General features: G+C 35.5%; 212 protein-coding genes, 1 other RNA gene, 2 pseudogenes and 3 riboswitches (2 of these 218 running past the window's edge). Of the genes and pseudogenes, 113 read left to right on the top strand and 102 right to left on the bottom strand.

The features are described 5' to 3' along the window. The 22 genes from nusA to rny all read left to right on the top strand — a co-directional run. A protein-coding gene (gene nusA / locus CKV71_RS08105; protein ID WP_095105622.1) for a transcription termination factor NusA crosses the window boundary here: on the top strand, positions 1 to 530 show its 3' end. The gene continues 793 nt to the left of window position 1, outside the view; 530 of the gene's 1323 nt are visible here — the last part of the coding sequence; the start codon falls outside the window, past its left edge; it ends in the stop codon at positions 528 to 530. A gap of 18 nt (positions 531 to 548) precedes the next feature. Beyond that, positions 549 to 833 carry an RNase P modulator RnpM gene (gene rnpM / locus CKV71_RS08100; protein WP_095105620.1) on the top strand — a complete coding sequence of 95 codons (285 nt, stop codon included), beginning with the start codon at positions 549 to 551 and terminating at the stop codon, positions 831 to 833. Beyond that, positions 830 to 1135 (top strand): YlxQ family RNA-binding protein, encoded by a 306-nt coding sequence (locus CKV71_RS08095; RefSeq protein WP_095105618.1) that lies wholly within the window; start codon positions 830 to 832, stop codon positions 1133 to 1135. Before rnpM ends, CKV71_RS08095 begins: the two co-directional genes overlap by 4 nt. Before the next feature lie 16 nt (positions 1136 to 1151). Beyond that, positions 1152 to 3296: a translation initiation factor IF-2 gene (gene infB / locus CKV71_RS08090; protein WP_095105616.1), complete on the top strand. Its 2145-nt coding sequence runs from the start codon at positions 1152 to 1154 to the stop codon at positions 3294 to 3296. A gap of 130 nt (positions 3297 to 3426) precedes the next feature. Next, entirely contained in the window at positions 3427 to 3804 is a 378-nt protein-coding gene (locus CKV71_RS08085) for a VOC family protein (protein ID WP_095105614.1), read from the top strand. 425 nt (positions 3805 to 4229) lie between these two features. Continuing rightward, the gene (rbfA, locus tag CKV71_RS08080; protein ID WP_095105612.1) at positions 4230 to 4577 is read left to right on the top strand and encodes a 30S ribosome-binding factor RbfA; all 348 of its coding nucleotides are present in this window, start codon (positions 4230 to 4232) and stop codon (positions 4575 to 4577) included. A 148-nt stretch (positions 4578 to 4725) separates the two neighbouring features. Then, positions 4726 to 5640 carry a tRNA pseudouridine(55) synthase TruB gene (truB, locus tag CKV71_RS08075; RefSeq protein WP_095105610.1) on the top strand — a complete coding sequence of 305 codons (915 nt, stop codon included), beginning with the start codon at positions 4726 to 4728 and terminating at the stop codon, positions 5638 to 5640. A 14-nt stretch (positions 5641 to 5654) separates the two neighbouring features. After that, entirely contained in the window at positions 5655 to 6629 is a 975-nt protein-coding gene (locus tag CKV71_RS08070) for a bifunctional riboflavin kinase/FAD synthetase (protein WP_095105608.1), read from the top strand. 122 nt (positions 6630 to 6751) lie between these two features. Continuing rightward, complete coding sequence (gene rpsO, locus CKV71_RS08065; RefSeq protein WP_095105606.1) at positions 6752 to 7021, top strand: 30S ribosomal protein S15; 270 nt, start codon at positions 6752 to 6754, stop codon at positions 7019 to 7021. A gap of 164 nt (positions 7022 to 7185) precedes the next feature. After that, the gene (gene pnp, locus CKV71_RS08060) at positions 7186 to 9291 is read left to right on the top strand and encodes a polyribonucleotide nucleotidyltransferase (RefSeq protein ID WP_095105604.1); all 2106 of its coding nucleotides are present in this window, start codon (positions 7186 to 7188) and stop codon (positions 9289 to 9291) included. A 174-nt stretch (positions 9292 to 9465) separates the two neighbouring features. After that, a complete protein-coding gene (gene rnjB, locus CKV71_RS08055) occupies positions 9466 to 11139 on the top strand; it encodes a ribonuclease J2 (protein WP_095105602.1) in 1674 nt (557 codons plus the stop codon). A gap of 273 nt (positions 11140 to 11412) precedes the next feature. Then, complete coding sequence (locus CKV71_RS08050; RefSeq protein ID WP_095105600.1) at positions 11413 to 13803, top strand: DNA translocase FtsK; 2391 nt, start codon at positions 11413 to 11415, stop codon at positions 13801 to 13803. Between the two features lie 4 nt (positions 13804 to 13807). After that, entirely contained in the window at positions 13808 to 14530 is a 723-nt protein-coding gene (locus CKV71_RS08045; RefSeq protein WP_095105598.1) for a GntR family transcriptional regulator, read from the top strand. A 60-nt stretch (positions 14531 to 14590) separates the two neighbouring features. Next, positions 14591 to 15820 carry an EF-P 5-aminopentanol modification-associated protein YfmF gene (yfmF, locus tag CKV71_RS08040; RefSeq protein ID WP_095107282.1) on the top strand — a complete coding sequence of 410 codons (1230 nt, stop codon included), beginning with the start codon at positions 14591 to 14593 and terminating at the stop codon, positions 15818 to 15820. Then, the gene (gene yfmH, locus CKV71_RS08035; RefSeq protein WP_186824441.1) at positions 15817 to 17103 is read left to right on the top strand and encodes an EF-P 5-aminopentanol modification-associated protein YfmH; all 1287 of its coding nucleotides are present in this window, start codon (positions 15817 to 15819) and stop codon (positions 17101 to 17103) included. Before yfmF ends, yfmH begins: the two co-directional genes overlap by 4 nt. After that, entirely contained in the window at positions 17103 to 17810 is a 708-nt protein-coding gene (gene ymfI / locus CKV71_RS08030; RefSeq protein WP_095105596.1) for an elongation factor P 5-aminopentanone reductase, read from the top strand. Before yfmH ends, ymfI begins: the two co-directional genes overlap by 1 nt. A gap of 133 nt (positions 17811 to 17943) precedes the next feature. Further along, complete coding sequence (locus CKV71_RS08025) at positions 17944 to 18783, top strand: DUF3388 domain-containing protein (RefSeq protein ID WP_095105594.1); 840 nt, start codon at positions 17944 to 17946, stop codon at positions 18781 to 18783. Between the two features lie 21 nt (positions 18784 to 18804). Further along, positions 18805 to 19203, top strand: a complete 399-nt coding sequence (locus CKV71_RS08020) for a helix-turn-helix domain-containing protein (RefSeq protein ID WP_095105592.1) — start codon at positions 18805 to 18807, stop codon at positions 19201 to 19203. Positions 19204 to 19232: 29 nt separating this feature from the next. Then, complete coding sequence (gene pgsA, locus CKV71_RS08015; protein WP_095105590.1) at positions 19233 to 19814, top strand: CDP-diacylglycerol--glycerol-3-phosphate 3-phosphatidyltransferase; 582 nt, start codon at positions 19233 to 19235, stop codon at positions 19812 to 19814. A gap of 146 nt (positions 19815 to 19960) precedes the next feature. Further along, positions 19961 to 21103 (top strand): CinA family nicotinamide mononucleotide deamidase-related protein, encoded by a 1143-nt coding sequence (locus tag CKV71_RS08010; protein WP_095105588.1) that lies wholly within the window; start codon positions 19961 to 19963, stop codon positions 21101 to 21103. A gap of 172 nt (positions 21104 to 21275) precedes the next feature. After that, positions 21276 to 22343, top strand: coding sequence for a recombinase RecA (gene recA, locus CKV71_RS08005; protein WP_095105586.1), 1068 nt, complete (start codon positions 21276 to 21278; stop codon positions 22341 to 22343). A 274-nt stretch (positions 22344 to 22617) separates the two neighbouring features. Next, positions 22618 to 24177 carry a ribonuclease Y gene (gene rny, locus CKV71_RS08000; RefSeq protein WP_095105584.1) on the top strand — a complete coding sequence of 520 codons (1560 nt, stop codon included), beginning with the start codon at positions 22618 to 22620 and terminating at the stop codon, positions 24175 to 24177. Between the two features lie 140 nt (positions 24178 to 24317). Here rny and CKV71_RS07995 read toward each other — a convergent pair whose 3' ends face one another. After that, a complete protein-coding gene (locus CKV71_RS07995; protein ID WP_095105580.1) occupies positions 24318 to 25310 on the bottom strand; it encodes a YeiH family protein in 993 nt (330 codons plus the stop codon). Positions 25311 to 25431: 121 nt separating this feature from the next. On the opposite strand from CKV71_RS07995, the gene CKV71_RS07990 reads away from it, so the two are divergent. Next, the gene (locus CKV71_RS07990; protein ID WP_095105574.1) at positions 25432 to 26256 is read left to right on the top strand and encodes a LysR family transcriptional regulator; all 825 of its coding nucleotides are present in this window, start codon (positions 25432 to 25434) and stop codon (positions 26254 to 26256) included. 74 nt (positions 26257 to 26330) lie between these two features. Here CKV71_RS07990 and CKV71_RS07985 read toward each other — a convergent pair whose 3' ends face one another. Continuing rightward, positions 26331 to 26549: a hypothetical protein gene (locus CKV71_RS07985; protein ID WP_095105572.1), complete on the bottom strand. Its 219-nt coding sequence runs from the start codon at positions 26547 to 26549 to the stop codon at positions 26331 to 26333. Between the two features lie 260 nt (positions 26550 to 26809). Here CKV71_RS07985 and CKV71_RS07980 point away from each other — a divergent pair, with 260 nt between their 5' ends. The 13 genes from CKV71_RS07980 to thiW all read left to right on the top strand — a co-directional run bounded on the left by CKV71_RS07980 (position 26810) and on the right by thiW (position 39854). Continuing rightward, positions 26810 to 27610, top strand: coding sequence for a TIGR00282 family metallophosphoesterase (locus CKV71_RS07980; RefSeq protein WP_095105571.1), 801 nt, complete (start codon positions 26810 to 26812; stop codon positions 27608 to 27610). Positions 27611 to 27716: 106 nt separating this feature from the next. Then, positions 27717 to 29492, top strand: a complete 1776-nt coding sequence (locus tag CKV71_RS07975; protein WP_095105569.1) for a 2-oxoacid:acceptor oxidoreductase subunit alpha — start codon at positions 27717 to 27719, stop codon at positions 29490 to 29492. After that, positions 29479 to 30345, top strand: coding sequence for a 2-oxoacid:ferredoxin oxidoreductase subunit beta (locus CKV71_RS07970; RefSeq protein WP_095105568.1), 867 nt, complete (start codon positions 29479 to 29481; stop codon positions 30343 to 30345). Before CKV71_RS07975 ends, CKV71_RS07970 begins: the two co-directional genes overlap by 14 nt. A 203-nt stretch (positions 30346 to 30548) precedes the next feature. After that, positions 30549 to 31070, top strand: coding sequence for a type II toxin-antitoxin system YoeB family toxin (locus CKV71_RS07965; protein WP_095105567.1), 522 nt, complete (start codon positions 30549 to 30551; stop codon positions 31068 to 31070). Between the two features lie 81 nt (positions 31071 to 31151). Further along, a complete protein-coding gene (locus CKV71_RS07960) occupies positions 31152 to 31442 on the top strand; it encodes a thiamine-binding protein (protein WP_095105566.1) in 291 nt (96 codons plus the stop codon). A 191-nt stretch (positions 31443 to 31633) separates the two neighbouring features. After that, a complete protein-coding gene (opp4A, locus tag CKV71_RS07955) occupies positions 31634 to 33349 on the top strand; it encodes an oligopeptide ABC transporter substrate-binding protein (RefSeq protein ID WP_095105564.1) in 1716 nt (571 codons plus the stop codon). Positions 33350 to 33412: 63 nt separating this feature from the next. Then, positions 33413 to 34393 (top strand): ABC transporter ATP-binding protein, encoded by a 981-nt coding sequence (locus tag CKV71_RS07950; protein ID WP_095105560.1) that lies wholly within the window; start codon positions 33413 to 33415, stop codon positions 34391 to 34393. A 12-nt stretch (positions 34394 to 34405) separates the two neighbouring features. After that, a complete protein-coding gene (locus CKV71_RS07945; RefSeq protein WP_095105557.1) occupies positions 34406 to 35392 on the top strand; it encodes an ABC transporter ATP-binding protein in 987 nt (328 codons plus the stop codon). Continuing rightward, positions 35389 to 36354, top strand: a complete 966-nt coding sequence (gene opp4B, locus CKV71_RS07940; protein WP_095105552.1) for an oligopeptide ABC transporter permease — start codon at positions 35389 to 35391, stop codon at positions 36352 to 36354. Before CKV71_RS07945 ends, opp4B begins: the two co-directional genes overlap by 4 nt. Positions 36355 to 36366: 12 nt before the next feature. After that, the gene (gene opp4C / locus CKV71_RS07935; RefSeq protein WP_095105550.1) at positions 36367 to 37266 is read left to right on the top strand and encodes an oligopeptide ABC transporter permease; all 900 of its coding nucleotides are present in this window, start codon (positions 36367 to 36369) and stop codon (positions 37264 to 37266) included. Between the two features lie 161 nt (positions 37267 to 37427). Continuing rightward, positions 37428 to 38969, top strand: a complete 1542-nt coding sequence (miaB, locus tag CKV71_RS07930; protein ID WP_095105543.1) for a tRNA (N6-isopentenyl adenosine(37)-C2)-methylthiotransferase MiaB — start codon at positions 37428 to 37430, stop codon at positions 38967 to 38969. Beyond that, positions 38969 to 39325: a YlbF/YmcA family competence regulator gene (locus CKV71_RS07925; RefSeq protein WP_095105541.1), complete on the top strand. Its 357-nt coding sequence runs from the start codon at positions 38969 to 38971 to the stop codon at positions 39323 to 39325. Before miaB ends, CKV71_RS07925 begins: the two co-directional genes overlap by 1 nt. A 31-nt stretch (positions 39326 to 39356) precedes the next feature. After that, entirely contained in the window at positions 39357 to 39854 is a 498-nt protein-coding gene (thiW, locus tag CKV71_RS07920; RefSeq protein WP_095105540.1) for an energy coupling factor transporter S component ThiW, read from the top strand. 57 nt (positions 39855 to 39911) lie between these two features. Here thiW and CKV71_RS07915 read toward each other — a convergent pair whose 3' ends face one another. Beyond that, positions 39912 to 40877, bottom strand: a complete 966-nt coding sequence (locus tag CKV71_RS07915) for a glycerophosphodiester phosphodiesterase (protein ID WP_095105538.1) — start codon at positions 40875 to 40877, stop codon at positions 39912 to 39914. Positions 40878 to 41183: 306 nt separating this feature from the next. On the opposite strand from CKV71_RS07915, the gene mutS reads away from it, so the two are divergent. From mutS to hfq, 9 genes are all read left to right on the top strand, one after another. Then, positions 41184 to 43796, top strand: a complete 2613-nt coding sequence (mutS, locus tag CKV71_RS07910; protein ID WP_095105536.1) for a DNA mismatch repair protein MutS — start codon at positions 41184 to 41186, stop codon at positions 43794 to 43796. A 13-nt stretch (positions 43797 to 43809) separates the two neighbouring features. Next, positions 43810 to 45735: a DNA mismatch repair endonuclease MutL gene (gene mutL / locus CKV71_RS07905; RefSeq protein WP_095105534.1), complete on the top strand. Its 1926-nt coding sequence runs from the start codon at positions 43810 to 43812 to the stop codon at positions 45733 to 45735. Positions 45736 to 45747: 12 nt separating this feature from the next. Beyond that, complete coding sequence (locus CKV71_RS07900) at positions 45748 to 46281, top strand: glycerol-3-phosphate responsive antiterminator (protein WP_095105532.1); 534 nt, start codon at positions 45748 to 45750, stop codon at positions 46279 to 46281. Positions 46282 to 46448: 167 nt separating this feature from the next. After that, complete coding sequence (locus CKV71_RS07895) at positions 46449 to 47264, top strand: MIP/aquaporin family protein (RefSeq protein ID WP_095105530.1); 816 nt, start codon at positions 46449 to 46451, stop codon at positions 47262 to 47264. 43 nt (positions 47265 to 47307) lie between these two features. Beyond that, on the top strand, positions 47308 to 48813 hold the full coding sequence (gene glpK / locus CKV71_RS07890; RefSeq protein WP_095105526.1) for a glycerol kinase GlpK: 1506 nt from the start codon (positions 47308 to 47310) through the stop codon (positions 48811 to 48813). A 177-nt stretch (positions 48814 to 48990) separates the two neighbouring features. Beyond that, positions 48991 to 50661, top strand: coding sequence for a glycerol-3-phosphate dehydrogenase/oxidase (locus CKV71_RS07885; protein ID WP_095105522.1), 1671 nt, complete (start codon positions 48991 to 48993; stop codon positions 50659 to 50661). 694 nt (positions 50662 to 51355) lie between these two features. Beyond that, the gene (locus CKV71_RS07875; RefSeq protein ID WP_095105518.1) at positions 51356 to 52306 is read left to right on the top strand and encodes an alpha/beta hydrolase; all 951 of its coding nucleotides are present in this window, start codon (positions 51356 to 51358) and stop codon (positions 52304 to 52306) included. Next, entirely contained in the window at positions 52290 to 53243 is a 954-nt protein-coding gene (gene miaA / locus CKV71_RS07870) for a tRNA (adenosine(37)-N6)-dimethylallyltransferase MiaA (RefSeq protein ID WP_186824470.1), read from the top strand. The genes CKV71_RS07875 and miaA overlap by 17 nt, the downstream gene beginning before the upstream one ends. Position 53244: 1 nt before the next feature. Next, entirely contained in the window at positions 53245 to 53460 is a 216-nt protein-coding gene (hfq, locus tag CKV71_RS07865) for an RNA chaperone Hfq (protein ID WP_095105515.1), read from the top strand. Between the two features lie 241 nt (positions 53461 to 53701). Here the strand turns inward: hfq and CKV71_RS07860 are convergent, their stop codons facing one another. Continuing rightward, on the bottom strand, positions 53702 to 54175 hold the full coding sequence (locus CKV71_RS07860) for a glutathione peroxidase (protein ID WP_095105513.1): 474 nt from the start codon (positions 54173 to 54175) through the stop codon (positions 53702 to 53704). 146 nt (positions 54176 to 54321) lie between these two features. Here CKV71_RS07860 and hflX point away from each other — a divergent pair, with 146 nt between their 5' ends. From hflX to CKV71_RS07845, 3 genes are all read left to right on the top strand, one after another. Continuing rightward, positions 54322 to 55584 (top strand): GTPase HflX, encoded by a 1263-nt coding sequence (hflX, locus tag CKV71_RS07855; protein ID WP_095105511.1) that lies wholly within the window; start codon positions 54322 to 54324, stop codon positions 55582 to 55584. Beyond that, entirely contained in the window at positions 55585 to 56826 is a 1242-nt protein-coding gene (locus CKV71_RS07850) for a methionine gamma-lyase family protein (protein ID WP_095105509.1), read from the top strand. Positions 56827 to 57189: 363 nt separating this feature from the next. Further along, entirely contained in the window at positions 57190 to 57471 is a 282-nt protein-coding gene (locus CKV71_RS07845) for a hypothetical protein (RefSeq protein WP_157738595.1), read from the top strand. Between the two features lie 2 nt (positions 57472 to 57473). On the opposite strand, the gene glnA is transcribed toward CKV71_RS07845, so the two are convergent. The 3 genes from glnA to CKV71_RS07830 form a co-directional block, all read right to left on the bottom strand. Continuing rightward, positions 57474 to 58814: a type I glutamate--ammonia ligase gene (glnA, locus tag CKV71_RS07840; RefSeq protein WP_095105505.1), complete on the bottom strand. Its 1341-nt coding sequence runs from the start codon at positions 58812 to 58814 to the stop codon at positions 57474 to 57476. An 18-nt stretch (positions 58815 to 58832) separates the two neighbouring features. Next, positions 58833 to 59198: a MerR family transcriptional regulator gene (locus CKV71_RS07835; RefSeq protein WP_095105503.1), complete on the bottom strand. Its 366-nt coding sequence runs from the start codon at positions 59196 to 59198 to the stop codon at positions 58833 to 58835. 269 nt (positions 59199 to 59467) lie between these two features. After that, entirely contained in the window at positions 59468 to 59827 is a 360-nt protein-coding gene (locus CKV71_RS07830) for a hypothetical protein (RefSeq protein WP_095105501.1), read from the bottom strand. 264 nt (positions 59828 to 60091) lie between these two features. Between CKV71_RS07830 and cls the strand changes: the two genes are divergently transcribed. Continuing rightward, the gene (gene cls / locus CKV71_RS07825) at positions 60092 to 61570 is read left to right on the top strand and encodes a cardiolipin synthase (protein ID WP_095105499.1); all 1479 of its coding nucleotides are present in this window, start codon (positions 60092 to 60094) and stop codon (positions 61568 to 61570) included. Positions 61571 to 61618: 48 nt separating this feature from the next. On the opposite strand, the gene CKV71_RS07820 is transcribed toward cls, so the two are convergent. Further along, entirely contained in the window at positions 61619 to 61837 is a 219-nt protein-coding gene (locus CKV71_RS07820; RefSeq protein ID WP_095105497.1) for a hypothetical protein, read from the bottom strand. Positions 61838 to 61971: 134 nt separating this feature from the next. On the opposite strand from CKV71_RS07820, the gene nucI reads away from it, so the two are divergent. Both nucI and CKV71_RS07810 read left to right on the top strand, forming a co-directional pair. Then, entirely contained in the window at positions 61972 to 62514 is a 543-nt protein-coding gene (nucI, locus tag CKV71_RS07815) for a thermonuclease NucI (protein WP_095105495.1), read from the top strand. 127 nt (positions 62515 to 62641) lie between these two features. Then, positions 62642 to 63493, top strand: a complete 852-nt coding sequence (locus tag CKV71_RS07810) for an ABC transporter substrate-binding protein (RefSeq protein ID WP_095105493.1) — start codon at positions 62642 to 62644, stop codon at positions 63491 to 63493. Between the two features lie 75 nt (positions 63494 to 63568). On the opposite strand, the gene CKV71_RS07805 is transcribed toward CKV71_RS07810, so the two are convergent. Beyond that, positions 63569 to 64429 (bottom strand): hypothetical protein, encoded by an 861-nt coding sequence (locus CKV71_RS07805; protein ID WP_095105491.1) that lies wholly within the window; start codon positions 64427 to 64429, stop codon positions 63569 to 63571. A gap of 231 nt (positions 64430 to 64660) precedes the next feature. Beyond that, positions 64661 to 65020, bottom strand: coding sequence for a transcriptional regulator, SarA/Rot family (locus CKV71_RS07800; RefSeq protein ID WP_095107277.1), 360 nt, complete (start codon positions 65018 to 65020; stop codon positions 64661 to 64663). 205 nt (positions 65021 to 65225) lie between these two features. Here CKV71_RS07800 and CKV71_RS07795 point away from each other — a divergent pair, with 205 nt between their 5' ends. Both CKV71_RS07795 and CKV71_RS07790 read left to right on the top strand, forming a co-directional pair. Next, positions 65226 to 65696, top strand: coding sequence for a sugar phosphate isomerase family (locus CKV71_RS07795; RefSeq protein ID WP_095105489.1), 471 nt, complete (start codon positions 65226 to 65228; stop codon positions 65694 to 65696). Between the two features lie 98 nt (positions 65697 to 65794). Further along, positions 65795 to 66382, top strand: a complete 588-nt coding sequence (locus CKV71_RS07790) for a hypothetical protein (protein ID WP_095105486.1) — start codon at positions 65795 to 65797, stop codon at positions 66380 to 66382. Between the two features lie 97 nt (positions 66383 to 66479). Here the strand turns inward: CKV71_RS07790 and CKV71_RS07785 are convergent, their stop codons facing one another. Beyond that, positions 66480 to 67856 carry an aspartate kinase gene (locus tag CKV71_RS07785; RefSeq protein WP_095105482.1) on the bottom strand — a complete coding sequence of 459 codons (1377 nt, stop codon included), beginning with the start codon at positions 67854 to 67856 and terminating at the stop codon, positions 66480 to 66482. Between the two features lie 191 nt (positions 67857 to 68047). On the opposite strand from CKV71_RS07785, the gene CKV71_RS07780 reads away from it, so the two are divergent. From CKV71_RS07780 to CKV71_RS07765, 4 genes are read left to right on the top strand one after another with little or no spacing between them, the layout of a single operon-like run. Continuing rightward, the gene (locus CKV71_RS07780; protein ID WP_095105477.1) at positions 68048 to 69328 is read left to right on the top strand and encodes a homoserine dehydrogenase; all 1281 of its coding nucleotides are present in this window, start codon (positions 68048 to 68050) and stop codon (positions 69326 to 69328) included. Between the two features lie 6 nt (positions 69329 to 69334). After that, complete coding sequence (thrC, locus tag CKV71_RS07775) at positions 69335 to 70402, top strand: threonine synthase (protein ID WP_095105475.1); 1068 nt, start codon at positions 69335 to 69337, stop codon at positions 70400 to 70402. After that, complete coding sequence (thrB, locus tag CKV71_RS07770) at positions 70402 to 71316, top strand: homoserine kinase (protein WP_095105474.1); 915 nt, start codon at positions 70402 to 70404, stop codon at positions 71314 to 71316. The genes thrC and thrB overlap by 1 nt, the downstream gene beginning before the upstream one ends. 55 nt (positions 71317 to 71371) lie before the next feature. After that, positions 71372 to 72178, top strand: coding sequence for a Cof-type HAD-IIB family hydrolase (locus CKV71_RS07765; protein ID WP_095105472.1), 807 nt, complete (start codon positions 71372 to 71374; stop codon positions 72176 to 72178). A 47-nt stretch (positions 72179 to 72225) separates the two neighbouring features. Here CKV71_RS07765 and CKV71_RS07760 read toward each other — a convergent pair whose 3' ends face one another. The 3 genes from CKV71_RS07760 to rpmG form a co-directional block, all read right to left on the bottom strand. Continuing rightward, complete coding sequence (locus CKV71_RS07760) at positions 72226 to 72540, bottom strand: hypothetical protein (protein ID WP_095105470.1); 315 nt, start codon at positions 72538 to 72540, stop codon at positions 72226 to 72228. 113 nt (positions 72541 to 72653) lie between these two features. Next, positions 72654 to 74117, bottom strand: coding sequence for an amino acid permease (locus CKV71_RS07755; protein WP_095105468.1), 1464 nt, complete (start codon positions 74115 to 74117; stop codon positions 72654 to 72656). A gap of 314 nt (positions 74118 to 74431) precedes the next feature. Then, positions 74432 to 74581, bottom strand: a complete 150-nt coding sequence (rpmG, locus tag CKV71_RS07750) for a 50S ribosomal protein L33 (RefSeq protein WP_015900225.1) — start codon at positions 74579 to 74581, stop codon at positions 74432 to 74434. Positions 74582 to 74839: 258 nt separating this feature from the next. Between rpmG and rpsN the strand changes: the two genes are divergently transcribed. From rpsN to CKV71_RS07735, 3 genes are all read left to right on the top strand, one after another. Then, on the top strand, positions 74840 to 75109 hold the full coding sequence (gene rpsN, locus CKV71_RS07745) for a 30S ribosomal protein S14 (RefSeq protein ID WP_095105466.1): 270 nt from the start codon (positions 74840 to 74842) through the stop codon (positions 75107 to 75109). Between the two features lie 189 nt (positions 75110 to 75298). Beyond that, the gene (guaC, locus tag CKV71_RS07740) at positions 75299 to 76276 is read left to right on the top strand and encodes a GMP reductase (RefSeq protein WP_095105464.1); all 978 of its coding nucleotides are present in this window, start codon (positions 75299 to 75301) and stop codon (positions 76274 to 76276) included. A 22-nt stretch (positions 76277 to 76298) separates the two neighbouring features. Further along, positions 76299 to 77318: a CAP domain-containing protein gene (locus CKV71_RS07735; RefSeq protein ID WP_167376368.1), complete on the top strand. Its 1020-nt coding sequence runs from the start codon at positions 76299 to 76301 to the stop codon at positions 77316 to 77318. Positions 77319 to 77477: 159 nt separating this feature from the next. Here CKV71_RS07735 and lexA read toward each other — a convergent pair whose 3' ends face one another. Beyond that, positions 77478 to 78101 carry a transcriptional repressor LexA gene (gene lexA / locus CKV71_RS07730; protein ID WP_095105462.1) on the bottom strand — a complete coding sequence of 208 codons (624 nt, stop codon included), beginning with the start codon at positions 78099 to 78101 and terminating at the stop codon, positions 77478 to 77480. 143 nt (positions 78102 to 78244) lie between these two features. Between lexA and sosA the strand changes: the two genes are divergently transcribed. From sosA to sbcC, 7 genes are all read left to right on the top strand, one after another. Further along, the gene (gene sosA / locus CKV71_RS07725) at positions 78245 to 78478 is read left to right on the top strand and encodes a DNA damage-induced cell division inhibitor SosA (RefSeq protein WP_095105460.1); all 234 of its coding nucleotides are present in this window, start codon (positions 78245 to 78247) and stop codon (positions 78476 to 78478) included. 135 nt (positions 78479 to 78613) lie between these two features. After that, complete coding sequence (locus CKV71_RS07720; protein ID WP_231917516.1) at positions 78614 to 78856, top strand: DUF896 domain-containing protein; 243 nt, start codon at positions 78614 to 78616, stop codon at positions 78854 to 78856. Between the two features lie 202 nt (positions 78857 to 79058). Then, positions 79059 to 81047, top strand: coding sequence for a transketolase (gene tkt, locus CKV71_RS07715; protein WP_095105452.1), 1989 nt, complete (start codon positions 79059 to 79061; stop codon positions 81045 to 81047). 188 nt (positions 81048 to 81235) lie between these two features. After that, the gene (locus CKV71_RS07710) at positions 81236 to 81466 is read left to right on the top strand and encodes a YneF family protein (protein WP_015900233.1); all 231 of its coding nucleotides are present in this window, start codon (positions 81236 to 81238) and stop codon (positions 81464 to 81466) included. Between the two features lie 237 nt (positions 81467 to 81703). Next, positions 81704 to 82171, top strand: a complete 468-nt coding sequence (locus CKV71_RS07705) for a CcdC family protein (protein ID WP_095105448.1) — start codon at positions 81704 to 81706, stop codon at positions 82169 to 82171. Positions 82172 to 82463: 292 nt separating this feature from the next. Beyond that, the gene (sbcD, locus tag CKV71_RS07700; protein WP_095105446.1) at positions 82464 to 83591 is read left to right on the top strand and encodes an exonuclease subunit SbcD; all 1128 of its coding nucleotides are present in this window, start codon (positions 82464 to 82466) and stop codon (positions 83589 to 83591) included. Then, entirely contained in the window at positions 83588 to 86623 is a 3036-nt protein-coding gene (gene sbcC / locus CKV71_RS07695; protein WP_095105445.1) for an exonuclease subunit SbcC, read from the top strand. Before sbcD ends, sbcC begins: the two co-directional genes overlap by 4 nt. Positions 86624 to 86677: 54 nt before the next feature. Here the strand turns inward: sbcC and mscL are convergent, their stop codons facing one another. Then, the gene (gene mscL / locus CKV71_RS07690) at positions 86678 to 87100 is read right to left on the bottom strand and encodes a large conductance mechanosensitive channel protein MscL (RefSeq protein ID WP_095105444.1); all 423 of its coding nucleotides are present in this window, start codon (positions 87098 to 87100) and stop codon (positions 86678 to 86680) included. Between the two features lie 375 nt (positions 87101 to 87475). Between mscL and CKV71_RS07685 the strand changes: the two genes are divergently transcribed. The 3 genes from CKV71_RS07685 to menI all read left to right on the top strand — a co-directional run bounded on the left by CKV71_RS07685 (position 87476) and on the right by menI (position 92709). Further along, the gene (locus tag CKV71_RS07685; protein WP_095105443.1) at positions 87476 to 89110 is read left to right on the top strand and encodes a BCCT family transporter; all 1635 of its coding nucleotides are present in this window, start codon (positions 87476 to 87478) and stop codon (positions 89108 to 89110) included. Positions 89111 to 89364: 254 nt separating this feature from the next. Continuing rightward, positions 89365 to 92070, top strand: coding sequence for an aconitate hydratase AcnA (gene acnA, locus CKV71_RS07680; RefSeq protein ID WP_095105442.1), 2706 nt, complete (start codon positions 89365 to 89367; stop codon positions 92068 to 92070). Between the two features lie 177 nt (positions 92071 to 92247). Next, positions 92248 to 92709: a 1,4-dihydroxy-2-naphthoyl-CoA hydrolase MenI gene (gene menI, locus CKV71_RS07675; RefSeq protein ID WP_095105441.1), complete on the top strand. Its 462-nt coding sequence runs from the start codon at positions 92248 to 92250 to the stop codon at positions 92707 to 92709. 53 nt (positions 92710 to 92762) lie between these two features. Here the strand turns inward: menI and CKV71_RS07670 are convergent, their stop codons facing one another. Together CKV71_RS07670 and plsY are read right to left on the bottom strand one after the other, a co-directional pair. Beyond that, complete coding sequence (locus CKV71_RS07670; RefSeq protein WP_095105439.1) at positions 92763 to 93080, bottom strand: HesB/YadR/YfhF family protein; 318 nt, start codon at positions 93078 to 93080, stop codon at positions 92763 to 92765. Between the two features lie 243 nt (positions 93081 to 93323). Further along, on the bottom strand, positions 93324 to 93932 hold the full coding sequence (gene plsY / locus CKV71_RS07665) for a glycerol-3-phosphate 1-O-acyltransferase PlsY (protein WP_095105437.1): 609 nt from the start codon (positions 93930 to 93932) through the stop codon (positions 93324 to 93326). A 290-nt stretch (positions 93933 to 94222) separates the two neighbouring features. Between plsY and parE the strand changes: the two genes are divergently transcribed. From parE to CKV71_RS07615, 10 genes are all read left to right on the top strand, one after another. Beyond that, positions 94223 to 96223 carry a DNA topoisomerase IV subunit B gene (gene parE, locus CKV71_RS07660; RefSeq protein WP_095105436.1) on the top strand — a complete coding sequence of 667 codons (2001 nt, stop codon included), beginning with the start codon at positions 94223 to 94225 and terminating at the stop codon, positions 96221 to 96223. Further along, positions 96220 to 98646, top strand: a complete 2427-nt coding sequence (gene parC / locus CKV71_RS07655) for a DNA topoisomerase IV subunit A (RefSeq protein ID WP_095105432.1) — start codon at positions 96220 to 96222, stop codon at positions 98644 to 98646. The genes parE and parC overlap by 4 nt, the downstream gene beginning before the upstream one ends. A gap of 289 nt (positions 98647 to 98935) precedes the next feature. Next, entirely contained in the window at positions 98936 to 100396 is a 1461-nt protein-coding gene (locus CKV71_RS07650; protein ID WP_095105429.1) for a glutamine transporter AlsT, read from the top strand. A 422-nt stretch (positions 100397 to 100818) separates the two neighbouring features. Further along, positions 100819 to 101679, top strand: a complete 861-nt coding sequence (glcT, locus tag CKV71_RS07645) for a glucose PTS transporter transcription antiterminator GlcT (RefSeq protein WP_095105427.1) — start codon at positions 100819 to 100821, stop codon at positions 101677 to 101679. A 122-nt stretch (positions 101680 to 101801) separates the two neighbouring features. Next, on the top strand, positions 101802 to 103829 hold the full coding sequence (gene ptsG / locus CKV71_RS07640) for a glucose-specific PTS transporter subunit IIBC (RefSeq protein ID WP_095105426.1): 2028 nt from the start codon (positions 101802 to 101804) through the stop codon (positions 103827 to 103829). A 152-nt stretch (positions 103830 to 103981) separates the two neighbouring features. Beyond that, positions 103982 to 106060, top strand: a complete 2079-nt coding sequence (ptsG, locus tag CKV71_RS07635; protein ID WP_095105425.1) for a glucose-specific PTS transporter subunit IIBC — start codon at positions 103982 to 103984, stop codon at positions 106058 to 106060. Between the two features lie 191 nt (positions 106061 to 106251). Beyond that, positions 106252 to 107478, top strand: a complete 1227-nt coding sequence (locus CKV71_RS07630) for an AI-2E family transporter (protein WP_186824432.1) — start codon at positions 106252 to 106254, stop codon at positions 107476 to 107478. A gap of 175 nt (positions 107479 to 107653) precedes the next feature. Next, positions 107654 to 110179 (top strand): bifunctional lysylphosphatidylglycerol flippase/synthetase MprF, encoded by a 2526-nt coding sequence (mprF, locus tag CKV71_RS07625; protein ID WP_095105422.1) that lies wholly within the window; start codon positions 107654 to 107656, stop codon positions 110177 to 110179. Positions 110180 to 110353: 174 nt separating this feature from the next. Then, a riboswitch (SAM riboswitch) is annotated at positions 110354 to 110451 on the top strand. Between the two features lie 60 nt (positions 110452 to 110511). After that, complete coding sequence (locus CKV71_RS07620) at positions 110512 to 111792, top strand: O-acetylhomoserine aminocarboxypropyltransferase/cysteine synthase family protein (RefSeq protein WP_095105421.1); 1281 nt, start codon at positions 110512 to 110514, stop codon at positions 111790 to 111792. A 1-nt stretch (position 111793) separates the two neighbouring features. After that, the gene (locus tag CKV71_RS07615; RefSeq protein WP_095105420.1) at positions 111794 to 112687 is read left to right on the top strand and encodes a homoserine O-acetyltransferase/O-succinyltransferase family protein; all 894 of its coding nucleotides are present in this window, start codon (positions 111794 to 111796) and stop codon (positions 112685 to 112687) included. A 46-nt stretch (positions 112688 to 112733) separates the two neighbouring features. Here CKV71_RS07615 and msrA (CKV71_RS07610) read toward each other — a convergent pair whose 3' ends face one another. Beyond that, positions 112734 to 113258 carry a peptide-methionine (S)-S-oxide reductase MsrA gene (gene msrA, locus CKV71_RS07610; RefSeq protein WP_095105419.1) on the bottom strand — a complete coding sequence of 175 codons (525 nt, stop codon included), beginning with the start codon at positions 113256 to 113258 and terminating at the stop codon, positions 112734 to 112736. 142 nt (positions 113259 to 113400) lie between these two features. Here msrA (CKV71_RS07610) and CKV71_RS07605 point away from each other — a divergent pair, with 142 nt between their 5' ends. After that, positions 113401 to 114420 carry an LCP family protein gene (locus CKV71_RS07605; RefSeq protein WP_095105417.1) on the top strand — a complete coding sequence of 340 codons (1020 nt, stop codon included), beginning with the start codon at positions 113401 to 113403 and terminating at the stop codon, positions 114418 to 114420. Positions 114421 to 114476: 56 nt separating this feature from the next. Here CKV71_RS07605 and CKV71_RS07600 read toward each other — a convergent pair whose 3' ends face one another. Continuing rightward, on the bottom strand, positions 114477 to 114662 hold the full coding sequence (locus CKV71_RS07600; RefSeq protein WP_047131142.1) for a 2-hydroxymuconate tautomerase: 186 nt from the start codon (positions 114660 to 114662) through the stop codon (positions 114477 to 114479). Between the two features lie 160 nt (positions 114663 to 114822). Between CKV71_RS07600 and CKV71_RS07595 the strand changes: the two genes are divergently transcribed. Then, a complete protein-coding gene (locus tag CKV71_RS07595) occupies positions 114823 to 116085 on the top strand; it encodes a Y-family DNA polymerase (RefSeq protein ID WP_095105416.1) in 1263 nt (420 codons plus the stop codon). A 178-nt stretch (positions 116086 to 116263) separates the two neighbouring features. Here CKV71_RS07595 and CKV71_RS07590 read toward each other — a convergent pair whose 3' ends face one another. Further along, positions 116264 to 117361, bottom strand: coding sequence for a prephenate dehydrogenase (locus tag CKV71_RS07590; protein WP_095105415.1), 1098 nt, complete (start codon positions 117359 to 117361; stop codon positions 116264 to 116266). Between the two features lie 134 nt (positions 117362 to 117495). On the opposite strand from CKV71_RS07590, the gene CKV71_RS07585 reads away from it, so the two are divergent. The 10 genes from CKV71_RS07585 to CKV71_RS07540 all read left to right on the top strand — a co-directional run bounded on the left by CKV71_RS07585 (position 117496) and on the right by CKV71_RS07540 (position 128319). Further along, positions 117496 to 118536: a M42 family metallopeptidase gene (locus CKV71_RS07585; protein ID WP_095105413.1), complete on the top strand. Its 1041-nt coding sequence runs from the start codon at positions 117496 to 117498 to the stop codon at positions 118534 to 118536. A gap of 556 nt (positions 118537 to 119092) precedes the next feature. Further along, positions 119093 to 120502, top strand: coding sequence for an anthranilate synthase component I (locus CKV71_RS07580; RefSeq protein WP_095105411.1), 1410 nt, complete (start codon positions 119093 to 119095; stop codon positions 120500 to 120502). Next, on the top strand, positions 120499 to 121122 hold the full coding sequence (locus CKV71_RS07575) for an anthranilate synthase component II (RefSeq protein ID WP_095105409.1): 624 nt from the start codon (positions 120499 to 120501) through the stop codon (positions 121120 to 121122). Before CKV71_RS07580 ends, CKV71_RS07575 begins: the two co-directional genes overlap by 4 nt. Further along, the gene (gene trpD, locus CKV71_RS07570) at positions 121067 to 122083 is read left to right on the top strand and encodes an anthranilate phosphoribosyltransferase (RefSeq protein WP_095105407.1); all 1017 of its coding nucleotides are present in this window, start codon (positions 121067 to 121069) and stop codon (positions 122081 to 122083) included. Before CKV71_RS07575 ends, trpD begins: the two co-directional genes overlap by 56 nt. Further along, positions 122067 to 122843: an indole-3-glycerol phosphate synthase TrpC gene (gene trpC / locus CKV71_RS07565; protein ID WP_095105405.1), complete on the top strand. Its 777-nt coding sequence runs from the start codon at positions 122067 to 122069 to the stop codon at positions 122841 to 122843. The genes trpD and trpC overlap by 17 nt, the downstream gene beginning before the upstream one ends. 4 nt (positions 122844 to 122847) lie before the next feature. Further along, on the top strand, positions 122848 to 123477 hold the full coding sequence (locus tag CKV71_RS07560; protein WP_095105403.1) for a phosphoribosylanthranilate isomerase: 630 nt from the start codon (positions 122848 to 122850) through the stop codon (positions 123475 to 123477). Beyond that, positions 123474 to 124703, top strand: a complete 1230-nt coding sequence (trpB, locus tag CKV71_RS07555; protein ID WP_095105401.1) for a tryptophan synthase subunit beta — start codon at positions 123474 to 123476, stop codon at positions 124701 to 124703. The genes CKV71_RS07560 and trpB overlap by 4 nt, the downstream gene beginning before the upstream one ends. Then, positions 124696 to 125448, top strand: coding sequence for a tryptophan synthase subunit alpha (gene trpA, locus CKV71_RS07550; protein ID WP_095105399.1), 753 nt, complete (start codon positions 124696 to 124698; stop codon positions 125446 to 125448). The genes trpB and trpA overlap by 8 nt, the downstream gene beginning before the upstream one ends. 328 nt (positions 125449 to 125776) lie before the next feature. Next, on the top strand, positions 125777 to 127033 hold the full coding sequence (locus CKV71_RS07545) for an aminoacyltransferase (RefSeq protein ID WP_095105397.1): 1257 nt from the start codon (positions 125777 to 125779) through the stop codon (positions 127031 to 127033). 26 nt (positions 127034 to 127059) lie between these two features. Next, on the top strand, positions 127060 to 128319 hold the full coding sequence (locus CKV71_RS07540) for an aminoacyltransferase (protein WP_095105395.1): 1260 nt from the start codon (positions 127060 to 127062) through the stop codon (positions 128317 to 128319). 73 nt (positions 128320 to 128392) lie between these two features. Here CKV71_RS07540 and CKV71_RS07535 read toward each other — a convergent pair whose 3' ends face one another. From CKV71_RS07535 to CKV71_RS07505, 7 genes are all read right to left on the bottom strand, one after another. Then, a complete protein-coding gene (locus tag CKV71_RS07535) occupies positions 128393 to 128914 on the bottom strand; it encodes an HdeD family acid-resistance protein (protein ID WP_095105393.1) in 522 nt (173 codons plus the stop codon). A gap of 1151 nt (positions 128915 to 130065) precedes the next feature. Then, positions 130066 to 130758, bottom strand: coding sequence for an ABC transporter ATP-binding protein (locus CKV71_RS07530; RefSeq protein ID WP_095105391.1), 693 nt, complete (start codon positions 130756 to 130758; stop codon positions 130066 to 130068). Continuing rightward, positions 130745 to 131536 (bottom strand): ATP-binding cassette domain-containing protein, encoded by a 792-nt coding sequence (locus CKV71_RS07525; RefSeq protein ID WP_095105389.1) that lies wholly within the window; start codon positions 131534 to 131536, stop codon positions 130745 to 130747. Before CKV71_RS07525 ends, CKV71_RS07530 begins: the two co-directional genes overlap by 14 nt. After that, positions 131529 to 132344, bottom strand: a complete 816-nt coding sequence (gene nikC / locus CKV71_RS07520; protein ID WP_095105387.1) for a nickel transporter permease — start codon at positions 132342 to 132344, stop codon at positions 131529 to 131531. The genes CKV71_RS07525 and nikC overlap by 8 nt, the downstream gene beginning before the upstream one ends. Beyond that, positions 132341 to 133327, bottom strand: coding sequence for a nickel ABC transporter permease (gene nikB, locus CKV71_RS07515; protein ID WP_167376367.1), 987 nt, complete (start codon positions 133325 to 133327; stop codon positions 132341 to 132343). The genes nikC and nikB overlap by 4 nt, the downstream gene beginning before the upstream one ends. After that, positions 133320 to 134807 (bottom strand): nickel ABC transporter substrate-binding protein, encoded by a 1488-nt coding sequence (gene nikA, locus CKV71_RS07510; RefSeq protein WP_095105385.1) that lies wholly within the window; start codon positions 134805 to 134807, stop codon positions 133320 to 133322. The genes nikB and nikA overlap by 8 nt, the downstream gene beginning before the upstream one ends. Positions 134808 to 134973: 166 nt before the next feature. Next, complete coding sequence (locus tag CKV71_RS07505) at positions 134974 to 135318, bottom strand: hypothetical protein (RefSeq protein ID WP_095105383.1); 345 nt, start codon at positions 135316 to 135318, stop codon at positions 134974 to 134976. A 164-nt stretch (positions 135319 to 135482) separates the two neighbouring features. Here CKV71_RS07505 and pepF point away from each other — a divergent pair, with 164 nt between their 5' ends. Beyond that, positions 135483 to 137297 carry an oligoendopeptidase F gene (gene pepF / locus CKV71_RS07500; protein ID WP_095105379.1) on the top strand — a complete coding sequence of 605 codons (1815 nt, stop codon included), beginning with the start codon at positions 135483 to 135485 and terminating at the stop codon, positions 137295 to 137297. A gap of 47 nt (positions 137298 to 137344) precedes the next feature. Here the strand turns inward: pepF and phoU are convergent, their stop codons facing one another. From phoU to CKV71_RS07460, 8 genes are all read right to left on the bottom strand, one after another. After that, positions 137345 to 137992: a phosphate signaling complex protein PhoU gene (gene phoU, locus CKV71_RS07495; protein WP_095105377.1), complete on the bottom strand. Its 648-nt coding sequence runs from the start codon at positions 137990 to 137992 to the stop codon at positions 137345 to 137347. Further along, positions 137992 to 138855, bottom strand: a complete 864-nt coding sequence (pstB, locus tag CKV71_RS07490; RefSeq protein ID WP_095105375.1) for a phosphate ABC transporter ATP-binding protein PstB — start codon at positions 138853 to 138855, stop codon at positions 137992 to 137994. The genes phoU and pstB overlap by 1 nt, the downstream gene beginning before the upstream one ends. 51 nt (positions 138856 to 138906) lie before the next feature. Further along, positions 138907 to 139836: a phosphate ABC transporter permease PstA gene (pstA, locus tag CKV71_RS07485; protein WP_095105373.1), complete on the bottom strand. Its 930-nt coding sequence runs from the start codon at positions 139834 to 139836 to the stop codon at positions 138907 to 138909. Between the two features lies 1 nt (position 139837). Continuing rightward, on the bottom strand, positions 139838 to 140764 hold the full coding sequence (gene pstC / locus CKV71_RS07480) for a phosphate ABC transporter permease subunit PstC (protein ID WP_095105371.1): 927 nt from the start codon (positions 140762 to 140764) through the stop codon (positions 139838 to 139840). A 171-nt stretch (positions 140765 to 140935) separates the two neighbouring features. Then, entirely contained in the window at positions 140936 to 141871 is a 936-nt protein-coding gene (locus tag CKV71_RS07475) for a PstS family phosphate ABC transporter substrate-binding protein (protein WP_095105369.1), read from the bottom strand. Positions 141872 to 142346: 475 nt separating this feature from the next. Further along, entirely contained in the window at positions 142347 to 143207 is an 861-nt protein-coding gene (locus CKV71_RS07470) for an IS3 family transposase (protein ID WP_095105367.1), read from the bottom strand. A 17-nt stretch (positions 143208 to 143224) separates the two neighbouring features. Continuing rightward, positions 143225 to 143749, bottom strand: coding sequence for a helix-turn-helix domain-containing protein (locus tag CKV71_RS07465; protein WP_095105365.1), 525 nt, complete (start codon positions 143747 to 143749; stop codon positions 143225 to 143227). A 77-nt stretch (positions 143750 to 143826) separates the two neighbouring features. Next, positions 143827 to 144735 carry a CvfB family protein gene (locus CKV71_RS07460; protein WP_095105363.1) on the bottom strand — a complete coding sequence of 303 codons (909 nt, stop codon included), beginning with the start codon at positions 144733 to 144735 and terminating at the stop codon, positions 143827 to 143829. A gap of 181 nt (positions 144736 to 144916) precedes the next feature. Between CKV71_RS07460 and CKV71_RS07455 the strand changes: the two genes are divergently transcribed. The 9 genes from CKV71_RS07455 to lysA all read left to right on the top strand — a co-directional run bounded on the left by CKV71_RS07455 (position 144917) and on the right by lysA (position 155340). Beyond that, positions 144917 to 146518, top strand: a complete 1602-nt coding sequence (locus tag CKV71_RS07455; RefSeq protein ID WP_095105361.1) for an ABC-F family ATP-binding cassette domain-containing protein — start codon at positions 144917 to 144919, stop codon at positions 146516 to 146518. 320 nt (positions 146519 to 146838) lie between these two features. Next, positions 146839 to 147015: riboswitch (Lysine riboswitch) on the top strand. Between the two features lie 83 nt (positions 147016 to 147098). Continuing rightward, positions 147099 to 148301, top strand: coding sequence for an aspartate kinase (locus tag CKV71_RS07450; RefSeq protein ID WP_095105359.1), 1203 nt, complete (start codon positions 147099 to 147101; stop codon positions 148299 to 148301). A gap of 82 nt (positions 148302 to 148383) precedes the next feature. Beyond that, entirely contained in the window at positions 148384 to 149373 is a 990-nt protein-coding gene (locus CKV71_RS07445) for an aspartate-semialdehyde dehydrogenase (protein WP_095105358.1), read from the top strand. 2 nt (positions 149374 to 149375) lie between these two features. Next, positions 149376 to 150260 carry a 4-hydroxy-tetrahydrodipicolinate synthase gene (gene dapA / locus CKV71_RS07440; protein WP_095105356.1) on the top strand — a complete coding sequence of 295 codons (885 nt, stop codon included), beginning with the start codon at positions 149376 to 149378 and terminating at the stop codon, positions 150258 to 150260. Continuing rightward, the gene (dapB, locus tag CKV71_RS07435; protein ID WP_095105355.1) at positions 150260 to 150988 is read left to right on the top strand and encodes a 4-hydroxy-tetrahydrodipicolinate reductase; all 729 of its coding nucleotides are present in this window, start codon (positions 150260 to 150262) and stop codon (positions 150986 to 150988) included. Before dapA ends, dapB begins: the two co-directional genes overlap by 1 nt. Positions 150989 to 151009: 21 nt before the next feature. Continuing rightward, entirely contained in the window at positions 151010 to 151729 is a 720-nt protein-coding gene (dapD, locus tag CKV71_RS07430; protein ID WP_095105353.1) for a 2,3,4,5-tetrahydropyridine-2,6-dicarboxylate N-acetyltransferase, read from the top strand. A gap of 110 nt (positions 151730 to 151839) precedes the next feature. Continuing rightward, positions 151840 to 153003, top strand: coding sequence for a M20 metallopeptidase family protein (locus CKV71_RS07425; protein ID WP_095105352.1), 1164 nt, complete (start codon positions 151840 to 151842; stop codon positions 153001 to 153003). Then, complete coding sequence (locus CKV71_RS07420) at positions 153000 to 154076, top strand: alanine racemase (RefSeq protein WP_095105351.1); 1077 nt, start codon at positions 153000 to 153002, stop codon at positions 154074 to 154076. Before CKV71_RS07425 ends, CKV71_RS07420 begins: the two co-directional genes overlap by 4 nt. Before the next feature lies 1 nt (position 154077). Next, positions 154078 to 155340, top strand: a complete 1263-nt coding sequence (gene lysA / locus CKV71_RS07415) for a diaminopimelate decarboxylase (RefSeq protein WP_095105349.1) — start codon at positions 154078 to 154080, stop codon at positions 155338 to 155340. Positions 155341 to 155616: 276 nt separating this feature from the next. Here the strand turns inward: lysA and cspA are convergent, their stop codons facing one another. Further along, positions 155617 to 155817, bottom strand: a complete 201-nt coding sequence (gene cspA / locus CKV71_RS07410) for a cold shock protein CspA (RefSeq protein WP_015900294.1) — start codon at positions 155815 to 155817, stop codon at positions 155617 to 155619. Positions 155818 to 156169: 352 nt separating this feature from the next. Next, a complete protein-coding gene (msaA, locus tag CKV71_RS07405) occupies positions 156170 to 156478 on the bottom strand; it encodes a regulatory protein MsaA (RefSeq protein ID WP_095105347.1) in 309 nt (102 codons plus the stop codon). Positions 156479 to 156636: 158 nt separating this feature from the next. Between msaA and CKV71_RS07400 the strand changes: the two genes are divergently transcribed. The 4 genes from CKV71_RS07400 (at position 156637) to CKV71_RS07385 (ending at position 159771) form a co-directional block, all read left to right on the top strand. Then, positions 156637 to 156906: an acylphosphatase gene (locus tag CKV71_RS07400; RefSeq protein WP_095105345.1), complete on the top strand. Its 270-nt coding sequence runs from the start codon at positions 156637 to 156639 to the stop codon at positions 156904 to 156906. Between the two features lie 15 nt (positions 156907 to 156921). After that, positions 156922 to 157539, top strand: a complete 618-nt coding sequence (locus CKV71_RS07395; protein WP_095105343.1) for a 5-bromo-4-chloroindolyl phosphate hydrolysis family protein — start codon at positions 156922 to 156924, stop codon at positions 157537 to 157539. A 20-nt stretch (positions 157540 to 157559) separates the two neighbouring features. Continuing rightward, complete coding sequence (locus tag CKV71_RS07390) at positions 157560 to 158687, top strand: toxic anion resistance protein (RefSeq protein ID WP_095105341.1); 1128 nt, start codon at positions 157560 to 157562, stop codon at positions 158685 to 158687. A 163-nt stretch (positions 158688 to 158850) separates the two neighbouring features. Next, a complete protein-coding gene (locus CKV71_RS07385) occupies positions 158851 to 159771 on the top strand; it encodes a diacylglycerol/lipid kinase family protein (protein ID WP_095105339.1) in 921 nt (306 codons plus the stop codon). A 107-nt stretch (positions 159772 to 159878) separates the two neighbouring features. Here CKV71_RS07385 and brnQ3 read toward each other — a convergent pair whose 3' ends face one another. The 5 genes from brnQ3 to CKV71_RS07360 form a co-directional block, all read right to left on the bottom strand. Beyond that, positions 159879 to 161222, bottom strand: coding sequence for a branched-chain amino acid-like transporter carrier protein BrnQ3 (gene brnQ3, locus CKV71_RS07380; RefSeq protein ID WP_095105337.1), 1344 nt, complete (start codon positions 161220 to 161222; stop codon positions 159879 to 159881). Positions 161223 to 161492: 270 nt separating this feature from the next. Continuing rightward, a complete protein-coding gene (locus tag CKV71_RS07375) occupies positions 161493 to 163382 on the bottom strand; it encodes a vWA domain-containing protein (RefSeq protein WP_095105335.1) in 1890 nt (629 codons plus the stop codon). Positions 163383 to 163394: 12 nt separating this feature from the next. Continuing rightward, a complete protein-coding gene (locus CKV71_RS07370; protein ID WP_095105333.1) occupies positions 163395 to 164186 on the bottom strand; it encodes an AAA family ATPase in 792 nt (263 codons plus the stop codon). 91 nt (positions 164187 to 164277) lie between these two features. Continuing rightward, complete coding sequence (locus tag CKV71_RS07365) at positions 164278 to 164481, bottom strand: DUF6501 family protein (protein ID WP_095105331.1); 204 nt, start codon at positions 164479 to 164481, stop codon at positions 164278 to 164280. Between the two features lie 33 nt (positions 164482 to 164514). Continuing rightward, the gene (locus tag CKV71_RS07360; protein ID WP_095105329.1) at positions 164515 to 165330 is read right to left on the bottom strand and encodes a VOC family protein; all 816 of its coding nucleotides are present in this window, start codon (positions 165328 to 165330) and stop codon (positions 164515 to 164517) included. A gap of 172 nt (positions 165331 to 165502) precedes the next feature. Between CKV71_RS07360 and CKV71_RS07355 the strand changes: the two genes are divergently transcribed. Further along, positions 165503 to 165682 (top strand): Mid2-like cell wall stress sensor domain protein, encoded by a 180-nt coding sequence (locus CKV71_RS07355; RefSeq protein ID WP_095105327.1) that lies wholly within the window; start codon positions 165503 to 165505, stop codon positions 165680 to 165682. A gap of 134 nt (positions 165683 to 165816) precedes the next feature. Here the strand turns inward: CKV71_RS07355 and sucB are convergent, their stop codons facing one another. The 19 genes and pseudogenes from sucB to CKV71_RS07265 all read right to left on the bottom strand — a co-directional run bounded on the left by sucB (position 165817) and on the right by CKV71_RS07265 (position 182454). Next, positions 165817 to 167094, bottom strand: coding sequence for a dihydrolipoyllysine-residue succinyltransferase (gene sucB / locus CKV71_RS07350; protein WP_095105325.1), 1278 nt, complete (start codon positions 167092 to 167094; stop codon positions 165817 to 165819). Positions 167095 to 167105: 11 nt separating this feature from the next. Beyond that, the gene (locus CKV71_RS07345; RefSeq protein ID WP_095105323.1) at positions 167106 to 169901 is read right to left on the bottom strand and encodes a 2-oxoglutarate dehydrogenase E1 component; all 2796 of its coding nucleotides are present in this window, start codon (positions 169899 to 169901) and stop codon (positions 167106 to 167108) included. A 196-nt stretch (positions 169902 to 170097) separates the two neighbouring features. Next, the gene (locus CKV71_RS07340; protein ID WP_095105321.1) at positions 170098 to 171462 is read right to left on the bottom strand and encodes a HAMP domain-containing sensor histidine kinase; all 1365 of its coding nucleotides are present in this window, start codon (positions 171460 to 171462) and stop codon (positions 170098 to 170100) included. Beyond that, positions 171459 to 172121, bottom strand: a complete 663-nt coding sequence (locus CKV71_RS07335) for a response regulator transcription factor (protein WP_095105320.1) — start codon at positions 172119 to 172121, stop codon at positions 171459 to 171461. The genes CKV71_RS07340 and CKV71_RS07335 overlap by 4 nt, the downstream gene beginning before the upstream one ends. A 102-nt stretch (positions 172122 to 172223) precedes the next feature. Further along, positions 172224 to 172355: pseudogene (locus CKV71_RS12680) on the bottom strand (hypothetical protein); the annotation flags it as partial. 169 nt (positions 172356 to 172524) lie between these two features. Further along, positions 172525 to 173148 carry a phosphatase PAP2 family protein gene (locus CKV71_RS07330; RefSeq protein ID WP_095105316.1) on the bottom strand — a complete coding sequence of 208 codons (624 nt, stop codon included), beginning with the start codon at positions 173146 to 173148 and terminating at the stop codon, positions 172525 to 172527. Next, complete coding sequence (locus CKV71_RS07325; protein ID WP_095105314.1) at positions 173149 to 174237, bottom strand: undecaprenyldiphospho-muramoylpentapeptide beta-N-acetylglucosaminyltransferase; 1089 nt, start codon at positions 174235 to 174237, stop codon at positions 173149 to 173151. It abuts the gene before it with no gap. An 11-nt stretch (positions 174238 to 174248) separates the two neighbouring features. Continuing rightward, the gene (locus CKV71_RS07320; protein WP_095105309.1) at positions 174249 to 174758 is read right to left on the bottom strand and encodes a GNAT family N-acetyltransferase; all 510 of its coding nucleotides are present in this window, start codon (positions 174756 to 174758) and stop codon (positions 174249 to 174251) included. A gap of 12 nt (positions 174759 to 174770) precedes the next feature. Then, on the bottom strand, positions 174771 to 176279 hold the full coding sequence (locus CKV71_RS07315) for a S41 family peptidase (protein ID WP_095105304.1): 1509 nt from the start codon (positions 176277 to 176279) through the stop codon (positions 174771 to 174773). A gap of 120 nt (positions 176280 to 176399) precedes the next feature. After that, positions 176400 to 176621 carry a YozE family protein gene (locus tag CKV71_RS07310; RefSeq protein WP_095105302.1) on the bottom strand — a complete coding sequence of 74 codons (222 nt, stop codon included), beginning with the start codon at positions 176619 to 176621 and terminating at the stop codon, positions 176400 to 176402. Next, positions 176621 to 177121: a PTS sugar transporter subunit IIA gene (locus tag CKV71_RS07305; RefSeq protein WP_095105299.1), complete on the bottom strand. Its 501-nt coding sequence runs from the start codon at positions 177119 to 177121 to the stop codon at positions 176621 to 176623. Before CKV71_RS07305 ends, CKV71_RS07310 begins: the two co-directional genes overlap by 1 nt. A 2-nt stretch (positions 177122 to 177123) precedes the next feature. Continuing rightward, complete coding sequence (msrB, locus tag CKV71_RS07300) at positions 177124 to 177564, bottom strand: peptide-methionine (R)-S-oxide reductase MsrB (protein ID WP_095105294.1); 441 nt, start codon at positions 177562 to 177564, stop codon at positions 177124 to 177126. Further along, a complete protein-coding gene (gene msrA, locus CKV71_RS07295; protein ID WP_095105291.1) occupies positions 177557 to 178084 on the bottom strand; it encodes a peptide-methionine (S)-S-oxide reductase MsrA in 528 nt (175 codons plus the stop codon). Before msrA (CKV71_RS07295) ends, msrB begins: the two co-directional genes overlap by 8 nt. Before the next feature lie 93 nt (positions 178085 to 178177). Continuing rightward, the gene (locus CKV71_RS07290; protein ID WP_095105287.1) at positions 178178 to 179014 is read right to left on the bottom strand and encodes a DegV family protein; all 837 of its coding nucleotides are present in this window, start codon (positions 179012 to 179014) and stop codon (positions 178178 to 178180) included. 11 nt (positions 179015 to 179025) lie between these two features. Next, positions 179026 to 179508: a dihydrofolate reductase gene (locus CKV71_RS07285; protein WP_095105285.1), complete on the bottom strand. Its 483-nt coding sequence runs from the start codon at positions 179506 to 179508 to the stop codon at positions 179026 to 179028. A gap of 43 nt (positions 179509 to 179551) precedes the next feature. After that, positions 179552 to 180505: a thymidylate synthase gene (locus tag CKV71_RS07280; RefSeq protein ID WP_095105278.1), complete on the bottom strand. Its 954-nt coding sequence runs from the start codon at positions 180503 to 180505 to the stop codon at positions 179552 to 179554. A gap of 108 nt (positions 180506 to 180613) precedes the next feature. Next, a complete protein-coding gene (brxA, locus tag CKV71_RS07275) occupies positions 180614 to 181048 on the bottom strand; it encodes a bacilliredoxin BrxA (RefSeq protein ID WP_095105273.1) in 435 nt (144 codons plus the stop codon). 77 nt (positions 181049 to 181125) lie between these two features. Then, positions 181126 to 182244, bottom strand: a complete 1119-nt coding sequence (locus CKV71_RS07270; RefSeq protein WP_095105269.1) for a conserved virulence factor C family protein — start codon at positions 182242 to 182244, stop codon at positions 181126 to 181128. Positions 182245 to 182259: 15 nt separating this feature from the next. Next, on the bottom strand, positions 182260 to 182454 hold the full coding sequence (locus tag CKV71_RS07265; protein ID WP_095105265.1) for a zinc-finger domain-containing protein: 195 nt from the start codon (positions 182452 to 182454) through the stop codon (positions 182260 to 182262). A 205-nt stretch (positions 182455 to 182659) separates the two neighbouring features. Between CKV71_RS07265 and CKV71_RS07260 the strand changes: the two genes are divergently transcribed. Together CKV71_RS07260 and CKV71_RS07255 are read left to right on the top strand one after the other, a co-directional pair. Continuing rightward, on the top strand, positions 182660 to 183367 hold the full coding sequence (locus CKV71_RS07260) for a queuosine precursor transporter (RefSeq protein ID WP_095105262.1): 708 nt from the start codon (positions 182660 to 182662) through the stop codon (positions 183365 to 183367). 46 nt (positions 183368 to 183413) lie between these two features. Further along, positions 183414 to 183806, top strand: a complete 393-nt coding sequence (locus tag CKV71_RS07255; protein ID WP_095105259.1) for a ribonuclease HI family protein — start codon at positions 183414 to 183416, stop codon at positions 183804 to 183806. A 50-nt stretch (positions 183807 to 183856) separates the two neighbouring features. Here the strand turns inward: CKV71_RS07255 and CKV71_RS07250 are convergent, their stop codons facing one another. The 8 genes from CKV71_RS07250 to CKV71_RS07215 all read right to left on the bottom strand — a co-directional run bounded on the left by CKV71_RS07250 (position 183857) and on the right by CKV71_RS07215 (position 192277). Continuing rightward, on the bottom strand, positions 183857 to 184744 hold the full coding sequence (locus tag CKV71_RS07250; protein ID WP_095105257.1) for a 5'-3' exonuclease: 888 nt from the start codon (positions 184742 to 184744) through the stop codon (positions 183857 to 183859). Positions 184745 to 184764: 20 nt separating this feature from the next. Continuing rightward, positions 184765 to 188211, bottom strand: a complete 3447-nt coding sequence (locus tag CKV71_RS07245; RefSeq protein ID WP_095105255.1) for a dynamin family protein — start codon at positions 188209 to 188211, stop codon at positions 184765 to 184767. A 160-nt stretch (positions 188212 to 188371) separates the two neighbouring features. Further along, positions 188372 to 189268 (bottom strand): EamA family transporter RarD, encoded by an 897-nt coding sequence (rarD, locus tag CKV71_RS07240; protein WP_095105253.1) that lies wholly within the window; start codon positions 189266 to 189268, stop codon positions 188372 to 188374. 26 nt (positions 189269 to 189294) lie between these two features. Further along, positions 189295 to 190419: a THUMP domain-containing class I SAM-dependent RNA methyltransferase gene (locus CKV71_RS07235; RefSeq protein WP_095107271.1), complete on the bottom strand. Its 1125-nt coding sequence runs from the start codon at positions 190417 to 190419 to the stop codon at positions 189295 to 189297. Between the two features lie 139 nt (positions 190420 to 190558). Next, positions 190559 to 190941: RNase P RNA component class B (gene rnpB, locus CKV71_RS07230), an RNA gene on the bottom strand. 93 nt (positions 190942 to 191034) lie between these two features. Continuing rightward, positions 191035 to 191364 carry a cell division regulator GpsB gene (gpsB, locus tag CKV71_RS07225; RefSeq protein WP_095105251.1) on the bottom strand — a complete coding sequence of 110 codons (330 nt, stop codon included), beginning with the start codon at positions 191362 to 191364 and terminating at the stop codon, positions 191035 to 191037. Between the two features lie 12 nt (positions 191365 to 191376). Next, on the bottom strand, positions 191377 to 191943 hold the full coding sequence (locus CKV71_RS07220; RefSeq protein ID WP_095105249.1) for an SLOG family protein: 567 nt from the start codon (positions 191941 to 191943) through the stop codon (positions 191377 to 191379). Beyond that, positions 191936 to 192277: a DUF1798 family protein gene (locus CKV71_RS07215; protein ID WP_095105247.1), complete on the bottom strand. Its 342-nt coding sequence runs from the start codon at positions 192275 to 192277 to the stop codon at positions 191936 to 191938. Before CKV71_RS07215 ends, CKV71_RS07220 begins: the two co-directional genes overlap by 8 nt. Positions 192278 to 192544: 267 nt before the next feature. On the opposite strand from CKV71_RS07215, the gene recU reads away from it, so the two are divergent. Together recU and CKV71_RS07205 are read left to right on the top strand one after the other, a co-directional pair. Next, entirely contained in the window at positions 192545 to 193171 is a 627-nt protein-coding gene (gene recU, locus CKV71_RS07210; protein ID WP_095105245.1) for a Holliday junction resolvase RecU, read from the top strand. Beyond that, on the top strand, positions 193168 to 195468 hold the full coding sequence (locus CKV71_RS07205) for a transglycosylase domain-containing protein (protein WP_095105243.1): 2301 nt from the start codon (positions 193168 to 193170) through the stop codon (positions 195466 to 195468). Before recU ends, CKV71_RS07205 begins: the two co-directional genes overlap by 4 nt. 46 nt (positions 195469 to 195514) lie before the next feature. Here CKV71_RS07205 and CKV71_RS07200 read toward each other — a convergent pair whose 3' ends face one another. From CKV71_RS07200 to cmk, 25 genes are all read right to left on the bottom strand, one after another. Continuing rightward, the gene (locus tag CKV71_RS07200) at positions 195515 to 195847 is read right to left on the bottom strand and encodes a YpoC family protein (protein ID WP_095105241.1); all 333 of its coding nucleotides are present in this window, start codon (positions 195845 to 195847) and stop codon (positions 195515 to 195517) included. Between the two features lie 13 nt (positions 195848 to 195860). Then, positions 195861 to 196532, bottom strand: a complete 672-nt coding sequence (gene nth, locus CKV71_RS07195; protein WP_095105239.1) for an endonuclease III — start codon at positions 196530 to 196532, stop codon at positions 195861 to 195863. 4 nt (positions 196533 to 196536) lie between these two features. Continuing rightward, positions 196537 to 197214: a DnaD domain-containing protein gene (locus tag CKV71_RS07190; protein ID WP_095105237.1), complete on the bottom strand. Its 678-nt coding sequence runs from the start codon at positions 197212 to 197214 to the stop codon at positions 196537 to 196539. Between the two features lie 110 nt (positions 197215 to 197324). After that, positions 197325 to 198617, bottom strand: coding sequence for an asparagine--tRNA ligase (gene asnS, locus CKV71_RS07185; RefSeq protein ID WP_095105234.1), 1293 nt, complete (start codon positions 198615 to 198617; stop codon positions 197325 to 197327). A gap of 183 nt (positions 198618 to 198800) precedes the next feature. Continuing rightward, positions 198801 to 201488: a helicase C-terminal domain-containing protein gene (locus CKV71_RS07180; RefSeq protein ID WP_095105230.1), complete on the bottom strand. Its 2688-nt coding sequence runs from the start codon at positions 201486 to 201488 to the stop codon at positions 198801 to 198803. Positions 201489 to 201503: 15 nt separating this feature from the next. Further along, the gene (locus CKV71_RS07175) at positions 201504 to 202475 is read right to left on the bottom strand and encodes a biotin--[acetyl-CoA-carboxylase] ligase (RefSeq protein WP_095105226.1); all 972 of its coding nucleotides are present in this window, start codon (positions 202473 to 202475) and stop codon (positions 201504 to 201506) included. Continuing rightward, on the bottom strand, positions 202462 to 203664 hold the full coding sequence (locus CKV71_RS07170) for a CCA tRNA nucleotidyltransferase (protein WP_095105224.1): 1203 nt from the start codon (positions 203662 to 203664) through the stop codon (positions 202462 to 202464). The genes CKV71_RS07175 and CKV71_RS07170 overlap by 14 nt, the downstream gene beginning before the upstream one ends. 2 nt (positions 203665 to 203666) lie before the next feature. After that, positions 203667 to 204788, bottom strand: coding sequence for an N-acetyl-alpha-D-glucosaminyl L-malate synthase BshA (gene bshA, locus CKV71_RS07165; RefSeq protein ID WP_095105222.1), 1122 nt, complete (start codon positions 204786 to 204788; stop codon positions 203667 to 203669). 26 nt (positions 204789 to 204814) lie between these two features. After that, positions 204815 to 205132 (bottom strand): nucleotide pyrophosphohydrolase, encoded by a 318-nt coding sequence (locus CKV71_RS07160; RefSeq protein ID WP_095105220.1) that lies wholly within the window; start codon positions 205130 to 205132, stop codon positions 204815 to 204817. Positions 205133 to 205262: 130 nt separating this feature from the next. Further along, complete coding sequence (locus CKV71_RS07155) at positions 205263 to 205967, bottom strand: zinc metallopeptidase (RefSeq protein ID WP_095105216.1); 705 nt, start codon at positions 205965 to 205967, stop codon at positions 205263 to 205265. A gap of 26 nt (positions 205968 to 205993) precedes the next feature. Beyond that, positions 205994 to 206608: a DUF1405 domain-containing protein gene (locus CKV71_RS07150; protein WP_095105210.1), complete on the bottom strand. Its 615-nt coding sequence runs from the start codon at positions 206606 to 206608 to the stop codon at positions 205994 to 205996. Positions 206609 to 206612: 4 nt separating this feature from the next. Then, positions 206613 to 207170 (bottom strand): YpiB family protein, encoded by a 558-nt coding sequence (locus tag CKV71_RS07145; RefSeq protein WP_095105204.1) that lies wholly within the window; start codon positions 207168 to 207170, stop codon positions 206613 to 206615. 18 nt (positions 207171 to 207188) lie between these two features. Beyond that, positions 207189 to 208436 (bottom strand): tetratricopeptide repeat protein, encoded by a 1248-nt coding sequence (locus CKV71_RS07140; protein ID WP_095105198.1) that lies wholly within the window; start codon positions 208434 to 208436, stop codon positions 207189 to 207191. 4 nt (positions 208437 to 208440) lie between these two features. Then, a complete protein-coding gene (aroA, locus tag CKV71_RS07135; RefSeq protein WP_095105197.1) occupies positions 208441 to 209739 on the bottom strand; it encodes a 3-phosphoshikimate 1-carboxyvinyltransferase in 1299 nt (432 codons plus the stop codon). A 9-nt stretch (positions 209740 to 209748) separates the two neighbouring features. Further along, positions 209749 to 210825, bottom strand: coding sequence for a 3-dehydroquinate synthase (gene aroB, locus CKV71_RS07130; protein ID WP_095105195.1), 1077 nt, complete (start codon positions 210823 to 210825; stop codon positions 209749 to 209751). Positions 210826 to 210843: 18 nt separating this feature from the next. Next, positions 210844 to 212010 carry a chorismate synthase gene (aroC, locus tag CKV71_RS07125; protein ID WP_095105194.1) on the bottom strand — a complete coding sequence of 389 codons (1167 nt, stop codon included), beginning with the start codon at positions 212008 to 212010 and terminating at the stop codon, positions 210844 to 210846. 225 nt (positions 212011 to 212235) lie between these two features. Then, positions 212236 to 212688 carry a nucleoside-diphosphate kinase gene (ndk, locus tag CKV71_RS07120; RefSeq protein WP_015900350.1) on the bottom strand — a complete coding sequence of 151 codons (453 nt, stop codon included), beginning with the start codon at positions 212686 to 212688 and terminating at the stop codon, positions 212236 to 212238. A 105-nt stretch (positions 212689 to 212793) separates the two neighbouring features. Beyond that, positions 212794 to 213750 carry a polyprenyl synthetase family protein gene (locus CKV71_RS07115; protein ID WP_095105192.1) on the bottom strand — a complete coding sequence of 319 codons (957 nt, stop codon included), beginning with the start codon at positions 213748 to 213750 and terminating at the stop codon, positions 212794 to 212796. 1 nt (position 213751) lies between these two features. Then, positions 213752 to 214477 (bottom strand): demethylmenaquinone methyltransferase, encoded by a 726-nt coding sequence (locus CKV71_RS07110; RefSeq protein WP_095105191.1) that lies wholly within the window; start codon positions 214475 to 214477, stop codon positions 213752 to 213754. 1 nt (position 214478) lies between these two features. Further along, a complete protein-coding gene (locus CKV71_RS07105) occupies positions 214479 to 215051 on the bottom strand; it encodes a heptaprenyl diphosphate synthase component 1 (protein WP_095105189.1) in 573 nt (190 codons plus the stop codon). Between the two features lie 214 nt (positions 215052 to 215265). Continuing rightward, positions 215266 to 215538: an HU family DNA-binding protein gene (locus tag CKV71_RS07100; RefSeq protein ID WP_047131051.1), complete on the bottom strand. Its 273-nt coding sequence runs from the start codon at positions 215536 to 215538 to the stop codon at positions 215266 to 215268. Positions 215539 to 215708: 170 nt separating this feature from the next. Further along, positions 215709 to 216707, bottom strand: a complete 999-nt coding sequence (locus tag CKV71_RS07095; RefSeq protein ID WP_095105188.1) for an NAD(P)H-dependent glycerol-3-phosphate dehydrogenase — start codon at positions 216705 to 216707, stop codon at positions 215709 to 215711. Between the two features lie 21 nt (positions 216708 to 216728). After that, positions 216729 to 218039, bottom strand: a complete 1311-nt coding sequence (gene der / locus CKV71_RS07090; protein WP_095105187.1) for a ribosome biogenesis GTPase Der — start codon at positions 218037 to 218039, stop codon at positions 216729 to 216731. Positions 218040 to 218192: 153 nt separating this feature from the next. Next, on the bottom strand, positions 218193 to 219371 hold the full coding sequence (rpsA, locus tag CKV71_RS07085; protein ID WP_095105186.1) for a 30S ribosomal protein S1: 1179 nt from the start codon (positions 219369 to 219371) through the stop codon (positions 218193 to 218195). A 221-nt stretch (positions 219372 to 219592) separates the two neighbouring features. Then, positions 219593 to 220255, bottom strand: coding sequence for a (d)CMP kinase (cmk, locus tag CKV71_RS07080; RefSeq protein ID WP_095105184.1), 663 nt, complete (start codon positions 220253 to 220255; stop codon positions 219593 to 219595). A 77-nt stretch (positions 220256 to 220332) separates the two neighbouring features. On the opposite strand from cmk, the gene CKV71_RS07075 reads away from it, so the two are divergent. Further along, entirely contained in the window at positions 220333 to 221307 is a 975-nt protein-coding gene (locus CKV71_RS07075; protein WP_095105182.1) for an asparaginase, read from the top strand. 59 nt (positions 221308 to 221366) lie between these two features. On the opposite strand, the gene ypdA is transcribed toward CKV71_RS07075, so the two are convergent. The 5 genes and pseudogenes from ypdA to CKV71_RS07045 form a co-directional block, all read right to left on the bottom strand. Then, positions 221367 to 222353 carry a bacillithiol disulfide reductase YpdA gene (ypdA, locus tag CKV71_RS07070; protein ID WP_095105180.1) on the bottom strand — a complete coding sequence of 329 codons (987 nt, stop codon included), beginning with the start codon at positions 222351 to 222353 and terminating at the stop codon, positions 221367 to 221369. A 131-nt stretch (positions 222354 to 222484) separates the two neighbouring features. Beyond that, positions 222485 to 224185: a LysM peptidoglycan-binding domain-containing protein gene (locus tag CKV71_RS07065; protein WP_408641157.1), complete on the bottom strand. Its 1701-nt coding sequence runs from the start codon at positions 224183 to 224185 to the stop codon at positions 222485 to 222487. 284 nt (positions 224186 to 224469) lie between these two features. Then, positions 224470 to 225852 carry a RecQ family ATP-dependent DNA helicase gene (locus CKV71_RS07060; protein WP_095105172.1) on the bottom strand — a complete coding sequence of 461 codons (1383 nt, stop codon included), beginning with the start codon at positions 225850 to 225852 and terminating at the stop codon, positions 224470 to 224472. 197 nt (positions 225853 to 226049) lie between these two features. Further along, positions 226050 to 227159: pseudogene (locus CKV71_RS12675) on the bottom strand (RNA-guided endonuclease InsQ/TnpB family protein). Between the two features lie 285 nt (positions 227160 to 227444). Continuing rightward, on the bottom strand, positions 227445 to 228407 hold the full coding sequence (locus CKV71_RS07045; RefSeq protein ID WP_231917574.1) for a helix-turn-helix domain-containing protein: 963 nt from the start codon (positions 228405 to 228407) through the stop codon (positions 227445 to 227447). A 97-nt stretch (positions 228408 to 228504) separates the two neighbouring features. Between CKV71_RS07045 and CKV71_RS07040 the strand changes: the two genes are divergently transcribed. Next, positions 228505 to 228753 carry a ferredoxin gene (locus CKV71_RS07040; protein ID WP_095105156.1) on the top strand — a complete coding sequence of 83 codons (249 nt, stop codon included), beginning with the start codon at positions 228505 to 228507 and terminating at the stop codon, positions 228751 to 228753. 190 nt (positions 228754 to 228943) lie between these two features. On the opposite strand, the gene CKV71_RS07035 is transcribed toward CKV71_RS07040, so the two are convergent. Both CKV71_RS07035 and CKV71_RS07030 read right to left on the bottom strand, forming a co-directional pair. Continuing rightward, positions 228944 to 229492 carry an ECF transporter S component gene (locus CKV71_RS07035; protein WP_095105152.1) on the bottom strand — a complete coding sequence of 183 codons (549 nt, stop codon included), beginning with the start codon at positions 229490 to 229492 and terminating at the stop codon, positions 228944 to 228946. Between the two features lie 59 nt (positions 229493 to 229551). Next, positions 229552 to 229686: riboswitch (FMN riboswitch) on the bottom strand. A 185-nt stretch (positions 229687 to 229871) separates the two neighbouring features. Beyond that, positions 229872 to 230686: the end of an ATP-binding protein gene (locus CKV71_RS07030; RefSeq protein WP_170168034.1), read on the bottom strand. 934 nt of this gene lie beyond the right edge of the window; the window shows 815 of its 1749 coding nt (coding positions 935–1749); its start codon lies beyond the right edge, outside the window — the gene reads right to left on this strand; the stop codon is at positions 229872 to 229874.

Raw genomic sequence — 230686 nt, 5'->3', positions numbered from 1 at the left:
AACTTGGCGGAGAAAAAATCGACATCGTTCAATGGAACGAAGATCCTAAAGTATTCGTTAAAAATGCTTTGAGTCCTTCACAAGTCCTTGAAGTAATTGTAGATGAAACAAACCAATCTACAACTGTCATTGTTCCAGATTATCAACTTTCATTAGCAATTGGTAAACGTGGCCAAAACGCTCGTTTAGCTGCGAAATTAACTGGTTGGAAAATTGATATCAAATCAGAATCAGATGCCAGAGAAGCGGGTATTTATCCAGTTCCTGAAGTAGAAGAAACTGACGAAGAGCCAGCAGAAGATTTAACTGAAGAAGTAGTCATCAATCAAGTTGACGAAGAACCTGATGTGGAAGCAGAAGAAGCAGCTGAAATTGAAGAGGCTGAAGCAACTGAAGAAGCGGACACAGAAGAACTTGAAGACGAAGCAGTAGCTTCAGAGATTGAAGAAGCAGAAGCTGAAGAATCTGCAGAAGAAGAAGCAATCGAAGAAACATTTGAAAAAGATTCTAAAAAAGACGTAGAAGAATAATTTGGAGTGAATAACTTTATGAAGAAAAAGAAGATTCCAATGAGAAAGTGTATTCTTTCTAACGAAATGCGTCCCAAAAATGACATGATTCGTGTGGTTATCAATAAAGAAGGAGAGATTTCTGCGGATGCTACAGGTAAGAAGCCTGGGCGCGGTGCTTACGTTTCTAAAGACGTCGCACTTGTTGAACAAGCACAGAAAAAAGGCGTGCTTGAAAAGTTCTTCAACTCAGATGTAGAAACGCTTGCTCCTGTATACAAAGAAATCATACGTCTCATCTACAGAGAAGAGATTCCAAAATGAATAAGAGCAACATCTTGAATTTTTTAGGATTGGCAATGCGCGCTGGTAAAGTTAAAAGCGGTGAATCCGTCATTTTAACTGAAATCAAAAAGAGAAAAGTCTCTTTAGTGATTCTTTCAGAGGATGCTTCGGCAAGGACTGAGAAAGATATCAGCCAAAAATGCGAAAGTTACCAAGTCCCATTACGTATATTCGGAACCAGAGAAGAACTTGGGCAAGCCCTAGGTAAATCATCTCGCGTGAATATCGCTATAATGGATAACGGTTTTGCCAAAAAGCTATTATCAATGATAGATGAATAACGTAAGGAGTGATTATATGAGTAAACAGAGAATTTACGAGTATGCAAAAGATTTAAATTTAAAAAGTAAAGATGTTATTGATGAATTGAAAAAGATGAATGTAGAGGTGTCTAACCATATGCAAGCGTTAGAACCTAACGAAATCAAAGAATTAGATAAAAAATTCAAACCAGGTTCATCTAAAGATAAGCAAGATAATAAAGCTGCTCAAAATAATCACAAAAAACATCAAAATAACAATAAAGATAAAAACAATAATAATAGCGGCAACGCTAAAAAGAACAACAATAAAAAAGACAACAAGAAAAATCATAATAACAAAAATCAAAAAAATAACAAAAACAATAAAAACAACAAGAATAATAAAAATCAAAAACAAGCACCTAAGCAAGAAACTGTAAAAGAAATGCCAGAAAAAATTTCTTATACTGAAGGCATTACGGTAGGCGAATTAGCTGAGAAAATGAATATTGAATCATCTAATATCGTTAAGAAATTGTTCCTATTAGGAATCATGGCGAATATCAACCAATCACTAGATGATGAAACAGTTGAATTGATTGCTGATGATTATGGCATCGAAATTGAAAAAGAAGTCGTTATCGACGAAGAGGACTTAGATATCTACTTCGATGATGAAGAAGAAGATCCAGATGCAATTGAACGACCTGCAGTTGTTACAATTATGGGACACGTTGACCATGGTAAAACAACATTGCTTGACTCCATCCGAAACACTCATGTGACTGAAGGTGAAGCAGGCGGTATCACACAACATATCGGTGCTTATCAAATTGAAAATGATGGCAAAAAAATTACTTTCTTAGATACACCAGGACATGCTGCCTTCACTACAATGCGTGCGCGTGGTGCACAAGTTACCGATATTACAATTTTAGTAGTAGCTGCAGATGATGGTGTAATGCCTCAAACAATTGAAGCTATCAACCATGCTAAAGAAGCTGATGTGCCAATTATCGTAGCAGTCAATAAAATTGATAAACCGACAGCAAACCCTGATCGTGTAATGCAAGAATTGACTGAATATGGTTTATTCCCTGAAGACTGGGGCGGCGACACAATCTTCGTACCACTTTCTGCCTTAAGCGGAGACGGTATTGATGACTTGCTTGAAATGATTGTCTTAGTTTCAGAAGTACAAGAATTAAAAGCAAATCCAGAAAAACGTGCTGTAGGTACTGTAATTGAAGCAGAACTTGATAAATCTCGCGGACCTGCCGCTTCATTACTTGTTCAAAACGGTACATTGCATGTCGGTGATGCAATCGTAGTCGGCAACACTTACGGCCGTGTACGTGCAATGGTCAACGATATCGGTAAACGTGTTAAATCTGCTGGTCCTTCAACACCTGTTGAAATTACAGGTATCAACGATGTACCGCAAGCTGGCGACCGCTTCGTTACTTTCTCTGACGAAAAACAAGCACGTCGTATTGGTGAAGCACGTCATGAAGAAAGTATTCTTCAACAACGTCAAGAAAGTAAAAATGTGACATTGGATAACTTGTTTGAACAAATGAAACAAGGTGAAATGAAAGACCTTAACATTATTATCAAAGGTGATGTACAAGGTTCTGTAGAAGCACTTGCTGCATCATTGATGAAAATTGATGTTGAAGGCGTTAACGTACGTATCATCCACACTGCTGTGGGTGCAATCAATGAATCTGACGTAACATTAGCAAATGCCTCAAATGGTATTATCATTGGATTTAACGTACGCCCTGATTCAGGTGCAAAACGTGCTGCTGAGCAAGAAAATGTAGATATGCGTTTACACTGCGTTATTTATAACGTAATTGAAGAAATTGAATCAGCAATGAAAGGTATGCTTGATCCTGAATATGAAGAAAAAGTCATCGGACAAGCTGAAGTTCGTCAAACATTCAAAGTGTCTAAAGTCGGTACAATTGCTGGTTGTTACGTGACTGACGGCAAAATCACTCGTAATGCTGGTGTACGTGTCATCCGTGACGGCATCGTAGTCTTTGAAGGTCAATTAGATACATTGAAACGTTTCAAAGACGACGTTAAAGAAGTCGCACAAGGTTACGAATGTGGTATTACAATCGAAAAATTCAACGATATTAAAGTCGAAGACATCATTGAAGCTTATGAAATGGTAGAAATCGAAAGATAATATTGTTCTTAAAAAATGCACTTTCCTTAGTTGGAAAGTGCATTTTTTACGTAATCTTATTCCTCTCAGCACTAATTCCATTAAATAGTGGTAAAGTAAAGAAATAACTAACAGCGATGGGAGGATTTCAATGTTAACGAATATTTGGTTCAATTTAGGTTGCGACGATTTAGAGAAAAGCATGAAATTTTATAAAGATATTGGCTTTACGATTATTCAACAACCTGAACAAGAAGGGGAAATGTTTGGTTTTAAAGCGCAAACAGGTTCACCTGTTATGGTTGTGTCGAGAGAGCGTTTTAAACAATATATAGGAAAAGAAACAACTGGAAATGATGTATTAATTTCCTTATCAGTGAAGACTGAAGAAGAAGCGGATAAACTTGCGAAGAAAGTAGAAGCGGCTGGTGGCGTTATTAAAGACGCACCCAAAGTCAGAAATAATTTCTATGGTTTCTCATTCCAAGATATTGATGGGCACTTTTTTAATATCATTGTAATGGCTTAAGAGGATATAAAATTATGATTCATTTTTGCAGTAGTTACGTTTCAAAATGAAACGCCAATCAAAAATGAAATGTAAAAAATTGGTGTTTTCTGTTCCTTATTATACAGTTACGCAACTGTTGAAAAGGCTTGTGACCATTTAAAAGTATAGAATTTCCTTGTAATAACAATGATTCTAAAGAAAGAAACAGTTAAAAGAGCGTTGCACAGACGCGCACTAAAATGAAATGTAAATTTTATTTTGAAATGAATGACTTAACGTTTACGCATTCTTTACATGCTTAACTGTAACTTTACATTCATTAGTGCTCATGTATGTGATTAAACATCACTCTATAAGGGAAAAACTTTGTCAACAAGGCGATTTTAGTCTATAATTTTGGATTGAAGCAAATCGTTAAATGTAGATTAGAAGAGGTGAATTAAATGAGTAGGATGAGAGCAGAACGTGTTGGTGAGCAAATGAAAAAAGAATTAATGGATATCATCAATAATAAAGTCAAAGATCCACGTATTGGCTTTATTACGATTACAGATGTTCAACTCACTAACGATTTATCATTAGCTAAAGTATACTTGACTGTATTAGGTAATGATAAAGAAGTTGAAAATACATTCAAAGCACTTGAAAAAGCTAAAGGATTTATTAAATCTGAATTAGGTTCAAGAATGCGCTTAAGAATTATTCCTGACTTACAATTTGAATATGATCATTCAATTGAATACGGAAATAAAATTGAAAAAATGATTCAAGATTTACACAAAAAAGATTAATGAATCATTTATGACACAAGCTGTATTTCTCTTAAGGAGAGATGCAGCTTTTTAATATGCAAAATTAACATTTGCTTATTTTTACTATTTCTTAAGTTTAAACTGATGTAAAATAGATATGGTACGAATAAAATTTGAGGTGTTTAAAATGGATGGTATTTTACCTGTTTTTAAAGAACGCGGTCTTACAAGCCACGATGTAGTCTTTAAACTACGTAAAATTTTACATACTAAAAAAGTAGGGCATACGGGGACGCTAGATCCGGAAGTGGATGGTGTATTACCTGTATGTGTAGGGAATGCTACTAAAGTAAGTGATTATATTATGGATATGGGCAAAGCATATGAAGCAGAGGTTACAATCGGTTTCAGTACAACGACTGAAGACCAAACTGGAGAAGTGTTAGAAACAAAAAGAGTTGAAGCGGACACTTTATCAATTGCGGAAATTGATAAAGCAATCGATTCGTTTAAAGGTGAAATTGAACAAATTCCGCCTATGTATTCTTCTGTAAAAGTGAATGGGCGTAAATTATACGAATATGCACGTAACAACGAAACAGTCGAACGACCGAAACGTAAAGTAAGTATTTACGACATTGAACGAACATCAGAACCGCAATTCCATGATGGCATTTGCACTTTTAATCTTGCTATTCGTTGCGGCAAAGGTACTTATATTCGTACACTAGCGACTGATATAGGAAAGGAATTGGGTTATCCTGCACACATGTCTCGCTTAACACGTGTCGAAAGCGGCGGCTTCCAAGCCCATGATAGTTTGAAATTAGACGAAATAGAAACACTTTTTAAGCAAGAATCATTACAGGAACGCTTATTTCCTATAGAATATGGATTAAAGGGATTACCGCATATTCAAATCAGTAATCCAGAAATGAAAAAACGTATATTAAATGGTCAGAAGTTTAATAAAAACGATTTTGAGGAAGCGATTGAAGGTATCACTGTATTTATGGATAGTGATTCTGGTAAAGCACTCGCGCTTTATATCCCGCATTCTGAAAAACCCAATGAAATCAAGCCGAAGAAAGTTTTTAATTAAAGGAGAGGCGCACTATGAAAGTGATAGAAATTACACATCCCATTCAACCAGATCAATATATACAAGAAGACGTTGCAATGGCATTAGGCTTCTTTGATGGATTGCACAAAGGGCATGCACAAGTATTTCATGCATTAAATGAAATTGCTGAAAAGAAAAATTTAAAGAAAGCAGTAATGACCTTTGACCCACATCCGTCAGTCGTTCTGAATCCGAAACAAAAAAGAACAGATTATCTTACACCTTTAGCAGATAAGGTTGAGATTTTGGAAGCTTATGATATTGACTATGTGATTATAGTGAACTTCACTTCTAAATTTGCTGATTGTTCAATCGAAGAATTCGTAGAACAATATCTTGTAGCTAATCATGTGAAAGAAGTGATTGCTGGCTTTGATTTTACTTTCGGGAAACATGGGAAAGGCAACATGTCAGTACTAAAAGAATTAAAAGATCATTTTAATACGACTGTAGTGAGCAAACAAGAAATGTATTCTGAAAAAATTTCCACTACTGAAATCCGTCGTGCTTTAAAAGAAGGCAACTTGAAAAAGGCTAACGAAGAATTGGGCTACCGTTATCGTATTAAAGGGACAGTTGTTCAAGGCGAGAAACGGGGTCGTACAATCGGTTTTCCTACAGCTAATATTGAACCGAGCGATGATTATGTTCTACCTAAAAAAGGTGTCTATGCAGTGAGCTTGGCAATTGGTGCAGAACAACGCATTTATCGCGGAGTTTGCAATGTCGGCGTAAAACCTACGTTCCATGATCCGAAAAAATCCCATGTAGTGATTGAAGTGAATATTTTCGACTTTGATCAAGATATTTACGGTGAACGTGTGGTGGTATTTTGGCATCACTATTTAAGACCTGAAGTTAAGTTCGACGGTATTGATCCGCTCGTTGAACAAATGAATAAAGATAAAGAACAAGCGAAATACTTATTATCTGTTGATTTCGGTGATGAAGTATCATATAATATTTAGGTCGGAATGATTGTATTCATTACAATCAGATTGAACTTAAACAGTCCTCTATCTTGGTAGGTCGAGACTCCGACGCCTCACTCAGACTGAGGAGACTATATAATTAAAGGAGGAAATTGACTATGGCAATTTCACAAGAACGTAAAGACGAAATCATTAAAGAATACCGTGTACACGAAACTGATACTGGTTCACCAGAAGTACAAATCGCTGTATTATCTGCTGAAATCAACGCATTAAACGATCACTTACGTACACACAAAAAAGACCACCATTCACGTCGTGGCTTATTAAAAATGGTAGGTCGTCGTAGACATTTATTAAACTACTTACGTAAAAAAGATATTCAACGTTACCGTGAATTAATCAAATCATTAGGTATCCGTCGTTAATCTTTTTCAGTAATTAAACTGATACCATTTAGAGGAAAGAACCATCGTTGGTTTCTTTCCTTTTTTTATAGGATTAATAGAATCCAGAATATAAATATGTACGCGTAAATGATATGATAGAAGTATTAAATGTTAAAGAGGTAGTAATAGAAAGGAGATTCCTAATGTCTCAAGAAAAGAAAGTGTTTAAGACTGAATGGGCCAACCGACCATTATCGATAGAAACTGGACAAATGGCGAAACAAGCAAATGGGGCGGTACTTGTACGTTATGGCGATACAGTTGTATTATCTACAGCCACTGCATCAAAAGAACCCCGTGACGGTGATTTCTTCCCATTAATGGTCAACTATGAAGAAAAAATGTATGCGGCAGGTAAAATTCCTGGGGGCTTTAAGAAACGTGAAGGGCGTCCAGCTGACGAAGCCACATTAACTGCACGATTAATCGACAGACCAATTCGTCCTCTATTCCCTAAAGGTTATAGACATGACGTTCAAATTATTAATATGGTATTGAGTGCAGATCCTGATTGCTCACCTGAAATGGCAGCGATGATCGGTTCATCTATGGCATTGAGTGTTTCTGACATTCCATTCCAAGGTCCGATTGCAGGTGTCAATGTCGGTTATATTGATGGCGAATATGTCATTAACCCGACAGTAGAACAAAAAGAAGTTTCACGTTTGGATTTAGAAGTTGCCGGTCATAAAGATGCGGTAAACATGGTTGAAGCTGGCGCAAGCGAAATCACTGAGAAAGAAATGCTAGACGCAATCTTCTTCGGTCATGAAGAAATCAAACGCTTAGTTGACTTCCAACAAGAAATTATTGATTATCTTCAACCTGAAAAAACGGAATTCATTCCTAAAGAGCGCGATACTGAAGTTGAAGAAAAAGTCACAGCTTTAACAGCAGAAAAAGGATTGAAAGATGCCATCCAAACTTTCGATAAAAAAGAACGTGAAGAAAACATCGACGCGATTCGTGACGAAGTGATTGCTGAATTTGATGATGAAGAAAATCCAGATAATGAAGAGGTACTCGCTGAAGTTAACGCTATCTTAAATGATTTAGTGAAAGAAGAAGTACGTCGTCAAATCGCTGATGATAAAATCCGTCCAGATGGTCGTAAACCAGATGAAATTCGTCCGCTCGATTCAGAAGTAGGTCTATTACCTCGTGCGCATGGCTCAGGATTATTCACACGTGGTCAAACACAAGCACTTTCTGTATTAACGTTAGGTGCAATGAGTGAGTATCAATTAATTGATGGTTTAGGTACAGAACAAGAAAAACGCTTTATGCATCACTATAACTTCCCTAACTTCTCAGTTGGAGAAACAGGTCCAGTACGTGCACCAGGACGTCGTGAAATTGGACACGGAGCATTAGGTGAACGCGCATTGCGTTATATCATTCCAGATACTAAAGACTTCCCATATACTGTACGTATTGTCAGTGAAGTATTAGAATCAAATGGTTCTTCATCACAAGCATCAATTTGCGGCTCTACGCTTGCCTTAATGGATGCCGGTGTGCCAATCAAAGCACCTGTAGCTGGTATTGCAATGGGTCTGGTAACACGTGATGACAATTACACAATTTTAACGGATATCCAAGGCATGGAAGATGCTTTAGGCGATATGGACTTTAAAGTAGCAGGTACTGAAAAAGGTATTACAGCCATCCAAATGGATATTAAAATTGATGGTTTAACACGTGAAATTATCGAAGAAGCTTTAGAACAAGCACGTGTAGGTCGTTTGACAATCTTAAATCATATGCTTGAAACAATTGACCAACCACGCCCTGAATTAAGTGCTTATGCACCTAAAGTAGAAACAATGACAATCAAACCTGAGAAAATCAGAGATGTAATTGGACCTGGCGGTAAGAAAATCAATGAAATCATTGATGAAACCGGTGTTAAATTGGATATCGAACAAGACGGTACAATCTTTATCGGTTCAGTTGATCAAGATATGATTAACCGTGCACGTGAAATTATTGAAGATATTACACGTGAAGCGGAAGTCGGCCAAGTTTACAATGCGAAAGTAAGACGTATTGAAAAATACGGTGCTTTTGTAGAACTTTTCCCAGGCAAAGATGCTTTATTACACATTTCTCAAATCGCAAATCAACGTATAAATAAAGTTGAAGATGTGTTGAAAATGGGAGATACGATTGAAGTCAAAGTCACTGAAATCGATGATAAAGGCAGAGTAAATGCTTCCCACCGTGCATTATTAAATAAAGAAGATTAAACCAATGCAACCAGAAGGATATTTGCGTGAATGCAGATATTCACTTCTGGTTTTCTTTATACATACAAGCTGCCTCTGATCCCCGTGTGAAGTAGTGTACATTGCGCCTATTTTAACCTATAATATAATATGAATACTTATATGGTCGGGGAATTATAAATAGGAGGTAACATTTTGAATTTAGTAAAGAAAAAGAATAATGATATTCGCATCATCCCGCTTGGCGGCGTGGGTGAAATTGCGAAAAATATGTATATCGTCGAAGTAGACGATGAAATGTTTATGCTGGATGCAGGATTGATGTTCCCAGAAGATGAAATGCTGGGCGTCGATGTTGTCATTCCAGATATTCAGTATGTCATTGAAAACAAAGATAAACTAAAAGGAATTTTCCTTACACATGGTCATGAACATGCGATAGGTGCAGTAAGTTATGTACTTGAACAAGTCGATGCGCCCGTGTATGGCTCGAAATTAACACTTGCATTAGTAAAAGAAAATATGAAAGAACGTAATATTAATAAAAAAGTACGTTATTATACAGTGAATGATGAATCTGTTATGCGTTTCAAAAACGTTAACGTGTCATTTTTCAACACAACACATAGTATTCCAGACAGTTTGGGTGTAATTATCCATACTTCTTACGGTGCAATTGTTTATACCGGCGAATTTAAATTCGATCAAAGTTTGCACGGCAACTATGCACCTGACTTGAAAAAAATGACTGAAATCGGCGAAGAAGGTGTATTTGCTTTAATCAGTGATTCTACTGAAGCTGAAAAGCCTGGCTACAATACACCAGAAAATGTGATTGAGTCACATATGTTAGATGCCTTCACAAAAGTGAATGGTCGTTTAATTGTATCTTGCTATGCATCTAACTTTATCCGTATCCAACAAGTATTGAATATTGCAAGCAAACTCAATCGTAAAGTATCCTTCTTAGGTCGTTCTTTAGAATCATCATTCAATATTGCACGTAAAATGGGATATTTCAATATTCCTAAAGACTTATTAATTCCAATTAATGAAGTTGAAAATTATCCTAAAAACGAAGTCGTTATTATTGCGACAGGTATGCAAGGTGAACCTGTTGAGGCTTTAAATCAAATGGCCAGACAAAAACATAAAATTATGAACATCGAACCAGGCGACTCTGTATTTTTAGCGATTACCGCTTCTGCCAACATGGAAGTAATCATTGGTGATACATTGAATGAATTAGCACGTGCTGGTGCCGAAATTATTCCAAATAGCAAGAAAATCCACGCTTCAAGTCATGGTTGCATGGAAGAGCTCAAAATGATGATCAACATCATGAAGCCAGAATACTTTATCCCCGTCCAAGGCGAGTTCAAAATGCAAATTGCCCATGCTAAATTAGCAGCTGAAGCGGGCGTAGCACCAGAAAAAATCTTCTTAGCTGAAAAAGGAGATGTATTGAATTTCGATGGTAAGGACATGGTGTTGAATGAAAAAGTAGAATCCGGAAATGTCTTAATTGACGGTATTGGTGTCGGTGATGTCGGTAATATCGTATTACGTGATCGCCACTTGCTTGCTGAAGATGGCATCTTTATTGCGGTAGTAACACTTGATCCGAAAAACAGAAGAATCGCAGCAGGTCCTGAAATTCAATCACGTGGATTTGTTTATGTGCGTGAAAGTGAAGAATTATTGAAAGAAGCGGAAGAAAAAGTCCGCGAAATTGTTGAGCAAGGTTTACAAGAACGTCGTATCGAATGGTCTGAAATCAAACAGAATATGCGCGATAAAATTAGTAAATTGTTGTTTGAAAACACTAAGAGACGTCCGATGATTATTCCAATCATTTCAGAAGTTTAGTTGAATAAATTGTATTAGATGATTAAATACACAGATGCTATGGTGTCCTCATAAAGGTATGCCATAGCATTTCATGTTATTTATCACATTGCTTTAAATAAGAAAGTAACACTATTTTTGCTTTAAATGTTAAAATATAAGGATAGTGTTATAAGCTGGCAACTACTTAGGGAGCGGGACAGAAATAATTTTTGATTTAAATTATTTCGTCTTCCTGCCCCTAAGAGATACATAAATAGTGTCATTATTTTTATTGAAAAGAAGGTGTATGTTTTGGCACAAAGAAAGAAAAGAACGACCAACACTAGAAAAAAGACAACTGCTAAGAAGAAATCTTCTAAAAAGAAACAAAATGAAGCGCCATTGCGCTATATTGCAGCGATTATAACTGTAGTCTTAGTCGTTCTAGGTGCCTTCCAATTAGGTATTATCGGTCGAGTGATTGACTCATTTTTCAATTATCTATTTGGATACAGCAGATATTTAACTTATATATTAGTGATATTAGCCTCAGGATTCCTTGCTTATAATGGTAAATTACCAAAAACACGCCGTTTAACAGGTTCTATTGTTTTGCAATTTGCATTATTATTTGCGGCACAACTTTTTTTAGTATTTACCAAAGGAGCAGCTGGCGATAGAGAGCCTGTCTTATCCTATGTTTATCATCAATATGATCACTCGCACTTTCCTAACTTTGGTGGCGGGGTTATCGGATATTACTTAGTACATTTATCTATACCGCTTGTATCAATTATCGGCGTAGTCGTATTTACAATTATTTTGTTTATTTCAAGTATCATTTTATTAAACAAACAACGTCATCGTGATGTAGCGAAAGCTTTTTTGGAAAAGTTGAAATCAGGAAGCCAATCTGCAGCGATACATAGAAAAGAACGTAAAGAGCGTCAAGCGGAACGTGCTGAAGAAAAAAGACTGCGTAAGGAAGAAAAAGCACGAGAGAAACAAGAGCGGGAAGCACAAAATGAAGTCAAAGATGTCAGTGACTTTACGGAAATTCCAATACCAGAATCAGAGAAGCCGGATAGTGCGATACCGATTTATGGTCATAACGACAAAGAGAAACAACAAGCTGCTTCTGCTCAAACTCCAGAACCATCATCGGAAAACAACGTAACAGAAGTGCCGCGCAAACGACCTAAACGACAACTGGTGGAAGAGGATAACTCAGAAGAAACATCTAAGGAAGATATGAGCTCGATTTCTGATGCGGGCGAAGTTGAGAATACAGCATACAAGTTACCGCCTTTATCACTTCTGAACACCCCTGCAAAACAGAAAACTACTTCTAGAGCAGAAGTGCAGAAGAAAGGCCGTTTGTTAGAAACAACTTTGAAAAACTTTAATGTCGATGCGAAAGTGACGCAAATTAAGATCGGACCAGCTGTAACTCAATATGAAGTACAACCTGCACAAGGTGTGAAAGTCAGCAAGATTGTGAACTTGCATAATGATATAGCGCTTGCTTTAGCCGCTAAAGATGTACGTATTGAAGCGCCAATCCCAGGCCGTTCTGCTGTAGGAATTGAAGTACCTAATGATAAAATCTCACTCGTCTCCTTAAAAGAAGTATTAGAAGAAAAATTCCCATCTAAGAATAAATTAGAGGTAGGTTTGGGTAGAGATATATCAGGCGACCCAATAAGTGTTGAATTAAATAAAATGCCGCACTTACTTGTGGCAGGTTCAACTGGTAGTGGTAAATCTGTTTGTATTAACGGTATTATCGCAAGTATTTTATTAAATGCGAAACCCCATGAGGTTAAATTAATGCTAATTGACCCTAAAATGGTAGAATTAAATGTATACAACGGAATTCCGCATTTATTAATTCCAGTTGTCACGAATCCTCATAAAGCATCACAAGCTTTAGAAAAAATTGTTGCTGAAATGGAACGTCGTTATGACTTATTCCAACACACTGGAACTCGAAACATAGAAGGTTATAATCGTTACCTGAGACGTCAAAATGATGAATTAGAAGAAAAACAATCCGAGCTGCCATATATCGTGGTCATCGTGGACGAGTTGGCAGATTTAATGATGGTAGCGGGTAAAGACGTAGAAAATGCCATTCAACGTATCACGCAAATGGCACGTGCAGCAGGTATTCATTTAATTATTGCAACACAACGTCCATCAGTAGACGTCATTACTGGATTGATTAAAAATAATATTCCATCAAGAATCGCCTTTGCAGTAAGTTCGCAAACTGACTCTAGAACAATTATTGATAGAGGCGGCGCTGAAAAGCTGTTAGGTAAAGGGGATATGTTGTACTTCGGTAACGGCGGTTCTATTCAAACACGTATCCAAGGTGCTTTCTTAAGCGATGATGAGGTACAAAACATAGTCAATTATGTAGTAGAACAACAAAAAGCCAATTATGTTAAAGAAATGGAACCAGATGCACCAACAGATAAAGCTGATGCTAAAAGTGAAGATCCGTTATATGAAGAAGCGTATATGTTTGTAATTGAAAAACAAAAAGCAAGTACATCTTTATTACAACGACAATTCAGAATTGGTTATAACCGAGCATCACGATTAATGGATGATTTAGAAAGCAACAATGTAATCGGCCCACAAAGAGGAAGCAAACCGAGACAAGTATTAGTAGATTTAGATAATGGTGAGGTGTAAAGAGATGACAAATACTAATTCTATATACAGAATCAAGGAATGGATCTTAAATGCAATTGATGAGGGTACTTTGCAACCGGGAGACCCGGTGCCGAGTACATTATCTATTGCACGAGAAGTAAATGGTAAAACAGATGATGTGTACGATGCGATAGATGAACTGATCACAGAACAAGTTCTGACTCAAAGCTTTGAGGCACAAGCAACTGTTAAAGAATCTCAGCCATTCTTTTATCCTTTAGACAAATTGCTCAGCATTGGAAAAATGATTGAAAATGAAGGCTATCAAGCGGGGACAATTTTCATGAATTTGGACCAGCAGCCTTCTACTATGCTTGATCGCAAAGCTTTAGATTTAAGAGAGGGAGAATTTGTAACATTAATCGAACGGATTCGTACTGCCAATGGTCGCCCAGTGGTTTATTGTTTAGATAAAGTAGCCACAGAATATTTAACATGTGCAGCTTTCCAAGCGCATGATGAATCTATTCTTACAGCCATTAAAGCGAATGCTGATATTACGATTGCTTACTCAGAAACTGAAATTGAATCGGTCAGCTATGAACCAAGAGTTTCTGAAGCGTTAGAAGCAGCACCTAATGAAGCTTTAATGTTATTAAAACAAGTGCATTATGACAAAGACCATCGTCCAATTCTGTTTTCGTTTAACTATTTCAAAAGTGAAGTGGTTAAATTTAAAACAGTGCGAGAAACTGATCCAGAATAAAAGAGGTGTAAAAATTTGAATAAGCAGATACAATCGAAAAAAGAACCGCGTATTAAAGTAATGCCGACAGATAAGTTTAAAACGACTTTGATTACTTTTAAATTTATGGCGCCGTTAGATGAAGAGACTATGACTTCACGTTCATTATTAAGTAAACTCTTAGTAAGAGCAACGAAGAAATGGCCATCAGATAAAGCATTTAACCGTAAGTTGTCTGAACTCTATGGTGCTTATGTCAATAGTTTTGTAACGAAATTCAAAGACAAGCATGTGATTACAATTACCTTAGAATTAGTAAATGAAAGATATCTTAAACATAAAGATCCATTATTTGATGAAGGATTATCTTTATTGAAAGAAATCTTGCATCATCCGATTGTCGAAGATGGACGATTTAATGAGACTTTTGTACAACAAGAGAAGACATTGTTGAAGAAAAAGTTAGAAGCGGTCAATGATAATAAATCACAATTGGCTTTCTTAAAATTAATGGAAAATATGTTTGGTAATCAACCATACAGTTATTTAGCATCAGGTCTAAGCGAAAACATATCTAAAGTAACGCCTGAATCGTTATATCATACATACCAATCTATGCTAGAAAATGATGACTGTGCAGTTTATGTGGTTGGAAATGTTGATTCAGACATAGTCAAACAAAAAATCACAAACATGTTCCATATTCAACCGCTTCACCAAGTTTCACACGTCATACAGCCACAACGCCAAGTAGATGAATTGCCGCAAACTATTATTGAACACGACGAATTAGACCAAGCTAAATTAAATATAGGTTTCAGATTTCCTACATACTATGGCGAACCTGATTATTATACATTTGTAGTGTTTAACACAATGTTCGGTGGAGATCCTTCTTCTGTATTATTTAATGAAGTGCGTGAAAAGCAAAGCTTAACTTATTCTATTCACTCACAAATCGACGGTAAGAACGGCTATATGTTCGTGTTGAGCGGGGTAGCAGTTGATAAATATGAACGCGCTAAAGATACTATTATTGATGAATTTAAGAAGTTCCAGCAAGGTGAGTTTACAGAAGAGAAATTAGAACTGGCGAAAAAGATTTTAATTTCACAAAGAAATGAATCTCAAGACCGTCCGAAAAGTATGGTAGAAATTGCACATAACCAAATTTTACTGCCGGAAGATTTAACAAATGGAAATTATGGTCAAAAGATTCATGAAGTAACAAAGGAAGGTATTATTAATCTGACTAATCGTGCCATCCTGGATACAATCTATGTACTCACAAAGGAGGATGAAGCAGAGTGAACAAGAAATATTATGAATTAATAGATGAAACTGTTTATGAGAACCAAATGGATAATGGTTTAAAACTCTTTATCATTCCTAAAAAAGGGTTTCAAAAAACTTTTGTAACCTATACAACCCAATTTGGTTCACTCGATCATAAATTCAAACCTTTAGGCAGCAATGAATTTGTAACCGTACCAGACGGCGTCGCACACTTTTTAGAACATAAGTTATTTGAGAAAGAAGAAGGCGACTTATTCACAGAATTTGCTGAAGACAATGCACAAGTTAACGCGTTTACAAGCTTTGACCGCACAAGTTACTTATTCAGCGCAACTTCTAATGTAGAAAAAAATATTTTGCGTCTTATGGAAATGGTGGAGACGCCTTATTTTTCAGAAGCTACAGTTGAAAAGGAAAAAGGAATTATTGCTGAAGAAATTAAAATGTATCAAGAACAGCCTGGTTATAAATTGATGTTTAACACTTTACGCGCGATGTATGCTGACCATCCAGTGCGTGTCGATATTGCCGGTAGTGTAGAAAGCATTTACAACATTACTAAAGACGATTTGTATTTATGCTACGAAACATTTTACCATCCATCTAATATGGTGATGTTTGTAGTAGGCGATGTGGACCCTGAACAAATCAATTCACTAGTCAGCGAACATGAAGCGAAAAGAGAAATGACAGATCAGCCTGAAATCGTAAGAGATGCACTGGCTGAACCAAATGAAGTTCAGCAACAATCGGTGACAGAGGAAATGAACATCCAAATTCCAAGATTGATGTTAGGGTTTAAAAATGTACCTCCTGCAGCCTCTAAAGAAGCATTTATGAAGCGTGATTTAGAAATGACTTTCTTTTTCGAAATGGTATTAGGAGAAGAAACGGACTTCTATCAAAAATTATTAAATGATGATTTGATAGATGATACCTTTGGCTATCAATTTGTGATGGAGCCTACATACAGCTTCTCATTAATAACGAGCTCAACGCCTGATCCTGACCAGTTAAAGCAAATGTTGTTAGATGAATTAAAAGAAAAAGTAGGACAATTAGACGATAAAGAAGCCTTTGAATTATTGAAAAAACAATTTATCGGAGAGTTTATTTCAAGTTTGAATTCACCAGAATATATTGCTAACCAATATACGAAGTTATATTTTGAAGGCGTCAGCTTATTTAATATGTTAGATATTGTGGACAGTATCACTTTAGAAAGTATTAATAATGCGGCTTTATCCAGTTTAAACTTTGATGAAATTACAGATAGCCGTTTGGAGATTAAAAAATAATGAAAGCCTTAGTTATCGGCGGTTCTGGTTCTATAGGAACTGCAATCGTAGAACGTTTATTAGCGGATAATTATGAAGTCATTGTGCATTACAACCGTTCTGATTTAAAATTGTTGCAACAAAAGTATCAAAATCAAAATGTCTCATTTGTACAGTGCGACTTAGCATCTTCATCAGAAGACATCATGCAACATTTCGAGTTTATCCAGAATTTGGATTGCCTGATTTATGCAGCAGGACAAAGTGTCTACGGCATGCTTCAAGACATGGATGATGCTTTAATTGATCAATGTTATCGTATTAACGTGAAAAGTTTAATGCAAATTTCTAGAGGCATGATAAATCAATTGCGCAAGAGTGACCATGGCCGAATTATTGTTATCTCTTCAATTTGGGGAGAGACGGGTGCAAGTATGGAAGTCGTGTACTCTGCTATGAAAGCAGCACAGATCGGATTTGTTAAAGCACTCAGCCAAGAACTTGCATTAACCAATGTGACAGTGAATGCTGTAGCGCCCGGGTTTGTAAGTGGCAATATGGCTGATGAATGGTCGGACATAGAACGTGCAGCCATTATTGACGACCTTCCTCAACAACGTATGGTAACGCCTGAAGAAGTAGCGTTTAGTTGTGCATATTTGTATCATCCAATGGCACAAAGCGTGACGGGTACTGTACAGAAAGTGAATGGCGGTTGGTATATTTAGTTGCGGATTTCATATTCATAATTCCTGAGAAAATGCTATAATGTAACTAATCTTTTCACTCGTACATAGAATGTTGAGGTAAAAGGTATCATAGTGTTCTATTTGATGTTTGAACTAAGGGGCGTGGAAAAACATGATAGCACCAGAGCGTAAAATTGAATGGTATTTAGAATATGAAATCACATTTAACAGAGCGGGCTTATTAGGAGACGTCTCAAGTCTTCTTGGCATGATGGGTATCAGTATTGTAACCATCAACGGCGTTGAACAAAATCGTCGCGGCTTGCTTATTCGAGCTGACAGTATTGATAAGATGCGACGTTTTGAGGATATTGCAAATCAGATTGAAGAAATCTCGATTACGAAACTTCGTAAGCCTGAACTCAGAGATCGTTTAGCTGTACGTCACGGCAGATACATCAAGCAGGATGCCGATGATAAGAAGACTTTCAGATTTGAACGAGAAGATTTAGGTTTGTTGGTTGACTTTATGGCTGAAATTTTCAAAGAAGATGGTCATAAATTAATAGGTATCAGAGGGATGCCTCGAGTAGGCAAAACGGAGTCTATCGTTGCTGGAAGTGTCTGTGCACATAAACGTTGGTTATTTATCAGTTCTACATTGATTAAGCAAACTGTACGTAATTCATTGCTTAAAGGTGAATATGGGCCTGAACATGTCTATATCATTGACGGTGCTGTTACAGCCAGAGAACAAGACCCTAAACATCGACAATTAGTGGATGAAGTGATGGCTTTACCGGCAATCAAGGTAGTAGAGCATCCGGATTTGTTTGTAGAGTCTTGCGATTATCGTCTTGACGATTTCGATTATATTATTGAATTGCGCGAAACAGACGATCAAGAAATCAAGTATGAACATATGAAACAAAAAACAGTCAAAAGCAAGAATAATTTGGACTTCGGCGATACGTTTGACGAATTTGGCGGAGGATTTGGATTTTTTGAATAAGGTTTCAAGGAGGGTAAACGGATGAGCAATACAATTGGTCAAACTTTAAAAGGCAAAAGAGAACGCTTAGGTATGACTTTAAATGAATTAGAAAAGCAGACTAGTGTGAAAAGAGATACACTCGTCTTAATCGAAAATAATGAGTTTGAAATGCTCGATAATCCGGCTTACGCTGAAGGTATTATTATGAAGTATGCTAAAGCAGTCAATACGGATGCTTTAATCTTAATCCAACATCATAAAGAGGAACTGCCTCCTTCTGTAAATCGTCAATATGACCAATCGATTGAACAATTCAGCAGTTCAAATCCGCCGATGTATAAAACTCAGAATAAAGAATCTAGAGAACTCGTGATATGGTTATCCGGATTCATTATTTTAGCTTTAGCTTTATGGGTAATAGCAGTAATTTTGTTATAATTTGATTAGTTAGAAAAGAGGAGTATGTTATGAATCTGCCCAACCAGATAACTATCTTTAGGGTAATTTTAATACCGGTATTTATAATATTTGCTTTAGTGAATTTCGGCTTTGGCAATATGTCGTTTATCGGAGGCTATGAAATACGTATTGAACAATTTATCAGCGGTGTAATTTTTATAGTGGCTTCATTAAGCGACTTTGCTGACGGCTATTTAGCGCGCAAATGGAATTTAGTAACCAATATGGGTAAATTCCTAGATCCGCTTGCAGATAAATTGCTAGTAGCAAGTGCACTTATTGTCCTTGTGCAATTAGATTTAACTAATTCAGTGGTGGCAATTATCATTATTGCACGTGAATTTGCGGTTACAGGCTTACGTTTATTACAAATTGAACAAGGATTTGTCAGTGCTGCCGGCCAACTAGGCAAGATTAAAACAGCAGTTACAATGGTTGCGTTAGTATGGATTTTATTAGGTGAACCATTAGCAATGTGGATTGGTTTCCCATTAGGTCAAGTCTTATTGTATATCGGCGTATTCTTTACAATCTTGTCTGGAATTGAATATTTCTATAAAGGCAGAGATGTTTTCAAACAACATCAATAAATAGTTGCGTAAGGGTGCCATAAATACAGTTATTTATTATTTGAACGATTTTCAGTGCAAATGAGTTCACAAATGACTGTGTTTGTGACACCCTTATATTTGTGTAGAATAGGAAAAGAAACCATGCGGAAAATGGGGGAATCAAAATGAAAATATCAATCGTAGCAGTAGGCTCTGAATTACTATTAGGTCAAATATTAAATACCAATGCTAAATACTTAGCGCAATTGTTCAATGGAGTAGGTTTGAATGTGATGGAACAGTCTGTCATCGGAGACAATCCTGCCCGTTTAGAACGTTTGTTGAGACAGACTTTGGAAGAGAACGACACAGTTATCATGACTGGAGGCTTAGGTCCCACAAAGGATGATTTGACTAAGCATACAGTAGCTAAAGTCTTTGGAAAAGAACTCGTTACTGATAATGAAGCCTTAGAATATATAGAGAATTACTTTAAAGCACAACATCAAGAAATGAGTGAGAATAATAAACAGCAAGCTTTAGTAATTGAAGGGGCGAAAGTTTTACCGAATAAAGTTGGTATGGCGCCTGGAATGCTAGTTGAACAAGATGGTAAACGTGTTGCTTTAATGCCTGGTCCTCCAAGAGAAATGCAGCCTATGGCGGAGAATGAATTGCTTCCATATTTATTAGAAGGAGACAAATTAATCTTTTCCGAACAATTAAGATTTGCAGGTATCGGTGAATCAAGAGTAGAAACTGAACTCATGGATCTTATTGATGCGCAATCAAATCCGACTATTGCTCCTTTAGCGGGTGCTCATGAAGTTTCAACCCGTTTAACAGCTAATGGCAAAAATCAAGAAGAATGTGAGAAATTGATTGCTCCTATCAAAGCAGAGATTCTGAAACGCATTGGTAAGTACTATTATGGTTCAGATCAAACTAAAATCGAACAAGCAGTTTTAGCCAAATTACCTGGCAGTTTCGCTATATATGATGGAGTTACTTCAGCTGAAATTTATTCGAGATTGAAAGAGTACGATATGGATAACAAGTTAAAAGGAATGTTGTTGGATAATGATAAGTACGTAAGCAGCACATCCAGCTTAAATGAACGTTTAAAACTTGCAGCTGCTTATGTCAGAGATTTCTATCAAACAGACATCGGCCTTTCCTTATTGCATGATGGTGAAAATGTCCATTTAGGCGTACTTACTGATAAAGGATTCAACAGCGAAGAATTTGTTATGACGCAGAAAAGAAATTTAATTAAGCACAGAACGCCAAATTATGTCTATATTCGTTTAATTAATTTATTTTCTTAAAGGATAAGCCCTTGAAAATGTAAAAAAACAGGTACGGGTGTTCGTGTAAATGTGTTTTACGAATGAAAATAATCGAACAAACATTCGCAAATTGCTTGTAATTTCTCATCAAACACTGTATAGTATTAATTAAGATAATTAAGAGACTAAATCTCGACTAGGAGGCACAATATTGGATAATGAACGTCAAAAAGCGCTAGATACTGTTATTAAGAATATGGAGAAATCGTTTGGTAAAGGTGCCGTTATGAAACTTGGCGATAACAAAGCTCGTCGTGTTTCAAGCATATCAAGCGGATCAGTAACATTAGATAATGCTTTAGGTGTAGGTGGTTACCCTAAAGGTAGAATTGTAGAAATTTATGGACCAGAAAGTTCTGGTAAAACAACTGTAGCTTTGCATGCTATTGCTGAAGTGCAGAAACAAGGTGGCGTCGCTGCATTTATCGACGCTGAACATGCGTTAGATCCAGTTTATGCTGAAGCATTAGGTGTAGATATCGATAATTTATATTTATCTCAACCTGACCATGGGGAACAAGGTCTAGAGATTGCAGAGGCATTTGTACGAAGCGGTGCTGTTGATATTATTGTAGTCGACTCTGTAGCAGCCTTAACACCGAAAGCTGAAATTGAAGGTGAAATGGGAGATACACATGTCGGTTTACAAGCACGTTTAATGTCTCAAGCTTTGCGTAAATTATCTGGTGCTATTTCAAAATCTAATTGTACTGCAGTATTTATCAACCAAATCCGTGAAAAAGTCGGAGTAATGTTCGGTAATCCTGAAACAACGCCAGGCGGCAGAGCGTTGAAATTCTATAGCTCAGTTCGTTTAGAAGTGCGTCGTGCAGAACAATTGAAGCAAGGTCAAGAAATTGTGGGTAACCGTACTAAAATTAAAGTTGTTAAAAACAAAGTAGCACCTCCATTCAGAGTAGCCGAAGTTGATATTATGTACGGCCAAGGTATTTCAAAAGAAGGCGAATTAATTGATTTAGGTGTTGAAAATGACATCGTTGATAAATCAGGTGCTTGGTATTCTTATAATGGTGAAAGAATGGGCCAAGGTAAAGAAAACGTTAAAAATTACTTGAAAGAACATCCAGAAATCAAAGAAGATATTGATAATAAATTAAGACAAAAATTAGGTATCTTTGATGGGGACGTTGAAGAAAAAGACGAAAAAGAAGCGAAAGCTGAGAAAAATGAAAACGCAAATTTATTCGATGAAGAATAGATAAGCGGTAATGTGAGTCTGCCTTTAGCTGTGCAGACTCCTTTTTTTACATACAATCAATTGAGGTTTCTGAATAGTTATTTTGTATCTCAACTTACAACTCTATTAGTCTATACACACTATTTTGAATTATATAGCGGACTTCAATTATTAACCTTGACACTCCTTGTATTTAAAAAGTACAATTAGTATGTATGATTCTTATATTACTTCATATAATCATATTGAAAGCGATATACAAATAAACAAAATCCTAGAAAAAGGAGGTGTTTGTGTGAATTTATTAACCCTCCTACTCATTTTGCTGGGGTGTATTCTAGGAGTTGTTGTAGGGTATATAGCAGCCCAAAAGGTTTTGCATGAGAAACAAGTTCAGGCAAAACAAACTGCAGATGATATTATCAATCAGGCAAACAAAGAAGCAGATAATCTCAAGAAAGAGAGATTACTTGAGGCTAAAGAAGAAAATCAACGTTTAAAAGAGCAAACGGAAAATGAACTTCGTGAAATACGTGGTAATCTTCAAAAACAAGAGGCCCGACTTCTTCAAAAAGAAGATAACTTAGAGCGTAAGTCTGATCTGTTAGATAAGAAAGATGAGATTTTAGAGCAAAAAGAATCGAAAATTGAAGAAAAACAACAACAAGTAGATGCAAAAGAGAGTAGTGTTCAATCAATAATAATGAAGCACGAACAAGAATTAGAACGCATCTCCGGTCTCACACGCGAAGAAGCAATCAACGAACAATTTCAGCGTGTTGAAGAAGAACTGTCACAAGATATTGCAGTACTTGTTAAAGAAAAGGAAAATGAAGCGAAAGAAAAAGTTGATAAATCAGCAAAAGAATTATTGGCTACTGCTGTGCAGCGATTAGCAGCTGAACATACATCAGAGTCAACAGTATCAGTTGTAAACTTACCTAATGATGAAATGAAAGGTCGAATCATTGGACGTGAAGGTCGAAATATTCGAACATTAGAAACATTAACAGGTATTGATTTAATTATTGACGATACGCCAGAAGCTGTTATCCTATCTGGCTTTGATCCGATTCGACGAGAAATTGCACGTACAGCTTTAGTCAATCTAGTTTCAGATGGACGTATTCATCCAGGACGTATTGAAGATATGGTTGAAAAAGCACGTAAAGAAGTAGATGATATTATCCGAGATGCAGGTGAACAAGCAACATTTGAAATTAATGTTCATAACATGCATCCTGATTTAGTAAAAATCTTAGGTCGTTTAAAATTCAGAACAAGTTATGGCCAAAATGTATTAAAACATTCTATAGAAGTGGCACACTTAACAGGTATGCTTGCAGCAGAGCTTGGCGAAGATGTGACATTGGCTAAACGCGCTGGTTTATTACATGATGTGGGTAAAGCCATTGACCATGAAGTCGAAGGCAGCCATGTAGAAATCGGTGTAGAACTTGCTAAGAAATACCATGAGAATGAAACAGTAATCAATGCAATTCATTCACATCATGGTGATGTAGAACCGACATCAATTATCTCTATCTTAGTCGCAGCAGCAGATGCACTATCTGCAGCGCGTCCAGGTGCACGTAAAGAAACACTTGAAAACTATATTAGAAGACTAGAACGTTTAGAAGCTTTATCTGAAAGTTATGAGGGTGTTGAAAAAGCATTCGCAATACAAGCAGGTAGAGAAATCAGAGTTATTGTATCTCCTGAAGAAATCGATGATTTAAAAGCGCATCGTTTAGCAAGAGATATTAAAAAACAAATTGAAGATGAACTACAATATCCAGGACATATTAAAGTGACAGTTGTTCGTGAGACGAGAGCAATTGAATATGCGAAATAATTTTTGAAATATAACCTCAGGCCAGTTGGCTTGGGGTTTTTTGATTAGGAAAATGAATGAATTACAAATCCTTTTATCTAACAAAAATTATCGCTAAAAAAGAGAGTGGAGAAATTCTGATTTTCTCCACTCTCTTCTGTTTAATAGATTAAATTCAAAAGAATAAAAGTCAATCCTGATAAACATCCTGAAATTATGATAACGGCTACCAAGGGTTTAAATGCTCTATTTTTTAAGTCTTTGAATGAGACATTCAATCCTAAGGCCACCATAGCCATCATCATAAAGAGATTAGTTAGCACATCTAGAAATTGCATAATAATGCCTGGAATATCAATATAGGTATGGATAATAGCCATTATTAGAAACCCAATTAAGAAATAAGGGATATCAATTTTGTGAGCTTCTGAGGATCCCTTTGAGGTATATTTCATAATTATGATTAAGATAATACTCACAGGAATCAATAGAAATACACGGCCTAATTTTCCTAATAGCGCAATACTTAAAGCGTTGTTTCCAGAAAAATCAGCAGCTAATACTACATGTGCAATTTCATGTAAGCTAGTACCTGCCCAAGCGCCATATAGTTGCGGTGATAAGCTTAACAAGCTATCTACAAGCATATAAACAAGGGAAAATATAGTGCCGATCAAAGCAATGATACCAATACTGATTGCTGTATCTTTTTCCCGAGATTTAAGTATAGAAGATGTAGCAGCTATAGCCGCAGCTCCGCAAACACCTGTCCCTATACCTAATAAAATACCGAGTTTAGCATCTCCTTTAATCCATTTATTCAAAAAGTATATTCCAATGATACTGAAAATAACTACTCCTACATCAACCGCCAATAAAGTTGCGCCTTTAGTAATAATTTCATTAATATTTAGCTTTAGTCCATACAAAATAATAGCAAATTTTAGTAACCGCTTCGATGAAAATTCGATGCCGTTTCTATATCGAGTTGGATACCCTTTGAAGTGTCTATATATAATAGCAATTAAAATAGCGATTGTAAGTGATCCTATATTTTCTAATATTGGAATCTTGGATAATAATAAACTGATTAATGCGATGATAAATGTGAAACTAAGTCCGAGTGTAAAATTATTATATTTAGGTATTTTCATCTGCATCAACTCCTTTAATTTAGGTTATCACGTCAAATTTATAACGTGAAATAAATAATTAGTATAATCGTCATAACAAAAATGTTATAATTATTAAAAGGGTAGGGGAGGTTTAAGCGAAATGGATCCGTTTAAAGTGTTGATTGAAGTTGTAAAAGCACGAAGTTTTACAAAGGCAGCTGAAAATTTATATACATCGCAACCGTCAATTAGTCGTGATATAAAAAAGCTTGAAACTGAATATGATGTGAAAATTTTTGAATTCAAGCATTCTAGGATGACCTTAACAAGTGATGGCGAAAAATTATTTAGTTATGCCTTAAAACAAAAGCATTTAGAAGATACGTTGAGAAGAGAATTACAACAAGCGCCTCACAGTATTTCTGGAGAACTTACCATTGGCAGTAGTTACACTTATGGAGAATATCGACTTGCTCAAAAACTTGGAGAGTTAGCTCAAAGTTATCCTAAGTTACATATCCATGTACATTTAGACAATTCAGATCATGTAATTGAAAATGTACAGCGTAATATTATTGACCTAGGAATTGTTGAAAAAGAAATTCAAGCCAATATGATAGAAAGCACTCGTATTGAAAAAGACGAAATGGTTTTGATTCATAAAAAAGCTGGAGGCTCCAATATGGATACGTGCTTTGTGCGAGAGAAAGGTTCTGGCACGCGTTTTTATCAAGAAGAAGGATTAGCACAATTTCAATTGCATCCTTTTTTAGTAGAAATCAATAACACTACCTTGATTAAGAATATGGTGCATGATGGATATGGCTTTTCTATTGTATCTAAAAAGACTTTGACTCCTTTCGATAAAGAAAAACTTGAGATTATTCCTCTCGATATTGAACGGTATTTCTATTTACTTACACATACAAATAAATATATCGATAAAAATATGGAGATTCTGATAAATAAATTTACAGAAGAATAGAAGGAATAAAAAGAGGATACTCCAAATTGGAGCATCCTAGTACATTTCTTAAAATTCTTTTATCTTTTAATTAATTATTTGCTTAGTAATAAATCAGTATTTTTAACTTCTCTTAAAACTTCACATGTATCGAAAGCATTTGATGATAAGTTAGCGTATCTTTCTGCTAATCGATAAGCATTAATGTAAAGTTCTAATGCGTCTTTAGCGATATCTTCTGGGTCCTCGCTTTTTGAAGGATTCGATTGAAGTACAAGTTCTGCAAACTTTTCGGGATCAATGTTAATTGACATTTAGTTATTACATCTCCTATAAATTTGATAGACAAATCATAACATAGAAATAATTCTCAAAAAAGCGCCACAATGCTTCATTCATGACTTATTTTTGAACAATTAAGCTATGTTACGTCTTACCAAGTCTTTACCCGCTCTCCATAAAGTTAAATATTTTTTTGCAAAAATTTAATGAAGTTACATAATCAAAGCGTTTACAGACTTTGCAAGATTAAATTTTTCTATTAAACTAGCTTATAAGAGAGGATGAATCCATTTTGAGAATATTATTTATCGGTGACATTGTCGGCAAAGTAGGTAGGGAAGCCATCACCACTTATTTACCGAAATTAAAACAGCAATATCGTCCTACAGTGACAATTGTGAATGCTGAAAATGCTGCACATGGAAAAGGGATAACTGAAAAGATATATAAACAGTTGTTGCGTGAAGGCGTCGATTTTATGACAATGGGAAATCATACGTACGGCCAACGCCAAATTTATGAATTTATCGATGATGCAAAACGCATGGTAAGACCAGCTAATTTTCCTGACGAAGCACCAGGTATCGGTATGCGTTTTATACAGATAAACGAAGTTAAACTTGCGGTTATCAACTTACAAGGTCGAGCATTTATGCAAGATATTGATGATCCTTTCAAAAAAGCAGATCAATTAATTGAAGAAGCACAAAAAGAAACGCCTTATATATTTGTAGACTTTCATGCGGAAACTACTTCAGAAAAGAACGCGATGGGATGGTATTTAGATGGACGTGCCAGCGCAGTAGTGGGTACGCATACACATATCCAAACCTCAGATAATCGAGTTCTTCCTAACGGTACGGGTTATATTACTGATGTAGGTATGACAGGCTTCTACGATGGTATTCTAGGTATTAACAGAGAGGAAGTCATTTATAGATTTATTTCAAGTCTTCCTCAAAGACATGTGGTTCCAGATGAAGGTAGAGAAGTTTTATCCGGTGTTATCATTGATTTAGATAAAGAAGGTAAGACAAAAAATATTGAACGTATTTTAATTAATGATGATCACCCATTTGACATGTTAAAATAGTTATCGTCCATTAGTATGAATTTAAAGTAAAACCGCTGTTAATATAGTAAAGCAGTGGTTTATTTTGTTATGATTAATAGTGAATTAAATTACAGGAGGCAAAGGTATGAAATCACAAGTATCATGGAAAGTTGGCGGTCAACAAGGTGAAGGAATCGAGTCGACAGGAGAAATCTTTGCCACAGCTATGAACCGTGAAGGATATTACCTATACGGATACAGACATTTCTCAAGCCGAATTAAAGGCGGACATACCAACAATAAAATTAGAGTATCAACAAAGCCAGTACATGCTATTAGTGATGATTTAGATATTCTCGTTGCATTCGATCAAGAAACAATTGAGTTAAATCACCATGAGATGCGTGACGACAGTGTGATTATTGCTGATGCGAAAGCCAAACCTTCTAAGCCTGAAGATTGTAAAGCACAACTGATTATTCTTCCTTTTACTGATATTGCTAAAGAATTAGGAACTAAATTAATGAAAAATATGGTAGCAATTGGTGCGACTTGTGCCATTATGGATTTAGATATTCAATCATTTGAAGCACTTATCGCAAACACTTTTGGTAAAAAAGGTGAAAAAGTCGTAGAAAGCAATATCCAAGCATTGCACCAAGGCTACGATGCGATGAAAGAACAAATGCCTGAATTAGAAGGTGATTATCACTTAGAACCAAGTGAATCAGAACCTCATCTTTATATGATTGGTAATGATGCTGTTGGATTAGGTGCGATTTCAGCAGGATCTAAATTTATGGCAGCTTATCCAATTACACCTGCATCAGAAATTATGGAGTACATGATTGATAACCTGCCGAAAGTCGGCGGTACAGTTATCCAAACTGAAGATGAAATTGCAGCGGCAACTATGGCTATCGGTGCTAACTATGCAGGTGTTAGAGCATTTACCGCTTCAGCCGGTCCAGGTCTGTCACTGATGATGGAATCAATCGGCTTGTCTGGTATGACTGAAACACCATTAGTAATTGTAAATACACAACGTGGCGGCCCATCTACAGGATTACCTACTAAAGAAGAGCAATCTGATTTAATGCAAATGATTTATGGTACACATGGCGATATTCCAAAAATCGTGATTGCACCTACTGATGCTGAAGATTCTTTCTATTTAACAGTTGAAGCGTTCAACTTAGCTGAAGAATATCAATGTCCAGTTATTATCTTAAGTGACTTACAATTAGCATTAGGTAAACAAACAGTTGAGCAACTAGATTATGACCGTATTGAAATTAAACGCGGTGAATTATTACAAGGTGACATTGAACGTGATGAAGATGACAAATCTTACTTTAAACGTTATGCACTTACAGCTAATGGGGTATCTCCTAGACCAATTCCAGGTGTCAAAGGCGGTATTCATCACGTTACTGGTGTTGAACACAGCCAAGAAGGTAAACCAAGCGAGTCTGCACAAAACCGTCAAGAACAAATGGATAAGCGTATGCGTAAAACTGAAAATTTATTAATTTCAGAACCAGTTATTGATGATCAGCCTTATGATGATGCAGATATCTTATATATCGGCTTTATTTCTACAAAAGGTGCGATTCAAGAAGGTAAATCACGTCTTGAAAATCAAGGTGTGAAAGTAAATCATTTACAAATTAGACAATTGCATCCATTCCCAGCAGAGATAGTGCAAGAAGCGGTAGATAAAGCGAAAAAAGTAGTAGTTGTCGAACATAACTATCAAGGTCAATTAGCTAACATTTTAAAAATGAATGTTAATGTACACGGTAAATTGATTAAACAAACTAAATATGACGGCACACCATTTTTACCGCATGAAATTGAAGATAAAGGATTAGAGATTGCCAAAGAGACTGAAGGAGTGGGTACAAGTGGCAACATTTAAAGATTTCAGAAATAACGTTAAACCAAACTGGTGTCCAGGTTGCGGTGATTTCTCTGTGCAAGCAGCGATTCAAAAAGCTGCAGCGAATGTTGGATTAGAACCTGAAGAAGTAGCATTGATTACAGGTATTGGTTGTTCAGGGCGTTTATCAGGATATGTTAACTCTTACGGCATGCACGCCATTCATGGCCGTGCACTTCCAATTGCACAAGGTGTGAAAATGGCAAACAAAGATTTAACCGTTATTTGTTCTGGTGGCGATGGTGATGGTTACGCTATTGGTATGGGTCATACTATTCATGCTTTACGTAGAAATATGAATATCACCTATATTGTTATGGATAACCAAATTTACGGTTTGACTAAAGGACAAACTTCACCATCTTCAGCACCTGGTTTTGTAACAAAAACAACTCCAAAAGGTAATATTGAACAAAATGTAGCACCATTAGAATTGGCATTATCTTCAGGAGCCACTTTTGTCGGCCAAGGATTTTCAAGCGACATTAAAGGTTTGACAAAATTAATTGAAGAAGCAATCAATCATGACGGCTTTTCATTTGTAAACGTCTTTTCACCATGTGTAACTTACAATAAAGTAAACACTTATGATTGGTTTAAAGAGCATTTAGTATCTATTGATGACATTGAAGATTATGATGCAAGCGATAAAAATAAAGCAATTCAAACAGTCATTGATAATGAATCGCTCGTAACTGGAATTGTTTATCAAGATAAAGAAACGCCTTCATATGAGTCACAAGTTGAACAAATGAGTGGTGAACCTTTAGCTAAGCAAGATATCAAAATTGATAAAGGACAATTTGAGGATTTAACACAACAATTTGTATAATATTAAATAAAAGTTCTCTTTATGTCTGGAAAAAGGGTATAAACCTACTAGGACGTAAAGAGAATTTTTATATTTTTAAAATGTAGTACAGATACATAATTTAAATGATAATTTATACGATTTAGATAAATATATAATATAAACGTTTGGTACACCGCTTTAATTGGGTATTGATAAATATGTCATATTAAAGAGGTGTATGAATGACAAAAGAAATCAATAGAAACGATGAAGAAAGTGCTAAGCAGCAAAGACTATTAGACAATATCTTTGCGAATTGTTTAGGACAACATCCCGATTATTTGAATAACCAAAATGATGATAAAAATATAGAAAAAGAAGGACAAGAAGAGAGAAAGTATTTATTGAAAACTGCAGCGAATCGAGAACACTTAGCAGAATGTATACGCGATTATATTAATGGGGATTTAGTGAAAGTACTGGTGGATGAAAGTATGTTGATAGATTTTACAGAATCTGCAAATCAAGATCATACACACTTCAAGAGTAGAAATAAAGAATTAGTTACGAAATTTAATAATAGAATACAACAAATCAAAGGAAATATTCCTTTTGATAAAGGGAATCAACCTGTACCGGTAATGGTGAAAAGAGTAAAATCTGGTGGATTTAAATCAATAGCAATCGATGATATTCATCGCCTCGTCTATAAACAAATAGATAACCGTCTTATCGTTGTAAGTTGTTATTACCATACTATTTAAATATTCCTGTCATACTAATACACACTTCATTAAAAATTTGATACATTTAAAGTAACATATGAGGAAAAGAGGAGTTTCAGTATGCAAGATACATTAATGAGCATTCAAGTTTTGCCGCAAACACCAAATGGAGAAGATGTGATTCCTTACGTTGATGAAGCCATAAAAATCATTGAGCAATCTGGCTTAGATTTCCGAGTAGCACCATTAGAAACAACAGTGCAAGGTACAATGAGTGAATGTTTAATTCTGATTCAAAATATTAATGATAGAATGGTTGAATTAGAAGTGCCAGGCGTCATCAGTCAAGTGAGATTTTATTACGTGCCGACTGGTATTACAATGGAAGAATTGACCGTTAAATACGATTAAGAGAAAATTTTAGTTTATTGCTTAAGACCTAAGTATTCATTTAAAAAATGATGAGTACTTGGGTCTTTTTTTATTTGCAAAAATATCAGGTGTTAGGTTGATAAAAATAGAATGCAAAGTTGACATAATAGTCAGACAATTAATATAATTCAATTATAGAATTTTAAGTGGCATATTAAAGGAGGAAATATATGAAAAGAAGATGGTTTAAATTAGCAATAGTATTGTTGTCATTGTTATTGGTATTATCTGCTTGCGGCAGTAAGAAATCCAATAATGAAAAGGAAACAGGAAGCACTGGCAAAAGTGATGCAAAAGGCGGTACTTTAAACATTGGTTCAGGTGCCCCACCAGAAGGTAATTTTTCTGGCATTTTTGCGGGATCTGCTACTGATTTAGGAGTAATTGGATTATTTAGTGACGGATTATTTAAAATGGATGATCATTTACAAATGAAACCTGATTTAGCTTCTTGGAAAGAGATCGAACCTGCTAAAAAGTTTAAATTCACTTTGAAAAAGGGTGTTAAATGGCAAGATGGCAATCCTTTAACAATTAATGATTGGATTTTTACATTAGAAACTTTAGCAGATCCAGATTATGAGGGACCTCGCTTTGATAATGTGGAGGCTATTGAAGGAGCAAAAGAAAAACACGATGGCAAAGCAGAATCAATTTCTGGTATTAAAAAAATTGATGATTACAATGTTGAAATAACTTTTAAAGAAAAGAAAGTAAATAACTTATTGAAACTCTATAGCGGTGATTTGTTAAGTGAAAAGATTTTTAAAGATATTCCAGTAAAGGATATGGCGAAATCAGATGCTATACGTAAGCATCCAATTGGATACGGACCTTTTAAAGTTAAGAAAATTGTAGATGGAGAATCTGTGCAGTTGGAAAAATATAAAGATTACTGGAAGGGAGAACCTAAACTAGACAAAATCAATTATAAAGTTGTAGATCAGAATGCTATTGTCAAAGCGCTTCAAAACGGTGATATTGATATGGTTGGCGAAGGAACAGCACCGATGGCTAAACAAGTTAAAGAATCTAAAGCGGATAATGTTAAAATTTTAACTGCACCATCTACACAATATATGATTGTTGGTTTTGTTTTAAATAATTATGATAAAAAAGCGATGAAAGTTGGCTCACCTCGTCCAAAATATCAAAATGTTAAATTAAGACAAGCTATGGATTATGCAATTAATAAAGATGAGTGGATTAAAGCTTTCTTACAAGGTTACGGAAAACCAACAAACTCATTAATTCCAACTAACCACTGGGTATCTCAAGGAGATAAAGGATTAACAGATTATAAGTATAATGTTAAAAAAGCTAAAGAATTACTAGATGAAGCAGGTTATAAAGATAAAGACGGTGACGGCTTCAGAGAAGATCCGAAAGGTAAAAAGTTTGAAATTAGCTTAAAACATTATGCTGGTACTAACCCGACATTCGAACCAAGAACTGCTGCTCTTAAAGGATATTGGGAAAAAGTGGGTTTAAAAACTAAAGTAAGTATGGTCGAGTTCGGTAAATTTGGTTCAGATTTAGAAAATGCTGATAAAAATATGGAAGTTTATTTCAGAACTTGGTCACAAGGTGCTGACCCAGATCCTTCAGGATTATATAAATCTAATGCTTTATGGAATGAGTCAAGATATAACAACCCAGAATCAGACAAATTATTAGCTGAAGCAACTGATTATGATGTAGTCGGAAACAGTAAAGAAAAACGTAAAGATATTTACTTAAAATGGCAAAAAATTTGGAATAAAGAAGTTCCTGTTATTCCACTTGTTGAACTAGAAGATATTACATTAGTAAGTAATAAAGTTAAAAACTTTGAAGTTTCCATGAAAGGTGCTAACCCTGCTAATGAATGGACTGTAGAAAAATAATTTTTGCTTGAAAAGCCTCGATAGTTTTCGAGGCTTTTTCTAAGCAAAAGAGGAGTGTTGAGATTGACAGCAGAGAATATATTAGAAATAACACAATTAAGAACCAGTTTTTACATAAAAAAAGATTGGTTTTCTGCAGTGAACAATATTAATGTGTCAGTAAAAAAAGGAGAAATTTTAGGAATAGTTGGTAAGTCGGGTTCAGGGAAATCAGTTTTAAGTTTATCTATTATGCAGTTATTACCCGAAAAAATAGCACGAATAGAAAAAGGAGAAATCAACTTTAAAGGTAAACGTATCGATAATATTAAAGAAAATGAATATAACAAGATGCGGGGCAAAGAACTTTCGATGATTTTTCAAGAACCTATGACAGCTCTAAATCCAGTATTTACAATAGGAAATCAACTTATCGAAAAAATTACTTTACATCTAAAATTAAATAAAAAAGATGCGAGAGAACGAGCGATAGAGTTATTAAATCAAGTAGGTATCCCCAGAGCTTCAGAAGTGATTGATAATTATCCGCATCAATTGTCCGGAGGTATGCGTCAAAGAGTAATGATTGCTTTAGCGATTTCGTGCCAACCAGATTTGCTGATTGCTGATGAACCTACAACTGCATTAGATGTAACTGTACAAGCGCAAATATTAGAACTATTAAAGAAAATTAGAGAAGAAAATGATATGTCTATTATATTTATTTCGCACGATTTAGCAGTTATATCCGAACTTTGTGATCGAGTTGCTGTTATGTATGCAGGTAATATTATTGAAACTGGTTCAACAAGTGAAATTTTTCAATCTCCTAAACATCCATATACTCAAGCATTAATAAGGTCTATTCCTAAGTTGGACCAAAGCACTGATAAGTTAGAAGTGATAGAAGGAAGTGTACCTTCATTAGTAAATATGCCGAACCAAGGATGCAGGTTTGCAAATAGATGTCCTTATGCGATGAATGTTTGTGAACAAGGAGATATTTCTTTGAAACTGATTGATTCAGAACATAAAGTTGCTTGTCATTTATATGACGAGGATTGATGGAGGCAAATTATGGATAAAAAGACAATCTTAGAAGTAAACAATCTTAAACAATATTATCCGATTAAGGGCGGCTTTTTTCGAAGAACTGTTGGATATGTTAAAGCAGTAGATGGAATAAGTTTCAAAATTAAAGAAGGAGAGACTATGGGGTTAGTAGGTGAGTCTGGTTGTGGCAAATCTTCAGCTGGAAGAAGCATCTTAAGATTACAAGCGCCTACTGATGGCACTATTACTTTTAATAATGAAAATATAACACACATTAAAGGTAAGAAACTGCGAGATGCCAGAAAAGGCTTTCAAATGGTTTTTCAAGATCCGTATGCCTCTTTAAATCTTTTGCAAATGGTAGGAGATATCGTAGGAGAACCTATCAAAAATTATAGTAAAAAAACAAAAAATGAATTAGAAGAAGAAGTTAAAGAATTATTGGTAAAAGTTGGTTTGAATACTGAGGATTATTATAAATATGCGCATGAATTTTCTGGCGGTCAGCGCCAAAGAGTTGGAATAGCTCGTGCCTTAGCTTTAAAGCCTAAGTTGATAATTTTAGATGAACCTGTTAGTGCTCTAGATGTTTCGGTACAATCTCAAGTACTGAATTTATTGGATGATTTACAAAAAGAATTTGATTTGAGTTATCTGTTTATTGCTCATGATTTAAGCGTTGTGAAACATGTAAGTGATTATATAGGCGTTATGTATTTAGGGCATATTGTGGAACAAGGTCCAGCTGATGAAATTTATAAACATCCTAAACATCCTTATACTCAGGCTTTAATTTCAGCCATACCAGAAATTGATAAAGATAAACGTAAAGAACGTATATTATTGACTGGAGACTTGCCATCACCAGCAAACCCTCCAACTGGATGCCCATTTCATACTCGATGTCCAATAGCACAAGAAGTTTGTAAAACAAAAAAACCTGCATATAAGGAAGTCAGTGAAAATCATTTCGCAGCTTGCTTGTTGATAGATGATGAGGTGGAGAAATGATTCAATTAATTATACGACGATTATTATTAATGATACCGTTGCTATTTTTAATCTCAATAGTAATATTCGGTATATCCAAATTGCAGCCTGGTGATGCATTTACAGGGGCAGGATCTTCATCTGAAAATTCCGCGCAATATTTTGAAGCACAAAGAAAAAAATTAGGCTATGATCAGCCTATTCATGTTCAATATATGATGTGGGCAGAAAAAATTGTACACGGTGATTTAGGTGAATCGGTAAGATTTAAAAGACCGGTTATTGATTTGATTGAAGAACGTATGCCAAACACAATTATTTTGGGGACGTTGAGTTTGATTTTTACTTATATCTTAGCCTTTCCTTTAGGAATTATTTCGGGTCGTAAAGCTTATTCGCCTTTAGATTATTCCATTCAAGTTGTCAACTATTTCTTATTAGCATTACCTTCGTTTGTAGCAGGAGTATTTGCAATATATTTATTCGCCTTTCAGCTGAATTTATTTCCGTTTCAAGGGTCTGTAACTATTGGTTTAGAAGAAGGCACTTTTCCTTATTATATGAGTAAACTATATCATGCATTCTTACCTGCTTTAATCCTGGGCGTAATGTCAACAGCAGGTTACGTTCAATTCTTGAGAAATGATATTATCGAAAATTCTCGTAAAGATTATGTCAGAACAGCTAGATCTAATGGTATTTCAACAAGTAAAATTTATAATAAACATATTTTAAGAAACTCTGTAATCCCGATTGTTACTTTCTTTGGCGGAGATGTTTTATCAATTTTTGGTGGAGCTGTAATTACGGAAACGATTTTTTCTTATCCAGGAATTGGTAAGCTTTTAATTGAAGCAATTAGCGGCAAGGACTATCCATTGATGATGGCGTTATTATTATTCTTTTCGTTTTTAGGATTATTAGCGAACTTAATCTCAGATATAGCATACAGCATTGTTGACCCAAGGATTAAGAGCAATTAAGGAGGAAAAGAAATGTCTAAAAATAATAAAGTTAAAAAAGAAAGCCTTTCGCCTTTAAAAAGTGCTTTAATTAATTTTACCCATAATAAATTAGCGATGACTGCATTAATTTCGTTGTTATTCATATTTATTATTTCAATGTTGTCTCCGCTTATAGCTCCGCATGATCCTAATGTACAAAACCTGGTATATATAAAAGGGGATATGTCACCTGAACATTTGCTAGGAACTGATGCTGGGGGACGAGATATATTTAGCCGTTTATTATATTCAGGGCGCGTTTCAATGGTATTTGGTATCACTACTACTATTGGGATATTAGTTATAGGTGTTATAGTCGGTATGATATCAGGCTATTATGGAGGGAAAGTGGACACAGTTTTAATGCGTCTTACAGAATTTGTGATGTTGTTTCCATTTATTCCTTTTGCTATCGTATTAAATGCTACTTTCAGCGAAAAAATCAAAAATCCATATGGTTCTGCATTTATACTTGGTGCCGTTATAGTAGTGTTATCTTGGGTTGGAATTGCACGTTTAGTGCGCGGAAAAGTAATGCAAGAAAAAGAAAACGAATATTTCTTAGCTGCCGTTTCAATAGGTACACCTGTTTATAAAATTATGTTGAAACATTTATTGCCAAATATTTTAAGTGTTATTATTGTGCAAGCTACATTATTATTTGCCGTTCAAATTGTAGCAGAAGCAGGTTTGAGTTTCTTAGGATTCGGTATTGAGAAAACAACGCCTACTTGGGGCAATATGTTATCAGATGCTCAAGAAGCGGATGTACTAAGTAGTAAACCATGGATTTGGATGCCGCCTGCTCTTGTAATAACTTATACGATTTTATGTATAAACTTTGTAGGAGAAGGCTTAAAAGATGCATTAAACCCAAAAGCTAAGCATTAATTGTAAATAAGTCGACTGAGTGTAATGAACTTTTAAAGTTAAACTTTGAAGTTCGCTATACCTCGTCGTCTTTTTTCTTCCTAGAATCATTTTGCACATTTCGACTAAACAATATATAATGAAGTAATGATTAATCGGGGATATAGAAAGGATTTTGCGAAGTGAATGAAGAACAAAGAAAAGCAGGTTCTTTAGATGTAATTGCACAACGAAATAAGAAAGAAAAAGATTATAGTCAATACTTCGAAACAGTTTATCAGCCGCCAAGTTTAAAAGAAGCTAAAAAACGTGGGAAAGAAGATGTTCAATATAACCGTGATTTCCAAATTGATGAAAGATTTAAAGAGATGGGTAAAGGTCGTACTTTTTTCATCAAAACATTTGGCTGCCAAATGAACGCACATGATACAGAAGTCATGGCAGGTATCTTTGAAGCGCTCGGTTACACATTAGCTGAAGATATTTTGAAAGCGGATGTTATTCTATTGAATACTTGTGCGATCCGTGAAAATGCTGAGAATAAAGTATTCAGTGAAATCGGTAACTTGAAACATTTAAAACGCGACCGCCCAGATTGCTTGATCGGTGTGTGTGGTTGTATGTCACAAGAGGAATCCGTAGTTAATAAAATCTTAAAATCTTACCAAAATGTTGATATGATTTTCGGTACACATAACATTCATAAATTACCAGAAATCTTAGAAGAAGCCTATATGTCTAAAGCTATGGTTATTGATGTATGGTCTAAAGAAGGCGATGTTATCGAGAATTTACCGAAAGTCCGTGATGATTATTTCAAGGCTTGGGTGAACATTATGTATGGCTGCGATAAATTCTGTACATACTGTATCGTACCTTTTACAAGAGGGAAAGAACGTAGTCGACGTCCTCAAGATATTATCGACGAAGTGCGTGATTTGGCCCGCCAAGGGTATCAAGAAATTACTTTATTAGGTCAGAACGTCAACTCATACGGTAAAGATTTACAAGATATGGAATATGATTTAGGTGATTTATTCGAAGATATCTCTAAAATAGATATACCGCGCGTGCGTTTTACTACTAGTCATCCTTGGGACTTTACTGACCATATGATTGAAGTCATTGCTAAAGGCGGCAATATCGTACCGCATATTCACTTGCCAGTACAATCAGGAAATGATGCGGTCTTAAAAATTATGGGACGTAAATATACGAGAGAAAGTTACTTAGATCTTGTGAACCGTATTAAAACAGCCATTCCTGATGTCGCGTTGACAACTGATATTATTGTAGGCTATCCAAATGAAACAGAGGAACAATTCCAAGAAACATTGTCCTTATACGATGAGGTTGAATTTGAACATGCTTACACATACTTGTATTCACAACGTGATGGTACACCAGCAGCTCGTATGAAAGATAATGTAGCAAAAGAAGTGAAGAAAGATCGTTTGCAACGCTTGAACCAAAAAGTAGGTTATTATTCAGAACGTGCATTAAAAGGATATGAAGGCCAAGTTGTGACAGTATTATGCGAAGGCAGCAGTAAAAAGGATAATGAAGTCTTAGCAGGTTATACGGATAAAAATAAACTTGTAAACTTCAGAGGTCCGAAAGAAGTTATTGGTAAATTAGTAGACGTAAAAGTCGATGAAGCAAAACAGTATTCATTGAACGGTACTTTTTTACATGTTCATGAACCTAAAACGGTGAATGCATAATGCATAACAAAGAAGAAATTTTAGCGGAAGCACATAAGCTGAGCAAACAAATCCAGCGTTTAGATACAGTAAAATATTACCAACGTGTAGAGACTCAAATTCATCGCAACCATCATATTGATGAGTGGATGAAAGATTTAAAGCAAAGACAAAAACAATCCGTTAATTTGCAGAATTACGGAAAAATAGAAGCGTATAAACGAAGTGAAGCAGAGATTGACCAGATTCAAGCTAAAATTGATGCTTTACCGATAGTGACAGAATTCAGAGAAGCCCAATCTGATGCGAATGACTTGTTGCAGATGATGATTAATACGATGGCTGACCGTTTAAACGCTGCACATCAAGATAAATAATCATTTTTAAAAATAGAAAGGGCGTCAATATATGAATGTGAGAAAACTTACTTTAACTTCGATGTTTATAGCGATTAATGTGGTTTTAAGCAGTATTATAGTTATACCATTAGGTCCGATTAAAGCCGCACCGGTTCAACATATGATTAACGTGTTATGTGCTGTATTTGTAGGTCCTTGGTATGGATTGGCGCAAGCATTTTTATCTTCAGTCATTCGTATGATATTCGGTACAGGCTCAGCCTTTGCCTTTCCTGGCAGTATGGTGGGAGTATTGTTAGCAAGTCTGCTTTATCGTTATCGCAAACACTTATTTATGGCCGCTATGGGAGAAGTTATCGGTACAGGTTTGATAGGAAGTTTTATGTGTATTCCGTTAGCTTGGATTATTGGATTGCATAGTATCGCAATCAAGCCACTTATGTTGGCATTTATTACTTCTAGTGCGTTAGGTGCTTTTATCAGTTATGTATTATTGATGATATTATTTAAAAAAGGAAAGCTTTCAAGATGGCTGCCTAAAGATTAGTATGAAAGTAAAGAAGGGCTGGGACATTATTATTTCTTGTCCCAGCCCGTTCTTCACTTAATAAGCAGTTTTATTTTGTGATTGATTTCTTAATTGAATATAGCGATCGATATAATTTGAGAATGCACCATCTACATTTGCATTAATCAAGTTTTTCATTGCAAGTTGTGTATTGGCAGTATAAGGATGAACAAGCAAGCCATGTTGATGCAAGCGTTCAACTTGTGCCGGTGTAGCATCATGATATTCAGGACCCACTCCACGTGCATAAGAAGCGATATAATTTAAATCTGCATCACTATACTGTGGTAGTTGCAACGCATCTGTTAATTGAATAAGCGGCATATTAGGATTTAACTTTTTCATTTTCAACAAGCTTTCTTGAGAAAATGATTGAATGACCACTTGGCCATTTCGTAATTTGTCCGGCGTTGTCATACCGTGTTTGCTTAAGGTATTTAATAACTTTTCTTCCATACCCGGATATACATTCGGTGATTTGGTTTCAATATAATAATTGGTATTTGTACCGTAACGTTGAAGGATCTCATCTAAAGTAGGAATTTTAGCCCCTGCATATTTAGGATTCGCATATTGTGGATTTTTTTGGTTAAACCAACTGCCGACATCCATTTTTTTCAATTGTGCAGTAGTATAATTTTTGACTGGTCCATGGTACTTGCCACCTGTAGTACGGTCCACTGTTTCATCATGCATCGCAATTAAATTGCCATCTTTGGTCATTTGCAAATCTAATTCTATGTAATCTGCGCCTAACTCGTTTTTTGCTTTATCATAAGCAAAGAAAGTATGCTCAGGAGCATAACCGCTCGCGCCACGATGTGCAATGGCTACGTTTCTATCAAGCACATTTTTATTTTGCTCCTGGTTTGTATGTGCTGTAGAAGAGTTGTCTGGCGACACGGGACCTGTGCCGCCACCGCTTGCTGATGCACTTTGCACGCCTGCAAGAATGGTTGTTGAAAGAATTGCTGATGTTAATAATGTTTTACCTAATTTCATCTTGAAACTCCATCTCCTTTTTAAAATCTAAATTTAATATAACAAAAGTCTATATACAATATTTTAGTTTTAACTATAAATTCATATAACTTTACTGCATATTAAAAATAGATTAACTTCCTTAGCAATTTTGTTTTTTCAAGTATACCATGAAAATGAGAAACTCGTATGCAAAGATAGAATTTGTTAAAATAGATGAGTTAAGAGAAAAGCAATTCACATTGTTTGCGTAAACCAACGAAAATGTATAAAATATATTAAATTAAAAAAGAATTAAAACGATAATAGAAGGAATGATTAAGAATCATGACAAATGTAACGCCGATGATGCAGCAATATTTAAAGATTAAATCACAATATCAAGACTGCTTATTATTTTTTAGATTAGGCGATTTTTACGAAATGTTTTTCGAAGATGCGAAAGAAGCTTCTAGAGTCTTAGAAATTACACTGACCAAGCGTGACGCGAAAAAAGAAAACCCGATTCCAATGTGCGGAGTGCCTTATCATTCAGCGGAAAGTTATATCGAAACTTTAATCAATGAAGGTTATAAAGTCGCTATCTGTGAGCAAATGGAAGATCCGAAAACCACTAAAGGAATGGTTAAAAGAGAAGTTATCCGTGTCGTTACACCTGGGACTATTATGAACCAGGGCGGTATGGATGAAAAACAAAATAATTATATCTTAAGTTTTGTTAAAGAAGGCTCAGCTATCGCGCTCAGTTATTGCGATGTATCAACAGGTGAGTTGAAAGTCACTCAATTCAGCGATGAAAGCATGTTGTTAAATGAGATTACGACCATTAATCCGAATGAAATTGTAACTGCAGAACAAGTTAGCGACGCGCTGAAACAGCAAATGAGCTTAGCAACTGAAACGATTACTGTTGTCGATGAAATCAGTAACGAAATGTACGAAGTGAACCAAATTGAAGATACCTTGATGCATCAAGCTGTACAGTTGCTCTTAGATTATATTCATCATACACAAAAACGCAGCTTGAATCATATTGAAGCAGCACAAGCGTACGAGGCAGTAGACTATATGAAAATGGATTATTACGCCAAACGTAATCTCGAATTGACAGAAAGTATCCGTTTGAAGTCTAAAAAGGGAACTCTGTTGTGGTTGATGGATGAAACAAAAACACCAATGGGAGCACGTCGTCTCAAACAATGGATTGACCGCCCTTTGATTTACAAACAAGCAATCAACGAACGTTTAGATGCAGTTTCTCAACTGATTGATCGCTTCATCGAGCGCGATACTCTCCGCAACTACTTAAATCAAGTTTATGACATTGAACGTCTTGTCGGGCGCGTAAGTTACGGAAACGTTAACGCGAGAGATTTAATTCAACTGAAACACTCTATTGCGGAAATTCCTAATATCAAAGCGTTGCTGGATGACTTTGATGATGAATTACCTGAGCAATTTCGCCAGTTAGAACCATTAAATGATTTGCTCGATTTATTAGAACAAAGTTTAGTAGAAGAACCACCGATCTCAGTTAAAGATGGCGGACTATTCAAGCAAGGCTTCAATAAACAACTAGATGAATATCTAGAGGCTTCAGTGAACGGTAAACAATGGTTGGCACAGCTGCAAGCGAAAGAACGAGAACGTACGGGTATCAAATCGCTTAAAATCAGTTTCAACAAAGTGTTCGGTTATTTTATTGAAATTACACGTGCTAATTTAAATGGCTTTGAACCAGCAGATTATGGTTATAATCGTAAACAAACGCTTTCCAATGCGGAACGTTTTATTACCGATGAATTGAAAGAAAAAGAAGACATCATTTTAGGGGCGGAAGATAAAGCGGTCGAACTAGAATACCAACTTTTTGCGAAATTGAGAGAAGAGGTTAAAGCCTATACTGAACGTTTGCAGAAACAAGCGAAGCTAATTTCAGAGATTGATTGCCTGCAAAGCTTTGCGGAAATTGCGCAAAAATATAACTATGTGCGCCCTGCATTCAGTGACGATAAAACATTAAATCTTGTCGATTCACGACATCCAGTGGTTGAACGGGTGATGGATTATAATGATTATGTGCCTAACGATTGCCGACTAGACCAAGAAGATTTCATTTATTTGATTACCGGCCCTAATATGTCCGGTAAATCTACGTACATGCGACAAGTTGCGATTATCAGTATTATGGCACAAATGGGGGCTTATGTACCATGTGGCTCTGCAGTATTGCCGATATTCGACCAAATATTTACGCGTATCGGTGCAGCAGACGACTTAGTCTCCGGTAAAAGTACCTTTATGGTAGAGATGTTGGAAGCACAAAAAGCCTTGACTTATGCAACAGCAGACAGCTTGATTATTTTTGATGAAATCGGACGGGGCACTTCTACCTTTGATGGATTGGCACTTGCTCAAGCGATGATTGAATATGTAGCCGAGACTTCACACGCCAAGACCTTATTTTCTACCCATTATCATGAATTGACTGCCTTAGATCAATCTCTTTCATGCTTGAAAAATGTGCATGTCGCAGCTAATGAATATCAAGGTGAGTTAATCTTCTTGCACAAAGTCAAAGATGGAGCGGTGGATGACAGTTACGGAATTCAAGTAGCAAAGTTGGCAGATCTGCCTGACCAAGTCATTGAGCGCGCACAAGTCATTCTAGATGCCTTTGAAGAAAAAGATGCACCGCACCCGCAAATCAGTCATTTGCAGCCGGAAACAGAATCTATCGTCAAAGAACCAGAAACAGAAATTATTAAAGATAAAAAAGAATCTGAGAGTGAACAGTTCCAACAAGGCACATTCGATTTGTTTGAAACGCCGCCTGCAGAAAGTGAGATTGAAGCAGAATTGAAGAAAATCAACATTTCTAATATGACACCGCTTCAAGCACTCAACAAACTCAGCGAACTTCAAAATCAACTAAAATAAGAGGTGAGAAATCATGGGCAATATTAAAGAATTACAAACTTCTCTCGCTAACAAAATAGCAGCAGGTGAAGTGGTAGAAAGACCAGGCTCTGTCGTCAAAGAGTTATTGGAAAATGCCCTTGATGCGAAAGCAACCGAAATTAATATAGAAATCAAACAATCCGGCATCGAATCTATACGCGTAGTGGATAACGGAACAGGTATCGAAGAAGATGATTTGCATCTCGTCTTTCATCGGCATGCAACCAGCAAATTACATGAAGACAGTGATTTATTCCATATTCGGACGCTAGGCTTTCGTGGTGAAGCCTTAGCCAGTATTTCGTCTGTCGCTAAGGTGACATTGCAGACATGCACAGATGGGCAGAACGGTCATGAAATTTATGCTGAAGACGGAGCAATTTTAAAACAGAAGCCTGCTAAAGCCAAAAAAGGGACAGATATTCTCGTCGAATCACTCTTTTACAATACACCCGCACGCTTGAAATACGTGAAAAGTCTTTATACCGAGCTTGGCAAAATTACTGATATCGTCAATCGCATGGCCATGAGCCATCCAAATGTCCGCTTCACTTTGATTTCAGATGACAAAGTACTGCTGAAAACCAATGGATCAGGCCGTACCAACGAAGTCATGGCTGAAATATACGGAATGAAAGTAGCGAAAGACCTCGTGCATATCACAGGCGATACCAGCGACTATCACCTCGAAGGCTACGTCGCGAAACCTGAACACTCGCGCAGCAATCGTCACTACATTTCTATATTTATCAACGGACGCTACATCAAGAACTTTGTTTTGAACAAAGCCATTGTTGAAGGCTATCACACCTTATTAACTATAGGGCGCTATCCTATCTGCTACATCAATATCGAAATGGATCCGATACTCGTAGACGTCAACGTACATCCAACTAAATTAGAAGTACGCCTTTCTAAAGAAGAGCAACTCTACCAGTTGATTGTACAAAAAATTCAAGAAGCCTTTAAAGATAAAATTCTTATACCTCACAACGATGAAAATAAACTTTATAAGAAAAATAAAGTACTAGATACCTTCGAACAACAGAAATTAGATTTTGAAACCCGTACCGCTGAAAAGAAAGCCCAGAAAGAGGAAACCGATAAGAGTACCTCCGAAACAGGTGAGCAAGTTGCTGAAGATACTTCAGAACAGGATTATAATGCAACACAACGCGCGGTGCTGCAAGATTTAGAAGAGGACCATACAAATTCTGCTAATTTATTTGAGTCCGCACAGCACGAAGATGATGCGGAACATACTGAAACTTCAGATTCACCAACTCACGTCGAAGAAGTGGATGTACGCGAAACAGAAAATGCACAGCCGAAACGACGCGTTCCTTACATGGAAGTGGTTGGACAAGTTCATGGCACTTATATTATTGCGCAAAATGAAACAGGAATGTTTATGATAGACCAGCATGCTGCTCAAGAACGTATTAAATATGAATATTTCCGAGATAAAATCGGAGAAGTCACAAATGAAGTGCAGAACCTACTCATTCCGATGACTTTTCATTTTTCAAAAGATGAGCAAATGATTATTAATCAATATAAAGATGAGTTAGATAAAGTCGGCGTACATCTGGAACCTTTCGGCAGCCATGATTACATTGTAAACAGTTATCCGGTGTGGTTTCCTAAAGAAGAAGCACAAGAAATTATTCAAGACATGGTAGAATATGTGCTCGAACATCGCAAAGTTGATATTAAAAAAATACGTGAAGAAGCGGCTATTATGATGAGCTGTAAAAAATCAATTAAAGCCAATCACTATTTAAGAAATCATGAAATGGCAGATTTAATCGATCAGCTGCGAGAAATGGAAGATCCGTTTACTTGTCCGCATGGCAGACCGATTATCATCAGTTTTTCAAATTATGAATTAGAACGTTTATTCAAACGCATCATGTAAAGGAGAAAGGCTATGAAATCTCACATCTTACCCGCAATTCGCGAAATGAAGGATTTAGAAAAATTAACTAAAACGGATTATAAAAAATGTGTGCTGTTAGATGCACATATTGGACATCTGCAAGGGATTATGAGTTTGCTCGCGCAACATCAACTGGAAACTTATATCCATGTAGATTTAATGAGAGGAATTGCACACGATGAATACGGCTGCGAATACATTATTCAAAAGTTCAAACCTGCAGGAATCGTTTCTACAAAGCCGAAAGTGATTAAAAAAGCCAAATCTTTAAAGGTAGCGACTATCTTGCGAATATTCGTCATCGACAGTCATGCATTAAGTCGTAGCATCGCTTTAATTAAACAAGTACAGCCTGATTATGTAGAAGCTTTGCCAGGAGTGGCTAGCAAAGTCGTCAGTAAGATTAATGAAGAAACCAATATCCCTGTCATTGCAGGCGGGCTGATAGATCAAGAGCAAGAAGTTGAGGCGGCCATATCAAGCGGTGCGGAATATATTACAACGAGCAATCAATCATTATGGTAAAGAATTCGTAAATATAGTATTGTAATTTTGTAAAAAAATAATTGACAACGCTTTCACTAAAGTATATTCTGTTAATAAGTTAATATTTAATTCGAGAACAAGGAGACTTCTACATTATCTGGGGAATATGTAGGGGTCTTTTTGTCTTCTTATAAGGAGGAAATTAAATGAATCCATATTTTGCAGAATTTTTAGGTACTGCCATTCTGATTTTATTCGGGGGCGGGGTTGTAGCGAATTTAAACCTCGTGAAGTCTAAAGGGTTTGGCAGCGACTGGATCAACATCTCTTTAGGTTGGGGATTAGCTGTAACATTAGGTGTTTATGCAGTTGGAAAATTTTCAGGTGCCCATTTGAATCCTGCTGTAACCATGGCAATTGCAATGGATGGTGGACTTGAATGGTATAAAGTACCTGGTTATATTATTTGCCAAATGCTTGGCGGTATTGTAGGCGGAGTGCTTGTTTGGTTGATGTACTTGCCTCATTGGAAAGTAACAGAGGACCAAGGTGCTAAACTTTCAGTATTTTGTACAGATCCTGGTATAAAAAATTATTATGCGAACTTTTTCAGTGAAATTATCGGTACTGCAGCTTTAACATTAGGTTTGCTATTTATCGGCATCAACAAGTTTACAGATGGTTTGAATCCGATTATTGTCGGTGGTTTAATCGTTGCCATCGGTATTAGTTTAGGCGGCCCAACAGGTTATGCTATCAACCCGGCGCGTGACTTAGGACCTCGTATCGCTCATGCGATTTTACCAATCGCTGGAAAAGGCAAATCAAATTGGTCATACGCTATTGTTCCTGTATTAGGACCTTTAGCTGGCGGAATGTTAGGAGCTTGTATTTATCGAGCAGCCTACAAAGGTACATTTGATACGATGTCATTCGTTGCAATCGTTTTAACTGCAGCAACCTTGATACTTGGTGTAGTATTAAATAAAATAGATAAAAAAGATATTGGTACGATTTATTAAAAAATTGGGGCTTTTTAACAATATTAAACGAGGAGTTATAACTATGGAAAAAGAAAAATATATTTTATCAATAGACCAAGGAACGACAAGCTCTCGTGCAATTCTTTTCAATAAGGAAGGCGAAATTGTCACTACCGCACAACGTGAATTTACACAGCACTTTCCGCATAACGGATGGGTTGAACATGACGCTAATGAAATTTGGACTTCAGTGTTATCAGTTATTGCGACAGTATTAAATGATGATGATATTTATCCAGATCAAATTGCCGGTATCGGTATTACAAACCAACGTGAAACAACTGTCATTTGGGATAAACATACAGGGCGCCCAATCTATAATGCAATTGTCTGGCAATCTCGTCAAACTCAAGATATTATCCAAAGTTTGAGAGACCAAGGATATGAAGACACTTTCCGTGAAAAGACTGGTTTAGTGTTAGACCCTTATTTCTCTGGCTCAAAAATTAAATGGATACTAGATAACGTGGAAGGTGCGCGTGAGAAAGCTGAAAATGGCGATTTATTATTCGGTACCATTGACTCTTGGCTTGTATGGAAATTGTCAGGTAAAGCTGCACACATTACGGACTATACAAATGCCAGCCGTACTTTGATTTATAATATTCATACTTTAGAATGGGATGATGAATTACTGGAAATCTTAGATATTCCAAAACAAATCTTACCTGAAGTTCATGAATCGAGTGAAATCTATGCGAAAACGAAAGATTACCATTTCTTCGGTCAAGAAGTACCGATTGCAGGTATTGCCGGTGACCAACAGGCAGCTTTATTCGGGCAAGCATGTTTCGAACGCGGGGACGTAAAAAATACGTACGGTACAGGCGGCTTTATGTTGATGAATACGGGGAAAGAAGCGGTCAAATCTGATAGCGGACTATTGACTACGATTGCTTTCGGATTGAATGGTGAAATCAACTACGCTCTAGAGGGCTCAATTTTCGTATCAGGTTCTGCAATTCAATGGTTACGTGACGGGTTACGAATGATAAATTCTGCTCCTGAATCAGAAAATTATGCCAATCGCATCGAATCTACAGAAGGGGTTTATGTCGTACCGGCATTTGTCGGATTAGGTACACCTTATTGGGACTCTAGTGCACGTGGCGCAATCTTCGGCATTACACGCAGTACTGAGAAAGAACATTTCGTACGCGCAACATTAGAATCCTTATGTTATCAAACGCGTGATGTAGTTGAAGCGATGGAGAAAGATTCAGACATTACTGTAGAAAGCTTGCGTGTGGATGGTGGCGCCGTTAAAAATAATTTCTTGATGCAATTCCAAGCAGATATTGAAAATATTAAAGTGGAACGTCCAGTCATTCAAGAAACAACAGCGCTAGGCGCAGCTTATTTAGCCGGATTGGCAGTAGGCTATTGGGAAAGTAAAGATGAAATAGCTGAGCGTTGGAAACTAGACAGAGCATTCGAACCTGAAATGCCAGCTGCAGAGCGTGAAAAACTTTATAAAGGCTGGAAAAAAGCAGTAGAAGCAACACAAGTATTTAAATTAGACGACTAAATTTGAATTGTGCTACAATAAAGACAAGTTAATAAATGTGACTCGAGAATGAGAGAACTGTTCGTACAATTATATGAAATGTATGGGATAGGTCTCTCATTTTTTAATATTAAGGGTTTTTAAAAAATGAACAGCTTGTCTCATATATGCACTGACAATAATTAGGAGGCGTTTTAGATGAGTTTATCAACTTTAAAAAGAAATGAAATTAAAGACAATTTTAAGAACCAAGAGTATGACATCGTTATAATTGGTGGAGGCATTACAGGTGCAGGGGTTGCCTTAGATGCTTCACAACGCGGCATGAAAGTAGCACTTGTGGAAATGCAAGACTTTGCGCAAGGCACAAGCTCTCGTTCAACTAAATTAGTACATGGCGGTCTACGTTACTTAAAACAGCTGCAAGTTGGTGTTGTAGCTGAAACTGGTCGCGAAAGAGCAATCGTTTATGAAAATGGTCCGCATGTAACCACACCAGAATGGATGTTATTGCCGATGCATAAAGGTGGTACTTTTGGTAAATTTTCTACTTCTATTGGTTTAGCGATGTATGACCGTTTAGCGGGTGTTAAGAAATCCGAACGTAAGAAAATGTTGAGTAAGAAAGAAACGTTAGCTAAAGAACCTTTAGTGAAAAAAGACGGCCTCAAAGGCGGCGGTTATTACGTAGAATATCGTACAGATGATGCGCGTTTGACTATCGAAGTATTAAAACGTGCTGCTGAAAAAGGTGCGGATATTCTAAACTATACAAAATCAATGAATTTCACATATGATGACAAAGAAAAAGTAAACGGCATTCAAGTTACAGACATGTTGACGGATGAACCTTACACAATTCATGCTAAAAAAGTCATCAATGCCAGCGGTCCTTGGGTAGATGAGGTCCGCAGTTCAGACTATTCTAAAAACAATAAACAACTGCGTCTGACAAAAGGTGTGCATATTGTTATCGATCAATCTAAATTCCCATTACAACAAGCGGTTTATTTTGATACTGAAAAAGACGGACGTATGATTTTTGCAATTCCGCGTGAAGGAAAAGCATATATTGGTACTACAGATACTTTCTATGATAATGACAAAACTTCACCGCTTCCAAACCAAAAAGATCGCGATTACTTGATTGATGCAGTGAATTATATGTTCCCTGGTTTAGATATTGAAGATAAAGACATCGAATCTTCATGGGCAGGTGTCAGACCTTTAATTTTAGAAGAAGGAAAAGACCCATCAGAAATTTCACGTAAAGATGAGATTTGGGAAGGCAAATCTGGCTTGTTGACGATTGCAGGCGGTAAATTGACAGGTTATCGCCATATGGCTAAAGGCATTGTAGATTTAGTTTCTAAACGCCTGCAACAAGAGTACAAATTAAAATTCAAACCATGTGAAACCAAAGAACTTAAAATTTCTGGCGGAGATGTCGGCGGCAGTGCCAACTTCGAACAATTTGTTAAAGAGAAAACGAAAGAAGGCGAAGCATCTAACTTAGATGCTAAAACAGCGGAAGATATCGCTAGACGATACGGTTCCAATGCGGATCAATTATATCAAATTGCTTATACTGCCCAATATCAAAATTCCGGTTTACCAATTGAACTCTATACTGAGTTAGTATACGGTATTCAACACGAAATGGTTTATAAACCGACTGATTTCTTGATTCGTCGTACAGGCATGTTGTATTTCGACATTGAAGATGTGAAGAAATATAAAGAAGCGGTCATGGATGTCATGTCTCAATTATTAAATTATGATGCAGAACAACGTGCGCTTTATGCTGAAGAATTAAATGAAGCCATTGAAGAAGCGACACATGGCAATCATCAACCTGCTGAAAAATAAATTATGAGAGATTACGTCCAGCATATTTGTGCCTCTGTAATCTCTGATTAGAAAAGGCTATGAGGAAATCTGTTGATGCAGATTTTTTCGTAGCTTTTTTAATATGTTTGAGGAGGGTAAGTAGCTGATTGGATAGAAAATAGGGAAATTGTTGAGATAATGGCCAAGAATGCGGACAATATGTCCAATATCCTGCTAATCTAGACACAACTTGAAAACCAGTGTCCAGATTAAGGTGTTTTCTAGACATAACTTGAAAACTAGTGTCCAGATTAAGGTGTTTTCTAGACATAACTTGAAAACTAGTGTCCAGATTAAGGTGTTTTCTAGACATAACTTGAAAACTAGTGTCCAGATTAAGGTGTTTTCTAGACACAACTCGTAAACTAGTGTCTAGATTATAGTGTTTTCTTGACACAACTCGCAAACTAGTGTCTAGATTAAGGTGTTTTCTAGACACAACTTGAAAACCAGTGTCTAGATTACGCTCTTTTTTAGACATTTCTCATGATATAGTGTCTATATCTCACGCTCTAAGCTGCAACAACTAAACCAATATTTCTTTTTTAGAGGTCATATCGGGCTGAAAACACGCTTATGATATGTCATAATAGTCTATAATAATAAAATGATTGATAAAATAATGAGTTTCAATCAATCAAATTGTATTGACGTATTACGCGGAGGTAAGAACATGTGTCCAAATACATTTAAAATCACAGTTGAAGATGGTACAAATCTTGAAGTGAAACTAGACAAAGCGAATAAAGAAAGAATCGGAATCGTACATATTTTTCATGGCATGGCTGAACATATGGGACGATATGATTTATTTGTAGAGTCGTTGAACCAACAAGGTTATGATGTTATTCGACATAACCACCGTGGTCATGGTAAAGATATTATTGAACGTGAACGCGGCCATTATGACAGCATGCAAATAGTAGCTGCAGATGCGTATGAAATTCTTCAAACATTGTATCCAGAGAGAGACGGATTGCCGTACATCGTATTAGGGCATTCAATGGGTTCCATTATCGCTAGAAAGTATGTCGAAATGTATCCTGACACAGCACAAGGATTAATTTTGACGGGTACAGGACTTTTTCCTAAAGTCAAAGGCAACTTAATGGTAATTGGCATGAAACTTATCTCGTTAATACTAGGGAAAAGACGCAGATTGAGATGGGTCAATAATTTGGCGTTTAAACCCTTTAACAAGCGTATTCCTGATGCCAAGACGGAAAGCGATTGGTTATCAACGAAGAAAGATGAAGTCAATAAGTATTGCGAGGATCCATATTGTGGCTTCTTAATGTCCAATCAAGCAATTTATGAAACAATTCATGAAATGATGGTCACAAGCAGACCTTCTGAAATTAAGAAGATGAATCCGGATTTGCCAGTTCTCTTGATTTCTGGCAAAGAAGATCCTTTCGGCGACTACAGTAAAGGTATCCGCAGATTAGGTGTAACGATGAAACGTAACGGTGTGCAACATATTACTGTACAGCTTTACCGCAATAAGCGTCATGAGATTCTCTTTGAAGAGGACCATCTCCAAACATGGAACAATATGTATGATTGGATTAAGAAAAATATTCTGAAGAAAAATAAAGTGAGTGAACATAATGACAACGAATAAACCCTTATTAGTAGTAATTGTCGGTCCTACTGCTGTAGGGAAAACAGAATTAAGTATAGAATTAGCCAAGCGTGTCGGCGGTGAAATTATCAGTGGCGATTCTATGCAAGTATACAAAGGCATGGATATAGGTACAGCCAAAGTTTCAAAAACAGAAATGGAAGGTGTTCCGCATTATTTAATTGATATTCTAAGTCCTGATGAAACTTTTTCAGCCTTTGATTTTAAAACACGTGCACAAGAATTAATCAAAGAAATTACTGAACGAGGCCATGTTCCGATTATTGCAGGAGGAACAGGTTTATACATACAGTCGCTTATTTATGATTATCCTTTTGATAAAGAAGAAATTTCTGCGGAAAAGGAAAAAGAAGTGAAGGAAAAGATGGCTACGTTAGAAACACTCTCTAATGAGGACCTGCATGAGTATTTGAGTACTTTCGATCCTGAATCCGCTGAAGCCATTCATCCTAATAATCGTAAAAGAGTATTGCGTGCCGTTGAATATTACTTAAAAACAAAAAAAGTTTTAAGTTCTCGCAAGAAAACAGTACAATTTACAGAAAATTATGATACATTATTAATAGGGGTAGAAATGTCGCGCGAAACATTGTATCAACGAATAAATAGTCGTGTGGATATTATGCTAGAACACGGTTTATTAAATGAAGTAGAGCAACTGATGAATGAGGGTTATGCACACTGTCAAAGTATGCAAGCCATCGGATATAAGGAACTTATACCGGCTATCAACCATAAAACATCCATTGACCAAGCCGTCAATAGTTTGAAACAGCATTCTAGAAACTACGCAAAACGACAAATGACTTGGTTCAAAAATAAAATGAACGTACAATGGTTTGACAGAGAACAAACATCACTTCCATTGATATTAAATGAGGTTACTGCCCAAATAAATAAAAGGAGAGAGAGTTAACATGACAGATAAAAACATCCAAGACAAAATTTTACAAAATTTCAAAGAAGGACGAGAAGAATTAACAGTATTCTTATTGAATGGGTTCCAAATGAAAGGGACTATTGTAGATTTTGATGACACCGTTGTAAATCTTTTGTCTCAAGGTAGAAATCATTTAATTTATAAACACGCTATCAGCACATTTACACAAGAGCCTGAAGTAGTAGAAGCTTAAGTGTTGAATGTTGAATACAGTAGTAATAAATAAACTGACGTTTAACGACGCCTTTAGCAATGTTGCAACCATTTTTTAAGCGCGACGATAAAATTGGGACGCAATACTGTACAGGTCTTATTTACTGTATGATGTATCAGTCTATTGAAGATTAATATTTAAAAAAACAACCGCACAAGACAACGGTTTTTCAATACAAAAGTGTATTGGCTGCTGTTTTGTGCGGTCTTTCTTTTATACTTTATAATACTTTCTCAATATCCTCTTCGATTTGGCTCGGATTTTTTTGCGGAGAGAAACGATTGACGACATTACCGTCGCGATCTACAAGAAATTTAGTGAAATTCCATTTGATTTTACTGTTAAAGAAACCGTGTTGTTGTTCAGTCAAGAATTTGAATAAAGGATGACGATTTTCGCCATTGACCTCAATTTTTTCATGCATTGGGAAAGTTACGCCATAATTGATTTTGCAATTTTGCATGGCTTCTTGACCATTGCCTGGTTCTTGTTTGCCGAATTGGTTACATGGAAAGCCAAGTACGACAAATCCTTGATCTTTATATTTTTCATATAAAGCTTGTAAACCTTCGAATTGGGGTGTGAATCCACATTGACTTGCTGTGTTGACAATCAGCATAACATCGCCTTTATACTTCTCTAATGTATACGTGCTACCGTCGATTTTAGTTACTTCAATATCATAAATACTCATTATTTAATTCACCTCGTTGAGAACAAGGTATCATATTTCGCTGAAATAGTCTTTCTATATGCATTATGATAGAATAGGAAAGGATTACAGGTATAAATAAGAGTATAGAAATTTTAAATAGATGCGTAGAGAAAGGGGATTATTTTTTGCCTCAAGAAAAAATTTATGATACTGAAGAAGCAGTAGAAAAAGCACTTCTTATCGGTGTAGATGCTTATGATGAAAAAGAATATGATTTCGAATCTACCATGGAAGAATTAAAAGCTTTATCTGAGTCATGCCGTTTAGAAGTAATCGGTGAAATTACTCAAGCGAAAGATCGTATCGAAGAAAAGACCTACGTCGGCAAAGGCAAGCAATATGAAATTAAAGACTTTGTAGAAATGTATGACGTAGATGTGGTGGTAGTGAATGATGAATTAACCACTTCACAATCTAAGAGTTTAAATGATACTTTAGGCGTTAAAATTATCGATAGAACGCAGTTGATATTAGAAATATTTGCGATGCGTGCCAGCAGTAAAGAAGGTAAGCTGCAAGTTGAGCTGGCTCAATTAGATTATTTGATGCCACGCTTGCAAGGCCACGGTAAAAGCTTATCCCGATTAGGAGGCGGCATTGGAACAAGAGGTCCAGGTGAAACGAAACTTGAAACGGATCGCCGTCATATCCGTCGCAGAATGAATGAAATTAAACATCAATTGAAAGCGACAGTTGAGCATCGTGAGCGGTACCGCAGCAAACGTCGCCAAAATCAAGTATTCCAAGTAGCACTAGTCGGTTATACAAACGCAGGCAAATCTACCTGGTTCAATATTTTAGCGGATGAATCTACTTATGAAAAAGATTTATTATTTGCCACTTTAGATCCGAAGACACGCCAAATTCAAATCAATGATGGATTTAATTTAATAATTTCAGATACCGTAGGATTTATTCAAAAATTGCCGACAACATTAATTGCAGCATTTAAATCAACTTTAGAAGAAGCAAGAGATGCTGACTTATTGCTTCATGTGGTAGATGCCAGCAATGAGGATTACCGTGCGCAATTTGATACAGTTAATCGTATTATCGGCGACTTGGAGATGGATAAGATTCCTCAAGCGGTGATTTTTAATAAGAAAGACTTGAGTGATGGGCTCGCACCGGCCTCTCAACTTCCGAATGTGTTTGTTTCGGCTAAAAATGAAGAAGATAGAGAGCGTGTACGTGAATTGTTAATCACGCAAGTTGAGAAACAAATGGAACCTTATACAGAAGTAGTACCAGCAAATGATGCTGACCGTCTTTATTTCTTGAAAAGACATACCATTATTACACAATTAGAGTTCAAAGAAGCTGATGAAAGCTATTTAGTAGAAGGTTATCGACAAAAAATTAACGATGAAGGAAAGAAGCAAGAATAAATGAATTTAGAACAATTGATTCAAGAAACTGAAAACACATTACAGCCCTTTTTTAGAAAAATAGAAGAAAGGGCTTTTCGCAATCAAGCAAAGGTTCTTGATGCTTTTCACGCAGTAAAGGCAACGGAATCAGATTTACAAGGTACTACTGGTTACGGTTACGATGATATCGGACGTGATCATCTGGAAGAAATTTACGCTCATACTTTCAAAGCAGAAGCAGCATTAGTACGTCCGCAAATTATCTCAGGGACGCACGCTATTACCATTGCTTTGCAAAGCTGTTTGAAATATGGAGATGAATTGCTATACATTACTGGAAATCCCTATGATACTCTATTGGAAGTGATAGGCGTTAATGGTAATGGTATCGGCAGTTTGAAAGAAAACGGCGTCTTGTACCGTCAAGTGCCGTTGACACACGATGGATATATTGATGTAGAGACAGTATTAGAGACTGTCAATGAAAAGACGAAAGTCGTAGCGATACAACGTTCCAAAGGATATGACCAACGTCCATCTTTAGATGTGGATGAAATTGAACAGGCGATTCGCCAAATTAAAGCGCACTATCCAGAAGTGATAGTCTTCGTAGATAATTGTTATGGAGAATTTGTAGAAGATAGAGAGCCGATTGAAGCGGGTGCTGATTTAATTGCTGGCTCGTTAATTAAAAACCCAGGAGGCGGTCTTGCGCGAATCGGCGGTTATATTGCCGGTAGATTGGATTTGATCGAGCGATGTGGTTATCGATTGACTGCGCCTGGAATAGGGAGAGAAGCGGGTGCTTCATTAGATGAATTGCCAAGTATGTATCAAGGATTCTTTTTAGCACCGCATGTGGTAAGCCAAAGCTTAAAAGGTGCATTGTTTACAAGCTTGTTGCTTACAAAGCTAAATATGCGTACGGTGCCGGCGTATGACACACCTAGAACGGATTTAATACAGACGATTCAATTTGATACTGCCGAACAGATGATTCGTTTCTGTCAAAGTATCCAAGCCGCTTCGCCTATTAATGCACACTTCAGTCCGGAACCAAGTTATATGCCTGGTTATGAAGACGATGTAATTATGGCTGCAGGTACTTTCGTACAAGGTTCATCGATTGAACTATCGGCTGACGGCCCAATACGCCCGCCATATGAAGCATATGTACAAGGCGGATTGACTTATGAACATGTGAAGCTGGCTGTTATCAGAGCAGCAGACCAACTTCTTGAAGAAGGATTAATTCAATAGATTTGGAAAACAACTATTCCTTAAGACTAACTATTAATGAGGGGTGGTTGTTTTTTATTTTGTAGTTGGAAAAGAGGAGCGATTTAGACACAATATTTGTTGAAGTGTCTAGAAAAGGGTGTAATCTGGACACAAGATTATGAGAAGTGTCTAGAAAAGGGTGTAATTTAGACACAAGATTTGTTGAAGTGTCTAGAAAAGGGCGTAATCTGGACACAAGATTATGAGAAGTGTCTAGAAAATCGTCGCATAACATCGCAACGGTTTTATATTTCAAAATCAGCAAACATCATTAATTCATATATTAAAAACACTAGATGCAATATATACTTAAAGTGAACGTGTGAGAGAAAAAGAAGGTACATGAATCAACTAAGTGGGGAGAACGTTATGGTTCTGACTTATCGTACCTTATTGTTTGTCTTATCATTAATGATGCCAGTGTGCTTTGAAGCAAGTAAGGCATTAGGACATGTGTTTTTCTATTCTACACTTGCAGTCTACCTTACAGCAGCTTCGTTCATTTTGTATAAAATTGGCAAGGTGAAACGTAATAAAAGATTAAGAAAGCAACAAAAAAGAGGCCGTTATGGCCTCTTTTTTTATCCCATTTGTTTAGCACCTAAGTGCGATAATACGATTTAAGATTAATACAATTTCATGTATTGTTCTCTTTCCCATTCAGAAACTTGAGTTCTGTAATAATCCCACTCAATTGATTTAGAGTTGATGAATTGGTTATAGATATGTGAACCTAAAGCATCTTTAATTGCCTTGTTATCACGCATTGCTTTTAATGCAGTATATAAAGTTGATGGTAAATCTTCAATGCCGATAGATTCACGTTCGTCGCGATTCATTTCGTAAATATTTTGGTTAACTGGTTCTGGAACTTTCATTTTGTTCTTAATACCGTCTAATCCAGCTTCTAAGATTGCTGCTAAAGCCATATAAGGGTTAGCTGCAGGGTCTACTGAGCGTACTTCTACACGAGTAGATAATCCACGTGAAGTAGGGACACGTACTAATGGTGAACGGTTTTTACCACTCCAAGCGATATAACATGGTGCTTCATAGCCAGGTACTAAACGTTTATATGAGTTTACAAGCGGGTTGCAGACTGCAGTGAATCCACGTGCGTTTTTCAAGATACCTGCGATGAATTGATAAGCTTCTTCAGTCATTTGTTCTTTGCCATCTGGATCGTAGAAGGCATTTTCTTTACCTTTGAATAATGAAACGTTGAAGTGCATACCGCTTCCGTTTACACCGAATAATGGTTTCGGCATGAATGTAGCATGCAAGTTATGTTTACGAGCGATTGTTTTTACAACTAATTTGAATGTTTGGATGTTGTCGCATGCAGTAACTGCATCTGCGTATTTGAAGTCGATTTCATGTTGGCCAGGTGCAACTTCATGGTGGCTGGCTTCAATATCGAATCCCATATCTTCAAGTTCTAATACGATATCACGACGGCAATTTTCACCTAAGTCTGTTGGAGCCAAGTCGAAATAACCGCCATGGTCATTTAATTCTAAAGTAGGTTCGCCTTTGTCATCTAATTTGAATAAGAAGAATTCAGGTTCAGGTCCTAAGTTGAAATCTGTAAATCCTAAATCTTCCATTTCTCTAAGTATACGTTTCAAGTTATTACGAGGGTCACCAGCAAATGGTTCGCCGTCAGTAGTGTAGACGTCGCAAATTAAACGTGCAACTTTTCCTTGTCCTGCTGTCCATGGGAAAATTACCCAAGTGTCTAAGTCAGGATATAAATACATATCTGATTCTTCAATTCTAACGAAACCTTCGATAGATGAACCGTCGAACATCATTTCGTTATCTAAAACTTTTTCTAATTGACTTACAGGTACTTCAACGTTTTTGATTGTTCCTAAAATGTCAGTGAATTGCAAACGCAAATATCTTACATTTTCTTCAGTAGCAAATTTGCGGATATCCTCTTTTGTAAATGAACGTTTTGGCATGTTAAATCCTCCAGTGAATTATTTGATAAAACGAGATAAATCTCCTCGATTTATCGGTATAGCTTCTTGTTGCGGTTTCTGTGTTGCTTCTACGATAACATGTTTTCTCAATGCTGTTTCTTCGCTTGATAAATGACTTTCATCATCTGTCAGAATTTGTTTGATCGCTTTTAAATTAAATCCTTTTTCCAAAAGCCGTTTAATCTCTAACAAGCGATCTAAATCATTCATTGAAAAAAGCCGTTTGTTGCCTGGTGATCTCTGTGGTTTGATGAGTCCATGTGTTTCGTAATAACGTATTTGTCTGGGTGTCAGTTCAGTCAACTGATTTACGACACTCATAGAGAAGACGGCCATATTTCTGCGTAAAGCATCATTCGACATGTTCCATCACCTCTATTTTTGAACTTGATATTAATTTAGCATAAATTTTTAAGGATTACAAAAATATGTAAGGTTTCCTGACATTACACTTGAAATACTGATATATCAAGGTTTTAGAAGAGTTGAGATAAAGAGAAAGAGTTCTTTTTCTGTAAATTGTCAAAATTAATACAAAAAAGAAAGGGAATTTTCTGCTTCGTTTCTACTAATACATAAAATTAGCTGGGACATTATTTATGCCCCAGCTTTATATAACGTCTTATTGAAAATTAAAGCTCATTAATTTTAGCTACTACATCTTCGTACTTATTTAAATAAGACTCAAACGCTTCGCCTAAATGCGACTTATCTTTACTTTCATCGCTTGCTACTTTAGCTAATTCATCGTAGAATTTGCGTGCTTCTTGTGCAAAAGATTTAAACTCTAAATTTTCTACATCATCATGTGTTGATACAAAACCATCTACTGCTTCTAATGTTGAAAATATTTCGCTTAATAAAATGATTTCAGACTTAGAAATGTCTTTGTTGTTAGGATTAATCTCATTTTGGTATAAATCATCGAATGTTTCGTTAATAAATTCAACTTTCTCATTTAAATAATTTTTAATTTTTTGTTTGTTTGGCATATATCATCACTCCTTAATAACTGTAATACCTAAACTTTTACTGAATTAAACATTTGGAGAGGAAAATTTGTGAAAAGAGTGAAAAATTAGCGAGTTATAATTATGAAGTAATTTCAGACTAAAAATGTTAAAATAGCTACATATCTATTGTCTTTAATTATTGTTGATAACTATTATAAATAAATTCATCAATAATTAATTAAAAATCAATTGAAAATATTGACGCAAAAGATTTGTGAGAGTTATAAGAAGGAGAGTGAATACATGTTCTCATTTGAAGTGCCCGGATTACTTGGAGATATATTATCAGGTATCTTTATTTTATTTACAATTTTAAACTTAATTGTAGCCTTTAATATTATCTTTATTAAAGATCGAAGTACCAGCTCGACTTGGGCTTGGCTATTTATTTTATTTATCGCCCCAGTGCTTGGTTTCTTCCTTTACATTTTATTTGGTAGAGGCGTCTCTAAAAACAAACTTTATAAGGATTATCGCAAAGACATAGAAGAATTTGAAAATATCCTGAACGAGCAAAGATACCAAGTGAAACATCATAATTTAGAAACGGATAATAAGATAGTAGAGAAGCACCATGATTTAGTCAATATGTTGCTGACTAGACAACCAGCTTTCTTAACAGAAGATAATGACACTGAAATATTTGTAGATGGACATAAGCTTTATGACAAGATGATTGAAGATATTATGCAAGCTAAAAATCACATCCATTTAGAGTATTATACTTTTGAATTAGATGGATTAGGGCATCGCATTATTGATGCTTTAGAGCAGAAGCTTGAAGAAGGCGTAGAAGTATTGCTGCTTTATGATGACTTAGGTTCTAAAAAATTGAGTATCAGACAATTTAAGCGCTTTAGAAAATTAGGCGGCCAAGTAGAATCTTTCTTTGCGAGCAAACTACCGCTGATTAACTTCCGTGCAAATAACCGAAATCACCGTAAAATTGTAGTGATTGACGGAGAAATCGGCTACGTCGGCGGTTTCAATGTCGGCGATGAATACTTAGGATTGAGTAAGAAATTCGGTTATTGGAGAGATACGCACGTCAGATTAAAAGGTGGAGCAGTTGATGCCTTACAGTTACGTTTTATTATGGATTGGAACTCTCAATCTAAACGTGAGCATTTAAAATTAAAACCCGCTTATTTCCCAGTGAAAGAAAAAGAGGGAGACGTATCCGTGCAAATCGGTTCGAGCGGCCCAGATGACAGTTGGCATGAAATTGAATTCGGTTATACTAAAATGATCAACTCAGCAAGAGATTCTATTTACATGCAGAGTCCTTACTTTATTCCAGATAATTCTTATATTAATGCAATTAAAATGGCTGCAAATTCAGGTGTCGACGTACATTTGATGATTCCTGACATGCCTGACCATCCTTTCGTTTATTGGGCTACGTATTATCATGCAGCTGAGCTGTTGGATGCGGGTGTAAAAATTTATACTTACAATAACGGATTCATACACTCCAAAGTAATGGTAATTGATGATGAAGTAGCCAGTGTAGGATCTGCTAATATGGACTTCCGAAGCTTTGAACTTAACTTTGAAGTCAATGCCTTTATGTACAACAAAGATGTCGCAGTAGAATTACGTAAAGCATTTGAACACGATGTAACGTTATCCACTCAACTAACTAAATCACGTTATGCCAAACGTTCAAATTGGATTAAGATGAAAGAAGGCTTCTCTAAGCTGATTACACCAATTCTATAAAAAACAAGAAATTCCAGCTATTCCTTAATTAGGATAAGCTGGAATTTTTTACTTTCTTTTATGATGAGTCTCTTCTTTGTTTTTACGATGTTTAGCTTGGTTCTGTTGAATCACAAATAAAATAAAGCCGATTAACATTCCCATTAAGACACCAATTACTGCAGTGACTAGTAATGGAAGTTTAAATATATATTGCAATACCAAACCAACTATAATAGCTACGGCAACTGCTACAATCGTGACTAAATTTTCTCTGATGGCATTCATGTGGACGCCTCCTCGTTCTATTTAAGATTAACTCTATCATATCAAATTTTATGTCTCTAGAGAATTGACGATAATATTCAAAAAAAGGTATGATAATTCGGTGCACTATATAATGAATAAGCAGGTGGTCAACTTTGAAACAAAAAACCTTATCAACAATCCTGACTGTGGCTGTAATAGCACTTATTGTATTAGGGTTTCAGTATTTTAATCATTCAGGACCTTTTAAAAATTCCAGTTCTCAATCTACTCACACATCAATGGGAGACAAAGAAAAAGTACAAGTGAAACGTGTGATAGATGGTGATACGTTTATCGCTACAGATGAGCATGGAAAAGAAATAAAAGTAAGAATGATCGGCATGGATACTCCTGAAACAGTAAAACCTAATACGCCCGTACAACCCTATGGTAAAGAAGCTTCTAATTACTCTAAAAAGACATTGAATCATCAAACCGTTTATTTAGAATACGATAAAGAAAAACAAGACCGTTATGGCCGGAATTTAGCTTATGTCTGGTTAGATAAAGACCATATGTATAATAAAGAACTTGTTGAAAAGGGATTAGCTCGAGAAAAATATTTCGCTCCGAACGGTAAATATAGAGATATGTTTAAAGATGCACAAAAGCAAGCGCAAGAAAAGCATTTGAATATTTGGAGCCAATCAAATTAAATAAGAAATATATCAGCACAATGTCACATGACGTTGTGCTTATTGTATTTGTAAAACACAATAAGTTTTTTGGAATGAGAAGTGGGTAAATTATGATAGAGAGAAATAAATAGGAGGTTTTATTTTTATGGTTGAAGTAAATAATGTAGCAGGCGTAACAAAAGTTGCAGATAATGTTGAAAGAGTTGCTGTATTAGAATTTTCATTTGTTGATGATTTAGTTGCTTTAGGTATCAGTCCAGTCGCAATTGCAGATGACGGTAATAAAGATAAAATTATTGAACCTGTACGTAAGCACTTAAAAGATTATATTTCAGTCGGCGAACGTGAAAACCCAGACCTTAATAAATTGCGTGAAGCAGAACCTCAATTAATTATTGCAGACAGTACACGTCATAAAGATATTTACGACGAATTAAATAAAATTACACCTACTATTTTATTGAATAGTTTCGGCGGCGACTATAAAGAAAACCTTGAAGCGTTTAAAACAGTCAGCCAAGCGGTGTCGAAAGAAGAAGAAGGTAAAAAACGTTTAGAAGAGCACGATAACAAAGTAGACGAAGGTTCTAAAAATATCAGTATTGATAAAAAATTATCTACACTTCCAGTGGTGCCAGCTAAAATCGGCGTAGCTGCGCATAGTGATAAAAGTTATGTAGGACAATTCTTAGAAATTTTAGGATTTGACATTCCATTAAGTCAACAAGATGCAAATAAATATAAACCTTATTTAGATGGACCTTATTTACAAATGACACCTGATCAACTTGCTGAATTAGATCCAGAACGTTTGATTATCATGTCAGATGAAGAAGACAAAGACGCATTAGAAAAGCTTGAAAATGCAGATGCTTATAAAAAAATTAAAGCTGTTGAAAATGATCATGTGCATAAAGTAGGAAGATTAGCATGGGCTAAATCAAGAGGTCTAATTGCATCAGAAAACATTGTGAAAGAATTAAGTGAATTTAAATAATAACTTAGTTGAATATAAATAAGAACCGAGGAGATACAACTCCTCGGTTCTTTTAGTGTGAAAAATATTCAGGCTTTATTGATTTAGATAATTTACGGCCGCTTCACAATCCTGCATAGATAAATCGTGCTTAGATTGTGCAATCATTTCATCTACAGCATCACGCAAAGAATGTTTTGAAGAAGCTGTAGCTACATATTTTTCACGTTCAGTAGGACCATCTATGATATTAATAGAACCGTCATTAAAGTAAACAACACCCACACTAGTAATTTTCTGATTGAATCTTTTTTCATAAGCATCTTTCAACTCTTTTGAATTAACAGCAGCAGCTAGATAAGGATCATAATCATAGAAATCAAATTCTACGCGGTTATTTTTAATCTTTTCAGTGAAAGTGTATACATCGCGACGTGAAGATTGAAACTGACTTTGATATTGATCAGCAATGTAGTGACCGATAATTTGATCTAAACTTTCGTATTCAGTTTTTATTTCATTTTCTGGATCTGCACTGAAATGATAAAAAGTTTTTTCTTTCCAGTTTTTGACATCGATATTTAATAGGCCTTTATCGGTAATTACAATATAATCGAACGTACGGAGTTGTTCGAATAAGGGATGCTTAACTGCTAAGTTGCCAGTTGAAAAGATAGTGAAAAATTTAATCTTGCCTTCTTCTTTAAATTTTTCCAAGATATCTGTAAGTGCTTGCTTAGCTTTACGTATGCCGTAATGATGTTGTTGATGATTATGGTCATTAATCATTTCATTACGCAGTGAAGCTACTTCTGAACGCAAGGTATTCACTTTACTGACAAGCTGATTCTTAGAATAAACTTCTGTATCTAGGCGATGCTGCATAATACTTCTAGATACAAATAAGGCAACAATCATTAAAATAATGATGGCTACTAAAATAAACGTTAAAAACATAAAGAATCATTCCTTAATAAAATTTAGTTATAGATTATAATGTACCCTTATAATCTAACTCTTACTTATAAAAATCAATGATTTTGGCTTTAAGATTATATTAAGCTGATATTTTGCGGAAATAAAAGCAGTTTAAGCAAAATATATGGAATGCTTAAACTGCCATAATTGTGTCAGTTAATAGTTTGTTTGAGTGTTAAATCTCTTGGGAAAATACCAAGAACATATAGATTAATTCATTTCTGGCAATACATTCTTTTGTAAAGCCTCAAATTCTTTTAAAAGATATTTAATTTTTTCAATTTGGTTTTCGTTAAGGGTAATAAACACTTTTCTTTCATCTTCGCTAGAGCGTTTTTTCCCAATAATTTGCTGGTCAGTTAACGTCGTTAGGGATTTATGTACTTCCATCAAACTAAATGTAAGATTTCTTTTTACTTGGTATAATGGTATGCAAGTGCTGTTGCATGCAAGTAAATGTTTAAGGAATAATAAATCATTCAATTTTAAATCATAGTGTTTCTTAACTAGATTTAATAATTGTTTTCGATGCAATTCATAATAGAATATAGATTCTGATGCTTGAGTCATAGGGGATTGCATTTTTTCACCTCTTATATTTTTATATTGAACTGACATCTTTTATTATATTAAATTTTTAATACGATTAAAAGAGTTACTTTTTACTTATTAGTTAATTTTTTGTGTCAACAATTTAAAATTGGTTTAACTTAATATTAAACATAGTTTATAAAACTAATAGGTTTACTTTTCATTACAAAAGGAGTTAAAAACTTTGTCTTCTAATATAAAGCGCCACAACCATTTATATAATATTTATAATACGATTCAACCCGATTCAATTATAGCTTTAGATAATCATCCTGCGTCTTATTTCATCATCAATCTGTTAAATGACAAGCAGGTCAACGTGTCCGTAGTGACTTATTCTACAGACATTTTGAAATATTTATGCAAAAATACTAATTTCAATATAGTGTTTACTTCTGGGAAAATCGATTCAGGATTACATACGATCACAGGTGCGGAAGTCATCAAAAAATTCGAGCAGTTGCAAATAGATTATTATTTTTGTGAAGCGAACTATTTGGATGATGATGCTAACTTATATCAAATTCACGAAGATATTGCTCAAATTCAGAGATGCTTAATCACTCGCTCTAAAGCTTCGTATCTCATTAATTATCCTGCACTTTGCAATGATGACCATAGTCAGAAATTGTCATTAATTGGTCAACTCGTTTAATATAGACAAGTTTGGCTGAGGCGGATAAAATATATATGAAATTATTAGTAAATGCGTTATACTATAATTTGTAAGCGCTTACCGAAGGAGGTGCAGAAATGATAAAATCTCAAAATGAAGATTTAAATTATCTGGTTGATAGACTAGTTAAACATGCGAATCATGAAATAAAATTTTTCGGTGAAACTGCCAAAATGTTGTTTTTAAAAAATGAATTTATTATTGGGGATCGCACGGAAATCTGTGTAAAACGACGCAATTTAACTAAAGTGTTGAAATATATTCCTGAAGGTTATCGCATTGCTTACTTTGATACATATGGTCATACAAGTGATAAATTGAGAGATATGAAATTTTCAGCATTAACGCATTTGAAGATTTATAAAGATAACCAGCACATTATGAATATCTATGTGTATGACGTGAATAATGACGAATGGATGTTCAGATTTAATCATTCCATCCGTTTACCAGAGAAACATATCTATTTTCATTCGTTACCTTGGGGCGTAGATTATATCAAACCTGAAATTGTATTGATGTATGAATTATTAAAACCAGGTGAGCATGGTACAGAAGAGAGTAATAAAGAAGTGATTGATGCATTGAGTTATTATCAATTCGTTATCCTCAAAGTAGTGGTAGGAGAAGAAAAACTGCACAATGCTTTGTCTGTTCATTATTAAAAACAAGAGCGTTGCAACGAAGTAAAATTGCTACAACACTCTTGTTTAATAGAACAGAAATATATAATTAATTAATATTCTCTAAATTCAGATTATTTTAGTCGTAAGTTTCAGCTTTTTCCTTACTGCAGCAGCAGCCTTCATAAGTTGCTCGTACAGCATTATCTGCATCACATACAGAGATACCGAACATCATTGAAATTTCAGAAGCTCCTTGATTAATCATTTTTAAATTAATATTAGCTTTGGCCAATGCCTCGGTAATTTTATTTGCAGTACCGACCATTTGGCTCATGCCTAATCCTACTACCATTAATATAGCTAAATCACTCTCAATGCTTAATTCATCCACATCGCATTGTTTCCGAATTTCATTCAATACCTTATTTTCTTTACCTTCAATTTGATGTGTACGCATGATGATACTGATACCGTCAATACCAGAAGGCATATGATCGAAAGAGATATTATTATCTTCTAATACTTGCAGTACTTTTTTAGTAAAGCCGACTTGTCTATTCATTAAATATTTACTGATATTGATTACAGTAAATCCTTTATCACAACTTAAGCCGCTAATCAGATGGTCGGGTTTGATTTCTCTGTCGTAACGAATGTAAGTACCCGGATCTTGTGGTCTGTTAGTATTTTTGATCACAACTGGAATGCGTTCTTTTTGAACAGGCTGCAAAGCTTCGTCATGGAAGACGCTGAAGCCGGCATATGAAAGTTCACGCATTTCACGGTAAGTTACTTCACCCATAATCTCTGCATTCTTTATCAAGTTAGGATTGACGCGATAAATACCTGAAACATCAGTATAGTTTTCATATAATTTTGCGCGCACGCCTCGAGCTAAAATCGCACCTGTGATATCAGAACCCCCACGCGGAAATGTTACAATATTTCCTTTTTTTGAATAACCGAAGAAACCAGGAACGATAATCTTACCTTTAATATCACGTAATTTATAAATATTATCATATGATTCCTCTAATATTTGGGCAAATTGCGGTGTGTCTGTAACTGTAATACCAGCGTCAAGCGGCGAAATATATGTAGTTGGAACGCCTTGACTATTGTTGTATTGCGCAATAAGACGAGCGTTGAAATCTTCTCCGCATGATAAGAGGGCATCTTTTAAACGTGGCGGATGATTTTGATGCTGAGCAATACGTTCTTCTAAAATAGCAGAGAATTCTTGTAATATTGAATGATCCATACCTAAATCGTTTACAATATCTGCGTAGCGAGTAATAATTTCCTCTTTTTTATTTTGATAATCTAAACCTGCTGCACTTTTCTCATAGAGTCTTAGAAGTAAATCTGTAGTTTTTATATCTTCGCTATGCCTTTTACCAGGTGCAGAAACAACGATGATTTTTCTCTCTTCTTCGCTATTAACGATATTTAACACCTTTTTAATTTGGCTTGCTGAAGCGACGGAACTACCGCCGAATTTAGCTACTTTCATATTAACGCAACCTTTCTATCAATCTTAATAATTTACTGCTTTGTTTTTTCTGCTAAAAATGCTAAAATTTCAACATATTCCAAATTTTTTGAACTTTACAATTTTGATGAATGAACTTATACTAAACCATATTCAAGTATTTTTCAATAGTACAATTGTTTTTTTACAACGAACAAACGGAGGAATGAAGAATGAAGAAGTTAAACATCGCTTTGCTCGGTCTTGGGACAGTGGGCTCAGGTGTAGTTAAAATAATTGAAGAAAATCACCAACAAATTAAAGATACAATTCAAAAAGATATTCAAATCAAACATATTCTTGTACGTGATACTAAGAAGAAGCGACCATTAAACATCAGTCAATACCATCTTACTGAAGATGTAAATGAAATCCTTAACGATGATGATGTGGATATTGTGGTTGAGGTAATGGGTGGTATCGAACCGACAGTAGAGTGGTTGAAGCAATCTTTGCAACAAGGGAAACACGTTATTACTGCGAATAAAGATTTGCTTGCAGTACATTTAAGAACTATGGAAGATTTGGCTCAAGAAAATGGGGTAGCACTAAAATTTGAAGCTAGTGTAGCAGGCGGTATTCCTATCGTCAATGCGATTAATAACGGTTTGAATGCGAATAATATCAGTAAATTCATGGGGATTTTAAACGGGACATCCAACTTTATTTTAACGAAAATGACTCAAGAAGGCGCAAGCTTTGAAGAGGCGTTGGCAGAAGCGCAAAGACTCGGTTTTGCAGAAGCAGATCCTACAGATGATGTAGAAGGGGTAGATGCTGCCAGAAAAGTAGTAATCGTTACGTATCTCTCATTTAACGATGTGATTAATTTAGATGATGTTAAACGGACAGGTATCTCTGAGGTATCAGTGGATGATATCAATGCAGCTAGAACGCTTGGTTATAAGATTAAATTAATTGGTAAAGGTACATATGAAAATGGGCATATTGATGCTTCTGTAGCACCTACTTTAATTGATGAAGCGCACCAATTAGCTTCGGTTGAAGATGAATTTAATGCGATTTATGTTATCGGAGACTCTGTGGGGGAAACAATGTTTTACGGTAAAGGTGCAGGCAGTTTAGCAACAGGTAGTGCGGTTGTGAGTGATTTATTAAATGTAGCATTGCAATTTGAATCTAACTTGCATACATTGCCGCCTCATTTTGAATTAAAAACTGCAGATGCGAAAGAAATTATCGACGCAGATGAACCGACTAAATTAAAACAAAAAAATAGTTATTATGTTGTTCTAAAAACGAATGGTGCACCTGCAAAACGCGTTGAAGAAGAAGTGAAATCTCAATTGCCACTTCATAAGTCTCTAGATGTCGTAGAACGAAATGCTGACACTGCAGCAGTTTTGGTTAAAGGGACAGATGTACCAGTGAGCGAGATTTTGGCACAAGGAAAATATCCAGTTGAAAAAGTATATCCAGTAGAAGGGGTTTAATTAATTATGAAAAGATGGCAAGGTTTAGTACAAGAATACAAAAATTATTTACCCGTTGATGAAAAGACACCAAATGTAACTTTAAACGAAGGCCAAACTCCGTTAATACATTGTGATTCATTATCTGAAATGTTAGGCATTAATTTATTTGTAAAGTTCGAAGGTGCCAACCCTACAGGTTCATTTAAAGACCGCGGAATGGTAATGGCAGTAACTAAAGCTAAGGAAGATGGCAAGAAAGTTGTTATTTGTGCATCTACAGGTAATACTTCAGCGTCCGCAGCAGCATATGCCGCACGTTCAGGTTTGAAAGCTATTGTAGTCATTCCTGAAGGGAAAATTGCTTTAGGAAAGCTTTCTCAAGCTGTAATGTATGGTGCTGAAATTGTTTCTATCGATGGTAACTTTGACGAAGCATTAGAAATTGTTAAAGAGGTTGCAAACGAAGGCGGCGATATTGAACTGGTTAATTCTATCAACCCGTACCGTATTGAAGGACAGAAGACAGGTGCTTTTGAAGTCGTTGATCAACTAGGTGGTCATGCACCTGATGTATTAGCAATTCCTGTAGGTAATGCAGGTAATATTACTGCTTATTGGAAAGGATTCAAAGAATTTAATGACAAACATCAAACAGGTTTACCGAAATTATTCGGTTTCCAAGCTGAAGGGGCATCTCCAATTGTACAAAATAAAGTAGTGAAAAACCCTGAAACAGTTGCAACGGCTATCCGAATTGGAAATCCTGCAAGCTGGGACAAAGCGGTTACAGCATTGGAAGAATCAAATGGCTTAATAGATTCTGTAACTGATGAAGAAATTTTAGAAGCTTATCAATTATTAGCTTCTAAAGAAGGCGTTTTCGCTGAACCGGCGAGTAATGCTTCTATCGCGGGATTGATTAAACTGCATCGCGCAGGTAAATTGCCTAAAGATATTACAGTCACTGCAGTCTTAACTGGTAATGGATTGAAAGACCCTGATACAGCCATCTCATTATTAGATAATCCTATTAAATCTTTGCCGAATGATAAAGAAAGCATTGTTAAATACATCAAAGGAGTATTGCAGTAATGTCAGAACGATTAAAACTCAAAGTACCTGCTTCAACTGCAAATCTTGGGGTGGGATTTGATTCTATCGGTTTAGCACTCAATAAATTTTTATATGTAGAAGCTGAAATCAGTGAAGACCAACAATGGCACTTTCAACATAAAGGTGAAAACTTGCATGATCTGCCGACTGATGAAAACCATTTAATTTATCAAGTTGTACAATTTTTAGAGCAAAGATTTGAAGTGGCAGTTCCGCCTTTAAATATTACGATGCGTAGCGAAATACCGTTAGCTAGAGGACTAGGATCCTCTGCTTCTGCTTTAGTAGCAGGTATTTATCTGGCTGATTTTTTCGGACATTTGCAACTGTCAGAATTTGAGATGGTTGAAGCGGCTACTGAAATTGAAGGACACCCGGATAATGTAGCTCCGGTTATTTATGGAGGTATGGTGTCTGGTTTTTACAACAGTCAAACAAGTGAGACCTTTATTTCATTTATAGAACCGCCGCATGTCAACTTGGTTATTACTGTGCCAAGTTATGAATTAAAGACAAGTGATTCTAGAAAAGTACTGCCTGAGAGCTTTAAGCACGGAGAAGCAACTCAATACAGCGCTATCAGCAATACGATGTTAAGCGCGCTTATTCAGCATGATTATATTTTAGCGGGTAAATTAATGGAAATGGATAGTTTCCATGAACCTTATCGTCAAAAACTCATCCCTGAATTTGAACAAGTTAAAATTATAGCGAAAGAATACAAAGCATATGCGACAGTAATCAGCGGGGCCGGGCCTACAGTTTTAACGCTCATTGATCCTTCAAAAAGCGGTAAATTAGTAAGAAGATTAAATAAAGAACTAGAAAGTTGCAATTCTGAAATTATTACAATAAATAAAAGTGGAATTATTGCTGAAAAAGTTTATGAGTAAAACAGAAATAGGTTATAATTTGATGTAACAGCTTGAAAGGAGCAAAGCACATCAAATGACTAAATACGAAATGATTGTAATGGATATGGACGATACTTTGTTAACTTCTGATAACGAGGTCAGTCCGAAAACAGCTCAATATTTAATGAATCTTCAAGAGCAAGGTTATCATGTCGTACTTGCTTCAGGCAGACCGACAGAAGGAATGCTGCCGATTGCAAAGTCGCTTAAACTGAACGAGCATGATAGTTACGTTATCAGTTATAATGGCGGCAGAACGACGCGCGTGAAAGATGATGAGCTTGAAGACGAACAAAGTGTTTCTAAGCAAGATTTTGATAAAATTGTAGATTATTGCAGAGAAAATGGCCTGTTTATCTTAACTTATCAAGATGGGCATATTATTTACGAAGGGGAACACGAATATATGAATATTGAGTCAGAACTGACTGGATTGCCTATGAAAAAAGTCGATGATGTGAAGACGTTTATTCAAAACCCCGTTCCAAAAGCAATGGGAGTAGATTACGTTCCTCATATTGAAGAAATTTTTCAAAGTTTAAATGGAAAATTCAATGACAATGTAGATGTCACAACGAGTAAACCTTATTTCTTAGAATTTATGGCACATGGAGTGTCAAAAGGTAATGCTTTAAAAGCATTATGCCGTAAAGTGGATGTAGACATTTCGCAAACGATTGCTTTCGGAGATAGTTTGAATGATTATTCTATGATTGAAGAAGCGGGTTATTCAGTGGCTATGGGTAATGCTAAAGCAGAATTAAAAGAGATTGCAGATGATGTTACACTGGATCATGATTCAGATGGTATTGTAGTCGCATTAGAAAAAATATTGAAATAAAACACAGGAGCTGGGACAAATTAATGTCCCAGCTCCTGTGTTTTTGTTTACTTTGCTGTATGTGTCCATTCATGCATGCCATGATTACGTTTAACCAATGCATAAATATTATCAGCAGAATAATCTAGGTTGGTATAAACGGTAATAATATAAGCGGATTGCCCTGGCTCAAATGGTTCATTAAGATATACATCTTTCAAGTGCTCAAATAGCGGAACCATTTGATCATGTTCTAAACTTGGGTATTCTCTTAAAGTTCGTTTTACAAGTCTGCCTTGTTTATCTTCAAGAGATTGAACAACAATGACAAAACGTTCATCCTCTTTCAAAACATCGTCAAATAAATTAGTTTGTCCTACCATGTTGTAACACCTCGATTTGTTCTTATTATTACCATTATTATACTATATATACTTCTGTGAGAAAATCAGATATATGAAAAAACAGGCTGAAATTCAACCTGTTTACATGCAACTTATTTTTTATTCACTTTGTTGAACGCTTTAAAGTTTCTTAAGTCCATTTCTTTCAAGCGTACATATTTCGTTTTCTTCACACTTTTATGCAGAAGATAAATCGTTGCCAGAATGATGATAGGCAAGAAGTCTTTCGTTAAACCGCCGACACTTAGATTCACAATATTTTCGAAAGAACCTCCGACTAATAAGAAAATAAGTGTTACTAACACAATAATAGGTCCTAATGGATATAAAGGCGCTTTATAAGGGAGCACCTTGCTAGCATCTAAACCTTGAGCTTTTATGCCTTGACGTAATCTGATTTGCGCACATACTGCAGCGGCCCAGATAAAAATAACCAACTGGCCGATAATTCCTAATAAAGTAAAGACGGTATCGGCATAGAAATTAGCAATGATAATTACGGCTACTACAATGAGATAAGTTGTCAGAATTGCAGGAAGCGGTAATTTTGTTTTGGGATGCAGATAACTTAAGAATTTCGGTGCTTGTTTGTCGTTGCTGAGTGAGAATAACATACGGCTTGTCGTATAGATACCTGAATTAGCTGCTGATAACAACGAAGTCAATATAACAGCATTGATGACAGATGCCGCAAAAGCGATGCCGACTCTATCAAAAACAATTGTGAAAGGACTTTGGGCAACTGATTCACTTTTGTTTAATAGTAGAGGATCTGTATAAGGTAAAATAGCTGAAATAACAGCTATTGAGAGAATATAGAATAACAATATTCTCCAAAATACAGATTTGATGGCACTTGGCATAGATTTTTCAGGATTATCAGATTCTCCGGCTGTCACAGCGACGACTTCAGTGCCCCCGACTGAGAAACCAGCAACGAGTAAAACACTTAAGAACCCTGATATACCACCTACAAATGGCGCTTCTCCTGTAGTGAAGTTTTTCAAGCCGTAAGTGTGGCCGCCTAGAATTCCGAATATCGTTAAAATACCAACAATAATAAAGACAATAATAGTGATAACTTTAATGGCTGATAACCAGAATTCAGCTTCACCAAAAGCTCTGACTGTAAAAATGTTTAATAATAATAATAAAGTAATGAATATTAAGCTCCAAGTTAATGGAGAAAAGAATTTAAAAGTATCCCAATAATAAAGTACGTTAGATGCGATAATAGTATCGACGCTAGTTACAAGTGACCAAATCGCCCAATATAACCATCCTGCTGTGAAACCGAGAGATGGATCGATGAAGCGAGCTGAATAAGAACTGAAAGACCCGGAAACTGGGTAAAACGTTGCCAATTCACCGACTGATGACATTAAGAAGTACAGCATAATTCCAATTAATGCATAGGCAAGAATAGCTCCACCTGGACCAGCTTGAGAAATAACTCCTCCAGTAGCAATAAAGAGGCCGGTACCGATTGCTCCACCGATAGCAATCATTGATATATGCCGGGAACTGAGCCCCCTGTTCATTTTGTTTTCATCCATAAGCGTTACCTCTAATCTTTTAATTTGAAAATGATATGTAGTCTATTCTAATCGTTTTTAGAACACTAATCAATGGAATTTAGCACTTTAAAGTGAAAAATTTATAAAAAATTCAGAAAATAGAAGAAATCCGACGTAAAATGCTTAAACTAGAGGTATAAAGAGTAGGGGAGATGTAGACAAAAGTACGTTAAAGGTGTATATTAAATACCCGTAAAAAATAAAAAAGTGAACTTATACGTTATGTTTAACGGTAAGTTCACTATCGTCGTTTCGTCGTTATCATCTTTAAAAGATAACTCGATTTCATTAGATTATTTAGTTTCGCGGTGTAATGTATATTTTTTTAATCTTGGACAATATTTCATTAATTCAATACGTTCAGGATTGTTACGTTTGTTTTTAGTAGTAATATAATTACGGTCGCCGCATTCTGTGCAAGCTAAAGTTACGTTTACGCGCAATGTAGACACCCTTTCTATTAAGTTATTAGCAATACTTACGCACTTAAATTTACCACAATCATGCATAACGTGCAAGACGAGGTTTCAATAATGGCGCATAAGCTCAATGTATTCTATTTTATATAAAAACTTCCAATTAGTAAACAACTTTGCTTGAAAAAATGAGCAAAATGTATTGATAAAGTCGAAATTTGTGTTATGATATAAATCGTAATAATTACGATTATAAACAATTATAGAAGAAAGGTAGGAACTTTAATGGCCAAAAAATCAAAAGTTGTTAAAGAACAAAAACGAGAAGAACTCGTTGCTAAATATTATGCAAAACGTCAAGAATTGAAAGCTAAAGGTGATTACGAAGCATTACAAAAATTGCCAAGAGATTCATCACCAACACGCTTAACTCGTAGATGTAAAGTAACTGGCAGACCTCGTGGCGTAATGAGAAAATTCGAAATGTCACGTATTGCTTTCAGAGAACATGCGCATAAAGGACAAATTCCAGGCGTTAAAAAAGCAAGCTGGTAAGTCGTCTAACTTAAAACGAGTAGCTTTAAGTTTAGCACACACACTTCAATATCGAAGTGTGTTTTTTTTTTGTTCAAAATTAACCAAAAAAAGTAAATTTAAGTTGGTAAATTAGACGCTAAGATAGTATGATATACATTGGATATTTTGGAAAAAATAAATAAAGAGTATGGGTAAGGTGTTTTTTATATGAAGATATTTGATTACGAAGATGTTCAATTAATTCCAAATAAATGTATTGTGAAGAGTCGTTCAGAATGTGACACAAGTGTACAATTTGGTCCAAGAAGATTCAAATTACCAGTTGTACCAGCGAATATGCAAACAGTTATGAATGAAAAATTAGCTGAGTGGTTTGCTGAGAACGATTATTTCTACATTATGCATCGCTTTGATGAAGAAGCAAGAATTCCATTTATTAAAAAAATGCAAGATAAAGGTTTGTTCGCCTCTATTTCAGTAGGTGTTAAAGATAAAGAATATGATTTCGTTAAAGAGATAGCTGAAGAAGGCTTAAAACCTGAGTATATTACAATAGATATAGCACACGGTCATTCAGAACAAGTGATTAATATGATTCATCAAATTAAATCTTATTTACCAGAAACTTTTGTTATTGCAGGTAACGTAGGTACGCCAGAAGGTGTCAGAGAACTTGAGAATGCTGGCGCTGATGCTACAAAAGTAGGTATTGGTCCTGGGCGTGTATGTATTACTAAAATTAAAACTGGTTTCGGTACAGGCGGTTGGCAATTAGCTGCAATTAATCACTGCAGCAAAGCAGCACGTAAACCGATTATTGCTGATGGCGGAATCAGAACACATGGTGATATTGCTAAATCTATTCGTTTCGGTGCTTCAATGGTTATGGTCGGATCATTATTTGCAGCACACGAAGAATCACCTGGAGAAACAGTTGAATTAGATGGCAAACTTTATAAAGAGTATTTCGGCAGTGCCTCTGAATTCCAAAAAGGCGAACATAAAAATGTTGAAGGTAAAAAGATGTTTGTAGAACATAAAGGAACATTAGCTGATACGTTGACTGAAATGCAACAAGACTTACAAAGTTCAATTTCATATGCAGGCGGAAAAGATTTAGGTTCATTAAGAAAAGTAGATTATGTGATTGTAAGAAATTCTATTTTTAACGGTGATAGAGACTAAGATTTTGCGCTGATAGGCGGGGGTGCCCAAAATTAGAAGATATTTTGCTCTGATAACAGTTTTCTTGCTCGTGGCTTTATGTGTGCCTATTAAAGAGACACCTTGGATGTTAGATTTGCAAGAGCACGCAAGAGGTAAGATCCAAGCTTTGGCTGCCAGAGAAAACGTGACTAAAGAAGCATTAAAGGTTCCTGATAAGCAAGACTTTGCAATTAGAAATATACAAATGAACATGAATAAGGCACAAGTTGAAAAGCAATTAGGCAATCCCAAAAGAGTAACTGCTAACGAATATGGCCTGCAGTGGTATACGTATCATAACCAATATCACTCATTTATTATGGTCAGCTATATTGATAATAAAGTGAATGCGATTTATACGAATCAAAATATAATTTCTTCTAAATCTAAGATTAAGTATGGTACACCGCAAGAGACTGTCAGATCAAGAATGGGTAAACCTCTGAGTACTATCACAAAAGGAAATTATCGTTTTGAACTAAACAATGATGAGTATGATGTATTTGATAAAGACAATATTTATACTACTGTGTTCTATGATCAACATGAAAATAACCAAGTTACAGGCTTAATGCAAGTGAGTAATAAAATGGAGAATCGATTATCCCAGCAATACGGTGCGCCATCTTCTTCACTTGAAAAAGGTTTCGAATTACAGGATTTCGATTTGGTAAATGCACAGCGTGTACAAAAAGGTAAATCTGTATTGAATTATAGCCAGCCATTATCAGATACCGGACGTAAACATAGCGAAGATATGGCTGAACATCATTTCTTCGATCACAACAACCTTAAAGGTGAGTCACCGTTCGACAGAATGAAAAAAGATGGTATCGACTATCAAAATGCTGGTGAAAACTTAGCTTATGGGCAACAAAGTAGTATTTTTGCGCATGAAGGTCTAATGAATTCAGAAGGACATAGAAAAAATATCTTACAAACTAATTTTAAAAATTTAGGTGTAGGGGTAAGTTTCAACGAAGAGAGACAACCATTCTGGACTGAAGATTATACAAGTTAAAAAGGGAAAGAGCCGGAGAAATAATATAGATTAGAATTATTTCTCCGACTCTTTAGCTACTGCCAGTTCATAAAACAGGTGCTGAGACATTAATTTGTCCCAGCACCTGTTTTAGTTTATGCGTGTTAAGAAGAGATAATATGCAAACAGAAAGGCGAGTTAGAGTTCTCTGAATAGACCTACTACTTTACCTAAAACCGTTACTTGCTCTAAGTAAATAGGCTCCATCGTACTATTTTCTGGTTGCAAGCGGTAACGATGTTTTTCTTTATAAAAACGTTTAACTGTTGCCTCATCATCTTCAGTCATAGCTACAATGATATCTCCGTTTTCAGCAATTGTTTGACTGCGTACAATCACTTTATCCCCATCAAGTATGCCAGCTTCAATCATACTATCTCCAACTACATTCAAAATGAAAATATCACTATTATGTGTAGAAGTAAGATGTTCTGGAAGAGGGAAATATTCTTCGATATTTTCTACTGCAGTAATAGGAACACCTGCAGTGACTTTCCCAATAACAGGAACATGGATTGTACCTTCCATTTCAGCAGATTCTTCAAGTTGATCGCTTACTATTTCAATTGCTCTCGGTTTAGTAGGGTCACGTCGGATATAACCTTTACTTTCTAATCTCGATAAGTGGCCATGTACTGTCGAGCTGGAAGCTAAACCTACCGCTTCGCCAATTTCTCTGACGCTTGGCGGATACCCTTTTGTATGGACTACGGTTTTAATATATTCATAAATTTCGCTTTGACGTTTCGTTAGTTCTGTCATATTAAAGCACATCCTCTTCTTGTTTGTTCTTATTATAGCATGCGAACAAAACATTTACAAACATTTGTTCGTAAAAGTATTGACAGCGAACAATCGTTCTGATATCTTGTTAATACAAACAAATGTTCTGGGAGTGTTGAAAAATGATTAAGAAATACCAATCAACTTTTTTAGTATATTCAGCAGTGTTATTGACTTCTTTTGTATTGTTTTCAGCTTTTATTGTAAGTGCTAATCAAACTGCGAATAAAGAACAAGTGTACGAAATGACGGATCATACTATATCCGCTAAAGCAGAACAAAAAGCCGAACAAGAAGGTTATGTTAAAAGCGAAGGCGAACAAGAAAGTAAACCTGTGATTGCTGTGGCGCATTAAAAATACGATTAATTCCATTCTAGGTGTATAATTATTGAGAATAGGGAACTGTATAATAATAAGTTTCCTTTATTTTTATTACTGCCAATCTTTTTGGTATCATTAATAATTATCAGAGCAATGGAGGGATTTAAAGTGTCTGAAGAACATAAAAAAACGATTAAGAGAATCAATGAATTATCTAAAAAGAAAAAAACAGAGGGCTTAACAAAAGAAGAAGCAAAAGAAAGAGCAGAGCTTCATCAGAAATACCTCGGTACTTTCCGTGAAGGTTTCAAACAACAACTTGAGAATACGAAAGTCTTAGATCCAGAAGGCAATGATGTGACTCCTGATAAATTGAAACAAGTCCAACGTGATCAAAATAAAAGAAACTAAATTTTTCTTGCAAAAGCTGACTTTGAATATAGATAAAAACCGCCTTATTTCAGTGATGAGGCGGATTTTTTTAGTATAAAATTTAAAAATGAATAAATTTATAATAATTGTTAGCGGTTTCATAAGAACAAAGAATGTAAAACTGGTAATAGATAATGTATAATGGCATAAAATGATGCTGTATAGAAAGGAAGTTTTATTGATGTTCGACAAAAAAGATGAACTTGCAGTTAATACGATAAGAGCTTTAAGTATCGATGCAGTAGAAAAAGCGAATTCTGGTCATCCAGGATTGCCTATGGGTGCTGCGCCAATGGCATATACGCTTTGGACACGCCATTTGAATTTCAACCCTAATTCAAATGAATACTTTAATAGAGATAGATTCATTTTATCTGCAGGACATGGTTCTGCGTTGCTTTATAGCTTGCTTCATGTTTCTGGAAGTTTAGAATTAGAAGAACTGAAACAATTCAGACAGTGGGATTCTAAGACTCCAGGTCACCCTGAATTCAGACACACTCAAGGTGTAGAGGTAACTACTGGTCCTCTTGGACAAGGTTTTGCTATGTCTGTGGGAATGGCAATGGCTGAAAATCACTTGGCAGGTAAATTCAATAAACCGGATGCTGAAGTAGTAGACCATTACACTTATGTTTTAGCTTCTGATGGTGACTTGATGGAAGGTATTTCTCATGAAGCCGCTTCATTAGCAGGTCATTTGCAATTGGATAAATTAATTGCACTGTATGATTCAAATGATATTTCATTAGACGGTGACTTGGATAAAGCATTCTCTGAAAATATCAAAGAACGTTTCGAAGCGTATGGTTGGAATCATATCTTAGTTAAAGATGGTAATGATTTAGAAGAAATCAATAATGCTATTGAAGAAGCTAAGAAACAAAAAGGTCCTTCAATGATTGAAGTGAAAACAGTTATTGGCTACGGTTCACCTAATAAATCAGGTACGCATGGCGTACATGGTGCACCATTAGGTGATGATGAACGTACATTGACATTAGAAAATTATCACTTGAATCCTGAAAAACGTTTCTATGTACCAGATGAAGTATATGACATCTTCAATGAAACAATGTTAAAACGTGCTGACGAAAATGAAGCAGCATGGAAGAAATTAGTAGATAAATATTCTGATGAATATCCTGAACTTGCTGCAGAATTCAAAAAAGCGATTAATGGTGAATTGCCAGAAGACTACAAAGAATATTTACCAGAATTTGAAGTAGGCAGCGAAAGTGCTACACGTGCTGACTCAGGAGAAGTTATTCAAGCCTTGAGTAAACATGTTCCTTCATTCTTCGGCGGATCAGCTGACTTAGCAGGTTCAAACAAATCAAATGTTAAAGATGCAGTAGACTATGATCGCAATACACCAGAAGGTAAAAACGTTTGGTTTGGTGTACGTGAATTTGCAATGGGAGCTGCTGTAAACGGTATGGCTGCACATGGCGGCTTAAATCCATATGGCGCAACATTCTTTGTCTTCAGCGACTACTTGAAACCAGCGTTAAGATTATCAGCAATCATGGGCTTGAACTCAACATTTATCTTTACACATGATTCAATCGCTGTAGGTGAAGATGGACCTACTCATGAACCGATTGAACAATTAGCGGCCTTACGTTCATTACCGAATATGAATGTAATTCGTCCAGCTGACGGTAACGAAACACGTGTTGCTTGGGAAGTTGCATTAGAAACTGAAAATACACCAACATCATTAGTATTAACACGTCAAAACTTACCTGTTTTAGATGTACCGAAAGACACAGTTGAAGAAGGTGTACGTAAAGGTGCATATGTAGTTTACGAATCAGATGCTGAACCTGAATATCTATTGCTTGCTACTGGTTCTGAAGTGAGCTTAGCAGTTGAAGCAGCAAAATCATTTGCTGAAAGCGGCAAAGGTATTCGCGTCGTATCAATGCCTAACTGGCACGCATTTGAACAACAATCTAAAGAATATAAAGATGAAATTCTTACACCATCAATTACTAAACGCTTAGCTGTAGAAATGGGCGCAACACTAGGTTGGCATAAATATGTCGGCTTAGAAGGCGAAGTATTAGGTATCGATAGATTCGGTGCAAGTGCTCCAGGCGGCTTAGTCGTTGAAAAATATGGTTTCACAAAAGAAAATGTTCTTAAGTTATTGAACAATCTATAATAAATGCAATACAATGTAAGTAAGAGAGAGCTATTCCATACTTGAAATGCTGTATAATACAGTTATAATTTCAAAGGGCTAGGAATAGCTCTTATTTTGTGAATTCAATGTGAGAGTGTAATAGAACAACTTGAAATGAATTTATAAGTTTAGTAAAATGCAAAAGGATAAAGAAAGTGGGTGAGACAATGGCAACTTGGTTAGCAATTCTTTTAATTGTTGCTGCACTTATCATCGGTTTAGTTGGTGGATTCTTCTTAGCAAGAAAATACATGATGGATTATCTTAAAAAGAACCCTCCTATTAATGAAGAAATGTTACGTATGATGATGATGCAAATGGGTCAAAAACCATCTCAAAAGAAAATCAATCAAATGATGACGATGATGAACAAAAATATGGATCAAAAAATGAAATAATCTCTAATAAAAAAAGAAACTTTGCTCAAAGAAGAGTATTGTTTCTTTTTTTGTTTTTAAAAAAGTTTTTCATTCTCTCAAAAGAGTAGAGCCAGAAAGCTTTTTCATATAAAAATTGATGTGCAGAATGGAATTATCTCGGGAAAAAAGAACTTTTACTATGGAAATTTTCAGTTGCAGTGATATACTATACAATGATTTAAATTAAATACTTAACCATGTAAAGAAGGTGTCATTGTGTTATATCTTGTATTTTCTATCGGTATAGCATTCATAATGGGCGCTGTTGTAATAGTCGTCAGAATGAAAGCACAACAATTTCCTGTTAATGAAAAGAAACTGATTTTACCACCTATATTCATGTCCACAGGGGCATTAATGTTCGTCGTTCCTTACTTTAGATTAAATGGTATGGAAATTATTGAAGCCATCATACTAGGTGTACTATTCTCCACAGTTCTGATCTGGACATCTCATTTCGAAGTAAAAGGTTCAGAGATTTATATGAAACGTTCGAAAGCATTCCCGATTATTTTAATATCTTTACTCGTTATCAGAACGTTTATTAAAGTAATTGTCAGCAATCAGATTGACCCTGGACAACTGGCCGGAATGTTCTTCCTACTTGCATTTTGCATGATTTTACCATGGCGAATTGCTATGTTGATGAAATATAAAAAGTTGAAAAAAGAACTTATAAGTTAATAGAAAGTTTACGGAGCGGGACAGTGAAATAATTTTATTCCTGTCCTGCTCAATTTTGTTATAAAGGGTATAATACTAAAAGAATACAAAGAAAAGAAAGGTTGATTCATTTGAAACTAAAACATGTTGTGAGTTTAATCGGACTCATCGTAGCTGGTTTAGCATTAACATTTTCTTTTTTCCAAAAGTTATACTAAATATAACTAATAATTTAATAGACTTAAGTGTTACCGCTTATTTTCAATGAGAAGATAAGCGGTTTATTATATAATGAGAAACATGAGGTGATCTTGTGAAAGTCATACATACAGCTGACTGGCATCTAGGAAAAATTTTAAATGGCCAGTCATTCTTAGAAGACCAAAAATATATCTTAGAACAATTTATTGCGGCAATGAAAGAAGAACAGCCGGATTTAATCGTTATTGCGGGAGACTTATACGATACGAGTTATCCGAGCAAAGAGGCGATTCAATTACTTGAAACAACGATTGGTGAATTAAATTTAAAGTTGCAAATTCCAATTATTATAATCAGCGGCAATCATGACGGTAAAGAACGTTTGAATTATGGCGCTTCTTGGTTTGAGCATTCAAAACTCTATATACGCACCAAACTAGATACCATGCATCAACCTATTTCATTTGAAAATATAGACTTCTATACATTGCCATTTGCGACGTTGAGTGAAATACAGCACTATTTTCCAGAAGAAAAGTTAAAATCATATGATGAAGCGGTAGAATGTTGTTTAAAGCGTATCAGCAGTGAGTTAGATAAAGATAAGCAAAATGTGTTGATTGCTCATATGACAGTAGCTGGCGGAATCAGAAGTGAATCAGAACGCCCATTAACAATTGGTACAGTCGAACAAGTGCCAGAAAAATATATGGAACATTTCGATACTGTCATGCTAGGGCATTTACATCATCCTTTCAGTATTCAATCAAATTACGTCTTTTATAGTGGTTCACTTTTGCAGTATTCTTTTTCAGAAGCTAATCAGCCGAAAGGTTATCGTCGTGTATTGTTAGAGGCACCACATGAAGTGGAAAGCACCTTTATAGCAATGCAGCCATTACGAGAACTTGAAGTGATAGAAGCAACCTATGAAGATGTTATTCAAGATAGAATAGCTGTTAAAAACAGAGATAACTACTTTCATTTCAAATTAAGTGAAATGTCACATATTACAGATCCTATAATGAATATCAAACAATTGTATAAAAATGTTTTAGCATTGACCAATCACTCACAAACGTTTGAACATCAATTTACAGATCGAGAAATTAAAAAATTACCTGATCAAACTATTATCGGAACTTTTTATGAAGAAATGACGCATAAAGAGTTGTCGGAGTTGCAGCAGAAAAAAGTAACGCAATTATTGAATGAAATTATGAGAGGTGACCAAACATGAAACCCTTAAAGCTTCATTTACAAAATGTCGGTCCTTTCATGGATGAAACTATAGATTTTACTCAACTGCATAATAATGAGCTTTTTTTAATCAGTGGCAAAACAGGGTCAGGTAAATCTATGCTGTTTGATGCCATTGTATTTGCGTTATATGGAAAAGCTTCTACAGCATCCAGAAAAGAAGGCGCATTGAGAAGTCACTTTGCTGATGGAAAGTCTCCGATGGAAGTTGAACTTATTTTTCAATTAAAAGATAAGCAATTTAAGGTAATCAGACAAGGTGCGTTCGTTAAAGAAGGCAACAAAAATCAAACACATCCCAATTTAGCTGTGTATGAATTAGAAAATGATCGTTATGAACTCAGAGAAAGCAAAGTGAACGCTGGGAATAATTATATTCAAGAATTGTTAGGTGTAAATATAGAACAATTCAGACAGTTATTTATCTTACCGCAAGGAGAATTTAAGAAGTTTCTGTTTTCTAAGAGTTCCTCCAAGCAAGAAATACTTAGAACTTTATTCAATACGAATCGTTTTGAAGCATTACAACAACGATTAGTAAACCAAAATAAAGAAGAAAAGAAAAAGATTGAAATGAGACACCAACAGATTGAGCAATTATGGAATAAAGTAGAAGATTTCGATAATGAAAAATTGCAAGAATATAAAACACTTCCAAGTATACAAACAGAAAAGTTATTAAACAGTATTCCTGAATTTGAACGAATTGGAAAAGAAATTTACCAACAATTGGAAAATGAAAAAATCCAACAAGATGAACTCAAACAAAAAGCAGAGAAATCCTTTAGAGAAGCCGAAGAATTGAATCAGAAAATGGCAGAACAAAGCGACTTAACAGCTCAGCTAGAAACACTTGAAAAGCAAGCTTCTGAAATTAAAATACTTGAAGCTCAACTGAAGAAAATTCGAGAAGTACGCCCGCTTCACCAAATCATAGAAAATATTTCTGGACAAACTGCAAAATTGAATGAGTTAAATGATAGATTTGAGAAAATTGAAGCCCATATTCAACAATATCAGTCTCAGTTGCAAACAGTTACAACACAACAAGAAAAATTAGCGGAAACTCAAAATGATATAGAATTACAACAGCAGTTTATGAATGATACGCAATACTTTTATCAAAATCATCAACAATACAAAAACGCATATCGTAATCAAGCACAAGTACAAGAAGAATATGAGCAATCACAGAAAGATTTAAAACAAAATGAGCAGTTATTAAAGAGAATAGAAGCGGATTATCAGAATGAACAGCCCGATTATGAACGACTGAATCAACTGACACAACAAATATTCGATTTAAAACAACAAATTAAAGATACAGAAGCGACGATCGAAAAAGAAGAAGCACAAGTGCAACGTTTAACAAGATTAAAAGTATTAGAACAAGAATTAACAGATAATACTCAAAAATTGAACGAGTTTCAGGCAAAAATTTCACAATTTAACACCAATCAATTAGAGTTAGATAATCAAGAAACAATGATCAAAAAGCTGCAATCCATGTTGCAACCTGGAGACCAATGTCCGATATGTGGCAATACGATTCAATCTCTTTCAGATCACTTGGATTTCGAGGAGCTAAGAGCGCAAAGGGAAATGTTGAATACTTTGCATGAAAATAAAGAGGAAATTCGAACGGCTCATTCAAAATTAGAAGCTGAATATAATATGCTTAAAAGTGAAGTTGAAAAATTTGAGCGAGAAGAGTTGCCAGAAAACAATACACAAATACTTCAAGACTTGAAAAAACAATATGAAAAAGCGGAAACAGATAAGCAGCATCAAGATAAACGCAATAAAGAGATTGAGAAGGCCAACGCACAAGTTCAGCAAATTAAAGATGATATCCAAAGTTTGCAACTCACGCTCACTCAAAAGAAAGCTGATATTGAAAAAATTGATGGATTAATTGAGGATTTTGAAAAGGGTACTTCTTTCCGTAATGTAATGGATTTTATGAATGATTTTGCACAGAAACAAGATATGGTAAAAGATTATCAAAAACAAACAGAAGCATTAAAACAACAAGAAATAGAAGTGAAGCAACAAATTGCAATTGAACAAACAAAGCATACTTCAGTGCAGGATAACCGTAAAGAAACTGATAAAGCAATCGCACACTTAAAACAGCAATCTCAAATTGAAATGGAAAATATCGGCATACAAAGTACTGATGAAGTGCAAGAAATTTTAGATTTAATGCCGAAAAAAGAGGAAATTGAAGAGCGGATTAAAATTTATCATGATAAGGAAAATAATTTATCTCATAAACTTGCTGAATTAAAAGCGGTTATCGGAAATCAAGAGCATCCTGATTTGGAGCAGTTGTCGAACAATCTGGAAACGCAGAAAAGAGTGCTTGAGGAGAAGTCGAAGCGGTTAAATGAGCATGAATTTAAGTTGCAATTAAATGCGAGCCATTTCACAGAAATTCATGAACATATAGATGTTTTAGCAAAAGAGTTAGCAGAACAACAAGAAATCTTTGATTTGGCTGAAATTCTATCAGGAAAAAATATTCAAAAGCTGACGTTAGAAAATTACGTTTTAGTTTACTATTTAGAAATGATACTGGAGTACGCTAATAAACGTTTTATGAGAATGACCAATAATAGGTATATCTTAAAGCGCAGTGAAGAAGTAACGCAAGGTTATAGCGGTCTAGAAATTGTAGTCTTCGATTCACATTCAAATAAAACACGTCATATCTCTACGCTGTCAGGTGGAGAATCGTTCCAAGCTTCTCTAGCATTAGCGCTTGGTTTAAGCGAGGTTGTACAGCAGGAATCTGGAGGTATTACTTTAGAATCGATGTTTATAGACGAAGGTTTCGGCACGCTTGATCAAGAAACGTTAGAAACAGCCTTAGACACTCTATTAAATATTAAATCGACAGGAAGAATGGTAGGTATTATTTCACATGTAAGCGAGTTGAAACAACGTATACCTACAATTCTAGAAGTAAAAACAGACGCTTACCAAAGTACGACACAATTTAAGTTTTAATATACAAAAAACGACTTGCCGCAATTGCAAGTCGTTTTCTATTAAAGAAATATATTAAAGTTTCTTATTGTTGAAATCATTTGATTCAGTGATGATTTCAGTAGTTTCATTTTTAACTGTGCCATTTTGTTGTTGCAATAAATCTCTGATTTCAGTAAGAAGTACAATATTTTCTTCTGGAGCTTCTTCAACTTCTTCTTTTTTCATTAAAGTATTAGCAAGTTTAACAAAAATGAATAGGGCAAAGGCAACAATTAAAAAGTCAATAATGGATTGGACAAACAAACCGTATTTAATACCCATAAAGGACCAGTTTTTAGCGAAATCAACGGTTCCAAAAATCAAACCTATAAGCGGCATAATAATGTAAGTCACTAAAGAAGTAACAATTTTGTTGAAAGCAGCACCCATCACTACAGCTACTGCTAAGTCTAATACATTTCCTTTGAAAGCAAATTCTTTGAATTCCTTAAACATGAATATATCCTCCTAATTTTACTAAAGTGTATTATACAATAATTCTTTTTTTGAAAAAAATAGGTTTTTAGGTTGTTTTTTACTGAAGATTATTAATTTATAGTAAATTACAGCGCTTTCATCTTTATTACTTCATAAACAGGGTAAAGGAAAATATAATGTGGTCTTATATAAAATACTTTAAAACAAATTAAGGTGAAATTGATTATTGAGATAGACATTAAAAAATTATTGTATAATTAAATTTAGTAAGTTTGATAATGTGCTAAGCGTTTGTTATGCTAGTAAATGGTTTTTCACGAAAATGATTTTTTCTTATAAAATCAGTTTTATATTTTTTGGACAATAAAATAAATGGAAAGGGAGTAATTGATTATGAATTCTTCTCAGCATGGTAATAATGGCAAGAAGTTGTCGCCGGTATTTATCTATGGATCGATTCTAGTTTTAATCGTTGTTTTAGCCGGTGCTATCTTTCCAAGTCAGTTTGATAAAATAACGAACAGTATCAAACTTTGGATTACCAATGATTTGGGTTGGTATTACTTAATTCTAACTACAGTAATCGTATTCTTCTGTGTATTCTTGATTTTCAGCCCGATTGGTAAACTGAAACTAGGTAAACCAAATGATAAACCAGAATTTAACACTATTTCTTGGTTTGCAATGTTATTCAGTGCTGGTATGGGTATCGGTTTAGTATTCTATGGTGCCGCTGAACCAATGGGAGATTTTGCTGCACCTCCGAATGCCAAACCGGAAACAGCACAAGCTTATACTGAAGCGTTACGTTCTTCTTTCTTCCACTGGGGCTTCCACGCTTGGGCAGTTTATGGCGTTGTTGCTTTAGCACTTGCTTATGCTCAATTTAGAAAAGGGGAAGCAGGTCTACTATCTAAAACTTTACGTCCTATTTTAGGAGATAAAGTAGATGGCCCAATTGGAACAATTGTTGACGTTTTAGCAGTATTCGCAACAGTTGTCGGCGTTGCCGTATCACTTGGTATGGGCGCGTTGCAAATTAACGGTGGATTAAATTACTTATTTGGAATCCCAAATAATGTTTGGGTTCAAGGTATCATTATCATTGTCGTAACTATTCTCTTTATCGCATCAGCTTGGTCTGGCCTAAGTAAAGGTATTCAATATTTGAGTAACCTAAATATCGGTTTAGGTGCACTTTTAATGATTATTGCTTTAATTGTTGGACCAACAGTTCTTATTTTGGATATGATGACAAGTTCAACAGGTAGCTTATTCAATTCATTCTTATTTAACAGTTTTGATACTGCTGCTTTAAATCCGCAAAAACGTGAGTGGATGTCATCATGGACTTTATACTATTGGGGCTGGTGGTTAAGTTGGAGTCCATTCGTAGGTGTATTTATCGCCCGTGTTTCTAAAGGACGTTCTATCAGAGAATTTATGTCAGGCGTATTACTAGTGCCTGCAATTGTCAGCTTTATTTGGTTCAGTGTGTTTGGTGTACTAGGTATTGAAACTGGTAAAAAACATCATGAACTATTCAAGATGGCACCTGAAACACAATTATTCGGCGTATTCCATCACTTGCCTATGGGATTTGTGTTATCTATTATTGCGTTACTGTTGATTGCATCATTCTTTATTACATCAGCAGACTCAGCAACATTCGTATTAGGTATGCAAACTTCATTCGGTTCTCTAGAGCCGTCATCGTACATTAAAGTATCATGGGGAATTGCACAATCACTTATCGCATTCATTCTGTTATTCTCAGGTGGAGATACAGGCTTGAACTCACTGCAAAGTGCGGCGATTATCAGTGCCTTGCCATTCTCGATTATCGTGATACTCATGATGATCAGCTTCTACAAAGATGCTAACCAAGAACGTAAATTCTTAGGCTTGACTTTAACGCCTAACAAACATCGTTTAGAAGAGTATGTGAAATATTCTCAACAAGATTATGAAGAAGATATTCTAGATAAACGTAAAGCACGTCAACAATCTGAACAATCTAAATCATAATTTGAATCATAAATAACCTGTCTCGCTATTTTAGGCGGGGCAGGTTTTTTCTTTTGGCGCTTTAATTGAAAATAATTCTCAATCAATAAAAGATACTTATTACACGAACCTAATATGATAACTATTACTTATACATACTGATTAAAAAACAAAAACGAATACAGCTTGTTTTCTACCGTTTAATAGTTGTAATCCCTTACTTATACCTATACAATTTAATTAAAGGCATAATATTGAATCAGGGGGGATTATACATGTCTTCTAACTTAAAAGAGCAGGCAAAGAAAACGTTTTCTCTTAACGGAAAAACGTACACTTATTATGATTTGCAAGCATTAGAAGAACAAGGTTTAACAAACATCAACAAACTGCCATACTCAATCCGAGTATTATTAGAATCAGTTTTACGTCAAGAAGATGGTTTTGTTATAACTGACGAGCATATCGAAGGGTTATCTAAATTTGGTAATGGCGGAGAAGGCGAAGTACCATTCAAACCTTCACGCGTAATTTTACAAGACTTCACTGGTGTTCCGGCAGTAGTAGACTTAGCATCACTACGTAAAGCAATGGATGATGTTGGTGGGGATATCGACAAAATCAATCCGGAAGTTCCAGTTGATTTAGTAATTGACCACTCTGTACAAGTTGACAGCTATGCTAATCCAGAAGCATTGCAACGTAACATGAAATTAGAATTTCATCGTAACTATGAACGTTATCAATTCTTGAACTGGGCTACTAAAGCATTTGATAACTACAATGCAGTACCACCAGCAACTGGTATCGTTCACCAAGTAAACTTAGAGTACTTAGCAAATGTTGTACACGCTAGAGACGTAGACGGCGAAACAGTAGCTTTCCCTGATACATTAGTAGGTACAGACTCACATACTACAATGATCAACGGTCTTGGCGTTCTTGGCTGGGGTGTTGGCGGTATCGAAGCTGAAGCAGGAATGCTTGGACAACCTTCATACTTCCCAATTCCAGAAGTTATCGGCGTACGTTTGACAAATGCATTGCCGCAAGGTGCGACAGCAACTGACTTAGCGTTACGTGTAACAGAAGAATTGCGTAAAAAAGGCGTTGTAGGTAAGTTCGTTGAATTCTTCGGTCCTGGTGTACAACACCTTCCATTAGCAGACCGTGCTACAATTGCTAACATGGCGCCTGAATACGGTGCAACATGTGGTTTCTTCCCAGTAGACGAAGAATCACTTAAATATTTACGTTTAACTGGCCGTTCTGAAGAACAAATTGAACTTGTTGAAGAATACTTGAAACAAAACCATATGTTCTTTGATGTATCAAAAGAAGATCCATCATACACAGATGTTGTTGAGTTAGACTTATCTACAGTTGAACCTTCTTTATCAGGTCCTAAACGTCCACAAGACTTGATTAAATTAGGCGACATGAAAGAATCATTCGAAAAATCTGTAACTGCTCCAGCAGGTAACCAAGGCTTTGGTTATGATGAATCAGAATTCGATAAAAAAGCGAAAATTGAATTTGAAGACGGCAGAACTGCTGAAATGACTACAGGTGATATTGCAATCGCTGCAATTACATCATGTACTAACACATCTAACCCTTACGTTATGTTAGGTGCAGGTTTAGTAGCTAAAAATGCTGTTGAAAAAGGCTTGAAAGTTCCTGAGTTCGTGAAAACTTCATTAGCGCCAGGTTCAAAAGTTGTAACAGGTTACTTAGCTGATTCTGGTTTACAAGAATATCTTGATGAATTAGGTTTCAACTTAGTAGGTTATGGTTGTACAACTTGTATCGGTAACTCTGGTCCACTTTTACCAGAAATCGAGAAAGCAATTTCAGGAGAAGATTTATTAGTAACTTCTGTATTATCAGGTAACCGTAACTTTGAAGGACGTATTCACCCATTAGTAAAAGGTAACTACTTAGCATCACCACCATTAGTTGTGGCTTATGCTTTAGCAGGTACAGTGGATATTGATCTTCAACACGATTCTTTAGGTAAGGATAAAGATGGTAACGATGTTTACTTGAAAGATATCTGGCCTTCAATCAAAGAAGTTGCAGATGCAGTTGATAGTGCGGTTACACCTGAATTATTCCGTGAAGAATATGCAGATGTCTACACTAACAATGAAATGTGGAATGAAATTGATGTGACTGACGAGCCATTATATGACTTCGATCCTAAATCAACTTACATTCAAAATCCAACATTCTTCCAAGGTTTATCTAAAGAACCTGGTACAATTGAACCATTGAAAAACTTACGTGTTATGGGTAAATTCGGCGATTCAGTAACTACTGACCATATTTCACCAGCTGGTGCAATTGGTAAAGATACTCCTGCAGGTAAATACTTGCAAGATAACGATGTACCAATCAGAGAGTTCAACTCTTATGGTTCAAGACGTGGTAACCATGAAGTTATGGTTCGGGGTACATTCGCAAATATCCGTATTAAAAACCAATTAGCTCCTGGTACAGAAGGTGGCTTCACAACTTATTGGCCAACTGATGAAGTGATGCCGATTTATGACGCTGCAATGAAATACAAAGAAGACGGTACTGGCTTAGTTGTATTAGCAGGTAATGACTATGGTATGGGATCTTCACGTGACTGGGCAGCTAAAGGTACAAACCTTTTAGGTGTTAAAACAGTTATCGCTCAAAGTTACGAACGTATCCACCGCTCAAACTTAGTTATGATGGGTGTACTTCCATTACAATTCCTAGACGGCGAATCAGCTGACAGCTTAGGATTAGATGGCAGAGAAGAAATTTCTGTTGATATTGATGAGAATGTAAAACCACATGACAAAGTTAAAGTAACAGCGAAAAAAGAATCAGGTGAAGTTGTAGAATTCGAAGCTATCGCTCGTTTCGACTCACTTGTTGAATTAGATTACTATCGTCATGGTGGTATCTTACAATTAGTATTACGTAAAAAATTACAAAATGCTTAAGTTAACAAATATGTGTTTTGAATAAATTGAAGGGGTGGGACATTAAGTTGTTCCATCCCTTGTTTTTTTGAAGGAGAGCGACGAAATAACGGTAACTCATGTTATTTCATTCCCGCTCGCTCTTTTATTTGTGATATGATATTTTATGCAAAGGAAAAAAGAAAGCGTGGTAAAAATATGATATACAGTATCACTGAAATCGATTCAAGATATCAAGAAACTGATAAGATGGGATTTATTTATCATGGGAACTATGCGACATGGTTCGAAGTTGCACGTACAGATTATATTTATAAATTAGGCTTTAATTATGCAGATATGGAAGAACGCGGCATTATTTCTCCTGTAACTGATTTGAATATCAAATATATTAAACCTGTTACTTATCCGGAAAAAGTAAGAGTTAAAACTTGGGTAGAACGTTATTCACGTATCCGTTCATTATATTGTTATGAGATATTGAATGAACAAGACGAGATTGTAACTAAAGGTTCGACTGAAATTATTTGTATGACTAGAGATAAGCGTACTCCGATTCGTTTAGATCGCCACTTCCCAGATTGGCATGAAACTTATCAAGAAGTCGAAAAAAGAAATAGAGCCGGAGAAACATTTGAGGTTACTAACGGCATTGAATAGTATGAAAAAAACGCGCAGCTGAGAAGCAACTGCGCGTTCATTCTGTCTTTATATTAAGATGCTTGAGAAGCATTATTGTGTACAAATTCAATTTCATCATGCTGGCCAACATCAATAACCAAATCTTCACCAGCGAAGTACCATAAGTCTTTTTCGGCAATAATGACATCGACGCCATCGAAGTCTTGTTCAAATCCAATTTCTACGGCTTGATCTGATTTATTATCAATATTAAACGCGGGACTGAAACCTTGTTTTAATTGATTTTCGCCACCGTAGCGTACGAAAAATTGGATAGCTTTGTCGGATTGCGGTAATTCAAATTCATCTTTGAACCATTTCACTGCATTGTCTGTAAGTTTGAATTCCATGGTAAAAACTCCTCTCATTATTACCGGATATTTATAAATCATTTATTTTAAGATGATTTATATTATGAGTTATAACCGTTTTGGGGTGTAATTTAACATGAAATCTCGATTTTTTTGAAAAAAATTTACTTAGAACTCAAATTTTCTTCACATTGAGTTAAAGAAAGTGGGACAGCATTATGATTCTGCCAACTCATAAAATAAAGGCTAGAACAAATTAATGTCCCAGCCGATTGTTTTCGTTTACATCCATTTAATTTTAGGTTCCTCACCTTTAAAGATACGTACAATGTTAGTGCGATGTCTTAATATCAAGAGAACTGCTACAATGATACTTACACCAAGCAATATATAGTCATGGATAATCAATGAACCAATGACACAACAAATCGCTGCAACTATACTTGATAAAGATACATACTTTGTTAAATAAAGTGTGAGGAAAAAGATAGCTGCTAATATTAATAATAATATTGGGGCAACCCCTAATACGACCCCAGCACTTGTAGCTACCGCTTTACCGCCTTGAAATTTCAAGAAAATCGGATAAACATGGCCGATAATCGCAAATACACCGACAATTAAGCCGTGTGTAAAGAATTCACTGATTGGACCTGTCGGATGCACCGGGAACCATAGTGGGAAAAACACCACAATAAAACCTTTAAATATATCTAAAAATGTGACGACAAAACCTGCGGGTCGCCCTAGAACACGAAAACTGTTCGTAGCGCCTGTATTGCCGCTTCCAAATTGTCTGATGTCTTTCTTGAAGAACAATTTTCCGATGATAACTCCGCTCGGAAATGACCCTACAAGGTAGGCGAGCAGAAGCATAAGTACAATCATCATTTTGCATGACACATCCTTTGTTGATGATAACGTTATTTTACCATAGATAAGATAGAGATTGACGCCCTGAGGATGAATTTTTTCTATCCATTTTTACATGTTTAAAGATAGTAAAGACACTTGAATAGTAAAGTAATAGATGAAGTAAAGCAAGAAAATAATTTTGAAAGCGTTCAAAATGAGATGTCAGGAAAAATAATTTCTGGCTTGCAATTTAGCAGATTTTAAGTAAGAATGTTTATTGTAATGTTTTATAAACGAACGTATGTTTGTAGGAGGCGAAGAATCGATTGGCAACAAATAAACGACAAAACTATTCGGACGATTCAATTCAAGTTCTTGAAGGATTAGAAGCAGTCCGCAAAAGACCAGGAATGTATATAGGGTCAACCGATAAACGCGGTTTGCACCATTTAGTATATGAAATCGTTGATAACTCAGTCGATGAAGTATTAAACGGTTTCGGCAATGAAATTCAAGTCACTATCAATAAAGATGATAGTATCACCATCGAGGATAATGGCCGAGGTATGCCGACAGGTATTCACAAGTCCGGCAAACCGACCGTGGAAGTTATTTTTACTATTTTGCATGCTGGTGGTAAATTCGGTCAAGGCGGCTATAAAACTTCTGGTGGTTTGCATGGTGTAGGTGCATCAGTAGTGAATGCGCTCAGCGAATGGCTGGATGTGGAAATCTATCGAGATGGATATATTTATGAACAGAAATTTAATAAAGGCGGATTGCCTGCAACAGGATTAGAGAAAAAAGGCAAAACACGCAAAAAAGGGACAAAAGTCACTTTTAAACCAGACCCTGAAATCTTTAAATCTACAACAGCCTTCAACTTTGATACATTAAGCGAACGCTTGCAAGAGTCCGCATTCCTTTTAAAAGATTTAAAAATCACTTTAACAGATTTACGTGCTGGAAAAGAGCGCGAAGAAATCTATCATTATGAAGAAGGAATTAAAGAATTTGTAAGCTACGTCAACGAAGGTAAAGAAGTCTTGCATGACGTCTCAACATTCTCTGGCGAATCGCACGGTATTGAAGTAGATGTAGCCTTCCAATACAATGATCAATACTCTGAAAGTATCTTGAGTTTTGTAAATAACGTACGTACCAAAGATGGCGGAACACACGAAGTCGGTTTCAAAACAGCCATGACTCGTGTCTTCAATGATTACGCACGTCGAATTGGTGAACTGAAAGCGAAAGATAAGAATTTGGACGGAAACGATATCCGGGAAGGCTTAACAGCGATTATTTCTGTACGTATTCCTGAAGAATTGCTGCAATTCGAAGGGCAAACGAAATCTAAGTTAGGAACTGCAGAAGCTAGAAGTGCAGTCGATTCAGTAATCACTGAAAAACTACCTTACTATTTAGAAGAAAAAGGCCAACTTTCTAAATCGTTGGTTAAAAAAGCTGTGAAAGCACAACAAGCACGTGAGGCTGCTCGCAAAGCGCGTGAAGATGCACGTACAGGCAAGAAGAATAAACGTAAAGATACCTTGCTATCTGGTAAGTTGACGCCCGCTCAAAGTAAAAATACTGAGAAGAAAGAATTGTATCTTGTAGAGGGCGACTCTGCCGGCGGTTCAGCTAAGTTAGGCCGTGACCGTAAATATCAAGCGATTTTGCCATTACGTGGTAAAGTGATCAACACTGAAAAAGCACGCTTGGAAGACATTTTCAAAAATGAAGAAATCAACACAATTATTCATACAATCGGTGCAGGTGTCGGAAATGAATTCAAATTAGAAGACAGCAACTATAATCGCGTTATTATTATGACCGATGCCGATACAGATGGCGCTCACATCCAAGTATTGCTGTTAACTTTCTTCTTCAAATATATGAAACCACTAGTACAAGCAGGTCGTGTATTTATCGCCTTACCTCCATTGTATAAATTGGAAAAAGGTAAAGGTAAATCCAAAAAAGTCGAATATGCTTGGACCGATGAAGAATTAGACAAATTACAAAAACAACTTGGTAAAGGATTCAGTTTACAACGTTATAAAGGTTTAGGGGAAATGAACCCCGATCAATTATGGGAAACTACGATGAATCCGGAAACAAGAACGTTAATCAGAGTACAAGTAGAAGACGAAGTACGTTCATCTAAACGTGTTACAACTTTAATGGGTGATAAAGTAGCTCCAAGACGTGAATGGATTGAACGTCATGTTGAATTCGGTCTTCAAGAAGATCAAAGTATTTTGGAAAATGATGAAATCCAAATCTTAGATCAAGAGGAATATGATGAGGAGGAAGCAAATTGAGTGAAATCATCCAGGACCTTTCGTTAGAAGATGTAATTGGTGACCGCTTCGGCAGATACAGTAAATACATCATTCAAGAACGTGCGCTGCCGGATGTGCGTGACGGTTTAAAACCTGTACAACGTCGTATTCTGTATGCAATGTATGATAGCGGAAACACTTATGATAAAAACTTCAGAAAAAGTGCTAAAACAGTCGGGGATGTTATCGGTCAATTCCATCCTCATGGCGACACTTCTGTTTATGATGCAATGGTGCGTCTGAGTCAAGAATGGAAATTGCGACATGTCTTAATTGAAATGCATGGGAACAACGGTAGTATTGATAACGATCCACCAGCTGCAATGCGTTATACAGAGGCTAAATTAAGCCAGTTATCTGAAGAATTATTACGAGATATTAATAAAGATACCGTGCCATTTGTACCGAACTATGACGATACGACAACGGAACCTATGGTATTGCCTGCTAGATTCCCGAACCTATTGATTAATGGGTCTACTGGTATTTCTGCAGGGTATGCGACAGATATTCCGCCTCATAATTTAGGTGAAGTGATTCAAGCAACTTTGAAATATATCGACAATCCTGATATTACAGTCAGTCAATTGATGAAATATATTAAAGGGCCGGATTTCCCGACTGGCGGTATTATTCAAGGCAGAGATGGAATCAAGAAAGCTTATGAAACAGGCAAAGGTCGCATTGTAGTACGCTCGACAGTGGAAACTGAGACGTTGAGAAGCGGTCGTCAAGAATTGATTGTGAGTGAAATTCCTTATGAAGTGAATAAAAGTTCACTTGTGAAAAAAATCGATGAATTGCGTGCTGATAAACGTGTCGACGGTATTATGGAAGTACGTGATGAAACTGATAGAACAGGTTTGCGTATTGCGATTGAATTGAAAAAAGATGTAAATAGTGAAGCGATATTGAATTTCTTGTACAAAAATACAGACTTGCAGATTTCTTATAACTTCAATATGGTAGCCATCAGTGATGGACGTCCTAAATTAATGGGAATTCGCGAAATTATCGATAGCTATTTGAATCATCAAATTGATGTAGTAACTAAACGTACACGCTATGACTTGTTCCATGCTGAAAAACGTATGCATATTGTGGAAGGGCTAATGAAAGCTTTATCTGTGTTAGATGAAGTCATTGCAATTATCCGTGGTTCTAAAAACAAAAAAGATGCCAAAGATAATTTAGTAGCTGAATTTGATTTTACGGAAGAACAAGCTGAAGCTATTGTGACATTGCAATTATATCGTTTAACGAATACGGATATTGTGGCTTTAGAAAAGGAACATAGTGAGTTAGAAGAAAAAATTAAAGGCTTACGTAATATCTTGGATAACCACGATGCCTTATTGAACGTGATTAAAGATGAATTGAAAGAAATTCGCACACGCTTTAAAACCGAGCGTTTGTCACGTATTGAAGCGGAAATCGCCGAAATTAAAATTTCAAAAGAAGTGATTGTGCCAAGTGAAGAAACCATTTTAAGTTTATCACGTGATGGATACATCAAACGTACTTCTATTCGCAGCTTTAACGCTAATCGGGTAGAAGAAGTCGGCTTGAAAGACGGCGATGCGTTATTGCGTTATATTGAAACAAATACTCAGCATATTGCATTAGTCTTTACAAATAAAGGACGCTACCTCTATCTTCCAGTGCATAAGCTAGCAGATATTAAGTGGAAAGATTTAGGACAGCATGTTTCGCAACTCGTACCGATTGAAAATGATGAATATGTAATCGATGTCTTTACTGAACCAGACTTCAAGCAAAAGGTCGATTATATTATGGCTACTCAAAACGGTATGATTAAGAAAAGTGAGTTAGAACTCTTCAAAACTTCACGTTTTAATAAACCATTGATTGCGATGAAATTAAAAGATGACGACAAGATGATTAATGTCATGCGTATCGAGCAAGATCAATTGATAACGATTGTGACACATACAGGCATGTCTCTTACTTATTCTACAGATGAATTATCAAGTACAGGTCTGCGTGCAGCTGGCGTTAAATCTATCAATTTGAAAGATGAAGACATTGTCGAAATGACACAGCTCATTCAACCTGAGGATACTATTCTGATGGCAACGCAACGCGGTGCTGTTAAACGCATCGGTTTCAAAGTGTTGGCGGAAGCGAAACGCGCACAACGCGGTATCAAACTGTTGAAAGAATTGAAATCGAAGCCGCACCGTATTGTAGGCGCTGAAGTTATCACTAATCCAGAAAGTATCTATACACTTTATTCTAATAAAGACAGCTTTTCTGGAAAAGTAAGTGACATTCATCTTACTGAACAATATACTAACGGTTCATTTGTAGTCGATACAGATGAATTTGGCGAAGTGAATGCACTTTCAATCTCTACAGCTGATTCTTCTGAAGAAGCATAAATTAAAGGCTATTTGAGTAGATGAATTTCTATTCAAATAGCTTTTTATCATTAGTGAAATTCTCTACTTTTCAAAAAAATATAGTCAGGGTTATTGTAAGATGATAGAATGGAAAATAGATTAACCAAATAACAAGCGGTAAATATTCTCTTGCAGAATTGCACCACTTGCTATTTTTTTGATTTAGAAGAAAAATGAAACAGAAATTTCAGTCTTGTAATGAGACTCGAATTTCAAATTCTATGTGTAACGTTTTACATAAATTTAAAAAGAATATGAGGTTTTAACATTGAAAGACTTTGATAGTTTAATCCCTGGCTGGTTTAAAGCTTTTATCAGTGTTGGAAATGATTTAATTTGGTCACAATACTTGATCGGCTTATTATTAACTGCTGGGATTTTCTTTACAATCAGTTCTAAGTTTATCCAATTTACATCTTTCAGAGAGATGTTGCGTGCCTTAGTTGAAAAACCTGAAACCTTGGATAATGGTGAAAAAGGTATTTCTCCTTTCCAAGCTTTTGCAATCAGTGCAGGTTCTCGTGTAGGAACAGGAAACATTGCAGGTGTCGCAACCGCAATTGTTCTTGGTGGCCCTGGTGCAGTTTTTTGGATGTGGATTATTGCATCAATCGGTGCAGCCAGTGCCTTTGTAGAAGCAGTACTTGCACAAGTTTACAAAGTGCCGGATAAAGATGGCGGTTATCGTGGTGGACCTGCGTACTATATTACTAAAGGTCTTAACCAAAAATGGTTAGGTGTAGTCTTTGCCATACTGATTACTGTAACCTTTGCCTTCGTCTTTAATACTGTACAAGCAAATACAATTGCTGAATCTTTAAATACGCAATATCATATCAGTCCTGTTATTACAGGTATTGTGTTAGCTATTTTAACAGGTATTATTATCTTCGGCGGTGTGCGCAGTATCGCAACGTTGTCATCAATCATCGTACCGATTATGGCAATCATTTATATCGGCGTAGTATTTGTTATTTTAATTATGAATTATGATCAAATTATTCCGATGCTTGCGACTATCTTCAAAAATGCCTTTGGGGTGGAACAAGCTACAGGCGGAGCAGTCGGTGCAGCTGTATTACAAGGGATTAAACGTGGTTTATTCTCTAACGAAGCTGGTATGGGGTCAGCGCCTAACGCGGCCGCAACTGCAGCGGTTCCGCACCCAGTAAAACAAGGTTTATTGCAATCATTAGGAGTATTCTTCGATACTATCTTAGTGTGTACATCAACAGCGATTGTAATCTTATTATACGGCGGTTTGAAATTTGGAGACAATGCACCACAAGGCGTGGCTGTAACACAATCTGCATTGAATGAACACTTAGGCAGTGCCGGCGGTATCTTCTTAACAGTAGCGATTACATTATTTGCGTTCTCATCTGTTATCGGTAACTATTATTACGGCCAATCTAATATTGAATTCTTGTCTTACAATAAGACAGTTTTATTTATTTTCAGATGTTTAGTCGTTGTGCTTGTATTCTTCGGTGCAGTTATCAAAACAGAAACTGTGTGGAGTACAGCAGACGTGTTTATGGGATTGATGGCAATTGTCAACTTGATTGCTATCATTGGATTATCTAATATTGCACTTGCTGTCATGAAAGATTACTTTAAACAACGTAAAGAAGGTAAGAAACCAATCTTTAAACCGGAAAACTTAGAAATAAATTTATTCGGTATTGAATGTTGGGGAGATCCTGCTAAACAATTAACACGTAAATAATGATTAACTATTCGAGGGTGGGACATAATAATGTCCTACTCTTTGTTCTTTGAACTGACAGTAGCTATCTGAATAGAAAATGCGCTTGTTCCAAGCTGACAGTAGCTATCTGAATAGAAAATGCGCTTGTTCCAAGCTTTTTTCTATTCTAGTTAGCTTTGTCGGGGCGAGACGACGAAATAATTTGAAACAATTTTATTTCTGTCTCGCTCCCTCTAGTTAGCTTGGCCGGGGCAGAACGACGAAATAATTTTAAAATGTTATTTCTGTTCTGCTCTCTTTTTATACAGAATTGTATGAATTGCTCTCTCATACTAAGAATAATATGTGGTAAAATGGACACTAATATTAACTATATCTGCTTAAAGGCATACAAGATATATACTCATAGACAGAGTAGGAATTAAGAAAAGGTGGTTAGCATGAGCAACTACGTCATAGAGAAAACACTGAATAATAACGTCATTATCTGCACAGACGAAGATCATCATGAAGTTGTTCTGATCGGCAGAGGTATTGGGTTCAATAAAAAGCGCGGAATGAAACTTTCAGATTCAGCAATGATAGATAAAGTTTATAAATTAGAACAAAAGAAAGAACAAGATCATTACAAGGCTTTAGTAGAAATCGCTGATGATAAGGTGCTCCAAACGATTATTGAAGCAATGGATATCATTACTCATGCAGATCATTCTGTGGCAGATGAGGATTTGATGGTTGCTTTGACTGATCACATTATCTTTGCTTATAAACGTATTCAACAGCAGCAATTTATTAAGAATCCATTCTTAATCGAAACCAAACAGTTATACTCTGAATCTTATGCAATTGCAGAGAGAGTGATTGAACACTTGAATCGTCTCTTGGATATTGACTTCCCAGAAGATGAAATTGGTTTTATTGCTTTGCATATTGCCAGCAGTAAAGATGACTTATCATTGCATGAAGTACGACTGACCAATGAAATTATTAATAAAAGTGTTTTAATTATGGAACATGATTTGAAATGCCGAATAGATACAGCATCGATTCAGTATCAACGCTTTATTCGACATATTCAATTTTTAATCAGACGGCTTCAAAAGGGTGAAGTTATTCAAGTAAAAGATGAATTCGGAAACATGTTGAAAGCGCATTATCCGCTATGCTATAATATAGCTGTTAAAATCATTAAAATGATGCAGCAGCATCTGGACGTGGATGTATATGAAGCAGAACTGATTTATTTAACGCTACATATTTATCATTTCACGCAGCAAAATGAAGAGAATATGCACGTGTAACTAATTCGATTAGGCATGAGTGATAAAGTTGGAAAGGATACCGACTTTTTTGCTCATGCCTTTTTTTGTGCTGTTGAATCTATTCTTGATATTTACAATTTAATATTTGGGAGGAAACTTTTATGTGGAAAAAGTTTTTCGGTCAGCTGCAACGTATTGGTAAAGCATTAATGCTTCCAGTTGCAATCTTGCCAGCAGCAGGTTTATTGCTTGCTTTAGGAAACGCTTTTCAAGGTGACGCTTTACAACATCTATTGCCATTCATTCAAGCAGATGGTTTTCAAAATGTTGCCAAAATGATGGAAGGAGCCGGCGGAATTATCTTTGATAATTTAGCGATTATCTTTGCACTCGGTGTAGCAATTGGTTTAGCATCCGGTGATGGTGTTGCAGCCATTGCAGCATTTGTCGGTTTTATTGTTTTAAATAAAACAATGGGCATGTTCTTAGGAGTAACACCTGAAAAAGCAGCAGATGCTGCAACAGGATTTGCGAATGTATTAGGTATTCCAACACTGCAAACAGGCGTGTTCGGCGGTATCATCATCGGTGCATTGGCAGCATGGTGTTATAACAAGTTCTATAACATTTCGTTGCCAAGTTATTTAGGGTTCTTTGCAGGTAAACGCTTCGTACCGATTATGATGGCAACTTGTTCGTTTATTTTAGCTTTCCCGATGGCGATTATTTGGCCGTCAATCCAAGGGGGATTAAATGCATTTAGTGAAGGATTATTAGCTTCTAATACAGGTCTTGCCGTATTCTTATTTGGTTTCATTAAACGTTTATTAATTCCATTCGGTCTGCACCATATTTTCCATGCACCGTTCTGGTTTGAATTCGGATCATATAAAAATGCAGCAGGACAAATTATTCATGGGGACCAACGTATCTTTATCGAACAAATACGTGATAATGTACCTTTAACATCAGGTAAATTCATGCAAGGTGAATTCCCAGTAATGATGTTCGGTTTGCCAGCAGCAGCCTTAGCTATTTACCAAACCGCTAAGAAAGAGAATAAAAAAGTTGTTGCAGGTTTGATGTTATCAGGGGCTTTGACTTCATTCTTAACAGGTATTACTGAACCATTAGAATTCTCATTCTTATTCGTAGCACCTTTATTATTCTTTATCCATGCTGTCTTAGATGGATTATCATTCTTAATTTTATACTTATTAGATCTGCATCTCGGTTACACCTTCTCAGGTGGTTTCATCGACTTCTTCTTACTAGGCATCTTGCCGAATAAGACACACTGGTGGATGGTTATCCCTGTAGGATTGGTTTATGCAGCGATTTACTATATTATCTTCCGCTTCCTTATCGTTAAATTCAACTTCAAAACACCTGGACGCGAAGATAAAGAAGTGAAATCATCAAATGTTGCAGCCAGCGAATTGCCTTTTAAAGTATTAGATGCAATGGGCGGCAAAGAAAATATCAAACATTTAGACGCTTGTATCACGAGATTGCGTGTTGAGGTTAACGATAAAGCTAAAGTAGACGTTGAAGAGTTGAAAGACTTAGGTGCTTCAGGAGTACTTGAAGTCGGCAATAACATGCAAGCAATTTTCGGACCGAAATCCGATCAAATTAAACATGATATGCAGCAAATTATGGATGGTAAGATTACGTCTCCAGAAGAAACAACAGTCACTGAAGAAGGCGATAAAGAAACAGCAGAAATCGCTGCAGCAGGCGGTGGCGTTGTTTATGCACCGATTAAAGGTGAAGTAGTCGATATCACAGAAGTGCCTGATAAAGTCTTCTCTGAAAAAATGATGGGTGACGGAATCGCAATCAAACCAGAAACAGGTGAAGTCGTAGCGCCGTTTGACGGAGTAGTTAAAATGGTCTTCCCGACAAAGCATGCGATTGGTTTAGAATCTAAAGATGGAATCGAACTACTGATTCACTTTGGTTTAGAAACAGTTAAACTAGAAGGTCAAGGCTTTGATATTCTTGTGAAAGAAAATGAAAATATTGTCTTAGGACAACCATTAATGAAAGTAGATTTAGATTACATCAAAGAACATGCAGATAGTACAATTACACCAATTGTGGTGACAAATTTAAATGGCCGTGCAATGGAAGTATTGCAACATGGTGAAGTGAAACAAGGCGACAAAGTGATTTTAGTAAAATAATTCACTGAAAAATACCTTTCGCACTTCATAATATATACGGCTAAAAACTACACATGTCTTTACTTGTGAAGGATTACCGACACGAACAGGAATCTAGATTCTCTAGTTTTCTTGTTCGTGTTTTTTTAGAATATACATCTTAGGAGGAGACAATGAAAAATCTATTGAAAATATTTTTCGGTCAATTACAACGTATCGGGAAGGCATTAATGCTGCCAGTTGCAATTTTGCCAGCCGCTGGTATTTTATTAGCATTTGGTAATGCGATGCATAATGAACAAATTTTACATTTTGCGCCATGGATGGAGCATCATGTGATTCAGCTTATCAGTCAAATTATGGAAGTATCCGGACAAGTGATTTTTGATAATTTGCCTTTACTCTTTGCAATGGGTACAGCTTTAGGTTTAGCGGGCGGTGATGGCGTAGCAGGTATTGCTGCTTTGGTCGGTTATTTGATTATGAGTGCGACAATGGGCAAGGTTGCAGGCATCACTATTGATGACATTTATTCATATGCAGAAGGTGCCAAAACATTAGGACAATCTGCTAAAGATCCTGCGCATGCATTGATTTTAGGTATACCAACACTACAAACGGGAGTTTTCGGGGGGATTATTATCGGGGGATTAGCAGCTTGGTGCTATAACAAATTTTACAATATCCAGCTCCCTCAATTTTTAGGATTCTTTGCAGGTAAGAGATTCGTGCCGATTATTACTTCACTTGTGGCAATCTTAACAGGGATTGTATTGAGCTTTGTTTGGCCGCCAGTACAAGAGGGTTTGAACGCTTTATCTAATTTCTTGTTAGGTAAAAACTTAGCACTGACAACCTTTATCTTCGGAGTTATCGAACGTGCGTTGATTCCTTTCGGCTTACACCACATTTTCTATGCACCATTCTGGTTTGAGTTCGGACACTATGTCAACGAAGCGGGCAATCTCGTTCGTGGAGACCAACGTATCTGGATGGCACAATATCAAGAGGGTGTACCATTTACTTCAGGTGCTTTTACAACAGGTAAATATCCATTTATGATGTTTGGTTTGCCTGCAGCAGCCTTTGCAATTTATCGTCAGGCTAAACCTGAACGCCGTAAAGTGGTTGGCGGTTTGATGCTATCTGCAGCCTTGACTGCATTTTTAACAGGTATCACTGAGCCTTTAGAATTCTCATTCCTATTTGTAGCGCCGATTCTTTACGTGGTACATGTAATTTTAGCAGGTACTTCATTCTTAATTATGCACTTATTACACGTTCAAATCGGTATGACTTTCTCAGGCGGCTTTATCGACTACATTCTTTACGGATTGCTATCTTGGGATCGTTCTAATGCCTTATTAGTCATTCCAGTCGGTATTGCGTATGCCTTTATTTATTACTTCTTATTTACATTCTTAATTAAAAAGTTAAACTTGAAAACACCTGGGCGTGAAGATAAAGAAGTTGAGAATAAAGACGTTTCTGTCAGTGAATTGCCATTTGAAGTTTTAGCAGCGATGGGTCATAAAGAGAACATTAAACATTTAGATGCTTGTATTACGCGTTTACGTGTAGAAGTCAGAGATAAAGAATTGGTTGATGTGGAAAAATTAAAACAACTCGGTGCTTCAGGCGTGCTGGAAGTCGGTAATAACATGCAAGCGATTTTCGGACCGAAATCTGATCAAATTAAACATGATATGCAGCAAATTATGGATGGAACTATATCCTCTCCAGCCGAAACTACGGTTACTGAGGATGGTGATCTTGAGACAGCTGAGATTGTCGCTGAAGGCGGTGCTTTGGTTTATGCGCCGATTACTGGAGAAGCGGTGGCTTTAAGTGAAGTGCCTGATAAAGTCTTCTCTGAAAAAATGATGGGCGACGGAATCGCAATCAAACCAGAAACAGGAGAAGTCGTAGCACCGTTTGACGGCACAGTCAAAATGGTCTTTCCGACAAAACATGCGCTTGGTTTAGAATCTAAAGATGGAATCGAACTCCTGATTCATTTTGGTTTAGAAACTGTTAAATTAGAGGGAGAAGGATTTGAAATCTTAGTGCAAGAAAATGAACCGATTATTTTAGGTCAACCATTAATGAAAGTAGATTTAGATTATATCAAAGAACATGCTGATAGTACTATCACACCGATAATTATTACAAATACAGGAAGCGCAAATATTGAAGTCTTGCATTCGGGAAAAGTAGAACAAGGTGAGAAGTTAATTTTAGTAAATCATTAGAAGAGATATAATTTGATAAGAGAGATTGGGAAATGAATAAAATTTCCAGTCTCTCTTTTTAATTGACGGTTTCTTTTTGAATAGCAGTGGTAAAATATATAAGTAAAACAAGTATTTTAGCATTATAAGTTTCTTTTTTAACAAAGAAGCGATAAAATATGTTTAATTAAGCACAAGGAATGGTGAATAATATGGCAAATAACGATAAGCCACAGCGTTTCTCACTGAGCGAAACGCGCTTTATGAAATTTATCGGGGGCAAGAATTTGTTATTTGGCTTAGTCATGTTGATACTTATCGGTATCGCTATTTTTATTTTTGATAAAGTCTCTTACATATTCCAGCCTTTTGTAATTATTTTTAATACGATAGCCGCACCGGTTATTTTAGGATTAATTCTCTTTTATCTCTTTAATCCTATCATTAACATTATGGAACGTTATCGTATCCCAAGATTATGGGGAATTATCATCTTATATTGTGTCGCTGTAGCAGTCATTGCATTGATTGTTAACTTATTAATCCCGGTTATTGGAGGTCAAATCAAAACATTCAGTCATCACGTACCGCGCTATGTTGATAAATTTAATGACATTGTTGATCGAGTGACGAGCATGTCGAGAGGCACAGGGTTCTCAAGCTTTTATGGTCAGATTCAAGACCAATTAGATAAATTTGCGAAAAAAGTGCCTGGTATGGTTTCGGATTATTTTGATGGCTTCGGAACAAAAGTGATGTCGTTTGCGGAAGCGGTTGTTAATGTCGGAGTAGTTTTAGTTACGACACCCTTTGTACTCTTCTTCTTCTTGAAAGACGGTCATCACTTTAAAGAAATGGCAATTAGAATTGTACCGCCGAAATTCCGTCAAGACTTTCATGAAATAATTGAAAGTATGAGCTTACAGGTTGGTTCTTACATTCAAGGTCAAATGTTTGTATCATTATGTATCGGTATTCTGCTATTTATCGGATATTCGATTATCGGATTAGATTACAGTTTAGTGCTTGCATGTATCGCAGCAGTAACAAGTGTAGTTCCTTATTTAGGGCCTACCATTGCGATTTCACCCGCGATTGTCATGGCATTGATTACTTCACCGATTATGTTATTGAAACTCGTAATTGTGTGGACTTTGGTACAATTCTTTGAAGGACACTTTATTTCACCAAATGTCATGGGCAAAACATTAAAAGTACATCCGTTAACGATTATTTTCGTACTTTTATGTGCTGGAAATTTATTAGGTATTGTCGGTGTTATCTTAGCAATACCAGGATATGCTGTCTTAAAAGTACTAGTGATGCACCTCTTTGATATCTTCAAACGTCGCTATAACCGCTATTACGGACAAGATTCAGAGCCTTATGAAGTTGAGAATGAAGAATGGAAAGATAATCCTAACAACGAAGTACGTTAATACAAGCAATCAAACAGGCATGACACTATTGTTAGGTGGTTATGTCTGTTTTTACGTTTTGAATCGCTTACGGTTGTGGTATATTTTTACTAAGTAAGTCGATATTATTTGCTGGTTAATGAGTTAAATAATTAAAGAATAACTAAAAAATATCAATTAAGAATTGAGTGAAAAAATGTCAAAAGAATTAAAAGGTCGCTTGTTCACCATAGCGAAAATCGTTTTTGCTACAGTTTTATTTATCGTTGTAGCTACTATTTTGTATAGAGAAATTGCGCACATGGATTTTAAAAAGGCTTTTATTCTCTTTGAAAAATTGAATAGGGTACAGTTGACAGGTGTGTTTGCCATCGGTGCCGCATCTATTTTACTGCTCAGCTTTTATGACTTTATAATGGTTCGCACACTGAAGTTGACGATACCATTAGGGAAGATCTTCAGAATTAGTTATATTATAAATGCCTTGAATTCTATTATTGGATTTGGTGGATTTATCGGCGCAGGTATGCGTTTGGCAGTTTATAGAAATTATACTAAAGATACAAAGACATTGATGCATTACATTTCGTTAGTCTTGCTATCAATGTTGACAGGATTGAGTTTCCTATCGATTTTGGTAGTCACACATATCTTCAATGCATCTCATTTGTTATATCGCTATCCTGCTGTACATATTATGATGTATGTCGTGGCACTATTCTTACCGGCATTTATCATTTTTACCATCAAGAAGCCGGTTCAACAGAATCATCGGTTAACAGGTGTTTATCTTACGATGGTTTCAGCGGTTGAATGGATTGCTGCTAGTACAGTATTGTACTTTTCATTGCGTGTCGTCCATTTAGATGTGCCGTATACTTCAGTGATTGGTATCTTTATTATTGCTGCCATAGCAGGCTTGATCAGTTTCATCCCTGGCGGATTCGGGGCCTTTGATGTCGTGATTTTAGTAGGCTTGAAACATCTAGGCTTACCAGAAGAAAAGATATTGCTAGGTCTCTTAATGTATCGTTTTGCTTATTACTTTATACCGTTGCTTATTTCAATGATATTATCTATCTTTGAATTTGGTACTTCTGCCAGACGCTACATTGAACAATCCAGATATTATACACCGGCAAAAGAAGTCACTAGTTTCTTATTTTCTTATCAAAAGGCTGTCGTTTCTAAGATTCCCTCGTTATCTTTAGGAATTTTAGTCGCTTTTACCAGCTTGATGTTCTTATTAAATAATGTATCGATTATTTATGATGGATTATATGATCCTAATCACATGTTTTACTATATTATTGTGACGATTCATACGAGTGCTTGTTTAATTTTAATGTTAAATGTACGAGGGATTTTTAAACAAAGCAGACGTGCCATTTTATTTGCGTTATTCGCGATTATTATCATTTTTGCAATTACCTTGTATATGAATACATCGGTATTGCTGATGTTTTGGCTTGTAGTTCTTTTCGCATTGTTGGTTTATTCATTCAATAAAACACCGATTTTGAAACGCCCGCTTCGACTGCGTCATATTGTCGCTATGTTTTTTGTCAGTGCAGGTATGCTGATTTTAAATCATTATATTATTAAATTAGTGTTGAATGCGTTAGATGCATACAAGATGGAATTAGATAATTCTCTCTTACGTTATTATTTATGGTTGACAGCACTCGTCATTTTTATCCTTGTGGCATTTATTGTCTGGTTATTTGAACAAGCGTATTCTAAAGAACGTCCGCAACCAGATTTCGAACGTTGTACAGAGATTATCCAGCAATACGGCGGCAACTATTTAAGCCACCTTATCTATAGTGGGGATAAAGAAGTATTTATGGATGAATCTGAAGAAGCATTTGTGATGTACCGCTACAAATCCAATGCTTTAGTTGTACTTGGAGACCCTATCGGTAATCCGGAACGTTTCCACCATTTATTAGAGACGATTTATGATTATGCAGTGAAGATGGGCTATGAAGTGATTTTCTATCAAGCGAGCGATCGTTATATGCCGTTGTATCATGATTTCGGTAATCAGTTCTTTAAATTAGGGGAAGAAGCGGTAATTGATTTAACGACCTTTACGACTTCAGGTAAGAAACGCAGAGGCTTTAGAGCGACTTTGAATAAAATTGCTGATCAAGAGATTCAATTTGAAATTATAGAACCGCCATTTTCACCGGAATTGATGAAACAACTGAAACATGTCAGTGATGCATGGCTGGATGGAAAAAATGAAATGCATTTTTCAGTCGGCCAGTTTACAGACAGTTATATCTCTAAAGCACCGGTCGGTATCTTAAAAGAAAAAGACGGCAGAATTATTGCCTTCAGCAGTTTAATGCCGACGCATTATAATGATTCATTCTCTGTAGACCTTATCCGTTGGCTCCCTGACGTTGATTTACCATTGATGGATGGTTTATACCTCCATCTGCTGTTATGGGGCCAAGAACACGATTATAAGGCATTCAACATGGGAATGGCGACCTTATCTAATGTTGGACAAACAGAGTTCTCTTATTTGAATGAACGTATCGCAGGTCGCATATTCGAAAACTTCAACAATTTATATCGCTTCCGCGGATTAAGACAATACAAAGAAAAGTTCAAACCTCATTGGGAACCGAGATACTTAGTGTATTCTAGACATAGTTCACTATGGCAGAATATGTTGAAAGTACTGCGTGTCATTCGTTCTAAACAATAGAATACGAAAAAAGGAAACCTGATTGTCTGAAAGCTCGGCAATCGGGTTTTTATTTTTAAGAGCGCGCTAAGTCAGTGTATTTCAACAAGCGAATTCTAAATTAATTTCTGAAAAATGAGAATAGTCTGTTGACAAGAGGAAAGATTAGTTTTATACTCTGATTAAATTATATAAAACTTATCCAGAATGGTGGAGGGACTGGCCCGACGATACCAGGCAACCTATTTAAGTTAGGTGCTAATTCCAGCAGGTGAAGACCTGAAAGATAAGAGATTTAAAGTCTATCTTTTCAGGTAGGCTTATTTTTTATGTTAATAAGGGGGAAATAGAACATGACAAACGATTTTAAATTTGAAACATTGCAATTACACGCAGGACAGGTGGTAGATCCTACTTCGCATTCGAGAGCAGTTCCGATTTATCAAACGACATCTTTTACATTCGATGATACGCAACATGCGGCAGATTTATTTGGTTTAAATGCATTAGGTAATATTTATTCTCGTTTAACGAATCCAACTGTGGCAGTCTTTGAAACACGTGTTGCGGAATTAGAAGGCGGCGTTGCAGGGGTAGCAGTAGGTTCTGGTATGGCGGCTATTACGTATGCTGTGCAAACAGTGGCTGAAGCAGGAGATTACATTGTAGCAAGTTCTACTTTATATGGCGGTACATATACTTTATTCAGTCATACTTTGCCTAAGTACGGTATTGATGTTTCTATTGTGGACAGCAAAAACTTTGATGAAGTTAAAAACGCCATTAAAGATAATACTAAAGCTATTTATATTGAAACAATCGGTAATCCTGAAGGTAATGTAGAAGATGTAGAGAAATTAGCAGAAATTGCGCATGAAGCGGGAATCCCATTAATCGTGGATAATACTTTTGCTTCTCCATATTTATTCAGACCTTTAGAACATGGTGCGAATATCGTAGTACATTCAGCTACTAAATTTATTGGCGGACATGGGACATCTATGGGAGGCGTCGTAGTAGATGGCGGCAACTTCGATTGGAAACAAAATGACAAGTTCCCTGGTTTGACTGAACCTGATGCATCTTATCATGATTTAGTATTTGCGGATGCCTTTGGTGAAGCTGCTTTAGCATTCAAAATCAGAACGACGTTGTTACGTGACACAGGCGCTTGTCTGTCTCCTTTAAATGCTTTCTTACTCCTCCAAGGATTAGAGACGTTATCTTTAAGAATGGAACGTCATGTTGAAAATGCTGAAAAGGTTGCTAAGTTCTTAGATAATCACGACAAGGTAGAATGGGTGAAATACGCAGGACTTCCTTCTAGTGAGTACTATGACTTAAAAGAAAAATATCTTCCTAAAGGTGCATGTTCTATTTTCACTTTCGGTGTTAAAGGCGGTTATGAGGCAGGCATTAAATTTATCGAGTCGTTAGAATTATTCTCATTGCTTGCGAATGTAGGCGATGCGAAATCATTAGTGATTCATCCAGCTTCTACGACACATGCTCAATTAACTCCAGAGGAACAACTGACTGCAGGCATTACTCCTGAAACTATTCGTATTTCTGTAGGTCTTGAACATATTGATGATATCATTAATGACTTGGAAAAAGGATTAGAAGCGATTTAACATGTTATTTACGAATAAAATTCCTATACTGCCTATATTACAAGAGGAGCACATCGATTTTGCAAATCACAGAATCAACGATGGTTTAAATCTCTTGATTGTTAATTTAATGCCGGTAAAAGAAGATGCAGAAAGACAACTGCTGCGATTGCTTGGACAAACGGATCATCCGATTAATATTGATTTTATCTATCCAGTGACTCATCAAAGCCGAACTTCTTCAAATGTGCATGCGGAGCAGTATTATCAGGAATTTGATGATATCAAGGATCATTATTATGATGGTTTAATTATGACAGGAGCACCTGTTGAACATCTTGATTTTTCTGAAGTAGATTATATCGAGGAATTAAAGTCTATCTATGAGTGGTCAGAAACTCATGTGAAACAACGTCTATTTATTTGCTGGGGTGCACAATTTGCTTTGAATTATCGTTACGGTATTCACAAAAGAATGTTTCCTGAAAAATTAACGGGAATTTACCGTTATCATATTATGCAAGCCCATCCAGTATTGTGCGAGATTCCTGAATATATTATTCCGCAATCTCGCGGTTCCTTCATGGATCCTTATGAGGTGATGGAGGAAGCGGATTTAGATGTGGTTACCTATAGTCCTTATACCGGAGTGGATTTCATTTCTAATAAAGGTCAGACTGATTTATATATCGGTGGCCACTTTGAATATGAGCCAGAGACGTTGTTGAATGAGTATCAGAGGGATAGTGAGAAGAATGGGGAAGCGGCTGCTAAACCTAAGAATTATTTCCGAGGAGAAACGCTCACACCACTTCCTGCTTATTGGATTCCTTATGCTCAGCAACTCTTCCAAAATTGGGCCGATATGATGGAAAAAAATAGATGGAATCATGATGAAATTAATATTTCAGGATGATAATAGAATGTTTATAAATATAAAAATGGTAAGCGGAACTAATTGTTTAGTCCTGCTTACCATTTTTTTGCTGTTTGATTGCTTCGCGTTGTGCTTCTTCTTCAGCAAAACGTTCCGGATTCTTTTTGTAAAAATCTTGGTGATAGTCTTCTGCTTTGTAGAATTCAGATACTGGCAATACTTGTGTTGCAATCGCCTTATGATGATTAATAGTAGATTTTAATTCCTCGATATACTGTTCTGCTGTTTCTTTTTGATCTTCGTTAGTATAGAAGATAGCAGTACGGTATTGATTACCGCGATCTTGATATTGGCCCTCTGAATCAGTAGGGTCGATGACAGAAAAGAAAATTTCTAATAATTTATGATAAGAAAATAGCGCAACGTCATATTCTACTTTCACCGTTTCTAAATGTCCTGTATTTCCTTTTTTAACTTCTTCATAAGTCGGATTTTCTACTGTGCCACCCATATAACCTGACGTTACTTTTTCAATACCATCATACGAATCAAAAGGCTTGGTCATACACCAGAAACATCCGCCTGCAAAGTATGCAGTGTTGATATTCATGCTATCTACCCTTTCTTTGTCTGAGACCTTAGTACTATTTGTTCATAAAATACTTGATTTTTAAAAGGAAATTATATAACTTTAGTATGTATTAATTATATTACATAGACTGTCAATTTTGAAGATATAAGGTTGGGAAAAAATGACTGAAGAAGATAATAATAAAGAAAATTATAAACGAAGCAGTGGTAGTCCGCCTCCTCCACGTAAGAAAAGAATGAAGAAAAAAATACGTAAACTGCCATTCATTCTGCTGGGTCTGTTGATTATCTTGATCGTATTTATTGTGTATGCTGTGTCTGGTTATAAAAGCGGTATCGATTATGCGAAAAAGCATAATTCAAATATGAAAGTTCAAAAGTTTAATGGTCCCGTTAAAAATGACGGGAAAATTTCTATCTTACTATTAGGCGCTGATAAATCTGATGGTGGTAAATCTCGTACAGATTCTATTATGGTCGCTCAATATGATTATATTCATAAGAAAATGAAAATTGTTTCGGTCATGCGTGATACGTATGCTAAGATTCCAGGATACAGAAATTATAAAATTAATGCAGCTTATTCACTAGGCGGCCCTGAATTATTACGGAAAGCTTTAGTAGAAAACTATGGTATTAACCCAGAGTATTATGCGGTTGTCGACTTCAAAGGTTTCGAAAAAATGATTGATGAGTTAGCGCCGGATGGTGTACCGATAGATGTTGAGAAGGATATGTCTGAGCTCATTGGCGTTTCATTGAAAAAAGGGCATCATAATTTAAATGGTAAAGAATTGCTGGGCTACGCTCGTTTCCGTCATGACGCAGAAGGTGACTTTGGGCGTGTGCGCAGACAACAGCAAGTGATTCAAGCACTTAAACAAGAAATGACCAAACCTGGTGCGGTATTCAAATTGCCGAAAGTAGCAGGTATATTAAGAGGTTATTTAAATACTAATATTCCAGATTCTGCCTTGATTCAAACGGGTGTCAATTTCGGTATCAGAGGAGATAAAGACGTTAAAACATTAACTGTACCGATGAAAGGGACTTACCAAGATATTCAAACAGCGGAAAGCGGCAGTGCTTTAGAAGTAGATAAGCCGAAAAATAAAAAAGCCATTCAGGAATTCTTAAAAGATAATTCTGATTCTAAAAAAGAGGATACGAAAAAGAAATAGTCAAAAAGTAAGCCCGGAAAATTGTTTCTGATTTTCCGGGCTTACTTTTATTTTGATTACTGATCTGATTTTCTGACGCCGCCGACACCATAATGTGTAGGTTTCATTTCTTCTAATACTACGCTGATAGCATTGCGGTCTGCTTTAGTTGTTCTTTCTACAGCATCTGTTACTTCTTTGACTAGGTCTTTCAATTGTTCATCAGAACGTCCTTCAATTAATTTAATGTTCACTAATGGCATGTGAACCCCTCCTTTTGTTTAATTCATAGTTATTATAGCATTTTTTAAATGGTTGTATTCAAAATTTGTATGCTAAATTTTAGAACATTTGTTCCCTTTTATATTGAATAAGAACAAATGTTCGTATATAATAGAAATATCAAATGGCGGGGGCGATAATATGTATGATTATCATTTGTTAGAAGATAGAGACATCTTATGTATTGACCAAAAAAGTTTCTTTGCAAGCGTGTCATGTATATCTAAAGGACTCGATCCTATGACTACAAAATTAGCAGTTGTAGCAGATACAAAGCGGCAGGGGTCTGTAGTATTAGCTGCTACACCACCGCTTAAAGCTATCGGTATTAAAACAGGTTCAAGATTATTTGAAATACCGCATCGGAATGATATTTATATTATTAATCCAAGTATGCGCAAGTACCTGGACGTATCTATTATGATTTCCAAAATTGCTTTGCAATATGTACCACCAGAGGATTTACATCAATATAGTATTGATGAGTTCTTTATGGATGTAACAGACAGCTATCATCGATTCAGCAGTACCTTACATTCTTTTTGTATTAAGCTGATGAAAGAGATTTATGATAAAACACAAATTTATTGTACTGTGGGAATAGGTTCTAATATGCTATTGAGTAAATTAGCAATGGATATTGAGGCGAAACATCAACCGAATAGGATGGCAGAATGGCGTTACCAAGATGTGCCTGAGAAATTATGGAAGATAAAGCCGCTTAATAAGTTTTGGGGTATCAATAAGCGTACAGAAAAGAAATTAAATAAGCGCGGTATTTTTACCATTGGAGATTTAGCACATTATCCTCATCGCTATCTGAAAAGGGATTTCGGTATTAAAGGAATTGATTTGCATTTACACGCACATGGTATCGATCAAAGTAAAATTCGAGAGAAATATAAGACCACTAATCCTTCTATCTGTAAAAGCCAAATTCTGATGCGAGATTATCACTATGAAGATGCAAAAGTGGTGATGCAAGAATTGATAGAAGATGTAGCGATGCGTGTGCGCTTACGCAAAATGCGTGCGCGAACGATTCATTTTGCGTTCGGTTATAGAGATGGCGGCGGGGTGCATAAGCAATTCACTCTACAAGAACCGACTAATTTAGATAAAGAGATTTGGAAGATGGTCGAAAAATGGGCAGATAAGCTTTGCGATAGAGATTTATTGTATCGTACTTTAAGTATTTCTTTAACTCAGTTTGTTCCTGAAGGTGTTCAGCAATTGAATCTTTTCGTAGATGAATATGAAAGAAAACGCAGTGAGGCTCTAGCAAAGACTATCGATCAATTACAACAAAAATACGGGAAAGGAATTGTATCTAAAGCAGTATCTTATACAGATGCCGGAACGAAATATGGTCGTCTCGGGCTGATGGCGGGGCATAAAATGTAAAAAGGGAGCGGGGACAGAAATAATTTTTAATTAAAAGTATTTCGTCTTCCCGCCCCGACAAAGCTAACTAGAATAGAAAAAAGCTTGGAACAAGCGCATTTTCTGTACAGATAGCTACTGCCAGTACAAAGAGAAGAGCTGAGACATTATTATGGCCCAACCTCTGACTGGATACTATTTAAAGACTGTAAGTATCAAATTCATGTAAATATTTAATACCTAATTCACGATCTTCAGGGGATTTGAAGCTGATACGTAAGGCGCCATAAATATCTTCGCGGACTTCTACAATATTTATGTTACTTATAGAAATGTTATGTAAACTCAAGATAGAAGTTACTTTGCTGATCATACCAGGTTCGTCAGGGACATCAACATACAATTCATAAGAACTAGACACAGCACCGGGCGTTTTGGAAGGTAATTGATTTCTGTAGTCACGTGCTTGTTCGAAAAATTGGAAAACACCTTCATTATCATCATTTTCAATTTGTTGTGCAACTTTAGTTAATTGCGCTTGCCATTCGTGTATACCATCCAAAATGTAAGATTTATTTTCATGCATAATATCTCTCCACATTTCTGGACTGCTGCTAGCAATCCGCGTAATATCACGAAAACCTCCAGCAGCTAATTGTTGAACTAAAGGAGAGTCTTGCTGATGATCCCGGCTTAAGTTAACAAGCAAAGCTGCAGCAATATGCGGAATATGACTGACAATACTCGTTACAAAATCATGTTCAGAAGGGGAGGTTGCAATTATTTTAGCACGTGTAGCTTGTAACAGCGCCTCGACTTTTGCAGATGCTTGATCGTTTTCTGGTTCTGAATGCACAAGAATATAATATGCATTTTCAAACAAGTTCTTTTTAGCATTTAAAATACCTGATTTATGACTTCCGGCCATTGGATGACCGCCGACTAAATGAATTTGCTGTTCTTTTAATAACTGCTTTTCAAATTGCTGTATTGTACCTTTGGTGCTTCCAGTGTCTGTTACAATTAATCCTGGTTTAGTATCAATCTCTGATAAGTTTTTTAAATACTGAACTGTTTGTTGGACAGGGGTCGCATAAATGATAATATCCGCTTCAGACGCCGCTTCTTGATAGTTTTCAACTTTTTGATCAATTAAACCAATAGAAAGGGCTTTGTCTAATTGACTTGCATTTGCATCATAAGCTGAAATTAAGATATCATCTTGATAATACTTAAGATTGCTTGCTAAACTGCCGCCAATTAAACCTAGACCTACAAATAATACATTTTGTGTCAAAAGACTCACCTCTGTCAAAATTTTCAGAATAGCGTTATTATAAAGTAAATTATAGGATGAAGCAACTAGAATAAAGCGAATTCAATTTCTATTTTCAAATTAAATCGTTACAATGAATGTAAGGAGGAGTTTTCATGACAAAGAATATTTTAGAAACAATTAAAACTTTAACTGAAATACCGAGTCCATCAGGCGATGCATACAAAGCAATTGATTACGTCAAGGATTATGCAGAATCATTAGGTTATCCAACTTGCGTAACTAATAAGGGCGCTTTGATGATTACTGTAAAAGGGGAAAATGATGTCGAACAGCGTTGCATTACAGCTCACGTAGATACATTGGGCGCTATGGTAAAAGAAATTAAAGAAGATGGCCGTTTAGCAATCGATTTAATCGGAGGCTACGCATTTAATGCAATTGAAGGTGAATATTGTACGATTCATACTGATTCCGGCAAAGAGTACACTGGAACAATCTGTATGCATGAAACTTCTGTGCATGTTTATAAAGATAACCAAAATATTCCAAGAAACCAAGAGCATATGGAAGTACGTATCGATGCTGTTACGCATAATGACGAAGATACACGCAAACTAGGAATTGAAGTCGGAGATTTTATCAGTTTGGATCCTAGAACCGAGATTACCGAAAATGATTTTATTAAATCACGTCATCTAGATGATAAAGCAAGTGTAGCGATGATTATGGATTTCTTGAAGGAAAATAAAGAAAACGGAAAAGAATTACCTTATACAACACATTTCTATATTTCAAATAACGAAGAAATCGGTTATGGAGCGAATGCTTCCATCCCAAGTAAAGTTGTTGAGTACATCGCGTTTGATATGGGTGCTTTAGGGGACGGTCAGACTTCTGATGAATACACGGTTTCTATTTGTGCCAAAGATGCTTCTGGTCCTTATCATAAAAAATTACGTCAACATCTCACACGTCTTTGCGAAACTAACAATATTCCATATAAAGTAGATATCTATCCATATTATGGTTCGGATGCCTCAGCAGCATTACGTGCAGGAGCGGATGTCAAACATGGCTTGTTCGGAGCAGGTATTGAATCTTCACACGCCTTAGAACGTACACACATTACTTCAATTGAAGCGACACAGGCGCTCTTGAAGGCATATATCTTCTCTGAAATAGTAGAAGACTAGTGACTAAGTGTAAGTTTTTTGTAAAGATGACAGAAAATTTAGAGTTGAGTGTTGACATTCCATAAAACCACGTGTAACATACTAAATACATTATTAAAAAATTAAAAGTAAACGTAGCTGATATGTTTTGTAGCACACAGAAAACTGATGGCGGATGTAAATCAGTACAGCATATTATGTGAATTGGGGCTTTTAAGAAATTGTTTAAACTTTAATATCAGAATGAGAACATTTTAAATGTTGAACTAAGGTGGCACCGCGGTAACACGTCCTTATTGGGAATAGTGTTATTGTGGTGTTTTTAATTTTTACAAAGAAAATACAGCGATGAGATAAAATGAAGTAGATCAGCAGGTAAGAGCTTTCAGAAAGTTAGTGGTTGATGTGAACTAACCTCTCTGTTGAACGAATTGGGTTTTATTGGAAGCTGCAAATTGAATCAGGAAATGAGTGAGCAGTTGTGAAGAACTGCTAACATAGGTGGTACCGCGCAGAAGCGTCCTTGTCGAATGAATACAAGGGCGCTTTTTTGTCGTCGAAAGGAGAGAATAAGTAAATGGAAGTTGTATATGAGAGATTGAATGCAGATATTACGCCAGAAGCATTGGCGCAATTAAGAGATAAAAAAATCATCCTAGAAAGTGCCAGTCAAAATAAAACTAAGGGTAGATATTCAGTCGTCGCATTTGATATTTATGGTGATGTGATACTTACAGAAGATAAATTAACGATACGCACGCCTAAAGAAACAATTACTGAAACAGAGGAACCGTATCAAAAGTTAAAAGCATACGTGCAAAAGTATTACGCAGAAGTGGAAGATGAAAATTTAAAAGATTTGCCTTTTATTTCAGGATTTATAGGATCTTGCAGTTTTGATTTAGTCAGACATGAGTTTCCAGTGTTAAAACGCCGTGAAATTCACACAGATCCAGAACAAGCTGATGTGAAATTAAATATGATTGAAAATGTTTATGTATTTGATCACTATAAAGAATACTTATATGTCATCTCTACTAATCTATTCTCAAATGAAGAGAGAGGCGAAATCGAACAAAGAGTTCAAAACCAAGTGCAAGCATTGCAAGATATTGTCTTATATCAACCGGATACTTCTTTTAAAGCAAGTCAGAAAGAAATAATTCCGAATATTCCTGATAATCAGTTTATTCAAACAGTTTCGAAATTCAAACAGCTGATTACAGAGGGCGATATGTTCCAAGTCGTACCTTCAAGAATTTATCGTTATAAGCATGAATTTGGAAATAAACTGCAGCCTCTGTCTTATCAACTTTATCGAAGATTGAAGAGACAGAATCCAAGTCCTTATATGTATTACTTGAATATTGAAAATCCAATCATTGTCGGCAGTTCACCAGAAAGTTTTGTGAAAGTGAAGAATAACGAAGTTGTTACAAATCCGATTGCAGGTACCATCAAACGTGGTGCCACAGTTGAAGAAGATGAAGCCAATGCAGCTCAATTGCTGAATGATGAAAAAGAATTAAGTGAACATCGTATGCTGGTCGATCTTGGACGCAATGATATTCATAGAGTCAGCCGAACAGGTTCTTCTAAAATCGAAAAATTAATGGAAATTGAGAAATATGAACACGTCATGCATATTGTCAGCGTAGTAACTGGACAACTCAAAGAAAAAATTTCTCCAATGGACATTATTGCAAGTCTCTTACCGACTGGAACAGTTTCAGGCGCACCGAAGTTGAGAGCGATTGAGCGTATTTATGAAGTACATCCTTATAAACGCGGTGTTTATAGCGGCGGAGTAGGTTACATTAATTGCAACCATGATTTAGATTTTGCTTTAGCCATCCGTACAATGTTGATTGATGATACTTACGTAAATGTCGAAGCCGGCTGCGGAGTTGTTTATGACTCAGTTCCTGAAAAAGAATTACAAGAAACGTTATTGAAAGCTAAAAGCTTATTGGAGGTTACGCCATGATTTTGATTATAGATAATTATGATTCATTCACCTATAACTTAGTAGATATCGCAGCAGGATTAACAGACGTTATCGTAAAATATCCAGATGACCCATCAGTATTTGATTTGAATCCAGACGGTATCATTATCTCACCAGGGCCTGGTCATCCAGAAGACACTGATGATTTGAAGAATATTATTGATCACTATCATGACTTGCCAATCCTAGGTATTTGTTTAGGCTCGCAAGCACTGACTTGCTATTACGGCGGAAAAGTCATTCAAGGTAAAACTGTACTCCACGGTAAAATCGATACCATGCACCAAGTTCAACCGACAGTCTTATATCAAGATTTGCCAGATGAATTTGATATTATGCGCTACCATAGTTTAATTAGTGACCCGAATCATTTTCCAGAAGCGTTGAAGATTACAGGTGAAACAGCTGATTGTATTCAGTCTTTTGAGCATACGCAATATCCGCATTACGGCATTCAATACCATCCTGAATCCTTTGCAACAGAGCATGGTGCAGATATCATTAAAAATTTCATTCATATTGTAGAGAAAGGGGCACATCGCCATGACACTTATTCAAAAAATTCAACAACAAAAGAACTTAACGCAGCAAGACATTAATGAATTTATTCAAACATTAATTGACCCTGATATCGTTAATGAAGATAAAGCAGCTTTGCTGTCAGAGTATACTAAAAGACCTTTGAATCAAGTAGAAGTGACTTATCTGGTACAAGCTATGATTCAAACGATGTACCCAGTACAACCGGTTTATCCTCAAGCCATGTGTGTATGTGGAACAGGCGGCGATAAATCTAACAGCTTCAATATCTCTACAACCGTTTCCTTTGTAGTTGCTGCAGCAGGCGTCAACGTCTTGAAACATGGTAATAAGAGTATTACTTCCGCTTCAGGCAGTACTGATTTACTTAACAAAATGGGAATCGCGCCTACACTTGTACCTGATGTGGAAGCGACAATGAATAGCAAAGGTTTGGCTTTCTTGAATGCTACTGATACGTATCCTGTAATGAAACATATTCAACCTATTCGTAAAATGATGGATGGCCCGACAATATTCAATATTCTGGGCCCGATGATTCATCCGTATCGTTTGGATTATCAAGTTGTAGGGGTCTACAATCCAGACTTCGCTCAAGCTATGGCTGAAACACTTTACGATTTAGGTCGAAAAAAAGCGATTGTGCTGCACGGCGCAAATGGTATGGACGAAGCCACATTATCCGGAGACAATTTGATTTACGAAGTAAACCAAGATACAGGCGTAACATCTTATTATCTCAATGCTGAAGATGTTGGTCTAACACCAGCAGCGAACGATACGTTACGAGGCGGCACACCAGCAGAAAATTTAGAAATCACTTTAGATATCCTGACAGGCAAAGATCATTCCAGCAAACGAGATGTAGTCGTATTGAATGCGGGTATTGCTTTATATGTATCAGAAAAAGCAAATTCGATTAAAGAGGGCATCCAATTTGCGCAACAATTGATAGATGAGGGCAAAGCCTTTGAACAATACAAAAATACAGGAGGCCAAGTGTATGACCATATTGGATGATATTGTCGCATACAAAAAAGAATTATTAGAAGACGGCTATTATGATGATTTACTAAGAAGTTTGCCATTTACAGATGTCAGATATAAGAAAAAATTAAGTACGCGACTCGCTGAAAGAGACCACTTATCCGTAATCGCGGAAATTAAATCGAAAAGCCCTTCGGTACCTGTGTTACCGAATCGTGATTTATCGAAGCAAGTGAAAGAATACGAAGAATACGGGGCTCAAGCAATTTCAGTACTGACAGACGAATATTATTTCGGAGGCAGTTACGAAAGACTCAATCAACTGACTCAAGAAACATCGTTACCTGTACTATGCAAAGATTTTATGATTGAACCGATTCAAATTGATGTAGCATATAAAGCAGGTGCATCAGTTATCCTGCTTATCGTCAACATTTTAACTGATGAGCAAATGCATGAATTATATCAATACGCTAAATCATTAGGATTAGATGTATTGGTAGAGGTACACAGCAAACAAGAATTACGGCGAGCTTATGATTTACATCCTGAAATTATCGGGGTTAACAATCGAGATTTAACGCGATTTGTAACGAATGTTGAACATACGAATGAAATATTAGAACATAAGCGCAAAGGATTCTACTATATCTCAGAAAGCGGCATTCACAATAAAGAAGATGTGGAAAAAATTGTCGGTTCAGGAATAGATGGCATTTTAGTAGGAGAATCACTTATGAAATGTGATAATCTGGCAGAATTTTTACCAAGCTTACAATTAAAAAAGGAGTGAGGTTATGTTTTTAAAATATTGCGGATTTCAAACTCAAGATGATATTAAATATGCTGTCGAAGAAGATATAGATGCAATAGGATTTATTCATTATCCAAAAAGCAAACGACATCAATCTCTCGATGAAATTGAAATACTCAGCAATTTAGTGCCAGATTCCATTTATAGAGTAGCAGTCGTCGTCAATCCTACTTCAGATATTATTAATCTCTTGGTAAGTAAAACCAATATTAATGCTGTTCAATTCCATGGAGATGAGGAAAAGCAACTGTTGCGATGGTGTAAAAAAACGTATCCTAGCATCAAAATCATCAAGGCATTACCTGCGAACGCAGAATTATTAACTAAAATACAGCAATATAAAGATGATACTGAACTCTTTATTATAGATACACCTTCTATTCATTATGGCGGAACTGGAACATCCTTTGATTGGCGTATTTTAGATGATATAGAAGATGTTCCGTATTTAGTCGCCGGAGGGATGAATAAAGCAAAGATTCAACAATTCGAATCATTAAACCTAAATACGTTCGGCTATGATATAGCGAGCGGTATTGAAACCGATGGAAAAAAAGATCCATTAAAAATGCGAGAGATTGCAGAATATGTTAAAGGAGAGAAACAAATATGACTAAAGATACAAAACAACCTATTCAAACACAAGTTGACGAACTAGGATTTTTCGGAGAATACGGTGGACGCTATGTCCCAGAAACGTTGATGCCAGCCATTCAAGAATTAAGACAAGCTTATGAAGAAGCGAAAGATGATCCGGCTTTTCAAGAAGAATTAGCCAGTTATTTAAAGGATTATGTCGGCCGAGCTACACCACTTACTTATGCAGATTCATATACTAAAGAACTCGGCGGAGCCAAAATTTATTTAAAACGTGAGGATTTGAATCATACAGGTGCCCATAAAATCAATAACGCTTTAGGCCAAGCTTTACTTGCTAAACGTATGGGCAAGAAGAAATTAGTTGCTGAAACTGGAGCAGGACAACATGGTGTAGCTAGTGCCACTGTTGCTGCATTATTCGACATGGAACTTGTAGTATTTATGGGTGAAGAGGATATCCAACGTCAAGCGTTGAATGTATTTAGAATGGAATTATTAGGAGCAAAAGTAGTCTCTGTAACTGACGGACAAGGTACCCTGTCGGATGCCGTAAACAAGGCGTTGCAATATTGGGTTAGTCATGTTGATGACACACACTATCTATTAGGTTCAGCGCTTGGTCCAGATCCATTCCCAACTATGGTGCGTGATTTCCAAAGTGTCATCGGCAGTGAAATTAAAGAACAATTACAAGAAAAAGAAGGTCGTTTACCAGACGCAGTAGTTGCTTGTGTAGGCGGCGGTTCTAATTCAATCGGTACATTTTATCCATTTGTGGAAGACGAAAGTGTGAAACTATACGGAGTTGAAGCTGCAGGAGATGGGGCAGATACAGATAAACATGCACTTGCTATCAGTAAAGGTTCTGTCGGTGTGCTTCACGGTACAAAAATGTATCTTTTACAAAATGAAGAAGGTCAAATCGGTTTAGCTCACTCTATTTCAGCAGGTCTTGATTATCCAGGTATTGGACCAGAACACAGTTATTACAACGATATCGGTCGCGCTGAATATCCAAGTGCTTCAGATGAAGAAGCAATGGAAGCGTTAATCCGCTTCACGAAAGCAGAAGGCATTATCCCAGCTATTGAAAGTGCGCATGCATTAAGTTATGTAGAAAAATTAGCACCAACAATGGATAAAGACGAAATTATCGTAGTAACAGTTTCTGGACGCGGAGACAAAGACATGGATACTATCAGAAAATATATGAAAGAAAGAGGTGCTGAGAATGAGTAAGTTATTCATTCCATATATAATGGGAAATAAAGATTTTATTTCTAATTTAAAAGTATTAAGTGATGAAGGTGCAGATATTGTAGAAATCGGATTGCCATTCTCTGATCCTGTCGCTGATGGTCCAACTATTATGGAGGCAGGCAACAAAGCGATTGAAGAAGGTATGAACGCGCATAAAATTCTACAAGAATTAAAAGCACATAAAGAAGAATTGAAAGATACAAAGTATGTACTAATGACATACTATAATATTATCTTGCATTATGGAGAAGAAAAATTCATCCAAGATTGCGAAGAAGCAGGCGTATATGGATTAATCATACCTGATTTACCATTTGAATTAGGCGAACAATTGAAAGCGCGCTTTAAAGACAGCAACGTTAAGATTATTTCATTAATTGCGATGACCGCTTCAGATGACCGTATTCAAAAGATCGCACAACATGCTGAAGGGTTTATCTACACGGTAACGATGAACGCAACAACTGGAGAAAACGGACAGTTTCATCCAGAATTGCGTAATAAAATCGAATATATTCAAGAAAATGCTGAAGTACCAGTAGTAGCTGGCTTCGGCATCAGAAATCCAGAACAAGTTGCCACACTTTCTGAATTTACAGATGGTATTGTCATCGGCAGTGAAATTGTAAAACGTTTCGCTAATGATAGCGAAACATCGATTCGTGAATATTTACAAAGCATCCGTCGTGCATTAGATGAAACGAAAGCTACAGCAAATTCATAAATATAATATTGATTGAGATTAGAAGGATTGGGACATTTATTTGTTCCAATCCTCTTCCTGTTTTTCAGGTGTTATCATAAGCAACATCTACCACTGCATGTTATGATAGAGAGACGAGGAAAAATATGAACTTGCTGATAATCGACATTAAAACATATTAACGAAAAATTAATGTTATAACACTGCACCGAATACATAAAATTCATTCCTTATTTTGAATGGTTACAATTTTAGTTTTTTATACGGGTATTGTATAATGATTAAGATTGAAATCCATAATTGCAAATGATAAATAAGATAGAGAATACGAATTAGGAGTTATTAAAATATGAAGTTTACCAATTTGACTACAGCTGAATTCGGAGCATTTACTGATAAAATGCCATACAGCCATTTTACCCAAATGGTAGGCAACTATGAGTTGAAAGTTGCTGAAGGAACTGAAACACATCTCGTTGGTGTGAAAGATAATGATGACAATGTGATTGCAGCTTGTCTGCTTACAGCTGTACCAGTAATGAAATTCTTTAAATATTTCTATTCAAATAGAGGTCCTGTTATCGATTATGATAACAAAGAACTGGTTCATTATTTCTTCAGAGAATTAAAAGCTTATGTTAAACAATATAACGCATTGTACTTGCGTGTGGATCCATACTTACCATACCAATATCGTAATCATGATGGTGAAATTACGGGAAATGCCGGGAACGACTGGATTTTTGATAAAATGGAAGACTTAGGTTATCATCATCAAGGTTTTACAACAGGCTTTGATCCGATTATTCAAATCCGTTTCCATTCAGTCTTAGACTTAAAAGACAAATCACCGCAAGATGTACTTAAAGGAATGGACAGCTTGCGTAAACGTAATACTAAGAAAGTAAAACGAAATGGTGTTAAAATCCGCTTCTTAGGTGAAGAAGATATGGATATTTTCCGAGGTTTTATGGAAGATACGGCTGAAGCTAAAGATTTTGACGACCGTGAAGATGAGTTTTATTACCATCGTTTGAAACATTATAAAGACCGTGTATTAGTACCAATGGCTTATATTGATTTCAATGAATATTTGAATGAGTTAGGAACTGAACAAAAGAATTTGGAAAAAGAAATCAATAAAGCTGAAAAAGATTTGAATAAAAATCCGGATAATCAAAAAGCTGCGAAAAAGAAAGCAAATCTTGAAAAACAATTAGAAGCACATCACCAAAAAGTAGCAGAAGCAAAAGAATTACAGCAAAAACACGGGAATGAGCTGCCGATTTCAGCCGGCTTCTTTATTATCAATCCATTCGAAGTCGTTTATTATGCAGGCGGTACTGCTAATGAGTTCCGTCATTTTGCGGGCAGTTACGCTGTACAATGGGAAATGATTAATTATGCTATTGAGCATGGTATTAATCGTTATAACTTTTACGGAATCAGCGGGCATTTTACAGATGATGCCGAAGACGCTGGCGTTGTGAAATTTAAAAAAGGATTTAATGCAGATGTAATTGAGTATGTTGGAGACTTTATTGCACCTATTAATAAGCCAATGTATAAGCTTTATACAACTTTGAAGAAAATCAAAGATAGATAAACATATGGTAGAAGGGAAATAAATCAATGAAATTTACAGAGTTGACAGTTAAAGAATACGACAATTTTGTTCAAAATCCATCACTTGAAAGCCACTATTTTCAAACTAAAGAGAACATAGGGACACGTGAAGCTGACGGTTTTGAAGTAGTGTTATTAGGGATTAAGAATGATGACAACCAAGTAATCGCAGCAAGTTTATTCTCTAAAATACCGACTATGGGAAGTTATGTTTATTATTCAAATCGTGGTCCAGTTATGGATTATAGCGACTTAGGATTAGTCGAATTTTATTTGCGGGAGTTAGAAAAGTACTTACGCCAACATCAATGTCTTTATGTTAAATTAGATCCATACTGGATTTATCACATTTACGACAAAGATATTAATCCTTTCCCAAGCCGTCAACAAAATGATGCAATCGTGAACTTATTTAAAGCGCATGGTTATCAACACCACGGCTTTACAACACAGTACGATTCATCAAGTCAAGTGCGTTGGATGGGTGTACTAGATTTAAAAGATGAAACACCTGCCTCTATCAAAAAGAAATTTGATAGCCAACGTAAACGTAATATCAATAAAGCAATTAACCATGGCGTTAAAGTGAAGTTCTTAGGTCCAGATGAATTGGATCGTTTCTTTAAACTTTATCGTGAGACTGAAGAGCGTGCAGGATTCGCTTCAAAAACAGACGATTATTTTAAAAACTTTATCGAACACTACGGTGATAAAGTATTAGTACCATTAGCTTACATTGATTTAGATGAATATATTAAATCATTGCAAGAAGGGCTTAACGACAAAGAAAGTCGCCGCGATCAAATGATGGCTAAAGAAAATAAATCAGATAAACAACTGAAGAAAATTTCTGAACTAGATAAACAAATTGATCATGATCAAAAAGAATTGCTTAAAGCGAGTGAATTGCGCCAAACAGACGGCTCAATCCTTGACTTAGCTGCAGGTGTTTACTTTACAAACGCGTATGAAGTCAATTATTTCTCAGGCGGTTCTTCTGAAAAATACAACCAATACATGGGTCCTTATATGATGCATTGGTATATGATTAACTATTGCTTTGAACATGGCTACGATAGATATAATTTCTATGGTTTATCAGGTGATTTTACTGAAGACAGTGAAGACTACGGAGTGTACCGCTTCAAGCGTGGATTTAATGTGCAAATTGAAGAGTTGATCGGTGACTTCTATAAACCTATTCAAAAAGTGAAATATTGGATTTTTACTACTTTAGATAATGTAAGAAAGAAAATTAAAAAGTAATAGAGTAGGGTAGTGATGAATAAAAAAAGAGTGCTTTTAAGGAAAAATCCCTCAAAAGCACTCTTTTTTTATATTAATGTGCGAATGCATCAAAAATATAGTTGATTCCGATGAGTAAGAACATTACACTGACGAAGAAAGCCACAGCAAATGCACCTAATAACGGATTGAAGAGCAAGATAATACCTGCAATCACGCCAATAATATTAACGAGCACTGAGAAGAAATGATACCATTTGCTTGTTCGTTCTTCAGGTGTAACCACAAAAATTCCAAGCACAGAGCTGAAGATAAACCAAAAAGCAAATAGATAAATAATAAATGTTGAACCCGCACCTGGAAAGATAATAAGTAAAATACCGAAAATGATATTTAAGATACCTAATAGGAGAATCCAACCGCTTGAAATTCCTACGAAAGCTTTAGTTAAACGTCTAAAGAATAACTCCATAATACCATTAGCAATGAAGAAAATACCAATGAGCCAAGTAATAGCATAAATATTTTGAACTGGAAAACTTACAGCTAAAATAGCGATAATCGCAAATAAGATCCCGATAAGCAAACTTGACCATCTGATGTTTTTAGTTGACATAAATATAAACACCTCTTTATAAAAGTATATATACATGAATACCCTAAACCTTTACTTTTATGTAAAAATAACGTAAAAAAGTTGAAAGTTATGTCTAAAAAGTGACTATCTTCAGAGGCATGAATTCAATTTCTATGCTGGAAAGCGTCAAACAGATAGTTGCATAAAAGTTGCAAATAGTGAAATATAAACAACGAATAAATATAACTATATCTATGTTATGTAAACTAAATAGTATTTATTAATTAAATCTAGTGGTTTAGGATTGTTAATTCAAGTTATGAGTGTCTAGATCATGATAAAGATATCCTTAATTATATAAACAAGCTTTAAATTACCAATCGGTCGTACCGTACAGCATTAGTATTTTTAAAGATAGCAAACTATAGATCAAATTATAGAGATTGTTGTTAGTGATTCGTAATTTCTAGCAATTTGTGCGTTAATTGATGAATCAATGATGCTGAGAGAACGTCTGAGTTGCATTGAAAAATGACTTTGGTGATTCATTATCCATAGATGCTAGAAATTCAGAGCCAGTGATCATAATAAATTAGCTCAAACTTGAATAACTAGCTACATGATTAAAGACGTTTAATTTATGTTATATAAACGAGCAAGCAGCTAATTGAAATCAATGAAGTCGGATAGCACATTAAAATAAGTATTTAAATACAGTAAATAAGTAAACAGTTGTAATAAGCGGAATAATAAAGATATGTGAAAGTAGTATTTTGTTTTTGATATTTTAGTTTACATAATATATATTATAGGAAGTTAACTATAGAGTGAGAGAGAGTACCTTTCATAACCCTATTTTGTTATATACCTTTATAAAGCTGCGTTTACAAATTTAAGTTTTTAATACGTATGATTGACTTTGAACTTTACTCGTTGATGCATTAGTACTTTCATACGTATGAGGTTTTACGTTTCGACTATATCGATATAGAGACATGTATAACGATAACGGTTATAGCAACCATCTATATCGATATATCAAATACAACTAAGTAACGATAGAAACAGCAAACTTAGTTACATACATATATACTGTAAATTTGATCTGTACAAAAGGAATTTTTAGTTTACATAATCTAAAATTATACTAAAAAACACACCAGCCTTCTATATCTGGTGTGTTTGCTACGTTATTCTTGATAGACATCGATTAATGCTTTGGTATAGTCATTACGTTCATCGCTAAACAAATCTTGAGTTTTGAAATCATCCACAATAGTTCTTTTATTTAAAACAATTATCCGATCAACTATCTGATTTAATACAGCAATATCATGTGAAATCATGATCATCGTAGATTGTTGTTCAGCATGAATTTGTTTTAATATGTCGATTAATTTATTTTCTGCTATAACGTCTAAACTGGCTGTAATCTCATCACAAATTAATATATCCGGCTGCAACATTACAGTTCTCAGAACATTAAAGCGTTGTAATTGACCGCCGCTGACTTGGCCTGGATAACGATTTAATAACGATTTATCTAAATCCAGCTGTTCCATCAACGGCAATACAATTTGGTCGAAAGATTTTTCGGCATTAGCATAGTATTTCAATGGTTCTTGTAAAGCAATTTTAAGTCGCTGTCTAGGATTAAAGCTTTGTGAAGCTTGTTGGAAGATCGGCAGAATACGTTGTGTATTGCTATCTATTATCCCTTCATCAGGTTCCAATTCTCCTAGTATTAGTTCCATAAGAGTGCTTTTACCTGAACCACTCTCCCCTATAACTCCTATCAGCTCCCCTGCCGATATCGCCAAATTGAGGTGCTCTAATACAGGTTGTTCTGCATATGAAAAAGATACATTTTTAAGTTTCAGCATGATGATCTTCCTTCCTAATCAACTTACTTCGAGCATTGAATAATTGTTGCGTATAAGGTTGCAACTTCGCAGTCTTAAAATAGTTTGCTGAACCTTGTTCAACCATTTCACCGTTTTTAATGATATTGATATAATCAGCGTATTTTAAAACATGCGAGAGATTATGCGTAATAAGCAGCAACGTTGTATGATGTTCTTTAGCAATATGTTGTATTAAATCCATTATACGTTTACCATTTATAACATCTAAGGCTGCTGTAGGTTCATCTGCAATTATCAGTTCAGGTTCTAGCATTAAAACACTTGCTATATAGACTCTTTCTAGCTGGCCCCCAGAAAGCATAAAGCGATATTTCTCTAAAATTTCTGTGCTGTCTAAATTGACCCATCCAAGTGCCCTTTTGATTTGTTGCTGCGCCTCAGCTTTAGAGACATCACGGTGCGTACGGTAAATGGCTAAGAGTTGTTTTTTAAGTTTGGTATGGTCATTGAAGCTGTAGGCATAATTTTGCGAGATATAACCAATTTTATTCCCTAACAATCGTTTTACATTGTCGATAGATTGTTGTTGGTAGAGATAACTGTCAAAGGAAACAGTTAAAGCACTCGGATATTGTTGTACCAGTACACTTGCCGTCAAACTTTTGCCAGAGCCACTTTGCCCAATCAAAACATTGACATTGTCTCTTAAAATATCTAAATTCAAGTTTCTAATAAGATAATTACCGTTGCTATCTGTAATATTTAAATGATGCAGCTGCAAGAGATAATCAGTCATACAAATCCCTCTTTTCAGATAGTCTGTCACGTAAAGTATCGCCCGCTAAGTTAAATAATAAAATAGTTAATGCGATCATAAAGGCAGGCGCAATCAACATTATCGGATGCTGAGTCATGAAATCTCGACCTGCAGAGAGCATTGCTCCCCATTCTGGAGATGGCGGTTGCGCACCTAATCCTAGGAATGATAATGAAGAGATATACAATATAATTTTACCCACGTCTACAATCATTAAGACGATTAATGAAGGTATCACTTGAGGTAAGAGATGTTTAAAAATGATAACACGAGTGGGTGTATGAAAAAGTCGCGCTAACTGGATATAATTTTTACTCATTTCAGTATTAACTATAGCTCGCGTTACACGAGTATAAGTCATCCAGTTCAAGACAGTGATTGCGATGACCAGATTCCAAATACTAGGTTTAAAGAAACTAGCGAAAGCGATCATTAAGACAAATTCTGGAATACCTAAACCTATATCGATAATACGCATAATCATGCTGTCAATAAATCCTTTTTTATAACCGGCTATCAAACCTAAAGGTACACCAATCAGCACTATCATTACGAGGGTCATGAGTGCAATCGCTAAAGTATAGCGAGCACCAATAACTAAACGTGCGTATAAATCTCTTCCATAATCATCAGTTCCGAGCCAATGATGGAGATTTGGATTTTGGAGCGCTTGGTCCAAGTTGACACTCAATGCTTTGTCCGTAGAGGTAGTGAACTGCAAAATCACTAAGAGTAATAAGTAAATGAAAAATAAATAAAAAATAAGGTTTTTCCATTTGAATTTCATCGCTGTTTCACCTGCCCTTTACGCGAACCGCCCCACCAAGTTTTCTTTTTCATTGGAGTATAGCGCTGTTTAGGGTCTAAAAAGAGTACAATAATATCAGTTAAGGCGTTAGCGATTACGACAAAGCAGCCAATCATTAAAACGGCACCTTGCACCACAGGATAGTCCCTGGAACGGATACTTTCTACTAAGAAAGAGCCGATTCCCGGTATGTCAAATAAGTTTTCAATGACCACCGTGCTACCGATCAGACCGCCGATTGACATGCCTAAAATAGAAATCACAGGAATTAAAGCAGGTTTGAAGATATCGGAAAAGAGAATATATCGTTCTGACATTCCGCGTGCTCTAGAAGCGGCTACCTCTTTACTTTGATATAAATCAATCAAGGTGGAGCGCATTAAACGTACATGATAAGCACATAATCCGATACTCAAAGCGATCACAGGCATAATATAACCGGCAGCCGAATCAATCCCTGAGGCTGGTAATAACTGCAGCTTTTGTGAAAAGAGATAAATTAAAAGTATACCTAAGAAAAATGAAGGAATACTGACAAAAGCTGAAGTCAAAATTCTGATTGTCTGATCAATCCAAGTATGATATTTAAAGGCTGCTAATGTTCCTAAGCTGACAGAAACGATAAATGTAACTAGTAAAGTGCAGCCAGCAATTATTAATGTCGGCGGTGTAAAATAAAGCAATTCAGAGGTAACAGGTTCACCCGTTTGGATACTCTTGCCGAAATCTAAATGCAGGATACGTGTAAACCATTCCCACCACTGTATGAGTATAGGCTGATTCAATCCTAATTTATCTCTGACAGCATCGATTTTATCTTGCGAAACATTAGCCACATCAATATGCAATAGTTTATTGACAGGATCGCCAGGCGATAGTTTCATCAGAATAAATGTAAGCGTAGACAGGACAAACAATACAATCACCATTTGTCCTAATCTGAAAAGGATTTTTTTAATCATGCTTTTGTTTATCTACCTTATAATCAATTAAGTAAATGCCTTCAGGGGTTACTTTAAAGTTTTGAACGTCTTTGTTGATAGCGTCAATTTGATCATTATATGTGATATAGCTGTTAGGTATATCTTTTTTAGATACTTCTAAAATTTCGTTTGTAAGTGCATGACGTTTATTTTTATCCACTGTATGATTTAATTCATCAATTAATTGATCTACTTTTTGATTATGATAAGCTCCTTTATTTACTGCACCATCTTTTTTATAAGCCATATTGAAGAAGTAACCAGTGTCGCCACGTGGGATAGTACCGAAACTATACATTGAAGCATCCCAATCTTTTTTATTTTTCAAGAAGCCTTCAATATCATCTACATTTTGTATTTTAATATTGATATACGCTTTTTTAGCGTCAGATTGAATCACTTGAGCTATTTTAGTCAATTCAGGACGACCAGAATAAGAAGACACATTTATAGTAAGAGGATGTTTTTTTGAATAACCTGCTTTTTCCATCAATGCTTTGGCTTTTTCTATATTTTGTTTAGGTACTGTTTTATCTTGGATAAAGTCTAATTTAGTATTGAATGGACCTGTAGCTGGTTTGGCATAATTATCTGCAATTTTAGAAGTGATTTGATCACGATTAATAATATTATCCAGCGCTTCTCTAACTTCCTTGGTCATTTTAGTGCTGGTATGGTTATATAGCAGTAAGGAAGTTCTGAATCCTGAAGTAGCTTTCAAATATGCTTTATCAGAATCTTTTACCGATTTAATTTTATCAACTGGAACATTTGTAGTAATGTCGGTTTTTCCAGATAATACATGATCCGTACGTGAACTGCCATCTTCATTAAAGGTCACGTCGAGATGTTCTAATTTAGGCTTGCCTTGCCAATAGTCTTTGTTTTGGTTCAAATCAATTTTTTGAGAGCGTTTGAAATCTTTAATCGCATAAGGCCCTGTCCCTACTGGTGTTTTTTTAACGTCTGTTTTAGCATTAGTATCATAAATTGCAGTAAATGGACTTGCGAGTTCAGATACTAATTCAGGGAAAGCCCCCTTAGTTTTGATAGTGACATCTTGGCCGGATGCTTGTATAGATTGAATGGGAAGTGTTGCTTTAAGCAAATCACTGTCTTTTAACCCTTTTTCTAAACTATTTTTCACTGCTTCTCCTGTTAAGTGATGTCCATTTTGGAATTTGATGTTGTTTTTTAATGTGAGTTTTAAAGTATCGTCAGATGGCTGTTGATAAGATTTAACGAGGTATGGCTGGATCTTACCGTCAGATAAAGTTTTAAAAAGGGTTTCGGCAGCGCCGATTGAAACGGGAACATCTGTATCATAAGGAGCTAATGTATTCGTTTTTAATGGAAGTTCGATATTTAAATTATTAGCTTGGTTATGTTGATTTCCTCCATTACTGCAACCTGCAAGCAATAACGTTGTTGCAGCGGTAGAGTAGATTATTTTTTTCAATGTAATCATCCTTTCTGCATTACACTCTGCTTTAATATTATAATACTAATCTATATTATATTAAAGAAAATCTTAAATTATAATTTCAAATGAGTATACTTACACTTTCGAATTAAAAATGGGGAATGAGACAAAGTGCTGTCTCATTCCCCTATCTTGCTACGCGTTATTTTCGATTATGACGTTGTAGGCGTTCTTGACGTTCATCAGATTGACGCTCTGCTTTTGCTAAACGTTTTTCTAGTCGTCTGCGTCTCCAACCTCTAGTGAAATACCATATTAGGAAACTTTCAATTAAGCTGATAATAGCCATAAACGCGGCATATCCTAATAATGGTTGATACGTAATTTTTTCAAAGTTTGGAATAAAGAATGCCTGTACGCCTAGTATGATAAATGTCGCAATTGCAGGCGCAACCCATTTACTTAAAGCTAGACCGCAGAACGCAGTAACTATTAGTACCGCAATTACTGAAATCCATAAATAATTTGGCATATCAAAAATCGTCATTATGTTACTCCTCTCATCAATATGAGCATAATCATTCTTTCTTCTTATTGTACCTTAAAGTATATTAAATCAAAACTATATAGGAATGGCGTGAGATGCTTTCACAGATTGCTTGCTGTATAATTTAGCTATAGTGAAATTAAAAATTGCAGGAGGAATGCGACATGAGCCAAGGATTACCATTACGAAAAGATATTCCCGAGCAGGAAAAATGGGATTTGTCTGATTTATTTCAATCAGATGAGGCATTTTACCAAACTTTAGAAGAAGTATTCAAAACAACAGAACGTTTTAATCATCAATATGCCGGCCAACTGAATACAGTGGAGAATGTAAAGGCCGCTCTGCCTGAACTCAGTGAAATTTTAATTCAGATTGATCGCCTCGGCAACTATGCTGAAATGCGTTATAGCGTAGATACGACAGATGAAGCGGGACAAAAACTCAGTGCGAAATTAAGCACTTCTTATGGCAAGATTGCCAGTAATCTGGCATTTGTTGAATCGGAAATTCTGGCATTATCTGATGCACAGTTGGATCAACTCATTGCTGAAACACCATATCCACATTACTTGAAAAAATTAAAACAGCGTAAACCGCATCAACTTTCTTACGAGGTAGAAAAAACATTAGCAGCACTTTCCCCTACTTTTAGCGCAGCTTATGACATGTACGGGATTACAAAAATGCTGGATATTCATTTCGAGGCATTTGAAGTAGATAACCAACAATATCCTTTAGATTATGCGACTTTCGAAAATGAATACGAAGATAATCCGAATACTGAATTTCGTCGTAAAAGTTTCCGTTACTTCAGCGATGCGCTACGTCAATATCAAAATACTACAGCAGCTATTTATAATACGCATGTACAACAAGAGAAAATTGAAGCGGATTTAAGAGGCTATGATTCTGTTATTGATTATCTGCTTGAGGAACAAGAAGTAACAAGAGAAATGTATGACCGTCAAATCGATGTGATTATGAGTGAGTTAGCACCAATTATGCAACGTTATGCCACATTGCTTAAAGAAGTGCATGGATTGGAAAAGATGAAATTCGAAGATTTGAAAATTTCAATTGATCCATCCTATGAACCTGAAATTTCAGTTGAAGATTCTAAAGAGTATATCTTTAATGCATTGAAAATTTTAGGCGATGATTATTTGCAAATGGTACAAGATGCATATGAAGATCGCTGGATTGATTTCGCGCAAAATAAAGGCAAAGAAACTGGTGCCTACTGTGCAAGTCCTTTCGCTTCTCACAGTTATGTCTTTATTTCATGGACTGGAAAAATGAACGAAACATTTGTATTAGCACATGAACTAGGTCATGCAGGACATTTCAACTTAGCGCAAAGTCATCAAAACTTCTTAGAATCTGAAGCTTCAATGTACTTTGTAGAAGCACCTTCTACTATGAATGAGATGTTAATGTCGAATTATTTATTTGAAAGCAGTGATGATCCGAAATTCAAGCGCTGGGTAATCGGATCGATTATTTCACGTACTTATTACCATAATATGGTAACGCATTTGTTAGAAGCGGCTTATCAACGTGAAGTATATCGTTTAGTCGACCAAGGTGAATCCTTAACGGCGGCTACATTAAATCAAATTACAAGAAAGGTATATCAAGATTTCTTCGGAGATGCAGTTGAGATTACTGATGGTGCTGAACTGACATGGATGCGTCAACCGCATTACTATATGGGATTATACTCCTATACGTATTCAGCTGGTTTAACAATTGGTACGGTAATGTCTCAACGTATTAAAAATGAAGGACAGCCAGCAGTTGAAGATTGGTTGAACACTTTAAAAGCAGGCGGCAGTCAATCTCCAGTAGAGTTAGCTGAAACTGCAGGTATTGATATCACAACAGATGCACCATTAAGAGAAACAATTTCTTATATCGGTTCGTTAGTGGATGAACTAGAAGTATTGACTAAAGAAATTGATAGTGAAACAAAATAAGTAAGAGAACATAAAACAAGGAGCCGATGTCCTGGCTCCTTGTTTATTTATACGTATGATTCGTATGTTTCTCCTGTAATGTAGTAATAAATGTTTTCGGCAATATTAGCAATATGGTCACCCATTCTTTCTAACTGTCTTGCTGCTAAATGAGCTTGCCCTGCTACAAAAGGATCGTTATCAATAAGATAAGTTGTATTGACAATGTCTTTGTATAAATCATCAATATCTTTATCTCGTTCGATAATTTCTAAAATTAAAGTTACATCTTTATTTCTAAACGCTGTATCAAGGTCCTTAAGCATGAGTAACGCCAAGTTCCCCATTGTTTTCAAGCGTGTCAAAATATAATGATCGGTAATTTTAACACGTTTACGTATTTTAGCAATGCTTGCGGCATTATCTCCAATACGTTCAAATTCAGAAGCAATTTTTAAAGCTGCAATCATCATTCTTAAATCAGTTGCAATCGGTTGTTGTTTGGTAATCAGCATAATTACTTTTTCATTGATTTCATCTTCTAATTGGTTAATATCTAAATCACGTTTAATGACTTGACGCGCATAGTTGCGGTCTTCTTTGCTCAAAGATACTACAGCACATTCAATACTGTAGTAAACTTTGACGCCAAGAGCGCGCAGATCTCTGATTAGATCTTTTAACTGCTCTTCGTAATGTTGACGGATAACTGTCATTAACCGAAACGTCCTGAGATATAGTCTTCTGTTTGTTTGTCAGAAGGATTAGAGAAGAGCTTGTCAGTGTCGTCATATTCATTAACGTAACCATTTAAGAAGAATGCTGTTTTGTCTGATACACGTGCTGCCTGTTGCATGTTATGAGTTACCATGATGATTGAATATTGTTCTTTTAATTCTTGAACGAGTTCTTCAACTTTTAAAGTTGAAATCGGGTCAAGTGCAGATGTCGGTTCATCCATTAAGATAACATCTGGCTCGATAGCTAAACATCTAGCGATACAAACACGTTGTTGCTGACCACCAGATAAGCCATATGCGTTTTCGTTTAATCTGTCTTTTAATTCATCCCAAATTGCTGCACCGCGAAGTGATTTTTCTACGATTTGGTCTAATGTTTTCTTATCTTTAATACCATGGATTTTTGGTCCATAAGTGATATTGTCATAAATCGATTTAGGGAATGGGTTAGGTTGTTGGAAGACCATTCCTACGTTCGTACGTAATTTTTCAACTGATTGTTTAGAGCTGAAAATATCATTGCCACGGTATAAAATTTTACCTGCTGTTTTAACAGATGGTACAAGTTCCACCATTCTGTTTAATGTTTTAATGTAAGTGGATTTACCGCAACCTGAAGGCCCGATAATTGCTGTTACGTTATTCTCTAAAATATCTAAGTTGATATTTTTAAGTGCGTGATTTTCACCGTACCACAAGTCTAAATTTTGAGTTGAATAAACAACGTCTTTCTTAGCGTCCTCTTGTTTTCTTTCTTGCGGTGTTTTTTCTGTTTGGCGTTCCACTTTAATAGGTTGTTCTTTTATTTCTTGTTCTTTTTTATTTTTAACTGTTTCCATTGTTAAAACTCCTTTTATGAAAAAGTAATCGTGAGTCTTACACTGACATGATTAATATTTTTTACTGAATTTGTTTCTTAAGAAAATTGCTAAACCGTTCATTGCAAGTAAGAGAATTAATAACACGATGATACCTGCTGATGCAACGTGCTGGAATGCTTCTTGCGGCATTTTTGCCCAGTTATAAATTTGAATCGGCATTGCTTGGAATTGGTCGAAGATACTGCTTGGTAAGCGCAGTAGAATCGTTGGAATACCGATTAAGATTAATGGTGCAGTTTCACCTAATGCGCGTGATAATGCAAGGATGAAACCAGTTAAGATACCAGGCAAAGCTGCTGGCAATACTATTTTATAAATCGTCTGCCATTTGTTGCCGCCCAATCCGTATGAAGCTTCACGCACTGATTTAGGTACAGCACGAATGGCTTCTTGGCTTGAAACGATAATAACCGGTAAAATCAGTAATGACATTGTTAAAGCTGCTGCTAAAATTGATTGTCCAAGTGATAAGGCACCAATGCCCATACCGCGAACGAAAATTGTAAGTCCTAATAAACCGAATACTACTGAAGGCACACCAGCTAAGTTTGAAATACTGATTTTAATAAAGTTTGTAAATGCATTAGCTTTTGCATACTCTTCCAAGTAGATAGCTGTTCCGATACCTAAGATAATTGAAATCGGTATAATTGTTATCATCAACCATAGTGTTCCGACTAATGCACCTTTAATACCTGCCATTTGCGGCATTGAAGATGAGAAGTTAGTAAAGAACGAAGGTTTTAAATATGGAACCCCTTTGATTAAGGTATTGATTAATAAAGCTGCTAAAACAAGTAGGCCTATCATAGTACAAGCGAAGAATACCCATTTAAGCACTTTATTTTTAGTAATTCGACTAGAAATATTTTTTTCAACTTTATTTTGATCCACAAGAGCTTTGTTTTCATTTGGATGAGTAGTTGCTGTAGTTGCCATCTTAATACTCCTCTCTGAAGCGTTTTGAAATCCATTGAGAAATTAAATTCATTACAAGTGTAAAGAGGAAGAGTGTGAACCCTACTGCATAAATACTGTAATAAATATCAGATCCGAATGTCGCATCACCAGTTGCTACTTGTACGATATAACCTGTCATAGTTTGGATAGAACCAGTTAAGCTGAATGATGGGTCCGGAGTACTACCTGCTGCTAATGATACAATCATTGTTTCACCGATTGCTCTTGAGATTGCTAAGACAATTGATGCGACAATACCAGAAACTGCTGCTGGTAATACCACTTTTAAGGATACTTCGAATTTTGTTGCGCCTAAGCCTAGTGCACCTTCACGGATTTTATTAGGCACAGAAGCCATTGCGTCTTCACTTAAACTTGTGATTAATGGAATAATCATAACCCCAACTACCAAACCAGGACTGATAGAGTTAAAGCTTCCTAAGTCTGGGAAAACGTGGCGCAACATCGGTGTTACGAAAGTTAATGCGAAGAAACCAAAAACAATTGTCGGAATACCGGCTAAGATTTCTAAAATAGGTTTAATAATCTTGCGCATACGTGTTGATGCATATTCGCTTAAATAGATAGCTGCACCTAAACCAACAGGTACTGCAAAAATTGTAGCAATAAATGTTACTTTCAAAGTACCTAGAATCAATGCCCAAATCCCATATTTAGGTGTTGATGAGAACGGATTCCAATCTTTAGTGAATAAGAATTCAGTGAGTGAAACACGAGTGAAAAATGTAATTGTTTCAGTTAAGAGTGTGACCAAAATACCAATCGTTGTTAAGATAGAAATGATTGCGATAATTGCTAGAATAATCGGTACAATTTTATCGCTTAACCCTTTCTTTTTCTTTTGGTTGTTTGCGATCATCTCTCTGACAGAGCCTTGAGATTTCATAATTCCCTTCTTCCTTCCCTTGGAAAAATTAATAAGTTTATTTATTGAATAAATTGTGTGTGATTTCAATGAAATAAGTACACCCGAGACACAGCTCGGGTGGACAAGTACATTATGTGAGAGGGTTTAACCTCTAGTGCAAATCGATGTTCAACTTGAGTGATGCTGTGATTATTTAGTTAAGTCTTTTAACTTTTTAAGTTGGTCATCATAGTCTTTTTTAGGAAGTGCAACGTATCCAGCTTTTTCAGCTGATTTACCTTTATCTTCAAGTACGAACTTCATGAATGTGCCAAATGCTTTGTTGTCTTTCAATTTCTTATCGTTAGTGTAGATATATAATGGACGACTTAAAGCGTATGAAGAATCTTGGATTGTTTTCTTAGTTGGTTCAATTGCTTTACCGTCCTTACCTTTGATTTTAACTTCTTTCAATTTATCTTTATTTTGTTCATAGAAGTTATAACCGAAGTAACCAATACCTTCTTTATTGTTTTTAACTGATTGAACGATTACGTTTGTATCAGCGTTTTTCTCAGCTTTGATATCGCCTTTGTCCATTACTTCTTCACTAAAGAAGTCGTAAGTACCATGTGATTGGTCAGGTGAGAATGCTTTAATTTCTTTAGCTGGGTATTTAGGGTTTACATCTTTCCAAGTTTTAGCTTGTCCAGAGTAGATTTTTTTCAAATCATCGATTGTTAATTCTTTAACGAAATCGTTGTCTTTGTTAACTGCGATTGTTACACCGTCTTGAGCGATCTTGAAGTCGCTGAATTTAACATTTTTATCATCCAATTTCTTTTTCTCTTCAGGTTTGATAGGACGTGAAGCATTTGAGAAGTCCGTTTCACCAGCAATGAATTTTTCAAATCCGCCGCCAGTACCTGATGTTGCAGATGATACAGTAATGTTTGGATATTTTTTATTAAATTTCTCATTTAAAACTTCGACAATTGGTCCTACAGTTGAAGAACCGTCACCTTTTACTTCTCCTTTAGCGTCACTTTCCTTGCTGTCTCCGCCGCCGTTACCGCCGTTGCCACATGCACCTAATAATAATGAAGCACCAATTACTGTAGTTCCTAATACTTGCCACTTTTTCATTGTAAGAAATCCTCCTAAAAATAAACATTTGAGCGTTGTGAATTTTTGTTTGCTCAAGCTGTATGTAATTACTTTCAACTCATATATTACATGCGTATTGTTAATTCAAAATAGAGGAATTGTAAATTAATCGTGAATGAAACACCTTCTTAAATTTACAATCTTTACAAAGTTAATATAACGTCTGGAACCCTTGTAGTATCAACGCTTTAATACTGCGTTAATATTAAGTTCATAATTGCTCAATGCATTTTTAATAGATAATTTGCTGAAAAAATTTTTAAAAAGTTTTCGTGTAGAGAGAATTTTGGGGATTTATCTGGGATAATACTTAATTTTAAGCTATTTTTTACAGTTGTATTACAATTGAGAAAGGTTGGAGGTTACTATAATCTTAATTAAAATCATGTTGTTATCCCGAAAAAAAAGAGCGGAGACACTATTTTGTAGTGAACCCCAAAAGTTGAACTTTTGGTTAGACTATTTCTTTTAAGGCAAGATTTCTGTATTCAACAGGAGTCTTGCCTTTTAAATTTATTTTTCTTCTTACATTATTATAGTATTCAATATATTTGTGTATTTCTAATTCCAACTCTTCATAAGAGCTAAATTCTTCTCCATAAAACATCTCTTGCTTTAATAATCCGAAGAAATTCTCCATGGGAGAATTATCATAACAATTGCCTTTTCGAGACATGCTTTGAAAAATACGATGATTTTTAAGGGTTTCCACCCAAAGTTTATGCTGATAATGCCAACCCTGATCAGAATGAACTGTAGTTCGATAATTTAATTGCGGAATATTTAAAATAGCTTCGTCTAAAGATGACATCGCTAAATCCAAAGTTGGATTTTTGCTAATAGAATAAGCAATAATTTCTTTTGAAAACACATCTAAAACAGGTGATAAATAGAGTTTAGTATTAGTGTTCATGATATTGAATTGAGTAATATCTGTTAATAATTTTTGGTAAGGTCTATCAGACATGAATCTGCGATTCAGTATATTTTTAGTGATTTCTCCAGTATTGCCTTTATAAGACTTGTAGCTTCTGCTTTTATGACTGAACTTTGTACATAAAAGATTATTTTCCTTTGTTAGTCTCAAGACCTTTTTATGATTAATTTTATGACCCATTTCCTTAAGTTCCAGGGTAATTCTGCGATAACCTACTCGGTTATTATGCTTTTCAATGATTTGTTTAATCAATTTAATCAACGGAGCATCTTTCTCTTCTTTCATACCTAAATTATACTTCCAATAATGATAGACACTTTTAGCGATATTAGCGACTTCTAAAACGTGATTCAGCTGATAATCCTTTTCTTTCCTCAACTCAATAATAGCTGAAACTATTTCCTTGTTTGATTTTTGCGAGCTAAGGATTGTAACTTTTTTTCAAGTTCAATTTGGATTTCAAGCAATTTATTTTCATGACGTAATCTCTCCAACTCTTCTCTTTCAGTTTCATTTAACGGTTGGTTATTGGTTTCGGTATTCTTCTTTTTCATCGTTTTAGGTACACGACCTTTCGGTTTTGGCTTTAAGCCAAGAATACCATATTCATTAAGTTTCTTCTGCCATTGCGCAATAATATTCGGATTGACAATATTAAATTTTTTGGCAGTCTCTTTGTATGATAATTGATGTTTTAATCTATATTCTAGTATTTCAACTTTCTCTTCTTGGGAATATTTTCTTTTTTTCATACCGGCAGTCAATCCTTTTATACCGAAGGTATCATACTGATAAATCCAAGTCCTAATATAAGAATCATGAATATTATATTTTTTTGATAATAATTCATAGCCTAGAGGACCTGTTTTATATTCTTTTATCAATTGAAGCTTGAATTCTAAATTATATTTTTTATTCATAAATAAACACCCCTAAAGTTGAATTTTTCAGGTTCAACTTTAGGGGTGCAGTACATTTGGTCCCAGCTCTTTAACAGTTATTCATTTTCAGAAGTAGCGAGTGCTTCTCCTTTTTTAGTTAAACGTATTTTTCCAGTTTCAATATCGATGATTTTTCTTTTGTAGAGATGTCCGATAGCACGCTTGAATGCCCCTTTACTCATATTAAAGACTTCTTTAATAGCTTCTGGACTGGATTTATCCCAAAATGGAAGTTCACCGTCATATTCTACAAGTAAATCAAACACGACTTGTCCATCTTCGTCTAAACGTTCATGTGCAAATGGTAAGAAGGAACCATTCAATTCCCCTTTTTCATTATGACCAATTACGCGGATTTCAACGAGTTCCCCTAATCTTGGTTCAGATTTACGTTCACTCTCATGGACAAAAATTTTATAGCCGTCTTTAGATAATAAGAAGCTTCCTACTTTCAATACACGGTAAGGTCTTGCTTCTATCATCTTATTTTGCAGTTCATCATTGTTTACTGGAGTATACATTTGGCTGACAATTGTTTCAGTGGCTAAACGCGCAAACATTTGTTTTTCACTATCAATACGTAAAGTGGCTAAGACATAATCACCATTTTGAGGCCAGAGTGATTTTATCTTCGGAAGATCTTCCCAAGGAATCAATACTTCTCTTGGTAAACCGGCATCGACTTTTGCGCCGTCTCTATCAGTTTTCAATACTTTTACGTAATCATATTTGCTTGTTGTAATATCAGGCATATTTTGAGTCGCAAATAATTCGCCTGAGCGGTTTGGATAAATGAAGAAACTATATTCCTCTCCCACTTCTAAATCATCATCTTCATTGACTTCTGATTGGTTTAATTTTACTTTTTCGCCATTAGGACCTTCTAATTCGTAAGTTGAACCATTTAACCCTAATACTTTCAAGAATTCAATTGATCCAATAATATCATTTTCTCTTAAAGCCATATTTACTCCTTTGTCTTTCAGTATTAGAAACATTATAACACGTTCGAGTATTGAATTTACAGTTTCATTCAAAACAACTCTTTTTAATGAAGAAACACGTCAAAAAACTTATCCCGTCGAAAGAATCGCTTATCTATGGTATAATTCATGCGTTAGAAATATCAATTTATGGAGGAAATTCATGTTACAAGTTACGGATGTGAGTTTGCGATTTGGCGATCGCAAATTATTTGAAGACGTAAATATCAAATTTACAGAAGGCAATTGCTATGGATTAATTGGTGCTAATGGTGCCGGCAAATCTACATTTTTAAAAATATTATCAGGCGAGTTAGATTCACAAACTGGTCATGTTTCTATGGGGAAAAATGAACGCTTAGCAATATTAAAACAAGATCACTTTGCTTATGAAGATGAGCGAGTGCTAGATGTAGTAATAAAAGGTCATGAGCGTTTATTTGAAGTCATGAAAGAGAAAGACAAAATTTATATGAAGCCGGACTTCAGCGATGAAGATGGAATTCGTGCAGCAGAACTTGAAGGTGAATTTGCTGAAATGAACGGGTGGAACGCTGAAGCGGACGCTGCTACCCTACTTTCTGGTTTAGGTATTCCTGCAGAATTGCAAGATAAAAAAATGTCTGAACTTGAAAATAATCAAAAAATCAAAGTGTTGTTAGCACAAAGCCTATTCGGCGATCCTGATGTACTATTACTCGATGAGCCTACGAACGGTTTAGATATTCCTGCCATCAATTGGTTAGAAGATTTTTTAATCAATTTTGAAAATACCGTGATTGTAGTTTCTCATGACCGACACTTCTTAAATAATGTCTGCACACATATCGCAGATTTAGACTTTGGTAAAATACAAGTTTACGTAGGAAATTACGATTTCTGGTATCAATCAAGTCAATTAGCTCAAAAAATGGCTCAAGAACAAAATAAGAAAAAAGAAGAAAAAATTAAAGAGTTGCAAGATTTCGTGGCACGCTTTTCTGCGAATGCTTCTAAATCCAAACAAGCAACAAGCCGTAAAAAACAATTAGAAAAAATTGAATTAGATGATATTCAACCTTCTTCACGCAGATATCCATTTGTTAAATTTACGCCAGAACGTGAAATCGGTAATGACTTATTATTCGTAGAAAATCTTTCTAAAACAATCGATGGTGAAAAAGTATTAGATAACATTTCATTTACAATGGATCCAAATGATAAAGCGGTATTAGTCGGCGACAGTGAAATTGCTAAAACTACTTTATTGAAAATCTTAGCGGGTGAAATGGAACCAGATGAAGGTAGCGTCAAATGGGGCGTTACAACTTCACAAACCTACTTCCCTAAAGACAATTCAGAATACTTTGATGGTGTAGACATGACCTTAGTAGATTGGTTACGCCAATACGCACCTGAAGATGAACAAACTGAAACATTCTTGCGTGGTTTCTTAGGCCGTATGTTATTCAGCGGCGAAGAAGTTAAGAAAAAAGCCAGTGTCTTATCTGGTGGCGAAAAAGTACGTTGTATGTTAAGTAAGATGATGTTATCAAGCGCTAATGTACTTTTAATGGATGAACCTACTAACCACTTAGATTTAGAAAGTATTACAGCAGTGAATGATGGATTGAAATCATTTAAAGGTTCTATCATTTTCACTTCTCATGACTTTGAATTTATTAACACTATTGCTAATCGTGTTATTGATTTAAATCCTCAAGGTGCTGTATCTAAAGAAATCAGTTATGAAGAATATCTCAAAGAAACAGGCGTTTTAAGCTAAATATATACTATTATATTACGGACTGGGGCATTAATCTGCCTCAGTCCGTAATTTCTGTATTGGCAGTAGCTATCTGAATAGAAAATGCGCTTGTTTCAAGCTTTTTTCTATGTTTTAATTAAGCATTTTAGGTTATAATGTTTCTAGCAAGGTAATGATGAATGCAAATTGGATAACGCCGTACTATTATAGAAATTACACTAATTGAGTAAATGGATTTCAGAATAGAGGTTTTTTTCAGTAAATTTTTAAAAATCTTATTTTTTTGGTTTACTTCTCAATTTGAACTATGTATAATGTGAGTCATACTAATTAAATAAATATTTTGATGAGGCGCATCAATCAAGAGTATTTGTTGTACTAACTGTCTGCTTACAGTCGGCAAAGAAAGGGTGAGATGCCGAAGTGATTATAAAGGCAAGTTATAATCGCTGGACTTTCAGGTTAAGAGCTAACAGTCTGTCATTATTACCAAATAATGGAGTGCATCACTTGTATATAAATCTACGAGCAAGTTCGCATTCCGGACTTGCTTTTTTATATATGTGATTCTCCCCTATTATCGAGGAGGATATTAAAAATGAAGAGAAGTGTTTTAAAGTTCGGCGGTTCGTCGGTCAGTGATTTTACGAAAATTAAAAATATTGCTGAAATGCTGAAAGATAGAATAGAAAATGACGAACAATTAATTGTAGTTGTCAGTGCAATGGGGAAAACCACTGATCAACTCATGGAAAATGTTGCTGCTTTGACAGCTGAACCTAAACAGCAAGAACTTGCCCTTTTGCTTACAACGGGCGAGCAGCAAACGGTCTCCTACCTGTCGATGATATTAAATGATATCGGAGTGAATGCGAAAGCAATGACAGGTTATCAAGCCGGCATTAAAACAGTAGGACATCATTTGAAAAGTAGAATTGCTGAAATTAATCCAGAAACTTTCGACAAAGCCTTTGAAACCAATGATGTTTTAGTAGTAGCTGGTTTCCAAGGAATCAATGAGGAATTTGAACTGACGACATTAGGTCGCGGCGGTTCAGATACTACTGCAGTTGCACTTGCAGCAGCTAACCAGACACCTTGTGAAATCTATACAGATGTCGACGGCGTTTATGCCACCGATCCTAGAGTATATAAAGATGCAAAGCGCTTAAGTATAGTCTCTTATGAAGAGATGATGGAAATGAGTGCACTAGGTGCAGGTGTATTGGAAACGCGCAGTGTCGAGTTAGCAAATAATTATAATATCCCATTATATTTAGGCAGAACATTATCAAACGTGAAAGGAACATGGATTATGTCACAAACAGAAATTTTAGAGAAGAAAGCAGTTACAGGAGTAGCGTTAGATACACACATGATGCATGTAACTATCAGCTATCCCCTTTCTGATAATCAATTACTGACAGCATTATTTACTGAATTAGAAGAAGGACAAGTTAATGTAGATATGATTTCTCAAATCGTTAATCTAGACGGCTTACAGCTTTCTTTTTCAATTAAAGATACTGATCTTACCCAAATTAAAGGGATTTTAGAAAAATTATCAGAAAGTTACAAAGCTTTAGATTATAATTTAAATGATGAATACGTCAAAATTTCTTTAATCGGTTCTGGTATGAGAGATATGTCAGGCGTAGCTTCTAAAGCATTTATCAGTCTCATTAACGCAGGTATTCCTTTTTATCAGACCACGACATCAGAAATCAGCATTTCTTACGTGATTGATGCTAAAAACGGTGAACGTGCTGTAGAAGAGTTATATCAAGCGTTTGATATATAAAGTTATCCGTTACACAGCAACTTAGAACAACATGAGGAAGGATTTCTCTTCCGTCTTAAATAATAAAATGGAGTGAAAAAATATGACAAAATTGGCAATTGTAGGTGCAACAGGTTTAGTAGGAAGAAAAATGCTAGAGACAGTAGATCGTAAAAATGTTCCATTTGATGAACTCGTATTATTTTCATCACCTAAATCAGCGGGTACTGAAATTGAGTTTCAAGGTAAAACTTATACTGTGCAAGAATTAACAGATGAAGCAGCCAGCGAACATTTCGACTATGTCTTAATGAGTGCGGGCGGAGGTACAAGTGCACACTTCTCTCCTATTTTTGAAGAAGCAGGGGCAATTGTAATTGATAACTCTAGTCAATGGAGAATGCACGAGGACATTGACTTAGTTGTACCTGAAGTTAATGAACCGAAATTTACACGCGGTATCATTGCGAATCCGAACTGTTCAACAATACAATCTGTAGTTCCATTAAAACCATTAGAAGATCAATTCGGATTGAAACGTGTGGCCTATACAACATATCAAGCAGTTTCAGGTTCAGGGGTTGCAGGTCGCGAAGATTTATTAAATGGAGAAAAAGGAGAAGCGCCTAAAGCTTATCCTCACCCAATCTCCAATAATGTTCTTCCGCATATCGATGTCTTCTTAGAAAATGGTTATACAAAAGAAGAACAAAAAATGATTGATGAAACGCGTAAAATTTTAAACTTGCCTGATTTAAAAGTAACAGCAACTTGTGTACGTGTTCCAGTACAAGACAGCCATAGTGTTGAAATGGACGTTACGCTTGATAAACCTGCTACTGTTAAAGAAATTCAAGATTTATTTGCAAATGATGACCGTGTGGTACTGGTAGATAATCCTGAAAATAATGAATATCCATTAGCCATCAATTCTACTGGTAAAGATGAAGTCTTTGTCGGACGTATCCGTAAAGATGATTCCTTAGAAAATACTTTCCATATTTGGGTAACTTCAGACAATCTATTAAAAGGCGCAGCATTGAATACTGTTCAAATTCTAGAACAAGTTTTAACATTGAAAGGAGTTTCTTAATTATGAGTCGTTTATTTGAAGGCGTAGGTGTCGCTTTAACTACCCCATTTACGAATAATGAAGTTGATTACGAAGCACTTAAAAGACATGTGGATTATTTAATAGACAATAATATTCAATCGATTATTGTGAATGGTACGACAGCAGAAAACCCTACTTTATCTGATGAAGAAAAAGATGAAGTTTTAAAAGCTGTAGTCAAACAAGTCGATGGTCGTATCACTGTAATTGCTGGAACAGGCACAAACGCGACTAAAAAATCATTAGAAGCATCATTACGTGCAAAAGAAATCGGTGCTGACGCGATTATGCTTATCACGCCTTATTATAATAAAACAAGTCAACGTGGTTTGATTGCACACTTTACAACGATTGCTGATGCTGTCGGTTTACCTGTAGTCCTCTATAATGTACCATCACGTACTAATATGACAATTGATGTAGAGACAATGGTCGAATTAGCTAAAAATCCATTTATCGTAGCTATTAAAGATGCAACCAACGACTTCGACTATCACAATAAATTGAAAGAACGTTTGGATTTATCAGAGTTCTCTCTATACAGCGGTAATGACGATAATGTAGTACGTTACTTTGCTGAAGGAGGCAACGGTGTCATTTCTGTTGTAGCTAACGCTATTCCAGGAGATTTCCAAGCGTTATATGAAAAAGCCAAACGTGGCGAGTCGATTGATAAAGACTTTGAGCCTATCAGCAGATTATTGAATGCTTTATCAGTAGATGTCAATCCTATTCCTATTAAAGCATTAACAGCAGTTGAAGGATTCGGCAACTATGAAGTACGTTTGCCTTTAGTAACTTTAGAAGAAGCGGATCGCAAACAATTAGAAGAAGCATACGCTAAATATAAAGCAGGTGAACTATAATGAAGATTTTGTTAATCGGATATGGAGCAATGAACCAAAGAGTAGCACGCCTCGCTGAAGAAGAAGGTCACGAGATTACTGGTATTATTGTGCCTGATAAAGATAATGACTATCCCTACCCTTCTTTTGACCATATTTCAGATGCAAAAGAAGCGGATGTCGCAATTGATTTCTCAAACCCAGAATTATTATTACCTCTGCTTGAGGAAGACTTTGAGTTACCGCTTGTAGTTGCTACTACTGGGGAAAAAGAAAAAATCACTGAAAAGTTAGAGGAACTTAGCCAGCGTATGCCAGTATTCTTCAGTGCTAATATGAGCTACGGCATTCACGTGTTGACTAAATTATTGGAAGTTGCAGTTCCCTTACTCGAAGGTTATGACATTGAACTCATTGAAGCGCATCATAATAAAAAAGTAGATGCGCCAAGCGGTACACTTGTTAAATTATACGATGTCATCAAAGACTTGAAAGAAAATGTTAATCCTGTATATGACCGTCATGAGAAAAATGAAAAACGCCAACCAGATGATATCGGTATCAGCGCTATCCGAGGCGGTACTATTGTTGGTGAACATGATGTGTTATTCGCAGGTGTGGATGAAACAATCGAATTGACACATCGTGCGCAGTCAAAAGATATTTTTGCCAATGGCGCTTTAAAAGCAGCTGAACGATTGGTTAAAAAGCCTAATGGGTATTATAACTTTGATAATATCAATAATTAAAACAGAGGAGATGAAAGTTAAATGGTTAAAGACTTTTCAGCAGAGGAAATTATTCAATATATTAGTGATGCAAAGAAATCAACACCACTTAAAGTATATGTGAATGGTGTGTTAGGACAAATCAGCTTCCCTGAGAATTTCAAAGTGTTCGGAAGTGAAAATTCCAAAGTAATTTTCTGTGAAGCTTCAGATTGGGACACTTTCTATAATGAAAATAAAAATTATATCGAAGAAGTAGAAATCGAAATGGATCGCCGTAATTCTGCTATTCCATTAAAAGATTTACGTAATACAAATGCAAGAATCGAACCAGGTGCTTTCATCAGAGAACATGCTGTCATTGAAGACGGTGCAGTAGTGATGATGGGTGCTACTATTAATATCGGCGCAGTTGTCGGTGAAGGCACAATGATTGATATGAACGCTACATTAGGCGGCCGTGCAACTACAGGTAAAAATGTGCATGTAGGAGCAGGCGCAGTATTAGCTGGTGTGATTGAACCGCCAAGCGCGTCACCAGTTGTTATTGAAGATAATGTCTTAATTGGTGCAAACGCTGTTATTCTTGAAGGTGTAAGAGTCGGCGAAGGAGCGATTGTTGCAGCGGGTGCTATCGTCACTCAAGATGTACCTGCAGGCGCAGTAGTAGCTGGTACTCCGGCAAAAGTCATTAAACAAACTTCAGAAGTAGAAGATTCAAAACGTGAAATTGTTTCAGCATTACGTAAGCTGAACGATTAATAGTCGAGCAACAATCAATTTAGAATGGATTTGAAAGGCGTATCGTGTGCGTTGATTAGAGCAGCACATACGCCTTTTATACATATCTCAGTATAAAAAGGAAGGATATTATGACACAAAGTGAATTAGAATTTGTAACTCAACATCGACGCCATTTACATCAACATCCTGAATTAAGTTTTCAAGAGTATGAAACTACCAAACATATCATTGAACTTTTAGATGAATTAGAGATTCCTTATGAACGTCCTCTCGAAACTGGAGTTATTGCATATTTAGCTGGCAACGGCTCTCATACAGTTGCTTTCAGAGCTGATATTGACGCATTACCTATTCAGGAACAAAATGATATTAAATTTAAGAGCAGCAAACCTAATGTAATGCATGCTTGCGGTCATGACGGCCATACTACTGCCCTATTATTGTTTGTTAAACGTTGTAAAGCTTTAGCAGATCGCGGCAAACTGCCTCAAAATGTTGTCTTTATTTTTCAACCAGCCGAAGAAACAGGCGGAGGTGCGAATCATCTGATTAAAGCAGGCGCATTTGAAAATTATTCTATTGAAGCAGTATTCGGAATTCATGTCATGCCTTTTAATGATGAAGGTACCGTTACGCTATTAAATGAAGAAATTACAGCAAGCGCTACTGAATATCGTTTCTTTTTAGAAGGACAATCAAGTCATGTGGCTAACAAAGAACAAGGCCATTCTTGCGGCGAAGGTCTGCAACACATTTTAAATCAAGTGAGTACAATCCAACAGTATCATTTAAATGGTTTGCAACGTAATATCGTGCATGTAGGACGCTTTGAAGCTGGGGAAGCCATTAACACTGTGCCGAGTCATGGATACCTGGAAGGCACGATTCGTACCTATGATACTGAGGATTTACAAATAGTCAAAGACCAAATGACTAAGATTGCACAGAGCGTGCAGTTATTATTTGGGGTTAATTGCGAAGTGAAGTTTGAAGAAGGTTATCCCCCTACTTATAATGATCCGAATCTTCATGATGAAGTGGTCAATGCTTTGCATCAAGCAGATTTTAAAGTTGTAGAATTAGATAAACCTTATTTATTTGGTGAGGACTTCAGTTTCTACAGTCAACTCGCTCCAAGTTATTTTGTCTTTGTGGGAATCCGCAATGAAGAGAAAGATTGGGTGCATGGTCTGCACACGCCAAAGCTTAATTTTGATGAAAGCCAACTAATACGGGTTGCGGATTATTACGAAAATTTATTGTTCCAGTATGGTCAGGAGGATAAATCATGACAGCAATTTGGTCAGTAGATAAAAAGAAATTTATAGAAAATGCTCAGCAAGTTAAGTCTCAACAAAATTTGATGGCAGTAGTTAAGAATAATGCCTATAACTATGGATTAGATTTCTCTGTTGAAGCCTTTCAAGAAGCTGGAATTGATACCTTCAGTACGACTTCATTGAAAGAAGCGGTGCGTATTAGAGAAATAGCGCCTGAAGCGACCATCTTCTTAATGAATGCGGTCTATGACTTTGAAACTGTACGTAATAATGAAATTCATATGACACTCCCCTCTCTCAATTACTATTATCAATATAAAGAAGATTTAGCAGGGATACATGTACATTTAGAGTTCGAAAATCTGTTGCATCGTTCGGGTCTGCGAAATCTTGAAGAAATTGAAGAAGTACTGCAAGATCATGCAAATAATAATAGTCACAAGAAAATGATTATTTCAGGATTGTGGACGCACTTTGGCTATGCTGACGAATTTGATGTCCCCGAATATGAAATTGAAAAGGAAGCCTGGTTGAACATTGTGAATACTTTATTAGAAGATGGATACGAATTTGAAATGATTCATGCTCAAAATAGTGCAGCCTTTTATCGTGAAGGTCAAGAGTTATTGCCTCATCATACGCATGGACGTGTCGGTATTGCGCTATATGGTTCTCGTCCTTATAGCAGTTTATCTGAAAGCCAAATTCATCAATCCTTAACCGTAAAAGGTAATGTTATTCAAGTGAGAGATGTCAATAAAGGTGAATATTGCGGCTACAGTTTTGCTTATGAAGTAGAAAAAGACCATACCAAACTTGCGGTAGTAGATATCGGATACGGAGATGGTGTATTACGTACAAGAGCACAACACGAAGCGATTATTAACGGCAAGCGTCATCCGATTAAAGCTTTAATGATGAGTCATATGTTTGTAGCTGTCGATGATTCTGTTACTGCAGAAGATGAGGTCATACTATATAATGAAGATATGCGTATCGATGAATATACGTTTAAAGGGGTCGGCGCGAATTCAGAGCAACTAAGTGCGCTAAACCATGATTCTTTAATAAAGGAGATCAGATAAAATGGTTGTAGAGTATAAAAATGGCGAATTGACTATGGGCGGTACAAGTTTAAAAATGATTGCGCAAAGTTTTGGTACGCCTACTATTGTTTATGATGAAGATCAAATCCGTAATCAAATGCGTCGCTATAAAGAAGCATTCGATAAAAGCGGTATTAATTATAATATTTCTTACGCATCTAAAGCCTTTACTTGTATCCAAATGGTGAAATTGGTACAAGAAGAAGGATTAGATTTAGATGTTGTTTCAGAGGGCGAGCTTTATACAGCTTTAGAAGCTGGTTACGATGCCTCTCATATTCATTTTCATGGCAACAATAAAACAAAACATGAGATTCAGTATGCTTTAGAAAATAAAATCGGTTATTTTGTGATTGATTCGTTAGAAGAAATCGAATTGATTGATAAATATGCTTCAGAAACTGTGGACGTAGTATTACGTGTTAATCCTGGCGTAGAAGCACACACGCATGAATTTATTCAAACAGGTCAAGAGGACAGTAAGTTTGGTCTTTCTATTAAACACGGTCTTGCGGACAAAGCAATTCACAAAATCAAATCAAGCAAACGTCTGCATTTGAAAGGCATTCATTTCCATATCGGTTCACAAATTGAAGGCGCAGATGCAATGATAAAAACTGCTGAAATTGTAATTAAGTGGTTGAAAGAATTGAACTTGGAAGTAGAATTATTAAATATCGGCGGAGGTTTTGGTATTCACTATGTTGAAGGGGATGTCAGCTTCCCTATTGAAACAGGAATTAAAGATATTACAGATGCTTTGAAAGATATTTCTAAAAATAATGATTACCCTCTTCCGACTATCGGTATCGAGCCGGGACGTTCCATTGTGGGAGAAGCGGGTGTAACTCTTTATGAAGTTGGAACAATTAAAGAGATACCTGGCATTAACAAATATGTTTCTATTGACGGTGGGATGAGTGATCATATTCGTACAGCTTTATACGGCGCTCAATATGAAGCATTATTAGTCAATCGCGAAGAACCTGCAAATGATACAGTAACTATCTCTGGTAAATTATGCGAATCCGGCGATATTATTGCACGTGATGTTAAACTACCAGAATCTGTACACCGCGGTGATTATCTTGCTATCTTATCAACAGGTGCTTATCATTACTCAATGGCTTCAAACTATAATCAAATGCAGAAACCATCTGTTTTCTTTATTCAAAATGGCAAAGCACGCGAAGTTATTAAAAGACAATCATTACGCCAATTAATTATTAATGATACAGAATAAATATACTAAGATTAGCTATGAAGAAATCTGTGATGATGGATTTCTTTGTAGCTATTTTTTATAGTTGGTTGGGAATATTGGACTGGGACATTATTTTTATGAATCAGTCCCTTTTCTGCTTGAAGTTAGATTTAATATATCGGGGCCACAGTGTTAAGGCTCGCCCTCATCTCATATACACCTTACATGTGGCCCTACTCTGTAAATTAAAAAGAAAAAAACACTTTACTTAACGTAAAGTGTTTTAAATGAAAATCAATAAAAGTAATCTATTAATTATAGTTTAACAACGTTTGCAGCTTGAGGACCGCGGTCGCCTTCAACTACTTCAAATTCTACTGCTTGACCTTCTTCTAATGATTTGTAACCTTCTTGGTTAATTGCTGAGAAGTGTACGAATACGTCGTTTTCTCCTTCAACTTCGATAAAACCGAATCCTTTTTCAGCGTTGAACCATTTAACTGTACCTTGTTTCATAATTTGTGAAACCTCCAAGACTAAAATTCAATATGCGTTATTCGCATATTACAAAAAATACTTAAAAATCTATGATTCTGGTTATCGCTAGGATCCTTCAGAAATATCTTTGTTAAAAATCACTTCTCAACTGTATTATGTATAAAGCTGCAGGTGGATTAATAACTGCCATTGACTCAACAAATTATAAATCGTACGATACCACCCTTGCCGAAAATGCAAAAGCAATGCTATCAGTATGTTTCTATATATGTTTGAGCTAAATATTCTTTGCAATATGGAATAAGACCATTGCTTAAAACCAATTATAGTCTATTCGCCTTACCAATGCAATACAAATAGTAAAAAATAATTAGTCAATAATTGGAAGGTCGTAATATACTTCTTCATTATATAAAACGATAAAGCTATAAAATATTTGCATATCTTCATCACAATCTATACAAAATTTCATATCGCAATTATTATAAAAAGCGTAAATATTATACTTCCCTTTTACGAAATTATCATACTTTAATTTGGACCAGCAAATTAATTGTTTATATTTTTCAATCATCTCATCATATGAAGTGAATTGATATTGTTCAGTAATTAAATCTTTCCAATCATCAAACAACCACCAACCCTCATAATCAGCTCTGATTTTATTAACAGTCCACATGACAATTACCCCTTCCAGTCAAAAAACTTTTCTATTTAATTTTAACTTTCGAGAAAATATTTTCAAGCAATGTGAACTGGATACAGAAAGAATCAAAGTGTAGCAAATATTAGGATTTTGCCCTGAAAATTCGTATAATATAACAAAGAGGTGATCTTATGCAACGCAGAAAAATTGAAGTGTTCGGACAAGTTCAAGGTGTAGGTTTCAGATATTTTACGGAACGTCTGGCACAAAAATATAATATTACAGGTACAGTACAAAACGTCGAACAACATGTGGAAATTTATGCACAAGGTGAAGAGAATGACTTGAAACAATTTACACAAGCTGTCATAGATGGTGCTTCCCCTGCTTCAAATGTAACTGATTATAATATAGAACAACAAGATACAGATCCATCTTTAACGAGATTCAGAACTATTTAAAAAGGAAGATGTAAATTGAGATATTATATTTCTCGAATTTATGGAACGCTTATTGGAGTTCCGGCTGCAATCGTCGCTTGGGTCACAAGTTTATATGCATTCGATATTGCGTTTATATATGATTTCGGTATTGGAATAGCGACATTCTTCTTACTATATGTACCGACTCAATTATTAACATCTAAACAATATTTAAAAGAAATCGGTTTGACGCGCAGAGATTTTCGCTTTGTGCGTCATCAATTAAGCAATGCACAAGCAAAGATTCGTAAATTATTAAGAGCCTTTGTAAATGTTCGTTCAATCAAAGACTTTAAACAAGTGAATGAAATTCATCGCTTAGCGCGCACTATTTACTTTACAGTGAAACAGCAACCTCAAAAGTTCTTTATTGTAGATAGCTTTTTTTATTCTCATTTAGATAATGCCTTGAATTTAATTGAAAGTTATACGAGATTGTCTAGAATGCCTGGGAAAACAAAAGAAGAAAAACAAAAACTAGAACAAACACGGATTACGCTAGATGAAGTAAAGCGTACGTTAGTTGCAGATTTAAAAAGATTGAATGAAGATGACTATAATCGTCTAGATGTTGAAATGGAAATGAATAGAATAGAGCAGAAACGTAAATAATGGTGAAGGGAGAATCAAGGATGCCGAATGAAAATGAAATGCCTACTCAACCCCAGTTAGAAAGTGACATCAGTACTGATAAAACTTTGATGGAAGCGGACAAAGAATTTACGCCGGAACAGCGTAAACAGATTCACGACTTAGCAAATCAAATTGAACCGATGAATTATGATTCTTTAATGAAATTTGGAGCTAATGCGCAATCTAGTATGTCTCAATTCTCTCACAAGATGTTGAGTGAAGTTAAATCTAAAGATACCGGCCCTATCGGAGATACTTTAAATCAATTAATGCTTAAATTAAAAGAAGTACAGCCAGATGATTTTAAAGAAGGTAAAGATTCATTTATCAAACGTATTTTTAAACGTGCTAAAGCTTCAGCTAATGAGCTTTTTTCAAGAATGCAATCTGTGGGCTCGCAGGTAGACCGTATTTCAGTTGAATTGACAAACCATAAAAATTCGCTGAACCGTGATATTCAACTCTTGAATACGTTATACGATCAAAATAAAGATTACTTTGATCAATTAAATTTATATATTGCTGCTGCGCAAGAAAAGAAACAAACTATTTTAGAAAAAGAATTACCAGAAAAACGTCAGAAAGCTTATGAATCTGGAAATCAAATGGATATTCAAGAAGTAGCTGATTTAGAACAGTTTGCTGACAGATTAGATAAAAGAATTTACGACTTGCAATTATCTCGTCAAATTTCCTTACAAACTGCGCCGCAAATACGTATGATTCAAAACGTCAATCAAACTTTAGCTGAAAAAATTCAAAGTTCTATTCTTACTAGTATTCCTTTATGGAAAAATCAAATGGCTATCGCATTGACGCTAATGAGACAAAGACAAGCAATGTCAGCGCAACGTGCTGTAACTGATACTACAAATGATTTGTTGACTGCTAACTCAGAGCTATTAAAACAAAATGCAGTAGATACGGCAGTAGAAAATGAACGTGGTATTGTGGATATTGAAACGTTGAAATCGACGCATGAAAATATTATCGAGACCGTTGAACAGACTTTGCAAATTCAGGCAGAAGGTCGTGAAAAACGACAACAAGCAGAACAAGAATTACAGCATTTAGAATCAGATATGAAAGAACGTTTGTTAACAATGAAAGATAATAGAATTCAATAACTTAAATTACGATTATCCGGTATTGTACTAAGGATAATCGTATTTTTTACCCATTTAATATAGTGGTAAAATATATTCATTAGCTAATGATTTAAGATGCACAGTTTGCATATGTCTTCTGTGGGTATGTATAACAGGAAGCGAGACAAAGGAGATCGATATCATGACCCAACATTTTTATAAAGGGATTTTATTTTACCACGAAGCAGCCGGTCAAGGTAATTTATATAAATCTTTAGGACAAGTGACAGAACATCTTACACAAATGTGTGATGAGCTTACACTCAAATTAAGTAAAGAAGAAGGAGATATTAAAAAGTTTTGCGATGAATTAGCGCAGAGTAAAGATGACGTTGAATACGATGTTTTCTTTTTATTAGGTGGAGATGGAACTGTTAATGAACTTATAAACGGTGTTGCAGGCAACAACTTAGAAGTGCCTATTGGGATTATACCTGGAGGAACATTTAATGATTTCACCAAATCACTGAATCTTTCTCCAAGACCTCCAGCAGCTGCCCAAGAACTATTAGATGCCAAAATCAAAGCCTTTGATGTGTTAAAAGTAAACGATACTTACGCTTTAAATTTTGCAGGCATCGGTATGATGGTTCAAAACTCTGAGAATGTAGATTCTAATAAAAAGAAATTTTTAGGTAAATTCAGTTATATCTTTACAACCTTAAAAGTAATTGCAAACCCTGAAGTTTATCACTATTCTATAGAAGCAGATGGTGAAGAATATACGGGAGAAACATCAATGATTTTAATCGCAAACGGCAATTTTGTAGGAGGCAGCAGAATTCCATTAGAGGATTTATCTCCATGTGACGGTAAAATGAATGTTTTTGTCTTTAAAAATCATAACATGAGCTTGATTAAAGATTTCTTTCAAGTTAAAGATAGCTTGAGTTGGAATGATATTACCGAAAATATTCGATTAATCACGACAGATAGAATGAAATTAGAAACAAGCCCACCTACCAAATTAGACATTGATGGTGAAATAACGTTCGACACGCCAGCAGAGATACAACTTTTAAAAAATAAAGTGAAGTTGTTATACGTAGATATGGATGTATAGAAATATAAAAAATAGCTGTGAAGCAATCTGTAATAATAGATTCTTTCACAGCTATTTTTATAGTGATAGAGTTGAGTCAAAATAATGATCCACTCTCTAAATTTTAATTAATCTTTTTCATAAACAATAGGTTTTTGGTTTTTGAAACCTAAGCTGATTAAGTAGCCGATAATAACTGCTACTACAGCGATTGGGAACCACTCTAAGCTACTTTCTACTAATGGTAAATGTTTCCAAGCATCAAAGTGAATCCATTGGTTAGCTACAGCTACACTGATGATAGAAACGATAGTCACGACGCAGATTGTAAATTGTTGTACAATCGGTTTCATTGGTACGAAACGCGCCATTAAAATCAATAGTACTGTTGTAATACCGATTGGATATAAGATACTCAATACAGGCACTGATAATGTTATGACTTGGTTGAGTCCCATATTTGCAAGGATTAAACTAATCAATGTGAATGCAACTACGTAAACTTTATATGGAATTTTAGGAATAATACTGTGGAAATATTGGCTTACAGCTACTACAAGTCCGCAAGCTGTTGTTAAACATGCAAGTGCTACAATAATTCCTAATAAATACTTACCAAATTCACCATATCCTGTGCTGGCAATTGTTGTTAACAAATAAGTACCGACGTTTTGGTCCGCATCTGTTAATTCTTTCAATTTTGCTGCTGAGACGACCATGTGATTACCAATATATCCGAGAGAAATATAGATAAACATCAAGCCTGCTGCTGCGATAACACCTGCCATCGCTGTTTGTTTAAATATTTTATCGGCATTTGTAATGCCAGTCGCTTTCACTGCATTTACCACAATCATAGAGAATGCAATTGCTGCTATAGCATCCATTGTCAGATAACCACTTGTGAATCCTTGGCTGAAACCAGCAAGATTAGAAGTATATGCTTCTGCGCTTGAACTTGATGGGTTACCGCCGAAGTCAATAAATCCTTTAATAATCATTGCTACAATAGTAATTAATAATAAAGGTGTTAATAAAGATCCGATTCGGTCGACCATTTTACCAGGACTTAAGCATAAGTATAATACGATTGCAAAATAAATCACTGAGAAAATAAATAGACCAAGTGGACCATGACTATGTGTAATTGGCGTAACTGTCATTTCATATGAAGTTGATGCAGTACGCGGAATCGCAAATAACGGCCCGATTGTTAAGTAGATCGCAATTAAGAAAATAACTGAAAATACTGGTGAAACTTTATTGAAAGATCCGATATAACCTTCTTTGTCCAAAGCCCCTACTACTACGCCTAATAAAGGTAAGCCAATGCCCGTTAAGACAAAAGCAAGAATGGCTGGCCAGAAATAATGCCCGCTATCAAGCCCTAAATTTGGCGGGAAAATAAGGTTTCCGGCACCAAAGAAGATAGCGAATAAGGTAAACCCGATGATCCATGTGTTTTTATTCATTTTTGATGTGCTCCTTCTATTACAATAAATCTTAAATATTGTTTTATTTTAGCATACAGATATTCAGAAAGCTATATAAAATTTCTGAAAATTTAAAAAGTAATAGTTGATACATTTCAACCCTGTAAATTCAATGAAAGTAATACTATCACTATATGCTTATCTAACAATTAAAAAATTTAAAACACAGATAATGAAATGATTAAAGACTTATTCTAAAATCATACATATCTGCGTTTAGAATTATATTATGATATATTATTATATCATTTATACAGATTTGAGCAATAGTTTTTTTAGAAGCGGAGATAGTTGGCTCGGAAGATTTTCAACGCCTTCTACAAATAACGCGAACTGGCCATAAATGTTATGGATTGTTGTTTCAATATCCTCAGTAATTGCATCTTGACTTAAGAACACATTAAAGACTTCTAGTCCGTATTTTCTTGCTTCTTCTACAGCTTCGTAAGTATCAATAATACCATCTTGATCATAATTATAAGCAGAAGGTTCACCATCAGAGAAAATAATTAAGAACCGTTGATGATGCGCACGCTGTATCAGTCTTTCACTTGCTATCCTAATCGCTACGCCGTCACGATTATCATCTTGCGGCGATAAGGCCATGATTCTGGCACTGTCTTTTGAAATTGTGGAGTAATCATAATTGATAATTTCATCAATGATATTAGGTTGTGTCTCATCATCAGCTTCAAATGCATCTTCATTAAAGGCCAAGATTTCATGTTTTACATTTAATGCTTTCAAAGTTTCATGAAATAAGACGACGCCTTTAATTGTCTCCTCCATTTTATCAAACATACTTGCAGAGGCATCTACTAATAAAGTGAAGGTCGCGTCAAATGAACGACTTAAATCTTGTTTTTTATAGAACATTTTATACTGATCATCAATAAACCAATTAATTAAATCTTTCTGTAATCGCCCTTTAGTCAAGTTATGACGCTCATCTATTTGTTCCCTATCAATCGTCTTTTGAATAATTTGAGTTAAGTCTTTAATTTCAAATTGAACTTCTTTATGAACTTCATGATATTCTGGAATGTATTCAGGTAATATTTCAGGAACATTCCATTTGATTTCTACATTTTCATTGATACCACGTAAAGTGAAGGGTTGCGAGCCACCAGTTTGCCCTCCTTCTTGATTATCAATCGTATCATTAGAGCCTTTACCTTTCTTAGTCATCATGTCGGTCATGTCATCTGAAGCATCGCCTTCTCGTGCTGTATCATTATCGCTCACTGCTTCACTGTTTTCACCCTCATGCAGTTCCATTTCCAAATAAGCGCCACCTTGAGATTTCGAATCTTCAGCTTTGGTTTCAGCTTCTGCAGTTTCAATGTCATCCTCTTTAGATGACTCATCTTTTCCATCTACATTACTAGCATCTTTACGTTTCAGCTCTTCAAAGGTCTGCTCTTTTAATTCTTTATAAACTTTGCGTGGGATATGATAATACTCATTCAACATATCTTCATCAAGCAAATTATCTAATTGATAACAAATGCGTTCTGCTAAATATTTGTTATCTTCAGAAGTATAATTCATAAAGAAGTTTGGTAGATAAAGATACATACTTTGAATAATAGGATCTAAATCAACACGTATGGATGGAACATCGTAAAAGTCCTCAGTTAACAGAGATTTTTCCAGGTAAAGAAAAATTAAATCTGTATACATTGTTTTTGTACGATATACATTAATCTGAGATTCAGTATAGTTTAAACGTATACGTTTGCGCATATCAATCGCTGCTTTCATACTTGGACGAATCCGAGTGATGGCATTCAGTACGCGCATATCTTCTAATAATTTAAATACTTGTTGATAAAAACTAGAATGTTTAAATTCCGTATTATCTAAGACTTCATTCACAATATATTCATCCATAAGCTGATAGCCATATGTCGCAAGCAGCACATCAGTTTTTAACCCTGTTATCTCAATTTGGCTTGGCCGATGCGTCCAAAAAACACTTGCAATCAATTCGTTATTAATCGGATCATAATAAGGGAATTTTTGTATTTTCACATGTGTTTGATTATTTTTTAGAAGTAAGCGTGCCAAGTCTTGCAACATCATTACTTTTTTAGCATCTAAGATTTCATCATTAAATTTGATAAATCGATTGCTCATAACTATCCCTCACTAAAAATTTAATTCGATAGCATTAATAATTGCTTGTTGTTCACGTTCGTCTTCTAACTTATCTATAATCGCTCTTCTTACAGCACGCTCAATCGGCATAACAGTAGCCAAATCACTTAAATCAATAAGTGCACGAATACTTGCAGCTTCTTCTGAAATCTGACCTTGTTTCGACATAGTACGTAAATCCTCATTAAAATCTACAATTTTTTTAATGAGTAAGTCATCTTCTAAACGACTTTGTTCTTTTATGACACGTTTTAATATTTCACCATCGATATAATCAACTTGAATGACTACAAAGCGGTTTTTTAAAGCTTCATTCATCGGCAATGTACCCACATAACCTTCGTTAATCGCAGCAATCACATTGAATCCGGGCTTAGCCTTAATGACTTCTCCTGTAAATGGATTCGTTAAGCTGCGACGATAATCTAATACACCATTTAAAATGGGCAGTGTTTCAGGCTTAGCCATGTTAATTTCATCGATATATAAGATGTGTCCTTCTTTCATTGCTTGAATCACTGGTCCATCGATAAATACAATTTCTTGGTTGCCTTCTGAACTAGTTTGAATGGTTTTAAATCCAAGTAAGCTTTCTGCATCTAAATCTACAGAACAGTTGACTTGGTGCATGGGAATATTTATTTCATTACTTAAAGTCTCAGCTAACTTTGTTTTCCCTGAACCTGTTGGTCCTTTAAGTAAAATATTTTTGTTTAAGCGCATCATGGCATATGCATCGCCGAATACAGTCTGGTCTGAGTTAATGTATTGGTGTTGTTCCATCTTCTCTACTCCTTTATAAATGCTAAAAAAGAGACCGGGACATTCAGAAATGCCCTAGCCTTTGAATAATATATGAATTTAGTAAGAGACATTATACTTCTTTGAAATAATCTTTATAATAGCCGCCAACTTTACCAGAGTTATCAATAATTTGATAATATTCTTCTGTTTCATTAATGACGTCATATTGTTTGCCGATTGTAAGCATATCTGAAACGGTAAATTTTTGAGCGTCAGTATGCACCACTTCTACTTTTTTAATCGGTTCTTTATCTTTCCATGTTTCATGCAACATTATAATAACATTCCTTTCTATATTGAGTTTGTGCTATGCATCTTCATAAGTGAAAATAAAAGATAATCCGCTTGTCTCAGTAATTCTGAGTGATTCTGAATTATCTTGTTTCAGTGTTTGATAAGGTATGCCGATTGATTCTAATTGTTGCAATGCATTGCGATATTGCGCTTTAGAATCAATACTGATTTCAATTTGATCTACTGCACCATATTCAGGCAGTGAAATAGGCTCTTCTGCTTCAAAAATATGCAATTCTCCACCTAACCCGCCTTCTCCTAAACGAAAGACTTGAACTTTGAAATCAGCATCTTCGGTTGGTGTATACTCTGCAAAATGTTCCAAACCAAAGACTTGAGATAAAATTGAAGTCGTCAATAACAACTCATTGACTTGCACAATGACAGGTCCTAAACCTTGAATTTGGTGAAGCGGATTAACAGTGCTATTTTCAACAGGCATTCCAAGAGGGACACCGCTATTTTGTTCGTTTGAATAAATATCAATAAATTGACCATTGTCATCTTTAAACTCAAAGTGCTTGTGGTTGTTCATTTCAATCACATCACCATATTTAATATCTTTATCATCTAAAATTTCTTGATATTCTTTTAGTCCTGAATCAGTCGGTGTTCTTAATCCAATACTCAATACTTGGTTAGCGTCAGCTGAATAATTTGGCACTTCAATAAAATGTATACGTGTGCCTGGACTCAAATCAGCATCACCAAAGCGGACTGCATTCTTAGAACTTTGTTCTTCATAATTCAACCCTAAAATATTATGAAATAAGTTGATTGATTCTGATAAATTCTGTGTACCGACTGTAACACTTCGCAAACCTGCCATATTATCCCACACCTTCTTATATGTTTTCCTAATCATTATAACTTATTTGATTAAACTTTTGTATGATGAGATGTTGTTTTGAATAAAACCTTTGAATTAAAGGTATAATAATAGTGTATACCTTAAAGACAGCGATAGAGTGTTGCTCTAATTGTAAAGGAGATGAGTAAAAATGATGAACTTTATGATACTCTTTGCGATTACAGTTTTAATTGCAGCCTACTCTGGAATTATATTTTTTACAGGCACAATTAAAGAAAATGCGAGATTGAAAAAATCACATTATGGTATGTTATGTATCGTTTTTATAATCTTAGCGATTATTGAATTAATCGTTTACAATGTGATGTAATTGATAGGATTGAAACAGCAGCTTTCTAATAAGTTGCTGTTTTTTTAGTCTTTTTATAAAAAATAGAGGAGGCTTGGACAAAATTATGTCCAAGCTTCCCCTCTTTATGTTGCGCCTACTTATTAAATTTAAGATTAAGATTCTAAAAGTAAATCTTCTGGGCTTTCAATAAGCTCTTTGATTGTTTTCAAGAATCCTACAGCTTCTTTACCATCGATAATTCTGTGATCATAGCTTAATGCTAGATACATCATTGGACGGTTTTCAATCGTATCTTTATCAATTGCAATTGGACGTGTAATAATTGAGTGCATTCCTAAGATAGCAGCTTGGCTTCCGTTAATGATTGGAGTTGACATCATTGAACCGAAGATACCGCCATTTGTAATAGTGAATGAACCATTCATTAAATCGCCAAGTGATAATTTGTTATCACGTGCTTTAACAGCTAAGTCTGCGATTGAACTTTCAATTTCAGCAAAGTTTTTCTTATCACAGTCACGTACGAATGGAACGATTAAACCGTTATCAGTAGATACAGCAATACCGATATCATAGAATTGTTTAGTAATCATGTCGTCGCCATCAATTTCAGCATTAACTGCTGGGTATTTTTTCAATGCCGCTACAGCAGCTTTAGTGAAGAATGACATGAATCCTAATTTAGTACCGTCATGATCTTTGATGAATTGTTCTTTCTTACGTTTACGTAATTCCATAACGTTTGTCATGTCTACTTCGTTGAATGTAGTCAGCATTGCAGTGTTATTAGATACTTCTAATAGTTTTTTAGCAGCTGTTTGCTTACGACGAGACATTTTTTCGCGTACAACTGGTTTAGTCGGTTCTTGGTTTTGTTTTTTAGCAGGTGCTTCTGATTTAGAAGATTGGCTGCTTTGAGATGATTGACCACCTTGTTGAGAGCGGTCTACATCGTTTTTACGTACAACATCTGAGTTTTTAGCTTCAACTTCACTTAAATCGATGCCTTTTTCACGTGCATATTTACGTGCAGATGGTGTTGCGTTCACACGTTGGTCATTGCCAGCATTACTTTCATCTTTAGAAGAAGATTCTGAAGATGACGGTGCTGATTTTTCTTCTGATTTAGAAGATTCTTCTTTAGCAGAAGTGTCTTCTTTTTTATCATCAGATGATGATTGAGCTGGACTGCCGCTGCCTTCCCCAACTGTTGCAATTGCTTGTCCGACTTCAACTGTGTCTCCTGGTTCTGCTAATAATTCTTGAATCACACCTGCTTCTTCAGAAACGACCTCAACGTTTACTTTGTCAGTTTCTAATTCAACAACTGCTTCACCTTTATCTACTGAATCGCCAGGATTTTTCAACCACTCAGCAATTGTACCTTCCGTAATTGATTCTGCTAACTCTGGAACTATAATCTCAGACATACTATTTCCCCCTATTTTTTATTAAGACTCTCTTCAATAATAGAATTTTGAACAAGTTTATGATTTTCGCCGTCACCTTCAGCTGGAGCAGAACGTTTAATACGACCACTGTATTGTAATTCGTATTGATCGCTTGCTAAGTCGCTTAAGTAAGGATATACAAATGACCAAGCACCTTGGTTTTGAGGTTCTTCTTGAACCCATGCAATTGTTTCAAGGTTTGGCAATTGATTAATTACTTCGCGGATTTCTTCAACTGGGAATGGATATAATCTTTCTACTGCTACAAGTAAGATAGATTCATCCGGTTCTTTTTGCAAACGTTCTTTCAAATCGATAAACATTTTGCCTGATGCTAAGATAAGTTTTTTAACTTTCTTCTCATCATGTGCTTCTGGAAGGATTGGTTGGAAATGTCCTTCTGTAAATTTATCAATTGTGTCTGCTACCGTTTTATTTCTCAATAAACTTTTAGGTGACATCACTACTAACGGACGCATTGCATCCGTATCTAAGCTTGCTGCTTGTGCACGTAACAAGTGGTAGTAATTGGCAGAGCTTGATAAGTTGACAACTGTTGAGTTGTTTTCAGCTGAAAGTTGCAAGAAACGTTCTAGTCTTGCAGATGAGTGTTCAGGTCCTTGGCCTTCATATGAATGAGGTAAGAATAATGTTAAGCCTGAACGTTCGCCCCATTTTGAGTAACTGCTGAAAATAAAGTTATCGAACATCATTTGTGCCATATTTGCGAAGTCGCCGTATTGGGCTTCCCAAATATTCATAGTACCCTTGTTTTCTACATTATAACCGTATTCAAAACCTACTACTGCTGCTTCAGATAATGGTGAGTTGTGAACATCAAATGAAGCTTTTTGGTTCGGAACATGTTGTAAAGGCACATATTCGTCTCCATTGTCTGGGTTATGCAATACTGCATGTCTGTGACTGAAAGTACCACGTTCACTATCTTGTCCTGTTAAACGAATTGGCGTACCATTTTGCATGATTGTCGCAAATGCTAATTGTTCAGCTTGTGCCCAATCTACTAAGCCGTCTTCTTTTTCAAAAGGTTCTCTACGTTTTTCTAATACTTTATTGAGTTTCTTCAATACCTCAAAGCCAGTTGGATAAGATAATAATGCATCGTTGATAGATTTCAAATCTTCATAAGATACATTGTCTTTATCAGGTTGAAGGGGTGCTTCAAGACTTTCAGGTTTAGACATATCTTTAGTAGTTGTTTTATCGTTTTTATCAATTTTGTCATGCGATTGACGCAATTCTTTTTGAACATCGTCTAGAGTCTGATCCATTTCTTCTTTTGAAATTACACCTTCATCTACGAGTTGTTCACCATAGATAGTATCTACTGTAGGATGTTTGCGAATTGCATGATATGGAATAGGGTTAGTAATTGACGGTTCATCCATTTCATTATGACCATAACGACGATACCCCACTAAATCGATGACTACATCTTTATGGAATTCTTTGCGGAAATCCATAGCAATATCAATTGCTTCGATAGTTGCCTCGACATTATCAGCATTTACATGCATTATCGGAATGTCATAACCTTTAGCTACGTCTGTAGAGTATGTCGTAGAACGTCCATCTCTAGCTTCAGTAGTAAAACCAATGCGGTTATTAGTAATGATGTGTAATGAACCACCTGTTGAATAACCATCTAAGTTGCCTAAGTTCATAGCTTCAAAGTTGATACCTTGACCTGGGTAAGCAGCGTCACCATGAATTAAGATCGGCATTGATTTAGTGAAATCAGTTTGTACTTTGCCGCCTTCATGTGTGTCATCTTGAACAGAACGTGTTTTACCTAAAACAACAGGCGCTACAATTTCTAAATGACTCGGGTTATTCGCAAGTGAAATACGTTGCGTTGTACCATAAGTGTCTGTAGTTTTGATACCACCTAAATGGTATTTAACATCGCTTGTCCATGCATTACCAGAAGTCAATTCAAGGCTGCCATCTTCAGGCAAGAATTTCATTGGATCAGTGTGCATGAATTCTGAAATCATCATTTCATATGGTTTTTCCAAAACGTGAGTTAACACATTTAAACGGCCACGGTGAGCCATCCCAATTTGAATATTTTTGATTTCTTCTTCACCAGCACGTCTCAAAGTCTCTTGCAACATTGGCACAAGTGTGTCTACACCTTCAATTGAGAATCGTTTAGCCCCTACGAAGTTTTTATGAAGGTATTTTTCAAAGCCTTCGACATGTGCTAATGTTTTAAATAAATTAATTTTTTGATTTTTGTTTAAATTTGCTTTATATGGCGTTTCAATACGTCGTTTGAGCCATGTACGCTCAGTATTGTTATTGATATGTGTGTATTCAAAAGCAATTGGTCCTTTGTAACGTTTCTCCATACGTTTAATTGCTTCATACGCATTGTCATAAATATCAGAAAAATGATCTGATACTATTCCTGGAGAAATTTTTTCTAAATCATCTTTAGAAAGATTAAAATCTTCAATTGTTAACTTTGGAACGTGTTTACGTTCTGGACGGTTAACTGGATAAATATCTGCCTGCAAATGACCGTATTGTCTGATGTTATCAACTAAACGCATTACTTGTTTAATTGTGCTGTCTCCAGAACCTGATGCAGGACTCGCTGCTACCTCTCTGTTGTCATTATTAATTGTACTAAATAAAATTTGTAAATCTTCAGAGACTGAAGTTGGATCTTGTAGATATTGATCATATAAATCTATGATAACCCCTAAGTTAGCTCCGAAATTTACAGGTGCTTCACTTACCTGTTTATCTTTCGTCATATTACTCCCTCCACAATATATTGAAACGCTTACAAATAAATAATATCATTAAATCTTCACAAATTAAAGAGAGAATAGGCAATTGACACATAGAAAAAGAGCCGTAATGACGGCTCTTTGTAAACATATATAAACTAACATTACAAAATAAACGAATGGAGTATAATTATTTTAAACGTAATAAGATACTACTTTTTTAAATATTGAAAGTAATACTGAAAGTTGTATAAGAATTCAGCTCACTTTTAACTTGAATAGTACCATTATATAAACTTACAATTTTACTTGCAATAGACAGTCCTAACCCATTTCCACCTTGTTGTCTAGAACGAGATTTATCTACTCTGTAAAATCGATCAAAGATAAAATCTAATTCTTCTTTAGGGATTCCAGGCCCATGATCTGTAATTTCAATTGTAGCTTGACGGTTTTTTAAGGTAGTGGCGATATCGATTTTCTTTTCACGCGAATCATATTTTATAGCGTTATCAAGAAAAATCAAGAGCACTTGTTCTAATTGGTAACGATTGATTTCTAAAACAATCGGTTTGTTAGACGGTTTGAATGTAAAGCTATAATCAGGATGTAGTTGTTTGAGCGATTTTAAGCGTGACTCGATTTCGTTATTTACTTTTACCGGCTCGACATCTTTAGCATCTTTGTAGGTCGACTCTTTTGTTAATAGCAATAATTCTTCAACTAATTTAGTTATTCTATTCATTTCTTCAATAGTAATATTTAAAGATTCTTCCAAGATTTCAGGATCTTTTTTACCCCATCTTTTAATTAAATTCAAATGACCTTGAATAATCTGTAAGGGCGTGCGAAGCTCGTGCGATGCATCTTCCACAAATTGCGTCTGCTGGTCGAAGAGTTCTTCGATTTGCAACATCATATCATTAAAGGTATCAATTAAGTCATTGGTTTCTTCATAATTCGTTGGCAGTTCTAATTTTTCTTGGAAACCATCTCTTCTGATCTTCCGCATTTTATTAGCCATAATAACGATAGGTTTCGCGATTTGGGCTGAAAAGATATAACTGATGGTCGAGGTCACGATAATTGCAATTACTCCGAACAGTACAGACAATATGACTAGCGAATGCATAACACTGTCATAACTCGCTAGAGAATGGATAATTACGGAATAGCCTTGGAATTTATCAGTGTTGATAGGATGAGAAACAATTAAAAAATTAGCATCTTTTAATTTTACAACAGAGACACTGTGATATTTCGAAGGTCTTATTGGCTTTGTATCATTAAGATAGTCCCCCATAGTAGAAGTCTCTGTAATTTTGTCGCGATCTTCATCGAATAAAACAACTTTTTGAAAGTTCCCTAATGAGGCATTCAAATCTAGCGGTGTCACATTTTCTAGTGACTTAGTTCCTAATAGTGTTGCTACATTATCAGCACTCTTTTCTGCATCATTAATTTCATTATCACGTAGAGTAATACTTAAGAAATAAATGATCACTAAACTGAAAATAAATACGATGAGGAAAGTAATACTCGTCGTTACAAGCATCCATTGTGTTTTTAATTTACGCTGTTTCATTGTCTTATCACATATCCTACACCGCGCACAGTTTCGATTACTTTCTCTTTATTAAAAGGTTTTAATTTGTTGCGCAAATAGCGAATGTAAACATCGACGACATTTGTTTCTACTTCACTATCATAGCCCCACACGTGATTTAATATTTGTTCACGTTGCAGTACATGATTTAAATTCTCAGTCAGTAATTGCAATAAATCATACTCGGTTTTAGTAAGCTCCAACTCTTGACCTTCTATTGTGACACGAAACGCATCTTTATCAATAGTGATGCCTTTAATAGTCAGAGTATTCTTAGTTGGTTGTCTGCGTAATGTAGCTCTAATGCGTGCGAGCAGCTCTTCGATGTCAAAAGGTTTAACAATATAGTCATCTGCTCCATAATCTAAACCAGCCACTTTATCATAAGTATCACCTTTCGCAGTAATAATGATAATCGGTGTTGATTTTATTTCGCGTATTTTTTTACAAATCTCTAATCCATCCATATTAGGAAGCATCAAATCTAATAGGTATAAATCGTAATCTTTAGATAGCGCAGTATCAAGACCAACTGCTCCATCATTTTCAATATCTACTTCATAATTTTCATGTAACAATTCAAGTTCAATAAAACGTGCAAGATTTTTTTCATCTTCCACTATTAAAATTTTTGTCATGGTCAGCACCTCGAAATAATTTTATCATAAAAAATTATAACCGGTAATTTAAACATGAAAAGTAGGAACTGATAGTGTCTGCACCTACTTTCAAAATTCCTTTTTCAAAAAAAATGAAAAAATTTGCGTTTCTAATTGACAATCATTCTCACTCATGTATAATAGTAATTGAAAATGATTATCAATACCAAATGAGACATCCCCCCACATTTTCGTTCTTATTGTATTGGTCATTTTCATATCCCCTTTTATATATGCCCGTAAATACTGACGTTATGGAATATACATAACGTGACATACTTACCGATTCTGCTAGAAAAGTAGAATCGGTTTTTCTATGTAAAGAAAGACAGGATAGAAACTTAAATGAGAATCTATCCTGTCTTCTATTATTTATCAATTTTTAAAAACGAACGGGCTTTAATTTTCCTTTGAAAAATACAGATACTGTTAGAATACAAATAATTCCAGCTGTAATACCGCCGATAATATCAGTCGGATAATGTACGCCTAGATAAATACGAGACATACAAATCATCGCAATCATGAAAATACAGAACGAAGTCATCATCACTCTCGGTGTACCGTGCAGATAGCGAGAAGCAATGTAAATAATACTTCCGAAAAATGAAGTAGAGCCCATTGCATGACCGCTTGGGAAGCTATAGCCGCCGATTTCTACTAAACGTAACTTTGACGGACGTTCACGGTCAAATGTATTTTTCATAATTGGATTAGAAATACTTGATACCGCCATCACAATTGCAAAGAATAACGCATCAATCTTCATTTTACGTAATAACAAATAACTGACCACACATAGAGAGAGGCAAATCATTGAGAATACTTCTCCTACCCATGTAGCGCCCATAAATATGCTTGTTGTAATAACACTGTGTGATGCGTAGATTAAATCATAGACTTCGGTATCAATCCAGTTGCCTAATCTGCTTTGATGGAAAGCAGCTATAACACTGAAGATAAGTGTAAATACCAAAATTAATGAAATTCTTTTAATTCGGCTCAATTAGCTGTCCCTCGTTTCCTTTTGATTAGTATCTTTCAGAATTTTATCTAACAAGTCTTCTTTAGTAAATAATTGATGATAACTTGCCATCTGCTTTATGATTTCATTTCTATTACTTTCAATAGTTTGTAATGCTTCTTTGAATCGTTTAGGGTCTGCTTGATCTTCAGGAAGTGTTTGCGCATAACCTTTGTTTTGGAAATTCTTTGCATTATCTATTTGATCCCCGCGAGATTGGTCTAAACCAAGAGGAATTAATAACATCGGAATATTTAAAGTCAAGAATTCATAAATCGCATTTGCACCAGCTCTGCTCACAACTGTATCAGTAATTGCTAATAAATCAGTCAGTTCGTCAGTCACAAATTCGAATTGTTTATAGCCTTCGCGATTAATTGAATCATCTTGTAATCCTTTCCCTGTTAAATGGATAATTTGATATTCTTCTAACAATGAATCCAGGTTAGTACGAATCAATTCGTTGATTTTCTTACTTCCTAAGCTGCCACCCATTACTAATAACACTTTTTTGCCGTCTTTAAACCCAGTTAATTGAAAACCTTTGTCGCGATTACCTTGCTTTAAGTCGTCGCGTACAGTAGCACCGACAAAGTCTGCCTTGTCTTTAGGTAAATATTTCAATGTATCTTCAAATGTTGTATAAATCTTTTTAGCGAATTTCAATGAAATTTTATTAGCCAAGCCAGGTGTAATATCTGATTCATGAATAACAACTGGTATATTTAATGAACGCGCTGCAATCACTACAGGTACAGATACAAATCCGCCTTTTGAGAAAAGAAGATCTGGTTGTTGTCGTTTTAATATTTTTCTTGCATCAAAGATACCTTTTAACACTTTGAAGATGTCTTTGATATTTTCAACAGAAAGATATCTGCGTAATTTCCCGCTTGAAATAGGAAAGTAGTTGATTCCTGGTAGTTGCGATTCGATCATTTCTTTTTCGATTCCATTTTTAGAACCGATGTAGAAAGCCTCAAATCCTCTTTCTTGAGCAATCGGAATTAAACTTAAATTGACTGAAACATGCCCAACTGTTCCACCGCCAGTAAATGCAATCTTCGTCATTTTTTATACCTCTATTCTTCTAAAATTCTATAATATGCATAAAAAGCTTCTTCCTTATCGAAAGGATGATAGTCTAAATCAGCTTCGCCTACTTTTGTAAAGCCGAATTTTTCAAATAGATTTTGTGCTCGATGATTCACTGCGTAGGTATCTGTGAGCAATACATGAACATCATGCTCTAAAGCGCGTTTGACAGCGAAATCAAATAGAGCAGTGGCTGCTCCTTTATATTCTGGAGAACCAGCTAATCTATGAATAACATAGCCGCCTTTTCTGTCAACTGGCCATTCTAGTTCATCATACCACTTTGACTGATTTTGGTCGATAACTATATAACCATAAATTTGTGCGTTTTCTTCAAGTACAAATAATGATTCGTGATTAATATCTTCTTCAAAATGCTCTATTAATGGATAATCTTCATCCCATTGCGGATTGTTGTCTTTCTGCATAATTTTTTTGGCATCTTCAGTTAAAGATGAAATTGCATCTAAATCTTTATGTGTCGCTACTCGTATCATATGTTAACCCCTTTATTTTAATTTTTTCAATAAAGATTTAAGAACTTCATCATCTTTACTAGATTTATCAATTAATTTTTCCGTGAACTTACGATTAGTTTCTTTATCAAATTTACCATTAACGTCAAGTTGATTATCTTTTTGGAATGATTCAACAGCGGCTTGTAATGCGCTATCAAATGTTTCATCTTCATTATTGATATTATAACCTAATGCTTTTAAACCAATTTTTATAGATTTAATATCTTTGCTATGATCACCATCTTTGAAGACCTTATCCTCAGGAATCATACTTAATGATTGATATCGAGGTGCATCTATTTTCACATCAGGTTGAATGCCTTTGCCATGAATATAATGGCCTTTTGGAGTGAGCCATTTCATTTCAGTATATTTAAGCAATGAACCATCTTTATATTCTTTGGTTGTTTGAACAATGCCTTTACCAAATGTTTTCTCACCATATACTTTGGCTTTACCATAATCTTTCATAGCACCTGTGAAGACTTCGGATGCACTGGCAGAACCTTCGTTTACTAAAATAGATACTTGCATGTTTTTAGCTTCTTTTAACGAATCACTAGGTGCACGAATTACTTCAGTATCTTTGCCCTTTTGTAATTTAACGACAGATTTATCTTTATCGATAAAGATGTTAGCCATTTTTACGGCTTCATTTAAAAGGCCGCCAGGGTTATTTCTTAAATCAAGTACAATTTTATTAACACCTTCATCATGTGCCTTTTTAATACTTGTTTTTAATTCTGCAGCCGTATTTTCTTGGAATTTGTTAATAGTAAATACTCCGACATTGCCTTCTTTTTTATATTCAACACTTTTAACATGAATTTTATCTCGTTTAATTTTCAATGTATGTGTTTGATGTGCGCGTTCAATCGTTAAAGTGACGGTTGTACCTTCTTTTCCGCGAACCATTTTGACTACATCTGTCAACGATTTGCCTTTTACTGATTTACCATCTACTTCTTTCACTACATCTTTAGGTTTGAGACCGGCTTTTTCAGCTGGAGAACCTTTCATAGGACTTGTCACACTGATTTGATGATTGCGCTGTTGCATTTCTGCCCCGATTCCTACAAAATCGCCAGAAACATCTTCGTTAAAGGATTTTGTTTCATCTTTTGTCATGTATTGAGAATAAGGATCCTTTAATTCTTTCACCATACCATTGATGGCTGCTTCAGATAATTTGTCGGGATTTTGTTGTTTGTAATAATCATTTGCCAAAGTAGCATAAGCTGCTTGTACTTTTTTAAAAGACTTCCTTTGGTCATTATCTAAGCCACTCATTTTGTGCGTAATTGCTATAGTTGATAACACGGTTAATAGGATAGTTACTAAAATAACAGCTATTAATAACGTTATAAATTTCCAACGTTTAATATTAAATGTTTTCGGAGATTTATGTATGTCATCTTGTTTTTGTGTTGGTTCTTTATTCTGATTTTGATCCAATATTAAGGCTCCTTTCTGATCAAAATAGATAGTACGTCGCTTCATTGAGCGTAAATGAAACGATAATTAATTTTACCAAATACATGGTAATCATCAAGAATTATTACCTTTACAACGAAAAAAATAAGGACTAGGACAAGTTAATGTCCCAGCCCTCATAACTAATTAAAATTTTAACCATTCTCTGTATTCATCATATAAATCATCAAACACTGACATAGGTTCGCTGATTGAAGCTTCAGTTTCAATATAGTCTGAGAGCACATGAAAATCTGATTCATGTTTCGGAAATGATAAATCATCAAATATTTGTTCTGCTAATTTTCCTTTTTCATCAGGACGTCCTCGTACAGTGAGCGCAAATTGGTAAAATGAATAATCTTTCATTATGACATCGTCACATCAATGACTTTAGTTTCATTTCTTTTTAATTGCTCTGTTTTGTGAATGTCAATGTTGTCAGTTTGGTCAGTGTTAGTAATAATAATTGGTGAAATTGTTGATTTAGCATTTTGATCGATATAGTCTAAATCAAACTCAACTAATGGATCGCCTACGCTTACAGAGTCGCCACTTTCAACTAACACTTTAAAGCCTTCACCATTCAATTGCACAGTATCTAAACCGATATGAACGAGCAATTCTAGACCGTTATCAGCTTTCAAACCTAATGCATGGCTTGTTGGAAAGACATTATCTACTTTACCGTCAATCGGTGAAACAACTACACCTTCTGTAGGTTTGATACCGAAGCCTTCACCCATCATTTTTTGAGCGAATACCGGGTCTGGAATATCTTCAATATCTACAAATTCACCTGTAATCGGTGCATATATTTCAATATTTTTATCTACTTTATCTTCTTTGCCGAATAATTTTTTGAACATAATTATTTCCCCCCTTGATCCTTGAAGTGCGGGATTAAGTCGCCGTACCCAAGTTCTTCTAATTTATCATAAGGAATAAATTGAACCGCCGCAGAATTAATACAATATCTCAAACCGCCGCTTTCTGCAGGGCCGTCATTAAATACGTGGCCTAAATGACTGTTGCTGTCTTCAGAACGTACTTCAGTTCTTACCATACCGAAAGATTTATCAACGAGTTCAACCACTTCGTCATCACTCAACGCTTTGGAAAAGCTTGGCCACCCGCAATCTGATTCGAATTTTTCTTCGGAAGTGAACAACGGTTTGCCAGAAAGTTTGTCGACATAAATACCTTTTTCAAAATGATTCCAGTATTCATTTTGAAATGGTGGTTCAGTACCGTTTTCTTGAGTTACAAGATATTCAAGATCATTTAATTCATCTTTGTTCTTTTTAAGCATCTTGATTCCCCCAATGGTTTTCTATAAAGTCTTTTCGTCCAGAGCCTTTTTGGTATTGCTCATAATGCATTGGATTTTTCTTGTAGTAATCCTGATGATAGGATTCAGCAGGATAGAAATTTTTGTAAGGTTTTACTGGAGTAATAACTGGTTTATTAAAGATCATTTGCTCATTCAATTCTTGAATTTTAGCTAAAGCTGCTTTCTTTTGTTCTTCATTGTGATAGAAAATAACGGGCTGATAACTTTCCCCGCGGTCAAAAAATTGACCTTTATCATCTGTCGGGTCAAAAGTTTTAAAATAAACGTCCAAGATATTTTCAAATGAAGTGACTTCTGGATCATATTCGATTTGAACTGCTTCTACGTGACCCGTCGTATTTGAGCAAACTTCTTCATAAGTTGGATTTTCTACATGGCCACCACTATATCCTGAAACCACACTTTCAATACCAGGATATGAAGTGAATGGTTTTACCATACACCAGAAACAGCCGCCTGCTAAGGTTGCATATGCCAAAGTATTACCTCCATTCAGTATCTAGTTATTCCTTAAGTTACCACGATTATTTAGATTTTTCTATTAGTTTGCTTTCTGTTCGCGTGTATTCTCTTATGAACGTAAGAAAGTGAGCCCAATAGCTCCTTGGCCTGTATGTGTTGAAATTACAGGAGTTGTAAAACTTAATTCGTAATCCGTAGAATATTCATCATTTACAAATTGTTGTTTTGCTTTTTCGACAAAGTCCAAAGCATTAGCGTGAGCGATACCGATTTTTTTAACCGAATGATTTTCTAAGAAGTTAACTAAATCTTTCTTAATAAATTGCAGACTTGCTTTTTGTGTGCGGGGGTTAGACATTAAATTAATACGACCATCTTCCAAAGTACCTGTTGGTTTTAAGCGCATGATATTACCAATCATACCTTTTGCTTTGCCGATACGGCCGCCTTTAATTAATTGTGTCAATTGACCGATTACCACATACACCTTAATATTGCTTTGCAGATGTTGAACTTTTTCTACTATTTCTTCAGTAGATAAGCCTTCATTAACCCATTCAACGATATGTTCAAGTTGGAACCCTAGTCCATAAGATATAGATTTAGAATCAATAACGGTTACCTTGGAATTTGTCATTTGGCTTGCTTGATATGCAGTTTGATAAGTCCCACTCAAACCGGAAGTCATATGGATACTTATAATTTCAGAGCCATCCTTTCCTAATTCATCATACATTTCAATAAATTTACCAATAGGAGGCTGACTTGTTTTAATATCTGCGTCATCCTCGATAAGATGAATCACTTCTTCAGATGAAACTTCGATTTGATCAATATAAGATTCACCATCGATCGTTAAATTGAGTGGAACTACATGAATGTTGTGTTCCTTCAAAAACTCTTGCGGTAAGTCTGATGTGGAATCTGTAACAATTTTCTTGTGCATTTGAAACCCTCCTATTGCTTCTTGCGTACTAAATGTAGAAAAGTATGAGGAATCGTGTTCTTCTCATCTAATTCCCCTTTGACTGCTGATTCGACTTCCCAGTCTTCGAAAGTATAAGGTGGGAAAAAAGTATCTCCTTGATACTTATCTTCTATCACTGTGATGTACATATCATCAACTTTGTCTATGAATTCTTCAAATAAAGATTGACCTCCAAAAATAAACACGTGGCCGGGCAAATCATAAATTTCATCAAAATCATGGATGACATCCACGCCTTCAGGATGAAAAGCAGTATTACGGGTCAATACTACATTGCGACGATTAGGAAGCGGTCGTCCGATTGACTCGTAAGTATTACGTCCCATAACAAGGGTATTACCGGTAGATAATTTTTTTACATGCTTTAAATCATTAGGCAAATGCCATGGCAGTTGGTTGTCTTTGCCGATAATCCTGTTTTGATCATGGGCAACCAAGATGGATAGCGTCATTGAAATATCCCCTTTCGTTTATCTATAAGTTGAATTGAATGATTTAAACTGCAATTGGAGCTTTAATACCTGGATGTGATTGATAATCAACAATTTCTAAATCTTCATATTGTATATCGAATATAGATTTATCCGTGTTTATTTTAAGTGTCGGCGGATTGAAGCTATCTCTTGCAAGTTGTGTTTGAATTGCATCGATATGATTAGAATAGATGTGTGCATCGCCGAAAGTATGCACAAATTCTCCTACCTCCAAGCCGCATTCCTTTGCAACAAGATGAGTAAGCAAGCTGTAACTTGCAATGTTGAATGGGACTCCTAGAAATATGTCTGCACTTCTTTGATAAAGCTGACAGCTTAATTTGCCGTCTTGAACATAAAATTGGAACATCGTATGGCACGGTGGCAAGGCCATATTATCAATTTCAGATGGATTCCAAGCAGATACAATATGCCGGCGAGAAGTCGGATATTTCTTAATCTGTTCGATGACTGTAGCTAGTTGGTCATAATGTTGTCCATCTGCTCCTACCCAATCACGCCATTGTTTGCCGTAAACATTTCCTAAATCGCCATATTTTTCAGCAAATGCATCATCGTTTAAAATATTTTCTTTAAATTTTTTCATTTCTTCTTGATAACGTGCGTTGAATTCTGGATCTTCTAAAGCGCGATGTCCGAAATTCGTCATGTCAGGTCCTGTATAGTCTTCAGATTGAATATATTTTTCAAAGGCCCATTCATTCCAAATATTATTATTGTATTGCAACAAGTATTTAATATTAGTATCGCCTTTAATAAACCAAATTAATTCTGTAGCTAATAATTTAAATGAAACTTTTTTAGTTGTGAGTAATGGAAATCCTTTAGATAAATCGAATCTTAATTGATGGCCGAATTTAGAAATAGTACCTGTATGTGTTCGATCATCACGTTGATTGCCGATTTCCAGGATTTCTTCACATAAATCGTGGTAAGCTTTGTCAAATGGGTTCATAGCAAGCGCCTCCTCTTATATGTATATATTTATGAAAAAAAGGGACAAATGATGTAGTGTGAGCCTTCCATCTTTGTCCCCAAACTTTACATAGTTAAAAACGATATCTTAGCAATTTTCGTCAAACATATCTTTAATATCCATGCAGATATCTTGTATATCTCTGCCTTCAATATATTCACGCGGCATAAAATGTTTAAGTTCAGTACCTTTGAATAAAGCGTATGAAGGGCTGGAAGGAACTTGTTGAATATATTCTCTCATCGCTTGTGTAGCTTCTTTATCTTGACCGGCAAACACAGTCACTTTATGATCAGGTTTTTTATCATTTTGCTCAGCAACGGCCACAGCTGCTGGACGCGCTAATCCGGCAGCACAACCACATGTAGAGTTGATCACAACAAAAGTTGTTTCATCTTGACCGATATTGTTCATATAATCATTTACTGCGTCTTCAGATTCCAAACTTGTGAAATCGTTTTGAGTCAACTCGCTTCTCATACCTTGAGCCAACTCTTTCATATATGCTTCATATGCATTCATGCAGAACACTCCTTGTAATTATTATAATTTATTTTACATGAATTTTGTAGTTTTGTAATGCAGATGGTTTCTGAAAATTATTTATTGCGGTTCGCAATTTGCTTCCAGACTGAACCTAATGCTTCATCACCATTTTCAATACGTGAAATCGCCATCTGAATTTGTAATTTCACTTCATAAGCATTATCATCTTCATGCGCTTTTAATGCTGGTAGTTGATCTGGTCCTCCTTCATCAAAAATAAACATTGCTGCGCGCCAACGTACTATTTTTTGCGGATCTCCTAGTGCTTTTTCCATTTCTGGGAGCGCTTCTTTATAGCCTAAATCACTTAAGCCGTCTCCAGCAGTACGTCTGACACCTGGGTTTTTATCGTGCAACCCTTGATAAAGATATGGCAATACTGATTTATCTTCTACCATACTAGCCAGTACTACAGCTTCACGTCGAATTGGTACCTTAGGATGATTTAAGGCAGCTTCTATAAGAGGATAATCCTCTTTAGTAGGTGTAGGGAAAGATTTTAACATTCTTAATTGCGCTTTCCAGTCATCAGCTTGATTAAATTCTTCGAGTGAAACGTGTTGATACTGAGTAGTAGGTACCACAATATCTGTATTCAGTGCTTCTTTAAGCATATCGTCTAATTTTTCAGGTGGATAAAGCGCAATAATTTCTTCTTCTACTTCTTTCATGACTTCATCCATTTCGCCATAACGTTTGCCTAAATCTTCCCACTTACGCATAAATACCACATTATCATCGTCTTTTTGTGCATCTAACATAGTATCCACAAATTGAGCTGGCAGTTGTTTACGTTTCTCATTTTCTGTGGTAGATAATTTAATTTGATATGGAATACCTTTGAATTTGAGTACTTCGGCTTTGATTTCACCATAATGTTCATCTGGAACGGGTTCATCACTTTGATCCATTCCCGCATCCTCATTTAGTACATGTGTAATCTTTGGCAATACTTCTTCCCAATCCGCTTTAGGTGTCTTATCTATTGCTAGGAAATCAATAACATAGAAGATTGATTTTACGCCTTCTAATTCTAATAAGTGATTAATAAAGTCTGGTTGTCCTTCTTTAACAGATGTATAAGTGGAGGATTGATTGTCCTCTCTTTGTTTATTTAACACTACTTTCATAGTATTAGGACTAGGTGTCGGTTCTATACGAACGATTTCCATCGAGATTCCCTCCATTTATTGTAATTCGTTTCCAAACTGCTTGATTTGTTTACCCACTGAACACTCTTCTATGCAAAAATGATGGGCATAGGTTTTACCATTTTCTTTACGATTATATAATTTAAGTTCACAATTTTTGCAATAAGTATTCAATAGTTCATCAATAGAATCAAGGGCTTGCTTTTCAGATTTAGTAAAAATAATCGTCACTCCTTTATTAATTAATGCGTTTACGTTACTCGCTTTAAGACGATTAATTTTACGCTTATTATATCATGTGTGTGCTATGAGTTCATCTAATCAAAATATCTTTAATTAAAAAGACATTGCATTTATAATGCAAATTCATTAGAATATATAAGTTGAGTTTGCGGTTTCTAAACACCCGCCTTATCAAAATTTAGGAGGAAATAACATGTTTTATAATGAAATAATGGGAATTATTGCATTCCTAGTTACCTTTACATTAATGGTAACGATGTTTAGATTATTTGGAAAGCAAGGCTTAATTGCATGGGTAGCAATGGGGACTATCATTGCTAACATTCAAGTTATCAAAACGGTAGATATCTTTACTATATCCGCCACTTTAGGAAATGTCATGTTTGCTTCAATCTATTTAGCAACTGATATTTTAAATGATATTTATGGCAGAAAAGTAGCAAAACGCGCAGTTTGGATGGGCTTTTCATCTTCATTGATTATGATTATCTTAATGCAGTTGTCACTGCATTTCATCCCTGCTCCGGAAGACATGTCTCAAAAGGCACTCAGTACAATCTTTAATATTGTGCCGAGAATTGCACTAGGTTCTATTATCGCTTATATTATTGGACAGCATATTGATGTCTTTATTTTTAATGCTATTAAGAAAGTTTTTAAGTCAGATCGCACATTTATTGTGAGGGCATATGGCAGTACTATTTTAAGTTCTATTATTGATACTGCTCTATTTGTCTGCATTGCCTTTATAGGTTTATTGCCAGGAAATGCGGTCTTTGAAATATTTATTACTACTTACGTCTTAAAGCTTGTGGCTACCATCTTCAACGTGCCTTTTGGTTATCTTGCCAAATCGATGTATAGAAAAGGTAAAATTCAAGTGAAAGATGAAGGTTATTAATATTCGGGTAAACAAAAATGTAGTAAGACATTGAGGTGAAACTGAGATGGCTAAAATATATTTTGACGCAGCTGTTAAAGGCAATCCAGGGCCTGCTTCAGTTGCGGTTGTGATTGCAGAGGAATCTGAACATCAAATCTATACGAAAGACATTCCTTCAACAGATAATCATTCTGCTGAGTGGGAAGCCTTTATCTACGCACTTGAATGTGCAAAAGCACGGCATGTAGAAACAGCTTTAGTTGCGACTGATTCAAAACTGGTTGCAGATACTTTAGAAAAAGGCTTTACAAAAAATGAAAAATTTAAAACTTATTTATTTGAAGCCGCTAAATCAATGAAAGATTTTGATTTATGTTTGATTAATTGGATACCTCGTGCTCAGAACAAAGAAGCAAATCACCATGCCCAACAAGCTTTATATCAACAACTAAAATAAACAGGATTGAACAAAATGGGGTTTCCCTTTTGTTCAATCCTGTTTTTGCTTTAGAATGGCATAAATTCTCTATTAATATATTTACTTGAAACTTTCAAATCGTGTTCATCACATACTTGTATTGCGTTGATATAATCGACTTGATATTGCATTTGATTAAATAAAGATTCAATATCCAATGGTACTTCGGTGTGTATTTCAGCAAGTTGCTTGGATAGTTTGAGATCATCCATATGACTGATAATTTTCTTTTGTTGTGCAGGCGTTAAATCTTCAATATGTTGAATTACATTTTCAACCGATTGGTATTGTTGAATCAATTTAAGCGCAGTTTTTTCACCGATTCCTTTCACACCAGGGTAGCCGTCTGCGCTGTCCCCCATGAAAGCTTTAATATCAATCAGTTGAAGCGGATTCAAATTATATTCTTGTTGATAACGTTCTAAATCGTATTGGTTATAAATATTGAATCCTTTTTTAGTCAGCCACACTTGAACATTTGGATTAATACATTGCAGAATATCCTTATCACCAGTCACAATGTAGATTTCGTTTTCTTTAGATAAATGGCGACTTAAAGTTCCGATTACATCATCTGCTTCATAATTTTGTACCCCTACATTAATGAAACCAAGTGCTTCTGACATTTCTTTGACTAAATCAAACTGCGGTCTGAGCTCTTCAGGAGGTGCTGGACGATGTTGTTTATAAGCTGTAAAAACTTCATTTCTAAAAGTTTGCTGTCCCATATCCCAACAAACAGCAATATGTGTAGGTTGGATATCCTCTATAGCAGAAAAAATATGTCTGATAAAGCCTTGAACTCCGTTTGTAGGTACGCCTTCTCTATTTCTCATATATTGATGATGGATACTCGTAGCATAGAAATGGCGAAATAATAACGCCATTCCATCTACTAGCAGTACTTTGTTACTCATTTATATATCCTCTTTCTAAATTATAAAATTGATTTAAGTTGTTGATTTGCATTATCGATTTGCTTAATCAATGATGTATCTATTTTTACTTTAAGCAGTTCATCAGCTTGATGATGAATTTCTTCAGAAATATCACTGATTTGCGTTTCAGCAGTCTGCCCCATCAATTTCACTTGTTGTTCAAGTTGTTGACGTAATAGATTAATCTCATCTTGCAATAACTCTACAGTATTCATGGTAATATCTTCTTGAATTTCTTTTTGAGCTTTAGGTTGCAATAAGCGTTTTTTGGATAATTTTTTAGGTAATGCTTGATTCATAGCTTCAAAATCAATATGCAGCGTATCGATAGCCTCTTTGTTCATATCGATATTAAAGTGTGGATGAATCAAAATATGCAAGTGATTTAATTTTTTTACGACAGGGGCAAGTTGTTCTTCTAATTGCTGATTAAAGAATTTTTTAATACGTTCAGCAATTAAAGTTTGTTCCATATAAAGTCTGCCGTGAATTTGCTCTAAATAAGTTTTGACAGCAGTACGTTTTTCATCTTCAAAGTCCTTGTTCTTAGTCATCTGTGCATTAAATACAGTTCGAACTTCATCAAACAATTGCAACTTTAAACGTTCATTCAAATGATAAATTTGATCTTCGACTTCATTATAAGTATGCTGCTTAGATGTAGATAAAGTTGTCTCTGGAATAGCGCCTTGTTGTTCAATTTCTTGTATTTTAGTTTGACGTTTTTCCATTTCTTGACGATTATTTTGGTAATCCTGAGACATCTCAGTAAAGGATTGACTGATTTGCTCTAATTGTGACTTCATTTGATGTTGCAAGACCACTTTGGATTCAACAGAAGCAAAGTAATCTAAACTTTCTTTAAGCGCGTTAAGGCCGCTGTCGCCTTCTTTTAAGGCACGTCGACTAGATACTGAATAGATTTCTGCAGGCATATTGACCTGGTTCAGAGCATCTGATACATAGTCTTCAACTGCTTCTAAATCATTTTTAGTTTCTGCTAAATCCACAGCATTTATGACCATTTTGAAAGTTTGATTTTCATTTAATTGATTCATTTCCTTCATGTATTCTATGAAAGCTTTGTCATTATCTGTAAATGAATGATTGAAATAACTTACATACAAGATTAAATCTGAAGATGTTAGTATTTTTTCTGTTTCATTGGAATGACGCTGGTTATTGGAATACAGACCTAGACAATCAACAATAATCTTATTTTTCAGCCATTCAATCGGTAATTTCAAATGCACAGTTTCTACAAATGCAGCATAGGAATCTTCTGCACTCCATTTTTTAACTTCATCTTGATTAATATCGTGAGTTAAACCGTTCTCTATCATCTCTTGATATAAATCAACATGAGATTTTACCGCATTAACGAAGGCTAACTGTTCTTTTTTGAGAGAATTTTTTAAAGCGGTTGTATCTGTAGCTTTAAAATCATTTAAGCTGTCAAAATGGAATTGCTGAGATTCAACAAGTTGATTTAATTCAGCCAATAGTTGCTCTTCTTTCTTCAAAGTTATAGCACTTGAATCGCCATAAGATAATTCCGTTGTAGCTGCTGTCGTAGGGTTAGGCGAACTTACGAGATACGTATCTCCCAGTAAGGCATTAATTAAACTACTTTTACCTGCACTGAATGTTCCGAAGACCCCGATTTTAACAATTTGCTGATCCATTCTGTCGATAGCCGCATTTAAATCATCTTTCGTTTGTTGGAACAAAGGTACAGGTTCGATAATGTCGATACCTTGTTTGATTACAGAAAGGTCAATATCCTCTGTTTCTTGATTTGCAATCTCTTTAGTGGATTTTTCCTGACGTTCAGGTTGGTTAAGTTCCTCTTTGGTATATTTAATTTCCGTCCGATCAATGAGTTTATCCAAAGAATCATCTAAATGAATATAATAATGTTGGTAGTTGTGTGTTTCTAAGGACTCTCGTAATTCTCGCAGTTTAATATATTTTTCATATTCTCCATAATCTGCTGATTCGTCTTCATCAGCAATATTTTGTGTTTCAGCATATTTGACAGCGTCTTTTAACAATGGTTCTGAATCTTTTTTAATAAAGTTATGAATTGCTTTCACGACATCATCGCAAAAGTTCAAGACGTATTGATTACTGATACTCATTTGTTCTTGATATAAATCTGAAATTAAATTTTCAGGAATTTCATAGTGCTGGTTTAATATAGCTTGGTTGACTGAAGATTGGTTGATGAATCGTGTCAAGAATGACATGTCTTCGCGCATCGGCTGTCTTACTTGCTGATTCACTAAATCTTGCAGTTCTGACATCACTTTATCTAGACGCGCTTGTCGTTCTTCTTCCGTTTTTTTCTTTTTATTAAATAGCCCGCCGACTTTGAAAGTCTTTACGCGACTCTCTAGATATTCACGGATTTTTTCACGCATTTCATGAGGCATCAGATAAGCATTATCCAGAATTTTTTTACGTTGATACTTCAAATAGTTAAATAATTTATCAGGATCGTTGAGTAATTGCGCTTCTTCACTCACTGACTTATTTTGTTGGAAATTTAAATATGCTTGATCAAACTGCGCTTCTTCAATATCTAGAATGCTTAAAATATCTTGCATCTCTGATTGGATATAAGAGAGTTGATCATCTGTAATAAATTGTGTAATACGTTGAATGTAATCTTCCATTGACTCGCGATGGTTATCTTGTTCGATTAAAAAGTCGGAAAGTTCGTCGATTTGATTTTCAGGATAATCAAATTTAGAGACGTAGAAAGTTCTCAATATGTCTAAATCCCATTCATTAATAGCATTTTCGATATTTTGTTTGAAATCTTTAAAGGATAATTCCTCATCATTATGTTTATCAATTTGGTTGATAACAAAAACCACTGGAATGCCTGCATGATTAAGACGTTTCATAAATTGAAAGTTCATTGCAGACTGAACGTGATTATAATCTACTGTGTAGAAAACAATATTACTGGTAAACATAAATTGTTCTGTTGAAGCTTGGTGCATGGATACATTGGAGTCTACTCCAGGTGTATCTTGTAAAGTGAAGCCTTTATTGAATTTATCGGATTCAAATTTAATTTCAACAGACTCAACATCCCCATTTTGTCTGTTTAATTGTTTCACTTCTTCGTAGTCGCTCAACCTTGTATATTTTTGGCCTTCTAAATTAGCGATAATCTCACTCTCATCTGCTACAGAGACAATCGCTGTATTACTAGTAGTAGGCACTGGAGAGCTTGGCAAAATCTCCTGTTCTAATAAAAGATTGATCAGTGTAGACTTCCCTGCTGAAAAGTGACCCACAAAAGTGAGCGTAAATTGATTTAAATATACTTTTTTAATTACTTGATTAATGATATGTACTAAATCTTCATGGTTGGATTTTTCTACTTCTTTTTTTAATTTATATAAAATATCTAATTGGTTCGTACTAGACATATATGTTGTTCCCCTTTTTCAATAACGTTGTATTAATTGTATAACAAATGAGACAGACTCTAAAGGATAATTATTTCGGCTGTGCTTAAAAATAAAAAGAGAGTTGGATACCGAAATAATTTTAATAAATATTATTTCGGCCCCACTCCCTCGAAGTGTATTATACCGCTGGATTTTTATCTTTTTTCATTTGAATATATCTAGAAATACAATAAATGATAATACCTGCCCAAATAAAGATAAACGTAATTAATTGGTTGGTATTAAATGGTTCTTTGTAAACGAATACGCCAAGTATAAACATTAATGTCGGACCTATATATTGAATGAATCCCATTAAAGATAATGGGATTCTACGTGCACCTGCTGAGAAGCTGATAAGTGGTATAGCTGTGATGGCGCCTGAGAACACTAACCATAATGTTGGCATATTGAATCCGACTGATGATTGATGAGTTGTCCAAAGATAAATGATATATATTATCGCAGCAGGTGTAGTCACGATACATTCGTAAGTAATACTGCTGAGCGCATCTATAGGTACTATTTTTTTCAATAGTCCATAGAATCCAAAGGATAATGCCAAGATTATTGATACGATTGGAAACTCCCCGATTCGGATAGTCATATATAATACGCCGATAACAGCAAGAATGATAGCCAACCATTCCATTTTATTAAAACGTTCCTTTAAAAAGATCATGGCCAGCACGATGCTGACTAAAGGGTTAATATAGTAACCTAAACTGGATTGTAGTACATGATTATTATTGACAGCCCAAATAAAAGTGCCCCAATTAATCGTAATAATATAACCTGCGGCCGTCAGAGCTATCAGTTGTTTCATTGTTAATAATTTAATACTATTTACAAATTGAGAATATTTACCTATAGCAATGATTAAAGCGACCATGAATATCATAGACAAGATAATTCTATAAGCAAGAATCTCAAATGGACCAATATCATTGAGTAATGACCAGTAAATAGGAAGAGTTCCCCATAAAATGTAGGCGATTAAGGAATAAATTATCCCACGCTTAAATTCTTGATTCAATTTTTTTCCTCCTATTCAGTTGTTTTTTATTTTTTGTTTGCCCAATATTGATAGTAAGTACATTCAATATAGCCATTGAATAATTTTCTGCGTTTTGTTGCTTTACGCTGAGTTAAAAATTCAAACTCTTTGTTGCTAGTTAAAATGTATTCAGATAAGTTTGGATGTTCTTTCATTAATTTTCCGAGATAGCGATACATTTCTTCAACCTCATCACGATCACCAATACGTTCACCATATGGCGGGTTACCAATTAAGGCAATTGGTTGGTCGGTATGAATGTCTAAAGTATTAACATCTTTCACTTCAAAATGAATAACTTCACCTAAACCGACTTCATCTGCATTACGTTTTGCGATTTCAATCATTTCAGGATCAATATCATAAGCATAAACTTCTACTTCTTTATCGTAATCAGCTTGTCGATCTGCTTCATCACGTAATTGGTCATATAAACCTTCTGGCATAATATCCCATGTTTCTGAGACAAAGCTTCGGTTAAAGCCAGGCGCAATGTTCTGAGCAATCAAACAGGCTTCGATTGCAATCGTACCTGAACCGCAAAATGGGTCAATTAATGGCGTATTTCCGTTCCAGTTAGCTAAACGAATCATAGCTGCCGCTAAGGTTTCTTTAATTGGTGCTTCACCTTGCGCTAAACGATAGCCGCGTCTATTTAATCCTGAACCTGAAGTATCAATGGTTAATAACACTTGATCTTTATGAATAGCGACTTCCACTGGATATTTAGCACCTGTTTCGTCTAACCATCCTTTGTGTGAATATGCATCTTTCAAGCGTTCTACAATTGCTTTTTTAACAATGGCTTGAACGTCTGGAACACTATGCAAAGTAGATTTGACACTACGTCCTTGTACAGGAAAATTGCCGTCTACAGGGATAATTGTTTCCCAAGGTATACTTTTAGTTTGTTCGAACAGTGAATCAAATTCAGTTGCTTTAAAGCGTCCCATTACTAAACGTACTCTATCGGAAGTACGTAACCAGAGATTACTTTTAGCAATAGCTGTTTCGTCACCTTCATAAAATATTCTGCCGTTTTCAACTTCTGTATCATAACCAAGTTCGTTTACTTCTTTAGATACAACTGATTCTAAACCCATTGGGCAGACAGCTAATAATTGATACATGTGCATTTTCCCTTCCTTCTCTATCATATTTACTTAACAATTGTAGCAGAGATTAACCTGTTTATGTGGAATGATTCTGCTTTTTTAGCTCAAATTAAAAAAGCTCTCCTGCACAGGAGAGCTAAACTAGCAATGATATCTCTATAAGCCATGTTCTGTACCTTAGTACTCATCACGTGCACTAGTATGCACTGGTACGCCGGTGGTAACCATCTGTCTGAAATACCGATTTATGCACGGTCATTTCCTTGTTTATACGTTGAATTCCGCTAAACAAGTGCTCCTACCAAATTTGGATTGCTCACTCGAGGGGTTTACCGCGTTCCACCTTTTACATTTCTGCAAAAGCTACGTCACTGTGGCACTTTCAAGCTATTTTAACCTTATCTTGAAGACTTAGGTTATTTCGCTGCCGTCATATTGCCTTGACTTATTATTTCATCAAGCACGAACACTACAATCGATCTCAGATTGTGTGAGCATGGACTTTCCTCTATATCGCTATAGCGATTACCCGAAATATCACTTCTAAAATTATAACACGGTTAAAGTATCAAGGTAAAGGCAATCTTAAATAGATAAAGTATTCAGATTATGAAATCAATGCTTTAAGATTTATTTGCCGAACACTGCCTTTTCCAAATTAGAAATGCGTTTAAGTATATCCACATTATTCGTACTGCCATTTGATGAAAAATTCTTGTTTTCTTGTGGTCTAGAAGTTGCTACACGTAAACGCAGTTCTTCAAGTTCTTTCTTCAACTTATGATTCTCTTCATTTAATTTAACGACTTCACTATCTAAGTCAGCCATTTTTTGATAGTCTGCAATGATGTCATCTAGGAATGCATCTACTTCTTCCCTTCTATAGCCTCGGGCAAGAGTTTTTTCGAAATCTTTTTCATAAATATCTTTCGCTGATAATTTTAAAGATACATCTGCCATTTTTTCTCCACCTCATTCGAAACTTTCTTCTTCTGACCACTGCAAATCATTGATGAAAAGGTTTATTTCATCAAATGTTACAATATCACAAGTATAATTTGTTTGTTCTGCAAAATCAACTAACATTCGCTTGAAGAACTTAGGACTCGCCTCTTGTTCTTCATCATATAACAAAACTGTTATGTCAGAGTGTTCTAACATAAACAAATCAGTCTGTTTAAACTGATAAGGTCCTTCGTATGGGGCATGGTGAACAGTATCTATGAAATCCGCGTGTGCTGTAATTTGCTGATACTGTATTTGATTTTGTTCATTCCACCGTTCAGTATGATTCTGAAAAGGTGGGATGACCCCTAGTTTCAACTCAGGATATTCTTCTTTTAACGCGATGACAACTTCAGCTGTCCACAATTCTATGCCCAATTGCCCTTGTATTAATACCCATTCTAAGCCCTCATCAATCAAAGCTTCAATCTTATTTTCAATAAAGGCTTTTAAATATTTTATTTCAGGTGCATCTTCTTTAAATATATTTAATTCGTAAGATTTATACCCTGTAATATAGGCAGTTTTAACCATAATGCGTTTCACTTTCCTTAATATTTTTTAAATCGTATTTCACACTTTTCAATTTTTCCATAAAAATTTTCCGACTAGTTTTGGCATAGTGACATTCTACAGAGAGTGTTTCAAGATTTTGTATCAATATATGATATTTCTTTTTATTCATATAAGGAAGTGCAATGACATACTCGGCATTTCCATTCAACTGAGAAATTAAATTATCAATTTCTTTAGTAAAGGGTACAACATCTTGGTCGAAAGAATATTGAGTCCCTTCGCGTGCATGCTGATAGCGTTCTTTCATCGCTTGAGTATATCGGATCAATTGCTGGATAATTGTGTACATCATATATTCCTCCCTTAACCTTAATTTATCACAATGTAATTTCATCGTCATTTTTGCAAACCCTTGTGATGATAGACTTCAGTTTGTGTAATGACAGATTTAACGTTAAAATAAAATGTATACGATAGAGGTTGGATATCATCTAATGATTAAAAAATTATCAGAAGTATATTTCAATCTTAGTATATAAATATATTCACAGAGTTTGCATAAAACTGTGATTACTGTATAATAATTACGGTTTTAGAAACCTGTAGTGTGGTGAAAAAATTGAATTATCCGAATGGTAAGCCATTTAATACAAATAAGACTAAAGTTGGACGCACAAACCACCATCAGTCGAGTAAAATCAAATATGGTGGTCGCGGGATGACTTTGGAAAAGGAAATTGAAATATCCAATGATTACTACCTTTCTATAGGAAAAGCTGTGATTCATAAGAAACCGACACCAGTACAAATTGTGGACGTTTCTTATCCCAAACGCAGTAAAGCAGTCATCAAAGAAGCATATTTCCGAACACCTTCTACAACTGATTATAATGGCGTATATAATGGCTATTATATTGATTTCGAAGCAAAAGAAACTAAAAATAAAACCTCTTTTCCTTTAAAGAATATACATGAGCATCAAGTGAAGCATATGAAGTCGGTATATGAACAAAAAGGCATTACCTTCTTATTGATACGTTTCAAAACTTTAGATGAAGTGTATCTATTACCATATGTACCATTTGAATATTTCTGGAAGAGAGCGCAGCAAGATATCAAGAAATCAATTACAGTTGAAGAAATTAGAAAAAATGGTTACCATATTCCTTATCAGTATCAACCACGTTTGAATTATCTCAAAGCCGTTGATAAGTTGATATTAGATGAAAGTGAGGACCGCGTATGACGGAAAGAAAAGGGACTGCTAATTCGAAAAATAGCAAGTCCGGTAAAAAACAGAATAAAAGTATTAAAAGGACAATCATCAAGATAATCGGCTTTATACTTATTGCCTTTATCGTTTTAGCATTAATTGGCGTTCTTTTATTTGCATATTATGCTTGGAAAGCACCTGCTTTTACAGATGCGAAATTAAAAGACCCGATTCCAGCAAAAATTTACGACAAAAATGGAGATCTTGTTAAAACGCTTGATAATGGTCAAAGACGTGCTCACGTCGAACTGAAAGATGTTCCGCAACATATGAAAGACGCAGTGTTGGCAACTGAAGATAATCGTTTCTACCAACACGGTGCTCTAGACTATAAACGTCTGTTCGGAGCTGTAGGTAAAAATATTACTGGCGGTTTCGGTTCGCAAGGGGCTTCAACTTTGACACAACAAGTTGTTAAACGTTCATTCTTAACAGATCAAAAATCTATTGGACGTAAAGCGCAAGAAGCATACTTATCTTATCGTCTTGAGCAAGAATACAGTAAAGACGACATTTTCCAGATTTACTTAAATAAAATCTATTATTCTGATGGTGTGTATGGCGTTAAAGCAGCTGCAAAATATTACTTCGATAAAGACTTGAAAGATTTAAGTCTTCCTGAAGAAGCATATTTAGCTGGTTTACCGCAAGTACCTAACTTGTATAATGTGTATGATCATCCTAAAGAAGCGGAATCACGTAAAGATACAGTATTATATTTAATGCACTATCACCATAGAATTACTAAAGCAGAAATGGAAAAAGCACAAGATACTCCAATTGAGAAAAATCTTGTAAAACGTAATGCTGACCAGCGTGCGATTAAGGCTGATGACAAAGATCCAGAAATGGATTCATATGTTAACTTTGTTAAAACAGAATTAATGGCTCATCCTAAGTATAAAGATAAAAACTTAGGCGATGTCTTAAATAGTGGTGTGAAAATTTACACTAACATGGATGCTAGTGTTCAAAAATCATTGCAAGATCATATTAATAATGGTAATTATTACAAAAATGATGACCAACAAGTTGGTTCTACAATCGTAGATAGCAAAAATGGTGGTCTGGTAGCCATCTCAGGCGGCAGAAACTTTAAAGATGTCGTGGATAGAAACTTAGCTACTGATGCTCACCCTACTGGTTCATCATTAAAACCATTCTTAGCATATGGTCCAGCTATTGAAAATATGCAATGGGCTACAAATCATGCTATCCAAGATGAATCAGAATACATGGTTGACGGCACTACATTCCGAAACTACGATACGAAGAGTCACGGCACTGTATCTCTATATGATGCCTTAAGACAAAGTTTCAACATTCCAGCACTTAAAGCTTGGCAACAAACGAAACAAGATGCTGGCGGCGACGCACCTAAGAACTTTGCTAAAAAAGTCGGCCTTAATTACCAAGGTGAAATCGGACCTTCTGAAGTACTTGGTGGTTCATCATCTGAATTCTCACCTACCGATTTAGCTTCAGCCTTTGCAGCATTAGCTAATGGCGGTGAATATAACCAAGCACATGCAATTACAAAAGTTGTGGATCAAGATGGAGCTACAACAGAATTTGATTGGAATCATCATAGAGCAATGCAAGATTATACAGCATATATGCTTTCTGAAGTCTTGAAAGGTACATTTGAAGCTTGGGGTTCTGCATATGGACACGGCGTTTCAGGTGTCAACCTTGCAGCTAAAACTGGTACTGGTACTTACGGCAGCGAAGCTTACCAACAATACAACTTACCTGATGATGCAGCGAAAGATGTTTGGATTAATGGTTTCACTCCTAAATACTCAATGTCAGTATGGATGGGCTTCAATAAAGTAAAAGATTATGGTGAAAATTCATTTGTTGGCCATAGCGAACAAGAATATCCTCAATACTTGCTTGAAGATGTAATGTCTGATATTAGTCCACGTGACGGAGCAGACTTCAATAAACCATCATCTGTTGATGGATCAAGCAAAGAAAATTTATCTGTTGCAGGACATCCAGATAATGATACTACTAACAGAAAAGTGAATAGTAATGGTACTGTTGGCGGCAACTCAAGCGGCAGCAGCAACAATTCCAACAGTAGTAATTCAAGTCAGCAAGGTAACAATAGTGGCCAAGGTAATAACAACCGACAAGGTAATAACAGTGGCCAAGGCAATAATCAACAAGGCAACAACCAACAAGGTAATAACAATCAAAGCGGTGGAAATGCATTAACAAAATTCTTTAACCTTAATGCAATTTTCAATAATAAAGCATCATAAGAAAAAAGTGCAGTAGCTAGTTAAAAAATCTAGCACTGCACTTTTTTTATTGCTTTCGATGAGATTGTCTTACTTTATAGGCGGCATTCATTTTAATCAGTTCTGAAACTAAAGTTTTCATTTGTCGATATCCCATAAAATGATGGCGACGCGCTTCTATATAATTAAAGCGTTCTTTGAAATTAATAGGCACAATCGGGTAATTTTCAATTTCTTCAAAATTAATAACAGAAATATTATTAATTTGACAGAAGTAATTTTGAATTAAATCTAAGTAATCATCAAGTTGGCTTTTCCCTTCCGGAGAAGTCAATTTTTTATTTTTAGCAAGCTGATCCAAAATCACTTCTTTTTCTTCGAAGTCAGCTTTTGTAAGCATTTATAAATTCCTCCTATGATCGAGCAGCTTCTTGCTTAATTTTCTGTCTGTAACGTTTTTGTCCTTCTCTGCAATCATCGAATAACGGACAAATATCACATTTAGGGGCGCGTGCTAAACAATGATAACGCCCAAAAAAGATAAGTTGATGATGGCTTTTAGTCCATCTGTCTTTAGGAATAATAGAACAAAGTCTATTTTCAACTTCTTTCACACTATCTTTCCAACGACAAATCCCTAATCTTTTAGAAACTCTTTCAACGTGAGTATCCACTGCTAAAGCTGGTTCACCGAAAGCAACACTCATCACTACATTTGCCGTCTTTCTCCCTACACCAGCTAAACTTTCTAAGTCAGTACGGTTGTGCGGAATTTTTCCGTCAAATTTATCAATTAAGGAACGACAAAGTTTTTGTATATTCTTAGCTTTATTACGATATAAACCAATTGAGCGGATGTCTTGTTCTAATTCATTAAGATTCACATCAAGGTAGTCTTGAGGAGTTTGATACTTTTTAAATAAATGAGCTGTAACTTTGTTGACCAGCACGTCAGTACACTGTGCAGATAACAATACAGCTATGGTCAGTTCAAAGGGATTGTTATGCTTTAATTCGCACTCTGCATCAGGAAACATGTCAGCAATGACATCAATCATGCTTAAAGCTTTTTTCTTGCTTAACATATCATTAGTCCCCCTCTCCATTCAGCCAGTCGAATTTAGGAATGTTTTTCACGGTATGCTTCATCTGTGGTGTAGTATATTGCTGGCTGATTTTTTTAGAATCATCTACTGTTTTGACATTATGTTTTTTCCAATTCAAAAGGATACGATCGATATATTTGAAATTTACTTTATCTAGACTTAAAGCCTCGTTTACGGCTGCTTGTATAACTGATATATCGTGTTTATCCACGTCTATCCATTGATTTAAAGTATCAATTTCTATAGGTGAAAGTGGTCTGCCGAAGGATTGTTCAATAAATTGAAATAGCTCCTTGAAAGCTTCCTTATCATCATTTCGTTTATCATTTAACTCTTGCGCTTGCAATATTTTATTAAATGCTTGGTAAAACCCCTCTAAGTCCATAAATTCTGCAAACCGTCCATCTTCGTCTTTTTGAACGGTAAGGTTGAACAGTCCGAGTTGAATTAAATGTTGAATCACGGTAGTAATTTCACGTTCTTTCATCGTCGTACCTTGACTTAAGTACTGAATAGAAGGTTGTTTATTTGAATGTTCATTTTCATAAATCAACTTTAATAATATAACTAAATCTGTTTCAGTCAGACCTAGTTCATAATAATGATCCAATAGTTCTCTTCTAATAACGACAGGTCGTTTTCTTAAAAAATCAATATTCAAATATACTTCCCCTTTCTATATTTTCATCTATTTAAAAGAGTCCAGTCGAATGACTTATAGACGTATCATTTGACTGGACCATTATATGATTTATATTTAACTATTAGATATTATGGGTACAAACGATTTAATAAACGTGGGAATGGAGCAGTTTCTCTAACGTGTTCAACGCCAGAAATCCATGCCACTGTTCTTTCTAAACCTAAACCGAAGCCACTATGCGGCACTGAACCGTAGCGACGTAAGTCTAAATAATAGTTGTAACTTTCACGATCTAATTGGTGTTCTTCAATACGTTGTTCCAATAAATCTAAATCATTAATACGTTCTGAACCACCAATAATTTCACCATAACCTTCTGGAGCAATTAAATCAGCACATAATACAGTTTCCTCATTTTCAGGATTTGGCTGCATATAGAATGGTTTGATTTTAGTTGGATAATTAGTAATGAAAACAGGCAAATCGAAATGATTAGCAATCGCCGTTTCATGTGGCGCACCAAAATCTTCGCCCCATTCGATATCATCGAAACCTTGTTCTTTCAAGTATTCAATGGCATCATCGTAAGATATACGTGGGAATGGCGCTTGAACTTTTTCTAATTTAGAAGTATCTCTGTCTAAAGTTTTCAATTCAAGTTCGCAGTTTTTAAGTACAGATTGAACAACATGTGTAACATATTGTTCTTGAACTTCTAAACTGTCAGCATGTTCATAGAATGCCATTTCGCCTTCAATCATCCAAAATTCGATTAAGTGACGACGCGTTTTAGATTTCTCTGCACGGAAAGTCGGTCCGAATGAGAAAACTTTGCCATAAGCCATAGCTGCAGCTTCAAGGTATAATTGTCCACTTTGAGATAAGAAAGCATCTTCATCAAAGTATTTTGTATGGAATAATTCACTTGTACCTTCTGGAGCACTTGCTGTTAAAATTGGCGGATCAATCTTAACGAAACCAGTGTCATGGAAAAACTCATAAGTAGCACGAATAATTTCATTACGAATTTTCATTACTGCATGTTGTTTTTTTGAACGTAACCATAAATGACGGTGATCCATTAAGAATTCAGTACCATGATTTTTTGGTGTAATCGGATAATCATGTGCTTCTTGAATGACCTCAATTGATTTGACTTGCATTTCATAGCCTAAATCTGAGCGATTATCCTCTGAAATGGTACCTGTCACGTAAAGTGATGATTCTTGAGTAATATTTTTTGCAGTAGCAAATGTTTCTTCATCGACTTCTGATTTTACTACTACGCCTTGCATGAATCCTGTTCCGTCACGTAGTTGTAAGAAAGCAATCTTACCGCTAGAACGTTTATTATGCAGCCAAGCACCGATAGTGACTTCTTGGCCGATATGATTCTTAGCATCTTTAATTGTAGTCTTCATAACCAAACTCCTATACTTCATTTGTATTATTTTAAGTTCTTTAATTATAGAACTTTATCTCGGGACAATGAAATAATCTCAATTCAAGATTATTTCTATCCCCCTTTCATTCTACGTTTTATTAATTCAAACCCGTCCTTATTTTATCAAAATTATGCTATTACTGCTAGTTGCTAATTTTGACTAAGCTTTTAATTTCTTTAAAATTTTGCCGAATTGTTGAATATTGCCATTCACTTTCTTAAATGATTCTAATGCTTGGGTGAAAAAGTGTTGATAATTACTTTTTATCAAACGATCATCGAAAGACACTACAATACCTTTATCTTTTTCGTTTCTGATTAAACGGCCTAAGCCTTGTCTGAATCGAATTACAGCATCTGGTAAAACATAGTCTTTAAAAGTCGACACAAATTCTGAATCCATAAGCCAATATTTAGTGTTATTTTGATTCATAAACGGCAACTTCGCTATCATCACACATTTAATACCTTCTCCTTGAAAATCAAAGCCTTCAAAGAAAGTACCAGTGCCTAGTAAAATCGATTTATCAAAATTATTGAACTGCTGCGCAATTTTATAATTTTGATTATTATTTTGTTGTGAAAGAATAATATAATCTTCGAAATCAGGTAAATCATTCAATAACTCTTGTACGTGATACATCATTTTATAACTTGTAAAGAGTACTAAACACTTAGATTGTGTTTCATTTACATACTCACTGATATAACTTACAATCGCATGCTCATATTTCTCTACATCCTTGTAATGATAAGGTGCTACATCATTTGGAATGAATATGGTTGCTTTATTATCGTTTTTAACGACATCATCGATAATAAAGGTATTAAAGTGTTCATCTTCTTTAAACCAATTTTTAAATGAATCAAATGAGCGATTAAATGTAAGCGTGCCAGAAATAAAGGTCAGCGCCTTGAATTTATCTACTATACGTTCTGTCAGTATCTCTCTTACTTTATAATCTTTAACATAAATCGTAATAGTAGATTTTTGTTCTAAGTTTTTAATAGATAAGAAACAAGTATGGCCATCTTTGAGACTCTGTTCAATGGCACGAAAATGATCGTTTAAATATAAGAGATGTTTGCGAATAGATTTAATAGTTTTATGACTCATCCCGTTAAAATATTCTAGCGTTAAATTAAGGCTGTGAATAATTTCATGGATATCTTTTAAAATTGGTGCAGTATCAAAATCGTTCACAAAATGTATTTTATGATTATCATCATCATGGATATCTGAATCATGGATGATATCAAAGATAGTTGTAAACAGTTTTTCATTAAGTTCGTGAATGTCGTTGATAGCATTCTTTAATCCGAAAATATCAATCGGTGGAATGTCTAATCTTTCTAGAATACGCTTTTGTTCTAAATGATCTACTGCTTTTAATAATTTTTCATTTTCAGTTTTACCGATAAGTCCTAATTGATACTTGATATCAGAATAACTTAACTCGTTGGTTACTTGATCTAATGCATAATCAGGTAAGCGGTGTGCTTCATCTACTATACAATCTTCAAACAATTGATAAATTTTATTTTCTTGTGAAGCATGAATTAAATGAGCATGATTGGTAATGCCGATTTGAATATTTTGAGCGTTTCTTTTTAAGAAATTATAGTAATGAATATCATTGCGGACAGGTACATAAGTTTCTGCTTTTTGTTCTAAATACATCTTTTGTCCGCCCTTGAGATTCAACTCTTGAATATCTCCAGTTTCTGTTTGGGTAATCCACACTAGTAATTCCATTTTTAATAGCGAAACATCATAATTTTGTGTTTCATCTTTTAAAATTTGACTGATTAAACCTAAAGAAATATAATCTTTTCTGCTTTTAATAATTGCAGCATTAATACGGTATCCTAATACTTGTTCAAGTGTCGGAATGTCTTGTTCTAACAACTGATTTTGCAATAATTTTGTATTAGTCGAAATCATCACATGCTGTTTTGTTTCAATGTTATACATTAAAGCTGCTATTAAATAGGCTAATGATTTACCAGAACCTAGAGGTGCTTCTATCAGTGCTTTTTCACTGTGCATCAGTTGATCTAGTATCGTTTCAGCCAGATACAATTGTTGTGGACGATAAGTGTATCCTAAGGCCTCAATCACTTTATTATAAAAAGTTTCAGTTGAACCTTCAAAGTCTACTGAAGGTGATTTTAGATCTTTTTGCTTTTTATAAATAATTTGCTCAAATTGATCAAATTCCTTGCCTAAGGGCTGCGTCTCTCTTTGTCGCACCATTTCGAATATGACATCATGCAGCTGATATTTTAAGTCTTTGCTGAGGTAATAAAGTTGTTTCAAGGTATCAGTCGGCAAAGCATACAACACTTCAAACGCTTTAATCATCAATTTAGCAGTTGTAGCAGCATCTTCATCAGCTCGATGCGCATTCTCTAACGGTATATCATGATATTCTGCCAACTCACTAAGTTGGTAGCTTTTATCTGTTGGAAAAGCGATTTTAAAGAGTTCCACTGTATCAATCACTTTTCTAGGTTGATAAGAAATGTTGCATCTCTTAAAAGCTCTCTTCAAGAACGTCAAATCAAAGGCTACATTATGTGCAACGAAAACACTATCTTTCATCAAGTCGTATACGTCCTCGGCTATCTCATTAAAATAAGGTGCTTGAGTCAGCATTTGATCTTCAATAGAGGTAAGTGCCTGTATAAAAGGCGGTATTTCTAAGTCAGTTTTAATTAACGAGTGATAGGAACCGACAATTTCAAAGTCTTTAACAAAAGTGATTCCGATTTGTATGATGTCATCGTAATCCTTTTGATTACCGGTTGTTTCTAAATCTACCACTGCATAACTTGTTTGACTCACATTATCGCCTCCTTTCTATAAATCTATATCTGCACTCATTAAGCGATGTTTTTCGCCTTGTTCATCTTCTACAAGTAAAAAACCGTCTTTATCAATACTGATAGCTTTACCTGAGAATTGTTTATCATTCTCCGTAAACTTCAATTTTCTATTCCAGATATTTGAATGTTTCACATATTCTTCACGAATAGATTCGAACGGTACGGTTAAGAATTGAATATAGCGTGTTTTCATATTTTCTAATAATAAAGTTAAAAATGCGTAACGGTCTATCTTTTCATCTGCGTGGTTATAAATACTTGTTGCACGGTGAGCTATTTCTTGCGGAAAATCACTTGCTTCTTGATTCATGTTAATACCTATTCCACAAATGACGGCTTCAATACCATCACTGTTCGCTGACATTTCAGTTAGAAAGCCACATACTTTTTTAGGGCCGATATAGATATCATTTGGCCATTTTACAGCGACATCATCTATAGAAAAAGCTTGTATCGTTTCTCTGATTGCCAGTGCCATAAATAAGTTGAAAGTCGTAATCATCGAAAACGGCACATTGGGACGAAATACTGCACTCATCCATAACCCTTTGCCTTTAGCAGAGTCCCATGGTCTGTTAAAGCGACCTCGTCCTTTTGTTTGTTCATTACTTAATACTAGAATGGCATCATGGTTGCCTACCAATTTTTGCTTGGCAGCCAGTTGTGTTGAGTCGATAGTAGGATAAACAAAAGTTTCTTGAAAGAAACCTTGTTCTGCAGTAATTTTTTCTACAATGCCTGGATACCAAGTATCAGCGAGTTGCTGAAGTTGATGTCCTTTATGGTTTACTGAATTAATTTCACAGCCTTCAGCTTTTAATTGATCAATAATTTTCTTAACTGAAGTGCGGGAGATATTTAATTGTTCCGCAATATATTGTCCAGAAACATATTCTGGTTGATTTTCATGTAATATTTGTACGACATCTTGACTATATTTCGACATGTGTTTTCACCCAATTTACAATTTCACTTTTTTTGTTAGGCACCTCTTGGTTAATAATTGCGCATTCTATTTTTCTAAGTACTTCTTTCAACCAAGGACCGCCCTTTAAGTCTAAAGCCTCTAATATATCTTTACCATTAACCATCATATCACTACGTTGATGGATAATTAAATTTTGATCTATTTCCTTTAAGGTTTCGTGGTTAAAGATTAAGGGATGACTTAATTCTAATCCATTAGCGCTTAAAGTATTGCTCATATCTAGTATATAAGATAGTACAGAGATACCATAATCATAAACGAAAACGCGTAATTCTTTTTTTGTTTTAATGTTTGGCAACGCTTCAAAGATATTAATAAATTGATGGATTGCTTTTTTACTGTCATTACTTATCTTTAATTGTGACAAAGCAACCTCACTTGGTTCTTTAAAAAGCAGTAATGCGATAAGTAATTCAAATTTGATAGGCTCCTTCACTTTAATTGCTGCTGTGTTAAATGCTTTGAAAAAAGGAACAAATTTGAAAAATTCTAGTTGATTGAGCAAAGGGTAAACAAGTGGTGCATCAACGCCTTCTAATAATTTACGCAGCTCAACAATAATGCGTTCGATGGATAAAAATGCTGTATCCTCCATTTTATCTGCCATTGCTTGATAAGTAGCAGGATCGATTTGAAATTGCAATTGAGATTTAAAACGCAAACCACGTAAAATACGTAAAGCATCCTCATCAAAACGTTCTTCAGCGTTGCCCACTGTTTTGATTACTTTATTTTTAATATCGTTATAGCCATTAAAGAAATCTTTAATTTCAAAATGTTCGTCCATTGCAATGGCATTGATAGTAAAATCACGGCGTTCAACATCTTGGTACAAATCTCTCACAAAGCGTACTTCGCTAGGTCGGCGATGATCTTTGTATTCCCCCTCAGCTCTGAAAGTGGTCACTTCATAATTCTCATGGTTGTATACCACATTGATAGTGCCGTGTTCTTTACCAATCGGAATAGTATGGTCGAATATAGCTTCTATCTCTTCAGGAGCAGCACTCGTTGTAATATCAATATCATGAATAGGACGGCCCATTAAATAATCACGTACAGAGCCGCCTACATAGTATGCTTCATAACCGCTTTCTTGAATTTGTTGTAAGATTGGAGCGGATTGTAAAAATAAATCTTTATTCATCATTATTCCTCTAACATTTGTTTATAGTAATATTCATATTGATCAGCAATAAAGTCTGAATTAAATCGTTCTGCAATATCGGCTAACATATTTTTACGCATTTCTGCATAGAGCTCTTCGTCTGTTAATAACTGAATCGCATACTGGCTTGCACGTTCGCTGTCGCCGATATCGACTACAAATCCAGTTTCCTCATGTTTGATTACTTCTTTAATACCGCCTGCTGTTGAGCCTATAGGGATTACCCCTGTTTTCATTGCTTCAAGAAGTGTCAGACCAAAGCTTTCTTTTTCACTAAGCAGTAGAACTAAATCGGACATTTGATAAAATTGGTTAACAAACTCTTGCTTTCCTAAAAATAGTACATCATCTAAAATACCTAAGTCGCGTGCCAGACGTTTCATTTCCATTAATTCCGGACCATCTCCTAAGAGAAGCAATTTAGAAGGAATTTTATCATGTACCTTTTTAAAAGTTTCTAAAATAGTATCGATACGTTTAACTTGTCTGAAGTTAGAAACATGAATCAATACTTTTTCATCTGAAGCAATTCCGTACATTTCCTTTAATTTCTCATTTCGTTGTGTAGGAAAATCAATTTCACGTACAAAGTTATAGATAGGTATGATTTCCTTTTTAGTTCCTATAATATCTTGCGTTTGTTTTGCTAGAGATTGACTGACACTTGTCACTACATCACTATTTTCAATTCCGAATTTGATTGCATCTTTTAATGAATGATCATAGCCGAGTACTGTGATGTCTGTACCATGTAGTGTAGTCATGATCTTGACATCTTTACCGGACATTTGACGTCCTAATATACCGCAAATTGCATGAGGCACCGCGTAGTGCATATGCAAGATATCTAAGTCATATTCTTTGATAACAGATGCGATTTTAGTACTGAGACTAATATCATAAGGTGGATATTGAAATACTGCATATTGGTTGACTTCAACTTGGTGGAAAGTGATATTTGGAAGCGGCTTTCGTATACGAAATGGCAGATTTGAAGTGATAAAGTGCACATCGTGGCCTCGTTCTGCAAGTATTATCCCAAGTTCAGTAGCAATAATGCCCGAACCTCCCATAGATGGATAACATGTGATTCCTATTTTCATATCTCGTGACTCTCCTTTATATACCTTTACTTACGTTCAAAGCGATTTTTATCTCGCGTATTAAACTTTTCCATTGTTTCATTAAAGCTTTCTGTCATATCAATATCCAGAGAGTTGGCAATGCATAATAATACAAATAAATTATCGCCTAATTCAGCTTTAATTGTATTTTCTTCTTCTGTATCTTTCTTTTTCTTTTCTCCGTAGACATGATTGATTTCTCGAGCCAACTCGCCTACTTCTTCAGTCAAGCGAGCTAAGTTAGCAAGTGGTGAGAAGTAACCAGCTTTAAATTGACCTATGTACTGATCAACTTCTTTTTGCATTTCTTCCATTGATTTCATTCTCAATCATCTCCTTTTTCTAATATTTATAGTATATCTCATATTTTTTAGATATGCATTTTTAGCGGATTTTAAGCAGATAAAAAGCCCTGTCATTTTACTGACAAGGCTTGAATATGAGTATTGAGTTTTAATTATCACTTGAACGCGCGATTAAGATAAATCTTAAGAGTTCAGCTACAGCAACAGCAGTTGAAGCAACATATGTCATTGCAGCGGCTGTTAGCACTTTACGCGCATGTTTGTATTCTTTGTCATTAACGATATGCAATTCTTGAATATTTCTCATTGCACGTTTACTTGCATCGAATTCTACAGGCAAGGTAATAATTGAAAACAGTACTGCGAATGCCATTAGGAAAATACCAATCCATAAGGCTGTAGTACCAATTCCTTTTGCCATTTGCATAGTTGTTAAAATGATACCTGCCATAATCAAGAGATATGATAAATTACTTCCGATGTTTGCTAATGGGAACAAAGCATTTCTGAAACGCAAGAAGAAATATCCTTGCTGATGCTGAATAGCATGTCCCACTTCGTGTGCTGCTACAGCAGTACCAGCAACAGATGGACGACTGTAGTTCGCAGGAGATAAACGAATTACTTTTTTAGATGGGTCATAATGGTCTGATAAGAAACCTTCGCCTTCTAAAACATCTACATCATTTATACCATTGGCGCTCAAAATTTCTTCAGCCACTTCTCGTCCAGTTTTGCCGCTTGTAGAACGAACTTGTGAATACTTTTCATAAGTTGATTTAACTTTGTGTTGTGCCCACATCGGTAAAATCATTAATATAACAAAATAAATAATAAGACTAATGAAAGACAAAATTCTCACTCCTTTATAACATTATTTTACTGAGAACGTAAAGGTTGGTCAAACAATTTGTGCTGTATCCATTTTCTTAAGCAGAAGTATAATATTATACTAATACTACTTAAAATAAAAGCAATATACGCTACTATTTCTAGATGCGCATCTATGAATGGATAAAATGGAAATTGCATAAAGACATAATCTATTAAATCATTATGGAAAATCCATATCACCGCTACGAGTCCTCCGAGCAAAGTAATCTTAAATCTTGGATAGAAAATAATCGCTTCCATCGCCATAATGCCATGAGAAACCAAGAGCATCAAACCGTTAATCGAAACCTCGTTATATTGATAGAATAAAATGAGGTTCATAATGACAGCCCAAACACCGTACTTGATTAATGTAGTAAAGGCGAGCGCTTCTATTACGGAACTATTTTTTCCGAATAAGAAAAGAACTAAGACAATACATAAAAATAGTGATGCTGTGGGGCTATCAGGTATAAATATTTGAAAATACCACGGTGCAGTCTTTAATTGGCTTCCGTACCAAATGTAACCGTAGATTGTTCCTAGAATATTGCAAATTAAAGCAAATAAAAGAAACGGACGAGAATATAACGCCCATCTCCACCAATTCATTAAGGTCATAATTTTAATCCTTTGTTGGAAAGTTGATAGATTTTGATTTTAAAGTATTTAGCAAATGCGACAATCTGTAGAAGTATTCGGAATCATGAATTTGCAAGCTGATATCGATGGTATTTTGCAAGCGATTAATCAAGGATATTTCAGCTTGCGGTGTCATAGTTACTGCATATAAATCATGTAAGTGCAAAGAGTAGTCAGGAGATATCAGCAACTGAGATAAGAGTATTTCATCCATTCTAGCATCTCTTTGCGGTAAATTGATTTTAATATCAAACTTTGGAAACTGATAAGCAATATGTCTGAATATCTCATTCGTATTTCTGTAGTCTACTTGATTGTCATAGTATTGTATTGCTGTTGCTTCTGTTTCTGAAACAGAAAGTTCAAGCGTATGGTGATTAGGTATAGGTTGGTCAACAAAATAAATATTATCTAATCGTCTGAAATCGGATTTTATGAGATTGAGCAGCCATACACTGATTCTAGACTTGAATTTATATTGAAATAACAAGTATTCAATGAAATTCCTTTTCTTTAAACTAAGCGCTTCGTTATCAATCATTTTTTATTCACCAACATCTTAATATAATTGGAGACGTTCTGCTTCTTGTTGCCATTCATCATTATTTGGATCTAATTCTAATAATTGAGGCAACAATACTTTAGCTTGTTCGATTTGACCAGTTTCGATAAGGAAGAAATAATAATCGCCAAGGAAATCCGGATTATTTTCATAAGTAGGTTTAGCCATATCAAAGAAATGCTGTGCTTCTTTGTCTCTTTCTTCTGCTCCTAAGGCATAGGCTAAATTCCACATGAATCTCGGGTCTAAATCGTCCTCGTCAGCAAATTGCATCAACGAAATAATGCCTTCATTATTTTCTTGAGTCCGATATAGACTACTTAATTCTATTAAAGGCTCTTGATAAGAACTATCAAGTTCCAGTGCTTTAAGTAAATGCTCAATCCCATCTTCTTGGTTGCCGTGATCTATTTCGATTTTACCTGTAGAAAGCATTAATTCTTTATAGAACTGATTAAGACGCAAGCCTTCGTTACCTACTTCGATTGCAGATTTATAATCTTTTTGCTGCAAGTAAAGTTGTTGAATGTAGAAGTAACCTTGCATAAAATCAGGATCTTTATCCATTAAGGTAGCCATAATTTTAACTGCTTCTTGCAATAAATCATTTTTTTCATAAGCAAGCGCTTTCTTCATATAATCTTCAGAGGACATATCCTGTTCTGAAATTTCATCGTAAAGTTTAACAGCGTCATCATAGTTGCCGCTTTGCAGCGCACTATCAGCTAATCGAGCGTACAAGTTTACGCCGTTGACCATATACTCTCCCGTTTCGAGAACTGTTTCATATTCAGCTGATGCACGCAAATACTGTCCATCAAAATACATGAGTTCTGCTAATGCAAAATGCAAGACAGGATCGTTAGGCTCGAGTTCAATTGCTTCTTCGATTTTATCAATCGCTACTTCCAGCATATTAATTTGTTGATATAAATCTGCTTCTAACATTAATCTTTCAGTAGTTAATTCGGCTTGACTCAAATGTTCTAAAGCTTCATCTGTTTTATCTTCTGCTATTAATCCCTCAATAAAATAACTTAACAATTCTGTTTCGTCAGGGAATTTATTATAAAGCGCGCGGAACACTTCCAATCCTTGTGGGGTTAAACCATAATTATACAGCGTTTCTCCAAGTAAGAATAAAGTATCATCATCTGCTGTAGTAATCGCTTGTTCTACTCGACTATCCAGATTATCTATTTTTTGAAGATGAATATCATCGATTAATTTATTTGTGTCTTCCATCATATTATCCTTTCTGAGAAATCGATTTTAGTAGAGGTAAGAATTCAGGGAACGAAGTATTGACTGAATTGAAATTTTTAATACTCAGAGCTTCTTCACTTAATAAAGACGCAATCGCGAGTGTCATTCCTATCCGATGATCCGTATAAGAGCTGACTTCAGCCGCATGCTCAAATTGAGACGGATGAATAATAAACCCGTCATTGGTTGGATGTACTTCAAAACCGAGCAAGCCTAATTCATCTGACGTCGTTTCTATACGGTTCGTCTCTTTGTATTTCAATTCTTCAGCATCTTTAATGATGCTAGAACCGTTTGCTTGGGTGCATAAAAGTGCCACAACAGGAATTTCATCAATTGCACGTGTAATCAGTTCGCCAGATAGCTTTGCGGGTTGTAAATCTGGTGTATATTGAATCCGAATTGAAGCGGTAGGTTCTGCAGTTTGCGTTTCATTAATAATTTCAATGTTACCTTTCATTTCTTTTACAATATCAATAATACCCGAGCGTGTCGAATTCATGCCTACATTATGAATTGTAATATCACTGCCTGGTGTTATCAATGCAGCTACAATAAAGAATGCAGCCGATGAAATATCACCAGGAACAGTAAAATCTTCAGCTTGAATGGAGGTAATAGCGTTTGGAACCGTTTCAATATGCATGCCGTCCACTTTTAACGGAATGTGGTAATGCTCAAACATGGTTTCTGTATGGTTTCGCGTGATTCCTATCTCTGTAATGCTAGATTGAGTTGATGAAAAAAGACTGGCGAATAAGATGGCGCTCTTTACTTGTGCGCTGGCTACAGGCATTTTATAATCGATGCCGTGCAATGCAGCTTTACTGATAACGAGCGGTGTATAATTGTTATCTATTCCTTCTATTGCAGCTCCCATTTCTGTTAACGGCTGAATAACACGATTCATAGGGCGTTTGCCAATGGATTCATCCCCTGAAAGTACAGACGGTATTCCCAAGCCGCTTAATAAGCCGGCCATAATTCTCGTAGTCGTTCCGGAATTACCAGTATACAGTGCTTGATGTGGTGTTTGGAATTTTTGATATCCAGGAGAAGTGACGACTACTCGGTTGTTTTGAATATCGAAATCTACACCTAATAATTCAAAGATTTTCATAGTTCTCAAACAATCTTCGGCAAGAAGCGGTTTTTCAATGACAGATTGCCCCTCTGCTAAGGAACTTAACATGATTGCACGGTGTGTCATTGATTTATCTCCAGGAACTTCGAATTCCCCTTTCAAGGGCCCTGTTAAGTTTATTGTTTCGGTTTTAGTCATTCATTTCACTCACTTTAGGTAATTTTGTAAGGTATAAAAAGCTTTCTCGATAATATCTTCCTCTACGTGTGTCACTTCAGGTTGACCAATTTCTTTTAATAATACCATTTGAATACCAGTTGCATCGTTTTTCTTATCTTTCGACATTAATTTAATGATAGCGTCAAAATTACTATTTAAAACTGTATTAAAGGGATAATCAAGTGCTTCGAAATAATTAATATAGTGTTGAATATCAAAATCTGTAGCCAATACTTCATTTGCGACAACAAATTGATATAAGATACCAATCATTACCGCATGACCATGAGGTATCTTTTGATCATACTCTATTGCATGGCCGAAGGTATGTCCTAAATTCAGAAATTTACGCATCCCTTTTTCGCGTTCGTCTTGTACCACGATATCTAATTTAGTTTGAATACCTTTAAGCAGGAATGCATCCATATCTTGTAAAGAGGAAAGCGCCGCTTTATTTGGAAAGGTTGCTTCAATGGCTCTTTGATCTTGCTCTCCATTAAGTAGTGCATGTTTGTACACTTCAGCGTAACCACTAGATATTTCAGTATAAGGCAAAGTTTCTAAGAAATCCAAATCATATAGAACAGCTTTAGGACGGTAGAATACACCGACTAAGTTTTTACCTTGAGGAGTATTAATCCCTACTTTACCTCCCACACTTGAATCGTGTGCTAATATAGTTGTCGGTACTTGAATAAAGTCCACGCCTCGAAGTAAAGTTGCAGCCACAAATCCTGCAAAGTCACCTGTTACTCCGCCACCTATAGCAACAATACAAGTATTTCTGGTAATTCCTTGGTCTAAGATGTGTTCAATTATATGTTGGTAGACTGGAAATGTTTTAGTCGTTTCGTTACCTTCAACTTTCAAGATATGCGTGAACTGTTCAGAGTGGGTAGATGCTAAAGCTTGTTGTATTTTTTCTGGTACGGCTTTTTCAACATTTTTATCCACTATAAAAACAACATCACGATAGGCAGAAAGCAGTTGATTTAGTTCGAAAATAGCATTGTGATCGATTATTATCGGATAGTTATTATCCTTATAAGTTGTCATTAATTGCATAAGCATTCACCTATTTTTTTAAAATTCAATATTGCGCAGACGTCTTTCATTTACTTGTTGTTCTAATTGCTCCATGTAATTAGATTGGAATTCTTCTAATAATGTTTTAGTGATTTCAAATGCTACAGCATGTTCGCATACAATGCTTGCTGCAGGCACAGCGCAACTATCAGAACGTTCAATAGTAGCTTTAAAAGGTTCTTTAGTTTCTATATCTACAGAAGCTAATGGTTTATAAAGAGTAGGAATAGGTTTCATCACGCCATTCACTACGATAGGCATGCCATTGCTCATACCGCCTTCTAAGCCGCCTAAATGATTAGAACCGCGCGTATAACCTTCTTCATCATTGTACAAGATAGGATCTTGAATTTGGCTGCCAGGTTTCTCTGCAGCTTTGAAGCCTTCTCCAAAGCTGACACCTTTGAAGGCATTGATGCCGACTACGCCTTGAGCAATTCTACCGTCTAATTTACGATCATAATGCACATAGCTTCCCACACCGACAGGCATATTTTCCACAATAACTTGTACCACACCACCTAGAGAATCTCCGTCTTTTTTAGCTTGATCGATTTTATTACGGATTTCCTGAGCTTTATCTTCATTGATGACTCTGACATCATTATTGTCTTCATATTTTTTTATTGTATCTAAATCATATTCAGCATCGTCTTTAATGCCGCCGATTTCAACTACACGGCTCAGTACATTTATACCTAGCTGTTGTAACAAGAGTTTACAAACTGCACCGACAGCTACACGAGCGGCAGTTTCTCGTGCGGATGATCTTTCAAGGACATTTCTTAAATCTCGGTGATTATATTTAATACCGCCGACTAAATCTGCATGACCTGGACGAGGTTTAGAAATAGTACGTTTCATTTGTTCTTGTTCCTCTTCTGAAATAGGTGCTACGCCCATTATATTTCTCCAATGAGTGAAATCGTCATTTGTTACGATAATGGTTACAGGACTGCCTAATGTATAGCCGTTTCTTACTCCTGAAACAATTTCTACTGCATCTTTTTCAATTTTCATTCTGCGACCGCGACCGTAACCACCTTGGCGTTTGAACATTTCTTTATTAATATCTTCTGCAGTTATTTTTAAATTGGCCGGAACACCTTCGATAATTACTGTTAGTTGAGGACCATGGGATTCTCCCGAGGTTAAAAATCTCATTACGCATTCACTCCATTCCATTATTTGAGTAATCTATTTATAAGTATACCCTCTATCATATCATAGGTAAAAAGTAGGCAGAACAATAGATTTAATAAAAGATAAAGAATTTAGAATGTTTTGATAACTTTTTTGACAGAAAGTGAAAAAACAAACCAGATTGAAATTACGAATTTCAATCTGGTTTGTTTGGATAAAATGAATTTTTAAATGTATACTTTTATATTAATTTTCGTATAACCATTCTTCGTCGTTTGCAGTATAAACACTGAGCTCGTTAGGTTCGAACCATAGGCTGATTTCTCTCTTAGCAGATTCAACTGAATCTGAACCGTGGATAACGTTACGGCCTACTGTAAGACCTAAATCGCCTCTGATTGTGCCAGGGGCTGCTTCAGTTGGATTTGTTTTACCAATCATATTTCTTGTTACTTCTACAACGTTTTCTCCTTCTACTACCATAGCAAATACAGGTGCTGAAGTAATAAATGATACTAACCCTTCGTAGAATGGCTTATCAGCATGTTCACCGTAATGTGTTTCTGCTTTTTCTTTGGAAACAGTCATAAATTTCCCGCCAACAAGTTTTAATCCTTTTTTCTCTAAACGAGTGATGATTTCACCGACTAATTTGCGTTGAACGCCGTCTGGTTTAATCATTAGAAAAGTTCTTTCCATTTCTCAAATCCTCCTGAATCAATGTGTATTTTAGTGCATTTAATTAAATACAATATAAGTTTAACAGTTTAGTGAAACGCTTTCAATAAATATTTCACGCTTTTACTAAGTGTTTCGTGATTCCATACGCTTGATTAACTTTTTAAACCAAGTTGATGCGGGGCTCGTTTCTAACTCTCCTAATAAATCCAAGGCTTTGTTCAAATAATGTTTACTTATAGATTTTGATTGTTCAATACTTTCAGATGAACGGATATAACGCACACAATATTCAAAGTCTTCTTTAGGACTTTCTGGACCTAATGAGTCAACCAAAGCTTTGAATTGTGGATTCTTTCGTCTTTCTAGGAGTACGGGCAACGTCAGATGACCATTCATTAAATCACTGCCTACGGGTTTGCCTAGCTGCTTTTCAGTACTTGTAAAATCTAAGACATCATCAACAATTTGAAAGCTCATTCCTATATAATGCCCAATTCTTTTCAGCTTGTTCGCTGTTTTTAAATCCGCATCAGCTGATAATGCACCGAGTTCAGTTGCTAATTGAATCAACAAGGCTGTTTTACGATTAATTCTGCGAAGATAATTTGTAATAGTCTGCTTAGTGTTGAATTGATCTTGGAATTGGAATAATTCACCTCGGCAAACATCGATAATCGCATTGGATAAAATCATATGTATCCTTTTATCTTGAATCGAAGAAATATGATTAAGAGCAAGTGCTAACAGATAATTGCCTGTTAAGATAGCAGTCTCTTGGTCCCACTTCTTGCTGATTGTATAGCGTCCTCTTCTTTTATCGCTGCGATCAATGACATCATCATGAACTAAAGTTGCCATGTGAATAAGTTCTAAAGAAACAGCAATTTTATATGTTTCTTCATTACGTGGATGTAATCCATATTCACTACTCAAGACAACAAAAGAAGGACGGACCCTTTTGCCGCCTGAAGATAGCAAATGTAAAGAGGCTTCTTCTAAGATAGGATTTTCACTTTTTATTGTATTTTTTAATTCTTTTTCAATTTTCTTGATTTCTTTATTAATGTTCAACTTCTCCACATTAATCACCTTTTGCAGTTTCTTTTTCCTTATACCCTAAATGCATCGCAGCTACCCCGCCAGTAAAACTTTTAACTTCAATGTTTTTAAATCCAGCAAGTTGGAATAGCGCTTTGAGCTCATCGCGGTCTGGGAAGTTGAAAGCCGATTGTTGCAACCATTCGTATTCTTCTTTTGATTTTGCAAAAAGTTTTCCGAAAATAGGCATTACAAATTTGAAGTAAAGTTGATAACCTTGTTTGAATACTGGGATTGTAGGTTGGCTTGTTTCTAAACAAACTGCCATTCCGCCTGGTTTAAGCACGCGGTTCATTTCTTTTAACGCAATAACGTAATCAGGAATGTTACGTAAACCGAAACCAATAGTAACATAATCAAATTCATTATCTTCAAATGGCAAATTCATTGCATCGCCTTGGACAAGTTGAATATTAGACATGTTTTTCGTTTTTTCTTCACCGACTTTTAACATGTTTTCACTGAAGTCTAAGCCGATAACTTCACCTGAAGGCCCTACAGCCTTGCTTAATGCAATTGTCCAATCTGCAGTACCGCAGCATACATCTAACGCTTTACTGCCTTTTTTGACTTGCATTGCTTTCATAACGCGTTTGCGCCAAACTTTATGCTGTTCAAAACTGATAATGTTGTTTAGTTTATCGTAGTTTGTAGATATATTCTGAAATACCGTATGAACTTTTTCTTTTTCTGCTTTATTTTTCGCCATTTTAATTACCTCTACTTTGTTTGATATTGCAATTCATTTCTTCAAAAACTTGGTTAAGCTCTATCTCAGAATATCCTTTTAAATAAGAAGGATGATGTTGTGCAGCATAAGCAGTTAAGCGCTCTGTCACTTCATCGAGTTCTGCATGCGGTTTAAAATGTTGAATTGTAATGATCGGAAATATAGTTTCAATATACAAAACTGCATTTTTCATTTCTTCTCTATCCAGCTTTTTATAATGCAATGAAGTTTTGTATTCATTTACCTTTATAATAGCACTGCTCATTGCTTCCAGATAAACTGAATCATTAATTTCGGCAGTAAGCGTATAAAAATGCGCACTGATTAAATCACCGATTAAAATCGCATTTTTCGACAAATTATTACCTGAAATGGAATCGAGATGACTCATTGATGTATCTATCGCGAGGCATGCCAATTTTGCTTGAATCGGAATGTTTTGTTCATCAAGTACATGAGCCAATTGCTGGTTATATTGAACTGGCTCATGACGCTGTATACCATTAAGTTTTTGTTGTATTTGGTTTTTTAATGTACTTAATGTTGAATCCATGTCTGCACCTCACGTTATTAATCAATAATCATCTTAACATTATATATACAAAAATAAAATCACTTTTGTTCAACTGAGGAATATATTCAAATTTCTAGAACTTTTCGTGCACAATTATTCGTTTGGTACTTTAATAATTTAACTGAGTATGTATTTTTAAATAGATAAAAAGAAAAGCCCCGAAAAAGGGCTTTTCATTTAAGTATTGAATTCATTATTTAACTGCATCTTTCAATGCTTTACCAGCTTTGAATGCAGGAACCTTGCTAGCTGGAATATCGATTTCTTTACCAGTTTGCGGGTTGCGACCTTTACGGGCAGCGCGTTCGCGTACTTCGAAGTTACCGAAACCAATCAATTGTACTTTTTCACCTTTAGATAATGAGTTTTGAATTGATTCGAATACAGCATCAACTGCTAAACCAGCTTCTTTTTTTGTTAATTCAGCTTGTTCTGCAACAGCGTTAATTAAATCTGTTTTGTTCATTATGAGTCACCTCCCCAAGGGTTTGGTAATGATATTGTTATATCATTATGCTATGACTTTAACACAAGGACTGTAGCTACCGCAATCATTTACAAGCGCAAAACCGCGATTTATAAGGATTTTTGCCAGTCTATGTGTAATTATACTATATATGGAAAATAATATATTTGTTATTCTGACTTTTTATCTCTACCCATAAGCAATTTAAGGCTCTTATCTAATGGCACATTTTCGAACAAGACGCCGTAAAGTGCCGAAGTAATAGGCATTTCAATATTTTTTTGTTTCGCTAAATGGTAGACAGATTCAGTTGTGTAAAATCCTTCAGCAACCATGCTCATTTCTGATAGTGCTTCGTCTACTGTTTTTCCTTGACCAATTTTATAGCCGAGCGTATAGTTTCTTGAATGGGTAGACGTACAAGTTACGATTAAGTCCCCTATACCGCCTAATCCTAAGAAAGTCATTGGATCAGCGCCTAATTCTTCGCCTAAGCGACTGATTTCAGCTAATCCTCTTGTCATTAAAGCTGCTTTAGCATTATCTCCAAATCCCATGCCTGCAACAATACCGCTTGCTACCGCGATTATATTTTTTAAAGCGCCTCCTAGTTCTACCCCTACTAAATCATCGTTAGTATAAACACGTAAATAATCATTCATAAATAAATCTTGAATTTGTTTGCTTACTTTAGGATCTGCAGAAGAAGCTGCTACGGTTGTTGGTTGTTGAATCACTACTTCTTCAGCATGGCTAGGTCCAGATAACACACCGATGCCACCGTTGTGTTCTGGAGAAAGTGAATCTTCAATCATTTCAGAAACACGTTCAAAAGTGGAGTTTTCAATCCCTTTGGCAACATGGATAAATGTTTTTTTGCTGTCTAATTCCGCATCAATTTGCTGTACTACTTCTCTAATAGCTTTTGTTGGTAAAGCAATTAAATAAGTATCTGAAAATTGAGTAGCTTCTTTAAGGTTTTGAGTTGCTTTAATTGCTTTATCTAAATGTGCTTCATTCAAATAACGTGAATTTGTATGAAATTGATTGATTTCCTCGATGGTTTGTTTGTTTTTTCCCCACATTAAGACGTCGTGGCCGTTTTGTGCAAGTACATTAGCAAGTGCAGTACCAAAACTGCCTGTACCAAATACAGCAACGTTACTCATAAAATCATCCTCTCAGTCTCTTTAATTTCTTTTTCTTGGAATAATATGGATTGGAGTTCCTTCGAATCCGAACGCATCTCTGATTTGATTCTCTAAATAGCGTTTATAAGAGAAATGCATAAGTTCTGCATCATTTACAAATACCACAAATGTTGGAGGCTCAACTGCTACTTGAGTAGCGTAAAAGACTTTAAGTCTTCTTCCTTTGTCAGTCGGAGTTGGATTCATAGAAATAGCATCTGTAATTACTTCGTTCAGAGTTGAACTTTGAACACGTTTTTTATGATTTTCGCTCGCTTCTTTAATTAATGGGAAAAGTGTACGCAAACGTTGTTTTTCTTTTGCAGATACAAAGGCAATTGGTGCATAGTCCAAAAATTGGAATTCTTGACGTATTTTATCTTCGAATTTCTTCATTGTTTTGCTGTCTTTATCTAAAGTATCCCACTTATTGACCACTATAACGATAGCTTTTCCCTCTTCATGCGCATAACCTGCTACACGTTTATCTTGCTCAATAATACCTTCTTCGGCATCCAAAACAACTAATACTACGTTAGATCTTTCAATCGCTTTTAAAGCACGTAATACTGAATACTTTTCAGTGGCTTCATAAACTTTACCTTTCTTTCTCATACCTGCAGTATCAATCAATACATAATCTTGGTCTTCATAAGAATATTCTGTATCGATTGCATCGCGTGTTGTGCCGGCAATGTTTGATACAATAACACGCTCCTCTCCTAGGATGGCGTTTACTAAGCTTGATTTGCCGACATTCGGGCGTCCGATAAGTGACAATCTGATAGTATCTTCATCGTAAGGATCTTCTTCTTCGTCTTTGAAGTGCTTGGCAACTTCATCCAATAAGTCCCCTAGCCCTAGACCGTGCGATCCAGATATTGGGAAAGGTTCTCCAAATCCCAAAGCATAAAAATCATATATATCTGTGCGCATTTCAGGATTATCAACTTTATTTACAGCTAAAACAACAGGTTTGTTTGTTTTATATAGCATTTGGGCAATCATTTCGTCAGTCTGTGTTAAACCTTCTCTTTGATTTACCATAAAAATTATTACATCAGCTTCATCAATAGCAATTTCAGCTTGAGCTCTAATTTGCGTCTGGAATGGTGCATCTGTCAGTTCGATACCGCCTGTATCAATGACATTAAAATCATGCGTCAACCATTCGCCGCTAGAATAAATTCGGTCTCTTGTTACACCAGGTGTATCCTCTACAATAGAGACACGCTCGCCGACAATTCTATTGAAAATTGTTGATTTACCGACATTTGGGCGACCAACAATAGCTACAACAGGTTTAGTCATAAGCTAACTTCCTCTCTTTAATATATCTAACTAATTTTATCACATGCGACATTTAAAGCAAAAGATTATTAAAAAATAAAAAAGCCAAGACTGAGATGTGCAAAATAAATATACACGATCTGCAGTCTTGGCCTCATATAGACGTATTAAATCTTAGAATTTAAGATTTTTTAATTTATCTCCAAACATTTCTCCTAATGTTGGATTATCGTCGTCATCATTGTTTTCAATATAATCACGAGATTCGTCATCATCAATTTGAAGCACTTCTTCTTCAGGAACAGCAGCTTTAATTGATAAAGAAATACGTTCGCTTTCTTCGTCGATACTTAATACTTTTACAGTAACCTCTTGGTTAGGTTCAAGTACTTCACTAGGAGTACCGATGTGTTTGCGACTGATTTCAGAAATATGCACTAAGCCTTGTACACCTGCTGCAATTTCAACAAATGCTCCGAAATCAGTTAAACGTACAACGCGTCCTTCGATAATTGAATCAGCGTGAATTTGTCCTTTGATACTTTCAAATGGACTTGGTAACGTATCTTTAATAGAAAGAGAAATACGTTCAGAATCTTGTTCTACTGATTTCACTTTAACGTTAACTTTATCGCCTACAGATACGACATCTTCTGGTTTATCAACATGTTCATGAGAAAGCTCAGAAACATGGACTAAACCGTCCACACCGCCGATATCAACGAAAGCACCAAAGTTTGTTAAACGTGCAATTGTACCTTCAATTACATCTCCTTCTGATAGAGATGATAATAACTCAGCTTTTTTAGCTTCGTTTCTTTCTTGTTCAACTGCTTTACGGCTTAGGATGACGCGATTATTTTCAGGATCAAGTTCTTCAACGCGTAATTCTAGCACTTGTCCATCAAAGCTTGAAAAGTCTTCAATGAAATCTGTAGAAATTAATGAAGCTGGAACGAAACCTCTTTGTCCTACATCAACAACTAAGCCGCCTTTAACGACTTCAGTTACTTTTGCTTCTATAATTTCATTATTATCTTGTTTTTCTTGTAAATATTCATAAGACTTCTCTTGTTCTAATTGACGAATAGAAAGGATATAAGCCCCTGATTCATTTTCTTCGTCAACTTCCACTTTAGTCACATACGCCTCTACTGCATCTCCTTCTTTCACCACTTCATTTGGGCTGTCAATATGATGCGTAGATAATTGACTAATTGGAACGATACCGCTAAATTTGCCACCGTCGACATCAACAATCACTTGTTTATCTTCGACTTTTTGGACTTGTCCAGAGATTTTATCTCCTTCTTTAATTTCATTAATCATTGATTCATTGAATTCTTCAGTCATCTTGTATGCCTCCTTGTACACTACATAATTATAACATCTTACAAACTGACAGAATTGTCAAGAAATTTAACTCTATTCACTTTTATCGTAATAATTTCTTGCCTATCTGTTGGTAATAAATATATTTGGATGATGTACCCGTGTACATTTATTCTCTTTATTTATATACCACAAATATTTAGATTTAATAATAATTATGCCGATTTATGAAAAAAACTTAATCAGGCGTCCACTTTTTCAATCAAATCAGAAATAATTTGAGAAACTTCTTCAATCGATTTGCCAGTAGTATTGACTGTTACTGCATCATCAGCTTTTCTTAACGGAGAAATTTCTCTGTTCATATCATATTGATCACGTTCTTCAATTTCTTTCTTCAATTGATTAAGTGAGGAAGGAATCCCATTTTCTTCATTTTCCTTTTGTCGTCTTTCAGCGCGTTCTTCAACAGAAGCAATCATATATATTTTAAGATCTGCATCGGGTAAGACTACAGTCCCGATATCTCTTCCATCCATTACGATGCCTTTTTCAGCTGCTAATTGCTGCTGTACTTTTACTGCAAAAGTTCTGACAGGAGCTTTAGAGGCCACATAAGAAACATTTTGCGTTACCTCGTTTGAACGAAGGTAATCAGTGATATCTTCTCCATTTAATAGAACGCGTTGACCTTTATCCTCGTCATAAATTAATTTGAGAGAAATATTTTCGATTAAAGATTGAAAGTCCTCGGGCTTGCCTTCTTGTAAATATTTATAGGTAATAGCACGATACATTGCTCCCGTATCAACGTAAATCATTGAATGACTTTCTGCTACTTTGCGTGCAATTGTACTTTTCCCAGCGGCCGCCGGACCATCAATTGCAATATTTATTAACTTCATATTTAGAAAACCTTCCTTGTCGTTTTATCTTATATATTTTATCATAAAAACGTATACAAAATATAGGAGCGTTGATTATGAAAAAAATCTTAGTCATCCATACTGGCGGAACCATCAGTATGTCTGAAGATGAAAGTAATAAAGTAATAGAAAATGAACAAAATCCAATCTCAAAACATCAAGATGTTATAAGCCGATATGCTGATGTTACTGAGATCAATCCGATAAATTTACCTTCGCCGCATGTTGGAATTTCAGATGTTGCAAAACTGCGTGATATTATTGAAAAAGCAAGTCAAGACGGTACTTATGATGGGTTTGTTATTACCCATGGTACAGATACTTTAGAGGAAACAGCTTATTTATTAGATTTGATAACAAAAACAAACCAACCTATTGTCATTACAGGGGCAATGCGCTCTTCTAATGAAATTGGTTCTGATGGTTTATATAATTTTATTTCCGCATTACGTGTTGCTGCAGCAGATGAAGCAATCGATAAAGGTGTAATGGTTGTTTTTAATGATGAAATACATACAGCTAGAAACGTAACCAAAACTCACACTTCAAATACAAATACTTTTCAAAGTCCTAATCATGGACCATTAGGTGTTTTAACTAAAACAAGTGTTCAATTCCACCATCGTCCCTATCATCATACAATTTTACATGAGGTCGACTCAGATTTATATGTGCCGATTGTAAAGGCTTATATGGATATGCGGAGCGATGTATTGAAATTTTATAGTGAGCAGAATGTGGATGGAATTGTAATTGAAGCTTTAGGACAAGGTAATTTACCCCCAAGCGCGTTAGATGGTTTAATGGCTTGTTTGGAAAAAGGAATACCGGTAATTCTAGTTTCACGTTCATTTAACGGGATTGTAGGACCGATATACGGATATAATGGCGGAGGATATGATTTAGAACAACGCGGGGTTATTTTTTCAAATGGCTTGAATGGGCAAAAAGCACGTTTGAAGTTATTAGTGGCTATTAGCAATCATCTTGATGAGCAGCAATTAAAATCTTATTTTGATGCACAGGTATAAAATGAAGCGGGAATGGAACAAATTAATGTTCCGCTCCCGCTTTTACTTAGAATTTAACTTTAAGATTCTAAAGGTGTTTGTTTTTTAGCTATAATGTTTTGAGCAATGATACCCCCATGGAATTTTCCGTTTTCAATAAAAATCGTATTAGCATCGTTACCTGCAGCAATTACTCCTGCAATATAACAATTCTCTACATTAGTTTCATACGTTTCTTTGTCGTAAACTGGAGCAGTTCCAAATTCATTAGTATGAATATCAATACCGATATTTTGCAAGAAATCATAATCAGGATGGTAGCCGATCATTGCAAATACGTAGTCGTTCGGTATAGTGTATGTTTCGCCCTCTTGAATATACGTGACACTGTCCTCGTCAATTTTTGTAACTTCTGCATTGAAGTGCATATCAATTTTTTCGTGTCGCACTAGCGATTCAAAGTTTGGTAAAATCCACGGTTTGATTGCTGCAGAATAATCTGCACCACGATATAGAACTGTGACGTTGGCCCCAGCTTTTTCTAATTCTAAAGCAGCGTCAACAGCAGAGTTCTTTCCACCGATAATGACTACATTTTGGTCGAAATAAGGATGTGCTTCTTTAAAGTAATGGAAAACTTTAGGTAATTTAGCTCCTTCTACTTCTAAATCATTATGTTGACCATAATAGCCAGTTGCTACCGTAAGAAATCTGCATTGATACGTGTCTTTTGTAGTTGTAATTGTAAAGCGTTTACCAATTTTTTTAACTGTGAGGACCTCTTCAAACGCATGTACATCAAGTTGATGATATTTTACAACTTCTCTATAATACACCAACGCTTGATTTCTGCGTGGTTTATATTCTTCAACGATGAAAGGTACATCGCCGATACTCAATTTATCACTAGATGAGAAAAAAGTTTGGTGGGTTGGATAATTATATATTGCGTCTACCACATTTCCTTTTTCAATTACTAGCGTTTCAATTCCTTTTTTCTTCTGTTCAATAGCGGCGCTTAAACCACAAGGGCCGCCGCCTATTATAATACTTTCGACTGTTTGCATCGTATTGTCCTCCTTCATTCACCTATAATATTATATCAGTCATATTTGAATTTGAAAGAGTTTTACTTTAATTATTGGTAAACATAAAAAACCAGAAACGAGGAGATACTCGTTTCTGGTATAGAAATGATTTATTGTGGAATAACAAGTTGTTGGCCGTTAGAGATATTATTACTATTCAAGCCATTAGCACGTTTGATTTTTTCAACGTTTTCTGGTGTACCTTCACCGTAATAGCGAATTGCAATGCGGTAAAGATTTTCTTTGCCATAAACAGTGTGAGTTTGACCGCCTTGTTGGCTTTGTGCTTGTTGATTATTTTGGTTAGATTGACCATTTTGGGCGTTTTGTTGGTTTTGTCCTTGTTGATCTTGGTTGTAACCGTTTTGGCCGTTTTGATCATTTTGACTATTCTCTCCGTAACCATTAGCGTTAGCAGATTCATTTGTACCGTTGTTATTTGCATTATCTTCATTTTGGTTATTCGCACTATCATCGGATTCAGCAGTTTTATCTGAATTTTTATCTTTGCTGTTTTTATCATCAGATTTCTTGTCTTTTTGAGCGTCTGATGATTTATCTTTGGCATCATCTTTCTTATTGTCTTTAGAATGATTAGCTACTTTATTGTCGTTACCATCTTTGTGGTCGCCTTGATTCGTTAAAGCCATGCCGCCAAAAATCGCAATTGCTGCAATAATAATCAATCCTAACAACAATGGCAATAACTTTTTCATTCCGCCTTTTTTCTTAGGCTCGTCATGGTTTCCGTTATTTTCTGGACCATTTCCTCCGTTACCACCGTTGCCGCCATTATTGCCGCCGGATCCGTGAGCGCTTGCTGCTTTTGTAGCTGCAGCTCCGCCTGCCGCGCCAGCACCAGCAGCTGCCGCTTTACCTTTGTTGTGTTTCTTATCTTTTGATTCTTCTTTTTTATTGTCTTTATGAGATTCAGCCGCTTTGCTTGCAGCAGCACCACCGGCAACACCAGCTCCAGCTGCCCCAGCTTTTTTAGCTTTACTATCTTTTTTGTCGTTTGGCTTTTCTGAATCTTTTTGTTTTTCATCACGATGATCTTTGGAATCTTTGTGGTCTTTAGCTGCTTTGCCAGCCATAGCAGCACCAGCGCCTACAGCTGCAGCACCAGCCGCTTTACCTGCATTATGCTTTTGCTTATCTTTAGAAGCTGTTTGTTGTGGTTCATCAGCATTTTTGTTAACTGATTTTTCGCTATTCTTTGCAGTTTTATTTGCAGCGCTGTTGCCTGCCGCACCGCCAGCTGCAGCACTAGTTGCTTGTTTACCTGCAGGGTTATCTTTTTCTTTAGCAGACTGTTCTTCTTTATCACTTTGTCGACTACTATTGTCATATGATTTGTCGGAACGATCGTCTAAACTTCCTACGTCGCTTTTTTCATTTTTTTGAGCTGAGGCTTTTTCTTTGTCTTCATGATTTGCATGCAATTTTTTTCCAATAATTCCCCCGCCGACACTTGCTGCAGCAGCCCCACCTGCTTTAGTTTTATTATCTTCTTTTTCAGCAGAGATATCTTTATCTTCTACACCTTTTTTATCAGTATGTAGTTCTTCTTCATTATTCGCTTCATTTGATTGGTGTTTTGCAGTTTCTCTTCTTCTGCGACGTCTGCGTTGAGAGCCTCTTGGCGGGAAATGAGTTGCTCCAGTTTTAGGTTCTTGGTTGTTTGTTTCATCATGCTCATTGGAATCAATCGATGTATCAGAATTTTGCTGATTGTCATCATTGTGCGTTGGATCGATTGACTGACGATTACGTTCGAAATCATCTTTAAAGTTGTTATTTGACAACGCCATCATCCTTTCTCTGTAAATTAGTGATTAAATTTCATATGTAGTATCCATACCCCTCAATATGAAAGTTAAAAATTTAAATCTTAACACTATTATTATAACTTGCACGGATAGCCTTCGACAAATAAAAGATGCATATAATATTACATTTTTTATCTTAATTTTAAAGGACAAATCCATCTTATTTATAATTTTAGCGTGTAGTAGAAAAGAAAGGATTTAAATTTGTTGATTAAGCATGTATTAACTACATTTCATCTACCATAACATGAAGTTTCATCTTAATTTTAATTTTTCATGAATATTTGATTGAGTTTTTCTAAATAATCCATCTTTCTTGTTACTTTTTTAGTATTTCTTTCATTAATAATTTCTACATTATGATCATTGTCACAACAAGATGCAGGTTTTTCGATAGTTTCACCAAAATAAGACATCAGATATTCTCGGCGACAAGTCGTAAGGTTTTTATATCCTAGCATTCTAATCAAACCGTCTTTTTTGCGTATTTCTGAGCGTTGAAATATTTGGCGAATTTCTTTTAGGGAAAAGCGTTGTCGAAGAACTTCAATAATACGTTGTTTTTCTTCTGGAAGTAAGCCACCTGCTTCAAACGCCTCAATATCGGCTTCGTTGATAACATCAGCAAACATTAAGGTGTCTAGTAAATATGCATCATCTGGCTGAAACAAACTTATAGCTTGACTGTATGTGCCATCTCTTCCTGCTCTGCCTATTTCTTGAATGTAGCTAGAGGGACTAGGAGGCAGATGATAATGTATTACAGTTCTGATATCAGGTTTATTAATTCCCATTCCGAAAGCACTGGTTGCTACAACAATTGGAATATCGTTTTGCAAAAATTGTTGTTGAACAGTTTGCCTTTCTTGATAAGACATGTCCCCATGGTAAATTCCAGTTAAATAACCGGCATTATAGATAAGTTGAGCAAGTTCACGACATTTTTTCTTAGATGAAACATAAATGATAGTAGGTCCACTTGAGCTTACCTTGTTTATTAACCATTCCGTTTTCTCTTTATCATTCTCGAAATTAAAATGTGATAATGAAATATTACTTCGGTCCATTTTAGTTTTAATTTCATGAAACTGCGTGCCCACTATCTCGTCCAAATCTTGTTTTAAGTGCTTAGGGGCAGTAGCAGTTAAAGCTAATACTGTAGCTTTAGGGAAACGCTTTGTAATTTTACCGACTAAGGCGTAATGAGGTCTGAAATCATAGCCCCATTCTGTAATACAATGTGCTTCATCTAAGACAATCAGACCTAAATCGATGTTGTTCAAGTATTTAATATTATCGCGATGTAATATAAATTCTGGGCTTAAAAATATAAATTTCGCCTTTTTAATTAACTTAAGATTTTGTATTTTTTCATCTATTCCCATACCGGAATGCACATAGCACACTGCGCGTTCACCTTTTTTTCTCATTTGCATCACTTGATCATCCATTAAAGAAATCAAGGGTGAAATGATTAAGGTTGGCTTTTGCATGATATAAGTCGGCAATTGATAACATAAACTTTTACCACTGCCGGTTGGTAAGATCCCTAGAGTATTTTGTTGACGTAATATACTTTCGATGATTGCTTCTTGTCCTGGTTTAAATGAATCGAAACCAAACCAATTTTCAAGGGCTTCTTGCAGCATCTCTATCCCTGCTACTAAAAACATATTCAAATGTTATTAGAGGATTTCTCTTTTCAATGAGGTTGATTTCGATTGAAATCAGGTCTATGAACCTCTCCCAGAGCGTTACTTCCGATGTAGCCCACCGTAGTTTGAAACTTTATCTATACATTTAAATTGTGTGATAACCTTTTAGCAGTTTTCCTTTCTTTATTTTATTACACTATCACGGTGTAATCTGTTGCTTGTTTCAAATTTATACTGGCATTGATGTCTCTGTCCTTCATCATTCCGCAATGATTACAATAATACGTTCTTTGATTCAAAGGCATGGGTTGTGTATGTCCGCAATCGGAACATATTTGGCTGGATGGATAAAATCTGTCGACTTGGCGTAATTCGATGCCATAATCTTGACACTTGATTTTCAACCATTCAACAATGTAACCGAGTCCGATCTGTTGAAAACTGTTGGCCAACCTTTTGTTTCTCATCATGCCTTTGATATTTAAATTTTCAATCGTAATAAATTGCGGATTTGTACGGAGAATAGAGAGTATGCCTTTGCGTTTGATGTCTTTTTTAATATTTTTAATACGTCGGTATAATCTTTGTACTTTCAACAACTGTTTATATCAATTACGAGAACCTTTTTTCTTTCTGGATAATTTTCGCTGCTGCCTTTTCAAAGATTTATCAAGTTTAATAATAGTTTGATTCGTTTTGAAGCTTCTGATTTTTACACCGGAGGGTGTGAATACAGCTTCTTTCAATCCTAAATCAATACCGATTCCCTCTGTCTGTTCCGGTTTGAAAATAGGGGGAGGCGGTTGATCAACTAATACCGACACATAATATCTGTCATATTCTTTAACGATGGTGGCAGATTTTATATTATTTGTGGGAATGTAACCTCTTTCTTTTAATTTAATCCATCCCAACTTCGGCAATTGGATGCGATGCCGTTGTACATGAATGGTACCGATCAAATAATAACTTCCGATACCCGATTTCTTTTTGAACTTCGGATAACCTTGTTTATTTTTGAAAAATGTCTGATAAGCACGATGCGCATTCATAATGGATTGTTTAATGGCTTTGCTGGCACTTTGTTTAACCCAATGTTTATCCGGATGACTTGGAAGATATACATTGTTCATCCATTTGCTGAATGTATAACCGTCCATATACGATTTTTCTTTTTCATATAGATATTGATTGGTTTCAATGAATTTGTTGTAAATCCAACGGCATGTGCCGATAGTTTGGTTGATGGTTTGACATTGTTCAAAAGAAGGATTGATTTCGGTTTTATACGCTCTCAGCATATTTTGTCACCTTCTTTTTTCAATGGACCAAAACCATAGATACAACCGCTAAAAGCAGGGATAGTTGCGGTGATGTGTTAAAATTTCCATTTTATTTTGTAATGCATCATGCGATGGGTTCGCAACCCGACTGTATGCTGTATATTTAGGGTTAGATGGGTAAGAAATTGCACTCCCTAATTTTCCGTTTATTTCTATAGTCTTATACATGATTGTCGCCTCAATTCAATTATAAATAGGTTTGGGTATGTTTATAAACATTTAATTATATTTTTAGTAACTGTCCTACTCCTCCCTGGCTGTGCGTATAATCGCAAGTTTAATTTCAAAATAGCTGTAATTTGGAAATTCTGTTTTAAATTCCTTGAGGCGCGATTCTTTCTGATTCTGATAAAAAGGTTTGAAATCTTTATAAAAACCCTCATGAAGATACTTGCTATAGTCTGATAAGTAACCTTTAATAAATAGTTCTAATATATGATCTTCTACTGTATTTTCTTTGACGTTTTCTAAATGAGCGATCTGGTTCATTTTTAATCCTTCTTTAACATGTTGATAAGTTTGATATGCGTTTTGGGATAAGACTGGTAGGATAATCGCTTCATTTAAAATAGGAAAATCGACTTTGTTTTCTAATTGATTCATCATTTCTACAAGATCGTTCATTTTTATACGTAATAAATCATCGTAAGTTAATGACTCTATCATCCCTACTTGTTGGTTGGTATACATCGTTTCTTCAAAACCTTGTAAAAAATAATGCAGGATGGAGCTATTATTTTCCTTATTAATTCGTCTGAACAGTAGATATATTTCCTCTTCAAATAATTTTTCTTTATGTTCTTGATTAATTTTACGAAAAATTCTTTTCACTCTATGCTGGACTTTGTTTATTTGTGAGACGGGTATAAAAGATAAAGTGTGATGATTATTATAAGAAATTGTTTGAATTAATAATTGAATCACTTGGAATGTCTGTTGTATGCTTTCAAAAGTATAGCGAGGAGTAATTTTTAAATCAATATTTAAATTGTCATCGCTTTCATTCAAACTATTGAATATTCGTTCGAATGACGGATATTTCAAATTTGGATGACTGTGATATAATGATAAAAGTTGTTGGCTACATGCATCAAAATAAGTTTGATGGGTTTTAGCACCAACGATGATATTATAAAGACTTTTAGCAGTTTTATAATGATAAGCATGTGTTTTTATGTATTGAATAATTTCTTTCAAATCAATCATCACCTTAATAATCTGTTGTATTGAAAAAAGAATTCCTGGTGTTAAAATAAAAATACGTTATAAGTGTAGCATTTTTGTAAAAGGAGGCGAAGTAAAATTGGCTAAATATACGATTGTAGATATGGATACTTGTATTGCATGCGGTGCTTGCGGTGCTGCAGCTCCAGATATTTATGATTATGACGATGAAGGTATCGCATATGTTATTTTAGATGATAATGAAGGTACAGCAGAAGTTCCTGAAGAACTTTATGAAGATTTAGAAGATGCAGATGAAGGTTGTCCTACAGACTCTATTAAAATTGCAGATGAGCCTTTCGATGGGGATGCATTAAAATTCGAATAATGACTATCAATCGTCTTTTAAGTTAGTATTCTTCGCTAAATATAGATGAATGTGTGAGATCAAAATATGATTCGTATTTTGGTCTCTTTTTGTTTCCTTAAGAATTAGTTGTCGCCAATTATATAGACAGGAGCTGGAACAAATCGATATGTTCCAGCCCCTAATATATGAATGAGCAATGATTATTTGTTTAATAGTTCAATGCTTTTTTAAGTCGTTTATAGAGTAAAAGGAAAATGATGGATACCGCAATTCCTTTAATTATATTAAACGGAATAATGCCTGATACAATGATAATTTTTAAGTTTTTTACTACATCAGCAAGGTTCATAATCATACCATATAAAGGCAATAAGACAAAATAGTTTAAGATACTCAGGACTAAAGTCATTACTAAAGTACCTGCAATTAAACCTATAATTATATTTAATTTGCCTTTAGATAATTTACTTACATAAAATGCAGTAAGCAAGAAACTGACTGCAGCTGCAAAATTTGCTACAGGCCCTATCGGATCTCCCATATTGAAAAGGAAGTTAAGCAGATTTTTGATGAGTTCTACAATCACGCCTGCTACAGGCCCAAATAGAAATGTTGCAAGCAATGCAGGAACGTCGCTGAAATCAAGCGTTAAGTATGGTGGTAAAAATGGCAGCGGAAATTTGATAAACATCAAAATAAACGCAATGGCACTCATCATACTTATAATGATAAAGCGTTTGTTTTTTTGTTGATTCATAAGTACTCCTTCCATTCATCTTACGCGAATAGGAGGAATTTACGCACAACAAATAAACCCTCCATCTTCTCCCATCCAGACTATACTGTCGGCTCTAGAGTCTCACTAGATCAGCCATATTTATGATTAATAAATACAGGTCGCAGGCTTTAATTACTGCCGGTTGGGACTTTCACCCGACCCCGAAGATGAATTTCATTATTATTTTATTTTCTTATCTATTATATCGGATTAGATGTTTTGATTCAATCCCGATGCTTAAACAGAAGAGACATTTTTCTGTCAACATAAAACTCCCCATATAAAGCTTGCACTTTTTAAGTGACTACTTTATATAGGGAGTTGATATCAATGCTTTAATACTTCTCAATTCGTTGAATTAATGCTTTGGCGGCTTGGGCAATTTAATAATAAAGGTTGTGCCCTCGCCTAAATGACTTTTCAAGTCAATCGTGCCATCTTGTGCTTCGATAATCATACGGCAGATAAATAAGCCTAACCCTGTTCCTTCTTTACCACGTTTTCTAGAAGCATCCACTTTGTAAAATCTGTCAAATACTAAATCAATATGCTCGGGTGCTATTCCGCTGCCTGTATCAGAAACATATAAGATATCGTATTGATCTGATTCGCCTGTACTGATAGTAATCGCATCTCCCGGTGAAGTATAGCGAGAGGCATTGTCTACTAAGTTAGTCAGTACTTGTTCCATTCTATCTGTATCATAGTACCAAAGTTTTCCATTAGTATCTGGTGCCAAATTAATATCAATCTGCAAATCTTCAGCTTGTTGACGATATTTCAGTTGCATGCGCTCCAATAAGTTATCGATAGGCTGCACTTCTTTATTTACTGATAGGCCTTCAGCATCCATTCTTGCTACATTTAACAGTTCATTGACGAGACGATTCAAGCGCTGTGTTTCGTCTAGAACAATTGAAAGTGAATCTCTGATTTCTTCCGGTTCAGAAACCACGCCGTCTACAATAGATTCTGTGTAACCTTGCAATAAGGCAATAGGTGTACGTAGTTCGTGAGAAACATTAGCAATGAAGTCTTTTTTCATCTGATCTAATTGATGCTCGTTGGTCATATCTCGAATAATCGCTACTACACCGCTTTGGTGAGGTTGGAATTGTTCAATATAACTCATAATAACGACATAGTAACGATTTTTGACTTCATATTCTTGGA

Source organism: Staphylococcus piscifermentans, from assembly GCF_900186985.1.
GTDB classification, from domain to species: Bacteria; Bacillota; Bacilli; order Staphylococcales; family Staphylococcaceae; genus Staphylococcus; species Staphylococcus piscifermentans.
This window is presented reverse-complemented; position numbering and strand designations above follow the sequence as displayed.

Bases quoted from the DNA above. Each gene is read 5' to 3' on its own strand.
- rnpM (WP_095105620.1), top strand. From the start codon at position 549: ATGAAGAAAAAGAAGATTCCAATGAGAAAGTGTATTCTTTCTAACGAA.
- CKV71_RS08095 (WP_095105618.1), top strand. From the start codon at position 830: ATGAATAAGAGCAACATCTTGAATTTTTTAGGATTGGCAATGCGCGCT.
- infB (WP_095105616.1), top strand. From the start codon at position 1,152: ATGAGTAAACAGAGAATTTACGAGTATGCAAAAGATTTAAATTTAAAA.
- CKV71_RS08085 (WP_095105614.1), top strand. From the start codon at position 3,427: ATGTTAACGAATATTTGGTTCAATTTAGGTTGCGACGATTTAGAGAAA.
- rbfA (WP_095105612.1), top strand. From the start codon at position 4,230: ATGAGTAGGATGAGAGCAGAACGTGTTGGTGAGCAAATGAAAAAAGAA.
- truB (WP_095105610.1), top strand. From the start codon at position 4,726: ATGGATGGTATTTTACCTGTTTTTAAAGAACGCGGTCTTACAAGCCAC.
- CKV71_RS08070 (WP_095105608.1), top strand. From the start codon at position 5,655: ATGAAAGTGATAGAAATTACACATCCCATTCAACCAGATCAATATATA.
- rpsO (WP_095105606.1), top strand. From the start codon at position 6,752: ATGGCAATTTCACAAGAACGTAAAGACGAAATCATTAAAGAATACCGT.
- pnp (WP_095105604.1), top strand. From the start codon at position 7,186: ATGTCTCAAGAAAAGAAAGTGTTTAAGACTGAATGGGCCAACCGACCA.
- CKV71_RS08045 (WP_095105598.1), top strand. From the start codon at position 13,808: ATGACAAATACTAATTCTATATACAGAATCAAGGAATGGATCTTAAAT.
- yfmF (WP_095107282.1), top strand. From the start codon at position 14,591: ATGCCGACAGATAAGTTTAAAACGACTTTGATTACTTTTAAATTTATG.
- ymfI (WP_095105596.1), top strand. From the start codon at position 17,103: ATGAAAGCCTTAGTTATCGGCGGTTCTGGTTCTATAGGAACTGCAATC.
- CKV71_RS08025 (WP_095105594.1), top strand. From the start codon at position 17,944: ATGATAGCACCAGAGCGTAAAATTGAATGGTATTTAGAATATGAAATC.
- CKV71_RS08020 (WP_095105592.1), top strand. From the start codon at position 18,805: ATGAGCAATACAATTGGTCAAACTTTAAAAGGCAAAAGAGAACGCTTA.
- pgsA (WP_095105590.1), top strand. From the start codon at position 19,233: ATGAATCTGCCCAACCAGATAACTATCTTTAGGGTAATTTTAATACCG.
- CKV71_RS08010 (WP_095105588.1), top strand. From the start codon at position 19,961: ATGAAAATATCAATCGTAGCAGTAGGCTCTGAATTACTATTAGGTCAA.
- CKV71_RS07995 (WP_095105580.1), bottom strand. From the start codon at position 25,310: ATGAAAATACCTAAATATAATAATTTTACACTCGGACTTAGTTTCACA.
- CKV71_RS07990 (WP_095105574.1), top strand. From the start codon at position 25,432: ATGGATCCGTTTAAAGTGTTGATTGAAGTTGTAAAAGCACGAAGTTTT.
- CKV71_RS07985 (WP_095105572.1), bottom strand. From the start codon at position 26,549: ATGTCAATTAACATTGATCCCGAAAAGTTTGCAGAACTTGTACTTCAA.
- CKV71_RS07975 (WP_095105569.1), top strand. From the start codon at position 27,717: ATGAAATCACAAGTATCATGGAAAGTTGGCGGTCAACAAGGTGAAGGA.
- CKV71_RS07965 (WP_095105567.1), top strand. From the start codon at position 30,549: ATGACAAAAGAAATCAATAGAAACGATGAAGAAAGTGCTAAGCAGCAA.
- CKV71_RS07960 (WP_095105566.1), top strand. From the start codon at position 31,152: ATGCAAGATACATTAATGAGCATTCAAGTTTTGCCGCAAACACCAAAT.
- opp4A (WP_095105564.1), top strand. From the start codon at position 31,634: ATGAAAAGAAGATGGTTTAAATTAGCAATAGTATTGTTGTCATTGTTA.
- CKV71_RS07945 (WP_095105557.1), top strand. From the start codon at position 34,406: ATGGATAAAAAGACAATCTTAGAAGTAAACAATCTTAAACAATATTAT.
- opp4B (WP_095105552.1), top strand. From the start codon at position 35,389: ATGATTCAATTAATTATACGACGATTATTATTAATGATACCGTTGCTA.
- opp4C (WP_095105550.1), top strand. From the start codon at position 36,367: ATGTCTAAAAATAATAAAGTTAAAAAAGAAAGCCTTTCGCCTTTAAAA.
- CKV71_RS07925 (WP_095105541.1), top strand. From the start codon at position 38,969: ATGCATAACAAAGAAGAAATTTTAGCGGAAGCACATAAGCTGAGCAAA.
- thiW (WP_095105540.1), top strand. From the start codon at position 39,357: ATGAATGTGAGAAAACTTACTTTAACTTCGATGTTTATAGCGATTAAT.
- CKV71_RS07915 (WP_095105538.1), bottom strand. From the start codon at position 40,877: ATGAAATTAGGTAAAACATTATTAACATCAGCAATTCTTTCAACAACC.
- mutS (WP_095105536.1), top strand. From the start codon at position 41,184: ATGACAAATGTAACGCCGATGATGCAGCAATATTTAAAGATTAAATCA.
- mutL (WP_095105534.1), top strand. From the start codon at position 43,810: ATGGGCAATATTAAAGAATTACAAACTTCTCTCGCTAACAAAATAGCA.
- CKV71_RS07900 (WP_095105532.1), top strand. From the start codon at position 45,748: ATGAAATCTCACATCTTACCCGCAATTCGCGAAATGAAGGATTTAGAA.
- CKV71_RS07895 (WP_095105530.1), top strand. From the start codon at position 46,449: ATGAATCCATATTTTGCAGAATTTTTAGGTACTGCCATTCTGATTTTA.
- glpK (WP_095105526.1), top strand. From the start codon at position 47,308: ATGGAAAAAGAAAAATATATTTTATCAATAGACCAAGGAACGACAAGC.
- CKV71_RS07885 (WP_095105522.1), top strand. From the start codon at position 48,991: ATGAGTTTATCAACTTTAAAAAGAAATGAAATTAAAGACAATTTTAAG.
- CKV71_RS07875 (WP_095105518.1), top strand. From the start codon at position 51,356: ATGTGTCCAAATACATTTAAAATCACAGTTGAAGATGGTACAAATCTT.
- hfq (WP_095105515.1), top strand. From the start codon at position 53,245: ATGACAGATAAAAACATCCAAGACAAAATTTTACAAAATTTCAAAGAA.
- CKV71_RS07860 (WP_095105513.1), bottom strand. From the start codon at position 54,175: ATGAGTATTTATGATATTGAAGTAACTAAAATCGACGGTAGCACGTAT.
- CKV71_RS07850 (WP_095105509.1), top strand. From the start codon at position 55,585: ATGAATTTAGAACAATTGATTCAAGAAACTGAAAACACATTACAGCCC.
- CKV71_RS07845 (WP_157738595.1), top strand. From the start codon at position 57,190: ATGAATCAACTAAGTGGGGAGAACGTTATGGTTCTGACTTATCGTACC.
- glnA (WP_095105505.1), bottom strand. From the start codon at position 58,814: ATGCCAAAACGTTCATTTACAAAAGAGGATATCCGCAAATTTGCTACT.
- CKV71_RS07835 (WP_095105503.1), bottom strand. From the start codon at position 59,198: ATGTCGAATGATGCTTTACGCAGAAATATGGCCGTCTTCTCTATGAGT.
- CKV71_RS07830 (WP_095105501.1), bottom strand. From the start codon at position 59,827: ATGCCAAACAAACAAAAAATTAAAAATTATTTAAATGAGAAAGTTGAA.
- cls (WP_095105499.1), top strand. From the start codon at position 60,092: ATGTTCTCATTTGAAGTGCCCGGATTACTTGGAGATATATTATCAGGT.
- CKV71_RS07820 (WP_095105497.1), bottom strand. From the start codon at position 61,837: ATGAATGCCATCAGAGAAAATTTAGTCACGATTGTAGCAGTTGCCGTA.
- CKV71_RS07810 (WP_095105493.1), top strand. From the start codon at position 62,642: ATGGTTGAAGTAAATAATGTAGCAGGCGTAACAAAAGTTGCAGATAAT.
- CKV71_RS07805 (WP_095105491.1), bottom strand. From the start codon at position 64,429: ATGTTTTTAACGTTTATTTTAGTAGCCATCATTATTTTAATGATTGTT.
- CKV71_RS07800 (WP_095107277.1), bottom strand. From the start codon at position 65,020: ATGACTCAAGCATCAGAATCTATATTCTATTATGAATTGCATCGAAAA.
- CKV71_RS07790 (WP_095105486.1), top strand. From the start codon at position 65,795: ATGATAAAATCTCAAAATGAAGATTTAAATTATCTGGTTGATAGACTA.
- CKV71_RS07785 (WP_095105482.1), bottom strand. From the start codon at position 67,856: ATGAAAGTAGCTAAATTCGGCGGTAGTTCCGTCGCTTCAGCAAGCCAA.
- CKV71_RS07780 (WP_095105477.1), top strand. From the start codon at position 68,048: ATGAAGAAGTTAAACATCGCTTTGCTCGGTCTTGGGACAGTGGGCTCA.
- thrC (WP_095105475.1), top strand. From the start codon at position 69,335: ATGAAAAGATGGCAAGGTTTAGTACAAGAATACAAAAATTATTTACCC.
- thrB (WP_095105474.1), top strand. From the start codon at position 70,402: ATGTCAGAACGATTAAAACTCAAAGTACCTGCTTCAACTGCAAATCTT.
- CKV71_RS07765 (WP_095105472.1), top strand. From the start codon at position 71,372: ATGACTAAATACGAAATGATTGTAATGGATATGGACGATACTTTGTTA.
- CKV71_RS07760 (WP_095105470.1), bottom strand. From the start codon at position 72,540: ATGGTAGGACAAACTAATTTATTTGACGATGTTTTGAAAGAGGATGAA.
- CKV71_RS07755 (WP_095105468.1), bottom strand. From the start codon at position 74,117: ATGGATGAAAACAAAATGAACAGGGGGCTCAGTTCCCGGCATATATCA.
- rpsN (WP_095105466.1), top strand. From the start codon at position 74,840: ATGGCCAAAAAATCAAAAGTTGTTAAAGAACAAAAACGAGAAGAACTC.
- guaC (WP_095105464.1), top strand. From the start codon at position 75,299: ATGAAGATATTTGATTACGAAGATGTTCAATTAATTCCAAATAAATGT.
- lexA (WP_095105462.1), bottom strand. From the start codon at position 78,101: ATGACAGAACTAACGAAACGTCAAAGCGAAATTTATGAATATATTAAA.
- sosA (WP_095105460.1), top strand. From the start codon at position 78,245: ATGATTAAGAAATACCAATCAACTTTTTTAGTATATTCAGCAGTGTTA.
- tkt (WP_095105452.1), top strand. From the start codon at position 79,059: ATGTTCGACAAAAAAGATGAACTTGCAGTTAATACGATAAGAGCTTTA.
- CKV71_RS07710 (WP_015900233.1), top strand. From the start codon at position 81,236: ATGGCAACTTGGTTAGCAATTCTTTTAATTGTTGCTGCACTTATCATC.
- sbcC (WP_095105445.1), top strand. From the start codon at position 83,588: ATGAAACCCTTAAAGCTTCATTTACAAAATGTCGGTCCTTTCATGGAT.
- mscL (WP_095105444.1), bottom strand. From the start codon at position 87,100: ATGTTTAAGGAATTCAAAGAATTTGCTTTCAAAGGAAATGTATTAGAC.
- CKV71_RS07685 (WP_095105443.1), top strand. From the start codon at position 87,476: ATGAATTCTTCTCAGCATGGTAATAATGGCAAGAAGTTGTCGCCGGTA.
- acnA (WP_095105442.1), top strand. From the start codon at position 89,365: ATGTCTTCTAACTTAAAAGAGCAGGCAAAGAAAACGTTTTCTCTTAAC.
- menI (WP_095105441.1), top strand. From the start codon at position 92,248: ATGATATACAGTATCACTGAAATCGATTCAAGATATCAAGAAACTGAT.
- CKV71_RS07670 (WP_095105439.1), bottom strand. From the start codon at position 93,080: ATGGAATTCAAACTTACAGACAATGCAGTGAAATGGTTCAAAGATGAA.
- plsY (WP_095105437.1), bottom strand. From the start codon at position 93,932: ATGATGATTGTACTTATGCTTCTGCTCGCCTACCTTGTAGGGTCATTT.
- glcT (WP_095105427.1), top strand. From the start codon at position 100,819: ATGAGCAACTACGTCATAGAGAAAACACTGAATAATAACGTCATTATC.
- ptsG (WP_095105426.1), top strand. From the start codon at position 101,802: ATGTGGAAAAAGTTTTTCGGTCAGCTGCAACGTATTGGTAAAGCATTA.
- ptsG (WP_095105425.1), top strand. From the start codon at position 103,982: ATGAAAAATCTATTGAAAATATTTTTCGGTCAATTACAACGTATCGGG.
- CKV71_RS07630 (WP_186824432.1), top strand. From the start codon at position 106,252: ATGGCAAATAACGATAAGCCACAGCGTTTCTCACTGAGCGAAACGCGC.
- mprF (WP_095105422.1), top strand. From the start codon at position 107,654: ATGTCAAAAGAATTAAAAGGTCGCTTGTTCACCATAGCGAAAATCGTT.
- CKV71_RS07620 (WP_095105421.1), top strand. From the start codon at position 110,512: ATGACAAACGATTTTAAATTTGAAACATTGCAATTACACGCAGGACAG.
- CKV71_RS07615 (WP_095105420.1), top strand. From the start codon at position 111,794: ATGTTATTTACGAATAAAATTCCTATACTGCCTATATTACAAGAGGAG.
- msrA (WP_095105419.1), bottom strand. From the start codon at position 113,258: ATGAATATCAACACTGCATACTTTGCAGGCGGATGTTTCTGGTGTATG.
- CKV71_RS07605 (WP_095105417.1), top strand. From the start codon at position 113,401: ATGACTGAAGAAGATAATAATAAAGAAAATTATAAACGAAGCAGTGGT.
- CKV71_RS07600 (WP_047131142.1), bottom strand. From the start codon at position 114,662: ATGCCATTAGTGAACATTAAATTAATTGAAGGACGTTCTGATGAACAA.
- CKV71_RS07595 (WP_095105416.1), top strand. From the start codon at position 114,823: ATGTATGATTATCATTTGTTAGAAGATAGAGACATCTTATGTATTGAC.
- CKV71_RS07585 (WP_095105413.1), top strand. From the start codon at position 117,496: ATGACAAAGAATATTTTAGAAACAATTAAAACTTTAACTGAAATACCG.
- CKV71_RS07580 (WP_095105411.1), top strand. From the start codon at position 119,093: ATGGAAGTTGTATATGAGAGATTGAATGCAGATATTACGCCAGAAGCA.
- CKV71_RS07575 (WP_095105409.1), top strand. From the start codon at position 120,499: ATGATTTTGATTATAGATAATTATGATTCATTCACCTATAACTTAGTA.
- trpD (WP_095105407.1), top strand. From the start codon at position 121,067: ATGACACTTATTCAAAAAATTCAACAACAAAAGAACTTAACGCAGCAA.
- trpC (WP_095105405.1), top strand. From the start codon at position 122,067: ATGACCATATTGGATGATATTGTCGCATACAAAAAAGAATTATTAGAA.
- CKV71_RS07560 (WP_095105403.1), top strand. From the start codon at position 122,848: ATGTTTTTAAAATATTGCGGATTTCAAACTCAAGATGATATTAAATAT.
- trpB (WP_095105401.1), top strand. From the start codon at position 123,474: ATGACTAAAGATACAAAACAACCTATTCAAACACAAGTTGACGAACTA.
- trpA (WP_095105399.1), top strand. From the start codon at position 124,696: ATGAGTAAGTTATTCATTCCATATATAATGGGAAATAAAGATTTTATT.
- CKV71_RS07545 (WP_095105397.1), top strand. From the start codon at position 125,777: ATGAAGTTTACCAATTTGACTACAGCTGAATTCGGAGCATTTACTGAT.
- CKV71_RS07540 (WP_095105395.1), top strand. From the start codon at position 127,060: ATGAAATTTACAGAGTTGACAGTTAAAGAATACGACAATTTTGTTCAA.
- CKV71_RS07535 (WP_095105393.1), bottom strand. From the start codon at position 128,914: ATGTCAACTAAAAACATCAGATGGTCAAGTTTGCTTATCGGGATCTTA.
- CKV71_RS07530 (WP_095105391.1), bottom strand. From the start codon at position 130,758: ATGCTGAAACTTAAAAATGTATCTTTTTCATATGCAGAACAACCTGTA.
- CKV71_RS07525 (WP_095105389.1), bottom strand. From the start codon at position 131,536: ATGACTGATTATCTCTTGCAGCTGCATCATTTAAATATTACAGATAGC.
- nikC (WP_095105387.1), bottom strand. From the start codon at position 132,344: ATGAAATTCAAATGGAAAAACCTTATTTTTTATTTATTTTTCATTTAC.
- nikB (WP_167376367.1), bottom strand. From the start codon at position 133,327: ATGATTAAAAAAATCCTTTTCAGATTAGGACAAATGGTGATTGTATTG.
- CKV71_RS07505 (WP_095105383.1), bottom strand. From the start codon at position 135,318: ATGACGATTTTTGATATGCCAAATTATTTATGGATTTCAGTAATTGCG.
- pepF (WP_095105379.1), top strand. From the start codon at position 135,483: ATGAGCCAAGGATTACCATTACGAAAAGATATTCCCGAGCAGGAAAAA.
- phoU (WP_095105377.1), bottom strand. From the start codon at position 137,992: ATGACAGTTATCCGTCAACATTACGAAGAGCAGTTAAAAGATCTAATC.
- pstB (WP_095105375.1), bottom strand. From the start codon at position 138,855: ATGGAAACAGTTAAAAATAAAAAAGAACAAGAAATAAAAGAACAACCT.
- pstA (WP_095105373.1), bottom strand. From the start codon at position 139,836: ATGGCAACTACAGCAACTACTCATCCAAATGAAAACAAAGCTCTTGTG.
- pstC (WP_095105371.1), bottom strand. From the start codon at position 140,764: ATGAAATCTCAAGGCTCTGTCAGAGAGATGATCGCAAACAACCAAAAG.
- CKV71_RS07475 (WP_095105369.1), bottom strand. From the start codon at position 141,871: ATGAAAAAGTGGCAAGTATTAGGAACTACAGTAATTGGTGCTTCATTA.
- CKV71_RS07465 (WP_095105365.1), bottom strand. From the start codon at position 143,749: ATGAATAAAAAATATAATTTAGAATTCAAGCTTCAATTGATAAAAGAA.
- CKV71_RS07460 (WP_095105363.1), bottom strand. From the start codon at position 144,735: ATGGCTTTAAGAGAAAATGATATTATTGGATCAATTGAATTCTTGAAA.
- CKV71_RS07455 (WP_095105361.1), top strand. From the start codon at position 144,917: ATGTTACAAGTTACGGATGTGAGTTTGCGATTTGGCGATCGCAAATTA.
- CKV71_RS07450 (WP_095105359.1), top strand. From the start codon at position 147,099: ATGAAGAGAAGTGTTTTAAAGTTCGGCGGTTCGTCGGTCAGTGATTTT.
- CKV71_RS07445 (WP_095105358.1), top strand. From the start codon at position 148,384: ATGACAAAATTGGCAATTGTAGGTGCAACAGGTTTAGTAGGAAGAAAA.
- dapA (WP_095105356.1), top strand. From the start codon at position 149,376: ATGAGTCGTTTATTTGAAGGCGTAGGTGTCGCTTTAACTACCCCATTT.
- dapB (WP_095105355.1), top strand. From the start codon at position 150,260: ATGAAGATTTTGTTAATCGGATATGGAGCAATGAACCAAAGAGTAGCA.
- dapD (WP_095105353.1), top strand. From the start codon at position 151,010: ATGGTTAAAGACTTTTCAGCAGAGGAAATTATTCAATATATTAGTGAT.
- CKV71_RS07425 (WP_095105352.1), top strand. From the start codon at position 151,840: ATGACACAAAGTGAATTAGAATTTGTAACTCAACATCGACGCCATTTA.
- CKV71_RS07420 (WP_095105351.1), top strand. From the start codon at position 153,000: ATGACAGCAATTTGGTCAGTAGATAAAAAGAAATTTATAGAAAATGCT.
- lysA (WP_095105349.1), top strand. From the start codon at position 154,078: ATGGTTGTAGAGTATAAAAATGGCGAATTGACTATGGGCGGTACAAGT.
- cspA (WP_015900294.1), bottom strand. From the start codon at position 155,817: ATGAAACAAGGTACAGTTAAATGGTTCAACGCTGAAAAAGGATTCGGT.
- msaA (WP_095105347.1), bottom strand. From the start codon at position 156,478: ATGTGGACTGTTAATAAAATCAGAGCTGATTATGAGGGTTGGTGGTTG.
- CKV71_RS07400 (WP_095105345.1), top strand. From the start codon at position 156,637: ATGCAACGCAGAAAAATTGAAGTGTTCGGACAAGTTCAAGGTGTAGGT.
- CKV71_RS07390 (WP_095105341.1), top strand. From the start codon at position 157,560: ATGCCGAATGAAAATGAAATGCCTACTCAACCCCAGTTAGAAAGTGAC.
- CKV71_RS07385 (WP_095105339.1), top strand. From the start codon at position 158,851: ATGACCCAACATTTTTATAAAGGGATTTTATTTTACCACGAAGCAGCC.
- brnQ3 (WP_095105337.1), bottom strand. From the start codon at position 161,222: ATGAATAAAAACACATGGATCATCGGGTTTACCTTATTCGCTATCTTC.
- CKV71_RS07375 (WP_095105335.1), bottom strand. From the start codon at position 163,382: ATGAGCAATCGATTTATCAAATTTAATGATGAAATCTTAGATGCTAAA.
- CKV71_RS07370 (WP_095105333.1), bottom strand. From the start codon at position 164,186: ATGGAACAACACCAATACATTAACTCAGACCAGACTGTATTCGGCGAT.
- CKV71_RS07365 (WP_095105331.1), bottom strand. From the start codon at position 164,481: ATGTTGCATGAAACATGGAAAGATAAAGAACCGATTAAAAAAGTAGAA.
- CKV71_RS07360 (WP_095105329.1), bottom strand. From the start codon at position 165,330: ATGGCAGGTTTGCGAAGTGTTACAGTCGGTACACAGAATTTATCAGAA.
- CKV71_RS07355 (WP_095105327.1), top strand. From the start codon at position 165,503: ATGATGAACTTTATGATACTCTTTGCGATTACAGTTTTAATTGCAGCC.
- sucB (WP_095105325.1), bottom strand. From the start codon at position 167,094: ATGTCTGAGATTATAGTTCCAGAGTTAGCAGAATCAATTACGGAAGGT.
- CKV71_RS07345 (WP_095105323.1), bottom strand. From the start codon at position 169,901: ATGACGAAAGATAAACAGGTAAGTGAAGCACCTGTAAATTTCGGAGCT.
- CKV71_RS07340 (WP_095105321.1), bottom strand. From the start codon at position 171,462: ATGAAACAGCGTAAATTAAAAACACAATGGATGCTTGTAACGACGAGT.
- CKV71_RS07335 (WP_095105320.1), bottom strand. From the start codon at position 172,121: ATGACAAAAATTTTAATAGTGGAAGATGAAAAAAATCTTGCACGTTTT.
- CKV71_RS07325 (WP_095105314.1), bottom strand. From the start codon at position 174,237: ATGACGAAGATTGCATTTACTGGCGGTGGAACAGTTGGGCATGTTTCA.
- CKV71_RS07320 (WP_095105309.1), bottom strand. From the start codon at position 174,758: ATGATACGAGTAGCGACACATAAAGATTTAGATGCAATTTCATCTTTA.
- CKV71_RS07315 (WP_095105304.1), bottom strand. From the start codon at position 176,279: ATGAAGCGACGTACTATCTATTTTGATCAGAAAGGAGCCTTAATATTG.
- CKV71_RS07310 (WP_095105302.1), bottom strand. From the start codon at position 176,621: ATGAAAGATTATTCATTTTACCAATTTGCGCTCACTGTACGAGGACGT.
- CKV71_RS07305 (WP_095105299.1), bottom strand. From the start codon at position 177,121: ATGTTCAAAAAATTATTCGGCAAAGAAGATAAAGTAGATAAAAATATT.
- msrB (WP_095105294.1), bottom strand. From the start codon at position 177,564: ATGCTTAAAAAGAACAAAGATGAATTAAATGATCTTGAATATCTTGTA.
- CKV71_RS07290 (WP_095105287.1), bottom strand. From the start codon at position 179,014: ATGCACAAGAAAATTGTTACAGATTCCACATCAGACTTACCGCAAGAG.
- CKV71_RS07285 (WP_095105285.1), bottom strand. From the start codon at position 179,508: ATGACGCTATCCATCTTGGTTGCCCATGATCAAAACAGGATTATCGGC.
- CKV71_RS07280 (WP_095105278.1), bottom strand. From the start codon at position 180,505: ATGAACCCATTTGACAAAGCTTACCACGATTTATGTGAAGAAATCCTG.
- brxA (WP_095105273.1), bottom strand. From the start codon at position 181,048: ATGAATGCATATGAAGCATATATGAAAGAGTTGGCTCAAGGTATGAGA.
- CKV71_RS07270 (WP_095105269.1), bottom strand. From the start codon at position 182,244: ATGGAAATCGTTCGTATAGAACCGACACCTAGTCCTAATACTATGAAA.
- CKV71_RS07260 (WP_095105262.1), top strand. From the start codon at position 182,660: ATGTTTTATAATGAAATAATGGGAATTATTGCATTCCTAGTTACCTTT.
- CKV71_RS07255 (WP_095105259.1), top strand. From the start codon at position 183,414: ATGGCTAAAATATATTTTGACGCAGCTGTTAAAGGCAATCCAGGGCCT.
- CKV71_RS07250 (WP_095105257.1), bottom strand. From the start codon at position 184,744: ATGAGTAACAAAGTACTGCTAGTAGATGGAATGGCGTTATTATTTCGC.
- CKV71_RS07245 (WP_095105255.1), bottom strand. From the start codon at position 188,211: ATGTCTAGTACGAACCAATTAGATATTTTATATAAATTAAAAAAAGAA.
- CKV71_RS07235 (WP_095107271.1), bottom strand. From the start codon at position 190,419: ATGTATCAATTATTAGCTGTCTGCCCAATGGGTTTAGAATCAGTTGTA.
- gpsB (WP_095105251.1), bottom strand. From the start codon at position 191,364: ATGGCAGATGTATCTTTAAAATTATCAGCGAAAGATATTTATGAAAAA.
- CKV71_RS07220 (WP_095105249.1), bottom strand. From the start codon at position 191,943: ATGGTTAAAACTGCCTATATTACAGGGTATAAATCTTACGAATTAAAT.
- CKV71_RS07215 (WP_095105247.1), bottom strand. From the start codon at position 192,277: ATGATGTACACAATTATCCAGCAATTGATCCGATATACTCAAGCGATG.
- CKV71_RS07205 (WP_095105243.1), top strand. From the start codon at position 193,168: ATGACGGAAAGAAAAGGGACTGCTAATTCGAAAAATAGCAAGTCCGGT.
- CKV71_RS07200 (WP_095105241.1), bottom strand. From the start codon at position 195,847: ATGCTTACAAAAGCTGACTTCGAAGAAAAAGAAGTGATTTTGGATCAG.
- nth (WP_095105239.1), bottom strand. From the start codon at position 196,532: ATGTTAAGCAAGAAAAAAGCTTTAAGCATGATTGATGTCATTGCTGAC.
- asnS (WP_095105234.1), bottom strand. From the start codon at position 198,617: ATGAAGACTACAATTAAAGATGCTAAGAATCATATCGGCCAAGAAGTC.
- CKV71_RS07175 (WP_095105226.1), bottom strand. From the start codon at position 202,475: ATGTCGAAATATAGTCAAGATGTCGTACAAATATTACATGAAAATCAA.
- CKV71_RS07170 (WP_095105224.1), bottom strand. From the start codon at position 203,664: ATGAATAAAGATTTATTTTTACAATCCGCTCCAATCTTACAACAAATT.
- bshA (WP_095105222.1), bottom strand. From the start codon at position 204,788: ATGAAAATAGGAATCACATGTTATCCATCTATGGGAGGTTCGGGCATT.
- CKV71_RS07160 (WP_095105220.1), bottom strand. From the start codon at position 205,132: ATGAAATCAATGGAAGAAATGCAAAAAGAAGTTGATCAGTACATAGGT.
- CKV71_RS07150 (WP_095105210.1), bottom strand. From the start codon at position 206,608: ATGACCTTAATGAATTGGTGGAGATGGGCGTTATATTCTCGTCCGTTT.
- CKV71_RS07145 (WP_095105204.1), bottom strand. From the start codon at position 207,170: ATGATTGATAACGAAGCGCTTAGTTTAAAGAAAAGGAATTTCATTGAA.
- CKV71_RS07140 (WP_095105198.1), bottom strand. From the start codon at position 208,436: ATGGAAGACACAAATAAATTAATCGATGATATTCATCTTCAAAAAATA.
- aroA (WP_095105197.1), bottom strand. From the start codon at position 209,739: ATGACTAAAACCGAAACAATAAACTTAACAGGGCCCTTGAAAGGGGAA.
- aroB (WP_095105195.1), bottom strand. From the start codon at position 210,825: ATGCAATTAATGACAACTTATAAGGATAATAACTATCCGATAATAATC.
- aroC (WP_095105194.1), bottom strand. From the start codon at position 212,010: ATGAGATTTTTAACCTCGGGAGAATCCCATGGTCCTCAACTAACAGTA.
- ndk (WP_015900350.1), bottom strand. From the start codon at position 212,688: ATGGAAAGAACTTTTCTAATGATTAAACCAGACGGCGTTCAACGCAAA.
- CKV71_RS07110 (WP_095105191.1), bottom strand. From the start codon at position 214,477: ATGGCGAAAAATAAAGCAGAAAAAGAAAAAGTTCATACGGTATTTCAG.
- CKV71_RS07105 (WP_095105189.1), bottom strand. From the start codon at position 215,051: ATGGATTCAACATTAAGTACATTAAAAAACCAAATACAACAAAAACTT.
- CKV71_RS07100 (WP_047131051.1), bottom strand. From the start codon at position 215,538: ATGAACAAAACAGATTTAATTAACGCTGTTGCAGAACAAGCTGAATTA.
- CKV71_RS07095 (WP_095105188.1), bottom strand. From the start codon at position 216,707: ATGAGTAACGTTGCTGTATTTGGTACAGGCAGTTTTGGTACTGCACTT.
- der (WP_095105187.1), bottom strand. From the start codon at position 218,039: ATGACTAAACCTGTTGTAGCTATTGTTGGTCGCCCAAATGTCGGTAAA.
- rpsA (WP_095105186.1), bottom strand. From the start codon at position 219,371: ATGACTGAAGAATTCAATGAATCAATGATTAATGAAATTAAAGAAGGA.
- cmk (WP_095105184.1), bottom strand. From the start codon at position 220,255: ATGAAGTTAATAAATATTGCAATTGATGGTCCGGCGGCCGCTGGGAAA.
- CKV71_RS07075 (WP_095105182.1), top strand. From the start codon at position 220,333: ATGAAAAAAATCTTAGTCATCCATACTGGCGGAACCATCAGTATGTCT.
- ypdA (WP_095105180.1), bottom strand. From the start codon at position 222,353: ATGCAAACAGTCGAAAGTATTATAATAGGCGGCGGCCCTTGTGGTTTA.
- CKV71_RS07065 (WP_408641157.1), bottom strand. From the start codon at position 224,185: ATGGCGTTGTCAAATAACAACTTTAAAGATGATTTCGAACGTAATCGT.
- CKV71_RS07060 (WP_095105172.1), bottom strand. From the start codon at position 225,852: ATGCTGCAAGAAGCCCTTGAAAATTGGTTTGGTTTCGATTCATTTAAA.
- CKV71_RS07045 (WP_231917574.1), bottom strand. From the start codon at position 228,407: ATGATTGATTTGAAAGAAATTATTCAATACATAAAAACACATGCTTAT.
- CKV71_RS07035 (WP_095105152.1), bottom strand. From the start codon at position 229,492: ATGAATCAACAAAAAAACAAACGCTTTATCATTATAAGTATGATGAGT.